Origin of the sequence: Microbacterium sp. USHLN272 (assembly GCF_037149655.1) — a bacterium.
Taxonomy (GTDB): domain Bacteria; phylum Actinomycetota; class Actinomycetes; order Actinomycetales; family Microbacteriaceae; genus Microbacterium; species Microbacterium galbinum.
In genome coordinates this window covers 225502-450722 of the sequence record NZ_JBBCRA010000001.1, presented here as the reverse complement: position 1 = coordinate 450722, position 225221 = coordinate 225502, and the positions used below count along the sequence as shown (strand labels likewise).

Sequence of the window (225221 nt, the reverse complement as noted above, 5' to 3'; positions counted from 1 at the left end):
CGTGCGGGATCCGCCTCGACGATGTCGAGGATCTCCGGTGCCCAGATGAAGCCGGCCTTCACGACCTCCGCGAACCCGGCCGTCGCCTCGTTTGCGCTGAGGCTGCGCAGCTCGTCGAGGTCGCCGATCACCGCACGCGGGGCCCAGAACGCCCCGACGAGGTTCTTTCCCTCCGCGGTGTTGATCCCGGTCTTGCCCCCGACGGAGGCGTCGACGAGACCGAGGACGGTGGTGGGCACCTGCACGAGCTGGATGCCGCGCAGCCAGGTCGCGGCCACGAAACCGGCGAGGTCGGTCACCGCTCCCCCGCCGTAGCCGATCACGGCATCCGTGCGCGTGAAGTCCGCCTGACCCATCACCTGCCAGCAGAAGGCCGCCACCTCGATGCGCTTGCCCTGCTCGGCATCCGGGATCTCGGCGAGCAGAACCTCGCGCGGACCGTTCTCGGTGTCGGCGAGGAGTCTGTCGCGCAGTTCGGCCGCCCGCGCGGCGAGCGTCGGAGGGTGCACCACGAGAATTTTGCGCACCGTGGGCGTCAGCGCCTCCGACACGCGGTCGAGGATGTCCCGACCGATCACGATGTCGTAGGCATCGTCTCCGGTGACGCTGATGGTCGTGGTGGTCATCGCTGCTCTCTCCTCCAAATGACGATCTCGTCTGCGATCTTCTGCATCGGCCGGCGCGACGTGTCGAACGTCGCCGTGGCCACTTCTTCGTACCAGTCCCGGCGCGCCTCGAAGATCGAGGTCCAGCGCTCCAGAGGATCCTCCGACTCGAGCAGCGGGCGCCCGGCTCCGCGGATCCGATCCGCGACCGCCTCGGGACTCACCGTGAGGAAGACCACGGGATGCGCGCCCAGCAGCGCGCGGGTCCCGGCATCCGTCACGGCGCCGCCGCCGAGGGAGATCACGCCGCCCTCCGCGAGCGCGTCGGCGACCGCGAGCCGTTCCAGTTCGCGGAAGTGATCCTCGCCGTGCTCGGCGAAGATCACGGGGATCTGGCCGTGGGCGGCGACGATGCGCTTGTCGGTGTCGATGAACGGCACGCCCAGGCGGCGTGCGACACGCCGCCCCACACTGGTCTTGCCCGCAGCCATGGGACCGACGAGCACCAGTGTGAGCGGATCAGTGCTGTTCGTCATGCGCGAGCAGCGCGGCCTCGGATGCCGGCGCGGTGCGCAGCTCCGCCGGGATCGCCGCGAGGTATCCCTCGAGGTTGCGACGGGTCTCGCCGACGCTGTCGCCGCCGAACTTCTCGAGCACGGCCCGGGCGAGCTCGATGGCGACCATCGCCTCGGCCACGACGCCCGCCGCGGGGACGGCGCACACGTCGGAGCGCTGATGGTGGGCCGTCGCGTCGTCGCCGGTCGCGATGTCGATCGTGCGCAGCGCATGCGGCACCGTGGCGATCGGCTTCATGCCGGCGCGCACGCGCAGCACGGTGCCGGTCGACATCCCGCCCTCGGTTCCGCCGGCACGGTCGGAGCCGCGGGTGATGCCGCCGTCGGTCGCGAAGAGCTCGTCGTGGGCGGCCGAGCCGCGCCGACGTGTGGTCTCGAATCCGTCGCCGACCTCGACCCCCTTGATGGCCTGGATGCTCATGAGCGCCTGCGCGAGGCGGGCATCGAGCCGGCGGTCCCAGTGCACGTGCGAGCCGAGCCCCGGCGGAAGGCCGTAGGCAAGCACCTCGACGATGCCGCCGAGGGTGTCACCGTCCTTCTTCGCGTCGTCGACCTCGGCGACCATCAGCGCGGAGGTGGCGGCGTCGAAGCACCGGAGCGGATCGGCGTCGAGGGCATCGACGTCGTCCGGAGTCGGCAGCGGTGAATTTGCCGGCACGGCGACCGGGCCGATCGAGAGGGTGTGGCTCACGAGACGGATGCCGAGCTCGCTGAGGAAGGAACGGGCGACGGCACCCAGCGCGACGCGAGCGGCGGTCTCCCGAGCACTCGCACGCTCGAGGATCGGGCGGGCCTCGTCGAAGTCGTACTTCTGCATGCCCACGAGGTCGGCGTGACCCGGGCGGGGGCGTGTGAGCGGGGCGCCGCGGCCGCGCGACTTGTCGGTGAGCTCGGCGGGCTCGGGGTTCATGACCTCGGTCCACTTCGGCCACTCGGTGTTGCCGATGCGCAACGCGATCGGACTCCCCAGGGTCCTGCCGTGGCGCACGCCGCCGGAGATGCTCAGCTCGTCCTGCTCGAACTTCATGCGCGAGCCGCGCCCGTAGCCGAGTTTCCGACGCTGGAGGTCGGCCTGGATCGCCTCGGAGGAGATCGGGACACCGGAGGGAAGGCCCTCCATGATGGCGATGAGTTCGGGGCCGTGCGATTCGCCGGCCGTCAGCACGCGGAGCATTCCTCTAGTCTCCCATGCGCGGCCGCGCCCGCCGTCCGCGTTTCAGCGTCGTGTCACAGAGCGGTGCGGAGTCAGAGAGCAGCGCGCATCGCGGCCAGGACGGATGCCTCGTCGTCGAGCACGTGCGCCGGGTCACCGTGCAGGAAGACGCGGATCTGACGGATCGCCTGATGGAGCAGCATCCCGAGGCCCGACACGACGGGTGCGTCACTCCACACCGCCGCCAGCGCCGATGGCCAGGGCGCGTAGGCGGCATCGAACAGCACTCCCCCGCCACCCGCCAAAGGCAGGGCGACGTCTGCGGGGAGCGATGTACCCGACGGAAGCGTCGCGACCGTCAGATCCACCGGGGTGGGAGGCGAATCGAACGAGGCGACGGAGACGGTCACGCCGAGACTGCCGCCGAGATCGACCAGTGCCGCAGCGCGATCCGGCCGGCGTGCGCGGATCTCCGCCCGCTCGGCACCGATCTCCGCCGCAGCGACCAGGGCGGATGCCGCCGTCGCCCCGGCACCGAGGATGCGCACGGTGCTCGCCGCCCGCATCCCGTCATCGGCCAGGGCGTCGACGATCCCCCCGACGTCGGTGTTGAACCCCGCCGGCCCGCCGTCGAGCAGGAGCGTGTTCACGGCTCCCGTGAGCGTCGCATGGCGATCGCGCACCGCCGCGGCCCGGAACGCCTGTTCCTTGAGGGGCATCGTGAGCGAGAGTCCACGCCACGATCCGTCGAGCCCGGACAGCGCCGACGGCAGGTCATCGGCGCTCACGCGGCGACGGTCGTAATCCCAGTCCAGCCCGAGCACACGATAGGCCGCGGCGTGGAGCGCCGGAGACTTCGAATGCGCGATCGGATCCCCCCACACCGCGAGCCGGTGGGGGGAACGAGCGTCAGCAGCCGGCATCCGGATTCGCCCGGCACCATTCGCGCCACTTCTCGATGCCGGCCTGGTGCTCCTCGTACGTCTCCGAGAACTGCGTCTCGCCCGTCGACAGATCGATCGTGACGAAGTACAGCCAGGGCCCGTCCTCGGGGTGCATCGCGGCATCGATCGCGGCGAAGCTCGGACTCGCGATCGGAGTCACCGGAAGACCCGTGCGCACGTAGGTGTTCCAGTCGTTGTCGTCTTCCAGAGCCTCGGCCGAGCTCGACACGACGCCCTCGTGGAGCGAGCCGTACCCGTACTGGGCCGTCGAGTCCATCTGCAGCTTCATGTCGATGTCGAGACGGTTCTCGATCACGCGGCTCACCTTCGCGAAGTCGGCCGTGCGGCCCTCGCGCTGGATGATCGACGCGATCGTCAGGATGCGCTCGGCGTCGGTATCGGGAACGCCGGCTTCGGTCAACGCCTCCCGTGTGCGATCGACCATGCGCTGGATGACCTGCGTCGCCGTCACCTCGGGATCGAAGGTGTACACGGCCGGGAACAACCACCCCTCGAGGCTCGGCGCGTCGACGCCGTAGGCGGCAGGATCGGCGACGGCGGCTTCGAAGTCCTCCACCGGCAGACCGAGCGACTCGGCCATCGCCGCCAGGGAGGACTCGATCGTGCCTCCCTCCGACACCGACACCGTGTTCTCGAGCTTGTTGTCTTCGTTGCGCAACGCCTCGAGCGCGGCGGCGGCAGTCATCTTCTCCTGCAGGCGGTACACGCCCGGGTAGAAGGTGACCGCGATGTTCTCCTCGATCAGGTAGTCGTAGAACACGTCCTCGGTCTTGGTGACACCGGCCTCGTAGAGTGCCGTCGACACCGGGCGTCCGGTATCGCCGTCCTTGATCGTGACGAAGGCTTCGCCGGAGGCTTGGCCGTCTTCGTAGTCCTTCGGCTCACCCCAGCCCATGACGTCGTTGATCTGCTCGCCGTAGGTGTTCATCGCCCAGGCGCCGGCGGCGGCGATACCGCCGACGATCACCAGGATGATGAGCAGCGCGATCAGACATCCGCGACGTCGCTTCTTCGGTGCCTTCGCCAGAGCGCGGTCGTCATCGGGAGCCACGAACAGAGCGTCGAGGCCTCCGCCGATCGGGGCCTCGCCCTGGACGGCTTCGGCGGTGGGAGCGGCGACGGGTGCCGGCTCCCTGCCTGCCGGCGCGATCCGCACCTCTTCGGCGGACGGACGCACGGGCTCGGCCGCCGACGTCACCGGGTCGACCGCGGGCTCGACTGCCGGGACGGGGGCGCCGACCGGGTCCACGGCGTCGGGCACGGCGGCGGGAGTCGTCTCGGGTGCGCCGTCGCCTCGGCGCGCGGCCTCACGGGCGGCGCGCCGGGAGCCGGGCGCCGGGCCGCTGTAATCGGCCGTCGGATGCTGCTGCGTCGGCTCGGGGAGGTTCGCGAAGAGATCGCCGAGCGGCTCGTTCGCATCGGGCGCGGGGGACGCGCCATCGCGTTCGGACATGTTCAGGGATGCTCCTCGTCGGACGGGACAGCGGCACCGGCCGGGTTTCCGGTGCTCTTCTCCGTGTCGATCGCCTGCTGCAGCAGCACCACCGCGGCGACCTGATCCACAATGCTACGAGAGTTCTTCTGATTTCGACCTGAAGAACGCAGGGCCGCGTGCGCGGACACCGTGCTGAGCCGTTCGTCGACGAGCCGTACCGGGACACCGGTGCGCGTGCGAAGGGCTGCGGCGAACTCCCGTGCGTCCACCGTCGACGCGGTGTCCGCGCCCTGCATGTTCACCGGGAGACCGACGACGAACTCCATCGGCTCGTACTCGGCCGCGAGCTCCACGAGCCGATCGATCGAGGTCTCCGAGCGCGGCACCGTCTCGACGGGGACGGCGAGCATTCCGTCGGGATCGCACCGCGCGACGCCGACGCGGGCGCGCCCGACATCGATGCCGAGGCGCACCCCGCGTCGGAAACCGCTCACGCTGCGTGCAGCTCCTGGACGATGGCGTCGAGTGCGGCGGGCAGTGCCGCGGCATCCGTTCCGCCGCCCTGCGCGACGTCGTCACGCCCGCCGCCGCCTCCGCCGAGCACTCCGGCGGCGCGCTTCGCGAGCGCTCCCGCCTTCGCACCTGCGGTGCGAGCGGCGTCGTTGGTGGCGACGACCACGACCGGACGACCGTTCACGACGGCGCCGAGTGCGACGACCGCAGCATCGGAGCCGAGGCGGTCGCGGACGCCGAGCACGAGTTCGCGCAGATCGTCGGCCGAGGCCAGCTCACCGAGCGACTCCGTGGCGACGTGGAACGCGGCGATCCGGCGCGCCGCGTCGGCGATCGCGGGAATCTGTCCCGCGCGCTCCTTGGACTCGAACTGAGCGATGCGCTTCTCCGCCGCCTTGAGGTTCGCAGCGAGGTCGGAGATGCGCTCGGCGAGCTGATCGCGCGGCGTCTTCAGCGAACTCGTGAGCTGCGAGACGATCGCACGCTCGGCAGCGAGCTCACGGAAGGCGTCGACGCCGACGAGGGCTTCGATGCGACGGTTGGATGCTCCCACCGACGATTCTCCGACGAGGCTGACGAGGCCGATCTCGGCGCTGGAGCCGACGTGGGTTCCCGCGCAGAGCTCACGCGACCACGGGCCACCGATGTCGACCATGCGCACCACGTCGCCGTACTTCTCGCCGAACAGCGCCATGGCGCCGGCTTCCTTCGCCTCGTCGAGCGAGACGATGCGCGTGGTGACCTCGAGGGCGTCGTGGACGGCGCGGTTCGTGATCTCCTCGATCTCGTTGCGCGTGTCGGCCGACAACGCCTGCGACCAGGAGAAATCGAAGCGCATGTAGCCGGCGCGGTTCAACGAGCCCGCCTGCGTGGCGGTCGGACCGAGCGTGTCGCGGAGCGCAGCGTGCACGAGGTGCGTCGCGGAGTGCGCCTGACGCGCCGCGCGACGGTTGGCCGCATCGACGACCGTGGTGGCGGCATCGTCGACGGCGACCGTTCCGGTGCTCACCTGCACCGTGTGGCTGATGAGTCCGGGAACGGGACGCTGCACGTCGAGCACTTCGAGTTCGAAGCCGGGGCCCACGATCGTTCCCTTGTCGGCGACTTGACCTCCGGACTCGGCGTACAGGGTCGTCTCGGCGAGGACGACTTCGGCGATCTGGCCCTCCGATGCGCTGCGCACCGGCTGCCCGTCGACGAGGATGCCCAGGATGCGGGACTGCACCTCGAGTTCGGTGTACCCGTCGAAGCCGGTCTCGCCGAGAGCGCGCAGCTCCCGGTAGACGGAGACGTCCGCGAGTTGACGCTTGCGGTTGCGCGCGTCTGCCTTGGCGCGGTCGCGCTGCTCACGCATGAGGGTGTCGAACGCGCCGCGGTCGACCTCGAGCCCGGCTTCCTCGGCGACCTCGAGCGTGAGGTCGATCGGGAATCCGTAGGTGTCGTGCAGCAGGAAGGCCTCCGGGCCGCTCAGCGCCGTCTTGCCCTCCTTCTTGGTCTCGTCGAGCGCCAGGTCGAGGATCGTCGATCCCTGGGCCAGCGTGCGACGGAAGGTCTCCTCCTCGGCGAACGCCGACGCGGAGAGGGTCGACCAGTCGCGCTCGAGTTCGGGGTACGACGACTTCATCGCGTCGCGCGAGGTGGCGAAGAGTTCGGGGAAGACCGGCTCGTCGACGCCGAGCAGCCGCATCGCACGCACCGTGCGGCGCATGAGGCGACGGAGGATGTAGCCGCGGCCCTCGTTCGACGGACGCACGCCGTCGGAGAGCAGCATGAGCGAGGAGCGCACGTGGTCGGCGATGACGCGGAAGCGCACGTCGTCCTCGTGGACCTTGCCGTAGGTGCGGCCGGAGAGCTCGACGGCACGATCGAGGACGGGGCGCACCTGGTCGATCTCGTACATGTTCTCGACGCCCTGCTTGAGGAAGGCGACGCGCTCGAGACCCATGCCGGTGTCGATGTTCTTCTGCGGGAGCTCGCCCACGATGTCGAACTCGGTCTTTCCGCGGATGTTCTCGATGAAGTCCTGCATGAACACGAGGTTCCAGATCTCCAGGAATCTCGAATCGTCGGCCGCGGGGCCGCCGTCCTTGCCGTACGCCGGTCCCCGGTCGAAGAAGATCTCGGAGTCGGGGCCACCCGGGCCGGGCTGACCCGTGTTCCAGTAGTTGTCGGCGCGTCCGAGGCGCTGGATGCGCTCGGGCTTCAGTCCGATGATGTCGCGCCAGATCGACTCGGCCTCGTCATCGGTCTCATAGACCGTGACCCAGAGGTCCTTCTCGTCGAACGCGAAGCCGCCATCGGCCTCGCTGCTGGTGAGGAGTTCCCAGGCGTAGCGGATCGCGCCCTCTTTGAAGTAGTCGCCGAACGACCAGTTGCCGAGCATCTGGAAGAACGTGCCATGACGGGCGGTCTTGCCGACCTCTTCGATGTCGTTCGTGCGGATGCACTTCTGCAGGTCGGCGATCCGCGGATGCGGCGACGGCACGACGCCCGTGAGGTACGGGACGAAGGGCACCATGCCCGCGACCGTGAACATCAGGGAGGGGTCGTCGCTGACGAGCGAGGCGGAGGGGACGATGACGTGGTCGTTCTTCTCGAAGAAGTCGAGATAGCGCTGCGCGATTTCCGCAGAATTCATAGGGGTGCCCGGGTGTCCTTGTTCGGAGGTGAGAAGTTCCGCGCGGTTGCGCGAGGGGTCAGTGGTCTTCCGGCTCGGTGAGCCGGGCCTCCTGCGCGCGGTACGCGTCGCCGATGAGCGCGGTGAAGCCGTTGATCCTGGCATCGACCTCGGCGAGGATGTCGTGCCCGCGGGGGTCCTTGTTCATGAAATGCGCAGCGACGAAGCCGCCGATCACGCCGATCAGGAACCACACCATGTTCTTCATGTCGTCATCCTTGCCTTGACCCGCGAAGGCGCGGTGTCTCCATCGTATGCAAAAACGACGAGAGGCGTCGGGTCACCCCGACGCCTCTCGTTTCGAACGCTGAGATCAGCGCCCTGTGGGCTCAGCGAGCCGCGTAGTACTCGACGACGAGCTGCACTTCGCAGGTCACGGGGACCTCGGCGCGCTTCGGACGACGGACCAGGCGGGCCTGGAGCTTGTCGAGCTCGACCTCGAGGTAGCCCGGAACGGGGGGCAGGACCTCGGCGTGACCGCCGGCTGCTGCCACCTGGAAGGGCTCGGTGCCCTCGCTCTTGGCCTTGACGTGGATGAGCTGTCCGGCCTTCACGCGGAAGGACGGGCGGTCGACGAGCTGGCCGTCGACGAGGATGTGGCGGTGCACGACGAGCTGGCGGGCCTGCGCCGTCGTACGGGCGAAACCGGCGCGCAGCACGAGAGCGTCGAGACGCATCTCGAGGAGCTCGACCAGGTTCTCACCGGTCAGACCCTCCTGGCGGCGGGCTTCGTTGAAGGTGTTGCGCATCTGCTTCTCGCGGATGCCGTACTGCTCGCGCAGACGCTGCTTCTCGCGCAGACGGACGGCGTAGTCGCTGTCAGCCTTGCGCTTGGTGCGGCCGTGCTCACCCGGAGCGTACGGACGCTTCTCGAGGTAGCGGGCGGCCTTCGGGGTGAGAGCGATGCCGAGGGCACGGCTCAGACGCACCTTGCGGCGGTCCTGGGACTTCGTGGTCACGAAGCTGTCCTTCCGATGACGTGGTCGCGTCTCTCGCGACTCACGGACGTATCACCCGCGCTCTTCCTCGGGGCGCACGCCGGGGCGCCGTCGAGGTGTGGTGTGAACGAGGAGATGCCCGAAAACTCGGTTTCGAGCCGGTCAAGTCTATCAGAGGCGCCGCGCGTCCCGCGATGCGCCGGATTCCGCCGCATCCTCCAGAGGCTCCGACTCTCGATCCGGACCGGGCCCGCCGACGGTGAGCCACGCGATCGCGAATGCGATCGCCGCCAGAGCCACGGCGGTTCCGAGCGTGAGATAGCCCTGGGTGAGCACCCACCCGACGCCCGCCACGAGAAGCGCTGTCGCCGCGATCGCCGCCGGCAGCGGCATGGTGTGCGCCCTCTCCACCGGCCAGATCCGTTCGATCCGGGGGACGGTCGCGCAGAGCACGGCGAGCACCGCCACGATCGCGAGCACCCACGGGATGCGTGTGATCCACCATGTGGGGGTGAGTACCGGCGGGAACGGCAGCCCCAGCGCCTGCTGTGCGCCGACGACGATCGCCATCGCGACCGTATGCCACAGGTAGATGACCATTCCGTACATTCCGAGGGTGCCGATGATCACGAGCGCGGGGCGCAGACGCATGAGCGCGCGGATCGCCGGCTGAAGGAGCGTGAACAGGTAGACCTGCGCCAGACCGAGCAGGAGCAGGAGCACGGTCGGCGGGTTGAGGTTGGCGATCATGTCGGGGTCGTAGCCCAGCCCGAAGACGGCGACGCACATGAGGCCGTAGGCGGCGACGGCCAGCAGCAGGAGCAACCATCGCGGGCGGCGCGAGTACCACTGATCCCGCACGCCGAAGCCGAGTTGCTGCACGAAGAGCCAGACGAAGAGCCAATTGAGGGCGCCGATCGGCAGACCCCCGAAACGAGAGACGAGATCGACGATCACGACCAGCGCGGCCAGGGTGAAGTACGTCGTCCAGGCCGCACGGCGGTGCAGCGCGGCCATCAGCGGTACGAACGAGGTGCAGATCGCGTACACCGCGATGAACCAGAGCGGCTCGGCGAGCCGGAACGCGAAGGTCCGGAGGAACTCGGCATCGGCTCCGCAGACCGCCATCACCGCGAGGGTGAGGAGCACGCCGAGCATCGCGAGGAACACCGGGCGCGCGAGTCGGAGGGCTCGGACGCGGATGTACTCCCCCGCCGTCTCCCCTCTCTTCTCGAGTCGGCGCCAGGTGGTGATGCCGGCGAAGCCTCCGGCGATGAAGAACGTGGGCATGATCATCCCGATCCAGGTGATCCAGGCCAGCGGCGTCCACTCCGCGAGTGCGTTGAAGGCACGGGGCGGATCGCCCTCGATGCCCATCTGGATCGCATGCAGCACGACCACCACAGGGAGGCAGATCGCGCGGACGAAGTCGATCGAGAGATCACGATCGGGCGGAATGCGAAGAGGAGAACGCGTCACCCGCACACTGTAGAGGGTCGGGCGTCCGCTGCGGGCAGGGGCTGCGGGTCAGCGCCCGTCGAGGATGCGGCGGATCTTCTCGAGCCGCGCCGAGACATCTCGCTCGGCCCCCAGAGCCTTCGGCGCGTAGTAGCGGCGCCCCTGCAACTCGTCGGGGAGGTACTGCTGGGCCACGATGCCGAACTCGTTGTCGTGCGGGTACGCGTAGCCGCGGCCATGACCGAGCCGCTTCGCCCCCGGATAGTGCGCATCGCGCAGGTGGAGCGGGACCCGGCCGAAGCCGCCCTTCCGGATGTCGGCGATCGCGGCGTCGATGCCCGCGTACGCCGCATTCGACTTGGCCGTCGTCGCGAGGTACACGGTCGCCTCGGCGAGCGGGATGCGCCCCTCCGGCATCCCGATGAAAGCCACGGCGTCGGCGGCGGCGACGGCGATCACCAACGCCTGCGGATCGGCGAGGCCCACGTCTTCGGAGGCGGAGATCACGAGCCGCCGAGCGATGAACCGGGGATCCTCTCCCGCCTCGATCATCCGGGCGAGGTAGTGCAACGCCGCATCGGCATCCGACCCGCGAATCGACTTGATGAACGCACTGATGACGTCGTAGTGCTCGTCTCCCTGACGGTCGTAGCGCAACAGCGCTCGGTCGACGGCCTGCGCGACGTCGTCGGCGGAGACTTCCGGGACGACGGATGCCGCACCGGCGGCTTCTTCCCCGGTATCGCCGCTCGCCACGCCGGCTTCGTCGTCGTCGGCGACCTCAGCGTCCTCATCGCCGTCGCCGGCGTCTTCCGCGTCGGGCGGGCTCCCGTGCGAGAGCGCAACGGCCGCACCGGCCTCGAGGCCGGTGAGGGCACGGCGCGCGTCGCCGGAGGCGAGACGGATGAGCGCGGCCCGCGCCTCATCGCTGAGCGTCACCGCGCCGTGCAGGCCGCGAGCATCGGTGACGGCGCGATCGACGAGCAGACCGATGTCGTCGTCGGTGAGAGGTTGCAGGGTGAGTAGGAGCGATCGCGAGAGCAGCGGCGAGATCACCGAGAACGACGGGTTCTCGGTTGTCGCGGCTATCAGGATCACCCAGCCGTTCTCGACACCGGGCAGGAGAGCGTCCTGCTGCGCCTTCGTGAAGCGGTGGATCTCGTCGAGGAACAGGATCGTCGTCTGACCGTAGAGGTCGCGCTGCGTGATGGCCTCCTGCATGACCTCGCGCACGTCCTTCACCCCCGCCGTGATCGCCGAGAGCTCGACGAAGCGGCGACCGGAAGAACGGGCGATGGCCTGCGCGAGCGTCGTCTTACCGGTACCGGGAGGCCCCCAGAGGATGATGGAGACCGCGCCGGGCGACGATGCCTCGGGGTCGGCGAGGGCGACGATCGGCGAGCCGGAACGGAGCAGGTGCCGCTGACCGGCTACCTCGTCGAGCGAGACGGGACGCATGCGCACGGCGAGCGGCGTCTGCCCCGAGAGCAGGGCGGCGGCAGGGGTCATCCCTCCAGGCTAATGCGGTCCACCGACACCGGCGACGATATGCTCTGAGACGACGTCGCCCGGCGGCGTCGATGAGAGGAGCACGCAATGGCGGCACGCGGTTCGAAGAGCGCGCAGGAGCGCACCCAGGCCGAGCGCGCGCGGGTCTACGCGGCGCGCACGGCTCAGCACCAGGAGAAGATCCGTCGCCGCGTGCGCGACAACGTGATCGCCGGCGTGGGTGGCGCGGTCCTCGTGCTCGCAGCGATCGCGAGCCAGGTGGCGCACGCACAGGTCACGGCACCGGAGCCCACGCCCACTCCCTCCTCGTCCGTCGAGCCAAGCGCTCCGGTGGAGACCCCCGCCCCCACCGAGGCACCCGCTCCCGAGGAGACCCCGGCGGAGTGATCCGCGCCCGCTCCGACGCGGAGCGGAACGTCACCGCATCGCATCGTCGCGGCGTACTAGGCTGAACATCGTCCTTTCCGCCTCCCGCGGCCAACCGCGCAAGGAGAACACTGTGTCTGCCAACGAGTCCTCGAAGCCGACTCCCCCCGTCCCCGCTCCCCCGGCGAAGCCGCTGCCGCGCAAGCTGCCCGCCCCCGCCGCCGCCGTTCCGGCCGCGTCCACCGCCCCCGTCTCCAGCGATGCTGCGAAGTGGGGTCGCGTCAGCGAGGACGGCACGGTCGAGGTGCGCGAGGGTGAGAGCTGGCGCGTCGTCGGCCAGTACCCCGACGGCACGCCCGACGAGGCGCTCGCCTACTTCGTGCGCAAGTACGAGGACATCGCCTTCAAGGTGCAGACCCTCGAACAGCGTCACCAGGCCGGCGGCGCGACCGCCAGCGATCTGGTCAAGCAGGCCGGGCACCTGGTCGACGAAGCCACGGATGCCGCCGCCGTCGGTGACCTCGCCGGTCTCCTCGAGCGGCTGCACACGCTGACCGCGTCCCTCTCCGAGGCCACGGCCGAGGAGCAGCAGCGCGCGAAGGAGCTGCTCGACCAGGCCATCGCCGAGCGCGCCGCACTGGTGGAACGCGCCGAGGCGATCGCCGCACGCGACCTCTCGAAGGTGCAGTGGAAGCAGGTCACCGCCGAGCTCGGTGAGCTCTTCGACGCCTGGCAGGCTCAGCAGCAGAACGGCCCGCGCCTGTCGAAGGGCCTGTCGCAGCAGCTGTGGAAGCGATTCCGCGACGCTCGTTCGGTCGTCGACAAGCACCGTCGTGCGTTCTACTCGGAGCTCGACGACACGCACAAGGCCGCCCGCGATGCGAAGACCCGCCTCATCGAGCGCGCCGAAGCCCTCGCCCCGCGCGGCACCGACGGGATTCCCGCCTACCGCACGCTGCTCGACGACTGGAAGGCCGCCGGCCGCGCAGGTCGCAAGGCGGACGACGCCCTCTGGGCCCGGTTCAAGGCCGCCGGAGACGCGCTCTACGCCGCGCGTGCCCAGCAGTCCGCCGCCGAAGAGGCCGAGTCCGCTCCCAAGATCGAGGCGCGTCAGGCTCTTCTGGAAGAGGCCAAGGCCGTTGCCGACGAGTCCAACATCAAGCGCGCCCGCGCCCTGCTCACGCGCATCCAGCGGCAGTGGGATGAGATCGGCCGCATCTTCCCCCGCGACAAGGAGCGCGCGCTCGACGACAAGCTCCGCGTCATCGAGCAGGCCCTCAAGGCCCGCGAAGAGGTCGACTGGAAGAAGAACAACCCCGAGACCAAGGCGCGCGCCAACGACATGAGCTCTCAGCTCCTCGAGGCGATCGAAAAGCTCGAGTCCGAGCTCGCCACGGCCGAGAAGTCGGGCGACAAGAAGGCGATCAAGGAAGCGTCCGACGCTCTCGAGGCGCGCCGCGCCTGGCTGAGCGCCCTCGGCGGCTGACGAGTTCTCCACAGCTCCCGTCCGAGCACACGACAGCGGGATGCCCTGGGCCACACTGGCCTGGTGCATCCCGCTTTCCTGTATCTGCCCGGCCAACGCCTGACACTGCCCGAGCTCACCGCCGCCCGCCTCGACGGCGACGTCGTCGACATCGGCGAGGCCTTCATCCCCGCCGATCTCGTCGAGGGTGCCGACGTGCGGGCAGCGTCGATCGCCACGATCGTGCACCCGGGCACCGCGGTCTGCGGGCCGAGCGCGGTATGGGTGCACGGTGCATGCGATGCGCCGCCGAACCCGCATCATCTTCGCCGAGCGGTGGCGAGGCGCATCCGCGCCGTGCAGAGTCCACGGGTGCGTTATCACGACACGCCACTCCAGGCCGAGGACCTCCTCCCCATCGGCGGCATCCCGATCACGACTCCCGAACGCACGCTGATCGACCTCGCGCTCGGGAGCCACCGGGAACCCGCTCTGGATCGCTGGGCGCACATGCTCATCGAGCACGACCCGGGTCTCATCGGGACCGCGCGGGAACGCATCCGCACCCTGCGGCGCGTGCCAGGCTCTCGACGTGCCCTGGAACTTCTCGAGGGACTCGGTATCAGGAGGACGTGACGCGGTACACGTCGTACACCGCATCGATCCTGCGCACGGCGTTGAGAACGCGGTCGAGATGCACGGCGTCGCCCATCTCGAACACGAACCGGCTGATCGCCAGTCGGTCGTCATTGGTGTTGACCGTGGCGGAGAGGATGTTGACGTGGTGCTCGCTCAGTACGCGCGTGACGTCGGACAGCAGACCGGAGCGGTCGAGGGCCTCGACCTGGATCTGCACGCGGAACACGCTCTTGGTGGTCGGCGCCCACGACACCTCGACGAATCGGTCCTGCTCGCTGCTCAGAGCCTTGACGTTGACGCAATCGCTGCGGTGCACCGAGACGCCGCTGCCGCGCGTCACGAAGCCGACGATCGGATCCCCGGGAACCGGCGTGCAGCACTTCGCGAGTTTCACGAGGATGTCGGCGGCGCCGCGGACGAGAACGCCGGAGTCGCCCGCACGCGGTTCGCGCGTCGGCACGCTGCCCGGCAGGTCGATGGCGCCGGTCGTGGTGTCGTTCGCGGCGACGTTGGCCGTGACCTTCTCGAGCACCGACTGGGTCGAGATGTGCCCCTCGCCCACGGCCGCGTACAGAGCCGAGACGTCTTCGTAGCGCAGCTGCTGGGCGACCTCGGCGAACGAGTCCTGGCTCATCAGACGCTGCAGGGGCAGGTTCTGCCGGCGCATCGCGCGCGCGATCGCCTCCTTGCCCTGTTCGATGGCCTCTTCGCGCCGCTCCTTCGTGAACCAGCCACGGATCTTGTTGCGCGCTCGGGTGCTCTTGACGAATCCGAGCCAGTCCTGACTCGGTCCGGCATCGGGGTTCTTCGAGGTGAAGACCTCGACGACGTCGCCGCTCTTCAGCTCGGACTCCAGCGGCACCAGGCGCCCGTTCACCTTCGCACCCATCGTGCGATGGCCGATCTCGGTGTGCACCGCATACGCGAAGTCGACGGGGGTCGCACCGGCCGGAAGACCGACGACGCGCCCCTTCGGCGTGAAGACGTAGACCTCCTTCGCGCCGATCTCGAACCGCAGCGAGTCGAGGAACTCCCCGGGGTCGGCCGTCTCGGCCTGCCAGTCGGAGATGTGCGCGAGCCAGGCCATGTCGGTGTCGGATGCCCGCACCTCGGCCTTGCCGCCGTTCATCCGCTCCTTGTACATCCAGTGCGCCGCAACGCCGTACTCGGCCTGCTGGTGCATCTCGTGCGTACGGATCTGGATCTCGACCGTGCGCCCCGCGGGGCCGATCACGGTCGTGTGCAGCGACTGATAGAGATTGAACTTCGGGGTGGCGATGTAGTCCTTGAACCGACCGGGCAGCGGCGTCCACCGCGCATGGATCGCACCCAGCACCGCGTAGCAGTCGCGCACCGAAGCGACGAGCACGCGGATGCCGATCAGGTCGTAGATGTCGTCGAACTCGCGACCCCGCACCACCATCTTCTGGTACACGGAGTAGAGCTGCTTCGGTCGGCCCGAGACCTTGCCGCGGATGCGCAGATCACGCAGATCCTCGTCGATCTCCTCGACGACCTGGCTCAGATACTTCTCGCGCTGCGGAGTGCGCTGAGCGATGAGGCTGTGGATCTCGTTGTAGATCTTGGGGTGCAGCACCGCGAACGAGAGGTCTTCGAGCTCGGACTTGATCGCCTGGATACCGAGACGATTGGCCAGGGGCGCGTAGATCTCGAGCGTCTCCTTGGCCTTCTTCGCCGCCTTCTCCGGCGGGACGAAGCCCCAGGTACGAGCATTGTGCAGACGGTCGGCGAGCTTGATCAGGAGCACGCGGATGTCCTTCGACATCGCCACGATCATCTTGCGGACGGTCTCGGCCTGGGCGCTCTCGCCGTACTTGACCTTGTCGAGCTTGGTGACACCGTCGACCAGCATCGCGACCTCGTCGCCGAACTCGGCGGTGAGGTCGGTCAGCGCGTAGCCGGTGTCTTCGACCGTGTCGTGCAGGAGCGCCGCCGCGATGGCGCGCGGTCCGAGACCGAGCTCGGCGAGGATCTGCGCGACGGCGAGCGGATGCGTGATGTACGGCTCGCCGCTCTGCCGCTGCTGGCCGGTGTGCTTGTCCTTGGCGACCGCGTACGCGCGCTCGATCACCGAGAAATCACCGCGGGGGTGGTTGGCCCGGACGGTGCGGATCAGGTTGTCGAGGTCGTTGACCCTGGACGCGCGCGAGAAGATGCGGGGAACCAGACGCCGCAGGCTCGATCCCTGCGCCGGCGACTGCGCTTCCGCCATCCGCTCACCTCCGAATCAGAACATCAGACAATCCTACGTCCGTCCGGCGGGAGCGGCTCCCACCGGACGGATACGTCAGGCTTCGACCGTCGCGCGCAGGCGCGCTTCGCGGATCCGGGCGTCGCGCTCGCGGATCTGCGGCTCGTTCTCGCGGAAGAGCGAGTAGAGCGGAGCGGCGACGAACAGCGTCGAATACGTCGCCACGAGGATGCCGACGAAGATCGACAGCGAGATGTCGGTGAGGGTCTCGGCACCGAGCCACAGCGATCCGATGAAGAGGATCGCTCCGACCGGGAGCGCCGCGACCACCGAGGTGTTGATCGATCGCACGAGGGTCTGGTTCACCGCCAGGTTGACGGACTCCCCGAACAGACGCGCCGATTTCTCGCCGTCTTCATGTGTGTTCTCTCGGATCTTGTCGAAGACGACCGTCGTGTCGTACAAGGAGTACGCCAAGATCGTGAGGAATCCGATCACCGCCGCCGGCGAGATCTCGAAGCCGGCCAGCGCGTAGACGCCGACGGTGATCACGAGCACGTCGAGCAGACCGATAATCGCCGCGGCCGACATCTTCCAGGTTCGGAAGTAGATCGCCAGGATCAGGAAGGTGAGGGCGAGGAAGATCGCCAGGCCCCACAGCGATTGACGAGTGACGCTCTCGCCCCAGGCCGGACCGATGAACGACGACGTCACCTCCGCAGTGTCGACGCCGTACGCCTCGGCGAGTGCCGCGGTGACCTGCTGCGTCTCATCCGCCGTCATCTGGTCGGTCTGGACGCGGATGTCGTCGCCGTTCACCACGACGACCTTGGTCGCCGACTCGGGCACGACCGACTTGACCGCGTCGGTGGCGATCTGCTGATCGGTGCTGTCGGGCGCCGCGACGGTGAACTGCGACCCGCCGGTGAACTCGATCGAGAACTGGATCGGACGGATCAGCGGCACCAGAGCCGAGCCCACGACCAGGATGATCGCGATGATGAACCACAGGCGGCGGCGACCGACGAACGGGAAAGAGGTCTTCCCCGTGTACAGGTTGTTGCCGAACTCATTCATGGAAGGCATCAGGCGTCTCCCTCACTTCCGGCGTTGGTGGGTCTGTCACCCGCGAGAGCCTCCGCGCGCTTGCGCTCGGCGATGGTCTGACGACGCTCCGCCTCGCCGCGCGAACGCGAGTTGCGCGCGCCACGGCCGGCGGATGCCGTCGCGACCTCGCGGAACTGCGACCGATTGCGGTAGACGGCGCCCAGTGCTTCGGGGTCGAGCCCCGAGAGCTTGTGGCCGCCTCCGAAGAAGCGCGTGCGAGCGAGCAGTTGCATCACCGGGTGCGTGAAGATCACGAAGATGAACACGTCGATGATGGTCGTGAGGCCGAGCGTGAACGCGAACCCCTTCACCGTCGAGTCGGCCAGGATGTACAGCACGAGCGCGGCGAGGATGTTGATCGACTTCGAGATGTAGATCGTGCGCTTGGCGCGACCCCATCCGTCTTCGACCGCGGAGGTGATCGACTTGCCGTCTCGCAGTTCGTCTCGGATTCTCTCGAAGTAGACGATGAAGGAGTCGGCGGTGAATCCGATCGACACGATCAGACCGGCCACACCGGCCAGCGAGAGGCGGAAGCCGAGGCGCCACGCCAGGATGCAGATGACGATGTAGGTCAGCACACCCATCACCGCGATGGACGCGATGATCACCGTCCCGAGGGCTCGGTAGACGATGAGGGAATAGATCGCGACGAGGATCAGGCCGATGAGACCGGCGATGAGACCGATCTGCAGCTGCTGCGTACCGAGCGTCGCCGACACGGTGTCGGAGCTCTGCACGGTGAAGCTCAGCGGCAGCGCTCCGTACTTGAGCTGATCGGCGAGAGTCGTGGCGGACTCCTGCGTGAAGCTGCCCGAGATGCTCGGCCGGCCGTCGAGGATCACACCGTTCATGCGGGGCGCCGAGATGACGACGCCGTCGAGCACGAAAGCGAACTGGTCGCGCGGCGACAGGCCGTCGATGCGGTTCTGGTTGAGGCGGGTGCTGACCTTGCCGAACTTGTCGGCCCCATCCGGGTTCATCGTGAGCTGCACGAGCCACGCGCCGTTCTGCGGGTCGCGACCGCTCGCGGCGTCGTCGATCGCCGTTCCGTCGAGCTCGGTCGGGCCGAGCAGGAACTTGGCCTGACCGGTCTCGTCGCAGGCGATCATCGGTTGCTCGCTCGGCACGTTGGTGGGGTTGTCGGGGTTCGCGCAGTCGTAGGCGAGGAACTCGGCCTGCAGCTTGGGCGTGGCCCAGTTGAGGTCGCTGCCGTCGGTCGGCTCGGCCGTCGGCGTCGCCTCGAGCGAGGGGTCGGGGCTGGGGTACGGCGTTTCGTTACCGTCGTCACCGACGAAGGACGTCGTCGCGGCGGTCGTGGCCAGCACCGCGCGGAACTCGAGCTGCGCGCTGCTGGTGATCCGCTCGCGCGTCTGGTCGTCGGCGACACCCGGGATCTGGACGACGATGTTCCGTCCGCCCTCGGTGGTGATGTCGGCCTCCGCCACGCCCGAAGCGTCGACGCGCTGGCGGATGATCGAGGCTGCCTGGTCGAGCTGTTCCGCGGACGGCGCTGCCCCTTCCTCCGTCTCGGCCTGCAGCACGATCTGGGTGCCGCCCTGGAGGTCGAGCGCGAGCTCCGGAGCCCACGAGCTCTTCCCGAAGACGTACACCCCGGCCGCGTTGATGCCGAAGAGGACACCCGTCACGAGGAGCAGGCCGAGAAGGACCCGCCAGGCGTGACGGACAGGAGAGGATGAAGCCACGTGAGTTCAGCTTTCTGAGAGGCCGGATTCCGGGGTGCGGTCGAACGCCGCGGACTTACTTGTCGTCGGCGTCGCGGTCGAGGCGCGCGCGCGTCTCTTCCGGGGTCTCGGCGATCGGAGCGTCGGCTTCGACGACCAGGTCGTCGTCAGCGAGCTCGGTGTCGTCGGCGACGATGTCCTTGGGCTCGACGATGCGGAGGATCGCCTGGCTGTGCACCTCGATCACGACACCGGGAGCGACCTCGACCGACGCGGGGTGGTCGAGGTCATCGGGGTCGTAGGAGACGATCGTGCCGTAGATGCCGCCCTGCAGGAGCACGCGCACGCCGGGAACCGTCTTCGTCGCCTTCTCCTCCTGCTCGGCCTTCATCTGCTTCTGACGCTTGCGCGTGTTGAAGATCATGAAGACGAGGAGGACGGCCAGGAGACCGAAGAGGATGATTTCCATGGGGCGGAGCGCCTTTCTGAGGTGCACGCACCATCAACGGGCGCACAGAAGTTTCGGGGGAAGTCTTCTGTGATTATAGGTCATCGAAGCGAAGCGCTCCGTCGGGATGCGCCACACCCAGATGCGCATACGCCTCAGGCATGGCGACGCGCCCCCGCGGAGTGCGACCGAGGAAACCGATCCGGACGAGGTAGGGCTCGACGACGCTCTCGACGGTCTCTGCCTCTTCGCCGACGGCGACGGCGAGGGTGCTCAGTCCCACCGGCCCCCCGCGGAACCGCCGCACGAGCGCTTCGAGAACGGCGCGGTCGAGGCGGTCCAGGCCGATGGGGTCGACGTCGTACAGTTCGAGAGCGGCGCGGACGTCGGCGATGGTCGCCGCTCCCCCACCGTGCACGAGCGCATAGTCGCGCACACGTCGGAGAAGGCGGTTGGCGATGCGGGGCGTCCCGCGCGATCGGCGGGCGATCTCGGACAGCGAATCGGACGGCAGGTCGACGCCGAGGACCGCCGCGGATCGCGCGATCACCCGCTCGAGCTCGCCCTCCTCGTAGAACTCCAGATGACCGGTGAACCCGAATCGATCGCGCAGCGGATTCGGTAGCAGGCCCGACCGCGTCGTCGCTCCCACCAGGGTGAACGGTGCGAGTTCGAGCGGGATGCTGGTGGCCCCCGCCCCCTTGCCCACCATGATGTCGATGCGGAAATCCTCCATCGCGAGATAGAGCATCTCCTCGGCGGAGCGCGCCATCCGGTGGATCTCGTCGATGAAGAGCACCTCGCCGGGAACGAGGCTCGACAGGAGCGCAGCGAGATCGCCGGCGTGCTGGATGGCCGGTCCGCTCGACAGGCGCAGGGGGCGCTCGCTCTCGTGCGCGACGATCATCGCCAGCGTCGTCTTGCCGAGTCCGGGCGGGCCCGCGAGAAGGATGTGATCGGCGGGTCGGCTCTGGATGCGTGCGGCCTCGAGGAGGAGCTGGAGCTGGCCGCGCACCTTCTGCTGTCCGACGAACTCGCCGAGACTCGTCGGACGCAGGGCGCCCTCGATCGCGAGCTCGGTCTCGTCGACGGGCTCGGAGGCGTCGAGTGCGTCAGCCACGTGCCGGCCCCAGCAGGGCAAGAGTGCGGCGGAGGAGCGGTGCGACGGCCGAACGCTCGGCATCGGATGCCTCGGCGGCCGTCTGCGCGGCGGCCTCGGCGGCGACCTTCTCCGACCATCCGAGTCCGACGAGGGCGACCGCGACCTGACCCACCACGTCCACGGCGCCCGAAGGACTCGGCGCTGCCGCGACCGTCGGCTGGACCTTACCGGCGAGCTGCACGACGATGAGCTTCGCGGTCTTGGGACCGATTCCGGACACGCGACGGAAAGGCGCGTCGTCCTCGGCATTCACCGCCTCTGCGATCTGGTCGACGGTCAGGTGCGACAGCACCCCCAGGGCGGATTTCGGCCCGACGCCCGTTACGCTGATGAGGAGCCCGAAGACCTCGAGCTCGTCGCGCTCGGCGAACCCGAAGAGCGAGAGCGCGTCCTCGCGCACGATCAGGCTCGTGTGCAGTCGCAATTGCTCCCCCACCGTCGCGGTGTGCGCGACGTCGGCCGGGACGGCGACGGAGAAGCCGACGCCGCCCACCTCGACGACGACCTGGTCGGAGGTCGAGTGCAGCACGGTGCCGTGCAGGGAGGAGATCATCCTCCCAGCCTAGGCCCCGCGTCGTACGTATGTTCGAGCGACACGCTCCGCGTCCGCCCAGGCGCGCTGGGCCGGCGTGAGCCCGCCCGCTGCGGATGCCGCCCCCGCGCCGCCTCGGCGCCAGGCGTGGCAGAGGGCGATGGCGAGGGCATCCGCGGCATCCGCCGGCTGCGGAGGCGCGTCGAGGCGCAGGATCCGGGCGATCATCGCCTGCACCTGGCGCTTGTCGGCAGATCCGTAACCGGTCACGGCGGCCTTGACCTCGCTCGGCGTGTGGGTCGCGGCGGGAAGACCCGCCTCTGCCGCGAGCAGCAGCGCGACTCCGCTGGCCTGAGCCGTGCCCATCACCGTGTGCGTGTTCTGCTGCGCGAACACGCGCTCGACCGCGACCGCCTGCGGAGAATGCGCGGCGATGACCTCACGGATGCCGGCGGCGACGATCGCGAGACGCTCGCCGATCGGCGCATCGGGAGACGAACGGATCACCCCGACGTGCACGAGCGTGCCGCGACGCGATCCGTCGACGTCGACGATGCCCACACCGCATCGCGTGAGGCCCGGGTCGATCCCGAGAACGCGCAGCGAGGAGGAGGTCACTCCCCCAGGCTAGGCGGCACCGTCGACGTCGGGCGCGTGGCGCGCCTAGCTGTCGTCGTTCTCGAGCTCGGCCTGCACCTCGGACGAGAGGTCGAAGTTGCTGAAGACGTTCTGCACGTCCTCGCTGTCCTCGAGCGCGTCGATGAGGCGGAAGACCTTGCGTGCGGTGTCGGCGTCGATCTCGACCTTGAGGTTCGGCACGAATTCGACGTCGGCGGATTCGTAGTCGATGCCCGCCTCCTGCAGCGCGCTGCGCACGGTGACCAGGTCGGTCGCCTCGGTGATGATCTCGAAGCCCTCGGAGTGCGGCTCGATCTCCTCGGCACCCGCCTCGAGCGCCGCCATCATGACGTCGTCCTCGGTGGTCCCCTCGGCACCGACGACGATGACGCCCTTGCGCGAGAAGTTGTAGGCGACGCTGCCCGGGTCGGCCAGCGTTCCCCCGTTGCGGCTGAGAGCCGTGCGCACCTCGGCGGCGGCACGGTTCTTGTTGTCGGTCAGACACTCGATCATGAGCGCCACGCCGTTCGGTCCGTATCCCTCGTACATGATCGAGGTGTACTCGACGGCCTCGCCGCCGATTCCGGCTCCACGCTTGACCGCGCGGTCGATGTTGTCCTTCGGGACGGAGGTCTTCTTCGCCTTCTGCACCGCGTCGAACAGCGTGGGGTTGCCCGCGAGGTCGGCGCCGCCGAGCTTGGCCGCGACCTCGATGTTCTTGATGAGCTTGGCCCAGGACTTGGCGCGCCTGGAGTCGATGATGGCCTTCTTGTGCTTCGTGGTGGCCCACTTGGAATGCCCGGACATAAGTCTCCACTCGTCGTATCCGCCCGTGGGCACGGCCCAGGGCATCGTCCAGTCTAACGAATCGAGACGTCGCCTACCGGGGTGCGCTCGCGTAGCGTCGTGCCTCGTCGAGGAAGAGCGCGTGGAATCCGGGCTCACCGTCCATCTCGGGATGGAAGCTCGTGCCGAGCAACGGCCCCTGGCGCACCGCGACCACCGCGCCGTCGGGCAGGGCGGCGAGCACCTCCACCGCGGCCCCCGAGCGTTCCACGATCGGCGCCCGGATGAACGTCGCAGACACCGGGGCATCGCCGAGCACCGGCACGTCGAGGTCGATCTCGAACGATTCGGACTGCCGTCCGAAGGCGTTGCGCCGAACGTCGACGTCGAGGCCGCCGAAGGACTGCTGTCCCTCGATCGCGTCGAGCACGGTATCGGCCAGGAGGATGAGCCCCGCGCACGTGCCGTACATCGGCATCCCCGCGCGGATCGCCGCGCGAATCGGCTGCTGGAGCCCGAACAGTCGCGCCAGCTTGTCGATGACGCTGGACTCTCCACCCGGTAGGACGAGCCCGTCGATCGCGTCGAGTTCTTCCGGGCGGCGCACGAGCACCACCTCCGCACCGAGCTCCGCGAGCAGGGCGGCATGCTCGCGCACGTCGCCCTGCAGCGCGAGGACGCCGACGGTCGGACTACCAGCCACGCTCGGAGAGCCGGTGCGGCGCGGGGAGGTCGGACACGTTGATCCCCACCATCGCCTCGCCCAGCCCGCGCGAGACCTGAGCGATCACACTCGGATCGTCGTGGAACGTGGTGGCCTTCACGATCGCCGCGGCACGCTGGGCGGGGTTGCCCGACTTGAAGATGCCGGAGCCGACGAACACACCGTCCGCTCCCATCTGCATCATCATCGCGGCGTCCGCGGGTGTTGCCACGCCTCCCGCAACGAACAGCACGACCGGCAGCTTGCCCGTCCCCGCGACCTCGACGACGAGGTCGTAGGGAGCCTGCAGCTCCTTGGCCGCCACGTAGAGCTCGTCCTTGGTCATCGAACGCAGCACGTTGATCTCGCTCGTGATCTTGCGGATGTGCTTGGTCGCCTCCGAGACGTCACCGGTGCCGGCCTCGCCCTTCGACCGGATCATCGCGGCACCCTCGTTGATGCGGCGCAGGGCCTCGCCGAGGTTCGTCGCCCCGCACACGAAGGGCACGGTGAAGCCGAACTTGTCGATGTGGTTGACGTAGTCCGCCGGCGACAGCACCTCGGACTCGTCGATGTAGTCGACTCCGAGCTCCTGCAGGATCTGCGCCTCGACGAAGTGGCCGATGCGCGCCTTCGCCATCACGGGGATCGAGACGGCGTCGATGATGCTGTCGATCATGTCGGGGTCGCTCATGCGCGAGACACCGCCCTGCGCACGGATGTCGGCGGGGACCCGCTCGAGCGCCATCACGGCGACGGCGCCGGCGTCCTCGGCGATCTTGGCCTGCTCGGCCGTGACGACGTCCATGATGACGCCGCCCTTGAGCATCTCGGCGAGACCGCGCTTGACCCGCGCGGATCCGGTGGTTGCCTGGTCGTTCATCGAATTCCTCTCGGCTGAGCCAATGACTCGTTTGATCTATGTCAAACCGTAGCATCGTCCCGGACGTTCTAGAATCGGTGTCGAGGACCCATGAGCGCCGAGATCACCGGAACGACCGCAGCAGACATCGCCGACAGCGTGCGCGCCCTGCGCGACCGTGGAACCCTCCGCCCCGGCGATGCGCTCCCCCCTGTGCGCGAACTCGCCGCCACTCTCGGCGTGAACCGCAACACCGCGGTGGCCGCCTACCGCCAGCTCGCGCAGGCGGGGCTCGTCGTCTCGCGCGGGCGCGCCGGCACCACGATCGCCGGCGTCGAGGCGGTCGCCCAGGAGGGCTACGCGGCGGACACGGTCCTCCGCGACGTCGGCACGGGCAACCCCGACCCCCGGCTCATCCCCGACCCGTCCCCCGCACTCGCCCGCGTCACGGGGCGACCGGTGCTGTACGGCGAGCCCGTGATCGACCGCGGCCTCGACTCCTGGGCGCACGAGTGGATCGCCACCGACCTCGACCAGTCCGACTTCCGCGTCACCGTCACCAGCGGCGCGGTCGACGCCGTCGAGCGACTCCTCGCCCAGGCGCTCACCCGCGATGACGCGGTCGCGCTCGAGGACCCCTGCTTCCTCGCGAGCATCCACACGGTGCGACTCGGAGGGTACCGCGCCGTGCCCGTCCCGGTCGACGGCGAGGGGATGACGGTCGTCGGCCTCCGCGCAGCGCTCGACGCCGGCATCCGCGCCATCATCTGCACTCCGCGCGCGCAGAACCCCACCGGCAGCAGCCTGACGGCTGCGCGCGCGGCCGAGCTCCGCGCCGTGCTCGCCGACCACCCCTACGTGCTGATCATCGAGGACGACCACTTCTCGATGCTCTCGCAGCGCCCCTACGAGACCTTGATCGGACCGGGGCACCGGCGGTTCGCCCTCGTGCGCTCCGTCTCGAAGTTTCTCGGCCCCGACATGTGCCTGGCGCTCGCGGCCACCGACCCCGAGACGGCCGAGCGCCTGTCGATGCGGCTCAGCCCGGGGACGACCTGGGTGAGCCATCTGCTCCAGCGACTCACGCACGCCCAGCTGACCGACCCTTCCGTGCTCGCGACGATCGGAACCGCGGCCGCGCACTACGCCGAGCGCAACGCCGCTTTCGCACAGCTCCTGCGCACTCACGGATTCGATGCCCCCGACTCCGACGGTCTCAGTCTCTGGGTCGAGCTCCCGCGGCCCGCGCGGGCCGTCGCCGAAAAGCTCATGCGCCGCGGATGGCTGGCCCGCACCGGCGACGAGTTCGCCCTCGACGAGAAGGCCGAGCCATCGCGGCAACTGCGGCTGACCGTCCATGATCTGTCCGACGCGGATGCCGCGGCCTTCGTCGCCGACCTCGTCGCGGCTTCCCGATGACCACCCGAAGCGGGAACGCACCCGCACTGAAAGAAAGGATCGGGAGATGAAGATCCTCTCCATCCAGTCCGCCGTCGCCTACGGTCACGTCGGCAACTCCGCCGCGGTGTTCCCGCTGCAGCGCATCGGCGTCGAGGTCCTCCCGGTCTACACCGTGAACTTCTCGAACCACACCGGGTACGGCGCCTGGCGCGGCCCGATGATCGATCCCGCCGAGGTGCGCGAGGTCATCACCGGTATCCAGGACCGTGGCGTCTTCGGCGGCATCGATGCGGTGCTCAGCGGATACCAGGGCGGGGAGGGCATCGGCGACGTGATCATCGACGCCGTCGCCCGGGTCAAGGCGGAGAACCCGAATGCGGTCTACACGTGCGACCCCGTGATGGGCAACGCCAAGTCCGGCTGCTTCGTGGCGCCCGCGATCCCCGTGCTGCTGCGGGAGCGGGTCGTGCCGGTGGCGGACATCATCACCCCGAACCAGTTCGAGCTCGGCTTCCTCACCGAGACCGAGCCCGACACGCTCGAGTCGACGCTGGCCTCGGTCGACCTGGCGCGCGCGATGGGACCGCGCACGGTGCTCGTCACGAGCGTCGAGCGGCCGGACCGGGAGGAGGAAACCATCGAGATGCTCGCGGCCGACGAGGAGGGTGCCTGGATCGTGCAGACGCCGCACCTTCCGATGAAGGCCAACGGGTCGGGCGACGTGACCGCTGCGCTCTTCACCGCGCATTACGTCGAGACCGGCAGTGCGCAGGTCGCCCTCGAGCGCACCGCATCGAGCGTCTACGACCTGCTGAAGGCGACGCTCGACTCCGGGGAGCGCGAGCTGCAGCTCGTCGAGGCGCAGGAGTTCTACGCGCACCCGCGCATGCAGTTCAGCGCCCGTCAGGTGCGCTGAACTCAGGCCGCAGGCCAGGCGTTCGCGACGGCCTCCCGCACCTCACCGAGCAGCTGCGGGAGTGCCTTCGTCTTCGCGATGATCGGGAAGAAGTTCGCATCGGAGCGCCACCGCGGCACGACGTGCTGGTGCAGGTGCCCGTCGACACCCGCGCCGGCGACGGCCCCCTGATTCATCCCGATGTTGAAGCCGTCGCAGCGCGACACCTCCGTCAGGACGCGCATCGCCGTCTGCGTCAGAGCGCCGATCTCGGCGACCTCCTCCGGGGTGGCCTGGTCGTACGTCGCGATGTGGCGGTACGGGCACACGAGCAGATGACCCGAGTTGTACGGGAACAGGTTCAGCAGCACGTATGCCGTCTCACCGCGCGCGACGATCAGCCGCTCGGCATCCGGATGCTTCGGCGCCTCGCAGAAGGGGCACTCCTCGCGCAGCGGCTCGGGCCCCGCCTGAATGTAGGCCATCCGGTGCGGAGTCCAGAGCCGCTGGAACTCGTCGGGGACTCCGGCGAAGTCCGACGCAGGCTCCAGCGGCTCATCCGGGGTCACGCCAGATCCCCCGCCGTCTGCACGAGCGCGTGCTCGGCGATCGCGGTGCGGATGCGGGCCACGGCATCCGCGACCGGGACGCCGTTCTCCTGGGTACCGTCGCGGTAGCGGAACGAGACCGTGCCGGCGGCGCGGTCCTGCTCGCCGGCGATGAGCAGCAGCGGAACCTTGCCGGTCGTGTGCGTGCGGATCTTCTTCTGCATACGGTCGTCGGACGTGTCGAGCTCGGCGCGCACACCCGAGTCGCGGAGCGTCGTGATGACCTCGCCGAGGTAGTCGGCGAAGTCCTCGGCCACGGGGATACCGACCACCTGCACCGGCGAGAGCCAGACCGGGAAGTCGCCGGCGTAGTGCTCGAGCAGGATCGCGAAGAAACGCTCGATCGAACCGAAGAGCGCGCGGTGGATCATGATCGGACGCTTCTTCTGCCCGTCCTTGTCCATGAACTCGAGATCGAAGCGCTCCGGCAGGTTCGGGTCGACCTGGACGGTCGACAACTGCCAGGTGCGACCGATCGCATCGCGGGTCTTGAGGTCGATCTTCGGGCCGTAGAACGCGGCCTCACCCGGGACCTCGGTGAGCTTGAGCCCCGAGGCGACGGCGACGCGACGCAGGGCGTCGGTCGACGACTCCCAGAACTCGTCGGAACCGATCCACTTCGACTTCTCGTCGTCCTTCATCGACAGCTCGAGCTCGAAATCGGTGAGGCCGAAGTCCCGCAGCATCGAGAGGATGAAGTCGAGGACCTTCGCGACCTCTCCCTCGAGCTGGTCGGGCGTGACGAAGAGGTGCGAGTCGTCCTGGGTGAACCCGCGCACACGGGTGAGACCGTGCAGCGCACCCGAGAGCTCGTTGCGGTAGACCGTGCCGTTCTCGGCGAAACGCAGCGGCAGATCGCGGTAGCTGCGGGCGCGCTCCTTGTAGATCAGGATGTGCATCGGGCAGTTCATCGGCTTCAGGTAGTAGTCCTGGCCCTGCTTGGTGATGTTGCCCTCGTCGTCGCGCTCCTCGTCCATGACGATCGGCGGGAACATGCCGTCCTTGTAGGTGACGAGGTGGTTCGAGGTCAGGAAGAGGTCTTCCTTCGAGATGTGCGGGGTGTACACGTAGGTGTAGCCGCCCTCGATGTGACGCTTGCGCGCGTGCTGCTCCATCTCGCCGCGGATCATGCCGCCGCGCGGGTGCCAGACCGAGAGCCCGGATCCGATCTCCTCCGGGAAGGAGAACAGGTCGAGCTCCTTGCCGAGGCGACGGTGGTCGCGCTTCGCGGCCTCTTCGAGGCGGTGCTGATATGCCCGCAGCTCGTCCTTCGACGGCCAGGCGGTTCCGTAGATGCGCTGCAGCTGCGGGTTCTTCTCGCTGCCGCGCCAGTAGGCGGCGGCGATGCGGGTGAGGTCCCAGCCGTTGCCGATCATGCGCGTGTTCGGCAGATGCGGGCCGCGGCAGAGGTCCTTCCAGACCACCTCGCCGTCGCGGGTGGTGTTGTCGTAGATCGTGAGTTCGCCCTCGCCGACCTCGACCGAGGCGCCCTCCGCCGCTTCCTTGCCGCCCTTGAGCCCGATGAGCTCGAGCTTGAACGGCTCGTCGGCGAGTTCGGCACGGGCCTCGTCATCGGTCACCACGCGGCGCACGAAGCGCTGGCCCTCGCGGACGATGCGCTGCATCTCCTTGGTGATCGCCTTGAGGTCCTCGGGCGTGAACGGCGAATCGACGCCGAAGTCGTAGTAGAAGCCGTCGGTGATGGGCGGGCCGATGCCGAGGTTCGCCTGCGGATTGATGCGCTGCACCGCCTGGGCGAGCACGTGCGCGGTCGAGTGGCGCAGGATGCCGAGGCCGTCGGGGCTGTCGATCGTGACCGCCTCGACCTCGTCGGCGTCGGTCACTGTGGTCGCGAGGTCCTTGAGGATGCCGTTGACGCGCATGGCGACGACGGATCGGTCAGAGAACAGGGCGAAGCCGTCTTTCGGCTGGGCGTTTTCAGGCACTGATCACTCCATCTGGGTCTGGATCTAGGCTACTCGCATGGCCGGGTCGTGCTGACCGTCACGCCCCCGGCTCGGTGGCCGTCTGCGTGACGACCGGAGCGAGGATGATGATCGCGGCTCCGACGAGGGCGATGGATGACCCCACCCAGTCCCAGACGGTCGGTTTGAAGCCGTCGACGATGATGCCCCACGCGAGCGATCCCGCGATGAAGACCCCACCGTACGCGGCCAGCACCCGGCCGAAGTTGACGTCGGGCTGGAGTGCCGCGATGAACCCGTAGGCGCCGAGGGCCATCACCCCGAGCACGGCGAGGATCCAGCCGCGCTCCTCCTTGACCGCCTGCCAGATCAGCCATGCTCCGCCGATCTCCGCGACAGCGGCCAGCACGAAGAGCACGATGATGCGGAACACGGTCATGCGGCCAGTCTGGCAGTCGCGCACCACCGGGCACGAGCGTCCGCTACCGCCGATGCGGTACGCCGGAGTCCGCGTCCGGTCGATGTGCGCGCACGCGCCGTCGCGCGACGCTGGATCTGCGGCGCAGAGCGCGCCCGGAGAGGCTGGCGATGAAGAAGTTCGTGAAGAGAGGGCTCGTCACCCTCGTGGCCGTCACCGCGACGATCACCCTGGGGCTGGCGACGACGACCGTCGTGAACGTCGTCGCATCGGAGATCGAGAAGGAGGCGATCGAGCCGTACGGGACCTTCGTCATCGTCGACGGTCATCGGATGAACGTCGTGATCACCGGCTCCGGTCCCACGGATATCGTGCTCCTCCCCGGATTCGGCACGGCCTCACCCGCGATCGACTTCTCCCCCCTCGTCGACGACCTCGCGACCGATCATCGCGTCGTCGTGATCGAGCCCCTCGGGTATGGATTGAGCGACGGCACCGATCGCGCGCGGACGACCGAGAACATCGTCGCGGAGGTGCACGACGCCCTCGAGCAGCTCGACATCGACTCGTACGTGCTCATGGGGCACTCCATCGCGGGCATCTACGCACTCGAGCTGGCCGCGACGCACCCCGAGGAGCTCCAGGGGTTCGTCGGGATCGACTCCAGCGTGCCGGGGCAGCCGCACATGGACACCGAGTTCCCGACAGGACTCATGGGCGCCGCCCGAACTCTGGGACTCGCACGGCTGTTGCTCGCGGTGGGCGGGGTCGGGCATGAGGGTGGGGCCTACTCCGATCATGACCGGGAGCAGATCGCGATGATCTCCAACCGCACGTCGATGGCGCCCACGTACCTCGACGAGATGGCGCACATCGCCCCGAACTTCGCGCAGGCCGAGGGACGTACCTTTCCCGATGATCTCCCCGTGCTGCTGTTCGCCGTAGCCGACAACGAGAAGACCCCGGACTGGGTCGCCCTGCACGAGGCCCAGGCGGCGAGCGTCGCCGACGGCACGGTGATACCCGTCGACGGCGATCACTATCTCCATCACACGCATGCGGCGGAGATCACGGACGCATTCCGGAGCTGGGCGGCCGAACGGATGCCGTTTCCGCAGTGAACCGGGGTAGCGTGAGCGGATGACCCGTACGATCGCCCGGTGGATCCTCGCCGCAGGACTCGGCGCGATCGGCGTCCTGCACTTCGTCCAGACGCGCGGCTTCCGCGTGGTCGTGCCGGACTGGGCGACGCGCATGTCCGGGCTCGACAAGGAGACGATCGTGGTCGCCTCCGGTGCGGTGGAGATCGGGCTCGCCGCGGGGTTGGTCGCCCTTCCTCGGGAGCGCGCGCGGATCGGATGGGCCACTGCGCTGTTCTTCGCCGCTGTGCTGCCCGGCAACGTGCACCAGTGGCGCACCGGCCGTTCCACGCCCGGGCTCGACACCGACCGCCGCCGATTCGGGCGGCTGTTCCTGCAGCCGCTCCTCATGGTGTGGGCGGTGTGGGCCACCAGCGCCGAGGGTCGAAGTCAAGGCCGACGCTGACATTTCTCCGATCGCAGGACGAGCGCCAGAATGGGGCGATGTCCTCCCCCTCGATCGTGTGGTTCCGTGATGACCTGCGTCTCGCCGACAACCCCGCGTTGCGCGCCGCGATCGATCGCGGGGAGCCGATCCTCGCCGTCTACGTGCTCGACGAGGAATCCCCCGGCATCCGACCGCTCGGCGGAGCGGCCCGCTGGTGGTTGCATCACTCACTCGCCTCGCTGAGCGAACGGCTGCGGGAGCGTGGGGGCGCACTGGTGCTGCGCCGCGGTCCCACCGCCCGCGTGATCCCCCAGGTCGTGGCGGATACCGACGCCGGCGCCGTCTTCTGGAATCGCCGGTACGGCCGACCCGAGCGCGACATCGACGCCGAGCTGAAGACCGCTCTGCGGAACGACGGCGTCGAGGTCGTCTCCTTCGCGGGATCCCTTCTCCACGAGCCCTGGACGGTGACGACGGGGGCCGGTACGCACTTCTCCGTGTTCACCCCCTTCTGGCGGGCGTGCCTCTCGCTGCCCGCACCGCGGCTCCCCCTCCCCGAGCCACGCGAGATCGACGGCATCCGCTCGGCTCCGGCATCGGACGACCTCGACGACTGGGCTCTGCTCCCCACCCGTCCGGACTGGGCGGAGGGCCTGCGCGAGACCTGGGAACCCGGGGAACCCGCCGCTCGACGTCGACTGCGCTCCTTCCTCGACGAGGACCTCGGATCGTACGACCGCGCACGCGACGAGCCTTCGGCCGGAGCCACCTCGCTCCTGTCCCCCCGCCTGCGCTGGGGAGAGATCAGCCCGTTCACGGTCTGGCACGAGGCGGTCTCCGCGGACGGCGCGGGCGGGTTCCTCTCGGAGCTCGGGTGGCGCGAGTTCGCGTGGCACACGCTCTTCCACTTCCCCGACCTCGCGACGAAGAACCTGCACCCCGAGTTCGACGCCTTCCCGTGGCCGCGGCTGAAGCCGTCGCACCTCGACGCGTGGCAGCGCGGCGAGACCGGCGTGCCCCTGGTCGACGCCGGAATGCGCGAACTCTGGCGCACCGGGTACATGCACAACCGGGTGCGGATGGTCACTGCGTCGTTCCTCGTGAAGAACCTCCTCATCGACTGGCACCGCGGCGAGGAGTGGTTCTGGGACACCCTCGTCGATGCCGATGGGGCGAACAACCCGTTCAACTGGCAGTGGGTCGCCGGCTCCGGTGCGGATGCCGCGCCCTACTTCCGCATCTTCAACCCCGAGCTCCAGGCCAAGAAGTTCGATCCGAACCGCCTGTACATCTCGCAGTGGGCATCGGATGCCCCCGCCGAGCCGATCGTCGACCTCGGGGAGACGCGGAAGGCGGCGCTCGCCGCGTACGACGTCGTCAAACGCGCACCTCGCGATCGGTGACCCGCCGCGGGGTCGGCCCTCCGGCCCCGGCAGGGCGCGCTCCCCGTACGATCGAGGGAGCCCCCTCTCCCCTGCCGTGAAGGATCCCCGTATGTCCGTCAACCGCATCGACACCCTCACCGAGAACGATCTGCGAGAGGCGGGGAGCGTCAAGTGGACGACCTTCCCCGACACGATCGGCGCCTTCGTCGCCGAGATGGATTTCGGGGTCGCACCCGCGGTGAAGGACGCGGTGGGCGATGCCCTCGAGCAGGGCCTCACGGGCTACCTTCCACAGCATCTCGCCGACCAGCTCGCCGCCGCGACGGCCGCCTGGTACGCCGCTCGCTACGGCTGGGAGATCTCGTCGGCGCAGGTGAAGCAGGTCCCCGACGTGATCACCGCTTTCGAGTACGCGATCGAGCAGTATACGGCTCCGGGGGCCGCCGTGATCGTCCCGACGCCGGCGTACATGCCGTTCCTCATGGTTCCCCCGATGCACGGGCGACGGGTCATCGAGGTGCCGAGCATCGTCGAGAACGGGCGCTGGGTGCTCGACCACGACGCGGTGGCGGCGGCCTTCGCCGAGGGCGGCGAGCTGCTGGTGCTGTGCAATCCGCACAACCCGCTCGGAACGGTCGCGACGCGCGAAGAGCTCGAACGGGTGGCGGAGACCGTGCACGACGCCGGCGGACGCGTGTTCTCGGACGAGATCCACGCGCCGATCGTCTACGCCCCCGCCCGGCACATCCCCTACGCCTCGATCTCCGATGTCGCCGCAGGTCACACCCTCACCGCCACCTCCGCGTCCAAGGCGTGGAACCTCGCCGGTCTCAAGTGCGCGCAGATCATCGTCTCGAACGAGCGGGATGCGGAGCTCTGGGAACGCGAAGGAGCGTGGTCGGGGCACGGCACCTCGACGATCGGAGCGGTCGCCAACGTCGCCGCGTACGCCGATGGGGGCGAGTGGCTGCACGAGACGGTCGCCTATCTCGACGGTAATCGCCGCGCACTGGCCGCCCTGGTCGCCGAGCACCTTCCCCAGGTGCGGATGACCGTTCCGGAGGGAACCTACATCGCTCTCCTCGACTTCCGGGAGACCGGGCTGACCGGCGATCTGAGCGAGTGGTTCCGCGAGCACGCCGGTGTCGCGATGACGGACGGCGCCGCCTGCGGGGTGGCTGCGATCGGTTTCACCCGGTTCGTCTTCGCCCTACCGCGGCCGCTCCTCGAGGAGGCGGTGCGTCGGATCGCAGCCGCGCTCAGCGCCCGCTGACCTGTGGAATGCTCCCGAGCTCTTCCGCTGGGCGGCTCGGCGTGGTTTGCTGTGGGCGGAGGGGTACCACTGGGGAAAGGGTACCGAAATGGGCGAAGCCGATTCGCACGCCGACGCGCAGTTCGCAGCGGTCTGGACCGCCATCACGAGCCCGGTCGGGGGTCTCGCCGCCGGGATCATCGTCGCGCCCGCCATTCAGGACTACTGCCGGACGGGCTGGCTCGCGGGTGCGTGGGAGAGCGATTCTCCCGCGGGATGCGCACTCTTCCCCACGTGGATGTACGGAAGCAGCGCCTTCCCGACGGCACTCGGATTCGTCGCAGCGGCGGTGGTCGGGGTGGTCGTCTGGCTCTTCGCGTACTTCGGCCACGAGAGTCACTGAAGTCCAGTTGCCTCTCGGGCGAGCACTTCGACGGCCGGAAACGCAAAAACCCCCGGCTGGACCGGGGGTTTCGTCTGTGCGCGATACTGGGATCGAACCAGTGACCTCTTCCGTGTCAGGGAAGCGCGCTACCGCTGCGCCAATCGCGCCTATGAAGGCTATTCAGTTCTCAGTGAGGTGGCGACGGGATTCGAACCCGTGTAAACGGCTTTGCAGGCCGGTGCCTAGCCGCTCGGCCACGCCACCGTGTGGATTGACCCCACGTGCGGAAGGCCTTCCGAAGAAGACCCTCTGCACTCGAGCGGATGACGAGACTCGAACTCGCGACCCCAACCTTGGCAAGGTTGTGCGCTACCAACTGCGCTACATCCGCATTTCGTTCCCGGTTGTCCCGGGCACTTATGAAACATTAGCCGATGATCCGCGACTGTCCAAACCGGAAGCGAATCTCGCGCGTGTCTCGCCGGATGGTCATCACGGCCCGCGCGCGTCCGGTAGTATCGTTTCTCGACCCCCTGGGTCATGGGCGATTGGCGCAGTTGGTAGCGCGCTTCCTTCACACGGAAGAGGTCATCGGTTCGAGTCCGGTATCGCCCACACATCACAGCCCCGCACGTCGCCTCGACGGAGCGGGGCTTCTTCGTTCCGCCCCATCCCCTCGGCGGGACGAGCGCGCGTGCTAACTTAGGGTGTCCTAATCTACCCACGGGAAGGCAAGCGGAGGCTCCATGTCGCTCACCGATACCGACTTCGAGGAGAGCGTCGTCTGGCGCATCGGAACGAACGAGTTCGACGTGGTCGACGGGGCTGCTTGGGACACCCACACCCACCCCGATCGTCACGAACTGCTCTGGGGTGCGCGAGGCGTTCTCACCGCCGAGACAGAGCACGGACACTTCGCCATCCCCGCGACTCAGGGTCTCTGGATTCCCGCTGAGACGTCCCATCGCGTGATCGCGGCGGCCGGCACCTCGTTCCGCTGCACCTTCATCGACGGCGACATCGCCTCCCCCTCGCCGCGCACGACCGCGGTCGCCCTGCCCGACGTGATGCGCGCCGTGCTCGACCGACTCGAGGCTCCGCCGTACCTCGCTGCGGGACCGCGCCTGCATGCGGAGGAACTCGTGGTCAGCCTGCTCGAACCCGTCGAAGCATCCGTCGTCGACCTTCCCCTCCCCCTCGACCTGCGTACCCGAGCGATCGCCGAGGCGCTGCTCTCCGACCCCGCCGACGATCGCTCGATCGAGGAGTGGGGACATCACGTGGGCGCCAGCGCGCGGAACCTCTCACGCCTGTTCGTCGCCGAGACCGGCCTGAGCTTCTCCACCTGGCGCACCCGAGCGCGCATGCGCCGCGCCATCGAATGGCTCTCCGCCGACTACACGGTCGCGCACGTGAGCCGGCGCTCCGGCTACGCGACGCCGAGTGCGTTCGTGCAAGCCTTCCGCCGGGAAGTCGGGCGCACGCCCGGCGAGTACGCCGCGCGACGCGACGAGGATTCCGCGAAGTCGGCGTGACCTCGACACGGTGTGGCATCTCCGCGACATCGGACGGATCCATACTGGGTAAGCCGAGCCTTACCTAAGCCCCGGCTCCCCGATCCTCTTCCGGAAGACCCTCCCATGCGCTCTACGCCCGTGTCCCTCGTCGCGCTCGCAGCGACCTGCCTCCTCCTGACCTCGTGCGCCGCCTCCTCCGCCGGCGGCTCCTCCACCGCGGACGACACGGTGGAGCTCACGACTCCGACCGGCGTCGACATCACGATCCCGGCCGAGCCGACGGCGGCGCTCGGCTTCTACACGACTGACCTCGACATCCTCATCACGCTCGGTTTCGACCTCGCCGGCACACAGCCGATCCGCGACGACTTCACGGCTTTCCCGGACTTCTTCCCTCAGGAGGAATTGGAGGGGCTGGAGACCTTCGGGAACTTCCCGGAGTTCAACCTGGAGGCCGTGCTCGAGGCCGAACCGGACTTCATCCTCAGCGGCCTCGGCTACGAGGAGGACCTCGACGGGCAGCTCCAGAAGATCGCACCGACCTACACGTACAACGCATTCGACGGGGGCGACTGGCGAGACGTCGTCGCGAAGGCCGCGACCGATCTCGGCCGCGAGGAGCAGTGGCAGGAGTGGGTCGACCAGTACGAGGCCCGCATCGCCGACATCCGCTCCCGCCTCGACGCCGCCGACATCCACCCCGTCGTCGCAGACGTCGGCTACTGGGACGGTCAGGTCACGACGTCCTGCTACGGCGTGCCCTGCCTCGTCTTCGCCGACCTCGGTCTGGAGATGGCGCCCCTGATGAACGCGACGGAGGACGGCCTGCCCGCGAGCGACGAGTACGCGGAACTGAGCCCCGAGCAGCTCGGACAGCTCGAGGGCATCGACGTCGTGTTCACCGGAGCCGAAGAGGATGGCACCGTCTGGGTCGAGGAGGACGAGGCCCTGCAGCAGAACGCGATCTGGCAGAACCTCTCGTTCGTCCAGAGCGGCGAGTACTACCCCTACAACTACGAGATGATCTACGGCTCCCCCAGCGGCATGGACGCGTTCCTCACCGTCGTCGAGAAGGCGCTCCTCGGATGACCGTCAACCTCGTGCACCGCATCGTGGTGCAGCGCGTCGAACGGCTGAGCCCGGGCATGATGCGGGTCGTCTTCGGGGGCCAAGGTCTCGATGGATTCGTGACCACGGGGGTGGGCGATGAGTACTTCCGCGTCTTCTTCCCGACCGAGGGGCAGATCGAGCCGAACCTGCCGTTCCCGACCGACGATGGCTACTGGGACTTCCCGGAGGGTGTGGATCCGGCCCCGATGCGCACGTACACGGTGCGGGACTGGGATGCCGCGGCGCGTGAGCTCACCATCGACTTCGTCGTGCACGACGGGGGGATCGCGGCGGCGTGGGCCCTGCGCGCCCAGCCGGGTGACGTGCTCGGGGTCAACACGCCGAAGGCGCTCTATGCGGCCCCCGCCGACATCGAGTGGCAGCTGCTGATCGCCGACGCCACCGGCCTGCCGGCGGCCGCTCGCCTCGCCGAGAACGCGCCGAGCGGCGTCCGTACCCGCGTGGTCGTCGAGGTCGCGACGGCCGAGGACGAGCTGTCCCTGACCACCCCGGACGGAGTGGAGTTGCACTGGGTGCACGGCGGCAACGGGCACGGTCCCACGCGCATCGAGGAGATCCTGCGCGCGGCCGAGCTTCCGACGGGGCGCGGGTACGTCTGGGTCGCCGGTGAGACGAAGGCCACGCGCGGCGTGCGCAAGCACCTCCGTCACGACCTGAAGCTCCCGACGACCGACTACAAGGTCCTCGGCTACTGGACCGAGAACGCCGAAGCCTGGCGCGAGCGCTACGAATCCCTCGACGAGGGCACCCACGCGCGACTCATGGCCATGTGGAATGACGACGGCCGCTCCGAGGAGGAGATCGAGGACGCCTACGACGCCGAGCTGGAGAAGCTCGGGCTGTGAGGTGCGCGGTATGACCTCGACGCTCGTCGAGGAGAGAGCACCGCAGGTTTCGGAGGCACGCCGCGGCCTGGTGGTGCTCCTCCTCGCCGGCGCGCTCGCGCTCGTCTGCGTGGCGAGCGTGCTGTTCGGCTCGCAGCGGATCTCTCCGGTCGACGTCTGGCACGGCCTCACGGTCGGTACGGGTGACGCCGGTGCCATCGTGCAGGGCATGCGCGTCCCGCGCACGATCGTGGGCCTCGCGGTCGGCGCAGCGCTGGGCATCGCCGGAGCACTGATCCAGGGCTTCACCCGCAACCCGTTGGCCGATCCCGGCATCCTGGGGGTGAATGCGGGAGCGAGCCTGGGCGTCGTGATCGGCGTCGCCTTCTTCGGCGTGAGCGCCGCGAGTGGATACATCTGGTTCTCGTTCGCCGGCGCGATCGCGGCGACGGTCCTCGTGTACCTGATCGGTTCGGCAGGCCGCACCGCCCCGGATCCGTTGCGGATGACGTTGTCCGGTGTCGCGCTCGGTGCTGTGATGGGCGGCGTCGTGGCGGCGATCGGTCTCCTCAACCCGAGCGTCTTCGACCGGATGCGCAGCTGGAACGCGGGCTCGCTCACCTCGCTCACCCCGGACGTCTACGCGGTGCTGCCCTTCGTGTTCATCGGCCTCGTCCTCGCCTTCTGCCTCGCGCCGTCGCTCAACGCTCTCGCGCTGGGCGACGATCTCGCGACCGCCCTCGGATCCCGGGTCGCCCTCACGCGTGTGCTCTCGATCGTCGCGGTGACCCTGCTCTGCGGTGCGGCCACCGCCGCTGCCGGTCCGATCGCCTTCGTCGGCCTGATGGTGCCGCACGCCGTGCGCTGGTTCGTCGGGCCCCATCAGGGCTGGATCCTCCTCGGCACCGTCTTCGCCGCACCGCTGCTGCTTCTCACCGCAGACGTGGCAGGTCGACTCGTGCTCCGCACGGGCGAACTGCCCGTCTCGGTCGTGACGGCCGTCATCGGCGCCCCCGTCCTCATCGCCCTCGTGCGTCGTCGGAAGGTGAGCGGGCTGTGAGCGCCGACCTCCTGACCACGCCGGTGGATGCCGGCCGCCGTGTCTTCACGCCGCAGACGTTTTTCTTCTCCCGACGCATCGGTGTGCGGGCGACGATCGTCGCCCTCGCCGCCACGGCTCTCGCGATCGCGGTGGGCGTGTTCGCGCTCACCCTGGGCGACGCGGTCTTCACCCCGGGCGAGGTCGTCACGACGCTGCTCGGCGTCGGGGAACCCCGCGCCGAGCTCGTGATCATCGAGTGGCGACTCCCGCGAGTGCTGGGCGCACTCGTCTTCGGCGCCGCGCTCGGCATCGGCGGCGCGATCTTTCAATCGCTCACGCGCAACCCTCTGGGCAGCCCCGACGTGATCGGCTTCGACGCCGGGGCCTACACCGGCGCGTTGATCGTGATCACGACGTTCGGCGTCAGCGTCGCATCGACCGCCGCCGCCGCGCTCGTCGGTGGCACCGCGACGGCACTGGTCGTATACCTGCTGGCGTTCCGCCGCGGGTTCACCGGGTTCCGGCTCATCATCGTCGGCATCGGAATCGCGTCGATGCTCGCCTCGGTGAACACCTGGATCGTCCTCAACGCGAACCTGAACGTCGCCTTGCTCGCCAGCGCCTGGGGCGCCGGCTCGCTCAACCTCATCACGGCAGAGCAGGTCGGCATCGCCGCGTGCGTGATCATCCCGATCGCGGTCACCGTCGCGATGCTCGCCGATCGTCTCCACATGCTCGAGCTCGGCGACGACGCGGCGACCGCCCTCGGGGTGCGCACCGGAGGGGTGCGTCTGACGCTCGTGATCCTCGGCGTGGGACTCACCGCGGTCGTCACGGCGATGGCGGGACCGATCGCCTTCATCTCGCTCGCCGCACCCCAGATCGCCCGCCGCCTCACCGGTTCGGCGAGCGTCACGCTCACGGCATCCGCCGCTCTCGGCGCACTGCTGCTGGTCGCGAGCGATGTGCTCGCGCAGCGGCTGTTCGCCCCGACCCAGATCCCGGTCGGCCTCGTCACCGTCTGCCTCGGCGGCGTCTACCTGGTCTGGCTGCTCATCCAGGAAGCGAGAAGACGATGACCGAGAAGACGATGACCGAGAAGACGATGACCGAGAAGACGATGACGACGACCGAGACCCACACCCGCGCCCGCCTGCAGGGCGCCGACCTCACGATCGGCTACGACGGCCGCGTGGTGTCGGCGCATCTCGACGTCGAGATCCCCGCGGGCTCGTTCACGGTCATCGTCGGCCCGAACGCCTGCGGCAAGTCGACGCTGCTGCGTGCGCTCGCGCGTCTGCTGCGCCCCACGACCGGGCAGGTGCTGCTCGACGGTCGAGCGATCTCGGACCTGCCGACGAAGGAGATCGCGCGGCGACTCGGGCTGCTCCCCCAGACGTCGCTCGCGCCGGACGGCATCCGCGTCTCGGACCTCGTCGCCCGCGGTCGACACCCCCACCAGACGATCCTCCGCCAGTGGTCGCACACCGACCAGGCCGCCGTGGCCGCCGCCCTCGCGGCGACGGGCACGACCGAGCTCGCGGGGCGTCTGGTCGACGAGCTGTCCGGCGGACAGCGCCAGCGCGTCTGGGTGGCGATGCTGCTCGCGCAGGAGTCGCCGACGATGCTGTTGGACGAGCCGACGACGTTCCTCGACATCGCGCACCAGTACGACCTGTTGCGCCTGTTCCACGGCCTCCACGCCGAGGGGCGCACGGTCGTCGCCGTGCTCCACGATCTCAACCAGGCCGCGCGCTTCGCCGATCACATGATCATGATGCGCGATGGCGAGATCGTGGCCTCCGGCGATCCGTCGACGATCGTCACGGCCGAGCGGGTCGAGGAGGTCTTCGGACTGCCCTGCTCCGTGATCCCCGACCCGCACGCCGGGACGCCCCTGGTCGTGCCGCTGTGAGCCGTCGGCTCAGCCCATGAAGGGGCGCAGGTCCGGGTAGCCGGTCGTCGCCCACGCACCGTCGACGACGATGTTCTCGCCGTTGACGTACGACGCGTCGGCCGACGCGAGGAACAGCGCGACGCCCGCGATCTCGTCGGGATCGGCGGCGCGCTTCGCAGGAATGCGATCCAGGTAGGTGTCCATGACTCCCGGGACGGCCAGCAGTCCGCCCGTGAGCGGCGTGGCGACCAGCCCGGGTGAGATCGCGTTCACCCGGATGCCCTGCTCGGCGAGCTCGAGCGCGGCGTTCTTCGTGAGCATCACGACACCGGCCTTCGCGGTCGAGTACCCGGCACCGGAATGCATCGGCACCTGGGAGTTCAACGATGCGATGTTCACGATCGAACCCGCGCCGCCCTGGGCGAGGAACTGCTTCGCGCCGAGCTTCGTGCCCAGGAACGCGCCGTAGAGGTTCAGCTTGATGTTGAAGTCCCAGGTCGCGAGATCCATGTCGATGACGCGGCCCGGCTTCGAGCCGCCGGCGACGTTGTACACCGCATCGATCCGGCCGAATCGTTCGACGGCGGCGGCGAAGAGCGCCTCCATCGACTGCTCGTCGGTGACATCGGTGCGCAGGCCCGCCACGTTCTCGCCGAACGTCTCCGTGGCGGCGGCCACGGCATCCGCGTTGATGTCGGCGACGAACACCTCCGCACCCCGATCGACCAGGCGGCGCGTGATCGCCGCTCCGATCCCCGACACTCCGCCGGTGACGACCGCGACGCTGTTCTCGAACCCTGACATGACTTCCTCTCTGCGGCACCGTCGTGGTGCCGTCCTTCCCGCCACGTTACGCCTTATCTGACACATGTCGGATAAACTGGGCGACATGGATGCACGGGCGCGACGTTCACGGGAGCACCTCCGCGACGCCGTCCTCGATCTGGCCGGACGGATGCCGATCGCCGACGTGACCGCCTCCGCGATCTGCACCGCGGCGGGTGTGACCCGCGACACCTTCTACCGCCATGCCGAGAGCCCCGTCGACCTCCTCGCCGACGCCCTCTCGTCCGAGATCGCCGAAGCGATGGAGATCCTCCCGCGCACCGACGCGATCGGAGACGGCGAGCGGGCACTGCTCGAGCACGTCCTCCGCCGCGCGGACGTCTACCGCGGCGCGATGCACCCCCTGCTCGCCGCTCCCGTGCGCAGCAACCTCGAGCGGTCCATCCGGTCGGGCCTCGAACTCTGGGTGCACCTTCACCCCGACATCGTTCCCCCGGACTTCCGCGACGATCCCGCGGCGATGGCGATCGCGTTCGCCTACGCCGCCGCCGGCACCGTGGGTTCCATCGAGGAGTGGCTGCGCAGCGGCGACGACGACATCGACCGCGCCGTGAGGCTCATCCTCGCGGCGTCCCCGGAGTGGTGGCTGCGCTGACGGCCGCCGGAAAAGGAGAGAAACATGAAGGCCGCAGTTTTCCACGCGCAGGAGGACCTCCGCATCGAGGAGGTCGCAGATCCCTCCCCCGGACCCGGGCAGGTCAAGCTGCGCAACGCCTTCGCGGGCATCTGCGGCTCCGACCTGCACGTCTACTACACGCCGGAGGCAGCGGGCCTCGACTTCGAACACCCGCATCCTCTGACCGGGTCGACCCTCCCCCAGATCCTCGGACACGAGTTCTCGGGCACGGTCGTCGAGCTCGGCGAGGGCGTCGACGGAATCTCGGTCGGCGACCGGGTGGCCGTCTGGCCGATCTACTACTGCGGTGACTGCACTGCATGCCGCCGCGGTATGTACAACGCGTGCCAGAAAATCGGATTCCACGGTCTGAGCTCGGACGGCGGCGGCATGGCCGAGTTCACGACCGTCGACGCGTCGAAGCTGCACGTGCTTCCCGAGAACGTCGACCTGCGTCTCGGTGCCCTGGTCGAGCCGATGGCGGTCGCGTGGCACGCCGTCTCGCGCAGCGGCGTGGAGTCGGGGGGAACCGCCCTCATCGCCGGGGCCGGCCCCATCGGCATCGGCGTGTGGTTCGCCCTCAAGGCCCGTGGCATCGAGAAGGTGCTCGTGTCCGAGCCCAGCGCCGATCGACGCGCGATCATCGCGGCGCTCGGCGCCACGGTCGTCGACCCGGTGACGGAGGACCTCGGCGCGGCCGTCACCGCTCTGACCGACGGCGACGGCGTGGACGTGGCGTTCGATGCCGCCGGCGCCGGCCCCGCCATCACCTCCTCGCTCGCGAGCCTCGTGCCGGGTGGCCGTGTCGTCGTCGTCGCGATCCACGAGCGCACGATGGACTTCCTGCCGACCCAGCTGGTGATGGCCGAGACCGAGATCGCCGGCGCGCTGGCGTATCTCCCCGAGGACTTCGACGCGGTCATCGCCGCGATGGCCGCAGGCGTGTACGACACGACCGGATGGGTGAAGGACGTGCCGCTGGATGGCGTCGTGGATGCGATCCACGCTCTCCGTGGCGGCGCCGGGGCGAAGATCCTCGTCCAGTCGGCCTGACGCGCACCTCGGGGCGATGGCCGGGACCCGACGCGATCGTTCCCGGCCATCGCCCTGAGCTCTTCCATCGGTGGGGTCCGACTGACTAACGTCGGGATCACCCCCTGCGATGCCCTCCGGCGAAGGAGCCCTCATGCACACCTCTGACGCGATCGTGATCGGTGCGGGAATCGCCGGCCTCTCTGCCGCGCGACTTCTTCGGGCGGAGGGCTTGAGCGTCGTCGTCCTCGAGGCGCGGGACCGCATCGGCGGCCGTGTGACGACCGATCGCTCCGCCGGCCGGGTCACGGATCTCGGCGCCTCCTGGATCCACGGCATCGACGGCAGCCCGGTGGCGGCCGCGGCGACCGCCTTCGGCATGCGCACGAAGGAGTTCACGGTCGGGGGCTACCAGCCCGACAGCCGTCCGATCGCTCACTACGGCCCCGACGGCATCCGTCTGTCCGACGCGGATGCCCGTGCCTACGTCGCCGACATCCGTGCGGTGGATGCGGCGCTCCGCGACGCCATCGCCGTGTCGGCGGCCGATGCGTCGTATCGCGATGTGACGGAGGCCGCCCTCGCGATGCAGGGATGGAACGCCGACCGCACGCAGCGGGTGCGCGAGTACCTCGAGCACCGCGCCGAGGAGCAGTACGGCGCGTGGATCGAGGACCTCGCCGCTCACGGGCTCGACGACGACACGATCGACGGCGACGAGGTCGTCTTCCCCGACGGGTACGACAGCCTCGCCACGCACCTGGCGGAGGGGCTCGACGTACGGCTCGACCACCCCGTCTCCCGTGTCGAGTGGTCGGAGGAGGGCGTCGTCGCCACCACACCGCACGAGGTCTTCCGCGCGACGGCGGCGGTACTCACGGTGCCGGTCGGGGTGCTGCAGTCCCCCGCACTGGTGATCGACCCTGCGCTGCCCGAGCCGAACGCCGGAGCGCTGTCGCGCCTGCGCATGAATGCGTTCGAGAAGATCTTCCTGCGCTTCCCCGCGCGGTTCTGGGACGACGGCGTCTATGCGATCCGCCAACAGGGGCCGGAGGGCCGATGGTGGCACTCCTGGTACGACCTCACCGCCCTCGACGACGAGCCGACGCTGCTCACCTTCGCCGCGGGGCCGGCGGCGAAGGTGACGCGGGACTGGGATGACGATCAGGTCGTCGAGTCGGTGCTCGCGCAGCTGCGCCGGCTGTTCGGCGCCGACGTGCCGGCCCCCGTTGCGGTGAATCGCACGCACTGGCAGGACGATCCGTTCGCCCACGGTGCCTACGCGTACATGACGCTCGGCTCGACGACCGCCGATCACGACGACCTGGCGACCCCGATCGGAGGCGTGCTGCACATCGCCGGAGAGGCGACCTGGACCGATGACCCGGCGACCGTACCCGCCGCACTCCTGTCGGGGCACCGCGCGGCGACCCGCGTCCTCGGGCGCGAGGTCGCGGTCGAGCGGCTGTGGTCCCGGCCGTGAGCCCCGGACCACAGCCACCGACCGCATCTCACTCGTAGCGCAGGGACTCGACGGGGTCGGCTCGCGCTGCCCGGGCGGCCGGCAGGGTCCCGGCGAGGAAGGCGATCACCATCACGAGGGCGATGATCGACAGGATCGAGACCGGATCGAAGGCGATGAGGGTCAATCCCGGCAGGTCCGCGAGGAGGCCGTCGGCCAGGACCGCGCTGATCCCCGCGCCGGCGAGCATCGCGATCCCGACGCCGATCGCGCTTCCGAGGAACCCGAGGAAGGCGGCCTCGAGGCTGAACAGACCGAACACGCGTCCCGAGCCCATGCCCATCGCCTTCATCAGCCCGATCTCGCGCGTGCGCTCCTGAACCGACATGTACAACGTGTTCACGATGCCGAACGCGGCGGCCAGCAGGGCGATGATCGCGAAGGCGTTGAGCACGAGCACGATTCCGTCGATGACGGTGGTGATGGTGCCGAGCTGGTCGGCCACGGTCGTCCCGGTGAATCCGGCATCGGCCAGACGGTCCTTCAGCGCCTGGATCTCGTCGTCCGTCGCGTCGGGTGCGAACCACACCGTCGCCGACGCGAAGCGGTCGATCTGATCCGCGGGCAGGCCGGTCGTCTGGGCTTCGAAGAGCGCGTCGCTCATCGATCGGTTCACGAGGATGCTCGAGCCCGTTGGGCTTGCGAGCGCCTCCTCGGTGATGCCGACGACGGTCGCGTCGATCGTGTGCGAGGTGCGCGCCGCATCGGTGATCCCCAGCGTGACCGTGGAGCCGAGCGCATCGTCGTCGTCCGCGAACCCGAGGGCCTCGACGTAGGCGGCGGGCAGCGCGACCTCCGTCTCCGACGCGTCGTCGTCGGGATCCGTTCCGGCGGCGAGCACGGTCGTCTGCCCCGGGATGAGGCTCCCGACCGAGGCGACGAACGGCGTACCGTCGCCGGCCCGGATGAAATCGGGGGTGATCGTCCGTGTGGGGTCCACCCGCACGACGCCATCGATCCCCTCGATCTCGGCGACGTCATCGGGATCGAGCGCGATCACGGTCTGCCCCGGGATGCCGCTCGAGACCGCGTCCGGGTCGTACTCGCGCGGTTCCCCGCCGGTGGCGCCCGGCACCGTCGCCGCATCGTCCGCCGCCCGCGTGACGCTCATCGCGTCGGCGGCTCCGACCCCCGAGACCGTATCGTCGATGTACCGATTGATCCCGGTGCCGAGGCCGCCGGTCAGCGCGAGCGTGAAGGCTCCGACGAAGATCGCCAGGATGGTGAGAATCGTGCGGGTCTTCGCTCGGAACGTGTTCGAGATCGCCGATCCGACGAGGTCCGCGGCCCTCATGCGGCGACCTGCTCTTCGCTCTCGTCGACGATGCGCCCGTCGCGGATGACGATCCGCCGATCGCAGCGCGCCGCGAGATCCTCGTCGTGGGTGACGACGATCAGCGTGATGCCGTGCTCGCGGTTGAGTCCGAACAGGATGTCCTCGACCACGGCGCCCGTCGCACTGTCGAGGTTGCCGGTCGGCTCGTCGGCGAAGATGATGCGCGGATTGTTCACCAGTGCGCGCGCGATCACCACGCGCTGCTTCTGACCTCCGGAGAGGTCCACCGCCCGGTTGCGCGCCTTGTCGGCGAGGTCGAGCTGCTCGAGGGCGGCCATGCCGCGCCGGCGGCGCTCGCCCGCCCGGACGCCCGCGATCTTGAGGGGCAGCACGACGTTCTCGAGCACGCTGTTGCCACCGGTGAGGAAGAACTGCTGGAAGACGAAACCGAACGTCTTGTTGCGCGTGCGGTTGAGCTGCCCGCCTCGCAGGCGAGCCGTCTGCACACCCTCCAGAGCGATCGTTCCGGTGTCCGGGGCATCGAGCAGAGCGAGAAGGTGCATGAGGGTCGACTTTCCCGATCCGCTCTTGCCGACGATCGCGATCGATTCCCCTTCGCCGACGTCGAAGCTCACCCCCTTGAGCGCATCGAAGCGGGTCGGGCCACGCCCGTAGGACTTGTGGACATCCCTGATCTGAAGAAGGGGTGCGGGCATCGGAGAACTCCGTTCGGATCGACGGATATCAGCGTCCCTCTCGCCCCGGGGTCCGCACATCCTTCGATCGCGTTCCGCATGTACCGCGTCCGCGGTACTCCCGATGACCCGGGCGACCGACGCGACGGCGGCCGTTCCACGGCAGACTGAGGGGATGGCAGAGCACACCGACGTTCCCGAGGCGCCCGCGGATCCGCGCCCGCGGATGCCGGTATGGCTCCCCGACGTGCTCGTCGCTGTCGTCGTGCTCGTCTTCGCCCTGGCACCGACTCCGATCCCCGACTTCCGCCCGACGAGCGTGCTCTCCCTCGTCCTCGTGCTCCTCCCCCTCGCCATCGTCCCCTGGCGACGGCGGTGGCCGCTCCTGACGCTCGCCGCGCTCCTGGTCAACTTCGGCGCCGCAGCCGCCACCGGCATCCTGTCGCCCGGTATCGGCATCGCGATCGGCCTCGCGATGTACCAGGTCACCCTGCGCACCATCCGTCGACGCGCGCTGCTGATCGCGGCGTGCGCCGTCGTCGCCGTGATGCTGTTGTCCCTGCTCTCGGCGATCGGCTCCGTATACGACCCGCGGGCGTTCCAGTTCGGGCTGATCGTGGCGCTCTCGACCGCCCTCGGCGACGCGGCGCGCTCGCGGCGCGACTACATCTCCGCCATCACCGAGCGGGCGGAACGCGCGGTGCGCAGCCGAGAATCCGAAGCCCAGCGGCGCGTGAGCGAGGAACGGCTGCGGATCGCCCGGGATCTGCACGACGCGGTCGCGCATCAGATCGCGGTCATCAGTCTGCAGGCGGGAGTCGCGACCTCGGTGATCGACGATCGCCCGGAGAAGGCCAAGCAGGCATTGGCGACGATCCGCGGCGCAGCGCGCAGCGTGCTCGGCGAGATCGGAGACCTCATGTCGATGCTGCGCACGGCCGACGTCGGCGACGGGAGCACCGGCCCCCAGGCCGGCGCCGACCGCATCGACGAGCTCGTCGCCCAGTTCGCGTCGTCCGGGTTGGAGGTGACCGTGCGCACCGAGGGCGACCTCGACCGCGTCACCGGCGCGACCGGGCTCGTCGCCTACCGCGTCGTCCAGGAGGCACTCACGAACGCGCACAAGCACGGCACCGAGCATCGCGCCCACCTCCTGCTCCGCGCCGACGACGACGGCCTCGCGATCACGGTCACCAACCCGATGACCGCGTCGCCCTCCCCCAACGGCAGCGATTCCCCCGGTCTCGGTCTCCTCGGCCTTCGCGAGCGCGTGACCTCCGTGCGTGGCACGGTCGACGCAGGACCCGACGGCGGCAGCTGGAAGATCCGCGCCTGGATGCCGCGGTCGAAGGAGCAGTCATGATCCGCGTTCTCATCGTCGACGACCAGGCTCTGATCCGACAGGCGGTCGCCGACATCCTCGGCGCGCAGGACGACATCGACGTCATCGGGCTCGCCGCGAACGGGCGGGAGGCGATCGACTTCGTGTCGGCGCATCGGCCGGACATCGTGATCATGGACATCCGGATGCCCGTGCTCGACGGCATCGAGGCGACCGCGCAGATCTGCCGGGCGCCGGGTCTCGAGGGCGTCCGCGTGCTCATCCTGACCACCTTCGAGGAGGACGAGTACCTCGTCCAGGCGCTTCGTGCGGGCGCCAGCGGCTTCGTCGGCAAGGGCGCCGAGCCCGACGAGATCCCGCGCGCCGTGCGCTCCGTGCACGCCGGCGACGCCCTGCTCTCCCCGTCGGCGACCCGCGCACTCATCGACCGCTTCGTCGCGATGCCGGTCCGAGGAGCGCCGGCACCGGGAGTCGCCGAGCTCGATTCGCTCACCGAACGCGAGCGAGAAGTGCTGCTGATGGTCGCTCGGGGTTGCTCCAACCAGGAGATCGCGGAAGAGCTGTTCATCTCGCCGCACACCGCCAAGACCCACGTGAACCGCATCATGACCAAGGTCGGAGCGCACGACCGTGCCCAACTCGTGATCCTCGCCTACGAGAGCGGTCTGCTCGTTCAGGGCGGCTGAGGGCCGTTCCTCCGCCGCGCACGAGAGCGCCCCTCCCGCTCAGAACAGGAGGGGCGCCGTCGTCCGCGCGTCAGGCTCGGGCGGCCCGCGGCGTGGTCTGGGGCTGCGGCTGCGAGAACAGCACGACGATGATGACCGTCACGCCCACGACGACGTGCGGCAGCCAGACGTTGAGCGCTTCTCCGGAGAAGCCGAAGATCCACGGCGAGAGGGCGAGGAACAGGCTCGCGACGATGTCGAAGACGAGGTGCACGGGCATGGGGATGAACCCGAAGGGTCCCCATTCGTACTTCGTGAACAGGCTGTAGACGATGAGGCCGACACCGAGCACGATCGGGATGATGACCGCTGCGCCACCGACGGCGGCGAATCCGAACAGCCACGGTGCCGCGATGAGTGCGATGCCGACGACGTAGTCGAGGACTCCGTGGACCTTCGTGGGGATGAAACGCATGATGCCTCCTTGTGCGGGAACCGCGGGAGCGGCTCATGCAAGGAGTTCGACACCCCGGCGCAAACGGATTGGAGGAATCTCCTACCGGTCGGTGCGCCAGCCGTAGCGCCGCTGGAGGGCGGCGGCGACCCGGTCGAAGCGCGCACGCGCGAGCACGGCGGCCTCGCGGCGCATGCCCGCCTCGTGGACGCTGTAGAGCTGCTCGACGTCGACCCAGGACTCCCGCCCCTGGGAGTCCCACTCCCCCGACCCGATCGACAGGTAGTCGCGATCGCCGTCGTGGGAGCGGCTGGTCATCCGCACGGCGAACACCCGATCCGACGATTCCCGGCCGATCACGAGCACCGGGCGGTCCTTGCCCCGCCCGTCGCCCTCCTCGTAGGGCACCCAGGTCCAGATGATCTCCCCGGCATCGGGAGCGCCGTCGCGATCGGGCGCGTAGCTGATGACGACGTCGTCGAGGTGCGCGGGATCGAGCCGCACGGTCTCTACGCCGCGGGTGCGCCCGGCATCCGTTCTCGACGCCTTCAGCACGGCCGAACGTCCCGGCTCCTTGCGGGGCCGGGACGTTCGGGGTGTCAGTGCGTCGAGCAGCGCTTGCGCGATCGTGACGAGGATGCTCCTGGATGAACTCACACGTTCACACTACGTCGCTCGCGCTCGGGCGATCAGGCGTTGGTGAGCGCGTAGCCCTCCTCGCCGTGGACGACGGAGTCGACACCGGCGATCTCGTCTTCGCTGGTGATGCGGAAGCCGATCGTCTTCTCGATCGCGAAGCCGATGATGAAGGCGACGACGAAGGAGTAGATCAGCACGCCACCTGCAGCGATGGCCTGGACGGCCAGCAGGCGCCAGTCACCACCGGTGAACATGCCCTGTCCGGTGGCGAAGAAGCCGAGGTAGAGGGTACCGATGAGGCCACCGACGAGGTGGATGCCGACGACGTCGAGCGAGTCGTCGAAGCCGAGACGGAACTTCAGCTCGACCGCCAGGGCGCAGACGACACCGGCGACGAGGCCGAGGACCAGTGCCCAGCCGGGCGTCAGGTTGGCGCAGGCGGGGGTGATGGCGACGAGACCGGCGACGGCACCCGAGGCGGCGCCGACCGAGGTGGGCTTGCCGTCCTTGATCTTCTCGATGACGATCCAACCGAGGATGGCCGCAGCCGTGGCGCCGAGGGTGTTGATGCCGATGAGTCCGACACCGCCCATGTCCTCCGACAGCCACTCCGCACCGGCGTTGAAACCGAACCAACCGAACCACAGCAGAGCCGCACCGAGCAGCGTCAGCGGCACGTTGTGCGGCTTGAGGATGCCCTTCTGGAAGCCGATGCGCTTGCCGAGGACGAGAGCGAGGGCGAGGGCCGCGGCACCCGCGTTGATGTGCACCGCGGTACCACCGGCGTAGTCGATGACGGCGATGCCGCTGTCCTCGCCGAAGAGCGTGGTGCCGAGGTTCATGATCCAGCCGCCGCCCCAGACCCACGCGGCGATCGGGAAGTACCCGACCGTGGCGAAGATGCCGGCGAAGATCAGCCAGGAGCCGAACTTGGCGCGGTCGGCGATGGCGCCGGAGATCAGGGCGACCGTGATGATCGCGAAGGTCGCGCCGTACGCGACACCGAGAAGGGCGACGTTCGCGTCGGGGCCCTCGGACAGCGCCGAGAGACCGAAGTCGGCGAACGGGTTGCCCGCGAACTGCGTGGGGCTGTCGACCGCGCTCATCGAGTAGCCGAACAGGATCCAGAGCACGGCCACCAGTCCGATGGAGCCGAAGCTCATCATCATCATGCTGACCACGCTCTTCGCCTTGACCAGGCCGCCGTAGAAGAAGGCGACACCGGGGGTCATGAGAAGAACGAGGGCGGTCGCGGTGATCGCCCAGGAGATGTTGCCGGGAGCATCCATGGAATACCTCACATCCGAGTAACTGAGAGCACCAGTGTGGCGATGCCCGGTTTCGGGAAGGCGCGAGGAGTGTTTCGCTCCGGTTACACCCGGCGTCGGTGTGTAACCATCGCGTTACGCGCGGCTGGAATGCGTCAGTGCATTCAGCCGGGAGATGGCGCGCAGGTACTTCTTGCGGTACCCGCCGCCGAGCATCTCCTCGGCGAAGACCTGGTCCAGCGATACTCCGGTCGCGGCGATCGGGATCTGCGCGTCGTAGACGCGATCGACGAAGGCGACGAACCGCAGCGCCTCGGACTGATCGGTGAGCACGCGCACATCGCGCAGCCCGACGAGTCGGAGGCCGTCGATCAGGCGGATGTACCGAGAGGGGTGCACGCGCGCCAGGTGCGCGACGACCTCGTCGAACGCATCGTCGGAGACCAGCCCGGACTCGGATGCCGTGGCGATCGCCGAGGCGTAGTCCTCATCGGAGAGCACGATCGAATGCCCGTCGATTGCCCGCTGACGGAAGTCGACTCCGTCGATCCGCATCGTCTGGAAGCTGTCCGACATCTGATGGATCTCGCGGAGGAAATCCTGCGCGGCGAAGCGGCCCTCGCCCAGAGCATTCGGAGGGGTGTTCGATGTGGCCGCGAGCTTCGTGCCCGAGGTGACGAGCTCGCCCAGCAGACGCGTCATGACCATCGTGTCGCCGGGGTCGTCGAGCTCGAACTCGTCGATGCAGAGGAGGTCGGCTCCGCGCAGCAGGTCCACCGTGTTCTTGTACCCGAGGGCCCCGACCAGGGCGGTGTACTCGATGAAGGATCCGAAGTACTTCCGTCGGGCGGGCATGGCGTGATAGATCGACGCGAGGAGGTGCGTCTTCCCGACGCCGAAACCGCCGTCGAGGTAGACGCCGGGCTTGACCGCCGGCTCCTTCTTCGGTCGGCTGAAGAACGACGCCTTCTTGACCGGCGCACCGCGCCCGGCGAAACGCAGGAGCGTCTCCTTCGCCTCCTCCTGGGAGGGGTACGACTCATCCGCGCGGTAGCTGTCGAACGTCGCGCCGTCGAACTGCGGCGGCGGGACGAGGCTCGCGAGCATCTCGGGACCGGTGACGGTCGGCTGGCGGTCGCTGAGGCGCACGACGCCCGTGGTGCTCTGCGTGTCGGTCATTCGTTTCCTGTGTCGAAGTCTTACGAATCCGGCGCCTGCGGCACCGCGGGGAACTATCGTCGAAGCGACGGAACAACACTACGCCGTCGCCGCCCGCCCCCTTCACTCGCACACCCCCGAGGAGCATCCCGTGACCATCGAGTTCGACACGTCGTCCGCAAAGTTCGCCGAGTACTCCGAGCCCGGCCGGCTCGTCACCACGGAGTGGCTCGCCGCTCACCTGGGAGAGCCGGGGCTGGTCGTGGTGGAGTCCGACGAGGACGTGCTCCTGTACGAGACCGGACACATCCCCGGCGCGGTGAAGGTCGATTGGCACACCGAACTCAACGACCCGGTCGTGCGCGACTACGTCGACGGCGAGGGTTTCGCCGAGCTGCTGAGCCGCAAGGGCATCGCCCGTGACGACACGGTGGTCATCTACGGCGACAAGAACAACTGGTGGGCGGCGTACGCACTGTGGGTGTTCTCGCTGTTCGGTCACGAGGACGTCCGTCTGCTCGACGGCGGCCGCGACCGCTGGATCTCCGAGGGCCGCGAGATCACGCGCGAGGCGACGAACCGCCCCGCGGTCGAGTACCCGATCGTCGAGCGCGACGACACGCTCCTTCGCGCCTACAAGGAGGACGTGCTCGCCCACATCGGCAAGCCGCTCATCGACGTGCGCTCGCCCGAGGAGTACAGCGGGGAGCGCACGACCGCCCCCGCCTACCCCGAGGAGGGCACTCTGCGCGCCGGCCACATCCCCACCGCGCAGAGCGTGCCGTGGGCGAAGGCGGTCGCGGAGGACGGCGGGTTCAAGTCCCGCGCCGAACTCGACGCCATCTACCGCGACGGCGCCGGTCTCGCCGATGGCGACGAGGTCGTCGCGTACTGCCGCATCGGTGAGCGGTCCAGCCACACGTGGTTCGTGCTCAAGCACCTCCTCGGCTTCGAGAACGTGCGCAACTACGACGGCTCGTGGACCGAGTGGGGCAGCGCGGTGCGCGTTCCGATCGTGACCGGCTCGGAGCCCGGAGCGCTCTGAGCGTGTGACAATGACAGGGATGAGCGAAACGCACGTTCCTGAGACCCTCGCCGAGATCCGAGACGCCTTCCTCGACACGCCCGAGAGCGATCGGCTGCTGCTCCTTCTGGAGTTCGCGGACGAGCTCCCCGCGGTGTCCGAGGAGGTCGCGAACCATCCGGAGATGTGCGAACGTGTCGCCGAGTGCCAGTCCCCCGTGTACATCTACGTCGAGATCGTCGATGGCCGCGTCGTCATGCACGCCACCGCACCGCCGGAGGCACCGACGACTCGGGGGTTCGCGAGCATCCTCGTGCAGGGCATCACGGGACTCACGCCCGACGAGGTTCTGGCGATCCCCGAGGACTACCCGCAGGCGATCGGTCTGACCAAGGCCGTCTCACCCCTGCGCATCGGCGGTATGACGGGCATGCTCATGCGAGCGAAGAAGCAGGTCAGGCAGAAGCGCTGAATCCCTGCGCGGCGAGCCAGTCGCGGATCGCTGCGGTCCACCCGGTCTCGTCGTAGTTCCAGATCTTGGTGTGGCGCGCCCCCGAGAAGACCGGCATCGTGACGAGGTCCGGGCGCGCGTCCCGCAGGGCATGCGAGGCGTCCGAGGGCACGAAGCCGTCGTCGTCGCTGTGCAGGATGAGCGTGGGGGCGGCGAGCTCCTCGGCGCGCGCGACCATGTCGAGGCGGTCGAACGCTATCGCGTCCTCCGCCCCGCTCAGTCGCGCGGTCACCGGAAGGGACAGCGCCCCCATCGCCAGTGCCGGAAGCGGTGCGCGGAGCCCCGCCTCTCGTGCCTGATAACGCAGTACGGTGCGCCAGTCGACCACCGGCGACTCGAGGATGAGCCCGGCGATGCGGTCGCGGTTGCCGGAGTTCACCGCCGTCTGCAGCGAGACGGCACCGCCCATCGACCAGCCCATCAGGATCACCCGCTCGGCTCCGTGCCGGAGGGCGTAGGCGATCGCGGCATCCACGTCACGCCATTCCGCGGCTCCGAGTGCATACGCTCCGCCGCGGCTTCGCGGGGCCTCGCCGTCGTTGCGATACGAGACCACGAGGTTCGGCAGCCCTGCGGCGTGGAGGACGGGCACCGCACGCAGGCACTCGGCCCTGGTCGTTCCACGTCCGTGCACCTGAATGACCCAGGTGCTCGACGCCGCGGGGAAGAACCACGCGGGGCAGGGTCCGGCGGGCGAACCGATGAGGACGTTGCTCCAGGGCAGATGCAGCTCCGACGGGGCCGAGTAGTACCAGCCGCTGAATCCGGCGTCGCGATCGACGCGCGCACCCGGCTCGATCTGGGTGAGGAGCTTGCGCCGCACGGTCGTGCTGTCGGCGCTGAGCACCGCACCCAGCTTGACGTATCCGTAGGTTCCCGTCGTGTAGAGCCCGTAACGCCCGGGAAGCTCGGTGTCGAGCGTGCGAGCGAGCTCGATGGTCTGCGCTCCCGTGTCGACCGCGAGGATCTTCGTGTTGGGTCCGCTCCGGGTCGGCATCACGACCCGGCGGGCGATGCTCAGCACGAGCAGCGCGGACGCCGCTCCGAGTGCGAGCAGGACAGGGAGAAGGAGTGCAACGGCGTGCCTGAGACTCTTCATCGCTTCCTGACTCTAGCCTGTTGCCGTGACCGCACCCCCCGATGCCGGGACCCTCTTCGAGAACGCCGCCGCAGAACTGCGCGAGACGGCGTTCCGTGACGACATCACCGTGCGCGAGATTCCGACCCCGACCGGCCTCGCGCCCTTCGCTCTGGCGCTCGCCGCCGATGTCCGCCCCGACGACGACGGCGACTCCGTGTACGGAACGGGTCGTTTCGTGCTGCTGCACGATCCGGACGAACCGGCGGGCTGGGGAGGATCGTGGCGGATCGTCATCTTCGCGCAGGCACCGCTCGAGACGGAGATCGGCACGGATCCGCTGCTCGCCGACGTCACCTGGTCGTGGCTCGTCGATGCCCTCGACTCCCGGGAGGCCCGGTACGGCGCAGCGTCGGGCACCTCCACCAAGACGCTGTCGAAGGGATTCGGGGGCCTCGCCCTCGAAGGCGACGGCGCACAGATAGAATTGCGGGCGTCCTGGACTCCGCAGGGCCCGTTCCGTCCGCACGTCGAGGCATGGGCCGAACTGGTCGGAATGCTGGCGGGTCTTCCGCCCGGTTCCGAGGGCATCGCCGTTCTCGGCGCGCGAAAGGCTGTACGTGACTGAATACTCCGTGATCTCGGATGCCGAGGAGTTCCGCGCCGCCTGCGCCGTGCTCGCGAACGGCACCGGACCGGTCGCCGTCGATGTCGAGCGCGCCTCCGGCTTCCGCTACTCCCAGCGCGCCTACCTCGTGCAGGTCTTCCGCCGGGACGCCGGCGTGTTCCTCTTCGACCCGCCCGCCATCGGCGACCTCACGCCGCTGAACGCGGCGATCGGCGACGTCGAATGGGTCTTCCACGCCGCGAGTCAGGATCTCCCCTCGCTGCGCGAACTCGATCTCGACCCGCACACGATCTTCGACACCGAGCTCGCCTCGCGCCTGCTCGGGCACGAGCGCGTGGGTCTCGCCGCCGTCGTCGAGCACACGCTCGGCATCACGCTGAAGAAGGAGCACTCGGCCGCGGACTGGTCGACGCGCCCGCTGCCGGATGCCTGGCTCGAATACGCGGCCCTCGACGTGCTGCACCTGATCGACGTGCGCGATGCGCTCGCCCTCGAACTCGAGGAGCAGGAGAAGACGGCATTCGCCGCCGAGGAGTTCGCGGCGACCCTGAGTCGCGCACCCAAGCCGCCCCGCGAAGATCCCTGGCGCCGTCTGAGCGGACTGCACCAGGTGCGAGGTGCCCGCAATCTCGCCGTGGCGCGCTCCCTCTGGCAGGCACGCGAAGCATATGCGCAGGCCCAGGACGTCTCCCCCGGACGCCTCATCCCCGACCGTTCGCTGGTGGCGGCGGTCATGGCGAACCCGCAGAGCAAGCAGGCGCTCGCCGGTATCAAGGAGTTCCAGGGGCGCGCGAGCCGCACGCAGCTCGACCGCTGGTGGCAGGCCATCGTCGACGGACGGGCGACCGAGGAGCTGCCGCGCGAACGGGTTCCGAGCGACGCTCTGCCGCCCCCGCGCGCCTGGGCGGATCGCAACCCCGAGGCTGATGCACGCCTGAAAGCCGCGCGCCCCGTGGTCGAGGCGATCGCCGAGGAACTGCACATGCCGACGGAGAACCTGTTGACGCCCGAGTACCTCCGACGCGTCGCGTGGGCGCCCGCGGGAGACACCCCGGAGGCCATCGGCGGCGCGCTGACGGCGCTGGGTGCGCGCACCTGGCAGGTTGAACAAACCGCACAGAAGATCGCCGCCGCTTTTGTAGAAGCAGCGCAACAGCCCGACGAGGCTCCCGCCACGGCTTCGTAGGTTCGATCCAACCGATTCCTCCCCGTTTCGGGGCCTCCCTAGACTGAGGCCACCGCACAAACTTGGAGGCAGAGTGGCCGAGATCTCGGACGTCTTCTTCGTCGATGGAGTGCGCACCCCCTTCGGGCGCGCCGGCGAAAAGGGCATGTACTGGAACACCCGCGCAGACGACCTCGCCGTGAAGGCGACCATCGGTCTCATGGAGCGGAATCAGGCCGTCCCGGCCGACCGCATCGACGACGTCGCGATCGCCGCGACCTCGCAGACCGGGGATCAGGGACTCACGCTCGGTCGATCCGTGGCGATCCTCGCCGGACTCCCCCAGACCGTTCCCGGCCTCGCGGTCGAGCGGATGTGCGCGGGAGCGATGACGAGCGTGACGACCATGGGCGCCTCGATCGGGGTGGGCATGTACGACCTGGCCCTCGCCGGTGGCGTGGAGCACATGGGTCATCACCCGATCGGCGGCAACGCCGACCCGAACCCGCGATTCGTCGCCGAGAAGATGGTCGACCCCGGAGCGCTCAACATGGGCGTCACCGCCGAGCGCATCTTCGATCGTTTCCCGCACCTCACCAAGGAGCGCTCCGACCGGTTCGGCATGCTCAGCCAGCACAAGGTGCAGGCCGCCTACGACGCGGGCAAGATCCAGCCCGACCTCGTCTCGGTGGCGATCAAGGATGCCGAGGGCGCCTGGGGACTCGCGACCGAGGACGAAGGGCGCCGCCCCCAGACCACGATGGAGGACCTGGCCGCTCTGAAGACGCCGTTCCGCTCGCACGGTCGCGTCACCGCCGGCACCTCCTCACCCCTCACCGACGGCGCGACGATGTCGCTGCTCGCCGGTGGCGGCGCGGTCAAGGAACTGGGTCTCGCCCCGAAGATGCGCATGGTCTCGTTCGCGTTCGCGGGCGTCCAGCCCGAGATCATGGGTATCGGTCCGATCCCGTCGACCGAGAAGGCGCTGAAGAAGGCCGGCCTGTCGATCTCCGACATCGGGCTCTTCGAGCTCAACGAGGCGTTCGCCATCCAGGTCATCTCGTTGCTCGATCACTTCGGCATCGCGGACGACGACCCCCGCGTCAACCAGTGGGGCGGGGCCATCGCGCTCGGCCACCCGCTCGCAGCCTCCGGTGTGCGCCTGATGATCCAGCTCGCGGCCCAGTTCGCCGAGCGCCCCGACGTCCGCTACGGCCTGACCGCGATGTGCGTCGGCCTCGGACAGGGCGGTTCGGTCATCTGGGAGAACCCGCACTACGACGGCAAGAAGCGGAAGTGATGGCAGGCATGGCGAACACGGTTTCCGAACAGTACGCGAACGTCGACTTCGCACCGATCCGGGCGCTCACCGACGGCGAGGTGATCACACAGTCGCCCGTCCGCGACATCCGTCTGGCGTCGGGCAAGGTGCTCGCGCTCATCACGCTCGACAACGGTCGCGACCACACCCGCCCGAACACCCTCGGGCCCGCGACGCTCACGCAGCTCGGCGAGACGCTCGACGCTCTCGCCGCGCGAGCGGCCGCCGGAGAGATCCAGGCGGTCGGTATCACGGGCAAGCAGTACATCCTCGCCGCGGGCGCGGATCTCTCCGACATCGGCAAGGTCGGATCGCACGACAACGCCCGGCTCATCGCGCAGCTCGGCCACAAGGTGCTGGGCAAGTTCGGCGAGCTCGGCGTGCCCTCGTTCGCCTTCGTGAACGGTCTCGCGCTGGGAGGCGGACTCGAGATCGCGTTGAACTCGACCTACCGCACGGTCGACTCCTCTGCCGCGGCGGTCGCGCTGCCCGAGGTCTTCCTCGGCATCATCCCCGGTTGGGGTGGCGCCTACCTGCTGCCGAACCTGATCGGCATCGAGAACGCGCTCGAGGTCGTCATCTCGAACCCGCTCAAGCAGAATCGGATGCTCAAGCCGCAGCAGGCGTTCGATCTCGGCATCTTCGACGCGATCTTCCCCGCGGCGAACTACCTCGAGAACTCACTGGCCTGGGCCGACGCGGTCCTCGGCGGCAAGAAGGTCGAGCGGAAGAACGAGCCCGGCAAGCTCGAGCGGCTCACCAAGTGGCCGATCGCGATCAAGATGGCGCGCGGCATGCTCGAGTCCAAGATCGGCACCGTGCCGAAGTCGCCCTATGCGGCGCTCGATCTGCTCGACAAGGCCAAGAGCGGCACCAAGGCCGAGGGGTTCGCCCGTGAGGACGAGGCCCTCGCCGATCTCGTCACGGGTGACCAGTTCGCGGCATCCATGTACGCGTTCGACCTCGTTCAGAAGCGTGCGAAGCGCCCCGTCGGCGCGCCGGACAAGGCCCTCGCCAAGAAGGTCACCAAGGTCGGCATCATCGGGGCCGGCCTCATGGCCAGCCAGTTCGCCCTGCTGTTCGTGCGCAAACTGCAGGTGCCGGTGCTCATCACCGACCTGGACCAGGCGCGCGTCGACAAGGGCGTGGCGTACATCCACGAGGAGATCGGCAAGCTCGAGGCCAAGGGCCGCCTCGACGCGGACTCCGCGAACAAGCTGCGCGCGCTGGTCACCGGCACCACCGACAAGAGCCTCTACGCGGACTGCGATTTCGTGATCGAGGCCGTGTTCGAAGAGGTCGGCGTCAAGCAGCAGGTGTTCGGCGAGATCGAGAAGATCATCGCCGAGGATGCGATCCTGGCGACGAACACCTCGTCGCTGTCGGTCGCGGAGATCGGCGCGAAGCTGGAGCACCCGGAGCGTCTCGTCGGCTTCCACTTCTTCAACCCGGTCGCGGTCATGCCGCTGATCGAGATCGTGAAGACGCCGAGCACGTCGGATGCCGCGCTGTCGACGGCCTTCGTGGTCGCTCGCAATCTCGGCAAGAACGCGGTGCTCACCGCCGACGCTCCCGGATTCGTCGTGAACCGCCTGCTGGCGAAGGTCATGGGGGAAGCGGCCCGCGCCGTGCACGAGGGCACCCCGATCGTCGACGTCGAGAAGGCGTTCGGTCCGCTCGGCCTGCCGATGGGTCCGTTCCAGTTGATCGACCTCGTCGGCTGGAAGGTCGCCGCGCACGTCCAGGACACGATGGCGACGGCATTCCCCGAGCGTTTCTACGCGAACGAGAACTTCCACGCCCTCGCAGAGCTGGACGCGATCGTCGAGAAGGACAAGGGCGGCCGGGTCACCGGCTGGACGAAGCAAGCCGAGAAGCTGCTGAAGCCCGCCGTCGGTTCCACGCCGGCATCGGCCGCGACGATCCTGCAGCGCGTGCAGGACGGCCTGGCCGACGAGATCAAGCGGATGCTCGACGAGGGCGTCGTCCCGGAGGTGGAGGACATCGATCTCTGCCTGATCCTCGGCGCGGGCTGGCCGTTCATCGACGGCGGCGCCTCGCCGTACCTCGACCGGGAGGGCGCGTCGGATCGTGCCTTCGGAGGATCGTTCCACACCCCGCAGATCCGGGGCGTCGAGAACCGCTGATCACGCGCAGCGGAGGGGGTCGTGCAGCGCGCACGGCCCCCTCCGTCGTTCTCCACGCGCTCGGCTGACGGTCGGTCGTTCCGACCCTGTCTCGTATCCGTCCAGCGGCGGTCGGGCGAACACGCACCGAACAGCGCATGAACAGCGCGCCCTCACGCCCGTTCACGGCACTCCGATCGCGGACGAGGGGGCACAGTGGTGTGCATGGACATGCTCCTCTCGATGCTGGGTGGCAAGGGACTCTCGGGTCTGCTCAAGACCGGGACCGCGATCCTCACGATCCTGCTGGTCGTTCCGGCGCTCCTGAAGATCTTCATCGTGACGGTGGACGAGGGCTGGGCAGCGATCCGCACCCGCAACGGCAAGCCGATCATCCGGAACCGCCCGCAGCGGCGTCCGAGCAGTCGCGGCGGTGCTGTCGGCGAAGTGGTCGTGCTCCATCCCGGGTCGCACGGCGCGTTCCCGCTGTTCTACTGGTACAGGCTCGTCGACGTGCGTTGCCGCGCGACCGACCTGCCCGCCCGCGAGATGACGGGAGCGAAGGGGCACCAACATCGCGTCCACGCGTCGTTCGAGTGGAGACCGATCCCCACCGGCCGCGATCTCCGGGTGTTCGAGCTCGACGTCGTGAACGTGAAAGAGCGCGCGTCGAACATCGTCGGCGCAGCCTTGCGTGACGTGATCCGCGGCTTCGACGGTGCGGAACTCCCGCACAACGACGAGATCAACACCCGAGTCATCGCCGCGAGTGCCGACGAGGTACGGCGAGCCTGCGGCGTCGAGCTCGTGCGCGTCATGGTCACCGGCGATGCGCTCACCGACGGCTACCTGCTGTCGACGGCGCTCCGCGACACCGATCGCGACGCGCAGGCGGTCGCCGCGCTCCACGCGCTCAACTGATCAGCGCGGGTGTCAGCGCTTCTCGTGCAGCGGGAGGTCGATCGTGCCGGTCTCCCCGGCGCTCCGTGCGACGGGGATACGTGTTCCCAACACCTGCGCGACGACGTCCTGCGCGATCTTCGACGCGGTGAGACCGGCGTCCGCCAGGATCTGCTCCCGTGAGGCGTGGTCGAGGAACTCGTCGGGCAGACCGAGCTCGTCGACCGCCGTATCGATTCCTGCCTCGCGCAGCACCTGACGCACGCGCGTGCCGATCCCGCCGACGCGGATGCCGTCCTCCATCGTGATGACGAGACGATGACGTGCCGCCAGAGCGACGATCGACGGCTGCACCGGGATCGCCCAGCGCGGATCGATCACCGTCGCTCCGATCCCCTGGGCGCGCAACCGCTCCGCCACGTCCATGGCCATCGCCGCGAACGGGCCGATCGCCACGATCAGCACGTCTTCGCTCTCGCCTCGCGCGAGCACGTCCACGCCGTCGTGGAGGCGGTCGAGCGCGGGCAGTTCGGCGGCGACCTCGCCCTTCGGGAAGCGGATGACCGTGGGCGCGTCGTCGACCAGGACGGCCTCTTCCAGCGCCTCCGTGAGCCGGACGCCGTCGCGCGGAGCCGCGATACGGATGTGGGGCACGATCTGCAGCATCGCCAGATCCCACATGCCGTGATGGCTGGGCCCGTCGGGACCGGTCACCCCGGCACGGTCGAGCACGAACGTCACGCCTGCGCGGTGCAGCGCGACGTCCATGAGCACCTGGTCGAACGCACGCCCCATGAAGGTCGCGTACACCGCGACCACGGGGTGGAGTCCCCCGTATGCGAGACCAGCCGCTGACGCGACGGCGTGCTGCTCGGCGATACCGACGTCGTACACGCGCTCGGGGAATCGCTCGGCGAACGGCGCCAGACCGGTGGGGCGGAGCATCGCGGCCGTGATCCCGATGACGTCTTCGCGGCGCGAGCCGATGTCGACGAGCGCATCGGAGAAGACATCCGTCCATCCGCGACCGCCCGACGAGAGTGTCTCGCCGGTCGCGGGGTCGATCTTGCCGACGGCGTGGAACTGGTCGGCGTCGTCGTCGCGCGCCGGCTGATAGCCGCGCCCCTTCTCGGTGATCGCATGAACGATCACCGGAGCGCCGTAGGACTTCGCGAGCTCGAGGGTCTCGAGGAGGGCGGGGAGGTCGTGCCCATCGACGGGCCCGAGGTACTTGATATCGAGGTTCGAGTACAGGGCCTCGTTGTTCGTGAAGCGCGAGAGGAAGCCGTGCGTTCCGCCGCGGACGCCGCGGAACACGGCGCGCCCCACGGGACCGAAGGCGCGGAAGAGCCGATCGGACTTGTGGTGCAGGTCCTTGTACGCGGCGGCGGTGCGCACGCGGTTGAGGAAGCGCGACATGCCGCCGATGGTCGGGGCGTAGGAGCGCCCGTTGTCGTTGACGACGATCACGAGGTTGCGGTCGTTGTCGTCGGAGATGTTGTTGAGCGCTTCCCAGGTCATGCCCCCCGTGAGCGACCCGTCGCCGACGACCGCCACCACATGGCGGTCGGCGCGTCCGGTGGCCGTGAGGGCGCGGGAGACGCCGTCTGCCCAGCTCAGCGAACTGGACGCGTGCGAGGACTCCACGACGTCGTGCGGGCTCTCTCCGCGTTGCGGATAGCCGGCGAGACCGCCGCGCACGCGGAGACCCGAGAAGTCCTGGCGCCCGGTGAGCAGCTTGTGCACGTACGACTGGTGTCCGGTGTCGAAGATGAACGGATCGTCCGGCGAGGAGAACGTGCGGTGCAGCGCGATCGTCAGCTCGACGACGCCGAGGTTCGGACCGAGATGCCCGCCCGTGCGGGAGACGTTCTCGACGAGGAAATCGCGGATCTCCTGCGCCAGATCGGCCAACTGCTCGGCGCTCAGACCGTCGAGGTCCCTGGGCCCTGAGATGCTCGGAAGAATGGGCATCGGCACCTCCTCACCTGCTGTGTCGTCGGTCGCGGACTCGGTATCCGGGGCCTCATCGATGGTACCGCCAACCCCGGAGAATCCCCCGGGAGGCGCACCCCCTGGCATGACGAAGGGGACCCGGCTACGATGCGCCGGGTCCCCTGTCGGAGTGCTCAGACGAGCGAACGCAGAACGTACTGCAGGATGCCGCCGTTGCGGTAGTAGTCCGCCTCACCGGGGGTGTCGATGCGCACGACCGCGTCGAACTCGATGGCCTGCTTGCCCTCGGGCGAGTGCTCGCTCGGCGTGGCCGTGACGCGCACCGTCTTGGGGGTCACACCGTTGTTGAGTTCTTCCAGGCCCTCGATCGAGACGATCTCGGTGCCGTCGAGGCCCAGCGACTCCCAGCTCTCACCGGCGGGGAACTGCAGCGGGACGACGCCCATGCCGATCAGGTTCGAGCGGTGGATGCGCTCGAAGCTCTCGGTGATGACCGCCTTGACGCCCAGCAGGCTGGTGCCCTTCGCCGCCCAGTCGCGCGACGAGCCGGAACCGTACTCCTTGCCACCGAAGATGACGAGGGGGGTGCCCTGCTCCTGGTAGTTCATGCTGGCGTCGTAGATGTACGACTGCGGGCCGCCCGGCTGCGTGAAGTCGCGGGTGAAACCACCCTCGACCACGGCACCGTCGTTGACCGCCGACACCATGAGGTTCTTCAGGCGGATGTTCGCGAACGTACCGCGGATCATCACCTCGTGGTTTCCGCGGCGCGAGCCGAAGGAGTTGAAGTCCTTGCGGTCGACGCCGTGCTCGGTCAGGTACTGCGCGGCCGGCGTGCCCGGCTTGATGTTTCCGGCGGGCGAGATGTGGTCGGTGGTGACCGAGTCGCCGAGGGTCGCCATGACACGAGCACCCTGGATGTCCTTCACCGGGGTGAGCTCCATCGTCATGCCCTCGAAGTACGGCGCCTTGCGCACGTAGGTCGAGTCCTCGTCCCACTGGAAGATCGCGTCTTCGGGAGTGGGCAGGCTGCGCCAGCGCTCGTCACCGTCGAACACGGTCGCGTACTGCTTGATGAACTGCTCGCGCGAGATCGACGAGTCGACGATCTCCTGCACCTCGTCGGGCGACGGCCAGATGTCCTTGAGGAAGACGTCGTTGCCGTCACTGCCCTTGCCCAGGGAGTCGTTCTCGAAGTCGAAGTGCATCGAGCCGGCCAGCGCGTAGGCGATCACGAGCGGCGGGCTCGCGAGGTAGTTCATCTTCACGTCGGGGCTGATGCGACCTTCGAAGTTGCGGTTGCCCGAGAGCACCGCGGTGACGGCCAGGTCGTGCGAGTTGATGGCCTCGGAGACCTCCTCGATCAGCGGACCGGAGTTTCCGATGCAGATCGTGCAGCCGTAGCCGACGGTGTAGAAGCCGAGACCCTCGAGGTCCTTGTCGAGACCGGACTTCTCGTAGTAGTCGGTGACGACCTTCGAACCGGGGCCGAGCGTGGTCTTGACCCACGGCTTCTGCTTGAGACCCTTCTCGAGCGCCTTGCGTGCGACGAGACCGGCGGCGATCATGACCGACGGGTTCGACGTGTTGGTGCACGAGGTGATGGCCGCGAGCGTGACGGCACCGTTGTCGAGGATGTACTTCTCGCCGTCGGGGGTCGTCACCGGAACCGGCTTGGAGGCGTTCGCCGGTGCTCCGCTGTTGATGTGGACCGGACGCGTGGTCGGCTCCTCGTCGCCGGGGGCCTGACCGGGGTCGGACGCCGGGAACGAGTGCTTGGACTCGAGGTCGACGATCGAGTCGGAGGTCGACGGGGTCGCGTATCCGAGGATGTCCTGCTCGAACTGCGACTTGGCCTCCGACAGGAGGATGCGGTCCTGCGGGCGCTTCGGGCCGGCGATCGACGGGACGACGGTCGCGAGGTCGAGCTCGAGGTACTCGCTGAACACGGGCTCCTGCGAGGGGTCGTGCCACAGCTTCTGCGTCTTGGCGTACGCCTCGACGAGCGCGACGGCCTCTTCGCTGCGGCCCGTGAGGCGCAGGTAGTCGAGCGTGACGTCGTCGATCGGGAAGATCGCGGCGGTCGACCCGAACTCGGGGCTCATGTTGCCGATCGTGGCGCGGTTGGCGAGCGGCACGGAGGCCACGCCCTCGCCGTAGAACTCGACGAACTTGCCGACGACGCCGTGCTTGCGCAGCTGGTCGGTGATCGTGAGGACGACGTCGGTCGCCGTGACGCCGGCGGGGATCTCACCGCTGAGCTTGAAGCCGACGACGCGCGGGATGAGCATCGACACGGGCTGACCGAGCATCGCGGCCTCGGCCTCGATACCGCCGACGCCCCAGCCGAGCACGCCGAGACCGTTGACCATCGTGGTGTGCGAGTCGGTGCCGACGCACGTGTCGGGGTACGCGCGCAGCACGCCGCCCACCTCGCGGTCGTAGATGACCTTCGCCAGGTGCTCGATGTTCACCTGGTGCACGATGCCCGTTCCGGGCGGCACGACCTTGAAATCGCTGAAGGCCGTCTGACCCCAGCGGAGGAACTGGTAGCGCTCGCCGTTGCGCTCGTACTCGATCTCGACGTTGCGCTCGAGGGCGTTCTCGGAGCCGAACAGGTCGGCGATCACCGAGTGGTCGATGACCATCTCGGCCGGCGAGAGCGGGTTGATCTTGTTCGCATCGCCGCCCAGGGCCGTGACGGCCTCGCGCATCGTGGCGAGGTCGACGATGCAGGGCACACCGGTGAAGTCCTGCATCACGACGCGCGCCGGCGTGAACTGGATCTCGGTGTTCGGCTCGGCCGCGGCATCCCACGATCCGAGCGCCTCGATCTGCGCCTTCGTGACGTTCGCGCCGTCCTCGGTGCGAAGGAGGTTCTCCAGCAGCACCTTGAGGCTGAAGGGGAGCTTGTCGAAACCGGGCACCGTGTCGATGCGGAAGATCTCGTAGTCGGTGCTGCCGACCGTCAGGGTGCTCTGGGCACCGAAGCTGTTCACCGTGGACACGATTCCGTCTCCTTCTGATCTGATGGAAGCGACAGGCGATTCCATCTTGCTCGCCTGGGAGGGGCCGGGGCTAGCAAGGCGGACCTAACCAGTCTGCGCCTTCGACCCTCCAGGCAGAAGCCCTGCAATTTATCTTGATGTCAAGATAAATCTATCACGCCTCGGACGTCGTCTCCGCCGCCTGCGCCTCGCGCTTCTCCGGCGGGTACAGCGCGCGCACGACGAGCCACGTCACGGCGACCATCGGGGCGAACAGCGGCAGCCCCATGATCAGCTTGAGCGTGCCCAGCGCCGTCACCTCGCCCGCGAGGTACAGCGGGAGCTGCACGGCGAGGCGCGCGAAGAAGAGGGCCGACCAGGCCACGCCGAGCCAGAGGAACGCGCGACGCTTGCGACGATCCTGACGCCACGCCATCCCCTCCCCCATGAGGAAGCCCGCGGCGATGCCGATGAGCGACCAGCCGACGAGTGCGGTGACGAGCAGGACCGTGCCGTACGCGGCGTTCGTGATCAGCCCGGGCACGAAGTTGTCCTGCCCGCGCCCGGTGATCAGCGCCAGCGCGGCGGCCGCACCCGCGGCCACCAGCCCGCCGATCGCCGCGGACGGCGGCGACTTCTGCACGAGACGGACGATCGTGAACACGGCAGCGAGCCCCACCGACACCCCGAGGGCGAGGATGAGCGGCTCGGGGCGGATCGTGAACAGAACGACGAACGCCAGACTGGGCAGGACGGACTCGAGGATCCCGCGCCATCCGCCGATCGCCGACCAGACGACCGTGTGCGTGTTCGCACCCTCGGCGGGGTCGACACCGGCGCGGCGCGCCGCTCCGCTGAGCGCCGCGCCGAGGATCTCCGAGGCCGACTGCTCGCGGTCGCCCTGCGGGGCCGCCCCGCTCACGCCGATCCCGGCGTGGCCGGCATCTTCAGCGGAATGAGGTCGCGAGGCGGCATGGGCGAGCCGCCGCGCACGACGACGATCGAACGGAAGAGATCCTCGACCTTCGCGGCGGCGTCGGGGTCGGATGCCGCGGCACCGCCGATCACGCCGCGCAGGAACCACCGCGGACCGTCGATTCCGATGAAGCGCGCGAGGCGGAGCCCGCTGCCCTCGTTCGCGGCGGCGGGCACCTCCGCCAGCAGCTCCTTGCCGAGAGAGCCTTCGCGCTCTTCAACGCGGCCGCCCTGGGCCTTGACCTGGTCGCGGAGCTGGACCCGGGTCTCGTCCCAGAGTCCGCCGGAGCGAGGCGCCGCGAAAGGCTGCACCTGCAGCGAGGAATCCGCGTAGTCGAGACCGACGGCGACGATGCGCTTGGACTGCTCCTCGACCTCGAGGCGGAGGTTGAGGCCCTCGCGCGGCAGGATCTTGATGCCGCCGAGGTCGATGTAGGGCCGGACCGGATTCGCCTCGGAGTCGTCGAACGGGCCGTCGACGGCACGGTTCAGCGGTGCGGACTCCTGGGGAGTGGGGGTGTTGTCAGTCATTGCTCTTCCCTGCCTGATATCCGGTGGATCCGAATCCGCCCTCGCCTCGAACGCTCTCGGGCAGTTCGTCAACCGGGTGGAACACGGCACGCGTCACCGGCATGATGATCAGCTGCGCGATACGATCGCCGACCGCCACATCGTACGCGCTCCGGGTGTCGGTGTTGATCAGACTCACCTTGATCTCACCCCGGTAGCCCGCGTCGACGGTTCCCGGCGAGTTCACGATCGAGATGCCGTGCTTCGCTGCGAGTCCGCTGCGCGGCACGACGAAGGCGGCGTAGCCGTCCGGCAGCGCGATGCGCACACCCGTGGCCACCAGCGCGCGCTCGCCCGGCTCGAGGTGCACGGCCTCCGCGGCCGTCAGGTCCGCGCCGGCATCGCCGGGATGCGCATAGACCGGCGGCTGAGCGGCGATAATGGGGACATCAACGGAATCGGTCACCCCATGAGGCTAATGCAGAACCCCACCACCGACGCACGATCGCGCTACCGCGAGCGGCTCTCGCCGAGCCTGTGGCTCCTGGTCACGGTCGCGCTCGCCGGCCCCATGGTGGCGCTCATCTTCGTCCCGGTCGGCGCGACGATCGCGCTCGTCGCCGGAGCAGTCGTCTCGGCGCTCCTCGTGGCGCTTTTCATCCTCATCACCCCGGTCGTCTCGGTCGAGGACGGGGTGCTCCGAGCCGGCCGTGCACACATCGACGTCGCCCACCTGGGTGCTCCACTCGCGCTCACGGGCAATGATGCGAAGGACGCCCGAGGAACGGGACTGCCCGCTCGCGGATGGCACCTGATCCGCGGCGGCATCGACGGCATCGTGGTCGTCCCGAACGACGATCCCGCCGACCCGGTGACCGCCTGGACGGTCTCGACCCGCACTCCCGACCGCCTCGCCGCGGCCATCCGCACCGCGCAGCGCTGAGCGCGCCGCCCGCGATGGAGTACCACGCACAGACGACAACGCGCCCCTGACCGCGAGGGTCGGGGCGCGTGATTCGTCGCGCTGAGCCGTCAGGCCGCGCATTCCTTGCAGATCGGGCCTGCGGCCTCTTCGTGGTCGAGCTGCGAGCGGTGCTTCACGAGGAAACAGCTCATGCACGTGAACTCGTCCTGCTGCGCGGGCAGCACGACGACGTCCAGTTCGAGGTCGGAGAGGTCGGCCCCGGGGAGGTCGAAGCTGGACGGGTTGTCGGCGTCCTCGTCTCCGGTCGATCCGGAGAGCTTGTCGGGAACGCGCTCCTTCAGGGCTTCGATCGACTCGGAGTCGTCTTCGCTCTTACGGGGGGCGTCGTAGTCGGTTGCCATGCGGTTAGATCTCCACATTCATGGTGCGAGTGGTGGTGCGCCGTCGGGTATTCGGCGGCCATAGTTTGCATGACCGAGAGGCATTTCGCAAATGCCGGTGCGATCGACAGAGCAAACTCGCGGCGCGCCCACGGTATTCCCGCCCGGACCGGGCCACGCGTGACACCATGAATGCACACCCATCAGAGGGGCATTCGCATGGAAAACGTCACCATCGTCGGCACCGAGGCAGGAGTCCTCGTGCTCGCGACCGAGTCTGGCGAGCGGTTCGCGCTGGCCATCGACGACGTGCTGCAGCGCGAGCTGCGCAGGGCGACCCGGCAGGCCGAACCGGCCGCCCAGAAGCTCGCCGCCAGCCCGCGCGACATCCAGGCGCAGATCCGCGCCGGTCTCACGGCATCCGAGGTGTCCGCGCTGCTCGGAATCAGCGTCGACGACGTCGTGCGCTTCGAGGCGCCTGTGCTCGCCGAGCGCGAGCACGTCATCGGACAGGCGCTCGCTGTCCCCGTGCTGATCGGCAGCGAAGTCGAACCCGACGCGCAGCCCACGTTCGGCACGGCCATCCGCGCCAAGCTCTCCGACGTCGCGGCGACCGCCGAGCGTTGGGCGAGCTGGAAGGAGGAGTCCGGCTGGATCATCAAGCTGGAGTTCACGGCGAACGAGGTCGATCACGACGCGCGGTGGAGCTTCGATCCCCGCCGCAGCGCTCTGTCGCCCCTGAACGCCGACGCCACCCAGCTCTCCCGCCAGGGGTCCCTCCCCGACGGGCTCATCCCGCGTCTGCGCGCCGTGGAGTCCGACCGCACCTCCTCGCCCTACAAGGACGACAGCCGGTTCGACTCCGGAGCGTTCGGCCCGCGTCTCGTGCCGGCCCCCGAGGTCTCCGTCGAGGAGCCGTCCGCTCCCGAACGATCGAACGCGGCGGCGCAGGCCGCGGCGATCAATCGCGCGCCCGAGACGCAGAGCACGAATCCTGAGACGGCCGATCTGCTGGAGGCGCTCCGTCGTCGCCGCGGACAGCGCGAGGCTTCGCCGGCCATCGACGACGCACCGACTGCCGAGCAGAGCCCGCCGGCCGCAACCACCGACGACGAGCCGGATCGCAACCTGATCGCGCTCTTCGAGGACGCCTTCGAGCCGGAGCAGTCCGACGAGCCCCGCACGGATGCTCCCCCGTCCCCGCGCGACTCCTCCGATTCGAACGAATCCTCCTCGCGGAAGCGGCGCCGGAACGCGATGCCCTCCTGGGACGAGATCGTCTTCGGAGCGCGCACCGACGAGTGACGCTCGTGGGTTCAGTGCGCGAACGCACCGAGCCCGATCAGCGGAACCTGACGCTCCTCGGGAGTGAGTCCGCCGTGCTGTCCCACCATGCCGCGACCGCGTTGATCGGCGGCAGTGCCGTCGTAGATCGCCCCGTTCCCCCGCGGGACGGCGAGCAGGTCGCCGATGCGCGCCGCCGCGGCATCCGCGACCCGCGGTCCGAACAGGCCCGCGGCGATCGCCTCATCCCGTGAGGCGACGTCGGCGAGGCCCGCGAGGTCGGAGCGCCACCGGGCGATGACCTCCTCGGGGTCGGCTGCGGGGTCGAGATAGGCGTGGACCATGCGCGGCTCTCCCCCGACGTGCCGGATACCCGTCAGATGAGCCTCGTCGAGAACGATCTGCCGCCGTTCGGGAACATCGATCATGCCGTGATCCGACGTGACCAGCACTCCCACGCCGGACGGCACGCGCGCGGAGAGTGCGGCATCGACGTCCTCGAGCGCGGCCAGCCACTCCGCGGAGGCCATCCCGTGCTTGTGCCCCGCCTTGTCGACCTCGGGCAGGTAGCAGTAGACCAGGGAACCGGGGTTCTGTTCGGCGAGGGCGTAGGCGAGACGCACGCGGTCGGCCGCACGCGCCTCCGCAGCGAAGGCGGCGCCGCGCATCGTCGCGCGGGTGAATCCGCTCTGCGCATAGGCGGCGAGTCCGACCGCGAACGCCCCGTGCCCGGTCGCTGCCGCACGCTCGAAGATCGTCGGAGCCATCTGCCAGGTCGCGGGGTCGAGCCCCTCGCTCTCCCATCCCGTGAGCTGATTGACGAGCAGGTCACGATCCGGGTCGACGACGCGGTAGCCCATCAGACCGTGCTCGCCCGGCCAGACACCGGTGAGGATGCTCGTCAATGCGGAGGCGGTCGTCGAGGGGAACACCGATGTCGCGACGTCGCGCTTGGTCATCTGCGCCGTCAGGTTGCGCGCATGACCGGCGTGCGCGCGCAGTCCGATGGCACCGAGTCCGTCGATCACGACGAGCACGACCGACGCCGCTCGGGGAAGACGCCCGGCATCGCCGCTCAGCGCGGAGAACACGTCGTCCGCCACCCCGACGATGCTCCGGGCTGACGCGGACTCGGACGGTAGCATGAGGGACACCCGAGCCAGTCTGACACAGGCTCCCGCACGCCCTCAGGAACCCCATGCCGAAAACGCCGCCGCCCGAGCCCGTCGAGGAGCGCATCCAGGACATCGATCTCTCCAGCGAGATGCAGGGGTCCTTCCTCGAGTACGCGTACTCCGTGATCTACTCGCGCGCCCTCCCCGACGCCCGCGACGGCCTCAAGCCGGTGCAGCGCCGAATCCTGTACCAGATGGCCGAGATGGGGCTGCGCCCCGACCGCGGACACGTCAAGAGCGCCCGTGTCGTCGGCGAGGTGATGGGAAAGCTGCACCCGCACGGTGACTCGGCGATCTACGACGCGCTGGTGCGTCTCGCCCAGGACTTCGCGCTCCGCGTGCCGCTCGTCGACGGGCACGGCAACTTCGGCTCCCTGGACGACGGGCCCGCGGCCGCCCGCTACACGGAGGCGCGCCTCGCCGCTTCCGCCCTCGCCCTCACCGAGAACCTCGATGAAGACGTCGTCGACTTCATCCCCAACTACGACGGCCAGTTCCAGCAGCCGGCCGTGCTGCCCGCCGCGTTCCCCAACCTCCTGGTCAACGGCGCGAGCGGTATCGCCGTGGGTATGGCGACCAACATGGCGCCGCACAACCTGATCGAGGTCGTGGCCGCCGCGACGCACCTGCTCGAGAACCCGGACGCCACGACCGAAGAGCTCATGGAGTACGTGCCGGGACCGGACTTCCCGTCCGGCGGAGTCCTCATGGGCCTCGACGGTGTGAAGGACGCCTACACGACTGGTCGCGGCGCGCTCAAGGTGCGCGGGAAGGTCTCGATCGAGCCCCTGGGCCCGCGTCGCACCGGCATCATCGTCTCGGAGCTGCCCTACATGGTCGGCCCCGAGCGGCTGATCGAGAAGATCCGCGATGCCGTCCAGGCCAAGAAGCTCCAGGGCATCAGCGACGTCACCGACCTCACCGACCGCAACCACGGCCTGCGCGTCGCGATCGGCATCAAGACCGGGTTCGATCCGAACGCCGTGCTCGAGCAGCTCTATCGCCTGACCCCGCTCGAGGACTCGTTCAACATCAACAACGTCGCCCTCGTCGACGGCCAGCCCCGCACGCTCGGCCTCAAGGAGATGCTCAGCGTCTACGTGGCCCACCGGCTCGAGGTCATCACCCGCCGGAGCCGCTACCGTCTGGCGCGGCGCGAAGAGCGCCTGCACCTCGTCGAGGGCCTCCTGATCGCGATCCTCGACATCGACGAGGTCATCCAGGTCATCCGATCGTCCGACGACTCCGAGCAGGCCCGCACCAAGCTGCGCGACGTGTTCGATCTCAGCGAGCTCCAGGCCGAGTACATCCTCGAGCTTCGACTGCGTCGACTCACCAAGTTCTCGCGGATCGAACTCGAAGCCGAGCGCGATGCGCTCCTCGCCGACATCGCGGCGCTCCGCGAGCTCCTCGGCAGCGACGCGCTGCTGCGTCGGGCGGTCGCCACCGAACTCGACGCCGCCGCGGACGCCTACGGCACCCCCCGCCGCACGCTGCTCATGAACGCCGCACCGCCGAAGCCCCGCGCGACGAAGGGCGCCGTCGACCTGCAGATCGCGGATGCGCCGACCGTCCTCGTGCTGTCGACGACCGGGCGCGCGGTGCGGGTCGACCTCGTCGACGGACAGGAGCTCACGGTTCCCGCGCGCCGCAGCAAGCACGATGCGATCCTCGCGACGGTCGAGACGACGGTGCGGGCGGAGATCGGCGCGCTGACGAGTGCCGGGCGCGTGGTGCGCTTCTCCCCCGTCGACCTGCCCTCGGTGCCGTCCAGCTCGGTGCAGCTCGCCGCAGGCACGCCGCTGCGCGACTACCTTGGGATCACCACCCGCGGGGAACGCATCCTCGGATTCGTCCGCTTCGACAGCGAGACCCCGATCGCGCTGGGGACGGCGCAGGGAACGGTGAAGCGCATCGTCCCGACCTCGATTCCGGTGCGTCCGGACGTCGAGGTCATCGGGATGAAGGCCGGGGACTCCGTCGTGGGTGCCGCGGACGCACCCGACGACTCCGAGGTGGTGTTCATCACCACCGACGCCCAACTGCTGCGGTTCTCGGCCTCGGCCGTGCGCCCGCAGGGCGCCCCCGCAGGCGGCATGGCCGGCGTGAAGCTCGGGGCGGGAGCATCCGTGCTCTTCTTCGGCGTCGTCGGCGCGGGATCGGATGCCGTCGTGGCGACGGTCTCGGGCTCCGACAGCATCCTTCCCGGCACCGATGCGGGGCGCGCGAAGGTGTCGTCGTTCGAGGAGTACCCGGCGAAGGGCCGCGCCACGGGCGGCGTGCGCGCGCACGCCTTCCTGAAGGGTGAGGACCGGCTGACGGTGGCCTGGGTCGGGGCCAGCCCCGCGCAGGCCGTCGACCCCACCGGCGCCGTGCGGAAGCTGCCCGAGTCCGGAGCTCGACGCGATGCCTCGGGGCAGCCGACGGACGGTGTCATCGGCAGTATCGGACGCACGCTGGTCTGACCTCCACCGCGCTCATCGCATCGCGGCGACGAAGCGGTCCTCGGCGAGGATACCCAGGAGTGCGGCGGACGTCTCGTCCGGCGCATCCCAGGTGACGACGTGTCCGGCGTCGGGAATGACGTACTCGGCGATCTCCTCGACATCCGCCCATCGCGGCATGGCTGCGGCGATGTTGCCCGTCCGATCCTCGGCCCCGCGAATCAGTCCGAGGGGCACCGGCGAGCGATAGGCCGGCTCGGGCGCGACCAGGGATACCGTCGCGCGCCAGACATCGAGGAAGACCGGCTTCGGCATCCGGGCGAACGTCTCCTCGGTGCGCGCGATCGCGGATGCCGACACGGCCGAGGCACGCGCCATCATCCCCGGCAATCGACGAGACGGCACCAGAGCGAGCATCGGAGCGGCGAGACGAAGAGCGAGGCGTTCGACACTCGACAGCGGTCCCGCGTTCCAACTCGCATCCATCACGATCACTCCGCTGACCCGGTCGGGCTGGGCGGCCGCGTACGCCTGGGCGAGGTTGCCGCCGAGCGAATGGCCGACGATGACGGCTCGGTCGATCCGGCGCTCCGCCAGCAGGGCCGCGATGTCGCCGAGGGCTGCGTCCGCCGAGAACCGCGCCCCCTCGTCGAGGGAGGACTCCCCATGCCCGCGGAGGTCCGCACGCAGCACGCGCAGGCCGGCAGCTGTGAGAGTCTCCGCCTGCGCGTCGAACATGGTGTGGTCCATCCCGGCACCGTGCAGGAGCAGCACCGGGTGCCCGTCTCCCCCGCCATCGGCGAAAGCGATCATGGCTCCGGGCCGGTCGAGACGTCGGTCGAGAGCGCTCATGCTCCGACCCTATGACGATCTCGGCGTCGATCGCCTCGCGCGACGGACGGTCGGAGGAGTCGATGATGAACTCGCGACGTGGAGCGACGCGACGCCTCGAGTCAGCCGACGGACGGTGCCGTCGGCAGTATCGGACGCACGCTGGCCCGATCTCCACCGCGCTCATCGCATCGCGGCGCGGCCTCTCGGGTAGCCTCGGAGGGTGGGAAAGAAGATCGGACTCATTCTTGCGGGCAGCGTTCTCATGGGAGTCTTTCTCGCCTGGATGCTCGCCAAGGGAACGGACGAGGCTCAGGCGTGGATCGATCCGAATCCGTGGCTCGGCTTCGTTGTCTGGGGCCTCGCGTTGCTCTGCCTCCTCGGTGGTGCCGCATTGATCGCTCGCGTCGTGTTCCGCGCGGACGCAGGTCGAACGGACGAGGTCGGCCCCTCTCGATGAGCCTTGTTCGCGGAAACGCGACCTAGGCGTCGATCGCCTCGCGCGACAGACGGTCGGAGGAGTCGATGATGAACTCGCGACGCGGAGCGACCTCGTTGCCCATCAACAGTTCGAAGACACGACCGGCGGCTTCGGCATCCTCCATGCGCACGCGTCGGAGCAGACGCCCCGAGCGGTCCATCGTGGTGTTCGCCAACTGCTCGGCATCCATCTCACCGAGACCCTTGTACCGCTGGATCGGCTCCTGCCAGCGCTTGCCGGCCTTGCGGAGCTTGGCCAGCAACGCGTGCATCTCCTGCTCGCTGTACGTGTAGATCGTCTCGTTCGGCTTGGAGCCCGGGTTCATGACCACGACACGGTGCAGCGGCGGCACTGCGGCGAACACACGACCGTGCTCGATGAGCGGCCGCATGTAGCGGAAGAAGAGGGTGAGCAGCAGGGTGCGGATGTGGGCGCCGTCGACGTCGGCATCGCTCATCAGGATCACCTTGCCGTACCTCGCGGCGTCGATGTCGAAGCTGCGCCCCGAGCCAGCACCGATCACCTGGATGATCGATGCGCACTCCGCGTTCGACAGCATGTCGCCGATCGACGCCTTCTGCACGTTGAGGATCTTGCCGCGGATGGGGAGCAGCGCCTGGTACTCGCTGTTGCGCGCGTTCTTCGCCGTCCCCAGGGCCGAGTCGCCCTCGACGATGAAGAGTTCGCTGCGCTCGACCTCGTTCGTACGGCAATCGACGAGCTTGGTCGGCAGCGTCGACGACTCGAGAGCGTTCTTCCGACGCTGCGTCTCCTTGTGGGCGCGCGCCGAGACGCGGGCCTTCATCTCGGCGACGATCTTGTCGAGCAGCTGCGTCGCCTGACTCTTGTCGTCGCGCTTCGTCGAGCTGAAACGAGCCGCGAGATCCTTGCGGATCACCTGGGCCACGATCTGGCGCACGGCGGGCGTGCCGAGCACCTCCTTGGTCTGCCCCTCGAACTGCGGTTCGGGCACGTTGACCGTGAGCACGGCCGTGAGCCCGGCGAGCACGTCGTCCTTCTCGAGCTTGTCGTTGCCGACCTTGAGGCGACGGGCGTTCTGCTCCACCTGTGCGCGCAGCACCTTCAGCAGCTCCTGATCGAAGCCCTGCTGGTGCGTACCGCCCTTGGGCGTCGCGATGATGTTGACGAACGACCGGGTCGTGGTCTCGTAACCCGTCCCCCACCGCATCGCGATGTCGACCTTGCACACGCGCTCGACCTCGGTCGCCACCATGTGTCCGTCGGCCTGCAGCACGGGAACCGTCTCCTTGAAGGTCCCTTCGCCCTGCACGCGCCAGGTGTCGGTGACGGGCGGGTCACTGGCGAGGTAGTCGACGAACTCCGAGATGCCGCCCTCGTAGTGGTAGCTCGTCTCGACGTTCTCCTCCGCGCGCTCGTCGCGCACGACGATCTCTAGCCCCGGCACGAGGAACGCGGTCTGCCGAGCGCGCGTCTCGAGGTCGCCGAGCTGGAAGGCGGCGTCCTTGGTGAAGATCTGACGGTCGGCCCAATAGCGGATACGCGTGCCCGTGACGCCTCGCGGAGCCTTGCCGACGACCCGCAGCTCGCTCTTCTGCTCGAACGGGGTGAAGGCCGCGTCCGGTCGCTTGCCGTCGCGGTCGTCGAAGAGGCCCGGTTCGCCGCGGTGGAACGACATCGCGTAGGTCTTGCCGCCGCGATCGACTTCGACGTCGAGACGCTCGGAGAGGGCGTTCACGACGGAGGCTCCGACACCGTGCAGACCGCCGGAAGCCGCGTACGACCCTCCGCCGAACTTGCCACCGGCGTGCAGCTTGGTGAAGACGACCTCGACACCGGTCAGACCGGTGCGCGGCTCGACATCGACCGGGATGCCGCGGCCGTTGTCGTGCACCTCGACGCTGCCGTCCGGGTGCAGGATGACATCGATCTTCGCGCCGTTGCCGGCGACGGCTTCGTCGACGGCGTTGTCGATGATCTCCCAGAGGCAGTGCATGAGCCCGGGCGATCCGTTCGAGCCGATGTACATACCGGGACGCTTGCGGACAGCCTCGAGGCCTTCGAGCACCTGGAGATGATGGGCGGAATACTCGGCGGTCACAATCTCCGATTCTATGTTCGAATACCCCGCACGGCCCGCCGACACTCCCCGGACCGGCCCACCGCGTGCCGCGCGCGTACGCGGTGAGCGAAACACGCCGTGATCCGGGCATGCTCCCACCCACTCCGTGGTTGTATTGAGCACGCTCCCCAGCGAACCCGAATCGAGGAGGCACCGAGATGAACGCAACGACCGAACGTGAGACCTCCGTGGTCGAGTTCCGCCTGACCGCAGCAGACCGCTGCGACTCGTGCGGCGCGCAGGCCTACATCGCAGCCGAGGTCAACGGCTCCGAGCTCCTGTTCTGCGCCCACCACGGACGCAAGTACGAAGAGAAGCTCCGCGCCATCGCAACGAGCTGGCACGATGAGACCGCGCGTCTCGTCGAGGCCGTCTGACCCCGACTCCACGAAGGCCCTCCCGCGGTGACGCGTCGAGGGCCTTCTGCATACCTTCCCGCGGTTCCGCGTCTCGGCGTCAGACGACGACGCGGCGCACGCGCGAGGTCAGCCGGGTGAGGATCTCCTCGCCCACGGTGTCGATCCGCTCGGCGAGAGTCGTCGCGGACGACTCCCCCCACTCGCCCGCTCCGAAGACGCGCACGACGTCGCCCACCGCAGCGCCCGGCCACCCGGCGACGACGCTCCGGGTGTGATCGATGCTGCGCAGCTCCCGCGCACCCTGCGGTGTGCCGACGGCGACCCCCGCGAGCGTCGAGGGTATGCCGTCGAAGCTCCCGATCGCGACGACCGCATCGCCGTCGACGACGTCGACCACCGAGGCGGTCAGCGTCGCGACCGGACGGATGCCGTCGAGCTCGGGGCCGTCGGCCGAGCGGACCCCGTAGCAGAACGCGCCGATGCGCGACAGCGTGCCGCGCAGTTCGGGCCGCCACCACGAGGCCGCAGACGCCGTCAGATGGAGGAAGGTCGGAGCGGCGCCGGTGCCGCCCACCTGCCGCACGGCCTCGAGGAAGACCGCCTGAGCCTCGTCGTCCTCGGCATCGCTCGCTTCGGCGATGTGGCTCCAGATGCCGACGAGTTCCAGCACGCCTGCCGCCTCGGCCGCCCGCGCGGTGGCGACGGCATCCGCCCAGTCCTCCGGCAGGATGCCGTTGCGGTGCAGCCCGCTGTCGATCTTGAGGTGCACGCGCGCACGCACCTCGATCGCCGTCGCCCGGGCGATCACCCGGTCGAGGTAGTCCGCCGTGCCGATGCCCAGATCGACATCGTGCAGCAGCGCCTCGTCGATCTCCGCGTCGGTGGACGTGACCCAGGCGAAGATGCGCGCGCCGCCGCCTGCGACCCGCCGCACATCGATGGCGCTGCGCACGTCGAAGCTCCCGATCCAGGTCACGCCGGACTCGATCGCCGTCTCGACCGCCCAGGGCAGCCCATGGCCGTACGCGTCGTCCTTCACGACGATCATGAGCTCGGACGGCGCGATGCGCCGCTGCACCGCCGCGATGTTGGCGCGCAGAACGTTTCCGTCGAGCCGCAGTTCAGGACGCGTCACGCCTCCCACCCCCGATCCGCGTGGATGCCGGCGACGGTGATCAGCTCGGGCATCGTGAGCCCCGTGACCTCCGACCATCGCGCCAGTCCGGGAGCAGCGGGACCCGTGCCGCCGAAGTAGGTCGCCTCGGTTCCGACCGCGGCATCCGCCCCGCCGAGGTCGACCACGCAGACATCCATCGCGACACGCCCGACGATCGGTCGTTCGTGTCCGTCGATCTCGACGGACGCGCGGTTGCCGAGCGCCCGCATGATCCCCTGGGCGTAGCCGCCCGTGATCAGCGCCACCGTGGTGTCGCTCTCGGCCCGGAACGTATAGCCGTACGACACCGCATCGCCTGCCCGCAGGCGCTTGATCGAGAGCACGAGACCGTGCAGGCGCATCACCGCGCGCACCGGCATCAGGCCATCGCGATCGGGAAGGCCGTAGAGCAGTGTCGAGTCGATATCGGCCTCGCCGTCGAGCGTCGCCGCGATTCCCTCGAGAGCGAGCGCCTCGAGCACGCCCGGCGAATCGACGAGCACGCGCTCGGCTCCGACCGCCGTCACCGCGTGCGCGACCGCGAGCACGCCGTGCCCCCAGGCATCGCGTCGCAGGTCGGCGACGTGCCCGCCCGCGTGGACCGCGGCGGCAGCGCCGGAGGCCAGAGCGGAGCGGGAGATCATCGCCCGCGGCCGGGCACTCGAAGTCGTCTCACGCACGGTTTCCAGCCTATCGGTGTCTCCCAGGAGACGATCGGTGCCCACCGTAGACTGGGGAGAACCCCCTCTCACCTTCGGAGTCACATGTCACGTCTTTCCCTCGCGCCCCGCATCCGCTACCTGATCGGACGCGCACGACGCATCGACGTCGGATCGGTCGTCGAACGCGCGAAAGAGGCGTCGGAGCAGCACCACAAGGCCGTGCCCGCGATCGTCGTCGACATGCTCTGGTCGGCGGCACGGCACAACGTCGGGTTCCAGGACTACATCGACTACGACTTCGCGATGCTGACCCGCGCGGAGCGCGAGACGTACATGACCCACCCCGTCTCCAACCAGCTCTCGCAGCGCTACGACCACCCGGACTTCCGGTGGATCTTCCAGGACAAGGTCGAGTTCGACAAGCACTTCTCCGCCCACCTGCACCGGGAGTGGCTGGTGGTCGAGGAGGGCAATGCCGACGCCGTGCGTGAGCTCACGCAGCGTCTCGGCACGATCGTCACCAAGGAGCCGGTCGGCCAGGCCGGCACCGGTGTGCACCGCTACCACGCGGCCGACATCGAGGACTGGGACGAGTTCCACCGTGGACTCCTCAACAGGGGCGAACTCCTCATCGAAGAGGTCATCCGCCAGCACGACGCCCTCGCCGCGGTCTGCCCCGGCACCGTCAACACCACGCGGATCACGGCGTTCTTCGACGGCGAGAAGGCGCACATCCTCGCGATGGCGCAGAAGTTCGGCCGCGGGGCGGTCAGCGACCAGATGACCTTCGGCGGCTTCTACACGATGCTCGACGAGAACGGCCACGCCGTGGGCGCCGGCTACGACTCGCACGGCCATGTGCACGAGACGCACCCCGACTCGGGCTTCCGGATCGCCGACTTCCAGCTCCCCTACATGGACGAGGTGCGCGCCTTCATCGATCAGGTCGCGCGCGTCGTCCCGCAGGTGCAGTACGTGGGCTGGGACATCGTCGTCTCCCCCGACGGCCCCGTGCTCGTCGAGGGCAACTGGGGTGCCGGCGTGTACGAGAACAAGCCGAGCGTCACCGGCATCCGCACCGGACACAAGCCGCGCTACCGCGAGGTCATCGGCTTCTGAGACACCGACGAAAGGGCCCCGGATGCCGAAGCATCCGGGGCCCTTTCCCGTGTCGTTCTCGCAACCGGTCAGATCTCGCGGACGATGCCCAACGGCGTGGACTCCAGGCCCTGGCCGAGGGGGTTGTCGCCGAGGATCTTGACGAGCCGACGTTCGCCGTCCTTGTCGAGGGTCGATCCGAGGATGTTCCCGCCGATGTCGTTGATGTCGACGACGGCGACCTCCGCCGTGCCGCCCAGCAGCGTCTTGAGGCGCGCAGCGACCTCTCGCGGGTTCTTCGGCCCGAGCACGACCGCCTGGTTGTAGGGCGGGATCGTGTGCTTGGTGGGGCCGTCGATCGCGCGCACCTTGTCGCCGGCGATGCGGTAGAAGTCGCCGCGTCGGCCGAACGCCTTCGTCACTGCGGACACCGCGGCGGCGAAGAGGATGCGCGGGGTTCCGCATTCGCGCAGTGCCATCTCCATCGTCTCCGGCATGCCGAGCCCGATCCCGTAGGGGGTGCGGGTGACGTATTTCGACAGGAAGAGTGCGAGCTTGCGCGGCTGGATCTCGTCGAGACGGTACGAGCGCCCCTGCGTGATCGCCACGATCTTCTCGGTGACGAAGAGCAGATCACCCGGCTGCACGGCGGACGCCGCATACTCCGTGATGACCTGGTCGATGTCGTCGTTCGGCATCACGACGCGCGTGCGCAGCGGAATGCGCGCGAACGTCTTCCCGTCGACGCTGGTCTCGAGCGCCTTGCCCTCGTTCGCCTGCATCACTCGAGGTAGTCCCGCAGCGACTGCGAGCGGCTCGGGTGGCGCAGCTTCGCCATCGTCTTGGACTCGATCTGACGGATGCGCTCACGCGTCACGCCGAAGGTGTCGCCGATCTGGTCGAGCGTCTTGGGCTGACCGTCGCCGAGGCCGAAGCGCATGCGGATGACACCCGCTTCACGCTCGGACAGCGAGTCGAGCAGCTGCTCCAGCTGGCGCTGCAGCATCGTGAAGCCCACCGCGTCGGCGGGGACCACGGCCTCGGTGTCCTCGATGAGGTCACCGAATTCGCTGTCGCCGTCTTCACCCAGCGGGGTGTGCAGCGAGATGGGCTCGCGCCCGTACTTCTGCACCTCGACGACCTTCTCGGGCGTCATGTCGAGTTCGCGGCTGAGCTCTTCGGGGGTGGGTTCGCGTCCGAGATCCTGCAGCATCTGGCGCTGGACGCGGGCGAGCTTGTTGATGACCTCGACCATGTGCACCGGGATGCGGATGGTGCGGGCCTGGTCGGCCATGGCACGGGTGATCGCCTGACGGATCCACCAGGTGGCGTACGTCGAGAACTTGAAGCCCTTGGTGTAGTCGAACTTCTCGACCGCGCGGATGAGACCCAGGTTGCCCTCCTGGATGAGATCCAGGAACTGCATGCCGCGGCCGGTGTAGCGCTTGGCGAGCGAGACGACGAGACGGAGGTTGGCGCCGAGCAGGTGGCTCTTCGCGCGCTGACCGTCACGGGCGACCCACTGCAGGTCGAGTCCGAGCTGGCTCGTCTTCTCGGCAGCGGTCATCGCCGACAGCTTCTCTTCGGCGAAGAGACCCGCCTCGATGCGCATCGCGAGCTCGACCTCTTCGGCCGCGTTCAGCAGCGCAACCTTTCCGATCTGCTTGAGGTAATCCTTGACAGGGTCGGCCGTCGCGCCGGTGATCTGCGTGGAGTAGACCGGGACGTCCTCGTCGTCGTTCGACGAGATGACGATCGCGCCGGTCGGCAGCGGCTCGGTGAACTTCGGCTTGCTGTCGTCGTCGTCCTCGTCGTCGCCCGAGGCATCGTCGTTCGCGGCGGCGGGGGCCTCGTCTTCTTCGACGACGTCATCCGCCTTCTTCTTCTTGACCGGAGCGCGCTTCGCGGCCGCGCGCTTGGCGGCGGTCTTCGGAGCAGCCTTCTCTTCGACCTCGGCCTTCACGTCGAGGTCGGCGTCGTCGGCAGTCTTCTTCGTCCGGGATTTGTTGGTCGTGGCAGGAGTCACGTTTCGCCTTTCACGGAGCGGCAGAGCCCCTCCGGGACATTTCGGACACTAGTAAGACCCTTGTCAAGTCCGCTCCCCGGAAGGAACGATTGACAACGGGTCAGACACCCAGTATCGCACACGCAGAAGGATGCGGGTGCATTCGCGCCGAGATCGTCGCGTCGAACGTCACCCGCGCCCCGACTTGTCGTCGTCTCCCGACGGCCGAGAGGCGAGGTAGCGCTCGAGTTCGGCGGCGAGCTCGTCGGCGCTGGGGAGGTCGCGCTCGTTGAAGCCGCCCTCGTCGTAGCTGCCGTCCTCGGGGTTGCGGCCGGCCATGTAGGCGTCGTAGCGACGCTCGAGGTTGTGCACCATCTGCTGCAGTTCCTCGTTGCCGATCACCTGCTCGTCGATCTTGGCGAGGTAGTCCTCGCGGCGTTCCTGGATCTCGTCGAGCATGAGCACGAGCCCGGTCGACGCCATGAGCTTCTCGGCCGCCGCGATCACGGCGTTCGGGTTCTCGGTCTCGGCGAGGTAGTGCGGCACGAGCAGCACGAACCCGACGGCGCGATCGCCGCGCTCCGCGAAACGGAACTCCAGGAGGTGGCCGGCCGTCGCCGGCACCTGGGTGCGCGGGCGCCACACCGAGTGCACGACGCTGAGGTCGCGACGGTTGCCGCTGACGGTGGTTCCGATCGGGCGCGTGTGCGGCACCGGCATCGCGATCGAGTGCACCCAGTTCAGTCCGGAGACCTCGAACTCGGTGGCGAGATCGAGCACCGTGCGGGCGAAGGCGTTCCACGCGAAGTCGGGCTCGTACCCGGCGAGCAGCAGGAACGGCTGCCCGAGGGCGTCGGTCGCGAGGGAGAGCTCGAGCGTGGCGGGGCGGAACTGCGTCAGGTGATCCTGATCGAACGAGATCACCGGACGGCGGGCGCGGTAGTCGAGCAGCACGTCGTTGTCGAACACCACGACGGGCTGCGGGTCGGCGGTCTCGCGGAGGTGCTCGATGAGTCCGGAGACCGCGTTGCCCGCATCGGTGAAGCCGGTCAGCAGCATGACCAGCGGAAGTCCGGGCGGCACCGCCGGAGCGTTCGCGACTCGTTCGTGGATCTCACCGGAGAAGGGCATTCCTCCATGCTACGAGCACGGCGGCGCGCAGGGGCTGGCGGGGTCTTGCTGAGAGCGAACACACGCCCGCCCGTCCGCGCCCGCGCCGCCTGCGGCTTGCCTAGGATGGAGGACATGACGCTTCCCGTGCTCTCGCACACCCCCGATCAGTTCCCCGGAAGCGCTGCCGATGCCGCAGTGCTCGTCGTGCCCGATCTCGCCGATGCGGCGACGTCGCTCGAGTCGTATCCCGGACTCGCCGAGGCCCTCGCGGCGGTGGGCTTCACCGGTTCGGCGTCCGCCTTCGTACGGGTGCACGCCCCCGAGGTGACGAGCCTGCCGTTCGCCGTGGTCGGCATCGGAGCCACCCCGTCGGCCGAAGCCGTGCGGAACGCCGCGGGCGCCGCCCTGCGTTCGCTGACCGGGTTCGAAACGGTCTCGCTGGCGCTGGCACCCGGCCTGGAGGAGTACGCCGAGGCGGCGGCGGAAGGCGCCGTTCTGGGCGGCCACCGCTTCGACGGCTACCGCTCCAAGAAGCCCGCCGTCCGGGCCTCCGCCGTCGTCCTGCACGGTGCGCTCGACGACGCGTCGGTCGCCCGGATCCAGGCCACGGGCGATGCCGTGGCGCTGGTCAAGGATCTCGTGAACGTCCCGGCCGAGTGGCAGAGCCCGGCCGATCTCGCCCAGAGCGCGGTCGACAGCGTCGCCGACCTCGACGTCACCGTCGAGGTCCTCGACGAGTCGGCTCTGACGGAGCAGGGCTACGGCGGCATCCTGGGCGTCGGACAGGGGTCCGACCGCCCGCCGCGCCTCGTGCGCCTCGACTACTCCCCCGCCGGCGCGACGCAGCACATCGCCCTGGTCGGCAAGGGCATCACCTTCGACACGGGCGGCCTCTCGCTGAAGCCCGCGGCATCGATGGTCGGGATGAAGTTCGACATGGCGGGTGCCGCCACCAGCCTCGCGGCGCTCCGCGCGATCGCGACGCTGGAGCTCTCCGTGCGGGTCACCGCGTGGCTCTGCATCGCCGACAACATGCCCTCCGGCCGGGCGACGCGCCCCGGTGACGTGCTGCGGATGCTCGACGGCACCACGGTCGAGGTGCTCAACACGGACGCCGAGGGACGCCTCGTCATGGCCGACGGGCTCGTTGCCGCGAGCCGGGAGAACCCCGACGTGATCATCGACGTCGCCACCCTCACCGGTGCGATCGTCATGGCTCTCGGGCACCGCCACACCGGCGTCATGGGCGACGACGACGCCGTGACCCGATTCCTCGCGGCGGCCGAGTCCGTCGACGAGCCGGCCTGGCGGATGCCGCTGCCGGACTACATGGAGGATTCCCTCGACTCGCCCATCGCCGATCTCATCAATGCGAACATGAGCGACCGCGCGGCGGGCGCCTCGTTCGCGGGGCTGTTCCTCCGTCGATTTGTCGGACGCGTCTCCGACGATGCGGACGCTCCGCGCATCCCCTGGGTGCACCTCGACATCGCCGGTTCCGGCGAGAACGGCAGCGCGCCGTTCGGATTCACCGAGAAGGGCCCGACCGGGGCGATGGTCCGGTCGATCGTCGCCTTCGCGGCCGCATCGGCACAGGAGGCCTGACATGACGACGCACACCTTCGACATCGTGGTCCTGGGCGGCGGCAGCGGCGGCTATGCGGCCGCGCTGCGCGCGAGCGAGCTCGGCAAGTCCGTCGCCCTGATCGAGAAGGACAAGGTCGGCGGCACCTGCCTGCACCGCGGATGCATCCCGACCAAGGCGCTGCTGCACGCCGCCGAGGTCGCGGAGCACGTGCGCGACGCGGCCGCAGTCGGTGTGACGGCGTCGTTCGACGGAATCGACACCGCGGGCGTCCGCGCCTACCGTGAAGGCATCGTCGCGAAGAAGTTCAAGGGCCTCGAAGGCCTCGTCAAGGCCCGGGGCATCACGACCGTGGCGGGCGCGGGGCGCCTGAACGCCGATCGCAGCGTGAGCGTCGGGGACGATGTCTACGTCGGCGCTGACGTCGTTCTCGCGACGGGCTCGTACAGCCGCACGCTCCCCGGGCTCGAGATCGGCGGGCGCATCCTCACGAGCGAGCACGCACTCGCCCTCGACGAGGTTCCGAAGAGCGTTCTCATTCTCGGCGGTGGCGTCATCGGCGTCGAGTTCGCGAGCGTGTGGCGCTCGTTCGGCGCCGACGTGACCATCATCGAAGCTCTGCCCCATCTCGTCCCGAACGAGGACATCGCGATGAGCAAGGGCCTCGAGCGCGCCTTCCGGCGCCGCGGGATCCAGTACTCGCTCGGCATCCGCTTCCAGACCGCGACCCAGGACGACGCCTCCGTGACCGTGACCCTCGAGGACGGCAAGGAGTTCACCGCGGACTACCTGCTCGTTGCGGTCGGCCGAGGCCCGGTGACCGCCGATCTCGGCTTCGAAGAAGCCGGTGTGGTGCTCGACCGCGGATTCGTCACCGTCGACAACGACCTGCGCACCGGCGTTCCGGGGGTGTGGGCCGTCGGCGACATCGTGCCGGGCCTGCAGCTCGCGCACCGCGGATTCCAGCAGGGAATCGCGGTCGCGGAGCGGATCGCGGGCCTGTCACCCGTGAACGTCCCCGACAGCCAGATCCCCAAGGTCACCTACTCCAGCCCCGAGGTCGCCTCGGTGGGCGTGACGGAGGAGGCCGCGATCGCCGAGCACGGTGCGGATGGGATCGTCTCGTACGAGTACAACCTCGCCGGCAACGGCAAGAGCGAGATCATCGGCACCGGTGGCCTGGTCAAGGTCGTGCGCCGAAAGGACGGGCCCGTCCTCGGCGTGCACCTGCTGGGAGATCGCGTCGGCGAGCTGATCACCGAGGGCCAGCTGGCCGTCGCGTGGGAGGCCCACCCCGAGGACATCGCACCCCTCATCCACGCGCATCCGACGCAGAGCGAAGCGCTCGGAGAAGCCTTCCTCGCCCTCGCGGGCAAACCCCTGCACGCCCTCTGAACACCAACCGGTGCCCAGGGTCACTAAGCTAGACAAGCGTTTGAACAACTTTCTGAAGGAGACTCCGTCATGAGCACATCCGTTATCCTCCCCCCGCTCGGAGAGAGCGTTACAGAGGGTACGGTCACCCGCTGGCTCAAGCAGGTGGGTGACACTGTGCAGGCGGACGAGGGCCTGCTCGAGATCTCGACCGACAAGGTCGACACCGAGATCCCCTCGCCGGTCACCGGCGTGATCGAGGAGATCCTGGTCGCCGAGGACGAGACCGTCGAGGTCGGCGCCCTGCTCGCCCGCATCGGTGACGGCAGCGCGTCCGCACCGGCGGCCGACGCCCCCGAAGCCGCAGCTCCCGCTGCCGAGGCCGCTCCGGCCGAGGCCGCCGCTCCCGCCGCGGAGGCCGCTCCGGCCGCGGAGGCCGCTCCGGCCGCAGAGGCCGCTCCCGCCGCCGCTGCTCCGGCCGGTGACGCCAAGGACATCGTCCTGCCCGAACTCGGCGAGAGCGTGACCGAGGGCACCGTCACCCGCTGGCTGAAGCAGGTCGGCGACGAGGTCGCCGTCGATGAGGCCCTGCTCGAGATCTCGACCGACAAGGTCGACACCGAGATCCCGTCGCCCGTCGCCGGTGTTCTGCAGGAGATCCTCGCCGCAGAGGACGAGACGATCTCCGTCGGTGCCGTGCTCGCCCGCATCGGATCGGGCGCCGCTCCCACCGCTGCGCCGGCCGCACCCGAGGCCGCTGCCCCCGCACCCGCACCCGCACCCGAGGCCGCCGCCCCGGCGCCCGCGGCTGCACCGGCACCGGCCGCTGCCCCCGCACCTGCTGCCGCTCCGGCACCTGCTGCCGCTCCGGCACCGGCTGCCGCTCCGGCACCGGCTGCCGCTCCGGCACCGGCTGCGGCCCCGGCTCCGGCCGCCGAGAACGACAACCTGTACGTCACCCCGCTGGTGCGCCGCCTGGCTTCGCAGCAGGGTGTCGACCTCGCCTCCGTGACCGGCACCGGCGTCGGCGGACGTATCCGCAAGGAAGACGTGCTGAAGGCCGCCGAGTCGGTCGGCTCCGCTCCGGCCGCCGCGGCTCCCGCCGCACCCGCTCCTCTGGAGGTGTCGCCGCTGCGCGGCACGACCCAGCCCATGTCGCGCCTGCGCAAGGTGCTGGCGGAGCGCGCTGTCGCCTCGATGCAGCAGACGGCGCAGCTGACCACCGTCGTGGAGGTCGACGTCACGGCTCTCGCGGATTACCGCGACAGCGTGAAGGCGTCGTTCCTGCAGAAGACCGGTGACAAGCTCTCGTTCCTGCCGTTCTTCGCTCTGGCCGCCGCTGAGGCGCTGCGCGCCTTCCCGATCGTGAACTCCACGGTCGACGGCGACCAGATCGTGTACCCGGCGACCGAGAACCTCTCGATCGCCGTCGACACCGAGCGTGGCCTGCTGACCCCGGTTCTGCGCGACGCCGCGTCGAAGAACATCGCGGAGATCGCGCACGAGATCGCCGATCTCGCCGCCCGCACGCGCGACAACAAGCTGAAGCCCGACGAGCTCGCCGGCGGCACGTTCACGCTGACGAACACCGGTTCGCGCGGCGCGCTCTTCGACACCCCCGTCGTCTTCCTGCCGCAGTCGGCGATCCTCGGAACGGGAACGGTCGTCAAGCGCCCCGGCCTGGTCAAGGTCGGCGGTTCGGACGCGATCGCGATCCGCTCGTACGTGTACCTCGCGCTCTCGTACGACCACCGCATCATCGATGGCGCGGACGCAGCCCGCTTCCTCGGTGCGGTGAAGGCCCGCCTCGAGTCGGCGCAGTTCGCCGCTCAGCTCGGAGCCTGACGACCGACGCCTCATGATGGCTGGTCCGCGACGTCGTACACGTCGCGGACCAGCCATTTCTCATTCATCCGCACGAGGACGAGAATGCGCGGTGCCGCCGGAGACTCCGCACGGATCACCGCGACGTCACCGTACTCGTCGACGGGAGAGATGGCGGGTTCGGTGCCGGCGATCTCGCCCAGCTCCACGACATCGACCGTCGATCCCTCGGCGATCACGTCCGGACACGATGAGGCCCCGGCTTCGGCGCAGGAGGCTGCTCCGATGAGCAGCGATGCAGCCGCCGTAACCGCCGTCTCGTCGGACGCGGGGGTAGTCGTTCCGAGATCCTCGGCCGCCGGCGTCGGGCTCGGAGACCCCGCCGTCTCGTCTGCGGTCGCCGGCTCCGTGGCCGTCGCGCTCTCGGACGCCGTCCGAGACGGAGCGCCGTGCCCTTCGGCAGCCTCCCCCGACTCGCCGCCGGGCCACAGCAGGCCGCCCGCCAGCACCGCGACCGCCGCCGCAGCGGCGATCAGAAGGCTCCGACGACGTGAGCGGGGCCCGACCCGCTCGTCGGTTCGATTCCGTGTGCCACTCGCTGACGGAGAGGCCGAGCGTCCGGCCAAGGACTGCGGGTCCCGATCCGGTAGCGCACGAGCGACGCGCCGCACCGCCTCCGCGACGCTCCCCCGGAGCGCTCCGAGCGCCTCACCGACGAGGCTGGGCCGCTCCGCCCTTCTCGCCCGACGCGACTCCACCGATCCGGTCCACGCGATTCCTCGGCGCCCCAGTGCCTGCCGCTCGCTCGGACGGGCGTTCGCCGCTCGGGCGACGTCTCGCGCGCGCTCGGGCGTGAGCACGTCGCACCGCAACGGGCGCGGTGACGCGATCTGCAGGAGAGCCTCCTCCCACTCCTCGATCCGACGTTGTGGTACGCGTGGCTGCGCCTCACCCAGATGCAGCCCCATCTGCACCTGGGCGAGGACGCGCCCCATTCCCCTGTCGCGGCACCCCTCCGCGACGAGCTCGACCACACGCGCCGCGCCCGCGCACGCGGCCTCCCCCTCCTCGACGACGAACACGGGGCGTCCCTCCCCGGTGACCCACCAGGTGCCGCTCTCGCGTGCCCCCGGCTCCCCGAGTTCGTCGATCCCCCGCAGCACGCTCGCCACGAGCGTGCTGCACTCCCCCAGCGACAGATGCTCGTCGACGACGTGTCGACGCGCGAGAAGGCTCGTCACCCTCTCGGTGCACCACGGCAGCAGCACGTCGTGCCCGTCGCGACGCCGCACGACGTCGAGCGGTGCGGCGACGTGCTCGGCGCCGGCGAAAGCCCAGCCGGCCCATCCCGCCAGCGCCCCGGCATCCACCTGCACCGCCACGCCCTCCCCGCGGGTGACGAGCAGACCGCCGAACGGAGTCTCCGCCGCGTCGAGCGAGCGGACGACCCGGTGCGCATCCGGCACGAGCGGTGGCGTCGGGGTGCCGGCTGCGTCATCTGTCATGTCCCCATGACAGCGCACTGCCAGGGGCACGACAGCGGGAAACGGGCTGATGGGGATGGATCCGCACGATCCGTGCTCTGTGCAGGAGCGGTCGACGCCCTGACGATCGCGCTCCGCTCGGCGCGAACGACGGCATCAGCGGCACCGGGGACTCGGTAGGCTTGTCCCTATGGCAAAGACTCCCGAACCCGAGAAGCGTCCTGGGTTCTTCTCCCAGATCAAGTCCCTCTTCAGGTTCACGAAGGAGGCGTACCCCTGGCTGCCCTGGGCGCAGCTCGCGATCCTCATCGGCGGCATCCTCATCGGACTCGTCGTCGGGTACCTGATCCCCCCGCTGCAGTGGTGGACTCTTCTGCTCTGGGGCATCACCGGACTCATGCTCGGCGTCCTCGCCGCGATGTTCCTCATGACGCGCCTGTCGACCTCGGCGATGTACACGAAGATCGACGGCATGCCCGGCGCCACCGGCCACGTCATCAGCACCAGCCTCGGACGCCGCTGGCAGGCATCCGACACCCCGGTCGGCATCAACCCCAAGACCCAGGAGGCCGTCTACCGCGCGGTCGGCCGCGGCGGCATCGTCGTCGTCGGCGAGGGTGCGCGCGGACGCCTCACCCGTCTGATCAACGAGGAGCGCAGCAAGGCCCAGCGCGTCGCCAACGGCGTGCCCGTCACGGTGCTCTACGTCGGACACGGCGATGACGAGGTCGCGATCTCCGACCTCGCCAAGACGATCAAGAAGATCCCGAAGGCGATCGACAAGGCCACGATGGCCGCCGTCATCCGCCGCATCGAGTCGGTGTCGCAGTCGCTGTCGTCGCTGCCGATCCCGAAGGGGATCGACCCGACCAAGGTACGCGCCCAGCGTCCGCGCTGAGCGCCGACGGCCGAAGAAAGACGAAGCGCGGCCGTTCCCCTCGGGGGACGGCCGCGCTTCTCTCATTCCGAGAGGGGCTGGCGAGGCAGGCGCCGCACCTTGGCGCGCCGGCGGCGACGCTCGGGCACCATCGAGCGCATCTCGTCGAGCTTCCCGAAGCAGAACAGCCGGTCATCGGCCTCGAGCACGACGTGCTTGCGCGGGTTGGGGATCACCGTCACCCCGCGGTGCAGCGTCAGCACGGTGATGTCGCGTTCCCACAGGCCCGCCTCGCCGAGCGTCTTGCCCACGAGGTCGACGGCACCGTGCACCATGAGCTCGGCGACGCCGTACCCGGTCGAGACCGTGAGGCGCTGACGCACATCGATCTCGGGGAACGCGACCTGTCCGGCGATGTAGTCGATGATCGCTCCCGCGACGTCGAGCTTGGTCGCCGTCTCGATGCCCTGGAGACCCGGCGAGGAGTTCACCTCCATCACGAGAGGGCCGTCATCACCCTCGAGCATGTCGACGCCGGCGACGCGCAGGCCCATGATCTGAGCGGACCGGACGGCGGCGCGCTCGTACACCGGATCGAGCTCGACCGCCTCGACCGATCCGCCACGGTGCACGTTCGATCGGAACTCGTCGCCGGCCGCCGAACGGCGCATCGCCGCGACGACGCGATCGCCGACGACGAGCGCGCGGATGTCGCGGCCCCGGCTCTCGGCGATGAACTTCTGGATCAGCACGTTCTGCTTCGTGGAGTGCAGCGTTTCGATGATCGCCTCCGCCACCTTGACCTGCGGGGCGAGGATCACGCCGATCCCCTGCGTGCCCTCCAGGAGCTTGATGACGACGGGAGCCCCGCCGACGCGCTCGATGGCCGGGCGCACGTCGGCGCGGTTGCGCACGAAGGCAGTGGGCGGCATGGCGATGTTGTGCCGCGACAGGATCTGGTTCGCGCGCAGCTTGTCTCGGGCGCTCGAGATTCCGTTGGCCGTGTTCGGGGTGTAGACGTCCATCTGCTCGAACTGTCGCACGACGGCGGTGCCGAAGTACGTGATCGAGTTGCCGATGCGGGGCAGGATCGCGTCGTAATCGCTGAGCTGACGCCCCCGATAGTGCAGGTCGGGTTCGTCCGCGGTGAGATCGATCGCGAAGCGCAACGTGTTCAGCACCTTGACGTTGTGCCCGCGCTGGAGCGCGGCGGCACGGAGGCGCTGGGTGGAGTACGCCTGGGGCGCACGGGAGAGCACTGCGAGCTTCACGAAGATTTCCTGCCAGGATGGTCGGGTGACGAAGACATCCCATTCAAACACTCTTACGGGGTGGCGAGAATGGGTGAGCCTGCCCGATCTCGGCGTGGACTGGATCAAGGCCAAGATCGACACCGGCGCGCGTACTTCATCGCTCCACGCGTTCGACATCCACGAGTTCGATCAGGACGGCGCGCCGTGGGTCAGATTCAAGGTGAAGCCCTGGCAGGACAGTCAGGCGGATGCCGTCGTCGTCGAGTCCCCCGTGCACGACCGTCGCGCGGTGCGCAGCTCCTCCGGCCACGCGCAGGAGCGCCTCGTGGTGGAGCTCCTCATCCGCCTCGTCGACCGCGAGGTGCTGGCGGAGGTCACGCTGAGCAACCGCGACGAGATGGGCTTCCGCATGCTCATCGGCCGGGAGGCGCTCCGACAGGGGTTCTCGGTCGACCCCGCGCGATCGTTCCTCGGGGGCCGGGCGCCACGTGACGCCCGTCGCCGGAACCGCGGCAGGATCTGACCGTTCAGGTGCGGATCAGCACCGTGCCCACGACCTTGTCGTGGAGTCCGCGCTGGTCGGCATCGAAGATCACCGCGGGGATCACGACGATGAGCAGCGCCGTGCGCACGATCGGTCGCCACAGGCCCACCCAGCCGCCGTCGAGGCGCACCACGCGCATCCCCAGGATGCGGTGCCCGGGGCTTCCTCCCGCCGTGGGGATGAAGAGGATCTGCAGCAGGGCGAACACGGCCATCGGGCCGAACTGGCTGAGTCCCGCCTCGGCGGGCAGGGCGAACTGGTCGAAACCGAGGAACGCGGTGGCGATGATCGTCGCCGCGACGTAATCGATCAGGAGCGCTCCGATGCGTCGTCCGAGGCGGCCGACGCTCCCCGTGCCCGACGCGGGCAGTCCGAGGCGTTCACCGGGGTAAGCGTTCACAGCATCCGTCACCATCCCAGCCTACCGAGGGCCGATATGCGCTCCGACCGGCGAGGCGCTGTAACACGCCCGAAACAAAGTCGATACCGTGGAGAAATCCCCCGACCGTACTCTGCGAGTGGCCCCGAAGCCATCGATCCGTCTTACAGGAGTCGTACATGTTCAAAGATTCGTCCGAGGTTCTGAGCTACATCAAGGAGAACGACGTCAAGTTCCTTGACATCCGTTTCACCGATCTCCCCGGTGTGCAGCAGCACTTCAACATTCCTGCATCGACGGTCGACGAAGCGTTCTTCACCGAGGGCCAGCTGTTCGACGGCTCCTCGATCCGCGGCTTCGCCAGCATCCACGAGTCCGACATGCAGCTCATCCCCGATGTCACCACCGCGTACATCGACCCCTTCCGCGAGGCGAGCACCCTCGTGATGATCTTCGACATCTACAACCCGCGCACGGGTGAGATCTACTCGAAGGACCCGCGCCAGGTCGCCAAGAAGGCCGAGAAGTACCTCGCCTCCACCGGCATCGCCGACACCGCGTTCTTCGCCCCCGAGGCCGAGTTCTACATCTTCGACGACGTGCGCTACTCCGTCACCGCCGGTGAGAGCTTCTACAAGGTCGACTCCGAAGAGGCCGCGTGGAACACCGGTCGCGAGGAAGAGGGCGGAAACCTCGCCAACAAGACCCCGTACAAGGGCGGCTACTTCCCCGTCAGCCCGGTCGACAAGACGGCCGACCTGCGCGACGACATCACGCTCAAGCTGATCGACGCCGGCTTCATCCTCGAGCGCTCGCACCACGAGGTGGGCACCGCAGGTCAGCAGGAGATCAACTACCGCTTCGACACGATGGTGCACGCGGCCGACGACATCCTGAAGTTCAAGTACATCGTCAAGAACACCGCCAACGAGTGGGGCAAGGTCGCGACCTTCATGCCCAAGCCGCTCTACGGCGACAACGGTTCCGGCATGCACACGCACCAGTCGCTGTGGAACGACGGCAAGCCGCTGTTCTACGACGAGGCGGGCTACGGCCAGCTCAGCGACATCGCGCGCTGGTACATCGGTGGCATCCTGGCGCACGCGCCGGCCCTGCTCGCCTTCACCAACCCGACGCTGAACAGCTACCACCGTCTGGTCAAGGGCTTCGAGGCGCCGGTCAACCTGGTCTACTCGGCGGGCAACCGCTCCGCCGCGATCCGCATCCCGATCACCGGCTCCAACCCCAAGGCCAAGCGCATCGAGTTCCGCGCGCCGGATGCCTCGGGTAACCCGTACCTGGCCTTCGCCGCGCAGCTCATGGCCGGCCTCGACGGCATCAAGAACCGCACCGAGCCGCACGAGCCCGTCGACAAGGACCTCTACGAGCTTCCGCCCGAGGAGGCCAAGGGCATCCCGCAGGTGCCGAACTCGCTGCTCGACTCGCTCGACGCTCTCGCGGCCGACCACCAGTTCCTCCTCGAGGGCGGCGTGTTCACCAAGGAGCTCATCGAGACCTGGATCTCGTACAAGTACGAGAACGAGATCCTCCCGATGGCGCAGCGCCCGCACCCGTTCGAATACGAGCTGTACTTCGGGGTCTGATCCCGGATCGAGAAGAGCGCCCCACCGGCTTCGGCCGGCGGGGCGCTCTTTCGTTCTGCAGCGGCGTCACCCGCGCGGCATCGCGAACGCGTGGAGGCCGAGCTCCCGGCTCAGGACCTCGCTCACGTGATGTCCGCGCACGCTGGTCCCCTGCTCGTCGAGTGGCGGACTCACCACGGCCGCTCCCAGAGCCGCCGGCGCCGCGAGGACGATCGCGCCGGACACGCTCGACTTCGCCGGCACACCGACCTGGCGCATCCACCTCCCCGATCCGTCGTACACGCCGCAGGTCGCCATGACCGAGATGACGTCGCGTGCCACGTCCGCCCCCACGACCTCGACGCCGGTGAGGGGGTTCCGCCCTCCGGCGGCGAGCGTGGCGCCCATGGCCGCCAGGTCGCGCGCGTCGACGAGAACGGCGCACGCGCGGGCGTAGACGGCGACCGCCTCGTCGGCGCCGACCTGCAGCGTGCCCTCCGAGCGCATCAGGTGAGCGAGCGCGTGATTGCGATCACCGAGCAGGTGCTCGCTCTCGGCGACGCTCTCGGAGACGCTCAGGTCACGACCCGCGAAAGCCGACAGTCCCGCGAGGATCCGTCGACTCCTGGCGGCGGCATCCGCGCCGTCCACCAGCGCCGAGGTGAGCAGCGCGCCGGCGTTGACCATCGGGTTGGGCGGGCGACCGGTGCCGCTCTCCAGCTTGATCGCGTCGAAGGCCTCCCCCGTCGGCTCGATGCCCAGACGATCGAGAGCCGCGGCTCCATGGTCCTGGAGCGCCAGGGCGAAGAGGAACGGCTTGACGGCGGATTGGATGCTGATCTGCACGTCGGCCTGAGCGGTCACCCTCGTCTCGCCGTCGAGCGTGACGAGCGCGATGCCCAGCAGATCGGGGTCGGCATCGGCGAGTTCCGGGATGCTGTCGTCGACGACGCCCCCTCGCTCGCGCAACGCCCGGTCGCGCACGCCGTCGAGATCGTAGGAGAGGGGATCGACCGCGGAGTTCATGGTCCCAGCCTGTCACGCCCGGGCCGAGGCTCGTCAGCTCGCCGGGTCGTACCCGAACTCCCGGAGCTCCTGAGGGCACCGGCATGCGTGCGCGACGCGCGCAGCCCAGTCGACGGCATCCGCTCGCGTGGGCAGCTCGAGGACGAGGAATCCTCCGGTGATCCGCGACCCGGGGTACGTCTCGTCGCTCACGGCACCGCGACCGGTCACGAGCACCGGAGCCACGTCCTCGTCGATCCCGCCGCCGAAGACGTAGACGCCCGCGGCCTTCGCCTCGTCGATCACGGCGTGCGAGGTCTCGACGACTTCCGGGAACTCCTCCTCCGTCAGATCCATCGCTTCGGCGGGGAAGGAGATCAGGTACTTGGTCATGCTCCGATGGTGCGTCGCGGGACGGGAGTGCGCAAGAGCCAGTCAGCGCGTGACCGCGGCCGGGTGATCGATACGTCCGTCGACGAGCTGGACCACGGAGTGCATCCGTGGCAGATGGACGAGATCGTGGGTGACGAGCAGCGTCGACGTGCGCCGCTCGTCGGTCAGACGCAGCAGCAGGTCGATGATGCTCGCGCCGCGCTCCTGGTCGAGTGCGCTGGTCGGTTCGTCGACGAGGAGCACGCTCGGTTCGTTCATCAGCGCACGCGCGATGTTCACGCGCTGACGCTGTCCTCCCGAGAGCTGGTGCGGGCGCTTGTCGAGGTGCTCTGCGAGGCCGACATCCCTGAGGAGCGATTCGGCACGTCGGGTCGCGGCCGCACGGCGTCGCCGCGGACGACCGCCACCGAGCTCGTTCATGACCACGAGTTGCTCGCGAGCGGTCAGGGACGGGAGGAGATTCGATTGCTGGAAGACGATCCCGATGGACGTGCGGCGCAGTTCAGACGCCCGATCTGCCGTCAGGGTCGTGGCATCGACGCCGTCGATCACGACACGACCGGAGTCCGGCCGGATCAGCGTGGCCGCGACCGCCAGCAGGCTCGACTTGCCCGAGCCGCTCGGCCCGGTGATCGCCGTCACCTCGCCCGGGGATGACGAGAGCGTGACCTGGTCGACGGCGGTGATGCGATCGCTTCCGTCGGGGAAGGTGAGGGTGATGTCTTCGAGGCGGATCATCGGTTGCTCCCGAGTGCGGTGAGGGGGTCGGCGGAGGTGACGGAACGGAGGGCGAACGCGGCGCCGGCGAGACCGAGAACGATCATGAGCACGGCCGGAAGCACGGTGGTGAGCGGACTCAGGAGGAACGGCAGCGCGGCACCCGCAAGACTCCCGAGGATCGACACGACGCCGATCCCGACGCCGATGCCCACCACGAGCACCAGCGCCGCCTGTCCGAGCGCATCGCGCACGAGCACCGAAGTGCGGGCGCCGAGGGCCTTCAGGATCGCGATGTCGGGTGTGCGCTGCATCGTCCACACGGTGAAGAACGCGCCGATGACCAGCGCCGAGATGCCGAAGAGCATCGCGACCATGAGGAGCAGGGACCCGATCTCCGAACGGAAGGCGCTCAGCGCCGTCAGAGAGCCGACGATGGTCGTGGATCGAGTGCCGATCCGGCTGTCCGCCGCGTCCCACTCGGGTGAACCGGTGACCGCGAGCACCGTGGCGAAGGCATCCGGATCACCGGTCGCTTCCGCGTACGCCTGCCAATCCGCGAGGGTCATCCGCACGACGGGCGTGTGACTGTACCAGTCGTCTCCCCCGATACCCACGACCGTGTACGCGGTGCCCGCGATCGTGACCGGGTCGCCGAGGTGCGCGCCGAGCTCGTCCGCTGCGGGACTCGAGAGCACGAGCTCTCCGGAGGCGACCGGCGACTGTGGTGCGAAGTCGGGCTGCACGCCGAAGACGGCGATCGATGCGACGGTGTCTTCCGACTCCGCTCTGGTCTGACTGATGCCGAGGGGGTGCACGGATTCGACACCGGCGGTGGATTCCCACTCGGATGCCTGCTCCGCGGTCACTCGTGACTCGGCGAAGCTCGGGCCGTCGTCGGCACCGGGATCGGCGAAGACCACGCGGTCCCCGGGGATGCCGACCACGGCGGAGATGTTCTGGACGGCGAGGCCGCCGGTCAGGCCACTGAGAAATCCGACCAGGACGGTGATGAGCGCGACGACGGTGCCGATCAGGACGAATCGTCCGCGGGCGAAGCGCAGGTCGCGGAGGGCGATGTACATGCGGGGTTCCTCTCCTGCCGTCGGAATGACGACGCTTCCACTCTCCTGTCTCGGTGGTCCGCGCTCATCGGCCGTGTGCATGGTCCTGACCGGCCGTTCGGTGGGGGACGGAATCGTCCTTTCGGACGATGCGGTGCGCACCCCGAAGCGTAGGATTCGAGGCATGGCCCACACCCCGCTCACGCCCGTCTTCACGGGGTTGCGGACGGGATTGCACCTCCTGTTCGTCGCGCTGTGCGGACTCGTCATCGTGCGGGCCTTCCTCGCTCCGACCTCGACGAGCATCCCCGCGATCGCCCTCACCGTCGCGCTTCTGGCGACATACGGGTGCGGGGCTGCGCTGGCTCGCTCGACCTCTCGCTCGAGCTGGCTCACGGGTGTGTGGCTCGCGGCGGTCAGCGTCGAATGGGTGCTCCTGGTCTTCCTCACCGCCGAGGCCGCGTATCTGGTCTTCCCGCTGTTCTTCCTCTACCTGCACGTGCTCGGGCGCCGATGGGGCACGCTCGCCCTGCTCCTGGCGACCGGGGTGGCGATCTGCACGCTCGGTCTTCACAGCGGCTGGACCGTCGGCGGGGTCGTGGGTCCCCTCGTCGGCGCCGGCGTCGCCCTGCTGATCGGCCTCGGCTACGAAGCCCTCGCTCAGGAGGCACGGCAGCGGGAAGATCTCATGCGCGAACTGCTCGCGACCCGCGACCGATTGGCGACCACCGAGCACGAGTCGGGAGTGCTGGCGGAGCGCGCACGTCTCGCACGGGAGATCCACGACACGCTCGCGCAGGGGCTGTCGAGCATCCAGATGCTGCTCCATGCCGCCGAGCGGACGGATCCGGAGCGCCCGGGGATCGAGCACATCCGCCTCGCCCGTGAGACCGCCGCGGACAACCTCGGCGAGGCGCGCCGCTTCATTCGCGAACTCGCTCCCCCGGACCTCGATGACCACGGTCTCGCGGGGGCCCTCCGCCGTCTGGCCGACGACCACTGGTCGACGCAGGGACTCGACGTCGACGTGCGCGTCTCGGAGGCGGTCGATCTCCCCATGCACGTGCAGACCGCGCTGCTGCGGATCGCCCAGGGAGCGATGTCGAACGTCGTGCAGCACGCCGATGCGCGCAGCGCGACGATCGCCCTCACCCTGAGTCCCGGCGACCTGGAGTTCGTGATCTCCGACGACGGCCGCGGGTTCGACGCCGGCCTGGACGCCGACCGCCCCGCCCGTTCGGACTCGTTCGGACTGCGCGCGACGCGCGAGCGCGTCGATCAGCTCGGCGGCACCCTCGACGTCCGTTCCCTTCCGGGTACGGGGACCACGCTGCGCGTCTCCTTGGCTCTCGAGGGCCGCGCATGATCCGCCTCCTGGTCGTCGACGACCATCCCATCGTCCGCGCCGGACTGGTCGCTCTGTTCGCCCTCGACGACGACATCGAGGTCATAGCGGAAGCCTCGACCCCCGACGAGGCCGTCGCCGTCGCGGAACGCGCGAACCCCGATGTCGTGCTCATGGATCTGCAGTTCGGCGCGGGAACGGCCGGATCCGGTGCCGGGGCCACGCGGAGGATCCGGGCACTCGACGCACCGCCCTACGTGCTCGTCCTCACGAACTACGACTCCGACGCCGACATCCTCGGAGCGGTGGAGGCGGGCGCGAGCGGCTACCTGCTGAAGGACGCGCCGCCGCATGAGCTCTCCGCGGCGGTCCGTGCGGCCGCGGCCGGGGAGAGCGCACTCGCGCCCGTGATCGCCACCCGGCTGCTGCAGCGGATGCGCGCCCCGAAGGCGAGCCTGAGCGCGCGCGAGATCCAGGTGCTCGAACTCGTCGAAGCCGGCCGCACCAACACCGAGATCGCGAGCGAGCTCTTCGTGAGTGAGACGACGGTCAAGTCGCATCTCGCGCACATCTACACGAAGCTCGACGCGACGTCGCGCACGGCCGCGGTATCGGAAGCCCGGCACCGCGGCATCCTGCGCTGACCCGCCATCTACAGGCACAGAACAGTGGCCTGCGCAAGCCCGCGTGTCCTTGCTTGACCCGGGTCGGACGCGGTGGTCAACTGAGAGGTCTGCACTACGAGGGGATCCATCATGCGCCGCAGGAAATCAGTCACGAGGACCGAGACCATCGAATCGGGCCCCGCGACGGGCCGCACCTCGCGACAGGTCAGCTCGGTCACGGCCGCGGCCCGCACGAATCCCTTCATGTTCGGACTGCTCGGCGCACTCGGCGTGCTGGTGGCCCTCGCGATCGGCGGGATGGTCGGCCAGCTGGCGACGGTGTTCGTCTACATCGGCGTCGCGATCTTCCTCGCTCTCGGACTCGACCCCATCGTCTCGTTCATCGAGCGCAAGCTCCCGCGGCCCGCCGCCGTCGCGATCGTCGTCGCCGTCGTGGTGCTCGCCTTCGCGGGCATCATCCTCGCGATCGTCCCGATCCTCGTGGAGCAGATCACCAACCTCGTCAACGACGGCCCGCAGATGGTCGAGGATTTCATGGCCAGCGCCTGGTTCAAGGACGTGACGGCGCAGTTCGGATCGACCTTCGAAGACGCGGCCCAGGGGGTTCTGAGCTTCGTGCAGGATCCCGGCAACATCCTCAACATCAGCGGCGGGGTGTTCGCGGTCGGCGCGGGTATCGCCGGCGGCTTCACGGGCGTGACGATCGTGCTCATCCTCACCCTCTACTTCATGGCCTCGCTGCGCAGCATGAAGAAGGTCGCGACGCGCTTCGTGCCCGCCTACCAGCGCGACACGTTCAGCGGCCTGCTAGAGGACGTCTCCGGCGCCGTCGGGCGCTACGTCATGGGTCAGGCGAGCCTCGCCCTCGTCAACGGCATCCTGAGCCTGATCTTCCTCAGCATCATCGGTGCGCCAGTGCCGGCACTGCTCGCCCTCATCGCCTTCATCGGATCGATGATCCCGCTGGTGGGCACCCTGGCCGCGTCGATCATCAACTCGCTGATCTGCCTGTTCATCAGCCCCGTGACCGCGCTCATCGCCATCATCTACTACCTGGTGTACATGCAGGTCGAGGCCTACGTGCTCTCCCCGCGCATCATGAACAAGGCCGTTGCCGTGCCCGGCGCGCTCGTCGTGATCGCCGCCGTCGCCGGCGGTGCGCTCGGCGGTATCCTCGGAGCCCTGGTCGCGATCCCCGTGGCGGCGAGCATCATCATCATCGTGCAGAAGGTCGTGTTCCCCGCTCAGGACCGCAAGCAGGTGCCGCCGGCGCTCACCGCACCGTGAGAGCGCCCGGCTGCACCCGCACCGCGAACTGAGTGATCTCGCCCATCTCCTCACCGTCGATCTCGAAGACGAGCGGCTGGGCGAGCGAGACCGCGATCCTCTCCACGGCGAGATGCTGCGCCGAATCGGTGCTGACCGCCTCGTCGCCACCGGTGAGCAGCCGCCGGATGCCGTTGTCCCACACCACCGAACGCAGGGTGTTCATCCACTGGAGCGCGCCCTCCGAGCTGATGAGGAGGATGTCGAGCAACCCGTCGTCGAGCTGCGCATCGGGGAGCAGGCGGAGTCCGCCCTGGAGCATGCCGCAGTTGCCGATGAGCATCGTGTGCCCGCGCACCTCCTCGGGTTCGCGATCATCCACGGTCACGGTGATGTCGGTCATCTCCGTGCCCGCCAGCGCGCGCCCCATGGCTTCGACATACGCGAGCCATCCCGCCCGGTCCTTGAGGTCGTCGTTCGTCTCGACCAGCATCTGCGCATCAATCCCGAACCCCACCATGACGGCGAACGCGCGAGTCTCGCCGTTGAACTCCACCCAGCCCAGGTCGATGTGCTGCGGAGTGGCATCGCGCACGCGCTCGAGGGCCGCGACCATACCGGTCAGCGGCACTCCGAGGTTGCGAGCGAGCAGGTTGCCGGTCCCCTGCGGAACGATCCCCAGAGCGACCTCCGTGCCGGCCAGGGCTTCAGCGACGGCACGGACCGTCCCGTCACCGCCCACCGCTACGACCACCTCGCACCCGTCCGCGACGGCCTCCGCGGCCATCCCGCGCCCCGGATCGTCGATGCTCGTCTCCCACCACCGGATCGGGGCATCCGTTCCAAAGACCTCGTCGACCGCGGCGCGCACCTCGTCTCCGTCGATCTTGGACGGATTCCACACGATGCCGATGCTCGAGACGCTCATGAGGCCAAGCCTGGGGCCGAACGCGTCTCGCCGCAAGTCGACACGGGTCTAGCCGTAGAACTCCTGTTCGAACGCCTTGCGGGCGCGTCGAGTGACGCCCAGGTACTCCTCCTCGAGCTCGGTGGCCGAGCGGTCGGGATAGCCGAGGATCCGCGCGATCCCGTCGAGCTCGCGGCGATCCGCGGGGAGCACGTCGCTGGTCGTTCCGGTGAGGATCGTGATCGCCGAACGCAGACGGCTCGACAGCAACCAGGCCTCACGGAGGCGATCGGCGACCTCGGCCGGGAGGAGTCCGGCATCGACCGCCGCGCCGAGCGCTCCCAACGTCGACGTCGTACGCAGGCCCGGCACGGCGTGCGCGTGCTGCAACTGGAGCAGCTGTACGAGCCACTCCACATCGCTGAGCGTCCCGGGGCCGAGCTTGAGGTGGCGACGCGGGTCGGCCCCCTGGGGAAGCCTCTCCCCCTCGACGCGCGCTTTGATGCGCTTGATCTCGCGGGTGCCCTGCAGATCGATCGACGCGGGGTAGCGGATCGTGTCGGCCAGCTCGGTGAAGCGCGCAATCAGCTTGGCGCTGCCGGCGACGCCACGCGCCCGCAGGAGCGCCTGCGCCTCCCACGACAGCGACCAGCGGCGGTAGTACTCGGCATACGCCTCGATCGATCGCACCACCGGACCGTTGCGACCCTCCGGGCGCAGTCCCGCGTCGAGATCGAGCGGAAGCCGATGGTCGGTGACCTGTTCACGGAGACCGGCGACGATCTTCGTCGCGAGCGTCTGCGCGCGGTCGGGATCGACGCCGTTCGCCGCGTACACGTAGAGGATGTCGGCATCCGATCCGAAGCCCAGCTCCGCTCCCCCGAACCGGCCCATGGCGATCACCGCGAAGTCGAGCGCATCGTCTTCGGGCGGCACGACCTCGCGCAGCACCGCACGCAGCGCGGCCTGGATGGTCGCCTCGGTGATGTCGGTGAGAGCGGTCGCGACGTCCTCGATCGTCAGGACGTCGAGCACCCCGCCCATCGCGGTGCGCAGCAGCTCGCGACGCCGCAGCGCGCGCACGGCACGCAGCGCGTCGCCGATCGTCTCGTGCCGCGTCTGGATCGCCCTGGCCTCCTCCGACAGCGCGGCGCCGCCGCGCGGACGCAGAGCCTCGGTGCTGTCGAGCCAGGCCACGGACTCCGGGATCCATTCCATGAGTTCGCCGATGTACCGCGACGTCGACAGGATCCGGGTGAGGCTCTCGGCCGCCCCCGAGGAGTCCCGCAGCATCCGGAGGAACCAGTGCGTGTTGCCCAGGCGCTCGCTGATGCGGCGGAACGCGATCAGGCCGTAATCGGGGTCGGTGCCGTCGGCGAACCATCGCACCATCACCGGCATGAGGTGGCGCTGGATCGTGGCCTTGCGGCTGAGTCCGCTCGTGAGCGCGCCGATGTGTCGCAACGCGCCCGCCGGATCGCGGAAGCCGATCGCCGCCAGACGATCGTGCGCCTGCGCGGTCGACAGGGAGCGCTCGCCCTCGGGCAACGCGGCGACCGCACTGAGGAGGGGACGGTAGAAGAGTCGCGTGTGGATCTCGCGCACTTCACGTCGCACGCTCTCCCAGCGCGCCCAGATGCCGTCACCGCTGTCGGCCAGCGCCGTGCTGCGCGCGAGGACCCGGAGTCCCGCGGGCGTCCGCGGCAGGAGGTGGGTGCGGCTGAGCTCCTTGAGCTGGAGCCGGTGCTCCATCAGTCGCAGGACCCGGTAGTCGTCGGCGAAGGTCGTCGCCTCGACCCGCCCGATGTACCCGCCCTCGACGAGGGCCTCCAGGCTCTCGAGGGTGCCACGGGTGCGCAGGGTGGCGTCCGTGAGTCCATGCACCAGTTGCAGCAGCTGGACGGTGAACTCGATGTCTCGCAGTCCGCCCTCGCCGAGCTTGAGCTGGTACGGGGCATCCTCCGGATCGATGTGCTCCTTGACGCGCTCGCGCATGCGCTGCACGCTGTCGACGAAGTCCTCGCGGGCCGCGCTCGACCAGATCTTCGGCTGCACGGCGCCGATGTACTCCGCCCCCAGCTCCGGATCGCCGGCGAGGGGCCGCGCCTTCAGCAGGGCCTGGAACTCCCAGCTCTTCGCCCAGCGGTCGTAATAGGCCAGATGGGATCCGAGCGAGCGGACCAGAGCACCCTGCTTGCCCTCCGGCCGCAGGTTCGCGTCGACCTCCCAGAGAGGCGGCTCCTTCTCGATACCGCTCAGGCCGCGCATGGTCTCGCGGGCGAGCTTCGTCGCCAGATCGATCGCACGCGACTCGGAGACGATCTCCTCATCGGCCGTGCCGCCGACGAAGATCACGTCGACGTCGCTGACGTAGTTGAGCTCCCGCGCACCGGCCTTGCCCATGCCGATGATCGAGAGGCGGACGGCCGCCACCTCGCGCTGATCGACGGTCTCGCGCAATCGGCTGCGCGCCACGGCCAGCGAGGCCTCGAGCGCCGCACCGGCCGCGTCCGCCAGCGCCGCCGCCACATCGGCGAGAGCCTCGACCGGTGCGGTCCGGGTCAGATCGTAGGCGGCGATCGCCGCGAGGCTGCGGCGGTAGGCGACCCGGAGCGCCACGACCTCGTCGTCACCGCCGGACCGTGCGAAGCCGTCGACGGCGCCGACACCGGCGAGCATCGCCCGGGTGAGGTCGTCGGCCGTCGGCAACGCATCGACCTCGTCGGCGAGCACCGCGAGCTCCGCGGGGTTGCGGAGAAAGAACTCCGCCAACCCCTCGGATGCCCCGAACACCCGCCAGGTGCGGCGCTGGGTGTCTCCGCCGTCGAGCAGGGCCGCCAACGGCGCGGGATCGCGTCGCGCCACCCGCAGCATCCCGCGCACGGCCGCGTCGGGGTCGGCGGCATCCGCCCCCGTCAGCAGCTCGGCACGCGAGCGACCGAGCAGTTCGGCGAGCTCGGCGAGGGCCTCCGCGGCCTCGCCGAGCTCATCGAATCCGAGTCGAGCCAGCGCGGACAGCGAGAAGGAATCGTCCGGACGGGCCATGCGCACGGCTCAGAGCAGCTCGAGGTTGTTCTTCAGCTCGAGCGGCGTGACCTGGCCGCGGTACGCCTCCCACTCCTTGCGCTTGTTGAGCAGCACGTAGTTGAACACCTGCTCGCCCAGCGTCTCGGCGACGAGCTCGGAGTCCTCCATGTACTCGAGGGCGTGGTCGAGGCTCGCGGGCAGCGACGAGTAGCCCAGCGCGCGGCGCTCGGCGTCGCTGAGCGACCACACGTTGTCCTCGGCCTCGGGCGGGAGCTCGTACTCGTCCTCGATGCCCTTGAGGCCGGCGGCCAGCATGAGCGCGTACGCCAGGTACGGGTTCGCGGCGGAGTCCAGCGCGCGGTACTCGACGCGCGACGACTGCCCCTTGTTGGGCTTGTACATCGGCACGCGCACGAGCGCGGAGCGGTTGGCGTGCCCCCACGTGACGAAGCTCGGGGCCTCGTCGCCGCCCCACAGGCGCTTGTACGAGTTGACGAACTGGTTCGTGACAGCCGAGATCTCGTTCGCATGGCGCAGGAGGCCGGCGATGAAGTGACGCCCGGTCTTCGAGAGCTGGTACTTCGCGCCCTCTTCGTAGAACGCGTTCTGGTCGCCCTCGAACAGCGACATGTGCGTGTGCATGCCACTGCCCGGGTGGCCGCTGAGGGGCTTCGGCATGAAGGTCGCGTACACGCCCTGCTCGATCGCCACCTCCTTGATCACCGTGCGGAACGTCATCACGTTGTCGGCGGTGGTGAGGGCGTCCGCGTAGCGCAGGTCGATCTCGTTCTGACCGGGTCCGCCCTCATGGTGGCTGAACTCGACCGAGATGCCGAGGTCTTCGAGCATCCGCACCGAACGACGACGGAAGTCGTGCGCCGTGCCACCGGGCACGTTGTCGAAGTACCCGGCGGAGTCGACCGGAACCGGTCCCTCCGGACCGTACTGCGACGACTTGAGCAGGTAGAACTCGATCTCGGGGTGCGTGTAGAACGTGAACCCGGCATCGGCTGCCTTCGCGAGCGTGCGCTTGAGCACGTGGCGCGGGTCGGCGACCGCGGGCTGGCCGTCGGGCGTCGTCAGGTCGCAGAACATGCGGGCGGTCGGATCGATCTCGCCCCGCCACGGCAGAGTCTGGAACGTCGTCGGATCGGGCTGCGCGAGCAGATCGGACTCATGGCTGCGCGTGAGCCCCTCGATGGCCGAGCCGTCGAAGCCGATGCCCTCGGCGAACGCGCCCTCGACCTCGGCCGGCGCGATGGCGACCGACTTGAGCGTGCCGATGACGTCGGTGAACCACAGGCGGACGAACTTGACGCCGCGCTCCTCGATCGTCCGGAGGACGAAGTCTCTCTGCTTGTCCATATCGTGCGGAGCCTCAGCCCTTTCCTTCGTCCCAGCCGGATTCGGCCGCTTCTTCATCGGCCCAGGCGCGGGAGCGCGCCTTCAGCGTCTCGGGTGCGTTCGCGGCCTCGGCCTCGGTGTCGAACGGGCCCACGCGGTCGATCGACTGCGAGATCATCCCGAATTCGACCTGCTTGGTCTCGAGGTTGTACCAGTACTTGTGTTCGCCGTCCGACATGGCCCGTCCCTTCGTCGTCTGATGTCATCGATCCTACTGGCGCGAACGCCTGTCGCTATGCTGTGGGTCATGGCAAAAGCGATCGGCGTCGACATCGGCGGTACCGGAATCAAGGCAGGAATCGTCGACCTCGAGCACGGCACGATGGCGTCCGATCGGGTACGGGTGCCCACACCCGAGGGCGCGGCTCCCGGCGACGTGCTGCAGGCCGTGCAGACGGTGCTGAAGACCCTCGACGTGCACGAGTCGACCCTCCCCCTCGGCGTGGCCTTCCCGGCCATCGTGAAGCGCGGCAAGACGCTGTCGGCCGCCAACGTCTCGAAGGAGTGGGTCGACTTCGACGCCGAGCGCTTCTTCCGCGACGGCCTCGGCCGCAACATCGTGTTCGTGAACGATGCGGATGCCGCCGGCGTCGCCGAGGCGCGGCACGGTGCGGCCCGCGACGTGCGCGGATTCACCCTGCTCACGACCCTCGGCACCGGCATCGGCTCGGCCTTCATCAACGACGGCGTACTGCTGCCCAACACCGAGCTCGGGCACCTCAACTTCCGCGAGTACGAGTCCGTCGAGCAGTGGGCCGCGACCTCGGCGCGCGAGCGCGAGGGGCTCACCTGGGCCGAATGGGCCGAGCGCCTGCAGGCGTTCTACTCGCACATCGAGTTCCTCTTCAGCCCCGACCTGTTCGTGGTCGGCGGCGGCGTGTCGAAGAACGCGGGCGACTTCCTCCCGCTCCTCGACCTGAAGACCCCGATCGTCCCGGCGATCCACCGCAACAACTCCGGCATCATCGGTGCAGCCTCGCTCGCGGGCGACTGACACCCTCGAGACCGCGAAAAGGCCCGGTGACCTGATGGTCACCGGGCCTTTCACGTCGAGGCGAATGGGCCGACCTGTACGCCGGGTTCTGAACAGGGATAGTTGCCCATGATTGTCACTTCATGTTACTGCGCTCTGACCAGGCTTTCTTATGATGCTCGTTGTTGCCGTTTGATGGCGCCGTGTGCGAGTTCTGCGGACTCTGCGCGGACGCTGATGAGGTCTACGCACACCCATGGACGCAGAAAAGACCCGCCCCAGCCGAAGCCAGGACGGGCCTTTAGACGGGCCTTACGCCGCGTCGTTTGATTTACGGGCCAGTCGAGCGATCCAATCCGGAGTCGACGTCTTCTGGCGGGCGTCTACGTAGACGCGAATTTCGGCCGCTACTCGCCGCTCCTCCGCGGACGGCTGACGGCGATTCGTCCGAATCTGCCTGTGCGTGTGAACCGTGGTCATGTTGCGCCTCCTCTTGGATCAAGTATGTACTCTCGGACTGGGAATCGTCTACATCTTCCCCGGCCCCGTCCCCTGCGAGTTCATCTGGAAAGTCGTCGGTCTCGTCTCCATCGGCCTTCGGGTCAAGGAACACGCCAGTAACAGCTCGAACGACGTTGTACTGGTCGTCTTTGACGTGCTTGCTCTTCGCCAAGGCCTGCACCACCCGCAGTCCAACGACACCCTGCCTAGAATCAGGATCTTGATCCTCGAGCGCGAGGTCTACTGACCACCGAATCGTTTCCCACCAGGACTCACGTCGCTTCTGCGACCTCGCGCTAAAGAACGCGATCACAGCCGCGGCGACCGCAGCGGTTCCCGCGAATCCTGCGCTCTGCATCCAATCCGAAATCCAGGGCCACCCTGCATCATTCCACCAAGGATGCAGGCTCTCCCACCAACCGACGAAGTCCATGTCGCGAGCATAGCCAGAACGAGGTGGCTCATTTGAGCCACCTCGAACATCTCGCTTCACCTGACCCGTCGTGTAACTCGTCGACGCTTTCTAGCATCACCTCGCTTGGAGTGCCCGAGCCGGCCGTACTCCCTCGAGCGTGCTGGCGATCGCCGAAGCCATCTGGTCGTGTGCGTCTGCGATTAGATGGCCGTACGTGTCGATCGTGGTTGTGATCGACTCATGCCCAAGACGAGCTTGGATGTACGGCAGGGGGATGCCCTGAGCGATCAACCAGGACGCGTGAGTGTGCCTGAGCCCGTGGATCGTCGGTGTGCGCAGCAGCGGGTCTCGACCCGCCTTTCGGCACTCATCTGCATCCATCGCTTTCTGCAGGGCCGGGAGCCACGTTCGCGTACTGAACACACCGTGCCACATGTGCCCGCCCTGAGGTGCAGGGAAAACCCATTCGTCCGCTGCCCCCGGTTCCCCCATGATCGCCACCAGGTCCGGGAACAGTGACACGGACCTGCGAGACTTCGATGTCTTCGGGTAGCTGAGCAGTGGCCCACCCTTGGCCTTCTTCCAGGCGCGGGTGACGCGTACGGTTGGCGGGTTTCCGTATAGGTTCACGTCGGCCCAGGTGAGGGCCGTCGCCTCACCCCACCGCAGGCCGGTGCCTGCAAGGAAGAGCACGAAGCGCTGATAGTGCTCGGGTACGAAGTGAAGTAGCGTCGCAAATTCTGTCGGGGAGAGGAACACGGTCTCCTTTTTCACGCCCCGCGTGATGCGGATCTTGTAGGCCGGATTGTTGCTCAGGAGTCCCTCACCGACCGCGGAGCGCAGCACGGCGGAGAGCAACGCGTGGTAGTTCCGAACCGTCTTCGAGGAAATGGGGCGCTGCTGATCGGGTGGCTTCTGCCTGTCGCGCCAAGTCGGTTGCTGTTCCTGCCAGGCGAGCCACGAGCCGACATCGGGTTTCGTGATCGCGTCGATCGGGAGTTCACCCAGACGCTGCAGGAAAGACCTCTCAGCCTCGGCCTCGTAACCCTCACGCGTACCGCGCTCCACGCCCGTAAGAAGGCCGCTCTCGGGCGACAGGTAGCGGGCGGTGTACTCGCGGAGGGTCGGGACTTCTACCGACCTCTGAGCGCGCGCCTGGCGGACCTGATCTGCAGCATCCCACCCGACACGATCCACGAGTGCCGCGAACTGATCGGCGCCCTTCTTCTCAAGGAACGTCGCCTGCTTCATTGAGCCATCGAGGCGCGCCTGCACACGCCAACGCACCTCACCAGATGTTGTGGTGCGCGGGGTAACACTCGCCATGGCGGGCGTCCTTTCATTGGTTGAGTCTCAGCACGATACTCAGAAATCGTGCCCGTATGTACTGACATAGAGGCCCGAAGGCGAGCGACGGGCCACCCTCGATTCAGAATGGCCTATCTTGAGCAGGCGCTCATTTCCAGATCAGCTCGATCCTGTTCGCGCTAGCCTCTCGACTTCCCTTGCGCCCTGCCGCCAGACGATGCACGACAGGAGTGACTACGCGGCGAATCACCCTGCGTTGCGCTGCGATGTCGAGGGACTGCCAGGTCGTGGCACGGTCACTCGATCGCAGAAGTAGTTCGATGCTCGGGTCGATGGGAAGCGAGTTTTGCAAGGCGCGTCGTGCGCGCTGGATGATTGGCCGCACTCGAGCCTCTTGATCAAGTAGAAGGTCGACGCGTCGCACAGCAGCCGCCTCCGCCCGAACCTCCTCAAGGTAGTTCTCGCTCTCAGAGATCGTCGCCAGCAAGGTCGCTCTACGGGCGAGGCTCTCCGTATCCACTGGATCGGGTGTGAGGAAGAGATCGGGTTGCGTCATCCGAGCGAAAAGCTGCTCAAGCACCGTGCGTTCCAGAAACGATGCTCGGATGCTGGCGTGCCATCCTTTGGCGTCGGAGCCTCGTGGAATCCCCGGTATTCCGTAGCAGAAGTAGTACAGAACCGTTCCCTCGCCAGCGGAACCGCTGACCTGTCGCCCACGGGGCTGGGAATTCCATGACCTTAACGGCTGTCGACACACCCCACATTGCGCGATGTTCGACAAAAGGTGTTTCGCTGTGTGGTCCCGCGGCCCCTTTCGACTTGGCCCCGCCATGATGAGTTGCAGGTGCTGCCAGTCCACAAACGCTATGAGGGCATCCCACATGCCGTCGCCGACGATCTCTCCCTTGTAGTCACGTTTGCCGGCGTATGCCGGAATACGCAGCATCTGCTTCACGATGGACGGTGTCCAAGCGGCTGCCTCGTGCGAAGGCAGGCGCCGTGAACCCCGAGTGGGAACCGGGCGGGCGTTGATGTCGCGAGCGATCTGGTAGAAGGAGTCCCCCTCGAGCACGCGGCGCGCCGCCTCGATCACGACTGGCGCCTCTTCCGGGTGCGGCTCCACTCGGAGCAGTTCTCGCGTGAACTCGTCGTACACGCGGAGATAGCCGTAGATGTTCCTTCCGTGCGGGCGCCCAGCGTCGGCTGAAGCCCGAGCGCTTCGTCGGCGCCGCTCAGACGTCTTATCAGACTCATACTCCGCGTCCACAGCGTCTTCAAGAAGGCTGCGACGATCGCGAGCGTTTGCAGAGTCATAGATGCGGTTATGCGTGGTGACCCAGATCCGCACGTTGCGCTCCCGGCAGAGGTCGACGAGATCTACCCACTCACCGACTCGACGCGATCCGCGGCTCGACTCCCAGATCGCAAGAACGTCTGCGTCAAATTCGTCAGACTCGAGGTCGGCGACCAGCCGTTTGAAGTCCTCACGTTCCTTCTTGGCGTACCGGCTCGCACTTCTGTCAGCATCCCTATACGGCGGGAGATCGTGAAGCCGCCACCCCTGTTCCTCGATCGACTTCTTGTTCTCGCTGTGCTGTTGATCGGGGCTTCTTCCCGTGCCGTGGACGTCTCTCGAGACTCTCAGGTACTCGCGAACTGTTAGCTGTTTCATCCGCCAAGCAGACACCCGTCTCCGAGGGTGCGCAATGCATGACGTCGGAGCCGAGACGTACAATCAAATCTCTCTCGGCCGGAGGAAGGAAACTGCCGGCTATGGGGAACCCTGGGGCGACGCTCTCCGCATACCGTGACATGCAATCGCAGGCGCGATCGATTCTTGAGGCCGCGAAACACGGTCCACTGCAGAGCCTCACCGATCGTGAACTCGACATCCGCGAGCAGCCCGTCACGATATATCCGCGACCAGCATCAGTGCGCGCATGGGTGCGTTTCGGCCCCGAAGCCGTGCGCGTCGAAGCGAAGGTCATGCGCTCCACACCCCTCGCCGCCGGCATCGAGTTCCGCGCCGGCGACCAGACGTTCCGGTGTTGGGTGTGGGGCAACGCCGTTTCCCTAGTGCAGCAGACTTAACTTGGCCTGGTGGTCGATAGGCTCCGAGTCGTGATGAACGAACGAGGCCGCAATCTTTCAGGCAGCATCCCCGCAGGCACGCGGCGAGCAAGCCTCGAGATGTTCTGGACGACTCTCCAGCAGACCGGGTCCACCGCGACGCTACTGATGTGGAAGTTCGTTCCCTTCCGGTGCCTGGTGCTCCTAGCCGGCGGGTTACTCGCCCTGGAGATCCTCGCCTTCCTATTCCTGGGGATGCCGATGGGAGCCCTGGCGATCGTCCTTCTGGTGCTCGCGATGCTCGTCGCAGGCTTCGTCGTATACGCACTCCACACTGCGTGGAGGCTACGCGACCCGCATCGTCTAGTCCTCTTCGCCCCAGATCTAGGTTCGAGCGTCGACGTGATCTTCAAGAGCCGAAACCGAGTATCCCTCGCCAACCACGGCAGAGCATTCGGAGCCACCAGCGCCCCGGCGCTACGCGACTCTGTCGCCGCGTGGCTGAACGGACTCGACGGCTGCCATCTCGATATCCGAGCGCAGAACAGGCGCGTGGCCAACCACTACATCGCCCAATTCCCACAACTCAGAATCTCTGGTCGCGACTGGATGGGCCACTACCGCCTCTCCGCAACCACACCGCCGCCCGTGTCCAACTGAACGGTGCTGCACTTCCGCCAGATCTTCCGCTGCTGGGTATGGGGCAACGCGGTGAGCATTGCGGTCGACTAGCTGTGTCGGATGCTTGAGCGTGGCAAACTCTCGTCATGTCAAACGATGATGGTTCGATCCGGTTGCTCATCTCTCCCGGGTTCCATGGGCATGAAGAGCTTGAGCTGAGCTTCCCGCCCGAGTTCAGCGATGAGCTATTGGAACTCCTGGACGAGCACGGTATCGAGCACAGCTCGATCCTCAAGCTGTCTGCCGGTGAGGATCTATGGTTCGAGAGCGTGCGGGTGCTGGGAGCGTCAGGCGGGTTGGGCGCCCTCGCGTCAATACTTCATACCTTCATGCACCGGCATAGAGGCAAGAAATTCACGATGAAGGACGGAGAGTTCGGTGCCGAAGGGTATTCGGTGAGAGACATCGAAAAGCTGCTTGAGCTTCGGAAGTCGGAACAGGCGGATCTGGACGCTAAATGGAAGGCTGTCGAAGAGGAAGAGTAGGAAAGCAGACGAACCCTTTTCGCTCGAACGGACGAAACGGTCAGGCGTACACTGCCCAGGCTCCAGCAACCGCGCCAACAAAAATAAGACTCCAGCCGATCGCGCGGAGAGTGTCTCTGGTGTCGTCCTCCCCAACAACGATCTTGATCGACGAGGTGTCTGCCGCGTCAGTTGCTGGCTGTCCTTCAACTGTGATCAGCTTCGATGGAATCTGAATCGTCTTGTGCTTGCCCACCAGCGGAGTGTCGTTCTTTCTCGAGACATCGAGCAGGATTTGAGCTACCGTTCCGCCAGCGACCATGACCGCGGCGTAGGCGCCCGCAAAGCTCTTGCCACTAGCCGCAGCGTGCCAGCCGAGGCCTAAGGCCGCGAGCGGCGCACCGACGATGCAGGCGAAGTAGAGAACCTTCGCTCCATTGCTCCGGCTCATGTGGAGCGCCGCAACTGTGACACTGACCGCAAGCACTACTGCAGTAACGATGCCCCATCCGATAAACGGGCGCCATATTTCGTCGATCATACGGTGAGAATACAGTTCGCCCGACGCATCCGTTCAGGCGATGACCCTCACTGCGTTTCCGAAGCCTGGCAGTCCATCGGGTCGCTCCCGCACAAGACTCATGGCATTCGTGGCCACTGGCTCTCGCTCTTTTGACAGTTCCCACCAGCTCTCGATCTTTGTGCAAATCTCGTTGCAAAAGAGAAGTAGATCGACTTGCTGGACACCATCAACAGAGTTCTGATGGACGACCCAACCTGCTTTCAACGGGACTGTGAACACGACACTGGGTGTCTCCTTCAGGCGGCCCTCGTGCAATATTCCGCACCGAAGCTGCCACAGATAGTCGGGGTGGATGGGGCTTGAGCCTATCCAGTCCGCCGCCCACTGCTTAAACCTGGCGCCGGTGGTCCTGCCGTCCTCTGAGTTCAGGGCGGCGCAGATGTCGATTGCTGCGAGCGATGCTTGAAGCGCCACGTGCCACAGACCCACCCGGGTAGCTTCACGAATCTCATTCGTCAGGTAGTCCACGAGGTCCAGCGTATGCCCTGGCTCCGGTCACCACTGAGGTGCTGAAAACCCTAAACTGCGCAAACGTTCATCGACCGCTACCCAACCAGGATGGTCGAGGTACCAACCCTCTTGACGCGCCTTTGCCACCAACTCCACGACTTCCTGTGCGACGTCCGGAAGAGCATTGTTCAAAGATTCTTTCCTTTCCTTGCAGAGGAGACGACAAGGGGCAACGGAAGTAGGCGGGGCACGACCAGCGTCAAGCCGGATCGATCCCCGCCCGCCCCCTACTCCTCCTCTGGGTCAGACTCGGACCCGCTTACTCCGACCCCGTCCTGCTCGAGCAGATCGACGAGGTTGCCGATCCCGAACGCGAGGTTGTGCACCTCTGCTGTCAGCTTGGCGATCATGGCGTGCTGCTGATCCGACGAAAGACCAGGCCCACCGTTCTCTGTGTGCGACTGGTTCAGCTCCAGGCTGAGCTGCAGCGCGTTCGTCTGCGCGTTGGAGATGATCGTGCGGATGTCGTCGTACTTCTCACTGAACATGAGCGTCCCTTCAATCGTGGTGCAATGAAAACGCAGGGTGTCCGACATCGGTCAGGCTGCGCGGTAGAGCTTCCCGTTCGACGGATCAATCAGAACCGCCTTCGCCCCAGACGGTGCACCAGTCGGCAGCGAGTCCAGGATGATCGTCGGCGCCGCGATACGCGCCTGAGCCGTCGTCACCGAGATCGCCGCGCCCGTAGCCCGCAACCATGCCGTGAGCGTATTCACAGAGATATCCGCAGACCCACCCGGCAGTAGGCCAATGCTCGACGCACCCCCAGTGAGACCCACAGCGACCTTCGCGCCATTCGACAACACCAGCTCACCGTTCTCCAACCACGCAGACCCCACAGTCACCCGGTTCGGCTCAACCGTCACGTTGCCAGCAGTAACCTTCCCGCCACCCGTCAGAGTCACGTTGCCCTGCTGCGTCGTGTTCCCGGTCTGATTCACATTCCCAGTGATCGTCCCCGGACCCTCAAGACGCCACGGCCCCACCCACCGGAACTGACCCTCCCCAAACAGTTGCCCGATCACCTGCAGCGTGCCACCCGAGTCGATGAGCAACAGCCCACCGATGAAACGCAGCCGGCCATTCGTCACCGAAGAGTTCTCGAGAGGACGCGCGTTCTGCAACCGACGCACATCCCTCTGCAGCGACCGGATACCCACGAACGCATCCGAAATATCATCAGCCATCTCATACCTCCAAAGTCATAAGTTCCTTCAACGTCATACGGGTGACAGCCCTGGCCACCCACCCCCTCCCCCTGCCCCTCAAGTCGCTCCCAAGGCATTGCGAGATTTACGCACGCAGGGGTCGAAACGATCGGCCCTCTAAAGCCCGCCGTGAGCGATTTCCCATGCCGGGTCGAAGGGGGCGTTGGGGATCGGGTGGGCCTCGTCTTCCTCTCGCATTCGGGCGAGATCTCCACCAGGCCACCCGTGCTCAGCGGAGTGCTGTTCTCGACGCTCCACCCACGATCGGCGGCGCTCGAGCCAGAGTTCGAACTGCTTTTTTCGCAGCACGTAAGGCAACCCCGGGTCATCGACAGGTGCGGGCGGCAGCGCATCGACTCCGAGCAATTCGGCGTCCACCCCGAGGTCAGTTGTCTTCTTCCGCCGCACGATTCACCGCCCTCGATCCCGAATGGCCGTCGTTTCGGATCGGTGGCCACGGCAGGCCACCCGCCCGCCGCCTCGCGGCGACCGCACGCATCAGAACGTCGACCGGCGTTTCACCGCGTTCATCGCCCCGCCGTTTTGGACTCATCGGTCCTGCCCTTCATCGAGATCCGGGTACGGCGCCCGACGCCCCATACGGCGTGCACGCACATTCGCCCCCGGCCCCAAGACCGCGATGATGTCCGGCCACGCGTTCGGGTTCCTCTCCCACCACCGCTTCCGCGCAGCGAGCCAGTCCTGCAGCGGACCAGCATCGTCGAACACGCGTAGCTCTGCCGGCACGGGCGTGGAGCTGTCCACACGCTTCCGACGCATCAGGCGACCTTCCGCATCCGGTAGACGCCACGGGCGCCTGACGACGACGGTAACGCGTCCTCCTCGAGCCCCGGAACCTGCAGAGTCGCCAACAACCGGGCTAGAGCCAGTTGGTGCTGTCGGATCTCAGCAATCGCTGGATGCAACCGCATGCCCTGCGATGATGCGAGCATGGTCCCGTCGTCGGCGAGCTGTCGACGTAGCGTGACGATCATGTCGCGCACCCGGCACGCTTCCTCGAGCTGCGCGAGCTCATGGCCGGCGAGGTCGAAGTCCGCCGTGATCGCGTCCCACAGTTTTCGTCCAGCGGCGTTCAGCCCGGACGGTCGTTTGACTGTCATGACCGATCTCCTTTCTGCCCTTCAAGGGCCAGTCGTTTCGTGAGCCGGGGAGGGATGCTCGCAATGCCTTGGGTGCGAGATGGGCACCCCGGGGAGGGTGGGGTGCCCATCTCTTTCACCAAGAGCTGATGCCGCGGTTCGAGACAGATACCGCACGCCTCGGACGGTTGCCGGCTTCGATGATGGAGGCGGGTTTGGCGGCTTCGAGCCCCGCGAAGTCCCCTGTGATCTGCAGGCTGATCTCCGTCGCTGGCGTCACCGCGATGAGCAGATCATCCGTCGGCGAGATCCAACCGCCTTTGCGTGACTGGATCATCGCCGCCTCTCCCAGCACGCTCGCTTCCTCGTCGGGGAGCTCGAAGACGTGAGAGCCGATCGTCACGACCCCCATCAGTCGATGACCGATCCGTACGCCATCGATCGGCTGAGGACGTGACGAATGTCGTTGAGCGAGGTGTTCAGTGCGCTGATGTCATTGACGACGCCAGCGGAGGCGGGGTAGCTCTTGCTGACCTCATCGATCACATTCGGCCAGTAAGCGTCGAGCGACCGCCGCAGAATCGCGTTGGTCATCGACCGGTCACCGCTGCGCACGCTGCGTTCGATGAGACGCAGCGCTTCAGCTTCGTCCTTGATGTTGTCGGCTCGATCCTGAGCGTCTCGTTCCGCGATGATGTCACTCGACGAGATAGTCGACCCGAACAGCACTCGCTGCGATGACTCGAGCTTCTCGTTGATCAGGCGCAGTTCCTCCGCCTGAAGTGCCGAAATGCGAGCGTCGGCGCGAGCCTTCGAATCCTTGATCTGCTCCTGCTTGCCCTGGAGGCTCAAGCTCTTGTCGTTGTGGACGGAGTCGCGAAGACTGCTGTGCGCTGCCCGAACTGCTGATGCTTCCGAACGCAGCCCGTCGAGCTTGCTTTCGAGGTAGTCAAGTGCCATTGGTTTTCTCCTTAGTTGTTCATGTGGTCTGGGCACTGGTTGGTCCATGTGCCGTTGGTGTTGGTGGATGTCCACCCGTCTTGGTGTGCCTGTTGGATGAGCTGGTAGTTCGCGATCCGCTCCGTTGAGGCGAACACCGCATCGCACGCATCGCACAAAACTGACTTTCTGATCACGTCATCTCCGTTAGTTGGATGCGTGGAAGTCGAAGTAGGGGTCGAAGCCTGATCGCACGAACTCTTGCCCTTGGGGTGAGAGGTGTTCGACGTTGGGGTCGGATTCGTCGAGCCCGCCGTCGTAGTTCCCTGCCCGCCCGAACCTGCTGTAGTAGTCGCGGATGAGGTCGCGGGCCTGCTGCACTGTGAGCGCCCGCCAGGCTTGTTCCACTTCTTGGTATGGAAGATCGCCGCTGATGATGATCCAGAGGTCTCGGAGCAGGGTTCGTTGCTTGGCCGTGGCTCGGCTCTGTCGGAGGTTTGTGAATGTTCGGCTGGTGCTACTGCTCGCAGTCGCACCTACTGTCTTGTAAGAGGTTCTTGTCATAGGTTCTTGTTCCTGGTTCCCTTTTGCCGGGGTCGAGGTTCCCTTTTGCCGGGGTCGAGGTTCCCTTTTGCCGGGGTTCACGTGCTGGGCACGTGTTCGGTGGGTAGCTGCACCTTGTATCTGTTGATGCCTTGGCGTTTGCCTTGACGCGGTTGATGCAGCCTGTGGATAAGTCCCACAGTCTCGAGGGTGTCGAGCGCTGGGGCGAGTGTGCGGCGGGTAACGCGTGCCTCGGCGAGTAGCGTCAGCCATGAGACGGTCGCTTCCCCCGTGCGCCGATTACGCCGGGATAGCAGTACGAGATAGACGATCTTCTCTGCCGCAGTCAGCGGGGCTTCCCAGAGCCATCGCCGCGGCAACCGATAGAACCCGCCCTCGCGCGGCATCTCGTTGACCCGGTAGTAGCTCGCGATGCCGTCGTACAACTGCCTCTGGACGACGATTCCCGCGGAGGTGAGGCGCGGGATGACTTCGCGCGTCGTCCGCACCGAAACACTCGCGCCCTCGGAGATCACCGATTGACTTGCGACTACTGTGCCGTCGTCTCGGTATGGCAGACACAGCAAGGCGACGTAGACGAGAAGCTCTGTCTTCCTCCACCCGAGCCGAAACAGCTCGTTGGGGATCGGCGCCCACGCCTCATTGGGCTCCATCGCTGGCGGGGTGCCTTCTCTTCGACTTGTCACGGGCGGCGGCGATACGCTCTTGAGCCTCCCGGAACTTACGCATCCGCAGTTGTGCGGCGTTCTCCTTAGGTTTGTCGATCATCTGGTCCCCTCTCTGGGGTCGGTCTTCAGTTGAAATGGATCGCCGCCCCCCATCAGGCCGGTGATGAGGGACGGCGGGGCAGGTGAAACATTTGACTCACCTGCGGGTCTAGTGGTCGATTAAGCCGCAGCGTCTGCGTTCTCGATTCGGTTGGCCCACTCCAACAACTCTTCGGCGCGAGCCCGGATCTTGTCTGGGTCCGCGTCATCGATGCGCACGCGAAGGCTGTCGCGTGCGGTGCCCCTGCTCAGATCGATTCGCCGTTCGTACTCGATGCCGGTTTCGCTGCGGGTTTCGTAGTCGACGTATCGCGGCGAGAATCTGGTGTTGAGCTTGTGCTCCCACCTCGGCGCGAGGTCACACTGCAGCGGTGACGAGGGGAACTCCTTAAGCCACACGTCCTTGCGCACGTAGTGCACGACGTCGCCGTAGATCGCCTCGACGATGTAGTCGCCCCGGTTCACGGCCAGGTTGCCGTTGCGCATGATCCCGATTGCGTGCGGCGTGCGGAGGATGTCGTAGCCGCGGATCTGGTTCGCAATATCACCGCGTGGAACAACTTGACGCCCATCCGGGGTGTAGATGTTCCACCACCTCGTCTCTCCAAGAACCTCTTTGCTGTGCCCCGGCTGGACCTTCGTCATCCGCTTGGGTAACGGCGCATACAAAGGCTCGCCCTCCTCGAGCACCCAAAAGCTGTTGCGCGGTATGCCCTTGATTGCCTCGAAAGCCCACCGCACGGCATCCGCGAACTCCGGTGCGGCGCTCATGCGTCCAACTCCCGGAGCTGCTCGTCAACGCCTGCGGGCCTGCGCAACAACTTCGGTTCGGCCCGCAACAAGCCGGCGGCGGTGATGAGGTTCTGGGCGACGTCGAGCATCCAACGAACGGCATCGTCAGCCGTGTTGAAATCGTTCTCTGCAGGGAGATACACATTCGGTGCGCCAGCGTCATCGATCCGCACCTCGCCTGTCTGCAACAACTTGCCGCAGCCATACAGTTCGACGACACCGACCTCTGCGGAGAACGAGAAGATCGTGTCTTCAACGTCGCACTCGATCGTGGAGAAGTCGATCTCCTCCGTCCAGAACGGCACCGCTGCAGAGATCTCCGGGTGGGCCTGCAGGAATTCAGCGGCGTACTCCTCGAAACCATCTTCCAGGCGGTTTCGGGGCGGAGCTGCCTGATTACTCCCCGCCCCGTCTTCCAACAAGGTGCGGCGAGCGAGCGCGTCCGATACCATCTGTGTACTAGTCATTTTCGGGTCCCTTCGGATTGACTTCACCCTCGCTCTGGTCAGCGGGGGCGCCTCCACCCTGGTCGGTGGAGGCTTTTTTCTTGTGTGCGCGAATCGAGTTACCTCGCCGCGATGGTGCGAATGTGACGCGTCGGCCGATCAGGTCAAGCAACAAGGCGGAGTTCATGATGAACACCTCTTGACCGTTGAGGCAGACAGTTACGTCTTGGCCCGTCAACAACTCGACGACGCGATTACCCGTGGGGTCGGAGTACGGCAGGGCGCCGGAATCTTCCGCGGGTACCCGGCTCGAGGCATCGGGCGAATGGTCTGAGGGACTCATCTTGTGATCAACCGGCCTCCGCGAACGCCTCTGAGATCAGGCGGTCTATCTCAGCCGCAGCGACCACGATGCGTCCACCGATCTTGCCGGTCTTGATCTGACCGGTATGGATCATCCATCGGATGGAAGCCTCTGACCGTCGAAGCTCGGTGGCGACCTCGTTCACGAAGTAGAACCGCTTCTGCGGTTCATCTACGGCAAGCGACATGTGTCCTCCTCGATGCGTTTTCGGAAGAGCCGATCGCTCAACCTGTTCGAAATCACCATACATGCACCTTGCTGGACATGCAAGTCTTTTCCGAACACCAGTCGGGAGATAGTGTGTGAATTGTGAATAATGCCCCCAAGTACTCCCTGGAACCTCTCGACGGCGATGAGTGGGAGGTTCGCCGCACGAAGCAGATCTTGCGCGCAGTCCAGCGAGACAAGGAGGCGCGCCGTCTGACGACTGAAGCACTGGCTGAACGGTGCTCGCGTTTTCTCGGCGAGCCCGACTCAGTAAAGAAGGCGACCCTCAACGGTCTCTTCGCGGGCAAGAGGAAGACGATCTCAATCACCGAGCTGACGATGCTCTCTCGCGCGCTAGGTACGCCACTGTGGGACCTGATCTATCCGGTGGGTGAAGACATAGAAGTTCGTCCGGGTGTGGTCATGAGTTCGGCGGACGCGCTAGTAGCCGATTCGTTCCTGACGTTCCCGTTGAGCGGGGCCGGCGAAAACAACAGGCTGCATCTTCCGGGCCGGCTGGTCGACACTTCTCAGCTGATCACTCAGAGTGAGGTGCTCGCTGATCATGTCGTCCGTGCCATTGCTCATCTCCGCGCGGGCGTTGGACTTGGTCACCACCTCTCCTCGGCCGCTTACCAGGCGTTTGAGCTTCGCCTGAAAATCGCAAGCTACGAAGAGCGTTACGGCGAGATCCCGACACTGAACTCGGGCGTTCGAGAGGTCGCCGAGCTGAGATTTAATCGGAACGAGGTAGCTCAGGGCGGCGACGCTGCGGATCAGTTTGCTGCTCAACTTCTCGCAATAGAGCACCTTTTCGCGGGAGTTTCGATTGGGAACTACCAACTAGGTGCTTCCGGCGTGGATAAGGGGGAGGAGTGACCATCGCATGGTGAGGCAGTACGTCGAGGATCGATGGCATCGTCGCGAAAACGGCAAGCGAGAACGGTCCAGTCGCTACGGGGTGGGGATGCAGTACCGCGCTCGATACTTCGATGCCGCGGGTAAAGAGCACGCGAAGAGCTTTCCCCAGAAAAAGCTGGCGAACCGTTGGCTGAACGAGGTGACGGCCTCTGTCGTTACAGGTCAATACATAGACCCGAACTCTGCAAAGGTCACCTTCCGGGCTTACGCAGAAGCCTGGCTTTCCGCGCAGGTTCACAAGGATGCGACGTCGCTCCTCTACCGTGGGCATCTCGAGCGCCACGCGTATCCAGTTCTCGGGGATCTCCCGATGGGGAGCATCCTTACGACGACGGTTCAGGGCTGGGTCAAGCGATTAGCGACGGGTGATCCGGAGAGCGGTCGCAAGCCACTGGCGCCGGCAACGGTGGGCGTCGTGTACACGGTCGTCGCTTCGATCTTCCGAGCGGCTGTGCACGATCGTAAGCTTGCGAACTCGCCCTGTACACGGATCAAGCTGCCCACGGTCGAGAAGACGCGCATACGCCCTCTGACGACCGCTCAGGTCGATCAGCTCGCTGACTCTCTCCCCACCGAGCTTCGGGCGCTGGTGATCCTCTCAGCGGGCACAGGGATGCGGCAGGGGGAAGTGCTCGGGCTCACGCGCGACAGGTTGCGACTACTGGGCAAGAATCCGTCTGTGACAGTCGATCGTCAGTTGGTGACAAAGCCTGGCGGGCTGACGGATTTCGCGCCGACAAAGACTGAGGCGTCACGCCGGGTGATCCCGCTGCCCCGTGTCGTCGTCAAAGCTCTGAACGATCACCTGGCGAGTTACGACATCGGGGACGCGGGTCTGTTGTTTACGTGGCTTGGTCAGCCGCTCACCCGGCAGCGGTTTGGGCACATATGGCGACCGGTCGCAAAGACGGTCGGCCTGACCACTGAGACCGGCACAGGTATGCATGCGCTCCGGCACTACTACGCGAGTCTGCTGATCCGATACGGCGAATCGGTGAAGACGGTTCAGGCGCGGCTCGGCCACAAGTCAGCAACCGAGACCCTGGATACCTACGGGCATATGTGGGCGGACTCTGACGATCGGACTCGAGAGGCCGTGGACAGCGTTCTTGGGAATTCTGCGGACTCCTCGCGGACGCTGCACGGGGTCGGCTAGTAAAACACCTGATCAAGTCGGTTTATGCGAATGGGCCGACCTGTACGCCGGGTTCTGTTCCGGGGTTCTTCGCCCCTTCGACGGCCATCTCTCTCGGCGACACGTTGCCGCGCCGCTCCAGCGGTCTACCCGAGGACTCGGCGAGCCGCGTCAACATCCTCTGTCTGACCTTGCTCCGGGCGAGGTTTACCTGGCGGGACATGTCACCATGTCCCCCGGTGGTCTCTTACACCACCCTTTCACCCTTACCCCCGGCGAACCGGGGGCGGTCTGCTCTCTGTGGCACTGTCTCGCGGATCACTCCGGGTGGGTGTTACCCACCGCCCTGCCCTGTGGAGCCCGGACGTTCCTCGGTGCGGTTGCCCGCCACGCGACCGTCCAGTCGACCCATTCGCATCTGCCAGTCTACGACGCCCGGCCGCGCCTCATTTCTCGGCGGACTCGGTGATGCGCAGATCCAGTGGCACGTCGATCGGGAACGTACCGAACAGGCGTGTGGTCGCGACGGCCGCCGCCTCGCGCACGGCGTCGGCGGCGGCATCCGCGAGCTCGGCGGGGACGTGCAGGATCACCTCGTCGTGCAGGAAGAACGCGAGGTGCGCGGCCTCCGCGAAGGGGCCGGATGCTGAGGCCGGCGTCGCAGCGGGCGGCAGGCCGCGCAACCGATGACGGATCTCGGCCAGCCAGATCAGCGACCACTCCGCCGCGGTGCCCTGCACCACGAAGTTGCGGGTGAAACGCCCCCAGTCGCGAGCGCTGCGCCGCGCCTGCGCGACCAGCGCCGCGTCGACGTCCTCTCCGGTGGCCGCGGACTGGAGCGCTGCCCACTCGGGTGACGGCTTCGGCGACGAGCGTCCGAGCCAGGTCGAGACCACCCCGCCGTCCTCCCCCGCGCGTGCGGCGGCATCGACGAGCGCCATCGCTCGCGGGTAGACCTTGCGCAGTCGCGGCACGAGCCGGCCGCTGTCGCCCGTCGTCGCACCGTACATGGCACCGAGCACGGCGTACTTGGCCTCTTCGCGTGTCGCCACCGCGCCCGAGTCGACGACTCCGGCGTACAGATCGGTGCCCTGCGCCGCACGCGCCATCGCGGCATCCGAGGCCATCGCCGCGAGCATGCGCGGCTCGAGCTGGGCGACATCGGCGACCACGAGAGTCCACCCGGGGTCCGCCCGTACGGCGGGGCGCAGACTGCGCGGCAGTTGCAGCGCTCCCCCGCCGGCCGATGCCCAGCGCCCGGTCACGACGCCACCGGGGATGTACACCGGGCGGAACCGCCCGCGGTGCACCCAGTCGGCGAGCCAGACCCACCCGTTGGCGCTGAGCAGACGCGACATCTTCTTGTAGGCCAGGAGCGGTTCGACGACCGGGTGCTCGTACTGCGCGAGCTCCCATTTGCTCGTCGACTCGACGGGGACCCCGGAGCGGTGCAGCGCCCGCAGGAGCTTCGGCTGGCTGTCGAGATGGAGGGTGGCGTCGCCGAGGATCGCGCGCACCTGTTCGCCGAGCGCGACCATCTTCGCCGGGAGCCCGCCGGCGAGCGATCGAGCGCCGAGCGTCTCGGTGAGGATCTCGTCGTGCACGCCCTCGTTCCAGGGCACCCCCGCCGCGCGCATCTCCTCGGCCACCAGGCCGCCGGCGGATTCCGCGGCGCAGAGCAGGGCGAGCCGGCCGTCGGATGCCGCGGCGATCACCCCGCGCTGCGCGCGGTACTGCTCCAGGGCGTCGGCGACCGGATCCCCGCGCGTCGAGTCCGTGTCGAAGAGATCGAACAGCCCGGGTGCCGCATCGGGCGCCTCGCGGCGCATCCAGTCCTCGGACGGCTCCAGAGGGTGCGGGACGGATGCCGTGTCGCGGAGGATCGCGTGGCACAGGACCAGATCATGGGTGCGTCCGACCCGCACGCCGTCGGCGAGCAGCGGTGCATAGGTCTCGCGCGCGCTGCGGATCACCCAGCGCGGCGCGTCGCGCTGCTCGGACTCGGCCACCCAGCCCGGCAGATCGCGCTCACTCAGGCTCTCTCGGCGGATCTCGACGTCCGCGGCATCGAGATCGACGGCGACGTATGCGCCGCTGCCGTCGGCGACCAGCAGAATGCGTCGCTCGGACGATGTGGGCGACGCGCTCACGACGAGAGCGCCGCGTGCATCACAGTCCCGATTCCTCCGTGCGCACCAGGATGCAGCCGCACTCGGGGCAATACACGACCGCGTCCTCGGCGGCGCGACGGATCTCGGCGATGTCGGTGCTGGGGAGCATCATGCGGCACCCCTCGCACGTGCCACGGGTCAGCAGGGCCGCACCCGCACTGTTCGCGGCGCGACGCGTGTACTCGGCCAGCAGCGGCGCGGGGATGCTCTCGGCCACGGCTGCACGATCGCGGGCGAGCTGGACGCCGAGCTCGGCAGCGGCGGCGACGTCGGCCTTGCCCTGCGCGCTGAGCGTCGAGCCCTCGGCGGTCGTGATGTCGATGAGCGCCTGCTGAGCGGCGACCGCGGACTCGGCTTCTTCGACCCGCCCCATGACGTCGAGCTCGGCGTCTTCGAGGTCGCTCTGGCGGCGGGTGAGACTCGCGATCTCGTGCTCGAGGGCCTGCGCCTGCTTGGGGTCGGTCGCGACCGCGAGACGCTCGGCGTCGCGTGCCCGGCGCTGCTCGACGAGCTTCACGTCGGACTCGAGACGGGTCAGTTCGGTGCGTGCGTCGTCGCGGGTGCCGGTGAGCGCGGTGAGCTCGCGCAGCTGCTCCTGACGGATCGCCACCAGCTCGTTGATGCGCGCGGCCTGCGAGGGATGGGTGCGGGCACGATCGGCCTGCGCGATGCGCCGGTCGAGGTCGGCGATGTCGAGCAGGATGCGCTGATGTTCGGAGCTGGCGTTCACGCTGTCCAATCTATCGTCTGGCGGGGGCCGCCATCACAGCAGGTCGCCGTCGACGTACAGCCACCGGCGCTCCTCGCGAACGAACCTGCTGCGTTCGTGCAGCACGCCGCGGGCTCCGTTCTGGAGCCAGTGCGCCGCGAACTCCACGACCCCGTCACGATCGAAGGGGCCGCCCGCCTCCCGGTCGAGCACCACGAGTCGCCGCCAGCGCAGGTCCGGTTCGATCTCGATCGATGCCGGTCGCGTGGCGGCGTGCCAGGTCGCGCGCAGGTGGGCGACGTCGCCGATCACGAACGCCGTGTAGCGCGACCGCATCAGCCGCTCGGCCGTCGGGGCGGTGGTCTCGGCCCGAAGGATCGGACCGCAGCATCCGCCGAAGAGGTCGCCCGATCCGCAGGGGCACCGGGCGGAATCCGTGATCGCTGCGTCATGCGGCGCCATCTCCGCCTCGGGTGTCATCCCTCCAGCGTACGCTCGAGACACCGACCGAGAAGGAGCACCGTGAGCACTCAGCCCGCCATCCCCACGTTCACCGCCCACAACGGATTCGCCCTGCCGGCGATCGGCCTGGGGACGTACGCGCTCAACGGCGATGCCGGGGCGGATGCCGTGACCGGCGCCATCGGTGCCGGGTACCGCCTCATCGACTCCGCCTTCAACTACGAGAACGAGGGTTCCGTCGGACGCGGGGTCGCGGCGTCCGACATCGATCGCGACGAGATCATCGTGACCACGAAACTTCCCGGTCGCCATCACCCCGCCGAGAAGGCCCGGACGAGCATCGAGGAGAGCCGGTCGCGTCTCGGCCTCGACATCACCGACCTGCACCTCATCCACTGGCCCAACCCGAGCCAGGACGAGTACGTGCAGGCGTGGGCGGCGCTCGTCGACGCCCAGCAGCGCGGGGTCGTGCGCCAGATCGGCGTCTCGAACTTCCTGCCCGAGCACCTCGAGCGCATCGAGCGCGAGACCGGGGTGCGTCCCGTCGTGAACCAGATCGAGGTGCACCCCTACTTCCCGCAGAGCGAGCAGCTCGCGTACCACCGGGAGCACGGCATCCTCACCGAGGCGTGGAGCCCGCTCGGCCGGGCGAAGGAACTGCTCGACGAAGACGTGATCCGCGAGGTCGCGGCCTCGCACGGCATCACCCCGGCACAGACGGTTCTCGCCTGGCACGTCGCCCGCGGCACGGTCTCGATCCCGAAGGCCTCGTCGCTCGAGCACCAGGTCGCGAACCTCGCCGCCGCAGAGGTCGCGCTCGACGAGGCGGAGGTGCTGGCGATCACGGGCCTCGGGCGTGCGGACGGGCGACTCTTCGACGCCGATCCCGCGCACCACGAGGAGTCCTGACCGAGGATCAGACCTTCTGCGTCCCCAGCACGCGCAGGAACTCGAGCTTGCTCGCCGCCTCGCTGCCCGGCGCCGCGGTGAGCACGATGAGCGCCTGGGACTCGTCCTCGGTGAACAGCGCCTGACAGTCGACCTCGATCTCACCGAGCTCGGGATGGATCATCGTCTTGTGCTGCTCGAAGCGCCTGCTCACCTCGTGGTTCTCCCAGAGCCCGATGAACTCGTCGCTGCGCGCCGCGAGTTCTCCCGCGATCTCGCCGGCCCGCGAGCGCGCCCCCATCACGCCGTGCGCGGCGCGCAACGAGGCCACCAGGGCGCGGCTCTGGCGAGCGTGGTCGGCCTCGGGATAGCGCCGCCGCTCGGTCTCGGGCATCGCGAACCACCGGTAGATGCCGCTGCGTGCGAGTCCCGTCAGCGCGCTGGCGTCGCCGAGGAGGGCCCGAGCGGCGTCGTTCTGCACGAGCACCTCGTCGAGGACCGAGACCACGAACGCCGGGGTGTCGTGCAGGCGGTCGAGCACGCGCAGGATGCCCGGCCGCACGTACTCCGTGACGTGCGCGCGATCGGGGGCGCTGTAGCCGCACAAGCGGTAGAGGTAGTCGCGCTCGTCTTCGCTGAGCCGGAGCGCACGAGCGAGCGATGAGAGGATCTGCGCGCTGGGCTGCGGTCCACGGCGCTGCTCGAGGCGCGTGTAGTAGTCCGTCGACATCGTCGCGAGCTGAGCGACCTCCTCGCGGCGCAGCCCGGCCGTACGCCGACGCGGCCCCGGCGACAACCCCACGTCGTCGGGGGTCAACGCCTCCCGGCGACGGAGGAGGAAGTCGGCCAGCGCATCACGATCCACCCCCCGAGTATCCCGCGAGTCGCCGACCCGATCCAGGGATCGCCGCTCCCTGGATCAGCCGTCTCTGGAGCGGTCCATGCGATCGACGGAGGCTGGACGCATGAACATCAGCGGAAACACCATCTTCATCCCCGGAGCGACGAGCGGCATCGGCCTCGCCCTCGCCCTTGCCCTGCGCGATCGCGGCAACACCGTGATCGTCGGCGGCCGGCGCACCGACCGTCTGGAGGCGATCGCCGCCGAGCACCCGGATCTCGGCACCGTGCGGATCGACACCGCGGATGCCGGGAGCATCGAGGACGCCGCCCGCACGGTGCTCGCCGAGCATCCCTCCCTCAACGTGCTCGTGACGATGGCGGGCATCATGCGCACGGAGGACTGGCGCACGCCGGACGGCTTCCTCGCCACGGCCGAGGAGATCGTCACCACGAACGTCCTGGGGCCGATCCGCCTCATCGCGGCGTTCGTCGAGCACCTGCGCCGTCTGCCCGACGCCACGATCATGACGGTGTCCTCCGGGCTCGCCTTCGCTCCACTACGGGTCACGCCGACGTACAACGGGAGCAAGGCGGCGATCCACATGCTCAGCGAATCGCTGCGTCTCCAGTTCGAGGGATCGAGCGTCTCGGTCATCGAGCTCGAGCCCCCGGCCGTGCGCACCGACCTCATGCCCGGACACGCCGAGAACGACGCGGCGATGCCGCTCGACGAGTTCATCGCGGAGGTCATGACACTGCTCGAAACCCGGCCCGACGCCTCGGAGGTGCAGGTCGAGCGAGTGAAGTTCCTCCGCTACGGCGAGGCACGCGGGGACTACGCACAGGTGGTCGCCGCACTCAACAGCACCGACCCGCACGGGAAATGAGAGCGGCCGGGGCACCGGCCCCGGTGCCCCGGCCCACATTTCCGGGGGCGGATACGGTCAGGAGCGCAGGGTCGCCGCGGCCGAGCGGAGCGCGTCGGCGGATCCGCGCAGCAATGCCAGCTCGGAGTCGGAGAACGACGTGTTCCGGATCGGCACGGCACCCGAGGCGCTGACGATCGACGGCACCGAGAGTGCGACGCCGTCGATCCCGTGGAAGTCGTCGAGCACCGTGCTCACCGGCATCACCGCGTGCTCGTCGTGCAGGATCGCCTCGACGATGCGTGCGCTCGAGAGACCGATCGCGTAGTTCGTCGCTCCTTTGCCGCGGATGACCTTGTAGGCCGCGTCGCGGACGTCGACGGCGATCTCGTCGAGCTCGGCGAGCGTGAAACGGGGATGCTCGGGGGTCTCCCATTCGAGGATCGGCACGGTTCCGATCGTTGCCCGCGACCACAGGGGGAACTCGGTGTCGCCGTGCTCGCCCACGATGTGCGCATGCACGCTCGCCGTCGAGACGCCCGCTCGCTGCGCCAGCTTCCAGCGCAGCCGCGAGGTGTCCAGCACGGTACCGGACGCGAAGACGCGCTCGGGCGGCAGACCCGTCTCCTGCTGGGCGATGACGGTGAGCACGTCACAGGGATTGGTGACGATCACGTACACGGCGTTCGGGGCCACCTCGAGGAGTTCCGGCATCATGCGTCGGATGATCCCCGCGTTCACGTCCGCGAGCTCGATCCGCGTCTGACCGGGCTTCTGCTTCGCCCCGGCGGTGATCACGACCACGTGGGAGCCTGCGGCGACGGAGACGTCGCTGCCGCCGATGATGTCGCTCGTTCCCGTGAACTGCGTACCGTGCGCGAGGTCGAGCACCTCGGCCTCGACCTTCTCGGTCGCGATGTCGTAGAGGGCGATGTGCCGCGCGGACCCCCGGATGAGCGCCGCATAGGCCACGCTCGATCCGACGCTGCCTGCGCCGACGACCGTGAGCTTCGAGTTCTCGATGATCTCCATTCGCCCAGTGTGGCAGGTGGCCGGGTGGATAGCATGGGGCGGTGTTCGCCGGCATCCGCATCGCTCCCCCGGCGGCACGCGCGTACTTCGCACTGCAGGCCGTGGCCGGCGGATGCTGGTGGCTCGGAGTGCTCCTGCTCCCCGCGATCCGCACGGCGACGCTCGACGGACTCCCCGTTCTCCCGATCGCGATCGCCGACATCCCTCTCTTCGTCGGAGGGTCGGCGCTCGCCGCGTGCGGCGTGCGAGCGGCGGTCTGGGTCGTCACCTCCTGGACCGTGCTCGTGGCCGCCGGGATGGTCGTGCACGCGACCGTCACCGGTCTGGCCGGGTGGGGTGCGCTCCTCATGGTGGCCGCCGCGGCGGGGAGTCTCGCGGCCGGCATCGTGATCATCGTCGGCCGGGCACCGTTCGAGTGGATCGCCCGTGGACCGTTCGCCTTCCGTACCTCCCGCGCCGAGGGGCGCGCCCGGGTGATGGCGCGCACGGGACTTCAGACCCTGTTCTTCTGGGGCGTGTTCCTCGGGCTCCTCCCTCTGCTCATCGCCATGGTCGAGGCTCGGTGGGGACTTCATCTCGAGATGCCTCCCGCGCTCCGTCTGACCGGTGTCGCGCTGTTCCTCGCCGCGACCGTCCTGGGCCTCTGGTCGGCGATCACGATGTCGCTTCTCGGCGAGGGAACGCCGCTCCCCTCCGAGATGGCGCGCCGTCTCGTCATCGCCGGTCCCTACCGTTTCGTGCGCAACCCGATGGCTGTCGCCGGCATCGCCCAGGGCGTCGCGGTCGGGCTGATGCTCGGCTCCTGGCTGGTCGTCGTCTACGCGCTGTGCGGCTCGCTGGTGTGGAACACGGTCGTGCGTCCGATCGAGGAAGCCGACCTCGCGGAGCGGTTCGGCGACGACTATGCCGACTACCGCCGCCGAGTCACCTGCTGGGTGCCGCGGTTCGCCGGCTGACGGTTCGCGCGCACCCTGTCGAGCGACCCGAGTGCACGTAAACGAAGAGATTTCGGCCCCGACACGCCGTTTCTCGCTTGTCGTCCGGCCCAGAGACGTGAAATGGTATCCCGGGCGGATCCCCCACCGCTCGTCCTCCGGTTCCTGCGTGACTCCCCTACTCGTCGGAACCTCGTGCTCCATCCGTGCCGCTCCGCCCATCGCGGGCAGAGCGAGTCACCGAGCGAGCCACGAAACCCCACCGATCGACCATCGGGGAGCGAAGGAGGAGGGTGTGGCCAGCACTTACATCGAGACCGGCGGTCACGTGCGGGTGTACGACGACGCCGTGCGCACCCACCAGGCGTTCCCCCTGGGGACCTATCGGGTCAGCTTCACCTCGAAAGAGGGCTTCAGCCTCGTGCGCATCGATGATCTGACCGTCGGAGCGGAGCGCGTCTACGGAGGCCGCGATCGCAAAGTCGCCAAGATCTTCCGCTCCTACGCTCTCTCCGACCGCAGCCTCGGGGTCATGCTCTCGGGCGACAAGGGCATCGGCAAGTCGCTGTTCCTGCGCATGGTCGCCGAGGCCGCGCGCGAGCAGGGCCTTCCCGTGGTGGTCGTCTCCGAGGACCACGACGGCATCGTGGAGTTCCTCGACAGCCTCGACGAGTGCCTCATCGTCTTCGACGAGTTCGAGAAGATCTTCCCGGCGGGCCGCCGAGGAATCACCGACGGGTTGAATCGGCAGAACCAGTTCCTGTCGCTGTTCGACGGCCTCTCCTCGGTGAAGCGCGTCTACTGCCTCTCGGTGAACGCGATCGCCGACGTGAGCACTTATCTGGTCAACCGCCCCGGCCGGTTCCACTACCACCTGCGCTTCGACTACCCGGGCCCCGACGAGGTTCGGCAGTACCTTCTCGATCAGGCACCGAACGCGCACCCCGACGAGATCGAGAACGTGGCGTTGTTCTCGCGGCGGGCGCGGCTGAACTACGACCATCTGCGGGCGATCGCCTTCGAGCTGCAGCAGCCCGACACGCTGTTCGCCGAGATCGTCGACGATCTCAACATCAAATCGGTCGAGCCCGGCACGTATCGCATCGAGGCGCGCTTCCCCGACGGCAAGGTCTGGTTCGACGAGGTCGAGATGAACCTGTTCGAACGCGGAGACGTCGGGCGCACGTTCGAGCTGCGCAACGGCACCCGTTCGCTCTTCGCGTCGTTCGTGCCGCGCGACCTGATCTTCGAACCCGACGGCAGCATCTTCGTGCCGATTGATCGACTCGATCTGCTCGGTGACGACGACGAGGAACCGGAGGTCTATCCGACGACCGTCAGCCTCGCGCTCGTCGCCCCGGCGACCTACGGATTCGGACTCTGACGTCCGGGCCCGTGTCGTTCAGTCGGTGACGTCGGTCAGTCGGTGACCTTGACGCGACGATTGACCTCGCGGGTCGCGGAGAACTTCAGCACCGTGTAATCGGTGACCTCGCCGGTGCCCTCATCCTTGCCGAACTGCACGCGGTGTCCCTTGTGGGTCTGCGGATAGAACTTGCCGAAGTTGGTGAGGGTGACGGTGTTGCCCTGGCTGACGAGATCGAGGAGTTCGTCGATCATCGCGTTGTACGCCGTCTGAGCGGCGAAGACCGAGATCCCTCCGCGTCGCGCGAATCGCTGTACGAATTCGCGCTTGCTCACGCGATTGGCCTCGAGCGTCTTGGATGTGCTCATGCTCTGTACCGTCCCCTGGTGTGTTCGCTCGTCGCCGAGCATCTTGCGCTGCGCCCCTGACAGCTGCACCGGTGATTCGTCGAAGGCCCCCCCTGCGACGAACCGGGATCAGCGAGGCCCCAGCCCTTACCCCTCAGAGGATAGTGCCTCTTCCTTGGTATATGCGGTGAACTCCGGTTTCACCTGGTTCTTCCGTGTTTTCGCGATTCCTCGGGCCGAGCGTGCGGCGGCGGTCGACATGTCGATCTGCGTACGGATGTCCAGGCCGCGTTCGTCGGCGCTCACCGAGAGCTCGGTCGGCTCGAGCGTCTTGGTGTTCACCACCACGTCGCCGTCGTTGATCAGCAGATCAGCCTTCACACCGTAGGCGCGGCCGACGACCGTCCCGCGCGCATCGAGCAGCGACGCGGTGTTCTCGCCGGCGGCCTCGGCGATCGCGGCGAGTTGGGCCGCGGTGTACCGGGCCGAGTTCTCGAACTCCGCATCGGACGGCTCCTCCTTCGAGGGGACGAGTGCGAGTTCGGTCTCCCCGGGTGCCCGACGGTCGCCGGGGTGCACCCGCGCGTCGAGATGGTGAACGGCGCCGTCTGCATCGTCGCCGACGATGAGGCGGTCATCGTAGGCGAGGACCACGAGGTTGACCCCCTTCGTCGCACCGGGACCGTGCGTACGAGAGCGAAGATCGACCATCCGTCACCGTCCGCCGAGAAGCGAACGGATCGGGTAGGTCTGATCCTCGAGGATCACCTGCACCGCGCGCCCGTTTCCGGGGTGGACGATGATCGGCGCGCGCAGATTCACGTGCACACCCTCGTCCCCGGGGTTGGCCACGACCAGCATCCGAAGCGCATCGTCTGAGGATGCTCCGATCTCGGCGCGGACGGATGCCGGAACCTTCGGCGCGTACGCACGATCGACGAACGGCGCCTCCACCACGAACAGGCGCACCTCGGCATCCGTCGCCCGGAGCGCGTACAGACCGTCGGCCCCCTCGATGCTCTCGAGGGTGAACGTCGTGTACGGGGCCAGGCCGAGCATCGGCGAGGTGAACTCGATCACGCGGGCTGCCGACTCGATGTTCGCTCGGGCGGTCGTCGCGGTCATCGCAGGAACTCCAGGAGGTTGGTCTGCAGCGACTTGGCGGTCACCTGCAGGGCGGATTGGAAGACGAGCTCGGCGGACTGCAACCGCACGAGGACCTCGAGGCTGTCGACGTTCTCGACCTCGGCACGACGCGCCTCGAGGTCGGTGGAGGTGGCGAGGTTCTGCGAAGCCGCGCGCTCGATCTGCACCTGCCGGGCACCGGTCGTGCCGCGCGCGGCGATGACGTCCTTCAGGCGCGCGTCGATGTCGTCGAGGCGCGGGCCGACGTTCGCGCCGCTGCGCAGTTCGGCCGCGATGTCCCTCAGAAGCGCGAAGGCGCTGTTCGCTCCCTCGCCGAAGGCCTGCGAGCCGTCGAAGTCGACGCGAACCGTCTCGTTGTCGCTGATACGTCGCTGCACGCCGTCTCCCGGGCTGCCGTGGAACGCGAAGGTGTCGGGGTCGAACGCGGCACCGGCATCGCCGGTCCCGGCGAAGACGCTGCGTCCCAGCACCGTCGTGTTCGCCTGAGCGAGCAGCTCCGCGCTGATCGTCTCGAGCTCCTGCGCGATGGATTCCCTCGCCGTCGGGCTCAGCGCCCCGGAGTTCGCTCCCTGCGCCGTCAGATCGCGGGCCCGGTTGAGCAGGTCGGTGCTCGCTCCGAGCGCCGTGTCGACCGTGGTGACCCAGGCCATACCGTCGCTCAGATTCCGTGCGAACTGTGCGACCCGCGCCTGTTCGCCGTGCACGCCGAGCGTCGTCGCGGCGGCGGCGGGATCCTCGCTCGGCGAGCGGAAGGCGCGCTGCGAGGCGGCCTGGTTCTGCAGGCGCTCGCGGTCCGCGAGGTTGGTCTGCAGCGTGCGCAGCGACTGCTGCGTCATGGTGCTGCTCGTGATGCGTCCGATCATGGTCGACTCCCGGGTCAGCGGCCGACCAGGCCGGTGCGGTTGATGAGCAGGTCCAGCGCCTCGTCCATCGCCGTCAGCACGCGGGCGGCGGCCTGGTAGGCGGTCTGGTAGGTCAGCAGGTTGATGGTCTCCTCGTCGCCGTCGACCGAGGCGTTCGACTGCTGCGCGGTGACCGCGGCCACGGCGCCCATGTCGGCGATGTCGGCCCGCTGCAGATCACCGGCGACCGCGACCGCGAACCCGGTGACGAACGTCGCCCAAGTCTTGCTCGGCCCCGTGGCGGAGGCACCGAGAGCACTGATGCGGTCGGCGATCGTGGTGTCCTTCGCTCCGGCTCCCGGCGCCGCCAGCGCGAGCTGATCGAGCCCGGTGGGCACGACGCTCAGTCCGAGCGCCGCGGGCCCCGTCGTGTCGAGGGCGAAGAAGTCGCCCCCGGCCGCACCGCCGGCCGTCACCCCAGTGCGGTGCACGTCGTTGACCGCCGCGGCGAGAGCGGCTGCGGTGTCGTTGTACGCGGCGGCGACGCCGGCGAGCGTGCCACCGTCCGCCGCCGGGGCGAGTGCGCTGATGGTGCCGCCGATCACGCCGCCGCCGACGGCGACGGGAACGTCCGGCCGATCGGCCCACGACACGACGATACGACCGGCATCCGAGATCTCGCGCGGACCGCTCACCTGGAGCGATCGGCTGCTGTCGCCCGAGACCAGCGCATTCCCGTCGACACGGAGGGTGAGAGTGCCGTCCGATTCGACGACGCCCGTCGCCCCGATCGCCGAGGACAGCTGCTGGGCGAGCACGTTCCGCTGATCGATCAGTTCGTTGGCGTTGCGTCCGGCGTGCAGCGCGTCGCGGATCTGACCGTTCAGCGTCGCGACCTGACCCGCCACCGCGTTCACGTCGGCGATGTCGCGATCGACCTGTCCGCGCAGATCGCCCCACTGGCCCGCGACGGCCTGATAGCCCGCCGCGATCTGACCGACGAGCACCTGAGCGTTGGTGAGCACGACCTGCGCCGCCGCCGGTTCCGGGGTGTTCGCGAGATCCGACCATCCGGCCCAGAAGCGGTCGAGGTTCGCGGCGAGGCCGTCCGCGGTCGGCTCCGCCATCGTGCTCTCGGCGCGGGCGGCCGCGGTCGCCCGCGCGCTCCAGAATCCGGAGGTCGAGAGGGCATCGCGCACCCGCGCGTCGAGCACGGCATCCCCGAGGCGTGCGACACCGGTGACGGAGACGCCTCCGCCGATGCCGAGGCCGCTCTTCCACAGTCCGGTCTGACCCACGCCGGAGAGCGGAGCCTGATCGACCCTCTGCCGGGTGTACCCGGTGGTCGTCTGATTGGCGATGTTCTGACCCGTCACGGTCATCCCCGCGCGGGCGGCGGAGAGGGCGGATTCCGCCAGACGAAGACCTGAGAACGAAGACATGGTCACCTCACATCCGGGTGTCGAGAAGTCGGGCGTCGCCGCCGCGGACGACGTCGCCGCTGGGCGTGTACTCGCCGGTCGGCTCGCCGAGCCCGGCGATGGTCTCCTGGGTCACGCGGATCGCCGTGCGCAGACGCTGCTCGTTGACCTGCTTCATCTGCTCGATCTCCTCGGCCAGCGCGGTCATCGCGGAGAGGTGACCCTCGAGCACCTCCCGCCATCCGTCGGAGGGCGCCGCGGCGATCAGCTGCCGCAGAGTCGTCGCCTCGGGTGCACCCCACTCGTCGGCCACGGCCACGACGAGTGCATCACGCGAGAGCGCGACGGTCGGCATGGCGGCGAGCACGCGCTCGATCTCGGTCGACGCGTGCCGGATCCACCGGTTGCGGCCGGTCGCGAGCAGCATCTGCTGCTCGTCCAGTTTGAACAGCAGCGTCTCGAGCAGCTCGCGCTCGCGCAGCAGGTGCATGCTCAGGTCGTGAGCGGCCACAGGGCGTCACCTCGTCGGGTCGGGTCGTCGATGACGGGAATCCCCGTCACATCTACGACTATCGCGACATCGCGGAGGCGAGTAACTCGACACGGATGGGGAGAACTCCCCATTGACACCCGTCAGGAAGCTCCACTCAAGCGTCGCAGGGCACCGAGGAGCGCGCTCTCCGCCGACTCGTCACCCGCGGTCTGCGCCGCCTGCTGGTTGGCATCTCCGACCGCGAGCACGATCTCCGCACGGTTGATGCGGGTGTCGCGAGGGGCGTCGATCCCGACCCGGACGCCGCTCGGGGTGACCGCCAGGATCGTCACCGTGATGTCGTCGCCGATCACGATGCTCTCGTTCGCGCGCCTCGTCAGAACCAGCATGTCCGTCCGCCTTCCCTGGCTGCGGCGCACTCGCGCCATCCTCTTCCCCAAGGTAGTGCATGCCCTCGTAAACGAGCGGAATCTGCAGATCAGCCCGCCGCGCTGGGGAGAGCGGACGGAGCGATGCGCACGACCCCGACGACGTCGGTCGCGTGACCCGCCGCCCCGGCCTCGTCGTAGGAGAGCACGGGGAGCGACTCGACCTGCGGTGCGAGCATTCGTCGTACCGCCTGACGCAGCGACGGCGCGCAGACGAGCACCGGTTCGGGCCCCGCCTGCGTGAGCTCCGACACCGTGCGGCGCACGCTCTCGAGCACCTGCAGCGTCGCCTCCGGCGTGAGAACGATCTGGGGATTGCCGTCGACGACGCGCATCCCCTCGAGCATCTGCTGCTCCAGCATGGGATCGAACATGACGACCCGGATGCGCCCGTCCTCGGCGAAACGTGCGGCGATCGCGGGTCCGAGCGCCGCACGCGCGGCATCGATGAGTCCGGGGATCTCGGTCGAGGTCTTGCCCCGGAGCACGAGCGCCTCGTAGATGCGCGCGAGGTCGTTGATCGGCACGCGCTCCGCCAGCAGTCCGGCGAGCACCCGCTGGATCGCCGCCAGCGAGAGTACGGCGGGAGTGAGCTCCTCGACCGTCGTGGGGCTCGTCTGTTTCAGGTGCTCGGTCAGCTGGCGCACGTCTTCGAGTGAGAGCAGGCGGTGCGCCTGGCTCTGCACGATGTCGGACAGGTGGGTGATGATGACGCTCGCGCGATCGATCACCGTGGCCCCCGCCATGTCGGCCGCGTGCGACATCTCGGCCGGCACCCACTTGCCCTCGAGCCCGAACACCGGGTCGACCACGGCCTCGCCGGGGAGCTGCTCGAGCCCCGCGCCGATCGCCAGCACGTGACCGCGGGGCACGGCTCCGCGACCGACCTCGACGCCGGCGATGAGGATCGCGTAGGTCTGCGCCGGCAGGTCGATGTTGTCGCGGGTGCGCACGGGAGGCATGAGGATGCCGATGTCGAGGGCGAGCTTGCGACGGAGGGACTTGACCCGGGTGAGCAGATCCCCCGAGCCACCGGCGGCGAGGTCGACGATGTCGGTGGAGAGCGAGATCTCGAGCGCGTGGACCCGCATCCGGTCCATGAGGTCGTCCGGTCCCTCCGCGCCGGCCTCGGCGGCTTCCTGCTCCAGCGCATCGGCCGCGCGCGCGGCATCGCGATCCTCGCTCGCCTTCACGCGCGACGCGGCGAAGAGCAGCACGGCGCCGATGCTCGCGAACACGAGCAGCGGCATCCCGGGGATGAATCCCATCGCGACCGCCGCCAGCCCGGTGATGACGAGCGCGTTGCGCGACTGCAGCAGCTGTCGCGCCGCGGCCTGCCCCATCTCTGCCTCGACGTTCTCACGCGTGACGATCATGCCCGTCGACACCGCCATCAGCAGCGCGGGGATCTGCGTCACGAGCCCGTCGCCGATGGTCAGGATGCTGTACGTCTCGAGCGCCTCCCCCATCTCCATGCCGTGCTGCGCCATCCCGATGATGATGCCGCCGACGAAGTTGATGACGACGATCACGATGCCGGCGATGGCATCGCCCTTGACGAACTTCGACGCGCCGTCCATCGCCCCGTAGAAGTCGGCCTCCGCGGCGACCTCGGCCCGGCGCCTGCGCGCCTCGGCGTCGGTGATGAGCCCGGCGTTGAGGTCGGCGTCGATCGCCATCTGCTTGCCGGGCATCGCGTCGAGGGTGAAGCGCGCGCCGACCTCCGCGACGCGCTCCGCGCCCTTGGTGACCACCACGAATTGGATGACGGTGAGGATCAGGAAGATCACCGCACCGATCACGAGCGACCCGCTGATCGTGATCTGCCCGAACGCCTGGATCACCTGGCCCGCGTGCGCCTCACTGAGCACCAGGCGCGTGGACGCCACGTTGAGTCCGAGGCGGAACAGCGTGGCGACGAGCAGCAGGCTCGGGAACACCGAGAAGTCCAGCGGCTTCTTCACGAACATGGCCGTGAGCAGGATCAGGAGCGCGAACGAGATGTTCACGACGATGAGCACGTCGAGCAGCGGCGTCGGGATCGGCACGATGAGCAGGAGGATGATCCCGACCACCCCGACGGGGACGGCTCCCTTCGACAGCAGCTGACCGATCATGCGTCCTACCTTCTCGTTTTCCGTGTCTGGGGTTCGGGTCAGAGCCCGCGGTCGCGGGTGCTCGCGAACGGCATGGTGTGGGTACCGCGCGCCGAGCCGCGCCGCTTGAGGTGCTCGATGAACGCCAGCACCTGGGCCACCGCGGTGTAGAGCTCCTCGGGGATCTCGCGGCCGATCTCGCAGGCCGCATGCAGGGCGCGGGCGAGCGGGATGTCACGCACCAGCGGCACCCCCGACTCCTCGGCCCGCTCGCGGATCTTCTGCGCCACGATGCCGGCGCCCTTCGCGACGACGCGCGGGGCGGACTTCCCGGGCTCGTACCGCAGCGCGACGGCGACGTGGGTGGGGTTGACGAGCACGACGTCGCTGTCGCCGACCGCCGCGATCATGCGGTTGCGACTGAGGGCGATCTGGCGCGATCGCCGCTGCGAACGCACGAGCGGGTCGCCCTCGCTCTTCTTGTGCTCGTCCTTCGCCTCCTTCTTCGTCATGTGCGTGTGCTTGCGGTTGCGGCGCAGCACGACGGCGACGTCGATGGCGGCGAGCAGGATGCCGACGACGACGGCGACCTGCAGGAGGGCCATCACTCCCCCGGCCGCCTGCTCGAGGAGCCAGGTGATGTTGTGGCTGCCGCTGGCCATGAGCACGGGGACCAGGCCGGACACCACGATCCAGAGCGCGAGACCGATGGCCGTCGTCTTGAGCAGCGCCTTCGCACCCTCCCAGAGCGCCTGCCGTCCGACGACGCGCTTCAGCCCGGTGACGAGGTTGAACTGCTCGGTGCGCATCGTCACGCCGCGCAGGTGGATGCCGCCCTGTGCGACGGCGGTCGCGGTCGTCGCGAGCAGCACGACGACCAGCATCGGCAGCAGGATGCCGCCCATCGACGTCAACGCCGCCCCCAGCACCTCGACCGCGGCGTCGGCGGTCGGATGACCCGCCACCGGCGCCACCCGCAGGAAGAGCTCGGTGAGCACCTGGGTCGCCGAGGCGATCGCCGGGAGCGACATGATCGCCGCCGCTGCGATGCAGACCCAGGCCGTGAAGTCCTGGCTGCGACCGATCTGGCCCTTCTTCCGCGCCTCCTTCAGGCGACGATCGGTCGCCTTCTCGGTGCGTTCTCCGGTATCGGTCTCGCTCATCGGGTCACCTCCAGGAGCAGCCGGGCGGCGTCGTCGGCGATCGCCGCGACCACGCCGGGGAGCGCCGCGTACACGAAGCCCACGAGCAGGAGGGTGAGCCCGATCTTGATCGGGAAGCCCATCGCGAAGGCGTTGAGGGCCGGGGCGACGCGGGTCACGAGGCCGAGTCCGACGTCGGCGAGGAAGAGCACGATCAGCAGGGGGCCGGCGATCTGCACGGCGCTGAGCATCATCTGCCCCGCCGCTCCCACGAGCGCTTCGGCGGGATGGGCGAGATCGATCATCCCCGTGACCGGCACCGCGTCGAACGAGCGGAAGAGTCCGCCGAGAACGAGCTGGTAGCCGTCGGAGGCGAACAGCAGCACGATCGCGGTCATCTGGAACAGGCGGGTGAACTGGGCGCCGTTCACCGCCATGCCGGGGTCGAACGCCTGCGCGAGCTGGAAGCCGCCGAAGGTGTCGACGAGGTAGCCGGAGCTCTGGATCGCACTGAAGAGCACCATCACGAGGAAGCCGAGAAGCGCGCCCGTGAGGGCCTGCCCGACCAGTGCGAGCAGGAATCCTCCGGTGTCCAGACGCTCGTAACCCGCTGTGACGACCGGTGACACCGCGAGCGCGAGACCTGCGCCGAGCATGGCGCGAATGCGCATCGGCACCGTGCCGTGACTGAACGGCGGCGCGATCACGAGGAACGCCGTGATCCGCACACAGGCCAGAGCCGTCGCCTCGAGCCAGGTGAAATCGATCGGGATGTGCATCAGCCGCCGTTCAGCAGCGACGGTATGCGTGCGAACAGTTCGTTCGAGAACGCGATCATCTCGGAGATCATCCAGTGCCCGCTCACCAGCAGCGCGATTCCGACGGCCACGAGCTTGGGCACGAAGGAGATCGTCATCTCCTGCACCTGGGTGATGGACTGCAGCAGCGAGATCGCGAAGCCGACCACGAGTGCCGTGATCAGGAGCGGGGCGCACAGCTTCGCCGCGAGGATGAGCGCCGCCTGGCCGATGTCGATGACCGCTTCGGGATTCATCCCCCACCTCCGGCGTAGGACTGCACGAGGGCGGTGATGACCATCCCCCACCCGTCGATGAGCAGGAACAGCAGGATCTTGAACGGTAGCGAGATCATGACGGGCGGGAGCATCATCATGCCCATCGACATCAGGGCGCTCGCGACGACGAGGTCGATGACGAGGAACGGCACGAAGATGATGAAGCCGATGAGGAAGGCTGCCCGCAGCTCGCTGAGCATGAACGCGGGCACGAGCGTCTGCAGGGGGATGCTGGACGGGTCGCTGGGGTTGTCCATCTGCGCGGCGCGGTGCATCAGCGCGATGTCCTCTTCGCGCGTGTAGGCGAGCATCCACTGCCGCAGCGGTTCCTGGGCGAGTTCGAACGCCCGGCCGAAGTCGATCTGCCCCTCGGTGAACGGGGCGACGGCGACCGTGTTGATGTCGGTGAGCACCGGCCACATGATGAACAGGGTCAGGAAGAGGCTGAGGCCGGCGAGCACCTGGTTCGGCGGGATCGACGGCAGCGACAGGGCGTTGCGGGTGAGGGCGAGCACCACGAAGATCTTCGTGAAGCTCGACATCATCAGCAGCAGCGCGGGTGCCACGCTGAGCACCGTGATGCCGAGCAGCGTCACGATGCTGTCGGACGGCGTGCCGTTGATGCCGTTGATCGTCACGCCCTCGCCGTCTCCCGACTGCGCGGGGACGACGGATGCCGCGGCGTGGGCGCCCGTGGCGCCCCAGAGCACGAAGACCGCCACGAGCAGGAGCACGACGGCGGCGAGGACCCCGATCCGGCCGCGGGCTCGCCGCGCGTGCGCCATCGGCGCGGCGGCGAGGGCTGATGCGGGCACGGCGGCACTCCGAAGATGGGTGTCGTGGCCGATCCGTAGCCAGGGGGACGAGCGATCCGTGCTCACACGCGACTATCGCGACAGGGGTTCTCCCGCGTAACCGCGCGAAGGGGCGAGGACGCCGATCAGGCGACGGAGGTGAGCGGCGGGCGCTCCGTTTCGTCGCCGCGCTCGTCGTCGATCGTCTCGTCGTCGATCCTCTCGTCGATCTCGGCCGGAGCCTCCTGCGTGTCGACCACGCTCACACCGCCCTCGGTGACGCCGAGCACGTAGCGGATGCCCCCGAACTCGGCCACCACCAGCTGGGCCTTGGCACCGATCCCGGTGCGGGCGACGACGGTGATCTTCTCGGGACGCGGCCGCGCGGACTTCGACGCCGAGGATCGCGGCGGACGGAGCACGGACAGCCGCCCGAGCTTCTTCGGCAGGAGTCCGTCCAGCGGGCTTCCGCCCTTCGCACCGGCCTTCTGCAGACGTCGGCTGAGGAACAGCAGCAACCCGAGCACCGCGGCCAGGGCCACGATCATCCGCAGCGCGACGAGGACGTCGTCCATGTTCAGACGCTCTCGGCGCCGTCGAGGATGCGTTCGACGCGGATCGCGAAGTCGCCGTCGGCCACGACCACGGTGCCATGACCGATCAGACGCCCGTTGAGCTTGATGTCGGCGGGAGAACCCGCAGCACGGTCGAGCTCGACCACGTTGCCCGGCTCGAGCGCGAGGACGTCGCGCACCGGCATCCGCGTGCGGCCGATCTCGACCACGAGCTCCATCTCGACGCCGGCGATGCGATTGATGCGCTGCGGCCCCGCGGAGCCCGAGCCCGTACGGTCGCCGTCGATGCGCACCGAGGCGCGCGCGGCGATCGCACCGGTCGAATCGACCAGGTCGAACACCTGCGTACCCGGAGCGGCGAACACCTCGGTCGCCGCGACGGTCTCCCCGGAGCCGAGAGCCCCGGGCCCGAGCACGATCGACGCCGCCTCGAAGATCGGATGCAGCCGGTCGGCGAGATCGGCCTTCTTCGATCCGTCCTCCAGCTGCGCGGGATCGATGACCTGGATGGCGAGCCGTGCCCCCGGTGTGCCGGTGAAGGTCACGGCGATCGCCTCTCCCACCGCGCCGGGGTCGGTCGACGGCGTCGGGATGACGGGGAAGCCGAACGGCAGCTTGCCGGCGATCGCCGCGGCGATGGCGGTCTCGTGGAAGGTGCTCATCAGTGGTTCTCCTCGTGGGTGGTCGTGATCGTGCAGGCGAGGCGCGATCCGCGGCTGCCGGGCGTCGCGCGCGCGATTGCCGTGTCGCCCGCCATCAGTTCGTAGGGCATCGTCTCGGGGTGGGGCAGGCGCAGCAGATCGCCCGGGGCGAGGTCGAGCACCTCCCCCGCTCCGATCGTGATCGGAGCGAGACGCAGCGTGATCTCGAGCGGAGTGCTGTGCACCTGGTCGCGCGTATGACCCGCGCCGCGCGTCGCCGCGGCATCCGCCCCCGCCTCGGCGAGATGGTCGACGACCGCGGAGGCCGGCAGCATGATCGAGGCGACCGTGCGTGTGTCGCCCAGGCGCATCGTGTATCGGGCGACGATCACGGCGGCCGACGCCGAGATGACCTGGAGGTACTGCGGGTTGTAGTGCACACCGCCGAAGACGGGCTCGCCGGGGAGCAGCGGACCGAGGCTCGCGGACAGGTGCTCGAACGTGCCCTCCATGAGGTTGCGCACCAGGGCGAGCTCGATCGGCGTGAACGTGCGGGCATCCGGGAGGGAGGTGCTGCGCCCTCCCATCATCTGCACGACCCAGAGCAGTGCGCTGTCGAGCCCGAACTGCACGACGCACGGCTCGTCGCGATCGGCGAAGGCGCCGGCGACCATGGCCGTGGTGCTCGGCAACGTCTGCGCGTACTCCTCGTACGACACGAGTTCGACGTCGTCGAGGGTGAGGTGCGTGCGCACGCGGATCTTCGCGGTCAGCTGCGACGACCACAGGCGGGCGAAGGACTCGAACGACGCCTCCAGCCGGCGGATGCTGTCGCGCCCGAGCTGCGCGGGGCGACCGAAGTCGTACGCCGGATAGCGCCCGGCGGGGTCGTCCGGCACGGCGTGCGCGGTCATGGCGGTCTCCTCGGAGATGGTGGACACGTCTCAGCCCTTCCCGGCCGCGTCGGCGAGTGCGGGGAGCAGCGCCCGCACCTGGTCTTCCTCGGTGGACTCGACGACGATGTCGACCCGTCGGTTGCTCGCGAGCGCCTCCGGGCTGTCGCCCTCGACGAGCGGACGCGTGTCGGAGAACGCGGTCGCCTTCACCCGCGCACCGCCGACGAGTTCGTGCTCGACCAGGAAGCGCGCCACCTGCGTGGCGCGACCTCCCGACAGCTCCCAGTTCGTCGGGAAGGGCGCGGCCGAGAGACGCCGATCGGCATGCCCCTCGACGCTCACCTGATTGTCGACGGTCGTCAGCACGTCGCCGATCGCGTCGAGCACGGCGTCGGCCTTGGCCGAGAGATCCGTGCTGTTGTCGCCGAAGAACGTCTCCGCGCCGACCAGACCGACCTTGAGCCCCCGGTCGTCGATCACGAACTCGACCGTGTCCTGCAGCCCCTGGGCGGCGAGCGATGCCCGCATGCGCTCCCGCAGCTCCTCGAGCGACTCGTACTCCGCCGCAGCGCGCTGGGTGAGGTCGGGCTCGCCCTCCTCGTCGAGCATCTCCGGCGGGATCACCAGCCCCTCGGAGATGTCGGCACCGCCGGTGGTCGTCTCCTCCTGCCCGAAGCCGGTCGCGAGGCTGTTCGCCAGCAGCTCGAACTTGGTCTTGTCGACGTTCGAGACGGCGAACAGCACGATGAACAGGCACATCAGCACCGTGACCATGTCGGCGTAGGACACGGCCCAGCGCTCGTCCGGCTCGTCGTGCGATTCGTCCTCGTGGCCGCGCCCGCCCGCGCGGCGGGCCGTGCTCACAGGCCCTCCTCCGAGCCCTGCGCCTCCGCGCCCTTCGTCGCCTTCGGAGCCCGTCGCTTCGGCTTGACGGTCGACAGCGCCTCGAGGCGCTCCTGCAGCAGATGCGGCGCGCTGCCCGCCTGGATGGCGAGCATCCCCTCGCTGACGATCATCATGCGCTCGAGCTCGACGGCCCCGATGCGGTTCAGGCGCCCGGCGATCGGGTTCCAGATGAAGTTGGCCGAGAGGAGCCCCCACAGCGTCGCGACGAACGCCGCCGCGATCATCGGACCCAGGTGATCGGGCTCGTCGAGCTTCTCGAGCACGTGGGTCAGCGACACCACCGTGCCGACGATGCCGATCGTGGGCGCGTAGCCGCCGAGCGACGAGAAGAACTTCGCGGCGATCCGCGTCCGCGACGAGGCGGCCGTGATCTCGTCGTCCATCATGAGGCGCAGGTCGTCGGCATCCGTCCCGTCGGCGAGTGCCTGGAGCGCCTGCCGGGTGAACTGGTCGGGAGCCGAATCGAGCTCCTGCTCGAGGGCCAGCAGGCCGTCGCCGCGGGCCTTCTCGGCGTAGCCGACGAGGAACGGGATCACGGCTTCGGGCGTCGAGCGGGGCCCGCGCACCATCCGGCCCAGGCTCTGCACGGCCAGGCGCGTGTCGCGCAGCGTGTGGCTGGCGATGCCCACGCCGATCGTCGAGCCCAGCACGAGGATCATCGGTGCCGGGATGAGCAGCGCCTCGAAGCTCGCGCCCTCCATGGTGATCATCGCGACGAGAGCGCCGAACGCGAGGACGACGCCGATGAGGAATGCGGGATCCACCGTCAGTCCCCCGACTTCCGGCCGAGCGCCTGGGCGGCGTCGAGCACGCGGGCACGATAGGCGACGATCAGCTCGACGACCGTGTCGAGGCTCTCCTCGACCACGTACACCCCGCCGTCGATCATGTGCAGGGTCGTGTCGGGCGACGAGTACACGCGCTCGATGAGATCGGGGTTCACCGCGAACCGTGTGCGGTCGAGGCGGGTGACGATGATCATCGAGGAGTCTCCGGGCGAGGGGCGTCGGGTGAGAGGCGGTTCAGCCCCGACTATCGCGACGTGGCCCGCCCCGGGTAACCAGGGCGGGCCACGTGCGATGCGGGATCAGCGCTTGAGCTGGGTGAGCTCCTGCAGCACCTCGTCGCTCGTGGTGATGATGCGGGCGTTCGCCTGGAAGCCGCGCTGCGCGACGATCAGGTTCGTGAACTCCTGCGAGAGATCCACATTGCTCATCTCGAGCGCACCGGAGACGAGGCTGCCGAATCCGGCCTGGCCCGCCTCGCCGATCTGCGCGAGGCCCGAGTTGACCGAGAGGCGGTACGACGAACCGCCGGCCTTCTCGAGCCCTTCGGGATTGGCGAACGTCGCCATCGCGATCTTGCCGAGGGTCTGGGTCGCGCCGTTGCTGAACGTGCCGACGATCGATCCGTCGCCCGTGATGCTGTACGACTTGAGCGTGCCGGCCGCTGCACCGTTCTGATCGGTGACGGCGACCGTCGACAGGCTCGCGTACCCGGTGACCGCGGTGAGGTCGACGGTCACGGCGCCCGCGGTGAGGGTGAGCCCCGGGCCCGTCTGCTTGCCGTCCGTGAACGCGAGGGCACCCGTCGCGCCACTCACGGGCTCGGAGACGTCCCAGCCCGCGGCCGTGCGCGTGAACGTGAGGCTCAGCGTGGTCGGCGTGCCCTGGGCGTCGAAGACCGTGACGTCGCGCACGACCTCGTCACCGGCGGCGGCGGTCGAGGGCAGGTTCCCGGTGACCGTCGCTCCGGTCGTGGCCCGAGCGGGCGAGACGGCATCGAGGGGCAGCACGATGTTGCCGACGGCCTGGCCGGTGTTGACGACGCCGTTCTGCGCCGACCAGCCCTGCACGATCGCCCCGTCGGCGGTGACCATCTTGCCGGTCGGGTCGAACGAGAATCCTCCCGCACGGGTGTACAGCGTCTCGCCGCCCGCGCGCACGGCGAAGAAGCCGTCGCCCGAGATCATGAGGTCGCCGCCGCGTCCGGTGGCCTGTGCGGAACCCTGGGCGAAGTTGGTGCGCACGCCCGCGACCTGCACGCCGAGACCGACCTGGGCGGGGTTGCGCCCGCCCACCTGGTCGTCGGGGATGCCGGCGTTGCCGATGAGCTGCGAGAGGGAGTCCTGGAAGACCACGGACGAGCCCTTGAAGCCCGCGGTGTTGACGTTGGCGATGTTGTTTCCGGTCACGTCGAGCATGGTCTGGTGCGAGCGGAGTCCGGAGATGCCGGAGTAGAGCGAGCGGAGCATGGTGTTCTCTCTTCCTGTGTGTCAGGTGGTCGGTGCGGTCGGGGTGGCGACGCCCGTGATGGCGTCGAGTGCGATGGTCTTGTCGCCGATCGTCACCTGCGGCACGGGGCCGTCGAACGAGACCTTCGTGACGATGCCGGTGACGGCCTTGCCGTCGGCGTCCTCGTAGCTCGCCTCCTGCCCGATGAGGGCGGCGGCGGCCTGGCGCATGTCGAGTGCGAAGGCCTCGGCGCCGTTGTCGGCGAGGGCCGTGAGCTGCTCCATCATGGCGAGCTGCGTGGTCTGCGAGATCATCTCGTTGGTGTCCATCGGACTCGAGGGGTCCTGGTGGGTGAGCTGGGTGACGAGCAGCTTGAGGAAGACCTCGCCGTCGAGCACCTGCTTTCGGGCGGCGGGATCGGTGGTGCTTCCGGTGTGGATCGCGGTGGGTGCGCTCACGGCGTCGACGGTCACGGGGTGTCCTCTCAGGCGAAGGTGTCGAGACCCGCGCCGGCGACGGCGAGGGCGGAAGTCGGGACGGAACGTCGATCGGGCGCATCGACACGAAGACCCGGGGCGACCACGGGGCCACTGCCGCGCCTGTCGCCCGCCTGTCCCCCGGCGCCGGGATCGGTTCCGGGCTGTGCGAACCGATCGGAACCTCCGGCATCCGTCGACGATGCGGATGAGGAGGTCAGCGAGAGGCTCGCGTGGGGCAGGACGGCGGCGAGGTCGCGACGCAGATCGGAGACGATCGCACGCAGCGCTTCGCGCCCGGCGTCGGTCGCTCCGACGAGCTCGACGCGCACGTCCCCGTTCTGGCCGATGTGCGCCCGCACGGTCACGGGGCCGAGGGTGTCGGGACTCACCGTCATCGTGAGTTGGTGGCTGCCGGCCGGGCGCTGGGCGATGTTGACGACGACCGGGGACACCTGGGTGGCGACGGATCGGGCGGATGCCGGGGGCTCCGGCGGCGAGGCGACCGCGACGGCGGGTGCCGACGCGGTCGCCGCGGGTGCGACGACCGGGGCGGACGGCGTCGCGGCCGCGGGGCCGGCGGGCCGATCCGAGGGGTCTGCAACGGTGCTGGGCGCAGGTGCGGCAGCAGTCGTGACCCCGGATGCCCCGGTCGACGATGGTGCGGACGGCGCAGCGGCGGGAAGAGCGGATGCCTCCACCCGCGTCGCGGCAGGCGCGGGGGCGAGGGTCGTCGGTGCAGCCATGACCGGCGGGACACCGTTCACCGGCCCAGCGGCGGACGACGGGCCCGTCGACGGCACGGAACCGGTGGGGTCCGGCGCCGCGGACGCGCGAGCGGGAGCTGCGGCGCGGTCGAGCGGGGCATCGGCATCCTCTCCCCCGGTCGCCGACGTCGGCGGCGCGAAGAGCGTGGAATCGATCCCGTCGTCGGCCGTCGCGTCGGAGCGGGAGGCGGAAGCGGTCTCCGTCGTTCCGGGCGTCGATCCATCGTCGGCGGCGAACGTCGTGGCCGTCGGCGCATCGGCGGGAACCGCGGTCGGGGCCGGCGTCGGAGCGGGAGCCGTGGCCATCGCGCTGATCATCGAGACGGCGTCGACGGGGACCGCACTCACCGATGTCTCGCCCGGCGCCGACTCCGTCGCATCCGTGGCGTGCTCTCCGGCACTCGGAGCGGCCGCGAGCTCCGTCGTCACGGTCGGCGCGAGGCGCTCCGATCCGTCCGTGCCGGTCGGGGCGTCGAGCATCCGTTCCGCGAGTTCCAGCGCGGCCCCGAACGACCTCGTCTCCGCGGGCGTCCCGCGTCCGGTCGGGGCCGCGCCCCCGGCGACGAGCGCGGCGAACGGGTCGGACGACGCCGTCCCTGCGGCGATCCCCGCCCTCATGCGGTGCGCTCCTCGCGCCGGCTGCGCACGACGGCGATCTCGTCGAGAGCCGTCTGCTCCGCGTGCTGCGCGATCCGGGCGCTCTCGACCCGGTGGGCGTCCTCGAGGCGTTCGAGGCCACGGAGCTCGCGGCGGGCCTCGACGTGGGCCGCCTTCGCCTCCGCCTCCTCGGCACGGCGCATCTCGGTGAGCGCCTGCACGTCGCTCAGGGCACTGCGTCCGGCGGCGCGAGCCGCGGCCATCGCGAGCAGGGTCGGCGCGTCGTCGACCTGTGCGCTGATCTCGGCGAGACTCACGACCGCTCCCTGTTCGGCGGTCTCGGCCTGCAGCCGCGCGGATGATGTGCGGGACAACTGCTCCGCGGCGACGCGCTCCTGCGCATCGCGCACGCGCAGGAGGCCGGCGAGGGGGAACGTCATGGCGTCAGTCCTCCGAACTCGGTGGTGAGGGCGGCGAGGAGCCGCCAGGAATCCTCGGTTGTGGTCAGATCGTCCATGCGCTGCGTCAGGAACGCGGCGATGGCCTGCTCGTTCGCGAGGGCGGCATCGACCAGTGGATTCGCCCCTGGCCGGTACGCACCGATGTCGATGAGGTCGTTCGCGCTGCGACGCGCGGCGAGCACGCTGCGCAGCGCCACCGCATGCGCTCGCTGCTCGGAGGTCGTGATCTTCGAGACGACGCGCGAGATCGACCCCAGCGCATCGACGGCCGGGAAGTGGCCGCGCACTGCGAGGGCGCGGTCGAGCACGACGTGCCCATCGAGGATGCCGCGGGCCGCGTCGGCGATCGGCTCGTTGTGGTCGTCCCCGTCGACGAGCACGGTGTACAGGCCGGTGACGGATCCGACCGGCCCCGTGCCGGCACGTTCGAGCAGGCGGGCGAGAACGGAGAAGGTCGACGGTGGATACCCGCGGGTCGCCGGTGGCTCGCCTGCGCTCAGCCCGATCTCACGCTGAGCCATCGCGACACGCGTGAGGGAGTCCATCATGAGCACGACGTCGTTCCCCTCCGCCCGGAAGCCTTCGGCGATGCGCGTGGCGACGAACGCCGAGCGCATGCGCACCATCGCCGGCTGGTCGGAGGTCGCGACGACCACCACCGAGCGCGCCAGGCCCTCGGGCCCGAGGTCGTCCTCGAGGAACTCACGCACCTCTCGACCGCGCTCACCCACCAGAGCGATCACGGTGACGTCGGCCGTCGAGCCGCGGGCGATCATCGACATCAGCGATGACTTGCCCACCCCCGATCCTGCGAACAGACCGAGGCGCTGTCCCGTGCCGACCGGGGTCAGCGTGTCGAGCACGCGGACGCCCAGTCCGAGTTGGCGGTCGATCCGCTGACGGTTCAGGATGCTCGGAGCCTCGTGATCCAGCGGGACGAACGCGGTGTCGCGGCCGAGCGGCCCCTTCCCGTCGATCGGGCGGCCGAGACCGTCGAGCACCCGCCCGAGCAGTGAGCGACCGGTCGGCACGCGCAGGCGCTCGCCGGTGTGCAGCACGCGGGCCCGCGCGGTGATCCCGTCCAGCGGTCCGAGCGGCATGCACCGCGCCGATCCGCCATCGACCGCGACGACCTCGGCATCCACGCGGCGTCCGTCCGCCACGTCGATCCGCACGCGGTCGCCGACCGCGGCATCGATGCCCACGACCTCCGCTCCGAGACCGAGCACGGACTTCACCGTGCCCGATCGCTCGGGGCGCGCGGCGTGGAGCACGCGCTCCCACGACACCGTGCGCGCAGTCATGCGAGAGCCTCGCGATCGCCATCGTCATCGCGGTCTTCGCCGCTCAGTGCAGCGCTCGCCCGACGCAGTGCCTCCGCGACGCGCACGTCGACCGCGCCATCGGCGATCTGCACGATGGCGCCGCCGGGCGAGACGGATGCATCGTCGATCATCTCGACGCCGTGCAACGCGGCCACGGCATCCGCATCCGCGCGCAGGATCTCGCCGTCCCGTGGATGCACGGCGACGCGCGTCCACCGGTCCACGGGCATCTCGGCGAGGGCCCTGCGGAGCGCGTGCGCGGCCGAGCGCGCCGGGTCCGACAGCTCCGCGCCGAGGATCGCGGCCGCGAGCTCCACCGCGAGCTCCTCGATTCGGTCCGCCGAGAGAGCGCTGGTCGTCCGGACGCGATCCGCCACCGCCGATCGCGCATCGTCGAGTGCGGTCAGGGCGCTCTCGTACCGCACCGCCTGCGCATCGCGCTCCTGTTGGAGCCGCTCGGCCTCGGCGGCCCGCTGCGCCCGCGCCTCGTCGAGCGCGATCCGGCGCCCCTCCGCGAACCCTTCCGCATAGCCGCGCGTGCGCGCCCGAGCGGCCTCGTCGCGCACGTCGGTCGGGGTCTCCCCCACGCGCGGCACGACGAGCGGGGTGAAGGCGGTGTCGGAGAGCGTCATTCGATCAGCTCGTCCTCGTCCTCGCGGGAGATCGTGATCTCCTCCGCCGCCTCGAGCTCGCGGATGATGCGCACGACCTCGGCCCGCGCCTCGTCGACCTGACGCACGCGCACCGATCCGAGCACCCGTGCTTCCTCGGCGAGGTTCTCCTTGTTCCGCTCGGTCATGTTGCTCGTGACCTTGAGAGCGATCTGCTCGTCCGCCCCCTTGAGAGCGAGAGCCAGGACCCGCAGATCGATCCCGCGCAGCACGCGCTGCGCATCCCGGTCCTCGAGACGCGTGAAGTCGGCGAACGTCACCATGCGGCTGCGGATGTCCTCGGCCAGGGCGAGGTCGCGTCCCTCGAGGCTCGCCAGCAGCGACTTCTCGAGCGCGGTGTCGGAGCGGCTGATGATCTCGACCAGGGGCTGCACGCCGCCGATGGACTCGTGATTGTCGCGCATCGCGAAGACCCCGGTGCGCGTGCGCAGGGAGTCGGCGACGATCGAGATGGCCTCCTGCGTGGCGGTGCCCATCGTGGCGATCGCCTGCGCGACGTCGGTGCGCAGCGGATCCTGCAGGGCGGCGAGCACGGCGGCGGCACGATCCGCCCGCAGGTTCGCGAGCACGACCGCGACCGTGGTCGGCAGCTCTCCCTCGAGGATCGTGGCGAGCTGGGCGGGATCGGCCGCGTTCAGGAAGTCGAACGACACCGCGCCCTGCGACATCACCCTGCCGACCATCCCGACCGCCTTCTCCCGGCCGAAGGCGGTCTCCAGCAGTCCGGTCGCGAGCTCCTGCCCGCCGCGCGAGGGCACCGATCCGCCCGTCGCGATGCGGGTGAAGGCGGCGAGAGCGCGGGCCGTGGCGGCGAGGTCGACGCCGCCGAGCTGCGTGAGCTCCGCGGCGAGCAGCTCCGACCGGTCCTCGCCGAGAAGACGGAGCACCTCGGCGCTCGCCTCGCGGTCCATGTTCAGGAGCACGATGGCCGCCTGCCGCAGTCCGCTCATCGGAGCGATCGCCTGACCGGACGCGGCGACGACGGCCTCCGTGATCTGCTCGGTCGGGGCATCCGGGGATTCGATCTGCATGCTCATACGGTCGACTCGTCCATCAGGCTCGCCAGCGCGGTAGCGGTGGCTTGGGGTTCGCGGCGGGCGATGTCGTCGATCTCACGGCGACGACGCTCGACGAGGATCTGCTCCCGCTCGGGCTCCTCCTCGACGTCGAGGAGGGTCGGTGAGACCTGCGGCAGCAGCGGTGCCGTCAGGGCTTCGCGGTCCTGCAGACCCTTGAGCGACTTGAGCTTCTGCTCCTCGCTCTCGGTCAGGGTCGCGAGGTACTCGATCGGGCCCTCGTCGGTGTAGGCGATGCGGCGCTTCATGCGCAGGCGGATCGACAGGAAGACGACGAGGATGATCACGGCGAGCAGGATCGAGCCGCCGATGATCGCCGACCGCACGAGCTCCTGCTGGAACTGCGCGGCCTGCTCGGCCTCGGCCGCCGCCAGTGCGGTCTGCGCGGCGTTCGCGCCGGCGCCGGCGAACTCCACGAACTCGACGGCGATCGTGTCGCCGCGCTCGACATCGATGCCGGCGGCCGAGGCGACGAGGGTCTCGATCTGCGCCGCGGTCACGCCCGTCACGGTGCCGCGGTTGAGCGCGATGCTCACGGTCTGCCGGGTCACCTCGCCGGCGGGGGTGATCGTCTTCTCGGTCGACTTGTTGACGGCGTTGTTGCGCGAGGTCTCCTCGAACTCGTACGCGCCGTCGCCGTCCGCACCGTTGGGCACCGCGATGTTGTCGGGGCCGAGCACACCGGTGCCCCCGCCCTGCCCGCCGGTGTAGGTCTCGGTCTTCGTCTGCTCCGAGGCGCTCAGGTCGCCCTCGGGGGCCGAGTAGGTCTCGTCCATCCGCTCGGAGGTCGAGTTCGCGACGTCCGCCGACACCGTCACGGTCGCGTTCCCCGGTCCGACGATCGTCTCCAGCATCCGGTTCACCGACGCGGCCACCCGGGCTTCGTGCTCGGTCGCCTGCTTCGACGAGTTTCCGGCCACGCCCGAGCCGACGGCCGAGAGCACCGTGCCGTTCTGGTCGGTGACCGCGACGTCCTCCGGCGTCATGCCCGGAACCGACGCGCTCGTGAGGTGGATGATCGCCTCGATCTTCTCGTCGCTGAGCGTCGCCCCGTTGCGGGTCTTCACGAACACCGATGCGGTGGGGGTCTGCTGCTCCGAGACGAACACGCTCTCCTCGGGGATGGCCAGCTGCACCGACGCCGTGCTGATGCCGTCCATCGCGCCGATCGTGCTCGCGAGCTCGCCCTCGATCGCGCGCTTGTAGGTGACCGACTGCTGGAACTCGCTCGCGGTGACGCCCATCTTGTCGAGCAGGGTGTATCCCTCGCTCGTGTCACCGGGGAGCCCGGCGGATGCTGCCGCCAGCCGCTGCGCGTAGACCTGGTCGTCGGGCACGAGGATCGTGGCGCCGCCCTCGGCGAGCTCGTAGCCGACCCCCGCCGACTTGAGCTGGTCGACGACCGCCGAGGCGTCGCCGGCGCTGAGTCCGGTGAAGAGCGGGCTCATCTGCGGCTTGGTGAGCCAGGCCCCGAGTGCGACGGCCCCCATCACCAGCAGCGCGACGCCGATGATCGCGATCGTGCGCTGAGCGATGCTGAAGCCCGAGACGATCAGCTTCACGCGTTCGAAGGAGTTCGTGATCACCTTCGGCATGATCAGGCCTGCATCCGCATGATCTCGTTGAACGCCGAGACGCTGCGGTCACGGATCGCGACCACGAGGTCGAGCGTCACGCCGGCGCGGGCGGAGGCGATCATGGCCTGGTGGATGTCCTGCAGGTCACCGGTGACGGCCTGCACGGCGAGCTCGTTCGAGGTCGACTGCAACTGCTGCAGGTTCTCGATCGCGCCGGACATCGAGGTCGCGAAGGCGCCCGCCGAGGCGGACGATCCGGTGCCGTCGGCACCGGATTCGAAGCTGAGGGCCGACATCGGACTGACGCCGGCGGCGGAGATCGCGTCGATGGGGGTCGACATCAGTTGCGTCCGATCTGCAGGGCGGCCTCGTAGGTGGTCTTGGCGCGGTCGACGACGGCGGCGTTCGCCTCGTAGCCGCGCTGGGCGAGGATCAGCATGCTCATCTGGTCGCCGAGTTCGACGTTCGGGTACTGGACGTACCCGTCCTCGTTCGCATACGGATGCTCGGGGTCGTAGACGAGCTTCGCCTCGGCCTCCGATTCGACGACCCCGGCGACGAAGACGCCCGGGCTCTCGGTACCCGCCTGCACCGTGACGAACTTCTCCCGGAACGCCTCTTCACCGGCCGGTGTGGCGGTGTTGACGTTCGCGATGTTGTCGCTGAGCGCGTCGAGCCACTTGCGGTGCACGTTCAGTCCGGTGCCGGCGATGCCGATCGCGTCGAAGGTCATGCGGATGCCTGGCCGATCGCCTTGGTGATCGAGGCCGCCTGGCCGCCGATCGCCTGGCTGGCGAACTGGAACCGGAGCACGGTGTCGATGTTCGACAGCGTCTCGGTGTCGAGGTTCACATTGTTGCCGTTCAGGCGGGTGGGCTCGAGCGAGCGCTCGACGGTCGCGGCGACCGACCCCGATCCGCCGTCGACCGCGCGACGCAGCTCGTCCTCGAACTGCACCCGCTTCGCCTGGTAGCCGGGCGTGTTGACGTTCGCGATGTTCTCGGCGATGGAACGCTGGCGCAGGGCCAGACCGTCGAGCGCGCTGATCAGCGCGGAGGATGTTACGGATTCGAGCACGGCGGCACCCCGGATGTGTGGTGGAGAAGCCGATCCGTGGCCTGCGTCGAGCGATCCGTGCTCGTGGCCGACTATCGCGACAGTGCGGTGCCGGCGTAACCGCCGCCGCTCATCCTTCGACGTCGAGGTACGCGGGAGCGTCGGGCGACCCCGTCGGCACCCGACGCAGCGCGGCGAGTTCACGCGCCACGTTCGCCCGCGAGGCGGTGAGTCCGCGGATCATCATCTGCTGACGCGCCAGCACCGCCTCCGCGCGTTCGCGCAGCTCTTCGGGCACGGGTCCGGGAGGCCGCTCGAAGGTCGGGTCGAGCTGGTCGTCGGCGGCATCGAGCGCCCGCTCGAACGTATCGAGCACGGCCAGCCACGACGCGAGGTTGTCGGTCATGCGGCTCAGCCCAGCGCGGATGCCGGGGCGGGAGCCGCGGCCGAGGTCACCGCTGCGGCCTGGTGCCACGCTTCGCGGAGCGGCGCGACGAGTTCGCGGCACTCCGCAGTGGCCAGCCGATCGCGGCCGATGTTCGCGGTGATCAGGCGCCCGCTGACGTAGGTGTACACCGCGCGCAGGTCGGCCGCGCCGTCCCAGGCGTCGGTGAGCGACCCGCTCAGCTCGGCGACGATCTGCTGGGCGTGGGTGAGGTGGGTGCCCGCGGCCGCCCAGTCCTCGGCATCCTGCGCGGCCCCGGCTCGATCGATGTCGACGAGCAGGCGGTCGTACAGCAGGGTGAGCAGACGCTCGGGCGAGGCCGAGGCGACCTGCTGCTCGAGGTACTGCTGCTTGGCGCGTTCCAGGGATGTCAGGGGCATCGCTTGTCTCTCCTCGGCGATCAGGACTTGGTGGCGGTGAGGGCGGCGAGCTGCCCGGTGAGCCACGACGACTGGGATTCGAGCTTCGACAGCTGCACCTCGAGCTGCGAGTACGTGCGCTCCAGGGTCGCCCGACGCTGCTCGAGACGGACGTCCCACCGCTCGACCTGCGTCTTGAGGGTCTTGACCTCGGACTCCTGCCCGGTGATGCGCTGCGTGAGCAGACCGTCGTACTTGTCGGAGTAGGTGTCGGCCACGCCCTCGAGGCGACCGGCGACGCCCGAGAACAGCTCCTGGGTCTTCTCGGGATCGTCGGCGAGTGCCTGGGCGAACTTCTCGGCGTCGAACGACAGCACGCCCTTTTCGTTGATCGAGATGCCGATGCTCGAGGGCGAGACCCCGTCGATCGGATGCTGCACGGCGTTGGCCAGGGCTGTGCGGAGGTTGCGCACGGTGCTGTCGCCGGTGAACACGCCGAGGGTGGTCTTCTCCCCCACCGCGCCGACCGTGGCCTTCGAACCGTTGTCGATGCGGGTGAGGAGACCGGCGATCTCCTTGATGAACGCCTCGGCCGTGGCCGTCTGCGCCTTCGCATCGAGGGCGACGGTGACCGTGACCGGGTCGGCGCTGGGCTTCGTGACCGTGACGGTGACGTCGTCGCCGACGGTGATCGTGTTGCTCGCGCTCGTCAGCACCTGCTCGGCCGAGGTCCCCGCGAAGAGGCGGATGCGGGCGTCGGCACCGGCCGTCAGCACGGCGGCTCCCGGCTCCGTGCCGAGGTCGATCGCGGTGCCCGCGTCGAGATCGTCGCCGTTGCCGCGGTGCAGCGTGAAGGTGTTCTCGGCACCGGTCTCTGCGGCGTTCAGTTGGATGCGCGAGAGCGGGGCGCCGTCGGCATCCGTCCCGGCGGGCACGACGGTCGCCGTTACCCCCGCCTTCGCGGCGTTGATGGCTTTGGCGAGATCGTGGGGCGATGCACCGGCGGGCGCGATCTCGGTGCGGGTCCCGTCGGCGGCCACCAGCGTGAACGCTCCTCCCCAGGAGCTCGCGCCCCCGGCCGCGGTGACGACCGAGTGCGCGGTGGCGACGGCGTCGACGACGATGCTCGTCGAGAAGGCGCTCGCCTTCGGCCCCGCGTTCACGGTGACGCTCTCGGACGACGACGTGGCGGTGAAGGCGGCCAGCGAGGTGGCGGACGCCGCGGTCTTGGCCTTCTCGACCAGCGCCTGCAGCGAGGTGTTCAATGACTGCAGGTTCGTGATGATCGAGGTGCGGTCGGTGATCTTGGTGGTGATCAGCTTCTTCGGGATCGCCGACACGTCCATGAGCGCGTCGATGAGCTCGCCGGTCTTCAGTCCGGAGACCAATCCGTCCAGTTTCATCCTCGGATGCCTTCCCTCGGGGCGTGTCGCAGGTCTTAGGGGAAGGCGCCCGGGCGGAGTGTCCCCCGCCCGGGCGCCCGGTGCGCCTCAGGCGCGGCGGCTCAACGGAGCAGCTGGAGAACGCCCTGGCCGGACTGGTTCGCCTGCGCGAGCATCGCGGTGCCCGCCTGCTGCAGGATGTTCGCAGCCGTGTACTTGACCATCTCGGCCGCCATGTCGGTGTCGGCGATGCGGCTCTTGGCCGCCGAGAGGTTCTCGGCCGAGACCTGCAGCGAGTTGATCGTCGACTCGAAGCGGTTCTGCACCGCACCGAGGTCGGCGCGGGCCGACGAGACGCTCTTGATCGCGGCGTCGACCGTGTCGATCGTCGTGGCGGCGACGGTCGGGTTGGCGAAGCCATCCGCAGTGGTGAGGATGTCGTCGCGCAGGTCTGCCGCCAGCGTGGCGATGTTCGCCGTGCCGAGGTTCACGGTGATCTGGCTCGAGGCGGAACCGTCGGCGCCGACCTGGAAGCTCAGCACACCGTTGCCCGCCGCGCCGGCGGTGCCGTCGAGCAGCTGGATGCCGTTGAAGTTGGCGCTCTCGGCGATGCGGTCGAGTTCGTCCACGAGCTGCGTCACCTCGGTGGTGATCGCCTTGCGCGAGTCCGCGTTGTTCGAGTCGTTACCGGCCTGCACCGCGAGGTCGCGCACGCGCTGCAGGATGGAGTGGACCTCGGTGAGCTGGCCTTCTGCGGTCTGGATGACCGAGATGCCGTCCTGAGCGTTGCGGGCTGCGACGTTCAGGCCGTTGACCTGCGAGCGCAGGCCCTCGGAGATGGCGAGGCCGGCGGCGTCGTCTGCCGCGCGGTTGATGCGCAGGCCGCTCGAGAGCTTCTCGAGCGACTTCGAGACGTCGTTCTGGTTGCTCGACAGGTTGCGGTACGAGTTGAGCGCGCTGACGTTGGTTGCGATCTGAAGACCCATGAGTATCCTCCGTGGTTATGGGACTGGAAGCGGGTCCATCCGTGGACCTGCACATCCCACATTCGCGACACCTCGCGCGGTCCGTAACCGGTGACCGACGGGAAAGTCAGATCGCGGGGAGGAGGTCTTCGCTGCGGTGCGCGCTCGCGGGCTTCTCCGGTCCGAAGAGCGCTCCGAAGAACTCGGCCTTCGCGGGGCTGGTGCGGTCGCCGGCGGTCCCCTGCTCCCAGGCCTCCATCGCCTCACGCATGAGAGCGAGACCGCGCGAGCGCAGCTTCGACACGTAGGCGTGGCTCACCTCCATCTCGTCGGCGAGGTCCTTGACCATGCGATCGTCGAGGTAGATCCCGCGGATCACCCGGCGCATCGCGTCCGGCAGCGCATCGAGCACGCGCACGACCATGTCACGCGTCTCGTTCTGCTCCGCGGCGAACTCGGGGAGCACGATGCTGTCGGTGAGATCGACCGCCTGTCGACCCGATTCGGGATCGAAGTGCTCCTCGAAGCTCGTGGCCGTGCGCACCATCGCATCCAGGTGCAGCATCTCGGCGACCGCCGCGATGTCGAGACCCGCTTCCTTCGCGACCTCGGTGGGTGTGCCGGCACGACCCGTGCGAGCGAGCACGGCGTCGCCGGCGGCGCGGATCAGCTCGATCTTGTCTCGCCCGCGCTCCCCGGCGGGGTCGGCGCGACGCATCTCCGAGAGCATCGCCCAGGTGATCTGCGTGCGGGCGAAGGCACCGAAGGGGATGCCGCGCTCGGGTTCGTAGGTCATCGCCGCGCGCGCGAGTCCGAGCCGAGCGGCCGACATGAGGTCGTCGAGGTCGACGTGCTCCGCCGTGCGAGCCTTCTCCAGCGCGAGGAACGTCGCCAACGCCATGTTGTCCCGCGCGAGCCGCTCGGCGGTGGCCGGGGCCGTCGCGCGCGATCCGGAGACAGCAGAGGAAGCAGAATCCTGCAGCAACGTGGCTCCTTGAGTTATCAACTGATTTACGTGTGAAGCTAGCAGGTTTTACACGTAGACAAGTAAATAATTGATTTCGCAGGAGTGTCGGATCGACTTCGCCACTCGTCGCGATGCGCGGACGTTCGACAGATGTCGTAGCGCGGCCGTCGCCCATCCGCTTGAATGACCCCACACGAGCGAAGGCAGGCGAGCATGAGTGTGATCTCCCGCGGATTCGGAGCGCGCAGACGAGAGTCCGATGAGCGGCTCCCTCCCGGTCAGTATCTGACCGGGGACTTCCCCGTGCTGTCGGCCGGACCGACGCCCCGGATCCCGACCGAGTCCTGGGAGTTCGTCGTCGTCGGTCGCGACGGGATTCGGCACACCTGGACGTGGGAGGAGTTGCACGCGCTCCCGATCGAGACGATCACCACCGACATCCACTGCGTGACCCGCTGGTCCAAACTCGGCACGCAGTGGCGCGGCGTCGCGGTCGAACGCCTCCTCGACGCAGTCGGCGACGATGCGGCATTCGCCGAGGTCTTCTCCTACGGCGGGTACACGACCAACCTCTCCCGCGACGACCTCGTCGGAGGGCGCGCATGGATCGCGCTGGAGTTCGACGGCGAGCCCCTCGCCCCCGAACACGGCGGGCCCGCACGCCTGCTCGTTCCGCACCTCTACTTCTGGAAGTCGGCGAAGTGGGTGCACGGGCTGAACCTGCGCGAGCACGATGCACCGGGATTCTGGGAGCAGAACGGCTACAACATGCACGGCGACCCCTGGAAGGAGGAACGGTACTGGTGACGACCGCACCGCTGTGGCGCCCGGCGACCGTCGTCACGACACGCAGCGCCGGCAGCCACGGGCGCATCCTCGGACTGCAGGTCGACGGCTGGCCGGGCAATCTCGCCGGGCAGCACGTGGACGTGCGCCTCACGGCCGAGGACGGCTACCAGGCCGTGCGGTCGTACTCGCTCGCCTCCTCCGGCCCCGGCGAGGTTCTCGAACTCGCGGTCGACGAGGTTCCCGACGGCGAGGTCTCCCCCTACCTGGTCGAAGACGTGCGGCCCGGCGATCAATTGGAGATCCGCGGACCGATCGGCGGCTACTTCGTCTGGACCCCCGATCGCCCCGAACCCGTTCAGCTGATCGCCGGCGGATCGGGCATCGTTCCCCTCATCGCCATCGCCCGTGCACACGAGCGTTCCGGCAGCAGCGCGCCCATGCGGCTGCTGTACGCCGTGCGCTCGGCGTCGGACGCCTTCTACCTCGACGACATCGACCGCCTCGTCGGCAACGGCCTCGTCGTCGACTGGGCCTATTCGCGCGTCGCCCCGCCCGGCTTCGCACGACCCGCCGGACGGGTGGATGCCGCGACCATCGTCGCTTCGACGTTCGCCTCGTCGCTCGAACCGTCGGTCTACGTGTGCGGCCCGACCGGTTTCGTCGAGGCCGTCGCCGATCTCCTCGTCCTGGCGGGGCACGCCCCCGACCGCATCCGCACCGAGCGCTTCGGAGGAGCCTGATGGAACACACTCCCGAACCCCGGACCGTCCGGCGCGTCGACGGCAACGCCGCCGGCGGGTATCTGCTCGAGATCTTCGGCAGGGACATGACCGGCGCGCGAGCGCGATGCGCGCACTGCCTGCGCGCCGCGGTGGTGGCGGATGCTGTCGCTGAACTCGATGACACCGGCATGATCCTGCTCTGCCGCGGGTGCGGTCGCACTCTGCTGACGTATCTGCGCGCGGGCGGGAGCGCGACGCTCACGATCGGCACCCTCACCCACCTCGAGTGGGACGAGGATCGTGCGATGGATTCTGAGGTGGGCCCTGCCGGGATCGAACCGACGACATCCACGGTGTAAACGTGGCGCTCTACCAGCTGAGCTAAAGGCCCTGGTGCGTCCAGTGTATCCGTATGCGGATGCGCACCCGCATGGTGGAAGAGGACTAGGCTGAGGACGGCGCGCGTTGTGCACAGCCGACAAGGCTGCCCGCGTCGCTTCCCGTTTCCTTGGCATGACCTGCCAGCTTGACGAAAGGCTCCCCGTGACCGTCCACGACCAGGATCCGTACTCTCAGGACTCTCTCGACAGCGACCCGGAAGAGACGGGTGAGTGGCAGCAGTCGCTCGATGAGCTCGTCGATGCCAAGGGCCACGGCCGTGGGCGCGAGATCATGCTCAGCCTTCTGAAGCGCTCGAAGGAGCTGCACCTGGGCGTGCCGATGGTTCCGACCACCGACTACATCAACACGATCGCACCCGAGAACGAGCCCGAGTTCCCCGGTGACGAAGAGGTGGAGCGCCGCTACCGCGCGTGGATCCGCTGGAACGCCGCCATCACGGTGCACCGCGCACAGCGCCCCGGCATCAGCGTCGGCGGGCACATCTCGACCTACGCGTCGTCGGCCGCGCTCTACGAGGTGGGCTTCAACCACTTCTTCAAGGGTGCCGACAACCCCGGCGGCGCCGACCAGATCTTCATCCAGGGCCACGCCTCGCCCGGCACCTACGCCCGCTCCTTCCTCGAGGGCCGACTGAGCGAGGACCAGCTCGACGGCTTCCGCCAGGAGAAGTCGCACGCCCCGCACGGCCTGCCCTCCTACCCGCACCCGCGCCTGATGCCGGAGTACTGGCAGTTCCCGACCGTGTCGATGGGCCTCGGCCCGATCAACGCGATCTACCAGGCGATGTCGAACAAATACCTCGAGAACCGCGGCATCAAGGACACCTCGCAGTCTCACGTCTGGGCCTTCCTCGGCGACGGCGAGATGGACGAGGTCGAGAGCCGCGGACAGCTCCAGGTCGCGGCGAACGAGGGACTCGACAACCTGACCTTCGTCGTCAACTGCAACCTCCAGCGTCTCGACGGCCCGGTGCGCGGCAACGGCAAGATCGTGCAGGAGCTCGAGTCGTTCTTCCGCGGTGCCGGCTGGAACGTCATCAAGGTCGTCTGGGGCCGTGAGTGGGACGACCTCCTCGCCCGCGACACCGAGGGTGCGCTGCTCAACCTCATGAACGTCACGCCCGACGGCGACTTCCAGACGTTCAAGGCCGAGTCCGGCGGATACATCCGCGAGCACTTCTTCGGACGCGACGAGCGCGCCGCCGCCCTCGTCGAGAACTACTCCGACGACGACATCTGGAACCTCAAGCGCGGTGGCCACGACTACCGCAAGGTCTACGCCGCGTTCAAGGCCGCGACCGAGCACAAGGGCAAGCCCACCGTCATCCTCGCGAAGACCGTCAAGGGCTACGGCCTCGGTCCGCACTTCGAGGGCCGCAACGCGACCCACCAGATGAAGAAGATGACGCTGGACAACCTCAAGACGTTCCGCGACGCCATGCACATCCCGATCACGGACGCGCAGCTCGAGGAGAACCCGTACCTGCCCCCGTACTACAACCCGGGCCCCCAGGACGAGACCATCCAGTACATGTTGGAGCGCCGCAACAACCTCGGCGGCTTCCTGCCCGAGCGTCGTTCGACGCACGTCGGTCTCTCGCTGCCCGACGACACCGCCTACGCACTCCCGAAGAAGGGCTCCGGCACGCAGGAGATCGCCACGACCATGGCGTTCGTCCGACTGCTGAAGGACCTGCTGCGCTCGAAGGACTTCGGCCACCGCATCGTGCCGATCATCCCCGACGAGGCACGCACCTTCGGTATGGACGCGTACTTCCCGACGGCGAAGATCTACAACCCGAACGGCCAGCACTACACCTCGGTCGACCGCGAGCTCCTCCTCGCCTACAAGGAGAGCCCGCAGGGCCAGATCGTGCACGTCGGCATCAACGAGGCGGGCGCCCTCGCGGCGTTCACCGCTGCCGGCACGTCGTACGCCACGCACGGCGAGCCGCTGATCCCGATCTACCTCTTCTACTCGATGTTCGGCTTCCAGCGCACGGGCGACGCCCAGTGGGCGGCGGGCGACCAGATGGCGCGCGGTTTCATCATGGGCGCCACCGCCGGTCGCACCACCCTGACGGGTGAGGGCCTGCAGCACGCCGACGGGCATTCGCACCTGTTGGCCGCGACCAACCCTGCGACGATCTCGTACGACCCCGCGTACGGTTACGAGATCGCGCACATCGTGCGGTCGGGTATCGAGCGCATGTACGGCGGCGAGCACGAGGACCCGAACGTGATGTACTACATCACGCTCTACAACGAGCCCATCGTGATGCCCGCCGAGCCCGAGAACGTGGACGTCGACGGCATCGTGCGCGGCATCCACCGCATCTCGGTCGGCGAGGGCGAGGGCCACCGCGCCCAGCTCTTCGCCTCGGGTGTCGGACTCCCCTGGGCCCTCGAAGCGCAGGAACTGCTGAAGAACGACTGGGGCGTGATCGCCGATGTCTGGTCGGTCACCTCGTGGACCGAGCTGCGCCGCGACGGCCTCGCCGCCGACGAGCACAACTTCCTGCACCCGGAGGAGGAGCCCCGCACGGCCTACCTCACCCAGAAGCTGCAGGGCGCCGAGGGTCCGGTCATCGCGGTGAGCGACTTCATGCACGCCGTCCAGGACCAGATCCGCCCGTGGGTCCCGCAGCGTTTCGCGACGCTCGGCGCCGATGGCTTCGGGTTCTCCGACACCCGCGCCGCGGCACGTCGCTTCTTCAAGATCGACGGCCCGTCGATCGTGGTGCGCACGCTGCAGTCGCTCGCCGAGGACGGCGTCGTCGACCGCTCGCTGGCCGCGCAGGCCATCGCGAAGTACAGCCTTCACGATGTCAACGCCGGAACCAGCGGCAACGCGGGTGGCGAAAGCTGAGTCATCGGTGACAGGTTCGTCTCCCGCCGGCATGGACAAGGCCGCGACCCTCGCCTGGCTGCGCCGGATCTCCGGTGACATCGCCTCGGTGACGATCAAGCGCCTGGAAGACACGCTGCCCTGGTACGCCGACATGCCACCAGCCCGCCGCTCTGCGGTCGGGCTGGTGGCCCAGGCGGGCATCACATCGTTCATCCAGTGGTACGACGACCCCACCTCGACGCCGTGGATCGCGGCCGACATCTTCGCCGCCGCTCCGCGGGAGCTGCTGCGCAGCGTGAGTCTGCAGCAGACCCTGCAGCTGATCCGCGTGACCGTCGAGGTCACCGAGGAGCGCGTCGCCGGCAAGGGTGAGAACATCCGCGAGGCGATCCTGCTCTACTCCCGCGACGTCGCCTTCGCGGCCGCCGACGTCTACGCTCGCGCGGCGGAGGCCCGGGGACTCTGGGATGCCCGACTCGAGGCGCTCGTGGTCGACTCGATCCTCACGGGCGAGGCCGACGAGGAGCTCCCCAGCCGGATCGCCGCCCTCGGGTGGCACGGTCACGGTGAGGTCGCCGTGCTCGTGGGCACGACTCCCCCGCAGTTCGACGTCGACCAGGTGCGGCGCACCGCCCGCAAGCTGGCGGTCGACGTACTGATCGGCGTGCAGGGGTCACGACTCGTCCTCGTACTCGGCCGCGCCCGTGACGAGGAGCAGGAGACCGACGACGACGAGCTCACGTTCCTCGAGATCGCGTCTCGACTGGAGCCCTCGTTCGGCCCGGGCTACGTCGTGCTCGGTCCCGCCGTCGTCGCGCTCGTAGACGCCAGCCAGAGCGCCCGCGCAGCACTCGCCGGTTTCGCGGTCGCCCGCGCCTGGCGCAGCGCCCCGCGTCCGGTCGAGGCCGACGATCTGCTTCCGGAGCGGGCACTCGCCGGTGATCCGCTGGCCAAGCAGACGCTCATCGAGCGGATCTACCGCCCATTGCAGGCGCATTCGACCGACCTGGTCACGACGCTCTGGAGCTATCTCGACAACGGCCGCTCGCTCGAGGCGACGGCCCGCGAGCTCTTCGTGCATCCGAACACCGTGCGCTACCGGCTCAAGCGCGTCAGCGAGGTCATCGGCTGGGATGCCACCGGCCCGCGCGAGGCGTTGATCCTGCAGACGGCCCTGATCCTCGGTTCGATCGGCGCCGCCGACCAGTCCCGACGCCGCCCGTCGCAGCGTCGGGTGCCGCGCTGACCCGCGTTTCCCGCGGCGCTGTGCGCCACACACAAGCGTTCTTCGGAATCTTGTGATGAATCATCCACCGCTTGCCTCCGATCATTGGCAGACTGGGGATGTGATTGTCGTCGTATGCCCTGGTCAGGGCTCGCAGACCCCCGGTTTCCTCGCCCCTTGGCTCGAGCTCGACGGGGTGGCCGAGCGCCTCGCGTCGTACTCCGACGCAGCAGAGGTCGATCTCCGCCTCCACGGCACAGAATCGGATGCCGACACCATCCGCGACACGCGCATCGCGCAGCCGCTGATCGTGGCCGCATCGCTCATCGCGGCCGACGCCCTGAACGCCCGCGCCGGGCGCCGGGCCGACGGCATCGCCGGCCACTCGGTCGGCGAGATCGCCGCCCTGGTGGGCAGCGACGTGATCGATGCCGAGACGGGCATGCGCCTGGTCGGCATCCGCGGACGGGCGATGGCGGATGCCGCGGCGCAGACCCCCACGGGCATGAGTGCGGTCCTCGGTGGCGATGAGACGGCTGTCCTCGCTCGACTCGACGACCTCGGTCTGTCGCCTGCGAACTACAACGGCGGCGGCCAGATCGTCGTCGCGGGCGAGCTCCCCGCGCTCGAGGCCCTCGCCGCAGAACCCGTCAAGGGCACCCGGGTGATCCCGCTGCAGGTGGCCGGTGCCTTCCACACGACCTACATGGCTCCCGCCGTGGCCGTGCTGCGGGACGCCGTCGCCGAGGTCACCCCCGCCGACCCGACGCTGACCCTCTGGACGAACCGCGACGGATCGGTCGTCACCCGCGGCGCGCAGGCCCTCGACTACCTGGTCGACCAGGTCTCGTCGCCCGTGCGCTGGGACCTCTGCATGGCGTCGTTCGCCGATCAGGGCATCACCGGCCTGATCGAGCTCGCTCCCGCCGGTGCGCTCACCGGACTCGCCAAGCGCGGTCTGCGCGGCGTTCCGAGCGTCGCCGTCAAGACCCCCGAAGACCTCGATGCGGCCGTCGCGCTGCTGAACGGAGAAGCCGCATGAGCGCCACCCTGACGCAGGCCACGGGCCCCGCTTTCACCCGCATCTACTCGTACGGCGCCGCGCGCGGCGAGAACGCCGTGCCCAACGACGACCTGATCGGTCCGATCGACTCGAGCGACGAGTGGATCCGCCAGCGCACGGGAATCATCACGCGTGTGCGCGCCGACAAGGGCACGGACGCGATCGACCTCGCGTCCGAAGCCGCCGCCGAGGCGATCGAGAAGGCCGGGATCCCGGCCGACCAGATCGACCTCGTCATCGTCGCGACCATCAGCAACCCGAAGCAGTCCCCCTCGGTCTCCGCGATCGTCGCCGACCGCGTGGGTGCGAACCCCGCAGCGGCCTACGACATCAACGCCGCCTGCGCGGGATACGCCTACGCCGTGGCCCAGGCCGATGCCCTCATCAAAGCGGGGGCCGCGCGCTACGCGCTGGTGATCGGCGCCGAGAAGCTGTCCGACATCGTCGATCCCGCCGATCGGAGCATCTCCTTCCTGCTCGGTGACGGCGCCGGCGCCGCCGTGATCGGCCCGAGCGACACCCCCGGCATCGCGCCCGCAGTGTGGGGTTCCGACGGCTCGAAGGCGGATGCCGTGGGCATGAACGGCACCCTGACGCAGTTCCGCGACGGCGAGGTGCCGTGGCCGACCCTCCGCCAGGAAGGTCAGACGGTTTTCCGCTGGGCGGTCTGGGAGATGGCGAAGGTCGCCCGCGAGGCGCTGGACCGCGCCGGCGTCGAGGCATCCGACATCGCCGCCTTCATCCCCCACCAGGCGAACATGCGCATCATCGACGAATTCGCCAAGCAGTTGAAGCTCCCGGAGACCACGGTGATCGCCCGTGACATCGAGACGACGGGCAACACCTCGGCCGCATCGATCCCGCTGGCCAGCCACCGTCTGATGGCCGAGCACCCCGAGCTCTCGGGCGGACTCGCCCTGCAGATCGGCTTCGGCGCGGGCCTCGTGTTCGCGGCTCAGGTCGTCGTGCTCCCCTGACCGGGGCCCGACTTTCCCTAGACTGTTCCACGGTTCCGAAAACAACCCGTAAGAAAGAGGAAGACCACATGGCTTTCACCAACGATGAGGTCCTCGCCGGCCTCGCAGAGCTCATCACCGACGAGACCGGCATCAACGCCTCCGAGGTCGCTCTCGAGAAGTCGTTCACCGACGACCTCGACATCGACTCGATCTCGATGATGACGATCGTCGTCAACGCCGAGGAGAAGTTCGGCGTCACCATCCCCGACGACGAGGTCAAGAACCTGAAGACCGTCGGCGACGCCGTCAGCTTCATCGTCGCGGGCCAGGAGTAATCCACGAGGGATGCCACCCCCGCACCGTCGGGGCGTGGCATCCTCCGTCCTGCCCCCCACCCTGCTCTGAATCCCGTCCGACAAGGAACCACACCATGACCAAGCGCATCGTCGTCACCGGCATCGGCGCCACGTCCGCCATCGGCGGGACAGCTCCGGAGAACTGGACCAACCTCCTCGCAGGCGCCTCCGGCACCCGCGCCCTCGAGCACGACTGGGTCGCCCAGTACGAGCTCCCCGTCACCTTCGCCGCCGAGGCGATCGTGCGGCCCGAGGAGGTCCTCCCGCGCCACGAGGCCAAGCGCCTCGACCCGTCGTCCCAGTTCGCCCTGATCGCCGCCCGTGAGGCCTGGGCCGACGCGGGCTCCCCCGAGGTCGCCCCCGAGCGCCTCGGCATCGACTTCGCCACCGGCATCGGCGGCCTCTGGACCCTCCTCGACGCATGGGACACCCTGCGTGAGAAGGGACCCCGCCGCGTCATGCCGCTCACCGTCCCGATGCTCATGCCCAACGCCGCGGCCGGCAACCTCTCGCTCCAGTTCGGCGCCCGCGCCTACGCGCAGACCGTCGTGAGCGCCTGCGCCTCGAGCACCGAGTCGATCATCCACGCGTTCCACCACCTGCAGGAGGGGCTGGCCGACGTCGTCATCGCCGGTGGCACCGAATCGGCGATCCACCCGATCACGATGGCCTCCTTCGCCTCGGCACAGGCCCTGTCGCGTCGCAACGACGACCCCGCGACCGCTTCCCGTCCCGGCGCGATCGACCGTGACGGCTTCGTCATGGGCGAGGGTGCGGCAGCGCTCATCCTCGAGACCGAGGAGCACGCGAAGGCCCGCGGTGCGAAGATCTACGGCTACGTGCTCGGCGGCGGCGTGACGGCCGACGCCTACCACATCACCGGCAACGACCCCGAAGGCACGGGTGCGGCGCGCGCCGTCACCCAGGCGCTCGAGGAGGCGGGCATCACCGCCGATCAGGTCACGCACATCAACGCGCACGCGACGTCGACCCCGGTCGGAGACCCGAACGAGTACGTCGCGCTCAAGAAGGTCTTCGGCAACCGCATCGACGAGATCCCCGTGTCGGCGACCAAGGCATCGACCGGTCACCTGCTCGGCGGCACCGGCGCACTCGAGGCGATCTTCGCGCTGCTCGCGCTGCGCGACCGCGTCGCCCCGCCCACCATCAACATGACCGAGCCCGACCCCGCCGTGCCGTTCCGCCTCTCCGGCGAGCCGACGCCACTGGGTGACGGCCCGCAGTACGCCATCAGCAACTCCTTCGGTTTCGGCGGTCACAACGCCGTTGCAGTGTTCGCAGCGGCCGACAACGACTGAGTCCCGCACACGACGACGGCCCCCGGAGATACTCCGGGGGCCGTCGTCGTGTGTCGGGGGCGCGTTCAGCTCGGCACGGACGCCGCGGGCGGGGCGAGCCGCTGGGACCGTGCCACGCGCATCCGGGTGATCCGCGGCAGGAACCAGCCGATCAGCGGACCGACGCCGAAGGCGAAGAGCACCGTGCCCACGCCGACCGGCCCACCGAGCACGAAGCCGACCAGCAGGACGCTCCCCTCGATCAACGTCCGCACGATCCACACCTTCCAGCCGGTGCGGCGCACGAGTCCGGTCATGAGTCCGTCGCGCGGTCCCGGGCCGAAGTCGGCGGCGATGTAGAGTCCGGTCGCGAAGGCGAGCAGCAGCAGACCGAGGATGAACATCGGCGCTCCGATCCAGACGGTCGGCGGAGCGGGCAGCACGAGCAGCGTGAGGTCGGCGGCGGGGCCGACCATCAGTGCGTTCAGCAGCGTGCCGAGGCCGACTCGCTGCCGCAGAGGGATCCACAGCAGCAGCACGACGATCGAGACGAGCACGGTCACGGTGCCGTAGCCGATGCCCGAACTCCCCGAGACGCCGAGTGCGAGCACATCCCAGGGAGCGACGCCGATCCCGCCCCGCACCATGAACCCGAGCGCCACGCCGTAGAGGAAGAGACCGAGCACGAGCTGCCCGAGGCGCTCGACGAGGTCGCGCCGACTCGTGGCGGTGACGGGCAGGAAGACGGCGCGCAGGTGCATCTCTCCATGGTGGATGCCGGTCACGCTCCGAATCCGAGTCCACTCCCCCAGAAGTGGCCTGCAGAAATCAGTCCACTTCTGCGCCATGCTGGAGGCATGGGATCACGACTCGTCGAACAGCTCGGAGCGCAGAACGCCGCCGGCGCCACGGCGTCCGCCCTCGCCGACCAGATCCGCGCGCTCGTGCTCGACGGTCGCCTGACCGTCGGCGAGCGGCTTCCGAGCGAACGTGCGCTCGCCCTGGAACTGCGCCGCTCCCGGTCGACGATCACCCGCGCGTACGGGCTCCTCGAGGCAGAGGGCTATGTCGCCCGGCTGCACGGCGGGAGCACCCGCATCACCCTTCCGCACGCCGATATCGTGACCATCCCGACCGACGACGACTCGGCCATCGACCTGTCGATCGCCTCGATGGACTCCACCCCCGGCCTGTACGACGCCACCGTGCGCTCCCTCCCGCGCCTCGCCGCGATGCGGGGCACGAGCGGCTACTCGTTGCGCGGCCTCCCCGAGCTCCGCGAGGCCGTCGCCGCTCGCTTCTCCGAGCGCGGCGTCGAGACCTCGGCCGACGAGATCATGATCACCTCGGGCGCTCTGAACGCCCTCAACCTGGTCCTCGCGACGATCGGACGACGCGGAGAGCGCGCCCTCGTCGAGCAACCGACATTTCCGCATGCACTGGAGGCGCTTCATCGTCACGGCTACCGGCTGGTGCCGACCCCCGTCGACGTCGAGGGCTGGGATGCCCGACACCTCGCCGAGACGCTCCTGAGCGTGCGCCCGCATCTCGCCTATCTGATCCCCGACTTCCACAACCCGACGGGCGCGACGCTCCCCGATGACGAGCGATCGCGCCTCGTCGCCACCGCGCGCAGCGCCGGGACCACCCTGATCGTCGACGAGACGACCACGGAACTCGACATCGACCGCGGGTGGGCGCCCACACCGATGGCGGCGTACGACCCCCGCGTCGTGACCGTCGGCTCGATGTCGAAGATCGCCTGGGGCGGCATGCGCATCGGCTGGATCCGCGCCGAACGGTCCCTCATCACTCGACTCCTCGCGGTGCGCCCCTCGTTCGAGCTCGGCACGGCCCTGCTCGAGCAGTGCATCGCCGTCGAGCTTCTCGCCGACATGCCGGCCCTCACCGCACACGTGCGCACGCGCTTGCGGGCAGGACGCGCGGCGGTCGAGGCGGGACTCGCCGCGCTTCCCGGCATCCGGATGCCGTCGACGCCCGGCGGCCTCTCGGCGTGGGTCGATCTCGAAGCTCCGGTCTCGACGGCGCTGTCGCTCGCGGCGCGCGAGCGGCAGCTCATCCTGCCGCCCGGGCCGCGGTTCACCACCGGAGGCGTGCTGGAGCGCCGGCTGCGCATCCCCATCACGCTGCCCCCGGAGCGGACGGCCGAGGCGATGTCGCGCGTCGCCGAGTCCTGGGCGCATGTGCAGGGCGGGGCGGCTTCTCGCGGCGACGACCTCCGCCACGCCGCGGTGATCTGACCGGGCCGCCGGCTCTCCGACGACGGCACCTCCGACGACGAAGACCCCGCCGCTGCGAACAGGGGCGGGGTCTTCGTCTATGGAGCGGGGGACGTCTTCTCAGCGTCCGGGACGAATCACCGGCATCCGATACTCACGCCTCCCGCGCTCCAGGTCTGTGTGTCGGCGGCATGTCAGCCGACCTTGTGCAGCCACACGACGCGGGCGTCGTCGCTCGCGTGCCGGAACGGCTCGAGCTCGTCGTCCCACGCGGAGCCGAGGGCGACGTCGAGCTCGCGCTGCAGCTCGATCGCACTGCCGGCGGCGATCTCCATCGCGTACCGGATGCGATCCTCGCCGATGACGATGTTGCCGGCGGCATCCGTCTGGGCGTAGTGGATGCCGAGGTCCGGGGTGTGCAGCCAGCGTCCACCGTCGCTGCGGGGAGTCGGATCCTCGGTCACCTCGAAACGCAGGTGCTCCCACCCGCGGATCGCGGTCGCGAGAGCGGCGCCGGTGCCCACCGGGCCATCCCAGTAGAACTCGGCGCGGCGCGCGCCGTCGAGCACGGGCTGGTCGGCCCAGTCGAAGTTCACCGCACGCCCGATAGCGCGACCCACCGCCCACTCGAGGTGCGGGCAGAGCGCGCGAGGCGCCGAGTGGATGTACACCACTCCGCGTGCGTAAGCCGTCGCCATGATCTCTCCGTTTCATCAGGTGCGTCTTCCCCAACGACCTGAACTGAAATCAGCGACGATATGCGGTTATGCGCCCATTCTCGCCCACGATCCTGGAAATCACAAGCATGTGATTCCACGGGAAAGGCCCCGGTCGCGACGACCGGGGCCTTTCGTGGAGACGGGTCTCCGAGGTGCAGAGGATCAGGCCTCGCTCATCGCCTGCTTGACCTGCTGGCCCTTGGCGGCGTAGTACGCGGCGCGCGCGGCATCCTTGCGGGCCTGCTCGGCGTAGCCGTGCTCGAGCACCTCCTGCGGAACCTCGACGTTGGGAACGTCGTCGGTGCCGTGGTACTTCTCGATGTACGCGTCGAGCTCGGGACCCGACGTCCACGAGGTGATGAGGCAGTAACGCGGCTCGGTCCCGTTGTGCGTCGCGGCGTGCCACAGGCGCTGCGTGTCGACGATGAGCTGCGCGCCGGCCGGAAGCGCGATGCGGTACTCGATGCTCGGGTCGGTGCGGTTCTCGCGCAGGACGAAGTAGCTGTCCTTGTCGTCGGTGAGGTTGAAGAAGCCGCGCACGACCCAGCCCGTGCCGTCCGGGTTCAGACGGTTGTTGTCATCCTGGTGCAGGTTGTAGAGGCAGTCGCCGTACGGGGTCGGCTGCAGTTCGATGACCCGGCAGCGCCCGACGTTGGCACCGGGCTCCTGCGCGCGGCGCGTGAGGTTCGGGGCCTTGGCGGTCTGCGAATCGATCCAGACGCCGTCCTTGTCGGTGCGCGGCGGCTTGTGGTTCCAGAAGCCGTTGCACTCGATGTCTCCGAAGGCGCTGGCGAGCGGCGCGAATCGCGTGTCGCCCGAGGACTTCCAGTCGTTGTACTCGATGTCCAGCCACTCTTTGGGGTCGAGTTCCTGGTTGTAGCTGTCGAGGACGACGAAGCCCTTCTCCTCCAGCGCTTTGGACTTGATGTATCCCATGATCGAGTCATGTTCCTTTCATCGGGGGCCAGCACGTTTTAACAGGCCCTGATAAGGCAAGCCTAACAGCGAGCCGTGCGTACGCTTCGGAGGCGACCGTGAATAACCGAATAGACTGAAAACGGTGCCGGGTTCACCCTCGACATCGCGCGCTACGGGAGGACGAGACACCAGTATGAGCACCGCCACCAACGTCGAGGCGACAGCAGTCAACACGATCGAGTGGCTCGCGGCGGGGTCGACCACCATCGTCGTCCCCGTGTACCAGCGGCAGTACCGGTGGGACATCGGCGGGTGCGAGAGACTGCTCTCCGACATCCGCTCCGTGGCGGACGCCGACGAATCCCACCGTCACTTCATCGGCTCGATCCTCTCCGCGCAGGACGGCGCGACCGACGACGACCTGATCCTCATCGACGGGCAGCAGCGCATCACGACGCTCACCCTTCTCATCGCCGCTCTGCACCACAGCGTGCGGGGCACCGACCCGCAGCTCGCCGCCGAGCTCGAGAGGGTTCTCGTGCGCGCCGACGATCCGTCCCGCACCAAGCTGCGCCCGCACGACGCCTGGGCCGGGCTGTACGAATCGGTCGTGCTCGATCGGCGCGACGACGCCGACCGGGAATCCCGCTTCGATGACAACTACGCGTTCTTCCGGAGTCAGGTGCACGCCGACGAGGTGGCACGCATCTGGCGCGGGCTGCAGCGACTCGAGCACGTGTCGATCACGCTCGGCGCGCAGGCGAACGCGCAGCAGATCTTCGAGAGCCTGAACTCGACGGGTGAACCCCTGCGCGACCACGAGCTCATCCACAACTACATCCTGATGGGGCTCACCCACGCCGAGCAGCTCGACGTGGAGGCCCGGTTCTGGCTGCCGATCGAACGCCACACGGGTGAGACGATCGGCGCATTCTGGCGGCACTACCTCGTGATGACGACCGGGCGCGAACTCGCGGCGAACGGCGAGCACGGCGTCTACAGCGCCTTCCGCCACTCGTTCCCCCGGGTCGATGCGGAGCGGCTGCAGGCGGATGCCGAGGTCTGGCGCCACTACGCCGAGATCTACGGCATCCTCCTCGACCCCTCGCTCGAGAGCGATCCGGAGATCGCCCGACAGCTGCGCTTCGTGAACACCTTCGGCAGGGCGGCCTACCCGCTCCTGCTCAGCGCCTACAGCGACCACTCCCGCGGGGTCATCGAGCGCGACGAACTGATCGAAACTCTCGAATGGATCCAGGCGCTCTACCTGCGCCGCACCCTCGTGAACCTGCCCAACGAGCGCCTGGTCGCCCGGCTCTGCCGCGCCCGCTCGCAGGGGCGGGAGGCGCTGGCTCGCGCATTCGCACGCATCACCCCTTCCGACGAGCGGGTCAGCGCGGTGCTGAAGTACAGCGAGCTCCCCTACGCCGCCTACGTGCTCGGCCGACTCGAAGGCGTCGAGGATCCCCTCGAGTTCGACGTCGAGCACATCGTGCCCACCGTCCCCGGCGACGCCTGGTCGGGGGACGGGGCGCGCACGTGGAGCGAGTACAGCGAGGACGAGCAGAACAGCCACCGCGCGCTCGCCCCGACGCTGGGCAACCTGACGCTGCTGGAACAGCACCTCACCGAGAGCGTCTTCGGCGCCTCGTTCCCGGTCAAGCGCGCGGATGCCTACGCGCGGAGCAGCGTCGCCGCGACTCGGGAGCTGGATGCCATCGACCAGTGGAACACCGCGGCGATCACGGCCCGCACCGTGCGCCTGACCGCCGAGCTGCTGCAGATCTGGGCGCGGCCGGCCCTGCCCGAGATCGACGACGACGGACTGACCCCGATCCTCGACGCCGTCCGCCGTCGCGGCTGGCCCGCCGGTTGGGAGCGCGAGTTCGACTACGTCGAGTACCGCGGCGAGCGGTGGGAGGTGTACGACGTCAAGCATCTCTTCAACCGGGTCCTGCGTCGCGCCTGGACCGACACCCGTGCCGCCGCCCTGTCGTACTCGGCAGCGCACGGCGGCCCCATCTACGACGGCATGGCCTGGAAGGGGCAGTGGGACGAACTCACCGACGGCCACCACCTCTACATGGGCTGGGACTCGAACTACATGATGAGCGCCGTGCAGGGGGTGCTCGAGGAGGCCGGCATCGCCGCCGAGGTGTTCGTCAAGTACTCCTACATCGGCAACGTGATGTAGCACCGGCTGCGCCTTCGTCCTAGGCCGCTGCTCGATAGGATCGAAGACGTGACTACCGTCGTGCGCCGCCTGCTGGATCTGACCGTCGAAGAGCACACGCTCACCGTCCCCCTCGTCTGGGGTGATCCCGCCGACAGCCGCACCATAGACGTGTTCGCCGCCGTCGTCTCACGTCCCGGCGGCGAGACGCTCCCCTACCTGGTGTTCCTCCAGGGCGGCCCGGGCAGCGAGGCGCCCCGCCCGTTCCACGCCGCCACCTCGCCGGCCTGGCTCGACGAGGCACTCGCGCACTATCAGGTCGTGCTGCTCGATCAGCGCGGCACGGGGCGCTCGACTGCCGTCTCCGATGGCGACCTGGCACTCGGTTCCTCGGTCGTCGCCGAGCACCTCACCCATCTGCGGGCCGACGCGATCGTGCGCGACTGCGAGGCGATGCGCCAACACCTCGGCGCCGAGCAGTGGAGCGTGCTCGGCCAGTCCTTCGGCGGCTTCACGACCCTCGCCTACCTCTCCACCGACGCCGACTCCCTGACCGACGTGTTCATCACGGGAGGGTTGAGCGCGATCGGACGCCACCCCGACGACGTCTACGCCCTCTGCTACGACAAGATGCGCGATGCCTCGGAGCGCTACTACCGGCGCTTTCCTGAGCACCGCGACGCGATGCGGCGCCTGGTCGATCGTGCGGCCGCCGGTGATATCGTGCTCCCCGACGGCGAGGTCGTCTCGGTCTCCCGCCTCCGCTCCTTCGGGTCGGCCCTCGGAACGGATGCCGGATGGCAGACGGTGTGGTCGCTTCTCGAATCGGATCCGAGGAAGAACGCGTTCCGCTACGACCTCATGAATGCGATGCCCTACGGCGGACGCAACCCGCTCTACTTCGCCTTCCACGAGTCCAGCTACGCCGATGGCCACGCCACGCGGTGGTCGGCCGAGCGCACCGAGCCCGCGGACTTCCGCGACGACCCGACGCTGTTCACCGGCGAGCACATCCGCCGCGAATGGACCGAGACGGTGCCGGCCTTCCAGCCCTGGCGGGACGTCGCCCTCGAGCTCGCCGAGTTCGAGTGGCCCTCGGTGTACGACGCCTCGGCGATCGCCGCGTCCGAGGCGACCGGCGCCGCCGCCGTCTATGTGAACGACGTGTACGTGCCCTACGAGTTCTCGCTCGAGACCGCGAAGCTGCTGCCGGGCGTCCACCTGTGGCAGACGAGCGAGCACGAGCACAACGGGCTGCGATCGGGCCCCGTGCTCAGCCGTCTCATCGACCTCGCGCACGGTCGACGCATCCGCTGAGCATGTCCGTCGCTCGGCGGATGCCGACGACGTGAACGCACGTCGTCGCGAGAACGACGAAGGCCCCGCTCTCCGAGGAGAACGGGGCCTTCGAGGCGGGGGTCCTTACTTGGACGATCCGCCGAAGCCCTTGAAGCGCTGGTTGAACTTCTCGACGCGGCCGGCCGAGTCCATGATGCGCTGCTTGCCCGTGTAGAACGGGTGCGAGGCCGAGGAGATCTCGACGTCGATGACGGGGTACTCCACGCCGTCCAGCTCGATGGTCTTGTCGCTCGAGACGGTGGAGCGGGTGAGGAAGGTCTCGCCCGAACCGAGGTCGCGGAACACGACTGCCTTGTACTCGGGGTGGATGTCAGTCTTCATGGGATTCCTTAGTTGCTGCCCTGGATTGTGCCAGGGACGAGGGAAGTCTGCGGTGCAGAGTGCACCAAGGGTCGATCTTATCAGATGACGGATCAGGATGCCGCGCGAGCCGCGTAGCGTCCGTCCTCGCTGCTGAGCGTGATCGGCATGCCGAACGCTTCGGTGAGCGCTTCGGCCGTGAGCGTCTCGTGGATCGGACCGGCCGAGACCACGCGCCCTTCACGCAGCAGCATGACGTGCGTGAATCCCACCGGGATCTCCTCGACGTGGTGGGTGACCATGAGCATGGCCGGAGTCGTCGGCGACGAGGCGTAGCCGCTGAGCAGGGCGAGGAGCTCCTCGCGCGAGCCGAGGTCGAGCGAGGCGGTCGGCTCGTCGAGCAGGAGGAGTTCGGGGTCGGTCATCACGGCGCGGGCGATCTGGACGCGCTTCTGCTCGCCGTCGCTGAGAGTGCCGAAGGTGCGATCGGCGAGGTGGTCGAGCTTCCACTCCCCCAGCACGCGCAGCGCGCGGCGCTCGTCGATGTCCTCGTAATCCTCGTTCCAGCGCCCGAGCACGGAGTACGCGGCGGTGAGCACGGTGTTGAGCACGGTCTCGTCGCGCGGAACGCGCTTGGCCATCGCCGACGAGGCGAAGCCGATGCGCGGGCGCACCTCGAACACATCGGTGCGACCGAGGGTCTCGCCCAGCACCGTCACGGTTCCCGAGGTCGGGTGCATCAGCGTGTCGGCGAGCTGCAGCAGCGTGGTCTTGCCCGCGCCGTTGGGTCCGAGGACCACCCAGCGCTGGTCGTCCGCGACCTGCCAGGTCACGTGGTCGATGATGTTTCGCCCGTCGCGGCGCACGACGACATCGGTGAAATCCAGAGCGATCGGCATGCGACCAGCCTATCGGCTCAGGCGGTGAGCTCCGCGTAGAGCGCGCGGGTCGCGTCGGCGATCGACGACCAGCTGAACTCGCGCGTGGCCCGGTCCCGTCCGGCATCGCCGTAGACCCGCGCCTGCGCCGGATCCATGGCCACCTCGGTGAGCACGGCCGCGAGGTCGGCGACGTACCGATCGGGGTCGACCGGGGTACCGGTGCCGTCCTGCACCTGCTCGATCGGCACGAGGCGACCCGTCACGCGGTCGGCGACCACTTCGGGGATGCCTCCGGTCGCGGTGCCGACCACGGCCGCACCGCAGGCCATGGCCTCGAGGTTGACGATGCCCAGCGGTTCGTACACCGAGGGGCACACGAAGGTCGTGGCGGCGGTGAGGATCGCCGAGAGCTCGTCGCGCGGCAGCATCCGCTCGATCCAGATCACGCCGTCGCGGGTCTGCTGGAGCAACCGCACGCCCTCCTGCACCTCGGCCATGATCTCGGGGGTGTCGGGAGCTCCGGCGCAGAGGATCAACTGCACCTCGGGCGGCAGCAGCCGCGCGGCCTGCAGCAGATACGGGAGTCCCTTCTGGCGGGTGATGCGCCCGACGAAGACCACCGACGGACGGTTCGGGTCCATACCGACGGATGCGAGGAACTCCGGGTTCTGCACGGGGCGCCAGCGTTCGACGTCGATCCCGTTGTGGATCACCCGGACCTTCGCGGGGTCGACCTGCGGGTAGCTGCGCAGGATGTCCGCCCGCATGCCCGCGCTCACGGCGATCACGGCCGCGGCGTTCTCGTAGGCGAGCTTCTCGATGCCGCTCGACACGGCGTAGCCGCCGCCGAGCTGTTCGGCCTTCCACGGGCGCAGCGGCTCGAGGCTGTGCGCGGTGAGCACGTGCGGGATGCCGTGCAGCTGCGCGGCGAGGTGTCCCGCGAAGTTCGCGTACCAGGTGTGACTGTGCACGACGTCGGCGCGCCCGATCGCGGCGACGATCTCGAGATCCGTTCCGAGCGTCTGCAGCGCGGCGTTCGCGGAGGCGAGTTCGGAGGGCGTGGAGTACGCGGCAGTACCCCGCTCGTCGCGCGGCGCACCGAAGGCGCGGACGCTCACGTCGATGCTTTCGCGGAGCGCCGCCACGAGCTCGGCCACGTGCACCCCGGCACCGCCGTAGATCTCCGGCGGATACTCCTTCGTGATCATTTCGACTCGCATGTCTGAACGCTAGTACAGCGGGCCGGATCGCACCTAAGGTGGAGCCATGTCCGCTCCAAAGAAGATCTTCGGCATCATCCTCGCCGGCGGCGAGGGCAAGCGACTCATGCCGCTCACGGCCGATCGCGCGAAACCCGCGGTGCCCTTCGGCGGACAGTACCGATTGATCGACTTCGCGATCTCCAACCTCATCAACTCGGGCCTGCGGCAGGTCGTCGTGCTCACGCAGTACAAGTCGCACAGCCTCGACCGCCACATCTCGCAGACGTGGCGCATGTCGGCGCTCCTCGACTCCTACGTCACCTCCGTTCCGGCGCAGCAGCGCCTCGGCAAGCGGTGGTTCTCGGGCTCGGCCGACGCGATCCTGCAGAGCATGAACCTGCTCAACGACGAGAAGCCCGACATCGTCGTCGTGATCGGCGCGGACCACGTCTACCGCATGGACTTCCGGCAGATGATCGACGCGCACATCGCCTCGGGCGCGAAGGCCACCGTCGCCGGCATCCGCCAGCCCCTCGCTCTCGCATCGCAGTTCGGCGTCATCGACACCGATCCCGAGGATCAGGGCCGGATCCGTGCGTTCCTCGAGAAGCCGACCGATGCCACCGGTCTGCCGGACGCACCGCACGAGGTGCTCGCCTCGATGGGCAACTACGTCTTCGACGCCGACGCTCTGATCGCGGCTGTCGAGACCGACGGCGAGTCCCCGACCTCCGGCCACGACATGGGCGGCGACATCATCCCCTACTTCGTCGGGCGCGGCGAGGCCGGTGTCTACGACATGAAGCGCAACGAGGTGCCCGGTTCCTCGCCGCGAGATCGCTCCTACTGGCGCGACGTCGGAACGATCGAGTCGTTCTTCGACGCCCACATGGACCTGATCTCGACCCTGCCCGTGTTTAACCTGTACAACACCGACTGGCCGATCCACTCGCAGACCGTGAACTCGCCCCCCGCGAAGTTCGTGCGCGACTCGGTCGGCCGCATCGGCAACGCGATCGATTCGATCGTCTCGCTGGGGTCCGTGCTGTCGGGAACGCACCTCGAACGCAGCGTGGTGGGTCCGTGGACTCTCGCCGGGGGCGGATCCACGATCACCGATTCCGTCGTGTTCGACCACGTGCACGTCGGAGCCGGATCCCGCGTGCATCGGGCGATCCTCGACAAGAACGTGGTGCTCGCCGACGGTGCGACCGTCGGCGTCGATCGGGAACGCGATCTCGCCCGCGGGTTCACGGTCACCGAGACGGGCATCACGGTTGTCGGCAAGGGACTGTACATCGAGCGCTGAGCGTCATCCGTCCGGCGGCGACGTCCGCGCTCGGTAGGCTCGACGTCGTGACCCCTGCGCGCTTCCTCGTCGTCCTCGATGCCGATTCGACCCTCATCCGCAACGAGGTGATCGAGCTGCTCGCCGACGAGGCCGGGCGCCGCGACGAGGTGCAGGCCGCGACCGAGGCCGCGATGCGCGGCGAGGTCGACTTCGCCGAGAGCCTGCGCACCCGTGTCGCGGCGCTCCGCGGCGTCTCGGTCGATGCCTTCCCCCGCGTTCTCGCGCGCATCGAGCCCACGCCGGGCGTGCGCGAGCTGACCGCCGCGGTGCACGCACGCGGCGGAGTCGTGGGCGTCGTGTCCGGAGGGTTCCATGAGATCCTCGACGACGTGGCCCCGACCCTCGGCGTCGATCGCTGGCGGGCCAATCGGCTCCGCGTGGCCGACGGGGCGCTGACCGGCGAGGTCGACGGCGCGATCGTCGACGCCGCAGCCAAAGCCGAGTCGCTCCTCGAGTGGGCCGCCGAGCTGGGTGTCGCCCGGCACGCGACGATCGCGATCGGAGACGGGGCGAACGACCTGAAGATGATGGCGGCGGCCGGCCTCGGACTCGCTTTCAACGCCAAGCCCGCCGTGCGCAACGCGGCGAGCCTCGTGGTCGGACCGCAGGACCTCGCCGAGGTCATCGCTCTTCTCCCCTGATCGGCCCCGCGGGGTTCGGTGGTGTTCTGCGACCCCCTCGCGGATGTCGGAGGCCGGCGCTAACGTCGGCCCATGGACATCATCCTCATCCCGGGCCTGTGGCTCGATGCCGAGAGCTGGAACGACGTGACACCCGTGCTGACGCGCGCGGGCCATCGCGTGCACCCTCTGACCCTGCCGGGCGTCGGAGCACCCGCGACCCGATCCGCCGACATCGGCATCGCCGACTGGGTCGACGCCGTCACGCAGAAGATCGACGAGCTCCCCGGAGAGCGGGTGGTCGTCGTCGGACACAGCGGCGGGGGAAACGTAGCCTGGGGCGCGGCGAACGCTCGCGCCGACCGCGTCTCCCGCGTGGTCTTCGTCGACACCGTTCCGCCGCCGCCCGGTCACGGCATCAGCGAGTTCGAGGTCGTCGACGGTGTCGTGCCGTTCCCGGGATGGGACTTCTTTCCCGATGAAGACGTGTTCGATCTCGATGCCGACACGCGTGCGCGCACCGCGCCGACCGCGAAGAGCGTCCCCGCGCGCGTGCCGACCGACGCGATCGCCTTCGAGGGCGATGCGCGCTTCGGAGTGCCGGTGACGATGCTGATGGGCGGACTCGACCAGGAGACGCTCGAGTCGGAGATCTCCGACTGGGGTCCCTACGGCGACGAGTACAGCGCGATCGACGACATCGAGGTCGTGCGAGTCGGCTCCGGTCACTGGCCGCAGTTCACGGTGCCCCAGCGCCTCGGCGAACTGATCCTCGCCGCCGTCGCCCGCTGACCGACCGTCGGGTCGCGGTCAGCGGCGAGACCGCTCGGAGAATCGAGGGGAGATCAGCGCGAAGTGCGTCAGTGGCCCATCCCGAGGCCGCCGTCGACGGGGATGACGGCGCCCGAGATGTACGCCGCGTCGTCACCCGCGAGCCAGGTCACGACGCCCGCGACCTCGTCGGGGCTCGCGAATCGTCCCGCGGGGATGTTGGCCTTGTACTGCTTCTGGGTGTCTTCGGGCAGCTCGGCGGTCATGTCGGTCTCGATGAAGCCGGGAGCGACGACGTTGGCCGTGATGCCCCGGCTGCCGAGTTCGCGCGTCAGCGAACGCGCGAAACCGACGAGGGCGCTCTTCGACGCCGAGTAGTTGATCTGGCCGGCCGAGCCGTACAGCCCGACGACGCTCGAGATCAGGATGACGCGACCGAAGCGTGCACGCAGCATCCCCTTCGACGCGCGCTTGACCACGCGGAAGGTGCCGCCCAGGTTGGTGGCGATGACGCTGTCGAAGTCGTCCTCGCTCATGCGCAGGAGCAGCGTGTCCTTCGTGATGCCGGCGTTCGCCACGACGATCTCGATCGGGCCGAGCTTCTCCTCGACCTCGGTGAACGCGGCGTCGATCGCGGCGGCATCCGTCACATCCGCGCGCACCGTGAGCGTGCCCTCGGGGCCCTCGCCGCTGCGTGCGGTGACGGCGACGCGATAGCCCTCGCGCACGAATCGCTCGGCGATCGATCGGCCGATGCCCCGGTTGCCTCCGGTGACGAGGACGACGCGCTGCTCACTCATGTTCATTCACTCCCGCTGTTCACGACGATCCGGCATCCGAACCGACACCGATCCTACCGAGGATGCTCCCCCGAGTCGGGCGCGCGGCGTTTGACACCCGCGCAGCGGGCTGGGAGCCTGATCTCGACGAAAGGGTCTCCGCGTGAGCGACAACACCACTCCCCCTCCAGCCGGCGGAACGCCGTACACTCCGCCGCCCGCCCCTCCCGTGCAGCCCACCCAGGCGTACCCGGGAGCCGCTCCCGTCTACGGCGCACCTGCCGCCCCCGGCTATGGGCAGCCTCAGTCGCCGGTCCAGCCCGGCTACGGCGCGCCCCACCAGCCGTACGGCTACGCGCAGAATCCCTATCCCGTCTACCCGGCACCGCGTCCGACCAGCGGACTCGCGATCACCTCGCTCGTCTGCGGCATCGTGAGCTTTCTGTTCAGCTGGCTCTTCCTCCCGGCGCTCGCGTCCATCGCCGCGGTGATCACCGGGCACATGGCGCTGAAGAAGACGAAGAACGACCCGACCGTCGGCGGACGCGGAATGGCGTTCGCCGGTCTCATCCTGGGGTACGTCGTGCTCGGTATCGGCGTGCTGACGATCGCGATCTCGCTCATCAGCCTCCTCGCGTTCGGAGCGTTCACCCTCCCCTTCCTCTATAACAGCTGATCGCTGCACGAAGGCACTCCCGCCCCCGCCCACCGGCGTAGGCTGGAGGCATCGTGAATCGCAAGCACACCGTCCCCGCCGTGACCTCTCTGCCGCAGTCGCCGGCAGCTGAGTCCGATCACCGCGTGCGCCGCTATGCGATCACGATGACGATCCGCATCGTGTGCTTCGGCCTCATGGTCTTCGTGCAGCCTTACGGCTGGTACACATGGGTCTTCGCCGCCGCGGCCGCGGTGCTCCCGTACATCGCCGTGGTCTTCGCGAACGCCGGCAGCGACAGCACCGAATCGGGGGCGGAGTCCCCTCGGCAGGAGATCGAGGCGACACCGGCGGTCGTCCCGGAGCCGATCGAGGAAGCTCCCGGCATCATCACGATCCACGAGAAGCCGCAGGATCGCACGTGACCGATCTCATCTGCTCGCGCGCCGGCTGCCGGAGCGCGGCGACGAAGCAGGTCGTCTGGCGCAATCCCCGCATCCACGCTGCGGACCGCGAGAAGATCTGGCTGGCGTGCGACGAGCACGTGGACTACCTGCACGACTACCTGGCGGCCCGCGACTTCCCGGTGACCGTCCGAAACGGAGTACCCGCGTGAGCAAGCGCCTGACCCGTTGGATGGTCTACGTCCTCATCGCGATCGGCTTCGCGGTCGCCTGCGCGTTCCTCTCCAACTGGCAGTTCGAGAGGAACGAGTCCCGCGCCGAGCAGATCGAACTGGTCGAGCAGAACTACGATGCCGACCCGGTCCCGCTCGGAGACCTGATCGGCGACGACGACCTCCTCCAGCCCGGCGATGAGTGGCATCCGGTGCTGCTCCGCGGCGAGTACCTCTCCGACCAGCAACTGCTCGTGCGCAACCGGCCGCACGGCGGCACCAGCGCCTTCGAGGTCCTCGTGCCGTTCCGTGACGTCGACGGTCGCGTGTTCATCGTCGACCGCGGCTGGGCTCCCCCGGGCGACGGCGACACCCCGGATGCGGTTCCCGAGGCTCCGAGCGGCACCGTCGAGGTCGTCGCGCGACTCCGCCCGAGCGAGCAGGTCCCGGCCTCCGGGCGCGGTGCCCCCGAAGGGCAGGTGCCGACCATCAACCTGCCGACGATCGCCGGCCTCGTGGAGGGCGATGTCATCACCGCCGCCTACGGACAGCTGATCAGCGAGGATCCCGCGGGTACGCCGCTCGGAGGCTTCACGTCGCCCACCGACGATCCTGGGCCCCACCTGTCGTACGCGATCCAGTGGATCCTCTTCGCGATCATGGGTTTCATCTTCATCGGCTACATCATCCGCACCGAGATCGTGAAGCACCGCGAGGAGGTCGAGGGCCGACCGGCCCCCGTCAAGGAGAAGCGTCGCCGTGACGAGGACGCCGACGTCGAGGACGAACTTCTCGACGCCCGCTGAGGTCAGATCCCCGCCGCCCCGGCATCAGTTCGTCCCCATGCGAGGCCGTCGCGCTCGTAGACGACGCGGGTGTGCCGACGATCCTGCGAGCCCTGCCAGAACTCGATGCGTTCGGGCACGAGGCGCCACAGCACCCAGCCACCCGGCTCGATTCCCGCGCGGGCGGCGGGCGAGCGCGCGGAGAGGTCGGCGGCGCTCTCCTCCCTCGCGGCTTCGACGACCCGCCCGCGCACGCGGACCGCACGCACCAGGGGCTGCCACCAGAAATTGAGCGCGGCAGCAGGATGCGCCGACAGCTGATCGCCCTTGCGCGACGCTCGAGGACCGGCGAACGCCCAACCCCGTTCGTCGACGTCCTTGAGGATCAGCGCCCGCGCGTCCGGGATGCCGTCGGCGCCGACCGTCGCCAGCGTCGCCACGTGGGGCTCGGGCACTCCGGCATCCACGGCCGCGCCGATCCAGTCGCGGAACAGCTCGAGCGGAGAATCCGGCAGCAGCGTCGCGTCCCAGATCGGTGCGTCGCCGATCAGAGTGGGTTGCGCCCGCAACCAGGAGGAGATCGTGCTCGGCGGGGTCGGCATGCTCTCGACTATGCCACCGATCCCTCTCGCTCGTGTCAGGCGAGCTCGATCAGGTCCTGGTACTCCTGGTTCCAGATGTCCTCCACGCCGTCAGGGAGGATGAGCACGCGCTCGGGATTCAGCGACTGCACGGCGCCCGGGTCGTGCGAGACCAGCACGACGGCCCCCTCGTAGTGCGCGAGGGCGTCGAGGATCTCCTCGCGCGACGCGGGGTCGAGGTTGTTCGTGGGCTCGTCGAGAAGCAGCAGGTTCGCCGACGACACGACGAGGGTCGCGAGCGAGAGACGGGTCTTCTCCCCGCCGGAGAGCACACCCGCCGGCTTCAGCACGTCGTCCCCCGTGAACAGGAAGGAGCCGAGCACGCGGCGCGCTTCCGTCTCGGTGATGTGCGGGGCGGCCGAGACCATGTTCTCGAGCACCGAACGATTCACGTCGAGGTTCTCGTGCTCCTGCGCGTAGTACCCGACCTTGAGGCCGTGGCCGGGCTCGAGCTGTCCCGTGTCGGGCTGATCGACGCCCGCGAGCATTCGCAGGAGCGTCGTCTTGCCGGCACCGTTCAGACCCAGCACGACGACCTTCGAACCGCGATCGATCGCCAGGTCGACATCGGTGAAGATCTCGAGCGAACCGTACGACTTCGACAGCCCCGACGCCATGAGAGGCGTCTTGCCGCAGGGCGCGGGCTTCGGGAAGCGCAGCTTCGCGACCCGATCCTGCTGCCGCACGTCGTCGAGCCCGGCGAGGAGCTTCTCGGCGCGCGCGACCATCTGGTGCGCGGCCGCGGCCTTCGACGCCTTCGCCCCGAACCGCGCGGCCTGCAGCTGCAGCGTCGTCGCCTTCTTCTCGGCGTTGGCGCGCTCCTTCTTGCGGCGCTCCTCGTCGGCCACGCGCTGACGCAGGTAGTTCTTCCAGTTCATGTTGTACGTGTCGATGACCTGGCGGTTGGCATCGAGGTAGAACACGCGGTTGACGGTCTCGCCGACCAGTTCGACGTCGTGGCTGATCACGATCAGCCCGCCCTTGTACGTCTTGAGGAACTCGCGCAGCCACACCACGCTGTCGGCGTCGAGGTGGTTGGTCGGCTCGTCGAGGATCATCGTCTCGGCATCCGAGAAGAGGATGCGGGCGAGCTCGATGCGACGACGCTGACCACCCGACAGCGTCGACAGCGGCTGGTCGAGGATGCGGTCGGGAAGCGAGAGGTTGTGGGCGATGGATGCCGCCTGCGCCTCGGCGGCGTAGCCGCCCTGCGCCTCGAACTGCTCGGTCAGCGCCGCGTAGCGCTTCATGGCCTTCGCAGCGACGGCGGGGTCGTCCGATCCCATCGCGAGCGACGCCTCGGTCATGCCGAGATTGAGCTGGCCGAGACCACGGGCGTCGAGGATGCGCGTGCGCGCCAGGTCCTCCGGGTTGCCCGAGCGCGGGTCCTGCGGCAGATAGCCGAGCTCCCCCGAACGCGTCACGCTGCCGCCGGAGGGCAGGACGTCGCCGGCGAGCACCTTGGTGAGGGTGGTCTTGCCCGCTCCGTTGCGGCCGACGAGACCGATCTTGTCACCGTCGCCCACGCGGAACGACACGTTCTCCATCAGGAGGCGAGCGCCCACGCGGATCTCGAGTTCGTGCACGGCAAGCACAGCGGGATGTCCGTTCGTTCGGGAGGAAGGTGGCCGAGCGGCCAGCCTCCCAGTATAAGCGTCCCGACGGGACGGCCATCCCAGGAAGATCACTCCCCGGTGTGACGCGGTCGATACCGCAGAGGGATGACCGTCCTGCCACCCGGTTCGTAACGTTCGAGGGTGGACGTGATCAATGACCTCATTCTCCAGGCCGTGGCCTCGCCGTGGCTCGTGCTCGTGCTCTTCGCCGTCACGGTGATCGACGGCTTCTTCCCTCCCGTGCCGAGCGAGACGGTGCTCGTCGCCGCCGCGGCCGCGTCGGTCTCGGGCGGAGGCACGAATCTGCTCCTCCTCGGCGTCGTGGCTGCGCTCGGCGCCGCACTGGGCGACAACATCGCGTTCCTCATCGGTCGGCGTCTCGGTACGTCCCGCGCGGGCTGGATGCGACGGCCGCGCGTCCGCGCCGCGTTCGCCCATGCCGAGCGCGCGCTGGAGACCCGCAGCGCCGCGCTGATCCTCGGCGCCCGCTACATCCCGGTCGGTCGTGTGGCGGTGAACATGACGGCCGGGGCCCTGCGCTTCCCCTGGCGCCGGTTCCTGCCGCTCAGCCTCGTCGCGGGCGCGAGCTGGAGTGCGCTCAGTCTCGCGATCGGTCTGCTCGCCGGCAGCTGGATCAAGGATCAGCCGCTCCTGAGCGCCGGCGTCGGCATCGTCATCGCCCTGCTGATCGGCATCGTGATCGACCGCGTGTCTGCCGTCCGACGCCGCCGGAGCGCGCCCGCCCACCTGGCAGGATGAAGATCATGACCCGTGTCCGGCGTGCTCCCCGTCACTCCCGGCGGACGATCGCGTTCGTCGGGCTCTGGACGGTGACCGTCGGCCTCTACTCGGTGTTCGTCCCGGTCCACGCCGCCCTCTACGGAACCCCGGTCGCACTGGCGTTCCTGCTCGGCGCTGCGGTCTGCGGCGCCCTCCCCCTCTCGATCGCCCGCCCGCGCACGGCGATCGTGGTGTTCTGCACGGCGGTCCTCATCGTCCCGCTCGTCACCGACACTGCCCTCGCTGCGACCGCGCCTTGGCCCTGGTCGGTCCCCGCCACGCTCGCGTTCGTCGGCCTCGTCGGGCTCGTCACCGGTATCCACGGGGTGCGGCCGGGACTGCTCCTCCTCGTGCTCGCGCTCGTCGCATCGCTCACCGCCCCGCTGCTGCGCCCCGACATCATCGAGACGGCGAACGTCGCGGCGACCGCGACGGCCGATCTCATCGTCACCGCGTCCGTCGCCGCGGCCGCTTTCCTCCTCGCGCTGCTGATCGCCAGCCGCCTGCGCATCGGCGTCGAGCTCACGCGCGAGCGCGAGCATTCCGCCCTCGAGGAGTCGCGGCGCGCCCTGATCGAGGAACGCACCCGGATCGCCCGCGAACTCCACGACGTCATCGCGCACAGCATGTCGGTCATCCAGGTGCAGGCGTCGACGGCGCGATACCGCCTGCCATCGATCGACGACACCGCCGCGGCCGAGTTCGACGACATCGCCGCGACCGCGCGCACGTCGCTGAGCGAGATGCGACGGATGCTCGGGGTGCTGCGCACCGAGGATCAGGCCGTGGAACTCGCTCCGCAGAACGGCATCGACGACATCCCCGCGCTGGTCGACACCATCCGCCGCGCCGGCGTCGACGCCGGTCTCTCGCTCGTGGGAATGGATGCCGCGACATCCGCTCCCCCGGCCGTCCAGATCGCGGCCTACCGGATCGTGCAGGAGAGCCTCAGCAACGCGGTACGGCATGCGTCCGGCAACGCGGTGACCGTTCAGCTGCAGGCGGATGCCGGCACTCTCCGCATCCGCGTGCGCAACGCCGCCCCTGCGGAGGCGCAGGATCGCGGCGCCGGGCACGGCCTGCGTGGAATGCGCGAGCGCGCCGAGGTGCTCGGCGGCAGTCTCTCGGCGGGCCCCGCTCCCGACGGCGCCTGGCTCGTCGAGGCCGCCCTTCCCCTGGCCGGAGGGCGCGACGATTCGCCGTCCCCGGCATCCGCCCCTCCGAAGGAGAACCCGTGACCATCAGCGTCCTCATCGCCGACGATCAGGCCATGGTGCGCGCAGGCTTCGCCGCGCTCCTCGACGCGCACGACGGCATCCGTGTCACCGGACAGGCTTCCACGGGAACCGAAGCCGTGTCGCTCGCCGCACGGCTCGACCCCGACGTGATCCTCATGGACGTGCGGATGCCCGACCTCGACGGGATCGAGGCGACCCGCCGCATCCTCGGCTCCTCGTACCCCGCGGCGCATGTGCCCCGCATCCTCATGCTCACCACCTTCGACATCGACGACTACGTCTACGACGCTCTCGAGGCGGGGGCGAGCGGGTTCCTGCTCAAGGATGCGCTCCCGGAGGAACTGGTTCACGCCGTGCGCGTCGTCGCCGGGGGCGACGCGCTGCTCGCCCCGAGCGTGACCCGCCGGGTGATCGCGCAGTTCGCCGGACGTCGCCCCCGTACGCCCCGCGCGGCTTCCGCCCTCGCCGAGCTCACCGACCGTGAGCGCGAGGTGCTCGTGCTGATCGGCCGCGGGCGGTCCAACGGCGAGATCGCCGCCGAACTCTTCATCGCCGAGCAGACGGTCAAGACGCACGTCGGCAAGGTGCTCGCGAAGCTCGGGCTCCGCGACCGTGTGCACGCGGTGATCCTGGCCTACGACACCGGTCTCGTCGAACCGTCCTGACCGCACCCTCCTGGCCGTGCCCCTCAGCGACGGCGGCGCCCTCACCCCTCGGTACGGGGTCGAACGGCACCGCGGGGTGATGCCCTCCGCCGCACCGCGTCCATAGCCTCCGGGAAGACCGTTCCCCAGGAGGATTCATGGCCATCGTGCAGGCACCCCCCGTCCGAGACATCCCGCGCGCCGAGGCTCGCGGCACCCGCGACACCGGCATCGATCTCGTCCGCTCGCTCTGCGTGATCGGCGTGGTGCTGCTGCACGCGATCATGGTCGGCGTCTCCGTGATCGACGGACGCCCCGTCTTCGACAACGCCAGCACCGGCACGTGGTGGATCGTGCCCGTCAGCTGGGCGCTGCAGGTCATGCCCCTGTTCTTCGTCATCGGCGGGTTCTCCGGACTGCTCGCCTATCGTTCGGTGCTCGCCCGCGGGGGCGACGCGCGGAGCTTCATTGCGGGGCGGGTGCATCGACTGCTGCGGCCCGCCGTGGTCACGATCGCCGTGATCGGCGTCGCGCTGTGGGCATTGACGCTTTTCGGGGTTCCCACGGACCTCATCGCCGTCGCGGGTTACCGGTACGGGCAGCCGCTGTGGTTCCTCGCGGTCTTCCTGCTGTGCCAGGCGCTCCTGCCCGCGCTCGTGCACCTGCACCGGACTCGGCCGCTCCTGATCCTCGCCGGGCTGGTCGCAGCCGCAGCCACCGTCGACGTGGCAAGGGGGATCAGCGGTGTCGATGCCCTCGGGTTCCTCAACCTGGCGTTCGTCTGGCTCGCGCTCCAGCAGATCGGGTTCTTCCTCGCCGACGGCAGCATCGACTCCCTGCCCCGTCGCACCCGAGTGCGCATCGGCGTGGGCGCAGCGCTCACCCTCCTTCTCGGTTTCGCCACCGGCCTCTGCTCTCCCGACCTGATCGCGCACATCAACCCGCCGACCTCCGCGCTGATCCTCGTCGGTATCGTGCACACCTGCGCCCTGTCGCTGAACCGCCCCCGTCTGTCCGCCCTCAGCGCTCACCCTCTTGCCGCGGCCGTGAGCGGATTCATCGGCCGACGGACGATGACGATCTACCTCTGGCACATGCCGGTACTGCTCGCCATGGCGGGCGTGACGGCGATCGTCGCGATCAGCGACGGCAGCACGCTCCCGGTGGCGGGAAGCGCCGCGTGGTGGGCGGATCGTCCGCTCTGGCTCGCGACGGCACTGACGCTCACCGCCCTCGTGGCCGTCCCGTTCACACGCATCGAGACGCGTCGTCCGCCGATGCCGACCGACGCGACCCGGCGCATCGCGCTCTCGGTGCTGAGCGGTCTGATCGGCGTGGTGCTGCTGCTCGTGACCGGCACGACACCCGTCACGGCGATGATCGCGGTCGGCCTGCTCGTCGTCGCTCTCCGCCTCGCGGCTGCGCCGGTACATGGCCGATGGATCCCCCGGTCGGCTCTCAGGAGCGTTCGGCCGCGTGCCCGAGCCTGAGACCCGGGATCGCCGCTGCCCCGACGAGCGCGAGGCAGAACACGAACACGACCCAGAACGTGCTCGCTCCGCCTCCGAGCGTCGCGACGGCGAGACCGGCGAAGGCGATCGTGACCGCCGAGCCCGTCGAGTCCGAGATCGAGAGTGCCGAGGAGTTGAATCCCTGGTTGCTCTCATCGGAGTACGCGAGCGTGAGCACGATCAGCCGTGGGTACAGCAGGCCCATTCCGCCGCCGGCGAGGCCCCATCCGATCACGACCACGAGCGGCGAGATCCCGAACAGGGCGGCGAGGAGCACGCACAGCAGGGCCACCAGCAGCAGCGAGAGGCTGATCACGGTGATGCGGTGGTTTCCGAGCCGTTCGCCGTACTTCCCCTGCAGTGCGGATGCCCCGGCCCACGCGAGCGCGGCGAACATGAGGGCGATGCCGGCCCAGGTCGCCGTGAATTCGAAGCGCTCCATGAGCAGGTACGGGATGTACGCCTCCGCGGCGAAGAAGGCACCGGCGACGATGCCGCGCATGAGCACGACGCTCGGCAGCCCGCGTCCGGCCCGGAGCGCACCTCGGGGCAGCAGCGGGAGAATGGCGATCCCGATGACCGCCAGCGCGCCGATCGCGACCGGCCAGCGCACCTGCGGCACCATGTCGGCGGTGAAGCCGATCACGACGGCGAGAACGGCGACGACGACCGCGAGCAGCAGTCGGGTCGCGATCGTCCGCCGGTCCTGCGGCTCACCGTGGCCGAGATCGACTCCGCTCAGGCGCACCGCGATCACCGTGAACGCGATACCGGTGAGCACGGCGACCCCGAGGAACGTCCAACGCCAATCGATGTGCTCGGCCACCGCTCCGGCGAGGAAGGGGCCGATCATCGACGGCACGACCCAGGCCGCGGCGAACGCCGCGAAGATCCGCCCGTGCAGGTGCGGCGGATACAGCCGCGCGACGACGACGTAGAGCGCGACGGTCTGGCCACCGGCGCCCAGCCCCTGCACGAGTCGCCCGACGAGGAACTGGTGCATCGTGACGGCGAAGCCCGAGATCAGGAGTCCCACCAGGAACAGCGTGACCGCGACGTAGAGCGCACCCCGCGGCCCGCGGGCGTCCGACCAGGCGCCCGCGGCGACCATGCCGATGACACCGGTCGCGAGGGTACCCGAGAAGGCGACCGCATACAGCGCTCCGCCGTCGAGGGCCTCGCTGACGATCGGCATCACCGTCGTCACCGCGAGGGCCTCGATCGCGGCGAGGAAGATCAGCGCGATCGCGCCGGTCGTGACCCAGATGCGGCTCCGGTCCCAGATCGACGCGACGGGCGACGGGGCCGTCATCGCCCGACGAGCGCCGCGATGCGCTCGATGGCCTCGGTGAGGATCTCAGGACTCGTGCCGAAGTTCAGGCGCGCGAACCCCGTGCCCTCGTCGCCGAACGCCGAACCGTTGTGGAGGGCGACCTTGGCCTCGCGCAGAATGCGTCGCGAGGGGTTGTCGCCCCACCCCAGGGGTCGCAGGTCGATCCAGGCGAGGTATCCGGCATCCGGCAGGCGGTAACGCGCCCCCGGGAGATGCCGCACGAGGAGATCCTCGAGAAGGATGCGGTTCTGGTCGAGCGTGCGGAGCAGACCGTCGAGCCAGGGGTCGCTCTCTTCCGAGAATGCGGCGACGGCAGCGATCAGACCGAACTGTCCCGTGCGCCAGACGACCTCGATGGGCAGGTCGCGCAGGACGGCGTACGTCGTCTCATCGGCTGCCACCATGAGCGCGCACTTGAGGCCGGCGAGATTGAACGCCTTGCTCGCACTGACCACGGCATAGCCGACCTGGCGGGCGACATCGTTCACGGCGAGGAACGGAGTGAATCCCGTGCCGGGCTGCGCGAGCGGTGCGTGGATCTCGTCGGAGACCACTGCCGCACCGAACTCGGCGGCGAGATCCGCGAGGGCTGCCAGGGCGTCGCGATCGTGCACCGTCCCGGTCGGGTTGTGCGGGTTGCAGAGCAGGATGGCGGTGGCGCCGTCGTCGAAAGCCGAGCGGATGCCGTCGAGATCGAGTTCCCAGCGCGTACCGGTGTCGCGCAGGGGCACGCGCTGGACCTCCGCGCCGGCCTCCGCCACGAGGTCGTAGAAGGGCGGGTACACCGGAGGGGTGACGACGACGCGCTCCCCCGGTTGGGTGACCCGGCGGAGGATCTCGACGATCCCCATGCTCACATCCGCCGTGCTGCGCATGAGCGACGGGTCGGGCGCCCACCCGAACCTACGCTCGGCGAACGCCGCGTAGGCCTCCTTCAGGGGAGTCCGCGACGCGATGTACCCCGTGTCACCGAGATCGAGCGCACGCTGGAGCGACGCCGTGATCTCCGGTGCGAGCGGGAAATCCGTCTCCGCCACGAACAGCGGCAGGACGTCCTCGGGGTACTCGCGCCACTTCTCGCTCGTGCGTCGGCGCAGCTCGGAGAGAGGCAGCGCCTTCACCTCGAGCATCAGATGGCGAAGCCGAGTGCTCGCATCATGTCGCGGCCGTCGTCGGTGATCCGCTCGGGACCCCACGGCGGCATCCATACCCAGTTGATGCGGAAGCGGTCGACGACCTTGTCCAGGGCCTGCGCGGTCTGCTCCTCGAGCACGTCCGTCAGCGGGCATCCGGCGCTCGTCAGCGTCATGTGGATGACGAGAGCGTCGTTCTCGTCATCCCACGCCAGGTCGTAGATGAGTCCGAGGTCGACGACGTTGATCCCGAGCTCGGGATCCATGACGTCCTTCAGAGCCTCGGTGACCTCGTCGTACTTCTCGTCGGTCAGCGTCGCGGTCGCGGTCATGCGGTCAGCCTACGCCTCGATGGGAGCGGCGGGGTCGAGGAAACGGTCGTATCCCTCGTCTTCCAGCCGGTCGGCGAGCTCGGGACCGCCCTCTTCCACGATCTTGCCGGCGACGACCACGTGCACGAAGTCGGGGCGGATGTAGCGGAGGATGCGCGTGTAGTGCGTGATGAGGAGCACGCCGAGGCCGGTGGCCTCCTTGGCGCGGTTGACGCCCTCGGAGACGATCTTCAGCGCGTCGACGTCGAGGCCGGAATCGGTCTCGTCGAGGATCGCGAACTTCGGCTGCAGGACCTCGAGCTGGAGGATCTCGTGACGCTTCTTCTCGCCGCCGGAGAACCCCTCGTTGACGTTGCGCTGAGCGAACTTCGGGTCCATGCGCAGGTTCGCCATGGCCGCCTTGACGTCCTTGGTCCACGCGCGGATCGCGGGGGCCTCGCCGTCGAGCGCGGTCTTGGCGGTGCGCAGGAAGTTGGTGACCGTCACGCCGGGGATCTCGACGGGGTACTGCATCGCGAGGAACAGACCGGCGCGTGCGCGCTCGTCGACGCTCATCTCGAGCACGTCCTCACCGTCGAAGGTGATCGACCCACCGGTGACGGTGTACTTGGGGTGGCCGGCGATCGTGTAGGCCAGCGTGGACTTGCCCGAGCCGTTGGGGCCCATGATGGCGTGGGTCTCACCCGTGTTCATGGTCAGGGTGATTCCGTTGAGGATCGGGGTGGCCCCCGCCTCGGTCTCGACCGTCACGTGGAGGTCGCGGATCTCGAGAACAGACATTCAGATTTCCTTCGTCACAGTCGGGTCGATGAGCACGTCGTCGCCGTCGATCTCGACGACGTAGACGGGGACGGGCTCGTAAGCAGGGAGGTTCTGGGGCTTGCCGGTGAGCAGGGAGAACGCCGAGCCGTGGGCCCAGCACTCGACCGTGTCACCTTCGACGAAGCCCTCGGAAAGGGAGATGTCGCCGTGGGTGCAGGTGTCGCCGATCGCGTGGATCACGCCCTCGCCGTCCTTGATCACGGTGATCGGGACGCCATCGGGCTCGACGCGGATCGGCATGTCCTGCTCGAGCTCCGCGACACCGCACACGCGCTGAGCGCTCATGCCGAGACCGCCGCGAGCTCCGCCTCGATCGCAGCGAGGAGTTCGGACTCGAGCGCCGGGATGCCGAGGCGCTGGACGATGTCGGTGAGGAAGCCGAGCACGACGAGACGGCGTGCCTCTTCCTCGGTGATGCCACGAGCCTGCAGGTAGAAGAGCTGCTCGTCGTCGAAACGACCCGTCGCGCTCGCGTGTCCGGCGCCGAGGATGTCGCCCGTCTCGATCTCGAGGTTCGGGATCGAGTCGGCGCGGGCGCCCTCGGTGAGCACGAGGTTGCGGTTCGCCTCGTAGGAGTCGGTGCCGGTGGCATCCGGGCCGATCAGCACATCGCCGATCCAGACGCTGTGGGCGCTCTCGCCCTGCAGCGCGCCCTTGTACAGGACGTCGCCCTTGGTGTGCGGGCCCTTGTGGTGCAGGTAGACCTGGCTCTCGAGGTGCTGGCCGGCGTCGGCGTACGACAGACCGTAGAGGTAGCCCTCCGAGCCTGAACCCGCGAGCTCCACGTTGGGGTTCACGCGCACCACACCGCCACCGAAGCTGATGACGAAGTGCTTGAGCACGGCATCCGCATCGACACGGGCCTGGTGCGCCGACGTGTGCACCGCGGCATCCTGCCACTGCTGGAGGGTCACCACGGTGAGACGCGACCCGGCGCGGGCGATGATCTCGACGTTCTGCGCGTACTGCGCGGCACCGATGTGGTTCAGCACGACGGTCGCCGAGCTGTGCTCGAGAGCCTCGATCACGATGTGGGCGTCGGCGCGCTTCTCGGCACCGCGACCCTCGATGGTGAGGAGGATCGGCTCCGCGACCTCTTCCTCACGCGGGATGCGGATGTGCATCGCCTCCGTGGCACCCTGCCAGGCAACCGCGCCGGTGATGTCCTCGCCGCGGAAGAACTCGCCGCGAGGAGCCGCGCCGATCGCGAGCGGTGCCGCGAGGTACTGCTCGCCGGCGGAGAACTCGTAGGCGACGCCGTCGTTCTGCGCGGCGGTCTCGAAGAGCGCCGTCAGCTTCGCGACGGGGGTGTGCTTCCAGTTCACCTCGCGACCCGTCGGCACGCCGAAGTCGGCGGGCTCGAAGGAGTGCGGACGTTCGGAGCGGGTCTGCACCGGCACGAAGCCGGCGTCCGCCACCTGCGCCGCCGGGTCGACGTGCGCGCTCGAATAATGCGACGCCGTAGGCGTCGTCGTCTGGGAGGTCATCTCAGCCGACCGATCCTTCCATGCCCATCTCGATGAGCTTGTTCAACTCCATCGCGTACTCCATCGGCAGCTCGCGCGCGATCGGCTCGATGAAGCCGCGCACGATCATCGCCATGGCCTCGTCCTCCGGCATGCCGCGCGACTGCAGGTAGAAGAGCTGCTCCTCGCTGACCTTGGAGACGGTGGCCTCGTGACCGAGCTGCACGTCGTCGACGCGGATGTCGATCGCCGGGTAGGTGTCGGAGCGCGACTTGGTGTCGACGAGCAGCGCGTCGCATCGCACGGTGTTCGCCGAGTGGTGGGCGTTCGCATCGACGCGGACCTCGCCGCGATATCCCGCACGACCGCCCCCACGGGCGATCGACTTCGAAACGATCGACGACTGCGTGTACGGAGCCATGTGGATCATCTTCGCGCCGGCATCCTGGTGCTGGCCGGGGCCGGCGAAGGCGACCGAGAGCGTCTCGCCCTTGGCGTGCTCGCCCATGAGGTAGATCGACGGGTACTTCATCGTCACCTTCGAGCCGATGTTGCCGTCGACCCACTCCATCGTCGCTCCCTCGTGCGCGACCGCGCGCTTGGTGACGAGATTGTAGACGTTGTTCGACCAGTTCTGGATCGTCGTGTACCGGACGCGGGCGTTCTTCTTCACGATGATCTCGACGACGGCCGAGTGCAGCGAGTCGGACTTGTAGATCGGAGCGGTGCAGCCCTCGATGTAGTGCACGTAGCTGTCCTCATCCGCGATGATCAGGGTGCGCTCGAACTGCCCCATGTTCTCGGTGTTGATGCGGAAGTACGCCTGGAGCGGGATCTCGACGTGCACGCCCTTGGGGACGTAGACGAAGGAGCCGCCCGACCAGACGGCCGTGTTGAGGGCGGCGAACTTGTTGTCGCCGGCGGGGATGACCGAGCCGAAGTACTCCTCGAAGAACTCGGGGTGCTCGCGGAGAGCGGTGTCGGTGTCCATGAAGATGACGCCCTGCTGCTCCAGGTCCTCGCGGATCTGGTGGTAGACGACCTCGGACTCGTACTGCGCGGCGACGCCGGCGACGAGACGCTGGCGCTCGGCCTCCGGGATGCCGAGGCGCTCGTACGTCTCGCGGATCTCGGCGGGGAGGTCCTCCCACGACTGCGCCTGCTTCTCGGTCGAGCGCACGAAGTACTTGATGTTGTCGAAGTCGATGTCGCTGAGGTCGGCGCCCCAGGTCGGCATCGGCTTGCGGCCGAACAGCTGATAGCCCTTGAGTCGGGTCTTCAGCATCCATTCGGGTTCGCTCTTGAGCGCCGAGATACCGCGGACGACCTCTTCGGAGATCCCGCGTTTCGCGACGGCGCCGGCGGCGTCAGCGTCGTGCCAGCCGAACTCGTACACCCCCAGGCCATCGAGCTCCGGGCGGTCGATCAGCACATCCGACATCACACTCTCCTCATTGGGCCTCAACGGTGTCATCCGCCCCGACACACCTGATCCCCGTCGAGTCTGCGGGGAGCGGGTGCCGCTGGTGGGCCCTCATCACCGGCGCATCCTTCGCGCCTAAACTGTTATCGATGCTTCCGCGCCCTCGAGCGCGCATCGCAACAATCCGATTCTACAGGCTCCGCTTCGCGGACGGGCCGCCCGTCCTGCGCGAAGCGCGCCGGAGGCCCCATGCCCGACACCGCCACGCCCGCCCGCACCACCGCCGCGGAGCTCGATCTGCGACCCGCAGCATTCACTTCGCCGTGGGGACGCGTCCTCCGCGTGTTCGCGTGGCTGTCGTTCCTCACCGAGACGATCATCATCGGGACGGGTGGGGCCGTGCGCCTGACGGGCTCCGGACTCGGATGCTCGGAGTGGCCGCTCTGCACACCGGAGTCCCTCGTGCCGATCCTGGCGGACCAGGGCATCCACGGCGCGATCGAGTTCGGCAACCGGCTGATGACCGGCGTCGTGGGCGTCATCGCGCTGGTGGTCGTGCTGCTCGTGCTGCACCTGACCGACGGATCGCGCTCGGTCTTCCGCGCGCTCCGCTATGCGGCGGGCGGCATCGTGGCGGCCGCGGCCGCGTTCGCTCTCGTCACCTTCACCGGCCTTCCGGTGCCCGCGTTCCCCGTGGCATCCGCGGTCCTGCTCCTCGCGGTGATCGCCGCCGCGATCCACACGGCGCGTCGCACCTCGACGCGCCGCGATCTCCTCGTCCTGGCCTGGGTCGTGTTCGCCGGCGTCATGGCGCAGGCGCTCGTCGGCGGCATCACGGTGCTCACCGGCCTGAACCCGTTCATCGTCGGATTCCACTACACGTCATCCCTGCTCCTGGTGTGCGTCACGGCCGCATTCCTGGTGCGCCTCTACGCGGCTCCGGGACCGCGCGAGCGCGCGGTCCCGACCTGGTTCATGATCCTCAGCCACGTCACCGGGCTGGCGATCGCGGTCACCATCCTGTTCGGCGTGCTGACGACCGGATCCGGCCCGCACTCCGGCGACCAGGACGTGCTGCGGCACGGATTCGACGCGACCGTGCTCGCGCACGTGCACTCCTGGCCCGGGTACATCCTCGCCGCTCTCGTGCTCGCCCTGACGATCGCCGCGTGGGCGCTGCGCCTCCCGCCGCGGAAGTGGCTCGTCGTCCTGGTCGTGGCCATCGCGGTCCAGGTCGGCGTCGGGGTCTGGCAGGCGCGCGCGGGACTCCCGCCTCTGCTGGTCGGCATCCACATGGTGCTCGCCTCGCTCTCGGCAGCGAGCTACACCGTCGTCGTGCTGAAGCTGAAGCGCCCGGTCGCCGACGAGGAGCGGACCTCCTCCGCCGGCTGATCGCACGTCTCAGAGTCCGCGGACAGCCGATCCATAGGCTGCGCATACCGGAGTCATCAGCGCGTCCGTGATCGTGGTCGGCATGAACAAGTCACTGACACGCAGCATCGGATTCTGGCTGCTCCTCGTGCTCGCACTCGCCTCGACCGCGGTGGGTGGGTGGCTCATCTCCGGGCAGATCGGGACGATGACCACGACGCTCCTCGACAACACCGCGACGGGCGTCGACGTCTACGTCGGTCAGTCGCTGGTCGTCGTCGGCTCCGCGCTGCTCGGCGCGGGCGTGCTCGGCATCCTCCTCGCCGTCGCCCTCGTCGCCGTGCAGTCGCTGATCCCCGCGGCGACGCCCGTCGTCGTCGAGCCGATCGACTGGACGGCCGAGGTCGACGACACGACCGCTCCGGTGGGCGACGCGACGGTCACGGCCGTCGACGAAGAGACCTCAGCGGATGGGACCCTCGGCACTCCGGTGAACGACGACGTCGAGGCGGATGCCGAGACCGACGATCAGAAGGGCAGCAGCGGGTCGACCGCGACCGCGACGAAGATCAACGTCAAGTAGGTGATCGAGGCGTGGAAGACTCGCATCGGCCGCGCCTCGGTCCCCCGCACCGCACGGTTGTACAGGCGGTGCGACTCGTAGACGAACCATCCTCCGAAGACCAGGGCCGACACCGTGTAGACGAGGCCCATGTTCGCGATCGGCACCAGCAGCAGAGAACAGGCCAGCGTCGCCCAGGCGTAGAGGATGACCTGGAGTCCGACCTGCGAGGCGTTGCGCGTCACGCCGAGCATGGGCACGTCGACGTCGTCGTAGTCATCGCGGTACTTCATCGACAGCGGCCAGTAGTGCGGCGGAGTCCACAGGAAGATCAGCAGGAACAGGATGAACGCGGGCCAGTCGAGCGATCCGGTCACGGCCGCCCAGCCGATCAGCACCGGGAAGCACCCGGCGATCCCGCCCCAGACGATGTTCTGCTCGGTGCGGCGCTTGAGGAGCATCGTGTAGATCACGACGTAGAAGAAGATCGCGAAGGCCGAGAGAGCGGCCGCGAGCCAGTTCGTGGTGACCAGCAGCCAGACCGTCGAGAACACCGCGAGGGTCCAGGAGAACACCAGCGCGCCGCGCGGCGTGACCTCGCCCGTCACGAGCGGGCGGTTCTCGGTACGGTGCATGTGCGCGTCGATGTCGCGGTCGAGGTACATGTTGAACGCCGCGGCGGAGCCGGCGCTCATCGCGCCGCCGATCACGGTCGCCAGCACCAGCCACAGATCGGGCATGCCGCCGTACGCCAGGAACATCACCGGCACGGTCGACACGAGGAGCAGCTCGAGGACGCGCGGCTTGGTGAGGGCGACGTACGCCTTCACCGTGCGACCGATGGACCGCTTCCCCACGGTCTGATCAGACATCGTCGAGATCTCGATCGCCTCCTCCACACGCGTCATGACAACCCTTCCAGTCTAGGGCACGCGGCGGGGCGGACTCGGAGCGTAAGACGGGGTCTGGGGTCGGACCCACCCCGCTATGCTGAAAACACTCGCGCCCGGCGCTGTGCACACTCTCCGTGACGATGCGGAGGCGCAGGGAATACGGGCGCCCTCGAAACTGTCGGAAAGGGCATGAACGTGTCGGAATTGCAGTGGGATGAGATCGATCGGCGCGCGGTGGACACCGCTCGCCTCCTGGCGGCGGACGCCGTGGAGAAGGTCGGAAACGGGCATCCCGGCACGGCCATGAGCCTCGCTCCTGCCGCCTACCTCCTCTACCAGCGCGTGCTGCGGCACGACCCGACCGACACCGATTGGCTCGGTCGCGACCGCTTCATCCTCTCGGTCGGACACTCCTCGCTCACGCAGTACGTGCAGCTCTACCTCGGCGGCTTCGGCCTCGAGCTCGACGACCTGAAGGCGCTCCGCACCTGGGGCTCGCTCACGCCGGGACACCCCGAGTACGGTCACACCAAGGGCGTCGAGATCACCACCGGTCCCCTGGGCCAGGGCCTCGCGTCAGCCGTGGGCTTCGCCTACGCCGCCCGCTACGAGCGCGGCCTGTTCGACCCCGAGGCGGCAGCGGGCACCAGCCCGTTCGACCACTTCGTCTACGTCATCGCCGGTGACGGCGACCTGCAGGAAGGCGTGACGAGCGAGGCGTCCTCGCTCGCAGGCCACCAGCAGCTCGGCAACCTCATCGCCATCTACGACTCGAACCAGATCTCCATCGAGGACGACACCAACGTCGCCTTCACGGAAGACGTCGCGAAGCGCTACGAGGCTTACGGCTGGCAGGTGCAGACGGTCGACTGGAAGAAGACCGGCGAGTACGTCGAGGACGTCGCCGAGCTGAACGCGGCCATCGACGCCGCGAAGGGCGAGACCTCCAAGCCCTCTCTCATCATCCTCAAGACGATCATCGGCTGGCCGTCGCCCGGCAAGCAGAACTCCGGCAAGATCCACGGTTCGGCGCTCGGCGCCGACGAGCTCGCCGCCACCAAGAAGGTCCTCGCCTTCGACGCCGAGGAGACGTTCGTCGTCGCCGACGACGTCATCGCCCACACCCGCGGTCTCGCCGACCGCGCCGCCGGCATCCGTGCCGAGTGGCAGGAGTCCTTCGACGCCTGGGCCGCGGCGAACCCCGAGCGCAAGCAGCTCCTCGACCGCCTCGAGGCGGGCGAACTGCCCGCCGACATCCAGAACGCCCTGCCGGTCTTCGAGGCCGGCAAGGACGTCTCGACCCGTGCGGCCTCCGGCCAGGTCATCAACGCCCTCGCCGCCGAGCTCCCCGAGCTCTGGGGCGGATCGGCCGACCTCGCCGAGTCGAACCTCACGACGATCAAGGGCGCCCCGTCGTTCATCCCGGCCGAGTGGTCCACCCACGAGTGGTCGGGCAGCCCGTACGGCCGCGTGCTGCACTTCGGCATCCGCGAGCACGCCATGGGCGCGATCGTCAACGGCATCGTGCTGCACGGGAAGACGCGCGCCTTCGGCGGTACGTTCCTCATCTTCAGCGACTACATGCGCCCCGCCGTGCGTCTGGCCGCGCTCATGAACGTGCCCAGCGTCTTCGTCTGGACCCACGACTCCGTCGCGCTCGGCGAGGACGGACCCACGCACCAGCCGATCGAGCAGCTCGCGACCCTGCGCGCCATCCCGAACCTCGCGGTGGTGCGCCCCGCCGACGCGAACGAGACCTCGGCCGCCTGGCTCGAGATCCTGCGTCGCCAGGCGGGTCCGGCCGGCATCGCCCTCACCCGTCAGAACATCCCGGTGTTCGAGCGCGGCGAGGGTGACGCGGAAGGCGAGATCTTCGCCTCGGCCGACCGCACCGCCCGCGGTGCCTACGTGCTGGCGGAAGCCGCGAACGGCACGCCCGACGTCATCATCGTCGCCACCGGATCCGAGGTGCAGCTCGCCGTCGAGGCCCGCGCCGCACTCGCCTCCGAGGGAATCGGCGTGCGCGTCGTGTCGGCCCCCTCGCTCGAGTGGTTCGACGAGCAGGACGAGGCCTACCGCGAGAGCGTGCTCCCCGCCGCCGTCACCGCGCGCGTGTCGGTCGAGGCCGGCTCCGTGCTCACGTGGCGCGGCATCGTCGGCGACCGCGGACGCTCGGTCGGCATCGACCACTTCGGCGCATCCGCCGACTACAAGACCCTGTTCCAGAAGTTCGGTATCACCACGGAGGCCGTGATCGCGGCCGCTCGCGAGACCATCGCCGCACACAGCACCAAGGAGAACGCATGAGCACCCCCACCGCACAGCTCGCCGCCGCCGGCGTCAGCATCTGGCTCGACGACCTCTCGCGCACCCGCATCTCCTCCGGCAACCTCGCCGAGCTGATCGAGACGCGCAACGTCGTCGGTGTCACCACGAACCCGACGATCTTCGCCAACGCGCTCACCGACAAGAGCAACACGTCGTACGACGCCCAGGTCACCGAGCTCGCCGCCTCCGGCGCCTCCGCCGAGGAGGCCGTGTTCGCGGCCACCACGCAGGACGTCGCCGCCGCACTCGACGTGTTCCGTCCGGTGTGGGAGGCCTCGAACCACGTCGACGGCCGCGTGTCGATCGAGGTCTCCCCCGACCTCGCTCACGACACCGACGGCACCGTCGCGTCGGCCAAGGAGCTGTGGAGCAAGATCGACCGCCCCAACCTCCTCGTCAAGATCCCCGCGACGAAGGCGGGCCTGCCGGCGATCACCGAGGCGATCGCCGCGGGCATCAGCGTCAACGTCACCCTGATCTTCAGCCTCGAGCGCTACGAAGAGGTCATCGACGCCTACCTCGCGGGCCTCGAGCGCGCGCAGGCGGCGGACATCGACCTCGCCGGCATTCACTCGGTCGCCTCGTTCTTCGTGTCGCGCGTCGACACCGAGACCGACAAGCGCCTCGACGCGATCGGCACCGATCAGGCGAAGGCCCTCAAGAGCAAGGCCGGCCTCGCCAACGCGCGTCTGGCCTACGAGCTGTTCGAGAAGAAGTTCGCCGAGAAGCGCGCGCAGGATCTCCTCGCCGCCGGCGCGAACCTGCAGCGCCCCCTCTGGGCCTCCACCGGCGTCAAGGACCCCTCGCTGCCCGACACGCTCTACGTGACCGAGCTCGTCGCGGCCGGCGTCGTGAACACGATGCCGGAGAAGACGCTCGAGGCGACCTTCGACCACGCCGTCGTCACCGGAGACACCATCACGGGCGGTTACGCCGAGGCGCACGCCGTCTTCGACGCGCTGGCGGAGGTCGGAATCGACCTCGTCGACGTCACCCAGGTGCTGGAGGACGAGGGCGTCGCGAAGTTCATCGACTCCTGGCACGACCTGCTCGCACAGGTCGCCGAGACGCTGGAGGCACAGCGATGACCTTCGGCATCCACGCCTCCGGCGACGCTCGCGTCGCGATCGACGAGGTCGTCCCCGCACTCGTGCGCGACCTGGTCGCCTCGCGGATCACCGGCGGAGACCCGACCCTCTGGGGTCCGGCGGCCGAGGCCGAGGCCTCCATCCGTCTGGGCTGGGTCGAGGCCGTCTCGGTCTCGCGTCCGCTCGTCGACGAGATCGTCGCACTCCGCGAACAGCTCGCCTCGAAGGGCGTCGACCGCGTCGTCCTCGCGGGCATGGGCGGATCGTCGCTCGCCCCCGAGGTGATCGCTCAGACCGCGGGCAAGCCGCTCACGATCCTCGACTCGACGGCACCGGGCCAGGTGCTCGCGGCCCTCGACGAAGGACTCGCCGACACCGTGCTCGTCGTCTCCTCGAAGTCGGGCTCGACCGTCGAGACCGACTCCCAGCGCCGCACGTTCGAGGCCGCCTTCCGCGACCTCGGCATCGACCCGCTGGAGCGCATCGTCGTCGTCACCGACCCGGGCTCCCCGCTCGACGTCTCGGCGCGCGAGACCGGCTACCGCGTGTTCAACGCCGACCCGAACGTCGGCGGACGCTACTCCGCGCTGACGGCGTTCGGCCTCGTGCCGTCCGGCCTCGCGGGCGTCGACATCGACGAGCTCCTGAACGAGGCCGAGGCCTCGCTGCTCGAGGTCGCGGTCGACTCCGCCGAGAACCCCGCACTGCGCCTCGGCGCGGCCATCGCCGCGACCAATCCCCGCCGCGACAAGCTCGGCCTCATCACCGACGGCACCCATATCAAGGGCCTGCCGGACTGGATCGAGCAGTTGATCGCCGAGTCCACGGGCAAGGACGGCACGGGAATCCTCCCCGTTGTGCTGCTGCCGGTCTCCCCCGAGCTCGATTCGAAGCCCGCCGACCTCCAGATCGTCCGTCTCGTCGACGACGCCAACGAGTTCCACCTGCACGAGCGTCACGAGGGCGAGATCCTCGTCAGCGGCTCGCTCGGCGCGCAGCTCATCGTCTGGGAGTACGCCACCGCGATCGCGGGCCACCTGCTGCGGATCAACCCGTTCGACCAGCCCGACGTCGAGTCGGCGAAGGTCGCGGCCCGCGGTCTTCTCGACGCGCGCCCGGAGCCGACGGCTCCGGCGTTCACCGAGAACGGCGTCGAGGTGCGCGTGTCCGACCCGGCTCTCGCCGTCTCGGGCACCGTCGAAGGTGTGTTGGACGCCCTGTGGGCGCAGCTCGCCGAAGACGGCTACGTCTCGATCCAGGCCTACGTCAACCGCCTCGAGGTCCCGCAGCTGCAGGGTCTCCGCGAGCTCGTCGCCGCCGACTCCGGTCGCCCGACGACGTTCGGCTGGGGACCGCGTTTCCTGCACTCCACCGGTCAGTACCACAAGGGAGGCCCCGCCCAGGGCGTCTTCCTGCAGATCCTCGAGCGCACCGACGTCGATCTCGAGATTCCGGAGCGACCGTTCACGTTCGGCCAGCTCATCGAGGCTCAGGCTGCCGGCGACGCCGCAGTCCTGGCCGAGCACGGTCGCCCCGTCGTCTCCCTGACGATCACCGACTCGTCGGCCGACGTGCTCACCCTCTTCGAAGCCGCACAGAAGTAGTCAGCAGGAGAATCCCCCACCGATGTCTGTTCCCCTCTCCCGCGGGCACAACCCGCTGCGCGATCCCGATGACCGCCGTCTCAACAGGATCGCCGGGCCCAGCGCCCTGGTGATCTTCGGCGTCACCGGAGATCTGTCTCGCAAGAAGCTCATGCCGGCGGTCTACGACCTCGCCAACCGCGGTCTGCTCCCGCCCGGCTTCGCACTCGTCGGGTTCGCCCGACGCGATTGGGAGGACCAGGACTTCGCCCAGGTCGTCTATGAGGCCGTCAAGCAGCACGCGCGCACGCCGTTCCGTGAGGAGACGTGGGCGCAGCTGCTGCAGGGCATCCGGTTCGTCTCGGGCGAGTTCGACAACCCCGAGTCGTTCCAGAAGCTGAAGGACACCGTCGACCAGCTCGACGTCGAACGCGGCACCATGGGCAACCACGCCTACTACCTGTCGATCCCGCCGAAGGACTTCCCGCTCGTCGCGAAGCAGCTGAAGGACTCGGGACTGGTCGGGGAGGATGCCGACGAGGATTCGCGCTGGCGGCGCGTGGTGATCGAGAAGCCGTTCGGGCACGACCTGGACTCCGCGCGTGCGCTCAACGCCGCGCTCGAGGTCGCGTTCCCGGCCGACTCGATCTTCCGCATCGACCACTACCTGGGCAAGGAGACGGTGCAGAACATCCTCGCTCTGCGCTTCGCCAACGAGCTCTACGAGCCGATCTGGAACCGCAACTACGTCGACCACGTGCAGATCACGATGGCCGAGGACATCGGCGTCGGCGGGCGCGCGGGGTACTACGACGGGATCGGCGCCGCGCGCGACGTCATCCAGAACCACCTGCTCCAGCTGCTCGCGCTCACTGCGATGGAGGAGCCCATCAGCCTCTCCGCCGAGCACCTGCGCGCCGAGAAGGAGAAGGTCCTCGCGGCGGTGCACGTGCCCGACGACCTCTCGCAGGCGACCGCGCGCGGCCAGTACGCGGGTGGATGGCAGGGCGGCGAGAAGGTCACCGGCTTCCTCGACGAGGAGGGCATGAACCCCGAGTCGACCACCGAGACGTACGCCGCGATCAAGCTCGAGATCGACACGCGCCGCTGGTCGGGTGTGCCGTTCTACCTGCGCACCGGCAAGCGTCTGGGCCGCCGCGTCACCGAGATCGCCGTGGTCTTCAACCGCGCTCCGCAGCACCTGTTCGGACGCGGCAACGCCTCGGAGCTCGGTCAGAACGCACTGGTCATCCGCGTGCAGCCCGACGAGGGCGTCACGATCCGCTTCGGCTCGAAGGTGCCGGGCAGCGGGTCGAACGTGCGCGACGTGACGATGGACTTCGGATACGGCCACGCCTTCACCGAGGCCAGCCCCGAGGCCTACGAGCGCCTCATCCTCGACGTCCTGCTGGGCGATCCGCCGCTGTTCCCGCGGCACGAGGAGGTCGAACTCTCGTGGAAGATCCTCGACCCCGTCGAGAAGTTCTGGGCGTCCGAGGGCGGCCCGGTTGAGCAGTACGCACCCGGTTCGTGGGGTCCGGCATCCGCCGACGCCCTGCTGGCCCGCGACGGACGAGTCTGGAGACGACCGTGATCATCGACCTTCCCGACACGACCGTCAGCCAGGTCGCCAAGCAACTCGTGAAGGTGCGCGAAGAGGGCGGCGCCGTCGCCCTCGGCCGCGTGCTGACCCTCGTGATCTCGGCCCGCAACGGCGTCGCCGAGGCGGCCATCGACGCGGCCAACGACGCATCGCGCGAGCACCCGATGCGCGTCATCGTGCTCACCACGGGCGAGGGCGAGTCCCGTCTCGACGCCCAGATCCGCGTCGGCGGGGATGCCGGAGCGAGCGAGGTCGTCGTCCTGCACGCTTACGGCGACGCCGCGAGCAACGAGGAGAGCCTCATCACGGGCCTGCTGCTGCCGGATGCTCCGGTCGTGGCCTGGTGGCCGGAAGAGGCACCGACCTCTCCGTCGTCGTCGCCTCTGGGCCGGATCGCCCAGCGCCGGATCACGGATGCCGCGACCGCGCACGACGTGCGCGACCGCCTCGCGCTGCTCGGCAAGACCCACGCCCCGGGTGACACCGACCTCGCGTGGACCCGTCTGACGCACTGGCGCGAGCAGCTCGCGGCCGTGCTCGATCAGCCGCCGTTCGAGCCGATCACCGCGATCGAGGTCCGCGGTGCCGCCGCCTCCCCGTCGACCGCGCTGCTGGCCGCCTGGCTGCAGCTCGCTCTCGAGGTTCCGGTCCGTTGGTTCTCCGAACAGCCGGAGATCTGGCACGACGGCATCCGTTCAGTGCGGCTGACCCGCGAGTCGGGCGACATCCTGCTCGAGCGCCCGTCGCCCGGCGTCGCCCAGCTCACGCAGCCCGATCAGCCGAACCACGACCTGCACCTCCCCCGGCGCACCCTTCGCGAATGCCTCGCCGAGGAGCTGCGCCGCCTGGATCCCGACCTCCTGTACGGTCGAGTGATCACCGAGGGCTGGGAGAAGCTGGGCCCGCCCGAGACAGGAGAGTGACGACGTGAGCGACGCAACGTCCGCAGAGAAGCGGGTCGTGGTCGAGGCCACCCCCACCGACGTGGCCGCACGGGTCGCCGATCGTTTCCTGACGCGCCTGCGCGCCCGTACCGTCAACGGTCGCGTCGCCCACGTCGCCCTCACGGGCGGTTCGATGGGCGGCGCGGTCCTGACGGCAACGCGCGAGGACCCGCGGGCCGCGTCGATCGACTGGTCGCTCGTGCACTTCTGGTGGGGCGACGAGCGCTTCGTGCCGCGCGACGACGCCGATCGCAACGCACTCCAGTCGCGCAACGCGCTGCTCGACCACATCCCGGTACCGCCCGAGAACATCCACGAGGTCGCCGGCTCCGATGACGGCCTCACCCTCGACGAGGCGGCGGCCGCGTACGCCGCCGAGCTCGCGCGCTTCGGCACCGACGAGAACCCGTGGCCCGCGTTCGCGGTGTGCTTCCTGGGGGTCGGGCCCGACGGGCACATCGCCTCGCTCTTCCCCGATCGCGAAGAGGTCACGGTGACGGATGCGGCCGCTCTCCCCGTGCGCAACTCGCCGAAGCCTCCGCCCGAGCGCGTCACGCTGACGCGTCCGGTCATCAACACCTCGAAGCGCGTCTGGCTGGTGCTCACGGGCGCCGACAAGGCGTCGGCGCTGGGCTTGGCCCTCGCCGGTGCGAGCTACACGAGTGTTCCGGTCGCCGGTGCCCGCGGGCGCAAGCGCACGGTGTTCTTCGTCGACGAGGCCGCGGCCTCCGAGGTCTCGCCGGATCTCATCGATCAGGCGTACTGATCGGGCGGACCGAGAACCGCTCTACGGACGATCCGTCTCCTCGGACCCCGGTGCCTGCTCGGCGCCGGGGTTCGTCGTTGCGGTGCCGCCGTCGCTGCCGCGCGTGATGCCGATCTCCTGGCTCTCGCTGAGCACCTGCGGGTGGTAGCGGGCGAGATTGACCACGCCGTAGACCGCGATGGCCCCGGCGACGCCGTAGATCACGAGCGCCCATGGCGGTGCAGCGGCCGCCTCGCCGAGGATCACCATTCCGATGAGCACGGCGATGAGCGGGTCGACGACCGTGAGGCCGGCGATGACGAGGTCGGGCGGGCCGGAGCTGTAGGCGGTCTGCACGAAGTACGCCCCGACCGCCGCGGCCGCGACGAGGGCGATGACGCAGATCGCGGTGATCCACTCGAACTGCCCCGCCTCGATGCGCTTGATGACGACCTTCGCCAGGGTGGCGACGAAGCCGTAGAGCACACCGGCGCCGATCACGTAGAACAGGGCGCGCATGCGGTGCCGCAATACGAGCCAGCAGGCGCCGAGCACGATGATCACGACGAGGAGGATGGCGAGGATCACGAACAGTTCGCGATCCTGCACCTCGCGCTCGGTGGCGAACAGCGCGGCGAAGAAGACGAACAGGAAGATGCCGCCGACACAGCAGATGATCGCGGTGATGGATTTCTTCGTCGGCGAGTGCCCGGAGATGCGGGCGTTCAACAGTGTCGTGATCACCAGCGCGATGGCGCCGAGCGGCTGCACGACCATGAGCGGAGCGCGCACGAGAGCGGCGAGCTGGCACACGATCGCCAGGCCCAGCATCAGGGTGCCGATGATCCAGGAGGGGCGTGTGAGCAGCCGGCGGAGCTGGTCGAAGCTGAGGCCCGACGTCCCCTGCGAACCGCTCAGGCGCTCGACCTTCTCGACGCCGCGGTGCTGGTACTGCGCGCCGAGCGACATGAACACCGCACCGGCCAGCGCGAGCGGGATGCCGAGGAGCAGCCCGGGGTTCTGGAAGACACCGACGAGCTGCTCGCCGACGTCTTCTACCGAGTTCACTTCCACACCCCTGCGCTCACCCTACGACCCTACCCGTCGCAGTGCGCCCAGTAGGGTTGTGACGTGGCTGTACTTCCGATTCGCATCATGGGCGACCCCGTCCTGCACTCCCCCGCTTCTCCCGTCGACGAGATCACCGATGAGATCCGCACCCTCGTCGCCGACATGTTCGACACGATGGACATCGCTCCGGGTGTCGGTCTGGCCGCACCGCAGGTCGGCGTCGCCCTGCGCATCTACACCTACTCGTACGTCGATGACGACGATCAGCCCTGGCGCGGCGTGATCATCAATCCCGAGCTCTGGATCACTCCGATCGAGCCCGGCTCCCCCGATCCCGACCTGGAGTCCGAGGGATGCCTGTCGTTCCCGGGCGAGCGCTTCCCGCTGCGCCGCTCCGAGCACGTCCGGGTCACCGGCATCGACCTCGAGGGCGCACCGGTGTCGATCGCGGTCGACGGATGGCGCGCACGCATCATGCAGCACGAGTTCGACCACCTCGACGGCATCCTCTACGTGGACCGCCTGTCGGACGGCGACTGGAAGACCGCGCAGAAGATCGCCCGTAAGCGCGGCTGGGGCCGGCCCGGCGCCAGCTGGCTGCCCGGCGTCGACGACCTGGAAGGCTGAGGCCGCACATGACCCGGCATACACACCGCGGCCTCGCCGCGCTCGCACTCACGGCGACTCTCTCACTCACCCTGCTCGGATGCAGCAGTTCGGACGAACCCGAACGCGATTCCGGGACCGGTCAGGTGACGGAGGAGGCCACCATCGACATCGTCGCCCTCGAGCTCGGCGACTGCATGATGGACGCCCCCAGCGGGCTGCGCGAAGACATCGACGTGGTGCCCTGCACGGAGCCCCACGACCAGGAGGTCTTCCACGAGATCACCATGCCCGACGGCGACTTCTCGGAGACCGACATCGACGCGGCGAGCATGGAGTGCATCGGAGAGCCCTACACGGCGTTCATCGGTCTCGAGAAGGCCGAGTCGGTGTTCGAGGTGTTCCCCCTCATCCCGAGCGAGACCTCGTGGGACGAGCACGACGACCGGACCATCCAGTGCGTGATCTTCGACCCCTCAGGCCCCGTGACCGGCACGCTCGCGGGAGCTTCCCGCTAGAACGTCGCGGTCGTCGGGTCGGAGGTCGAGCCGGCGCAGGAGCTGGGCGTTGAGCGCGACGACGACCGTCGACAGCGACATCAGCACCGCACCGACCGACATCGGCAGCACGAACCCGATCGGCGCCAGCACACCCGCGGCCAGAGGCACGGAGAGCAGGTTGTATCCGGCCGCCCACCAGAGGTTCTGCGACATCTTGCGGTAGGTCGCACGCGACAGCTCGATCACGGACACGACGGAGCGCGGGTCGGAGCTGGCCAGGATCACCCCGGCCGAAGCGATCGCCACGTCGGTGCCCGCCCCGATCGCGATCCCGACGTCCGCCTGTGCCAGCGCGGGAGCATCGTTCACGCCGTCGCCCACCATCGCGACGATCCTGCCCTCCCGCTGCAGCTCCGCGACCTTCGCCGACTTGTCCTCCGGACGCACCCCCGCGAACACACGTCGGATGCCGAGCTCCGCGGCGACGGCATCCGCGACCGCCTGCGCATCTCCGGTGATCATGACGACCTCCACGCCGCGACGACGCAGGTCGTCGACCGCGGTACGGGACTCGGCGCGCACCTCATCGGCCAGCGCGAATGCGCCGATCACCGTACCGTCGACCACCGCGTGCAGGATGATCGCGCCCGTCGCCCGCCATGTCTCGGCGACGGGCAGCTCGTGCGCTCCGATCTCATCGAGCAGCTTCGGACCGCCCACGCGCACATCGGCACCGTCGACGGTCGCCCGGACCCCGACCGCCGGCGACGACGAGAAGCCGACGGCCGACGGGGTGTCGAGTCCACGCTCCTCCGCCGCGCGGACGATCGCCCGGGCGAGGGGATGCTCGCTGTCACCCTCCGCCGACGCCGCCACGGCGAGCACACGGGCCGGATCGACTCCGGCGGCCGCCGCGATGTCGGTGACGACCGGCTCGCCGCGCGTCAGCGTTCCGGTCTTGTCGAACAGCACCGTGTCGACGGTGCGCATGCGCTCGAGCGCCAACCGGTCCTTCACCAGGATGCCCGCGCGAGCGGCGCGTTCGGTCGCGATCGAGACCACGAGCGGGATCGCCAGACCCAGGGCGTGCGGGCAGGCGATCACGAGGACCGTGATCGAGCGCACGACGGCGGCATCGACGTCGCCGACGGCCGACCACACCACGGCGGTCACCGCCGCCGAGATCAGGGCGAACCAGAAGAGCAGCGCCGCCGCACGGTCGGCGAGCCGCTGAGCGTGCGAGGTGGAGTTCTGCGCATCCTCGACGAGTCGACGGATACCGGCCAGCGCCGTGTCCTCACCGACCGCCGTGATCTCGACGCGGAGGCCCGAATCGGTCGCCACCGTGCCCGCCGTGACGATGTCGCCGGGCGTACGGGTCACGGGACGCGACTCCCCGGTGATCATCGACTCGTCCATCGCCGCGCTGCCGTCGACGATCCGGCCATCGGCGGGTACCCGTGCGCCGGGACGCACGACGACGAGATCGCCCACGCGGAGTTCGTCCGGCGGCACGCGCACGGTGCGCTCGCCCTCGATGCGTTCGGCCTCGTCGGGCAGGAGCGCGGCCAGCGAGTCGAGCGCCGACGTCGTCTGCGCGAGTGAGCGCATCTCGATCCAGTGACCGAGCAGCATGATCACGATGAGGAGGGCGAGCTCCCACCAGAACTCCAGCTCGTGATGCAGCACCCCGAGCGTCGCTCCCCACGAGGCGAAGAAGGCGACCGTGATCGCGAGGGCGATCAACAGCATCATGCCGGGGCGTCGCGCGCGCAGTTCGCCGACGGCGCCCTGGAGGAACGGCCTGCCGCCCCACACGTACATCACCGAACCGATCACCGGGGCGACGAAACGCACCGGGCCGTCGGGGATCTCGTAGCCGATGATCATCGCGAACATCGGGGAGAGCAGCACGACGGGGAACGCGAGCACCAGGTTGATCCAGAAGAGTCGCCGGAACTGGCCCACGTGGTCGCCGTGGCCGGAATGACCGGCGTGCCCGGAGTGTCCGGCGTGCTCGGGGTGTCCGGAATGGTCGTCGACTTTCGCCTGGCCTCCGTGGGATGGCATCTCGTGTTCGTGCTCCCGGTGCGCTCGGGGGTGCGTCTCGCTCATCGATCTCTCCGCTCGTCTCGTGCGCCACTGCGGAATCCGCGCAGGCGCAGACTGTTGCCGACCACGAACACGCTCGACAACGCCATCGCGGCGCCGGCCAGCATCGGGTTCAGCAGCCCGAGGGCGGCGACCGGGATCGCCGCCACGTTGTACGCGAAGGCCCAGAACAGGTTCGTCCGGATCGTGCGCAGGGTGCGGCGCGACAGGCGGATCGCGTCGACCGCGCTGCGCAGATCCCCGCGGACCAGCGTGATGTCGGATGCCTCGATCGCGGCATCCGTTCCCGTTCCCATCGCGATGCCGAGGTCGGCACGCGCGAGCGCAGGCGCATCGTTGACGCCGTCGCCGACCATCGCGACCGTTCGTCCCTCGCTCTGCAGCCGCGCGACGACCTCGGCCTTCTGCGCGGGGAGCACCTCGGCGATGACCTCGTCGATGCCGACCTCGCGAGCGATATGACGCGCGACGGCCGCGTTGTCGCCCGTCAGCAGCACCGGGGTGAGGCCGAGCGCCTTCAGCTGCTCGACCGCTGCGGCGCTCGTCGGCCGCACGGCATCCGCCACGACGAGCACGCCTCGGACCGATCCGTCCCAGCCGACCGTCACGACCGTGCGCCCCGCCTCCTCATGGGAACCGTGGATGGAGTGGTCGCGAGTGCTCGTCGCTCCGGCGAACATCGTCGCGCGGCCGACGCGCACGCGATGCCCGTCCACGACGCCTTCCACTCCGATGCCCGGGTGGTTGACGAAGCCGTCGACCGCCGGAAGCGTGCCGGCTTCGACCTCCGCCGCCTGCGCGATCGCCCGTCCGATCGGATGCTCGGAGGCGGCCTCGAGGGCACCGGCGAGGCGGAGCAGTCGTGTGCGATCCGCTCCCGGCTCGACGATCACGTCCACGAGGCTCATCGCACCCAGGGTGACCGTTCCCGTCTTGTCGAGCACGACCGTGTCGACCGCGCGCGTGGATTCGAGCACTTCGGGGCCCTTGATGAGGATCCCCAGCTGGGCTCCGCGACCGGTACCCACGAGCAGCGCGGTCGGCGTCGCCAGGCCGAGGGCGCACGGGCAGGCGATGACCAGCACCGCGACGGCCGCCGTGAACGCCATCGTGGCCGACGCACCGACGGCGAACCAGGTGACGAGCGTGCCGAGCGCGATCACCAGAACGATCGGCACGAAGACACCCGAGATGCGATCGGCCAGGCGCTGCACCTCGGCCTTTCCGGTCTGCGCCTCCTCCACCAGTCGCGCCATCTGCGCGAGCTGGGTGTCGGCCCCGATCCGTGTCGCCCGGACGACGAGGCGGCCGCCGGCGTTCACGGTCGCGCCGGTGACGGAGTCTCCCGCGGCGACCTCGACGGGAACGGACTCGCCCGTCATCATCGAGGCGTCTACGGCCGAGGTACCCGACACGACGATGCCGTCGGTCGCGATCTTCTCACCGGGGCGCACCACGAACTCGTCGCCGATCCGTAGATCGTCCGCCGGGACGCGTTGCTCGACACCTCCCCGGAGCACCGCGACGTCCTTCGCTCCGAGCTCCAGCAGAGCGCGCAGCGCCGCACCCGCACGACGCTTCGACCGCTTCTCGAAGTAGCGACCGGCGAGGATGAACATCGTCACACCCGCCGCGACCTCGAGGTAGATCGCATCGGCGCCGTCGGTCGGCGTCAGGACGAATTCGAACGGATGGGTCATACCCGGCATGCCCGCCATGCCGAAGAACAGCGCGTAGAGCGACCAGAGGAACGCCGCGATCGTTCCCATCGACACGAGCGTGTCCATGGTCGCCGCACCGTGTCGGAGGTTCACCCAGGCCGCCCGGTGGAACGGCCACCCGCCCCACACCACGACGGGAGCCGCGAGCGTCAACGAGGCCCACTGCCAGTAGGTGAACTGAAGCGCCGGGATCATCGCCATCGCGATGACGGGGACGGCCAGCGCGACGGAGACCCACAGCCGGGTGCGCAGGCCGTCGAGCTCGGGGTCGCCCGCGGCATCCGGTTCGGCATCCTGTGCGCGGACGGGCAGCGCCGCCGTGTACCCGGCCTTCTCGATCTCGGCAATCAGGACGGCCGGGTCGTAGCCCTCCGGCGCCGCGACCGACGCCTTCTCGGTCGCGTAGTTGACCGTGGCGGTCACCCCGTCGAGCCGATTCAGCTTCTTCTCGATCCGCGTCGCGCACGACGCGCACGTCATCCCGCCGATCTCGAGGTCGACGCCGATCGCCCCGGCGGCCATCAGACGCGGACGGCCGAGTACCCGGCCTCGGATACGGCCGAGAGGATCTGCGCATCGTCGACGTCCGCAGCGGTGATGCGCAGCATGCCGGTCTGCGCGCTGACGTCGACGATCTCGACGCCCACGATCTGCTCGACCTCCTCGCGGACCGACATTTCGCAATGGCCGCAGGTCATCCCGGTCACCCGGTAGTCGGCGGTGGTGTCGCTCATGAGAACTCCTTCGGAGTGTTCGTGGATACCCCCTGGGGGTATTAGATGCAACGCCACTCTACCCCTCGTATTCCCCGAGCGCACGCGAGACCGGCCGGACACCCTCGCCGAACGCCTGAGCGGCGAGGCGAGGAGGGCCGACCGAGAAAAGGGAAAAGCCCCTCCGAAGAGGGGCTTTTCATTGGCTCCCCGGCTTGGACTCGAACCAAGAACCTGCCGGTTAACAGCCGGCTGCTCTGCCAATTGAGCTACCGAGGAATGTGCTCCGCTGCGCGGGCAACTCGACAAGCTTAGCAAACTCCGAGCGGTGCACGTGACACCGGAGGCGGTTATCGCGCTCTCGGGCGTGTCGCGCTCAGCGCCGGGAATCCGCCTCCGCGTTCGGCACCCAGAGCAGGTCCTTCCCGACCCCCCGCGCGACCACGTGCCCGGCGCGCAGCATGAGCGTCTCGGCGTTGAGCTCACGGATGAAGTCGGCGTCGTTCGTGACGAGCAGAGCCGCCATCGACTGCTCCTTCCGGCGGCGGGTGATCGCATCGAAGACCACCGGACGCACCTCGAGATCGAGGTTCGCGAGGATCTCGTCGGCGATGAGCACCTGCGGTTCGAGCACGAACGAGCGGGCGATCGCCACGCGCTGGCGCATTCCCGCGCTCAGCTCGTAGGGGAACTTCGCCGCGGTGCCGAGCGGGAGATGCAGCTCGTCGAGCAGCGTGGCGACGCGAATCGAGAGCGCCTTGCTGTTCACGCGCTTTTCGCGCATCAGGATGGGTTCGGCGATCACCTCGTTGACGGTGAGCCGGGGCGGAAGATCGGCTCCGGCGCCCTGCGGCACGAAACCCGTGCGGTAGGTGAGCACGCGGTGCTTGCGACCGGGACGCCGCGCGTCGACGCCGCAGACCTCCGCGCGGCCGCCGACGACCTTCACCGAGGGATCGGTGGATCCGGCCAGCGCCGCCACGAGGCTCGACTTACCCGACCCCGTAGGACCGGCGATGCAGAGGAGCGCGCCCGGGGCGAGCGAGAACGAGACGCCGTCGACCGCACGCGTCGGAGAGCCATGCCCGATCCGGTCGATGACCAGATCGGAGCAGTCGATGGCATGGGTGGAGGCGTGCCTGCGGGACATGCATCCCATCCTGCCCTCCCCCGACGGCCGTGGGGGGTTACGACTCGACGAACCGCTGACGCTCGATGTCGATGTCGCGCAATCGCATGCGGAGCGCACGACCGCCGTCGGAGTCGGCGGGCACCCGCTGGACCGCGCCCAGGAGCTCCTGCTTCTCACTCTCGAGCTGCCGCATGATGAGGCGTCGCGCGAGATCGGTGGTGCTGGCCACGGCGCCCTCCTCGTTGCGCGCGGGGAAAGGCATCATGAGCAGTTCACCCGCGAGCGTGCGGTACGGCTCGCGCACGCTGTTGACGGCATCCGTCGCCCACCCCGCCCGCGTGCGGTCGGCAGCGGCGGCCACGGCCTCGCGCACGGCATCGAGGGCCGGGGTGCGCAGGGGGGCGCCGAGCGCCCGCGAGAGCAGCGGCTGGTCGATCTGGTGACCGTACTGCAGCGCTCCCATCAGCGCATCGCGCTCCACGGCGACATCGGCCGAGCGCGGCAGGCTCGCGAGCGTGACCGGCGCGATTCCGGATGCCGCTCCCTCACCCCCGCCGGACGGTACCGTCTCGCGCCGCGACGGGGCACTCTGCGAGCCGCCCCGCGCCGAGCGCTCCACTTCGGTGTGCACCTCGGTCGGATCCATGCCCAGACGGCGGGCGAGCACGCGCTCGTATCCGGGACGCAACAGGCGATCGCGAATCTCGGCCACGATCGGGGCTGCCGCGCGCAGAGCACCGACGCGCCCCTCCACCGTCGCCAGGTCGAAGCCGGCGAGCTTGCGGTCGATCGCGAACTCGAACATCGGCACCTTGGCGTCCATGAGGCCGCGCACCGCGGCATCACCGCGCTGCAGCCGCAGGTCGCAGGGGTCGAGGCTGTCGGGGGCCACGGCCACGAACGTCTGCGCGTTGAAGCGGTCGTCCTCGGTGAACGCGCGCAGCGCCGCCTTCTGTCCCGCCTCATCGCCGTCGAACGTGAACACGACTTCGCCCGAGGCGTTGTCGTCGCCCATCACCCGGCGCAGCACCTTGATGTGCTCGGCGCCGAAGGCCGTTCCACAGGTCGCCACCGCCGTCGTGAGGCCGGCGAGATGGCACGCCATGACATCGGTGTAGCCCTCGACGACCACGACGCGCCGCGGATCTCCGCGGGAGATGTCGCGCTTGGCGAGATCGAGACCGTAGAGCACCTGCGCCTTCTTGTAGATCGGCGTCTCGGGGGTGTTGAGGTACTTCGGCCCCTGGTCGTCGTCGAAGAGCTTGCGCGCGCCGAACCCGATCGTCTGGCCCGACACATCGCGGATCGGCCAGACCAAGCGCCCGCGGAACCGGTCGTACACGCCGCGCTGCCCGGTGGAGACCAGGCCCGCGGTGCTGAGTTCCTCGCGCGTGAAGCCCTGGGCCGTCAGCGCCTTGAGCATGCCGTCCCATCCGCGCGGCGCGAAGCCCACGCCGAAGTGCGCGGCGGCACCCGCGTCGAAGCCGCGCTCGCCGAGGAACCGTCGCCCCGCCTCGGCATCCGCCGACAGCAACTGCGCCCGGAAGAACTCGGCCGCCGCGGTGTTCGCGGCATAGAGCCGGCTCCGACCGCTCGTCTCGGGAGCCGCACCGCCGTCCTCGTAGTGGAGGGTGTAACCGATGCGGCCGGCGAGGCGCTCCACCGCCTCGGTGAAGCTCACGTGGTCCATCTCGCGCAGGAACGAGTAGACGTCTCCCGACTCGCCGCACCCGAAGCAGTGGTAGTACCCCACCTGCGGGCGCACGTGGAAGCTCGGGCTCTTCTCGTCGTGGAACGGGCAGAGTCCCTTGAGCGATCCGACACCGGCGGATTTCAGCGCGACGCGCTCCCCCACGATGTCGGCGATGTTCGTGCGCGACTTGACCTCGTCGACGTCGGCCTGCCGGATGCGGGGCATCAGCGGGCCCCTTCGACGACGGTCGACCTCTCGGCGTGCGCGCGCGCCCCGGGGCGTGCGTGACGGGGGGTCCAGATGCCGACCTCGGCCGGGTCGATCTCGCCCACGAGTCGGTTGTGCCAGTCGATCGCGCTCTGGTCGGTGAGGCTGGCGATCTGGTCGACGATGACGCGGGCGCGCTGGTCATCGGTCTCGGCGTCGTGGAAGTCCGCGGCGAACGCCGGTTCGAGCACATCGGCGCCGGCCGACCACAGTGTGTCGGTCTGCCAGAGTGCGTCTGCGAGACGGGTGAGCACTCGGCGCTGCTCCTTGTAGACGCCCTTGCGCGCCTCGATCGTCACGATGGCCTGGCCCATGATGCCCTTGAGCACGGCGATCTCGGCCTCGACCACGCGCGGCACGACGACGTGTGCGTTGTAGCGCACCAGGGCCTTGCTGCCATAGGCCTCGCGGGTCGCCGAGACGGCCGCGCGGGCGAAGCGCCCGATCAGGTCGCTCGTCAGGTTCTTCAGACGCGCGAGCGACTGGCGGCTGCGGTCGAACGACGAGAGCCACATCGACTGCGACGAGAGACGGTAGAGCGCGTCGGCCAGCTCCTCGCGCGTGAAGTCGTACCCCACCCACTGCTGGATGCGTCCGAGCAGGGCCTCGTGCTCTGACGGATCCGAGAGCTGGGCGACGTCGAGGTAGCCGTTGACGATCGCATCCTCGAAGTCGTGCACCGAATAGCCGATGTCGTCGGAGAGGTCCATGATCTCGGCCTCGATGCAGCGCAGACGCCCGGGCGCACCCTCGCGCATCCAGCGGAAGACGGCCTCGTCCTCGGGGTACACGCCGAACTTGAGCCGGCCACCGGGGTCGGGCACCGGGCTGTCGACCGTCCACGGGTACTTGCACGTGGCGTCGAGACTCGCGCGTGTGAGGTTGAGTCCGACGGAGCGCTCGTCGTCGTCGAGCACCTTCGCCTCGAGACGGGTGAGGATGCGCAGTGACTGCGCGTTGCCCTCGAATCCGCCGATGTCGGCCGCCCATTCGTTGAGCGCACGCTCACCGTTGTGGCCGAAGGGCGGATGCCCGAGATCGTGACTGAGGCAGGCGGTGTCGACGACGTCGGCCGAGACCCCCAGAGCGGTGGCGAGTTCGCGCCCCACCTGCGCCACCTCGAGCGAGTGGGTGAGGCGGTTGCGGGCGAAGTCGGCCGTGCTCGCGGGGCTCAGCACCTGCGTCTTGGCGGCGAGGCGGCGCAGGGCCGCCGAGTGCAGGACGCGGGCCCGGTCGCGGGCGAAATCGTCGCGCTCCGAACGATGGGTCTCGGCGAAGAAGCGCTCGGCGTCGCGCGCGTCGTATCCGTCGCCGCGAGGTGCGCGCGCCGGTGTGACCGCGTCACCCACCGCTGTTCTCGATCTCTGCTCCGCGCATCATCTCCGAGGCCGATGCGGCGATCTCGCGCGAGTCGAGCCACTTGTCCGGAAGCGCCGGGCGCTTGGGACGGCCGGCGCGTCCGCGCTGGCCCTCGGCATCCGCTCCGGGATAGGGCGCGGTGTGATCGAGGCGTCCGAGCAGGTCGTCGATCTCGGCGAGGCTCGACGCCGTCGCGAGTCCGGTGCGGATGTCGCCTCCCACCGGGTAGCCCTTGAAGTACCAGGCCACGTGCTTGCGAACGTCGCGGCACCCGCGGTCCTCGTCCTCGAAGAACTCGACGAGCAGCTCGGCATGCCGGCGGAAGGCATCGGCCACGAATCCGAGGGTCGCGTCGACCGAGTGGCTCTCGGCGCCGAAGGCGGCGGCCAGTTCGCCGAACAGCCAGGGGCGGCCGAGGCATCCGCGTCCGACGACCACGCCGTCGCAGTCGGTCTCGGCCATCATGCGCACGGCGTCGTCGGCCGACCAGATGTCGCCGTTGCCGAGCACCGGGATGCTGGTGACGGCCTGCTTGAGTTCGCCGATCGCGTTCCAGTCGGCGTTGCCCGAGTAGAACTCGCTGGCGGTGCGGGCGTGCAGGGCGACCGCGGCGACACCCGCGTCTTCGGCTGCGCGCCCGGCGTCGAGGAACGTGAGGTGGTCGGGATCGATGCCCTTGCGCATCTTCACCGTGAGCGGAACGTCGCCCGCAGCCTTGACGGCCTGCGTGACGATGTCGCTGAAGAGCGAGCTCTTCCAGGGGAGCGCCGCTCCCCCACCCTTGCGCGTCACTTTGGGGACGGGGCATCCGAAGTTCAGGTCGATGTGATCGGCGTGGTCCTCGGCGACGATGATGCGCACGGCCTCGGCGATGGTCTTCGGGTCGACGCCGTAGAGCTGGATCGACCGCGGCGTCTCGCTCTCGTGATGGCGGATCAGACGCATCGTCGTCTCGTTGCGCTCGACGAGCGCGCGCGAGGTGATCATCTCGCTGACGTAGAGGCCGGCGCCGTACTCACGGCACAGACGACGGAAGGCGGTGTTCGTGATCCCGGCCATGGGCGCGAGGACCACCGGCACGTCGAGGTCGATGGGACCGATGCGAAGCGTGCGCGCGGATGCGGTGGCGAGAGTCATGTCCTGACCATTCTCCCAGACGCGGAGCCTGTGGTGCCCCATCGACCTAAGCTGTGGAGTATGACCGATTCCGCGCTCCGTTCGATCCCCTTCACCGATGCGCAGGGCAACGAGAAGACTCTCGATGACCTCGGCGCCGATGTGCTGCTGGTGGTGAATGTCGCGTCGAAGTGCGGACTCACCCCGCAGTACGAGCAGCTCGAGGAGCTGCAGCGTCTGTACGGTGATCGCGGCTTCAGCGTGGTGGGCTTCCCGAGCAACCAGTTCCTGCAGGAGCCCGGTTCCGTGGAGCAGATCACGGAGTTCTGCTCGACCACCTACGGCGTCACCTTCCCGGTGAACGACAAGGTGAAGGTCAACGGCCGGAATGCCGCCGAACTCTTCAAGGCTCTCAAGGAGACGCCCGATTCGAACGGCAAGGCCGGACGCGTGGAGTGGAACTTCGAGAAGTTCCTGGTGCTGCCCGACGGCGAGGTCCTCCGGTTCCGGCCGAAGCAGAAGCCGGACGACCCCGCGATCGTGAGCGCCATCGAAGGCGCGCTCACGCGTTAGACGGCGGCGGCTTCGGCCTCCGCGTCGCCCTCGAGCTCGGCGTCTCCGCGCTTGGACCACAGGTCACGCAGCACGTTCTCGAATGCGGCCGGCGGCTGCGCGCCGCTGATCCCGTACTGCCCGTCGATCACGAAGAACGGCACACCCTGGATGCCGTAGGCGCGCGCCTGCGCCTGGTCCTGACGGACGGCGGGAAGGTACTGCGCGGTCTCGAGCGCCTCCCGCGCGGCGTCGGCGTCGAGGCCGACCTCCACCGCGAGGGCGACGAGGTCGTCGATGCGGCCGACGTGCTTGCCCTCGGTGAAGTAGGCCGACATCAGTCGCTCCTCCAGCTCGTGCTGGAGGCCGTGCGCCTTGGCGAAGTGCAGCAGCTCGTGCGCCTTGACGGTGTTCGTGTGCTGCAGCAGATCGAAGCGGTACTGGAGGCCCGCCTTCTCGGCGACGCCGGTGACGTTGGCGAGCATCTGCTCGACCTGGTCGCGCGGCATTCCCTTGTGGCCTGCGAGGAAGTCGATCTCGTCGCCGTCGAAGTCGACGGGGGTGTCGGGCGAGAGTTCGAACGAGTGGAAGGTGACGTTCACCTGCGGGGCGTCGTCATCACCGGCGACGGCTTCGAGCCCCTTCTCGAGATTGCGCTTGCCGATGTAGCACCACGGGCAGGCGATGTCGGACCAGATGTCGATGGAGATGGGTTCGCTCACACCCTCATCCAACCCCATCACTCCACCCCGTATTCCGGCGTCGCTAGGATCGACGGATGCTGTCCGCCGACGATCCGCTCCCCTGGGCGCCGCAGCGCGTGCTGGTGGCGGGGGTCACGGGTTCGGGCAAGACGACCCTGGCCGGCCGCGTCGCTCGGCTCTGGGGGCTGCGCCACGTCGAGATCGACGGGCTCTTCCACGGCCCGGACTGGACTCCGCGGCTGGAGTTCCTCGACGATGTGCGGGCCTTCGCGTCCGAGGACCGGTGGGTCACCGAGTGGCAGTACACGAGCAAGGGCACCGATCGGATCCTCGCCCCGCGCGCGCAACTCGTGATCTGGCTCGACTACCCCTACAGAGTCGTGCGCTCGCGACTGCTGCGTCGCACGATCGGTCGCAGCATCCTGCGCACCAAGATGTGGAACGGCAACGTCGAGAAGCCGATCTGGCGCATGTTCCGCGGTTCGCCCGAGGAGAGCATCCTCGCCTGGCAGATCGCGACGCTCGACAAATGGACGGAGCGGATGCCCGTGGCCGCCGCCGCGTTCCCGCATCTCACGATCGTGCGTCTGCGGCATCCGCGCGCGGCGGAGCGGTGGCTCCGCGCTCAGGCCGAGGCGTCGGGCGCGTCGATCGCGCCGCCGAAGCGTCGGTCGCGGGACAGGTAGATCCCGATCGCCCGCCAGAGCTCCTCGCGGGAGAAGTCCGGCCACAGCGTGTCGAGGAAGACCATCTCGGCGTAGGCCGACTCCCAGAGCAGGAAGTTCGAGGTGCGCTGCTCACCCGAGCTGCGCAGGAACAGATCGACGTCCGGCATGTCCGGCACGTAGAGGTTGCGACGGATCATCTTCTCGGTGATCGCGTTCGGCTTCACCCGGCCGGCGGCGACATCCGCCGCGATCGAGCGCATCGCATCGACGAGTTCCACGCGTCCGCCGTAGTTGACGCACATCGTGAGCGTCAGGACGTCGTTGCCGCGCGTCAGCTGCTCGGCGTACTGCAGCTCCTTGATGACGCTGCCCCACAGCCGCGGCTTGCGGCCCGCCCAGCGCACGCGCACACCCCACTCGTTGAGCTGATCGCGACGCCGGTGCAGCACGTCGCGGTTGTATCCCATGAGGAAGCGCACCTCCTCGGGCGAGCGTGCCCAGTTCTCGGTCGAGAAAGCATAGACCGAGAGGTGCTTGACCCCCGCCTGGATGGCACCGGCGACGACATCGAGGAGCACCTCCTCGCCGGCCTTGTGGCCCTCGACGCGGCTCAGTCCCCGACGGTTCGCCCAGCGCCCGTTGCCGTCCATGACGATCGCCACGTGCTCGGGCACCGCGCGGAACGCCGGCGGCTGCACCCCCGTCCAGTCGAGGGGACGGTACGCGACGGCGTCCTTGTGCGTGTAGGGCTTCGGGGTCACCGTGCTCCTCCGGGGATGTCGGATACGTGCGCGAGCGAGCGGATGCCGCGCTCGAGGTGCCATTGGGCGTAGGCGCTGATGAGGCCCGATGCGGCGGCGGTGTCGGCGGCGGACGCCGCGTCGACGGCATCCCACTCGCCGGCCATGAGCGCGCGCAGCAGACCCAGCGCCTTCTCGCCGATGCGCGGGCTGCCCGCCGGCGCGCACGACGTGCACACCAGGCCACCCAATTGAACGACGAAGGTCGAGTGCGGGCCGGGAGTACCGCATCGGGCGCACTCGCCGAACGAGGGTGCCCACCCCGACAGGGCCATGACGCGCAGGAGGTAGGAATCGAGGATGCTGCGGGGGGCGTGTTCACCTCGTGACAGCGCGCGCAGACCGCCGACGAGCAGCAGGTACTGATCGGGAGTCGCCTCGGCATCGCTCAACCGATCTGCCGTCTCGACCATCGCGTTGGCGGCGGTGAAACGCTCGTAGTGCGCGACGATGTCGGCGCCGTAGGAGCCGAGCGACTCCGCCTGCTGCACGATGTCGAGCGAGCGCCCCCGATAGAGCTGCACGTCCGCGACCATGAACGGCTCGAGCCGCGAGCCGAACTTCGACGATGTGCGCCGCACACCCTTCGCGACCGCGCGGATCTTGCCGTGCTGCCGCGACAGCATCGTGACGATGCGATCCGCCTCCCCCAGCTTGTGGGTGCGCAGGATCACCGCTTCGTCTCGATAGGTGGGCATCCCTCGATTATCCTCCGTGCGAGACAATGGACGGGTGACCGAACCGCTCTTCATCATCCCGTTCTGGGCGGATCTGCTGGGCGTGGGGCTCGGCGGCGTCCAGGGAGCCCTGTTCGCCTCCGGTTTCCAGGGTCAGCGACGCCTCGACTGGCTCGGCGTCGCGATCATCGGGATCATGATCGGGATGGGCGGCGGTCTCATCCGCGACATCCTGCTCGGGCAGACCCCGGCGACACTGCAGAACCAGTGGTACCTCGTGACGGCGACCGGAGCCGCACTCTTCGGAATGCTGCTCGCCGGGCTCTTCACACGTCTGAACAAGGTGATCGTCGGGCTCGACGCGATCGTCATCGGCATGTTCGGCGCTTTCGGCACGAGCAAAGCCCTCGCCCTCGGCATCCCCGAGGTTCCCGCCGTCTTCATCGGCGTCTGCGCAGCGGTCGGCGGCAGCGTGCTGCGCGACATGCTCATGGGCCTGCCGACCGCGATCATGCACGTCGGCTCGCTGTACGCCGTGGCCGCCGGTGGCGGATGCGCGTTCATCGTCATCGCGCACGCCCTGGGCATGTCGATCCCCCTCGCGGCGGTCATCGGCATCGCCGTCACCGCGGTGATCCGCGTGCTCGCGGTGAGCTTCGACGTCTCGTTGCCCGAGCAACGGCGCCTCTACCGCCGCAAGGTCGCCGCCGAGACCGGGGCGATCCCGATCGTCAAGCCCTGAGGCCTCGCTGACGCATTCGCGCGCTCGTGGTCCGTCAACGCCCACCGGCATCACGGCCATACGCCATCTCGGATCTTCGGGTGGCGCGCCGGACATCCTTCAGAGCAGTCTCCGCTTCCCGTCCGACGGGTCCTCGCCGAGCTCGATCAGACGAGCCTCGAGGTCCCGCCCCTCCTCTTCCAGGCGAAGTTGCGTGTCACGTAGTGCGAGTCCTCCTCCGAGACTCATGCCGCCCAGCCACGCCTCGTGATGGAGACGGCGGACCTCGTCGAGGCGACGACGCAACTCGTGAATCTCGTCGGGCTTCTGCCGGGTCATGGCCACAGCGTACTCACCCGCGAAGTCCTGCGGGCAGCGCAGTGATCCCCAATGCGCGGAAGGGGGCCGGGAAGCGCCCTTCGTCTCGCTCCGCTCGCTCAGGAACCGGGCCCGACTGCGAACTCCGCTCGCTCAGGAACCGGCCTGAAACCGGTCCCTGAGCGAGGAACGGAGCGACGAGACGAAGGGTCGCGTCACGAAACCGCTCAGACGGCGGCGAGCTCGCCCTGCCGAGCGCGGATCGAGCGGTTCACACCCGACACGATGGCCTTGAGCGACGCGGTCGAGATGTCGCCGTCGATGCCGACGCCCCACAGGCGCTGATCGCCGATCTGCAGCTCGACATAGGCTGCGGCCTGCGCGTCGCCGCCGGCGCTGAGAGCGTGCTCGACGTAGTCGTAGAGCGTGATGTCGAAGCCCTGCGCGCGCAGCACCTCGATGAAGGCGGCGATCGGTCCGTTGCCGTTCCCCGCGACAGCCACCTGCTGGTCGTCGTCACGGAGAGTGACGTCGAGCACCACGTCACCCGACATGTCGCTGCGGGTCTGCGTGGCGAGCAGTTCGAAGCGCCCCCACTTGTCCTCGCTCGATGCGGCCGGCAGGTACTCGTCGTTGAAGATCGACCAGATCTGGTCGCTCGTGACCTCACCGCCCTCGGCATCCGTCTTCGTCTGCACGACGCCGGAGAACTCGATCTGCAGCTTGCGCGGCAGGTCGATCGCGTGGTCGGCCTTCAGCAGGTAGGCGACGCCACCCTTTCCGGACTGCGAGTTGACGCGGATGACGGCCTCATAGGAACGACCCAGATCCTTCGGATCGACCGGCAGGTAGGGCACCGCCCATTCGATGTCGTCGACCGTGACGCCCTCGGCGTCGGCCCGCACGGCCATTGCCTCGAAGCCCTTCTTGATCGCGTCCTGGTGCGACCCGCTGAACGCGGTGAAGACCAGGTCTCCCGCCCAGGGGCTGCGCTCGGGCACCGGCAGCTGGTTGCAGTACTCGACCGTGCGCTTGAC

Annotated in this window: 229 protein-coding genes, 6 tRNA genes and 1 other RNA gene (2 of these 236 only partly in view); 90 read left to right on the top strand and 146 right to left on the bottom strand. The window is 68.7% G+C overall.

Going from position 1 to position 225221, the window contains the following annotated elements; all coding sequences use genetic code 11:
- The 11 genes from aroB to WFJ97_RS02230 form a co-directional block, all read right to left on the bottom strand.
- Positions 1-626, bottom strand: partial view of a 3-dehydroquinate synthase gene (gene aroB / locus WFJ97_RS02280; RefSeq protein WP_247622440.1) — the 5' portion only. The gene continues 463 nt to the left of window position 1, outside the view; only the first 626 of its 1089 coding nucleotides appear in the window; it begins with the start codon at positions 624-626; its stop codon lies off the left edge, out of view.
- Entirely contained in the window at positions 623-1141 is a 519-nt protein-coding gene (locus WFJ97_RS02275; RefSeq protein ID WP_247622439.1) for a shikimate kinase, read from the bottom strand. Before WFJ97_RS02275 ends, aroB begins: the two co-directional genes overlap by 4 nt.
- A complete protein-coding gene (gene aroC, locus WFJ97_RS02270) occupies positions 1125-2354 on the bottom strand; it encodes a chorismate synthase (protein ID WP_336640340.1) in 1230 nt (409 codons plus the stop codon). Before aroC ends, WFJ97_RS02275 begins: the two co-directional genes overlap by 17 nt.
- A 71-nt stretch (positions 2355-2425) precedes the next feature.
- Complete coding sequence (locus tag WFJ97_RS02265; RefSeq protein ID WP_336640339.1) at positions 2426-3256, bottom strand: shikimate dehydrogenase family protein; 831 nt, start codon at positions 3254-3256, stop codon at positions 2426-2428.
- On the bottom strand, positions 3243-4751 hold the full coding sequence (mltG, locus tag WFJ97_RS02260) for an endolytic transglycosylase MltG (RefSeq protein WP_336640338.1): 1509 nt from the start codon (positions 4749-4751) through the stop codon (positions 3243-3245). Before mltG ends, WFJ97_RS02265 begins: the two co-directional genes overlap by 14 nt.
- A gap of 2 nt (positions 4752-4753) precedes the next feature.
- Positions 4754-5227 carry a Holliday junction resolvase RuvX gene (gene ruvX / locus WFJ97_RS02255; RefSeq protein WP_336640337.1) on the bottom strand — a complete coding sequence of 158 codons (474 nt, stop codon included), beginning with the start codon at positions 5225-5227 and terminating at the stop codon, positions 4754-4756.
- Positions 5224-7884, bottom strand: coding sequence for an alanine--tRNA ligase (gene alaS / locus WFJ97_RS02250; protein ID WP_336640336.1), 2661 nt, complete (start codon positions 7882-7884; stop codon positions 5224-5226). Before alaS ends, ruvX begins: the two co-directional genes overlap by 4 nt.
- 58 nt (positions 7885-7942) lie before the next feature.
- A complete protein-coding gene (locus tag WFJ97_RS02245) occupies positions 7943-8131 on the bottom strand; it encodes a hypothetical protein (protein WP_247622433.1) in 189 nt (62 codons plus the stop codon).
- A 121-nt stretch (positions 8132-8252) separates the two neighbouring features.
- The gene (gene rpsD / locus WFJ97_RS02240) at positions 8253-8882 is read right to left on the bottom strand and encodes a 30S ribosomal protein S4 (protein ID WP_247622432.1); all 630 of its coding nucleotides are present in this window, start codon (positions 8880-8882) and stop codon (positions 8253-8255) included.
- 150 nt (positions 8883-9032) lie between these two features.
- Positions 9033-10340: an acyltransferase family protein gene (locus tag WFJ97_RS02235; RefSeq protein ID WP_336640335.1), complete on the bottom strand. Its 1308-nt coding sequence runs from the start codon at positions 10338-10340 to the stop codon at positions 9033-9035.
- A 48-nt stretch (positions 10341-10388) separates the two neighbouring features.
- Entirely contained in the window at positions 10389-11828 is a 1440-nt protein-coding gene (locus tag WFJ97_RS02230) for a replication-associated recombination protein A (protein WP_336640334.1), read from the bottom strand.
- Between the two features lie 87 nt (positions 11829-11915).
- Here WFJ97_RS02230 and WFJ97_RS02225 point away from each other — a divergent pair, with 87 nt between their 5' ends.
- The 3 genes from WFJ97_RS02225 to WFJ97_RS02215 all read left to right on the top strand — a co-directional run bounded on the left by WFJ97_RS02225 (position 11916) and on the right by WFJ97_RS02215 (position 14295).
- Positions 11916-12215 carry a hypothetical protein gene (locus WFJ97_RS02225; RefSeq protein WP_247632177.1) on the top strand — a complete coding sequence of 100 codons (300 nt, stop codon included), beginning with the start codon at positions 11916-11918 and terminating at the stop codon, positions 12213-12215.
- Positions 12216-12327: 112 nt separating this feature from the next.
- On the top strand, positions 12328-13680 hold the full coding sequence (locus WFJ97_RS02220; protein ID WP_336640333.1) for a DUF349 domain-containing protein: 1353 nt from the start codon (positions 12328-12330) through the stop codon (positions 13678-13680).
- Positions 13681-13743: 63 nt separating this feature from the next.
- Entirely contained in the window at positions 13744-14295 is a 552-nt protein-coding gene (locus WFJ97_RS02215) for a type IV toxin-antitoxin system AbiEi family antitoxin (protein WP_336640332.1), read from the top strand.
- Here WFJ97_RS02215 and WFJ97_RS02210 read toward each other — a convergent pair.
- The 10 genes from WFJ97_RS02210 to pdxS all read right to left on the bottom strand — a co-directional run bounded on the left by WFJ97_RS02210 (position 14282) and on the right by pdxS (position 24434).
- Positions 14282-16531, bottom strand: a complete 2250-nt coding sequence (locus WFJ97_RS02210; protein ID WP_247632174.1) for a RelA/SpoT family protein — start codon at positions 16529-16531, stop codon at positions 14282-14284. The genes WFJ97_RS02215 and WFJ97_RS02210 overlap by 14 nt on opposite strands.
- Before the next feature lie 75 nt (positions 16532-16606).
- Complete coding sequence (gene secF, locus WFJ97_RS02205) at positions 16607-17596, bottom strand: protein translocase subunit SecF (protein ID WP_247632173.1); 990 nt, start codon at positions 17594-17596, stop codon at positions 16607-16609.
- Positions 17596-19323 (bottom strand): protein translocase subunit SecD, encoded by a 1728-nt coding sequence (gene secD / locus WFJ97_RS02200; RefSeq protein ID WP_336640331.1) that lies wholly within the window; start codon positions 19321-19323, stop codon positions 17596-17598. The genes secF and secD overlap by 1 nt, the downstream gene beginning before the upstream one ends.
- A 55-nt stretch (positions 19324-19378) precedes the next feature.
- Positions 19379-19771 (bottom strand): preprotein translocase subunit YajC, encoded by a 393-nt coding sequence (locus WFJ97_RS02195; RefSeq protein ID WP_247632171.1) that lies wholly within the window; start codon positions 19769-19771, stop codon positions 19379-19381.
- 73 nt (positions 19772-19844) lie between these two features.
- The gene (gene ruvB / locus WFJ97_RS02190; RefSeq protein WP_247622422.1) at positions 19845-20870 is read right to left on the bottom strand and encodes a Holliday junction branch migration DNA helicase RuvB; all 1026 of its coding nucleotides are present in this window, start codon (positions 20868-20870) and stop codon (positions 19845-19847) included.
- The gene (gene ruvA / locus WFJ97_RS02185; RefSeq protein WP_336640330.1) at positions 20863-21465 is read right to left on the bottom strand and encodes a Holliday junction branch migration protein RuvA; all 603 of its coding nucleotides are present in this window, start codon (positions 21463-21465) and stop codon (positions 20863-20865) included. Before ruvA ends, ruvB begins: the two co-directional genes overlap by 8 nt.
- 9 nt (positions 21466-21474) lie before the next feature.
- Positions 21475-22062, bottom strand: coding sequence for a crossover junction endodeoxyribonuclease RuvC (ruvC, locus tag WFJ97_RS02180; RefSeq protein ID WP_247632169.1), 588 nt, complete (start codon positions 22060-22062; stop codon positions 21475-21477).
- Positions 22063-22107: 45 nt separating this feature from the next.
- Positions 22108-22869, bottom strand: coding sequence for a YebC/PmpR family DNA-binding transcriptional regulator (locus WFJ97_RS02175; protein WP_247624689.1), 762 nt, complete (start codon positions 22867-22869; stop codon positions 22108-22110).
- Positions 22870-22942: 73 nt separating this feature from the next.
- Positions 22943-23551: a pyridoxal 5'-phosphate synthase glutaminase subunit PdxT gene (gene pdxT / locus WFJ97_RS02170; protein WP_247622419.1), complete on the bottom strand. Its 609-nt coding sequence runs from the start codon at positions 23549-23551 to the stop codon at positions 22943-22945.
- Positions 23541-24434 carry a pyridoxal 5'-phosphate synthase lyase subunit PdxS gene (gene pdxS / locus WFJ97_RS02165; RefSeq protein WP_336640329.1) on the bottom strand — a complete coding sequence of 298 codons (894 nt, stop codon included), beginning with the start codon at positions 24432-24434 and terminating at the stop codon, positions 23541-23543. Before pdxS ends, pdxT begins: the two co-directional genes overlap by 11 nt.
- Before the next feature lie 90 nt (positions 24435-24524).
- On the opposite strand from pdxS, the gene WFJ97_RS02160 reads away from it, so the two are divergent.
- Complete coding sequence (locus tag WFJ97_RS02160; protein WP_336640328.1) at positions 24525-25832, top strand: aminotransferase class I/II-fold pyridoxal phosphate-dependent enzyme; 1308 nt, start codon at positions 24525-24527, stop codon at positions 25830-25832.
- A 46-nt stretch (positions 25833-25878) separates the two neighbouring features.
- Positions 25879-26730: a pyridoxal kinase PdxY gene (pdxY, locus tag WFJ97_RS02155; RefSeq protein ID WP_336640327.1), complete on the top strand. Its 852-nt coding sequence runs from the start codon at positions 25879-25881 to the stop codon at positions 26728-26730.
- Between the two features lie 2 nt (positions 26731-26732).
- Here the strand turns inward: pdxY and WFJ97_RS02150 are convergent, their stop codons facing one another.
- The 3 genes from WFJ97_RS02150 to WFJ97_RS02140 all read right to left on the bottom strand — a co-directional run bounded on the left by WFJ97_RS02150 (position 26733) and on the right by WFJ97_RS02140 (position 29681).
- Entirely contained in the window at positions 26733-27278 is a 546-nt protein-coding gene (locus tag WFJ97_RS02150; RefSeq protein WP_336640326.1) for an HIT family protein, read from the bottom strand.
- Entirely contained in the window at positions 27275-29200 is a 1926-nt protein-coding gene (gene thrS, locus WFJ97_RS02145; protein ID WP_336641845.1) for a threonine--tRNA ligase, read from the bottom strand. The genes WFJ97_RS02150 and thrS overlap by 4 nt, the downstream gene beginning before the upstream one ends.
- Positions 29201-29321: 121 nt before the next feature.
- Positions 29322-29681, bottom strand: a complete 360-nt coding sequence (locus WFJ97_RS02140; RefSeq protein WP_247622414.1) for a YnfA family protein — start codon at positions 29679-29681, stop codon at positions 29322-29324.
- Between the two features lie 149 nt (positions 29682-29830).
- Between WFJ97_RS02140 and WFJ97_RS02135 the strand changes: the two genes are divergently transcribed.
- The 5 genes from WFJ97_RS02135 (at position 29831) to WFJ97_RS02115 (ending at position 34227) form a co-directional block, all read left to right on the top strand.
- Positions 29831-30781, top strand: a complete 951-nt coding sequence (locus WFJ97_RS02135) for an alpha/beta fold hydrolase (protein ID WP_336640325.1) — start codon at positions 29831-29833, stop codon at positions 30779-30781.
- 19 nt (positions 30782-30800) lie between these two features.
- Positions 30801-31205, top strand: coding sequence for a DoxX family protein (locus WFJ97_RS02130; RefSeq protein ID WP_336640324.1), 405 nt, complete (start codon positions 30801-30803; stop codon positions 31203-31205).
- Between the two features lie 38 nt (positions 31206-31243).
- On the top strand, positions 31244-32590 hold the full coding sequence (locus WFJ97_RS02125) for a cryptochrome/photolyase family protein (protein WP_336640323.1): 1347 nt from the start codon (positions 31244-31246) through the stop codon (positions 32588-32590).
- 91 nt (positions 32591-32681) lie between these two features.
- Positions 32682-33845 carry a MalY/PatB family protein gene (locus tag WFJ97_RS02120; protein WP_336640322.1) on the top strand — a complete coding sequence of 388 codons (1164 nt, stop codon included), beginning with the start codon at positions 32682-32684 and terminating at the stop codon, positions 33843-33845.
- An 88-nt stretch (positions 33846-33933) separates the two neighbouring features.
- The gene (locus WFJ97_RS02115) at positions 33934-34227 is read left to right on the top strand and encodes a hypothetical protein (RefSeq protein WP_247632161.1); all 294 of its coding nucleotides are present in this window, start codon (positions 33934-33936) and stop codon (positions 34225-34227) included.
- A 77-nt stretch (positions 34228-34304) separates the two neighbouring features.
- On the opposite strand, the gene WFJ97_RS02110 is transcribed toward WFJ97_RS02115, so the two are convergent.
- The 3 genes from WFJ97_RS02110 to WFJ97_RS02100 form a co-directional block, all read right to left on the bottom strand.
- Positions 34305-34376, bottom strand: a tRNA-Val gene (locus WFJ97_RS02110).
- A 26-nt stretch (positions 34377-34402) separates the two neighbouring features.
- Positions 34403-34473: transfer RNA gene (locus WFJ97_RS02105), tRNA-Cys, on the bottom strand.
- Between the two features lie 54 nt (positions 34474-34527).
- Positions 34528-34600 (bottom strand) — tRNA-Gly (locus WFJ97_RS02100).
- A 151-nt stretch (positions 34601-34751) separates the two neighbouring features.
- On the opposite strand from WFJ97_RS02100, the gene WFJ97_RS02095 reads away from it, so the two are divergent.
- From WFJ97_RS02095 to WFJ97_RS02065, 7 genes are all read left to right on the top strand, one after another.
- Positions 34752-34824 (top strand) — tRNA-Val (locus tag WFJ97_RS02095).
- 131 nt (positions 34825-34955) lie between these two features.
- A complete protein-coding gene (locus tag WFJ97_RS02090) occupies positions 34956-35744 on the top strand; it encodes a helix-turn-helix domain-containing protein (RefSeq protein WP_336640321.1) in 789 nt (262 codons plus the stop codon).
- A 105-nt stretch (positions 35745-35849) separates the two neighbouring features.
- Positions 35850-36815, top strand: coding sequence for an ABC transporter substrate-binding protein (locus WFJ97_RS02085; RefSeq protein WP_247622400.1), 966 nt, complete (start codon positions 35850-35852; stop codon positions 36813-36815).
- Entirely contained in the window at positions 36812-37702 is an 891-nt protein-coding gene (locus tag WFJ97_RS02080; RefSeq protein ID WP_336640320.1) for a siderophore-interacting protein, read from the top strand. The genes WFJ97_RS02085 and WFJ97_RS02080 overlap by 4 nt, the downstream gene beginning before the upstream one ends.
- A gap of 10 nt (positions 37703-37712) precedes the next feature.
- A complete protein-coding gene (locus WFJ97_RS02075; protein WP_336640319.1) occupies positions 37713-38741 on the top strand; it encodes an iron chelate uptake ABC transporter family permease subunit in 1029 nt (342 codons plus the stop codon).
- Entirely contained in the window at positions 38738-39802 is a 1065-nt protein-coding gene (locus WFJ97_RS02070; protein WP_336640318.1) for a FecCD family ABC transporter permease, read from the top strand. Before WFJ97_RS02075 ends, WFJ97_RS02070 begins: the two co-directional genes overlap by 4 nt.
- Before the next feature lie 41 nt (positions 39803-39843).
- Positions 39844-40638, top strand: coding sequence for an ABC transporter ATP-binding protein (locus WFJ97_RS02065; protein ID WP_336641844.1), 795 nt, complete (start codon positions 39844-39846; stop codon positions 40636-40638).
- Between the two features lie 9 nt (positions 40639-40647).
- On the opposite strand, the gene WFJ97_RS02060 is transcribed toward WFJ97_RS02065, so the two are convergent.
- Positions 40648-41424, bottom strand: coding sequence for an SDR family NAD(P)-dependent oxidoreductase (locus tag WFJ97_RS02060; protein WP_336640317.1), 777 nt, complete (start codon positions 41422-41424; stop codon positions 40648-40650).
- Positions 41425-41509: 85 nt separating this feature from the next.
- On the opposite strand from WFJ97_RS02060, the gene WFJ97_RS02055 reads away from it, so the two are divergent.
- From WFJ97_RS02055 to WFJ97_RS02045, 3 genes are all read left to right on the top strand, one after another.
- Positions 41510-42061, top strand: coding sequence for a TetR/AcrR family transcriptional regulator (locus WFJ97_RS02055; RefSeq protein WP_336640316.1), 552 nt, complete (start codon positions 41510-41512; stop codon positions 42059-42061).
- 24 nt (positions 42062-42085) lie between these two features.
- Positions 42086-43135, top strand: a complete 1050-nt coding sequence (locus WFJ97_RS02050; RefSeq protein ID WP_336640315.1) for a 2,3-butanediol dehydrogenase — start codon at positions 42086-42088, stop codon at positions 43133-43135.
- A 133-nt stretch (positions 43136-43268) separates the two neighbouring features.
- Positions 43269-44597 (top strand): flavin monoamine oxidase family protein, encoded by a 1329-nt coding sequence (locus WFJ97_RS02045; RefSeq protein WP_336640314.1) that lies wholly within the window; start codon positions 43269-43271, stop codon positions 44595-44597.
- A 28-nt stretch (positions 44598-44625) separates the two neighbouring features.
- Here WFJ97_RS02045 and WFJ97_RS02040 read toward each other — a convergent pair whose 3' ends face one another.
- Both WFJ97_RS02040 and WFJ97_RS02035 read right to left on the bottom strand, forming a co-directional pair.
- Positions 44626-45930, bottom strand: coding sequence for an ABC transporter permease (locus WFJ97_RS02040; RefSeq protein WP_336640313.1), 1305 nt, complete (start codon positions 45928-45930; stop codon positions 44626-44628).
- A complete protein-coding gene (locus tag WFJ97_RS02035; RefSeq protein WP_336640312.1) occupies positions 45927-46628 on the bottom strand; it encodes an ABC transporter ATP-binding protein in 702 nt (233 codons plus the stop codon). Before WFJ97_RS02035 ends, WFJ97_RS02040 begins: the two co-directional genes overlap by 4 nt.
- A gap of 154 nt (positions 46629-46782) precedes the next feature.
- Between WFJ97_RS02035 and WFJ97_RS02030 the strand changes: the two genes are divergently transcribed.
- Both WFJ97_RS02030 and WFJ97_RS02025 read left to right on the top strand, forming a co-directional pair.
- Positions 46783-47970 (top strand): histidine kinase, encoded by a 1188-nt coding sequence (locus tag WFJ97_RS02030; RefSeq protein WP_336640311.1) that lies wholly within the window; start codon positions 46783-46785, stop codon positions 47968-47970.
- Positions 47967-48635 carry a response regulator transcription factor gene (locus WFJ97_RS02025; RefSeq protein ID WP_336640310.1) on the top strand — a complete coding sequence of 223 codons (669 nt, stop codon included), beginning with the start codon at positions 47967-47969 and terminating at the stop codon, positions 48633-48635. Before WFJ97_RS02030 ends, WFJ97_RS02025 begins: the two co-directional genes overlap by 4 nt.
- A 70-nt stretch (positions 48636-48705) precedes the next feature.
- Here the strand turns inward: WFJ97_RS02025 and WFJ97_RS02020 are convergent, their stop codons facing one another.
- The 4 genes from WFJ97_RS02020 to zapE all read right to left on the bottom strand — a co-directional run bounded on the left by WFJ97_RS02020 (position 48706) and on the right by zapE (position 52154).
- Positions 48706-49089: an SPW repeat domain-containing protein gene (locus WFJ97_RS02020; protein WP_247622388.1), complete on the bottom strand. Its 384-nt coding sequence runs from the start codon at positions 49087-49089 to the stop codon at positions 48706-48708.
- Positions 49090-49170: 81 nt separating this feature from the next.
- Complete coding sequence (locus WFJ97_RS02015) at positions 49171-49725, bottom strand: type II toxin-antitoxin system PemK/MazF family toxin (protein ID WP_336640309.1); 555 nt, start codon at positions 49723-49725, stop codon at positions 49171-49173.
- 32 nt (positions 49726-49757) lie between these two features.
- Positions 49758-50996, bottom strand: a complete 1239-nt coding sequence (locus WFJ97_RS02010) for an ammonium transporter (protein WP_336640308.1) — start codon at positions 50994-50996, stop codon at positions 49758-49760.
- Positions 50997-51110: 114 nt separating this feature from the next.
- A complete protein-coding gene (zapE, locus tag WFJ97_RS02005; RefSeq protein WP_336640307.1) occupies positions 51111-52154 on the bottom strand; it encodes a cell division protein ZapE in 1044 nt (347 codons plus the stop codon).
- Positions 52155-52284: 130 nt separating this feature from the next.
- Here zapE and WFJ97_RS02000 point away from each other — a divergent pair, with 130 nt between their 5' ends.
- Both WFJ97_RS02000 and WFJ97_RS01995 read left to right on the top strand, forming a co-directional pair.
- Positions 52285-53178: a sulfurtransferase gene (locus WFJ97_RS02000; RefSeq protein WP_247622384.1), complete on the top strand. Its 894-nt coding sequence runs from the start codon at positions 52285-52287 to the stop codon at positions 53176-53178.
- Positions 53179-53197: 19 nt separating this feature from the next.
- Positions 53198-53629, top strand: coding sequence for a SufE family protein (locus tag WFJ97_RS01995; protein WP_247622383.1), 432 nt, complete (start codon positions 53198-53200; stop codon positions 53627-53629).
- Here the strand turns inward: WFJ97_RS01995 and WFJ97_RS01990 are convergent.
- Positions 53613-54767, bottom strand: a complete 1155-nt coding sequence (locus tag WFJ97_RS01990) for an alpha/beta hydrolase family protein (protein WP_336640306.1) — start codon at positions 54765-54767, stop codon at positions 53613-53615. The genes WFJ97_RS01995 and WFJ97_RS01990 overlap by 17 nt on opposite strands.
- Before the next feature lie 25 nt (positions 54768-54792).
- On the opposite strand from WFJ97_RS01990, the gene WFJ97_RS01985 reads away from it, so the two are divergent.
- The 5 genes from WFJ97_RS01985 (at position 54793) to WFJ97_RS01965 (ending at position 60907) form a co-directional block, all read left to right on the top strand.
- Positions 54793-55374, top strand: coding sequence for a DUF3000 family protein (locus tag WFJ97_RS01985; RefSeq protein ID WP_247622381.1), 582 nt, complete (start codon positions 54793-54795; stop codon positions 55372-55374).
- Positions 55367-56560, top strand: a complete 1194-nt coding sequence (locus WFJ97_RS01980; protein WP_336640305.1) for a ribonuclease D — start codon at positions 55367-55369, stop codon at positions 56558-56560. The genes WFJ97_RS01985 and WFJ97_RS01980 overlap by 8 nt, the downstream gene beginning before the upstream one ends.
- A 73-nt stretch (positions 56561-56633) precedes the next feature.
- A complete protein-coding gene (locus WFJ97_RS01975; protein ID WP_336640304.1) occupies positions 56634-57839 on the top strand; it encodes a thiolase family protein in 1206 nt (401 codons plus the stop codon).
- Entirely contained in the window at positions 57839-60007 is a 2169-nt protein-coding gene (locus WFJ97_RS01970; RefSeq protein ID WP_442928371.1) for a 3-hydroxyacyl-CoA dehydrogenase NAD-binding domain-containing protein, read from the top strand. Before WFJ97_RS01975 ends, WFJ97_RS01970 begins: the two co-directional genes overlap by 1 nt.
- Before the next feature lie 204 nt (positions 60008-60211).
- Positions 60212-60907, top strand: a complete 696-nt coding sequence (locus tag WFJ97_RS01965; RefSeq protein WP_247622378.1) for an SPFH domain-containing protein — start codon at positions 60212-60214, stop codon at positions 60905-60907.
- Between the two features lie 12 nt (positions 60908-60919).
- Here the strand turns inward: WFJ97_RS01965 and dxs are convergent, their stop codons facing one another.
- The 5 genes from dxs to dut form a co-directional block, all read right to left on the bottom strand.
- Positions 60920-62860 (bottom strand): 1-deoxy-D-xylulose-5-phosphate synthase, encoded by a 1941-nt coding sequence (gene dxs, locus WFJ97_RS01960; RefSeq protein ID WP_247622377.1) that lies wholly within the window; start codon positions 62858-62860, stop codon positions 60920-60922.
- A 155-nt stretch (positions 62861-63015) separates the two neighbouring features.
- Positions 63016-65850 carry an aconitate hydratase gene (locus WFJ97_RS01955; protein WP_336640303.1) on the bottom strand — a complete coding sequence of 945 codons (2835 nt, stop codon included), beginning with the start codon at positions 65848-65850 and terminating at the stop codon, positions 63016-63018.
- Positions 65851-66004: 154 nt separating this feature from the next.
- Positions 66005-66751: a DUF3159 domain-containing protein gene (locus WFJ97_RS01950; RefSeq protein WP_336640302.1), complete on the bottom strand. Its 747-nt coding sequence runs from the start codon at positions 66749-66751 to the stop codon at positions 66005-66007.
- Positions 66748-67335 carry a DUF3710 domain-containing protein gene (locus WFJ97_RS01945; protein WP_247622374.1) on the bottom strand — a complete coding sequence of 196 codons (588 nt, stop codon included), beginning with the start codon at positions 67333-67335 and terminating at the stop codon, positions 66748-66750. The genes WFJ97_RS01950 and WFJ97_RS01945 overlap by 4 nt, the downstream gene beginning before the upstream one ends.
- Complete coding sequence (gene dut / locus WFJ97_RS01940; protein ID WP_247956242.1) at positions 67328-67780, bottom strand: dUTP diphosphatase; 453 nt, start codon at positions 67778-67780, stop codon at positions 67328-67330. Before dut ends, WFJ97_RS01945 begins: the two co-directional genes overlap by 8 nt.
- A 12-nt stretch (positions 67781-67792) precedes the next feature.
- On the opposite strand from dut, the gene WFJ97_RS01935 reads away from it, so the two are divergent.
- Positions 67793-68257: a DUF3093 domain-containing protein gene (locus WFJ97_RS01935; protein ID WP_336640301.1), complete on the top strand. Its 465-nt coding sequence runs from the start codon at positions 67793-67795 to the stop codon at positions 68255-68257.
- An 89-nt stretch (positions 68258-68346) separates the two neighbouring features.
- Here WFJ97_RS01935 and WFJ97_RS01930 read toward each other — a convergent pair whose 3' ends face one another.
- Positions 68347-68640, bottom strand: a complete 294-nt coding sequence (locus WFJ97_RS01930) for a DUF4193 domain-containing protein (protein WP_247622371.1) — start codon at positions 68638-68640, stop codon at positions 68347-68349.
- 198 nt (positions 68641-68838) lie between these two features.
- Here WFJ97_RS01930 and sepH point away from each other — a divergent pair, with 198 nt between their 5' ends.
- Positions 68839-69924 (top strand): septation protein SepH, encoded by a 1086-nt coding sequence (gene sepH / locus WFJ97_RS01925; protein ID WP_336640300.1) that lies wholly within the window; start codon positions 68839-68841, stop codon positions 69922-69924.
- An 11-nt stretch (positions 69925-69935) separates the two neighbouring features.
- On the opposite strand, the gene WFJ97_RS01920 is transcribed toward sepH, so the two are convergent.
- A complete protein-coding gene (locus tag WFJ97_RS01920; protein ID WP_336640299.1) occupies positions 69936-71006 on the bottom strand; it encodes an alkaline phosphatase family protein in 1071 nt (356 codons plus the stop codon).
- Positions 71007-71101: 95 nt separating this feature from the next.
- On the opposite strand from WFJ97_RS01920, the gene WFJ97_RS01915 reads away from it, so the two are divergent.
- Positions 71102-73543 carry a DNA gyrase/topoisomerase IV subunit A gene (locus WFJ97_RS01915; RefSeq protein ID WP_336640298.1) on the top strand — a complete coding sequence of 814 codons (2442 nt, stop codon included), beginning with the start codon at positions 71102-71104 and terminating at the stop codon, positions 73541-73543.
- A gap of 12 nt (positions 73544-73555) precedes the next feature.
- Here the strand turns inward: WFJ97_RS01915 and WFJ97_RS01910 are convergent, their stop codons facing one another.
- Positions 73556-74374, bottom strand: coding sequence for an alpha/beta fold hydrolase (locus tag WFJ97_RS01910; RefSeq protein ID WP_336640297.1), 819 nt, complete (start codon positions 74372-74374; stop codon positions 73556-73558).
- A 202-nt stretch (positions 74375-74576) separates the two neighbouring features.
- Here WFJ97_RS01910 and WFJ97_RS01905 point away from each other — a divergent pair, with 202 nt between their 5' ends.
- Complete coding sequence (locus WFJ97_RS01905) at positions 74577-74813, top strand: hypothetical protein (protein WP_336640296.1); 237 nt, start codon at positions 74577-74579, stop codon at positions 74811-74813.
- Positions 74814-74835: 22 nt separating this feature from the next.
- Here WFJ97_RS01905 and WFJ97_RS01900 read toward each other — a convergent pair whose 3' ends face one another.
- Complete coding sequence (locus tag WFJ97_RS01900) at positions 74836-76914, bottom strand: DNA gyrase/topoisomerase IV subunit B (RefSeq protein ID WP_442928369.1); 2079 nt, start codon at positions 76912-76914, stop codon at positions 74836-74838.
- A 179-nt stretch (positions 76915-77093) separates the two neighbouring features.
- On the opposite strand from WFJ97_RS01900, the gene WFJ97_RS01895 reads away from it, so the two are divergent.
- Entirely contained in the window at positions 77094-77312 is a 219-nt protein-coding gene (locus tag WFJ97_RS01895; protein WP_247622365.1) for a DUF7455 domain-containing protein, read from the top strand.
- 79 nt (positions 77313-77391) lie between these two features.
- Here the strand turns inward: WFJ97_RS01895 and WFJ97_RS01890 are convergent, their stop codons facing one another.
- Both WFJ97_RS01890 and WFJ97_RS01885 read right to left on the bottom strand, forming a co-directional pair.
- Positions 77392-78429: an alanine racemase gene (locus WFJ97_RS01890; protein ID WP_336640295.1), complete on the bottom strand. Its 1038-nt coding sequence runs from the start codon at positions 78427-78429 to the stop codon at positions 77392-77394.
- Positions 78426-79130 carry an alanine racemase C-terminal domain-containing protein gene (locus WFJ97_RS01885; RefSeq protein WP_336640294.1) on the bottom strand — a complete coding sequence of 235 codons (705 nt, stop codon included), beginning with the start codon at positions 79128-79130 and terminating at the stop codon, positions 78426-78428. The genes WFJ97_RS01890 and WFJ97_RS01885 overlap by 4 nt, the downstream gene beginning before the upstream one ends.
- An 84-nt stretch (positions 79131-79214) precedes the next feature.
- Here WFJ97_RS01885 and WFJ97_RS01880 point away from each other — a divergent pair, with 84 nt between their 5' ends.
- On the top strand, positions 79215-80231 hold the full coding sequence (locus WFJ97_RS01880; protein ID WP_247622362.1) for a sugar-transfer associated ATP-grasp domain-containing protein: 1017 nt from the start codon (positions 79215-79217) through the stop codon (positions 80229-80231).
- Positions 80232-80299: 68 nt separating this feature from the next.
- On the opposite strand, the gene WFJ97_RS01875 is transcribed toward WFJ97_RS01880, so the two are convergent.
- The 3 genes from WFJ97_RS01875 to WFJ97_RS01865 all read right to left on the bottom strand — a co-directional run bounded on the left by WFJ97_RS01875 (position 80300) and on the right by WFJ97_RS01865 (position 83346).
- On the bottom strand, positions 80300-80992 hold the full coding sequence (locus WFJ97_RS01875) for a coenzyme F420-0:L-glutamate ligase (RefSeq protein WP_336640293.1): 693 nt from the start codon (positions 80990-80992) through the stop codon (positions 80300-80302).
- Positions 80992-82236 (bottom strand): RNA polymerase sigma factor, encoded by a 1245-nt coding sequence (locus WFJ97_RS01870; protein ID WP_247622360.1) that lies wholly within the window; start codon positions 82234-82236, stop codon positions 80992-80994. The genes WFJ97_RS01875 and WFJ97_RS01870 overlap by 1 nt, the downstream gene beginning before the upstream one ends.
- A 168-nt stretch (positions 82237-82404) precedes the next feature.
- A complete protein-coding gene (locus WFJ97_RS01865) occupies positions 82405-83346 on the bottom strand; it encodes a proteasome assembly chaperone family protein (RefSeq protein ID WP_336640292.1) in 942 nt (313 codons plus the stop codon).
- A 114-nt stretch (positions 83347-83460) separates the two neighbouring features.
- Between WFJ97_RS01865 and WFJ97_RS01860 the strand changes: the two genes are divergently transcribed.
- The 3 genes from WFJ97_RS01860 to sucB all read left to right on the top strand — a co-directional run bounded on the left by WFJ97_RS01860 (position 83461) and on the right by sucB (position 88132).
- A complete protein-coding gene (locus WFJ97_RS01860) occupies positions 83461-84933 on the top strand; it encodes a leucyl aminopeptidase (RefSeq protein ID WP_336640291.1) in 1473 nt (490 codons plus the stop codon).
- 1 nt (position 84934) lies between these two features.
- Positions 84935-86308 (top strand): dihydrolipoyl dehydrogenase, encoded by a 1374-nt coding sequence (gene lpdA / locus WFJ97_RS01855; RefSeq protein WP_336640290.1) that lies wholly within the window; start codon positions 84935-84937, stop codon positions 86306-86308.
- Positions 86309-86377: 69 nt separating this feature from the next.
- Positions 86378-88132, top strand: coding sequence for a 2-oxoglutarate dehydrogenase, E2 component, dihydrolipoamide succinyltransferase (gene sucB / locus WFJ97_RS01850; protein WP_336640289.1), 1755 nt, complete (start codon positions 86378-86380; stop codon positions 88130-88132).
- Positions 88133-88143: 11 nt separating this feature from the next.
- Here sucB and WFJ97_RS01845 read toward each other — a convergent pair whose 3' ends face one another.
- Positions 88144-89616 (bottom strand): hypothetical protein, encoded by a 1473-nt coding sequence (locus WFJ97_RS01845; protein WP_336640288.1) that lies wholly within the window; start codon positions 89614-89616, stop codon positions 88144-88146.
- Positions 89617-89785: 169 nt separating this feature from the next.
- On the opposite strand from WFJ97_RS01845, the gene WFJ97_RS01840 reads away from it, so the two are divergent.
- Positions 89786-90493 carry a DUF4191 family protein gene (locus WFJ97_RS01840; RefSeq protein ID WP_247622354.1) on the top strand — a complete coding sequence of 236 codons (708 nt, stop codon included), beginning with the start codon at positions 89786-89788 and terminating at the stop codon, positions 90491-90493.
- A 62-nt stretch (positions 90494-90555) separates the two neighbouring features.
- On the opposite strand, the gene WFJ97_RS01835 is transcribed toward WFJ97_RS01840, so the two are convergent.
- Positions 90556-91743, bottom strand: a complete 1188-nt coding sequence (locus tag WFJ97_RS01835) for a RimK family alpha-L-glutamate ligase (protein ID WP_247622353.1) — start codon at positions 91741-91743, stop codon at positions 90556-90558.
- Between the two features lie 25 nt (positions 91744-91768).
- Between WFJ97_RS01835 and WFJ97_RS01830 the strand changes: the two genes are divergently transcribed.
- The gene (locus tag WFJ97_RS01830) at positions 91769-92248 is read left to right on the top strand and encodes an ATP-dependent zinc protease family protein (RefSeq protein WP_336640287.1); all 480 of its coding nucleotides are present in this window, start codon (positions 91769-91771) and stop codon (positions 92246-92248) included.
- Between the two features lie 4 nt (positions 92249-92252).
- Here WFJ97_RS01830 and WFJ97_RS01825 read toward each other — a convergent pair whose 3' ends face one another.
- The gene (locus WFJ97_RS01825) at positions 92253-92684 is read right to left on the bottom strand and encodes an RDD family protein (protein WP_247622351.1); all 432 of its coding nucleotides are present in this window, start codon (positions 92682-92684) and stop codon (positions 92253-92255) included.
- A gap of 143 nt (positions 92685-92827) precedes the next feature.
- Here WFJ97_RS01825 and glnA (WFJ97_RS01820) point away from each other — a divergent pair, with 143 nt between their 5' ends.
- Complete coding sequence (glnA, locus tag WFJ97_RS01820; RefSeq protein WP_247622350.1) at positions 92828-94252, top strand: type I glutamate--ammonia ligase; 1425 nt, start codon at positions 92828-92830, stop codon at positions 94250-94252.
- 66 nt (positions 94253-94318) lie between these two features.
- Here the strand turns inward: glnA (WFJ97_RS01820) and glsA are convergent, their stop codons facing one another.
- The 4 genes from glsA to WFJ97_RS01800 are packed head-to-tail and all read right to left on the bottom strand — an operon-like array spanning position 94319 to position 97431.
- Positions 94319-95257, bottom strand: a complete 939-nt coding sequence (glsA, locus tag WFJ97_RS01815; RefSeq protein ID WP_336640286.1) for a glutaminase A — start codon at positions 95255-95257, stop codon at positions 94319-94321.
- Between the two features lie 33 nt (positions 95258-95290).
- Positions 95291-95629: a YciI family protein gene (locus WFJ97_RS01810; protein WP_336640285.1), complete on the bottom strand. Its 339-nt coding sequence runs from the start codon at positions 95627-95629 to the stop codon at positions 95291-95293.
- A gap of 42 nt (positions 95630-95671) precedes the next feature.
- Positions 95672-96367 (bottom strand): ABC transporter ATP-binding protein, encoded by a 696-nt coding sequence (locus WFJ97_RS01805; protein WP_336640284.1) that lies wholly within the window; start codon positions 96365-96367, stop codon positions 95672-95674.
- Positions 96364-97431, bottom strand: coding sequence for an ABC transporter permease (locus WFJ97_RS01800; RefSeq protein WP_336640283.1), 1068 nt, complete (start codon positions 97429-97431; stop codon positions 96364-96366). The genes WFJ97_RS01805 and WFJ97_RS01800 overlap by 4 nt, the downstream gene beginning before the upstream one ends.
- 163 nt (positions 97432-97594) lie before the next feature.
- On the opposite strand from WFJ97_RS01800, the gene WFJ97_RS01795 reads away from it, so the two are divergent.
- From WFJ97_RS01795 to WFJ97_RS01785, 3 genes are all read left to right on the top strand, one after another.
- Positions 97595-98776, top strand: coding sequence for a sensor histidine kinase (locus WFJ97_RS01795; RefSeq protein WP_336640282.1), 1182 nt, complete (start codon positions 97595-97597; stop codon positions 98774-98776).
- Complete coding sequence (locus tag WFJ97_RS01790) at positions 98773-99399, top strand: response regulator transcription factor (RefSeq protein ID WP_336640281.1); 627 nt, start codon at positions 98773-98775, stop codon at positions 99397-99399. Before WFJ97_RS01795 ends, WFJ97_RS01790 begins: the two co-directional genes overlap by 4 nt.
- 225 nt (positions 99400-99624) lie before the next feature.
- Positions 99625-100668 carry an AI-2E family transporter gene (locus WFJ97_RS01785; protein WP_247622342.1) on the top strand — a complete coding sequence of 348 codons (1044 nt, stop codon included), beginning with the start codon at positions 99625-99627 and terminating at the stop codon, positions 100666-100668.
- On the opposite strand, the gene WFJ97_RS01780 is transcribed toward WFJ97_RS01785, so the two are convergent.
- From WFJ97_RS01780 to WFJ97_RS01765, 4 genes are read right to left on the bottom strand one after another with little or no spacing between them, the layout of a single operon-like run.
- Positions 100655-101575, bottom strand: coding sequence for a diacylglycerol/lipid kinase family protein (locus tag WFJ97_RS01780; RefSeq protein WP_247622341.1), 921 nt, complete (start codon positions 101573-101575; stop codon positions 100655-100657). The two genes, WFJ97_RS01785 and WFJ97_RS01780, sit on opposite strands and share 14 nt — an antisense overlap.
- Before the next feature lie 48 nt (positions 101576-101623).
- Positions 101624-104599, bottom strand: a complete 2976-nt coding sequence (locus WFJ97_RS01775) for a bifunctional [glutamine synthetase] adenylyltransferase/[glutamine synthetase]-adenylyl-L-tyrosine phosphorylase (protein WP_336640280.1) — start codon at positions 104597-104599, stop codon at positions 101624-101626.
- Positions 104600-104608: 9 nt separating this feature from the next.
- Positions 104609-105946 (bottom strand): type I glutamate--ammonia ligase, encoded by a 1338-nt coding sequence (gene glnA / locus WFJ97_RS01770; protein ID WP_247622339.1) that lies wholly within the window; start codon positions 105944-105946, stop codon positions 104609-104611.
- Between the two features lie 13 nt (positions 105947-105959).
- Positions 105960-106163, bottom strand: a complete 204-nt coding sequence (locus WFJ97_RS01765) for an SPOR domain-containing protein (RefSeq protein ID WP_247622338.1) — start codon at positions 106161-106163, stop codon at positions 105960-105962.
- 69 nt (positions 106164-106232) lie between these two features.
- On the opposite strand from WFJ97_RS01765, the gene ppgK reads away from it, so the two are divergent.
- Positions 106233-106979, top strand: coding sequence for a polyphosphate--glucose phosphotransferase (gene ppgK / locus WFJ97_RS01760; RefSeq protein WP_247622337.1), 747 nt, complete (start codon positions 106233-106235; stop codon positions 106977-106979).
- Positions 106980-107988: 1009 nt separating this feature from the next.
- On the opposite strand, the gene WFJ97_RS01755 is transcribed toward ppgK, so the two are convergent.
- Positions 107989-109200 carry a tyrosine-type recombinase/integrase gene (locus tag WFJ97_RS01755; RefSeq protein ID WP_336640279.1) on the bottom strand — a complete coding sequence of 404 codons (1212 nt, stop codon included), beginning with the start codon at positions 109198-109200 and terminating at the stop codon, positions 107989-107991.
- Between the two features lie 130 nt (positions 109201-109330).
- Positions 109331-110854 (bottom strand): recombinase family protein, encoded by a 1524-nt coding sequence (locus WFJ97_RS01750; protein WP_336640278.1) that lies wholly within the window; start codon positions 110852-110854, stop codon positions 109331-109333.
- Positions 110855-110994: 140 nt separating this feature from the next.
- On the opposite strand from WFJ97_RS01750, the gene WFJ97_RS01745 reads away from it, so the two are divergent.
- From WFJ97_RS01745 to WFJ97_RS01735, 3 genes are all read left to right on the top strand, one after another.
- Positions 110995-111273: a hypothetical protein gene (locus tag WFJ97_RS01745; RefSeq protein WP_336640277.1), complete on the top strand. Its 279-nt coding sequence runs from the start codon at positions 110995-110997 to the stop codon at positions 111271-111273.
- Positions 111274-111303: 30 nt separating this feature from the next.
- Positions 111304-111912: a hypothetical protein gene (locus tag WFJ97_RS01740; protein WP_336640276.1), complete on the top strand. Its 609-nt coding sequence runs from the start codon at positions 111304-111306 to the stop codon at positions 111910-111912.
- Between the two features lie 107 nt (positions 111913-112019).
- Complete coding sequence (locus WFJ97_RS01735) at positions 112020-112418, top strand: hypothetical protein (protein WP_336640275.1); 399 nt, start codon at positions 112020-112022, stop codon at positions 112416-112418.
- A gap of 40 nt (positions 112419-112458) precedes the next feature.
- Here the strand turns inward: WFJ97_RS01735 and WFJ97_RS01730 are convergent, their stop codons facing one another.
- From WFJ97_RS01730 to WFJ97_RS01675, 12 genes are all read right to left on the bottom strand, one after another.
- Complete coding sequence (locus tag WFJ97_RS01730; protein ID WP_336640274.1) at positions 112459-112938, bottom strand: hypothetical protein; 480 nt, start codon at positions 112936-112938, stop codon at positions 112459-112461.
- Between the two features lie 33 nt (positions 112939-112971).
- Positions 112972-113448 (bottom strand): hypothetical protein, encoded by a 477-nt coding sequence (locus WFJ97_RS01725; RefSeq protein WP_336640273.1) that lies wholly within the window; start codon positions 113446-113448, stop codon positions 112972-112974.
- Between the two features lie 269 nt (positions 113449-113717).
- Positions 113718-114026: a hypothetical protein gene (locus WFJ97_RS01720; protein WP_336640272.1), complete on the bottom strand. Its 309-nt coding sequence runs from the start codon at positions 114024-114026 to the stop codon at positions 113718-113720.
- A gap of 3 nt (positions 114027-114029) precedes the next feature.
- The gene (locus WFJ97_RS01715) at positions 114030-114677 is read right to left on the bottom strand and encodes a hypothetical protein (RefSeq protein ID WP_336640271.1); all 648 of its coding nucleotides are present in this window, start codon (positions 114675-114677) and stop codon (positions 114030-114032) included.
- 800 nt (positions 114678-115477) lie between these two features.
- Positions 115478-115819, bottom strand: a complete 342-nt coding sequence (locus WFJ97_RS01710) for a terminase (protein ID WP_247623424.1) — start codon at positions 115817-115819, stop codon at positions 115478-115480.
- A gap of 115 nt (positions 115820-115934) precedes the next feature.
- Positions 115935-116153: a hypothetical protein gene (locus WFJ97_RS01705; protein WP_336640270.1), complete on the bottom strand. Its 219-nt coding sequence runs from the start codon at positions 116151-116153 to the stop codon at positions 115935-115937.
- 56 nt (positions 116154-116209) lie between these two features.
- Positions 116210-116758: a hypothetical protein gene (locus tag WFJ97_RS01700; protein ID WP_336640269.1), complete on the bottom strand. Its 549-nt coding sequence runs from the start codon at positions 116756-116758 to the stop codon at positions 116210-116212.
- Between the two features lie 186 nt (positions 116759-116944).
- On the bottom strand, positions 116945-117145 hold the full coding sequence (locus WFJ97_RS01695; RefSeq protein ID WP_336640268.1) for a hypothetical protein: 201 nt from the start codon (positions 117143-117145) through the stop codon (positions 116945-116947).
- A 233-nt stretch (positions 117146-117378) separates the two neighbouring features.
- Entirely contained in the window at positions 117379-117954 is a 576-nt protein-coding gene (locus tag WFJ97_RS01690; protein ID WP_336640267.1) for a hypothetical protein, read from the bottom strand.
- Between the two features lie 234 nt (positions 117955-118188).
- Complete coding sequence (locus WFJ97_RS01685; RefSeq protein WP_336640266.1) at positions 118189-118839, bottom strand: hypothetical protein; 651 nt, start codon at positions 118837-118839, stop codon at positions 118189-118191.
- The gene (locus WFJ97_RS01680) at positions 118836-119327 is read right to left on the bottom strand and encodes a hypothetical protein (protein ID WP_336640265.1); all 492 of its coding nucleotides are present in this window, start codon (positions 119325-119327) and stop codon (positions 118836-118838) included. Before WFJ97_RS01680 ends, WFJ97_RS01685 begins: the two co-directional genes overlap by 4 nt.
- A gap of 329 nt (positions 119328-119656) precedes the next feature.
- Positions 119657-119857: a helix-turn-helix domain-containing protein gene (locus tag WFJ97_RS01675; protein WP_336640264.1), complete on the bottom strand. Its 201-nt coding sequence runs from the start codon at positions 119855-119857 to the stop codon at positions 119657-119659.
- A 122-nt stretch (positions 119858-119979) separates the two neighbouring features.
- On the opposite strand from WFJ97_RS01675, the gene WFJ97_RS01670 reads away from it, so the two are divergent.
- Together WFJ97_RS01670 and WFJ97_RS01665 are read left to right on the top strand one after the other, a co-directional pair.
- Entirely contained in the window at positions 119980-120756 is a 777-nt protein-coding gene (locus WFJ97_RS01670; RefSeq protein ID WP_336640263.1) for a hypothetical protein, read from the top strand.
- A 7-nt stretch (positions 120757-120763) separates the two neighbouring features.
- Positions 120764-121954, top strand: coding sequence for a tyrosine-type recombinase/integrase (locus WFJ97_RS01665; protein WP_336640262.1), 1191 nt, complete (start codon positions 120764-120766; stop codon positions 121952-121954).
- Between the two features lie 27 nt (positions 121955-121981).
- Here the strand turns inward: WFJ97_RS01665 and rnpB are convergent.
- From rnpB to WFJ97_RS01645, 4 genes are all read right to left on the bottom strand, one after another.
- Positions 121982-122344: RNase P RNA component class A (gene rnpB, locus WFJ97_RS01660), an RNA gene on the bottom strand.
- Positions 122345-122379: 35 nt separating this feature from the next.
- Positions 122380-124083 (bottom strand): bifunctional 3'-5' exonuclease/DNA polymerase, encoded by a 1704-nt coding sequence (locus WFJ97_RS01655; protein WP_336640261.1) that lies wholly within the window; start codon positions 124081-124083, stop codon positions 122380-122382.
- A 19-nt stretch (positions 124084-124102) separates the two neighbouring features.
- A complete protein-coding gene (locus WFJ97_RS01650) occupies positions 124103-124834 on the bottom strand; it encodes a zinc ribbon domain-containing protein (protein WP_247622335.1) in 732 nt (243 codons plus the stop codon).
- A gap of 33 nt (positions 124835-124867) precedes the next feature.
- The gene (locus WFJ97_RS01645; protein WP_336640260.1) at positions 124868-125293 is read right to left on the bottom strand and encodes a YchJ family protein; all 426 of its coding nucleotides are present in this window, start codon (positions 125291-125293) and stop codon (positions 124868-124870) included.
- A gap of 42 nt (positions 125294-125335) precedes the next feature.
- Here WFJ97_RS01645 and WFJ97_RS01640 point away from each other — a divergent pair, with 42 nt between their 5' ends.
- Positions 125336-126184: an aldo/keto reductase gene (locus WFJ97_RS01640; protein ID WP_336640259.1), complete on the top strand. Its 849-nt coding sequence runs from the start codon at positions 125336-125338 to the stop codon at positions 126182-126184.
- Between the two features lie 7 nt (positions 126185-126191).
- Here the strand turns inward: WFJ97_RS01640 and WFJ97_RS01635 are convergent, their stop codons facing one another.
- Entirely contained in the window at positions 126192-127028 is an 837-nt protein-coding gene (locus tag WFJ97_RS01635; protein WP_336640258.1) for a helix-turn-helix transcriptional regulator, read from the bottom strand.
- A 100-nt stretch (positions 127029-127128) separates the two neighbouring features.
- On the opposite strand from WFJ97_RS01635, the gene WFJ97_RS01630 reads away from it, so the two are divergent.
- Positions 127129-127893, top strand: coding sequence for an SDR family oxidoreductase (locus WFJ97_RS01630; RefSeq protein WP_336640257.1), 765 nt, complete (start codon positions 127129-127131; stop codon positions 127891-127893).
- A 57-nt stretch (positions 127894-127950) separates the two neighbouring features.
- Here the strand turns inward: WFJ97_RS01630 and WFJ97_RS01625 are convergent, their stop codons facing one another.
- A complete protein-coding gene (locus WFJ97_RS01625; RefSeq protein WP_336640256.1) occupies positions 127951-128904 on the bottom strand; it encodes an L-lactate dehydrogenase in 954 nt (317 codons plus the stop codon).
- Positions 128905-128945: 41 nt separating this feature from the next.
- Here WFJ97_RS01625 and WFJ97_RS01620 point away from each other — a divergent pair, with 41 nt between their 5' ends.
- Both WFJ97_RS01620 and WFJ97_RS01615 read left to right on the top strand, forming a co-directional pair.
- A complete protein-coding gene (locus tag WFJ97_RS01620; protein ID WP_336640255.1) occupies positions 128946-129860 on the top strand; it encodes a methyltransferase family protein in 915 nt (304 codons plus the stop codon).
- 274 nt (positions 129861-130134) lie between these two features.
- Positions 130135-131223 carry an AAA family ATPase gene (locus WFJ97_RS01615; protein WP_247622328.1) on the top strand — a complete coding sequence of 363 codons (1089 nt, stop codon included), beginning with the start codon at positions 130135-130137 and terminating at the stop codon, positions 131221-131223.
- 35 nt (positions 131224-131258) lie between these two features.
- On the opposite strand, the gene WFJ97_RS01610 is transcribed toward WFJ97_RS01615, so the two are convergent.
- From WFJ97_RS01610 to WFJ97_RS01445, 34 genes are all read right to left on the bottom strand, one after another.
- Positions 131259-131573, bottom strand: coding sequence for an HU family DNA-binding protein (locus WFJ97_RS01610; protein WP_247622327.1), 315 nt, complete (start codon positions 131571-131573; stop codon positions 131259-131261).
- A gap of 126 nt (positions 131574-131699) precedes the next feature.
- The gene (locus WFJ97_RS01605) at positions 131700-132263 is read right to left on the bottom strand and encodes a hypothetical protein (protein WP_336640254.1); all 564 of its coding nucleotides are present in this window, start codon (positions 132261-132263) and stop codon (positions 131700-131702) included.
- 3 nt (positions 132264-132266) lie between these two features.
- Positions 132267-132677, bottom strand: coding sequence for a flagellar assembly protein FliW (locus WFJ97_RS01600; RefSeq protein WP_336640253.1), 411 nt, complete (start codon positions 132675-132677; stop codon positions 132267-132269).
- Positions 132674-133561, bottom strand: a complete 888-nt coding sequence (gene flgL / locus WFJ97_RS01595) for a flagellar hook-associated protein FlgL (RefSeq protein WP_247632106.1) — start codon at positions 133559-133561, stop codon at positions 132674-132676. Before flgL ends, WFJ97_RS01600 begins: the two co-directional genes overlap by 4 nt.
- Positions 133562-133575: 14 nt before the next feature.
- Complete coding sequence (gene flgK, locus WFJ97_RS01590; RefSeq protein ID WP_247622323.1) at positions 133576-134982, bottom strand: flagellar hook-associated protein FlgK; 1407 nt, start codon at positions 134980-134982, stop codon at positions 133576-133578.
- A 7-nt stretch (positions 134983-134989) separates the two neighbouring features.
- On the bottom strand, positions 134990-135472 hold the full coding sequence (locus tag WFJ97_RS01585) for a flagellar protein FlgN (protein ID WP_247622322.1): 483 nt from the start codon (positions 135470-135472) through the stop codon (positions 134990-134992).
- Between the two features lie 122 nt (positions 135473-135594).
- On the bottom strand, positions 135595-135843 hold the full coding sequence (gene csrA, locus WFJ97_RS01580) for a carbon storage regulator CsrA (protein ID WP_336640252.1): 249 nt from the start codon (positions 135841-135843) through the stop codon (positions 135595-135597).
- 89 nt (positions 135844-135932) lie between these two features.
- Positions 135933-137999: a flagellar biosynthesis protein FlhA gene (locus tag WFJ97_RS01575; protein ID WP_336640251.1), complete on the bottom strand. Its 2067-nt coding sequence runs from the start codon at positions 137997-137999 to the stop codon at positions 135933-135935.
- A 38-nt stretch (positions 138000-138037) separates the two neighbouring features.
- On the bottom strand, positions 138038-139141 hold the full coding sequence (locus tag WFJ97_RS01570; RefSeq protein ID WP_336640250.1) for an EscU/YscU/HrcU family type III secretion system export apparatus switch protein: 1104 nt from the start codon (positions 139139-139141) through the stop codon (positions 138038-138040).
- Complete coding sequence (locus WFJ97_RS01565; RefSeq protein WP_247622318.1) at positions 139138-139899, bottom strand: flagellar biosynthetic protein FliR; 762 nt, start codon at positions 139897-139899, stop codon at positions 139138-139140. The genes WFJ97_RS01570 and WFJ97_RS01565 overlap by 4 nt, the downstream gene beginning before the upstream one ends.
- Positions 139899-140174 carry a flagellar biosynthesis protein FliQ gene (gene fliQ, locus WFJ97_RS01560; protein ID WP_247622317.1) on the bottom strand — a complete coding sequence of 92 codons (276 nt, stop codon included), beginning with the start codon at positions 140172-140174 and terminating at the stop codon, positions 139899-139901. The genes WFJ97_RS01565 and fliQ overlap by 1 nt, the downstream gene beginning before the upstream one ends.
- Positions 140171-140980, bottom strand: coding sequence for a flagellar type III secretion system pore protein FliP (gene fliP / locus WFJ97_RS01555; RefSeq protein ID WP_336641841.1), 810 nt, complete (start codon positions 140978-140980; stop codon positions 140171-140173). The genes fliQ and fliP overlap by 4 nt, the downstream gene beginning before the upstream one ends.
- Before the next feature lie 155 nt (positions 140981-141135).
- Positions 141136-141564 (bottom strand): flagellar biosynthetic protein FliO, encoded by a 429-nt coding sequence (locus tag WFJ97_RS01550; RefSeq protein ID WP_336640249.1) that lies wholly within the window; start codon positions 141562-141564, stop codon positions 141136-141138.
- A gap of 2 nt (positions 141565-141566) precedes the next feature.
- Positions 141567-142226 (bottom strand): FliM/FliN family flagellar motor switch protein, encoded by a 660-nt coding sequence (locus WFJ97_RS01545; protein ID WP_336640248.1) that lies wholly within the window; start codon positions 142224-142226, stop codon positions 141567-141569.
- A complete protein-coding gene (locus tag WFJ97_RS01540) occupies positions 142226-143146 on the bottom strand; it encodes a flagellar motor switch protein FliM (protein WP_336640247.1) in 921 nt (306 codons plus the stop codon). Before WFJ97_RS01540 ends, WFJ97_RS01545 begins: the two co-directional genes overlap by 1 nt.
- A gap of 3 nt (positions 143147-143149) precedes the next feature.
- Positions 143150-143965, bottom strand: a complete 816-nt coding sequence (locus WFJ97_RS01535; RefSeq protein WP_247622313.1) for an OmpA/MotB family protein — start codon at positions 143963-143965, stop codon at positions 143150-143152.
- The gene (locus WFJ97_RS01530; RefSeq protein WP_247632097.1) at positions 143962-144771 is read right to left on the bottom strand and encodes a motility protein A; all 810 of its coding nucleotides are present in this window, start codon (positions 144769-144771) and stop codon (positions 143962-143964) included. Before WFJ97_RS01530 ends, WFJ97_RS01535 begins: the two co-directional genes overlap by 4 nt.
- Before the next feature lie 2 nt (positions 144772-144773).
- Positions 144774-144989 (bottom strand): flagellar FlbD family protein, encoded by a 216-nt coding sequence (locus tag WFJ97_RS01525; RefSeq protein WP_247622311.1) that lies wholly within the window; start codon positions 144987-144989, stop codon positions 144774-144776.
- 105 nt (positions 144990-145094) lie between these two features.
- The gene (locus tag WFJ97_RS01520) at positions 145095-146261 is read right to left on the bottom strand and encodes a flagellar hook protein FlgE (protein ID WP_336640246.1); all 1167 of its coding nucleotides are present in this window, start codon (positions 146259-146261) and stop codon (positions 145095-145097) included.
- A gap of 21 nt (positions 146262-146282) precedes the next feature.
- A complete protein-coding gene (locus WFJ97_RS01515; protein WP_336640245.1) occupies positions 146283-146699 on the bottom strand; it encodes a flagellar hook capping FlgD N-terminal domain-containing protein in 417 nt (138 codons plus the stop codon).
- Between the two features lie 26 nt (positions 146700-146725).
- Positions 146726-148102 carry a flagellar hook-length control protein FliK gene (locus WFJ97_RS01510; protein WP_336640244.1) on the bottom strand — a complete coding sequence of 459 codons (1377 nt, stop codon included), beginning with the start codon at positions 148100-148102 and terminating at the stop codon, positions 146726-146728.
- On the bottom strand, positions 148099-148521 hold the full coding sequence (locus WFJ97_RS01505; RefSeq protein WP_247622307.1) for a hypothetical protein: 423 nt from the start codon (positions 148519-148521) through the stop codon (positions 148099-148101). The genes WFJ97_RS01510 and WFJ97_RS01505 overlap by 4 nt, the downstream gene beginning before the upstream one ends.
- A complete protein-coding gene (locus WFJ97_RS01500) occupies positions 148518-149846 on the bottom strand; it encodes a FliI/YscN family ATPase (RefSeq protein ID WP_336640243.1) in 1329 nt (442 codons plus the stop codon). The genes WFJ97_RS01505 and WFJ97_RS01500 overlap by 4 nt, the downstream gene beginning before the upstream one ends.
- On the bottom strand, positions 149843-150499 hold the full coding sequence (locus tag WFJ97_RS01495) for a FliH/SctL family protein (RefSeq protein ID WP_336640242.1): 657 nt from the start codon (positions 150497-150499) through the stop codon (positions 149843-149845). Before WFJ97_RS01495 ends, WFJ97_RS01500 begins: the two co-directional genes overlap by 4 nt.
- The gene (locus WFJ97_RS01490) at positions 150496-151575 is read right to left on the bottom strand and encodes a flagellar motor switch protein FliG (protein ID WP_336640241.1); all 1080 of its coding nucleotides are present in this window, start codon (positions 151573-151575) and stop codon (positions 150496-150498) included. Before WFJ97_RS01490 ends, WFJ97_RS01495 begins: the two co-directional genes overlap by 4 nt.
- Complete coding sequence (gene fliF, locus WFJ97_RS01485; protein WP_336640240.1) at positions 151572-153209, bottom strand: flagellar basal-body MS-ring/collar protein FliF; 1638 nt, start codon at positions 153207-153209, stop codon at positions 151572-151574. The genes WFJ97_RS01490 and fliF overlap by 4 nt, the downstream gene beginning before the upstream one ends.
- Positions 153210-153211: 2 nt before the next feature.
- On the bottom strand, positions 153212-153532 hold the full coding sequence (gene fliE / locus WFJ97_RS01480) for a flagellar hook-basal body complex protein FliE (RefSeq protein ID WP_404596296.1): 321 nt from the start codon (positions 153530-153532) through the stop codon (positions 153212-153214).
- Positions 153532-153924 (bottom strand): flagellar basal body rod protein FlgC, encoded by a 393-nt coding sequence (locus WFJ97_RS01475; RefSeq protein ID WP_247622302.1) that lies wholly within the window; start codon positions 153922-153924, stop codon positions 153532-153534. Before WFJ97_RS01475 ends, fliE begins: the two co-directional genes overlap by 1 nt.
- Positions 153921-154268 carry a flagellar basal body rod protein FlgB gene (locus tag WFJ97_RS01470; protein WP_247622301.1) on the bottom strand — a complete coding sequence of 116 codons (348 nt, stop codon included), beginning with the start codon at positions 154266-154268 and terminating at the stop codon, positions 153921-153923. Before WFJ97_RS01470 ends, WFJ97_RS01475 begins: the two co-directional genes overlap by 4 nt.
- A 109-nt stretch (positions 154269-154377) precedes the next feature.
- Positions 154378-154653 carry a hypothetical protein gene (locus WFJ97_RS01465; RefSeq protein WP_336640239.1) on the bottom strand — a complete coding sequence of 92 codons (276 nt, stop codon included), beginning with the start codon at positions 154651-154653 and terminating at the stop codon, positions 154378-154380.
- 5 nt (positions 154654-154658) lie between these two features.
- Positions 154659-155072 carry a flagellar export chaperone FliS gene (gene fliS, locus WFJ97_RS01460; protein ID WP_336640238.1) on the bottom strand — a complete coding sequence of 138 codons (414 nt, stop codon included), beginning with the start codon at positions 155070-155072 and terminating at the stop codon, positions 154659-154661.
- 20 nt (positions 155073-155092) lie between these two features.
- A complete protein-coding gene (gene fliD, locus WFJ97_RS01455) occupies positions 155093-156454 on the bottom strand; it encodes a flagellar filament capping protein FliD (protein ID WP_336640237.1) in 1362 nt (453 codons plus the stop codon).
- Between the two features lie 101 nt (positions 156455-156555).
- Entirely contained in the window at positions 156556-157419 is an 864-nt protein-coding gene (locus WFJ97_RS01450; RefSeq protein WP_336640236.1) for a flagellin N-terminal helical domain-containing protein, read from the bottom strand.
- 106 nt (positions 157420-157525) lie between these two features.
- The gene (locus WFJ97_RS01445) at positions 157526-158383 is read right to left on the bottom strand and encodes a sigma-70 family RNA polymerase sigma factor (protein WP_336640235.1); all 858 of its coding nucleotides are present in this window, start codon (positions 158381-158383) and stop codon (positions 157526-157528) included.
- Between the two features lie 195 nt (positions 158384-158578).
- On the opposite strand from WFJ97_RS01445, the gene WFJ97_RS01440 reads away from it, so the two are divergent.
- The 3 genes from WFJ97_RS01440 to WFJ97_RS16440 are packed head-to-tail and all read left to right on the top strand — an operon-like array spanning position 158579 to position 160235.
- Positions 158579-159172 carry a molybdopterin-dependent oxidoreductase gene (locus WFJ97_RS01440; protein ID WP_247632088.1) on the top strand — a complete coding sequence of 198 codons (594 nt, stop codon included), beginning with the start codon at positions 158579-158581 and terminating at the stop codon, positions 159170-159172.
- Positions 159169-159894 (top strand): FAD-binding oxidoreductase, encoded by a 726-nt coding sequence (locus WFJ97_RS01435; RefSeq protein WP_336640234.1) that lies wholly within the window; start codon positions 159169-159171, stop codon positions 159892-159894. The genes WFJ97_RS01440 and WFJ97_RS01435 overlap by 4 nt, the downstream gene beginning before the upstream one ends.
- Complete coding sequence (locus WFJ97_RS16440) at positions 159894-160235, top strand: DUF6510 family protein (RefSeq protein ID WP_442928423.1); 342 nt, start codon at positions 159894-159896, stop codon at positions 160233-160235. The genes WFJ97_RS01435 and WFJ97_RS16440 overlap by 1 nt, the downstream gene beginning before the upstream one ends.
- On the opposite strand, the gene WFJ97_RS01430 is transcribed toward WFJ97_RS16440, so the two are convergent.
- Positions 160195-160267, bottom strand: a tRNA-Val gene (locus WFJ97_RS01430). The genes WFJ97_RS16440 and WFJ97_RS01430 overlap by 41 nt on opposite strands.
- 152 nt (positions 160268-160419) lie before the next feature.
- Between WFJ97_RS01430 and aceE the strand changes: the two genes are divergently transcribed.
- From aceE to WFJ97_RS01400, 6 genes are all read left to right on the top strand, one after another.
- Positions 160420-163146 (top strand): pyruvate dehydrogenase (acetyl-transferring), homodimeric type, encoded by a 2727-nt coding sequence (gene aceE, locus WFJ97_RS01425; RefSeq protein ID WP_247632086.1) that lies wholly within the window; start codon positions 160420-160422, stop codon positions 163144-163146.
- A gap of 31 nt (positions 163147-163177) precedes the next feature.
- The gene (locus WFJ97_RS01420; RefSeq protein ID WP_247633966.1) at positions 163178-164374 is read left to right on the top strand and encodes a PucR family transcriptional regulator; all 1197 of its coding nucleotides are present in this window, start codon (positions 163178-163180) and stop codon (positions 164372-164374) included.
- Between the two features lie 100 nt (positions 164375-164474).
- On the top strand, positions 164475-165395 hold the full coding sequence (locus WFJ97_RS01415; protein ID WP_336640233.1) for an ACP S-malonyltransferase: 921 nt from the start codon (positions 164475-164477) through the stop codon (positions 165393-165395).
- Positions 165392-166393 carry a beta-ketoacyl-ACP synthase III gene (locus WFJ97_RS01410; RefSeq protein WP_336640232.1) on the top strand — a complete coding sequence of 334 codons (1002 nt, stop codon included), beginning with the start codon at positions 165392-165394 and terminating at the stop codon, positions 166391-166393. The genes WFJ97_RS01415 and WFJ97_RS01410 overlap by 4 nt, the downstream gene beginning before the upstream one ends.
- A gap of 68 nt (positions 166394-166461) precedes the next feature.
- Positions 166462-166710, top strand: a complete 249-nt coding sequence (locus WFJ97_RS01405; protein ID WP_017830435.1) for an acyl carrier protein — start codon at positions 166462-166464, stop codon at positions 166708-166710.
- 95 nt (positions 166711-166805) lie between these two features.
- Positions 166806-168050 (top strand): beta-ketoacyl-[acyl-carrier-protein] synthase family protein, encoded by a 1245-nt coding sequence (locus WFJ97_RS01400; RefSeq protein ID WP_336640231.1) that lies wholly within the window; start codon positions 166806-166808, stop codon positions 168048-168050.
- 65 nt (positions 168051-168115) lie between these two features.
- Here the strand turns inward: WFJ97_RS01400 and yczE are convergent, their stop codons facing one another.
- Positions 168116-168814 carry a membrane protein YczE gene (gene yczE / locus WFJ97_RS01395; RefSeq protein ID WP_336640230.1) on the bottom strand — a complete coding sequence of 233 codons (699 nt, stop codon included), beginning with the start codon at positions 168812-168814 and terminating at the stop codon, positions 168116-168118.
- Between the two features lie 72 nt (positions 168815-168886).
- Between yczE and yczR the strand changes: the two genes are divergently transcribed.
- A complete protein-coding gene (yczR, locus tag WFJ97_RS01390; protein WP_336640229.1) occupies positions 168887-170290 on the top strand; it encodes a MocR-like transcription factor YczR in 1404 nt (467 codons plus the stop codon).
- 173 nt (positions 170291-170463) lie between these two features.
- Here the strand turns inward: yczR and WFJ97_RS01385 are convergent, their stop codons facing one another.
- Positions 170464-170967, bottom strand: a complete 504-nt coding sequence (locus WFJ97_RS01385) for a DUF3145 domain-containing protein (RefSeq protein ID WP_247956294.1) — start codon at positions 170965-170967, stop codon at positions 170464-170466.
- Between the two features lie 183 nt (positions 170968-171150).
- A complete protein-coding gene (locus WFJ97_RS01380; RefSeq protein WP_247622282.1) occupies positions 171151-171924 on the bottom strand; it encodes a hypothetical protein in 774 nt (257 codons plus the stop codon).
- A 175-nt stretch (positions 171925-172099) separates the two neighbouring features.
- On the opposite strand from WFJ97_RS01380, the gene WFJ97_RS01375 reads away from it, so the two are divergent.
- Positions 172100-174100, top strand: a complete 2001-nt coding sequence (locus tag WFJ97_RS01375) for a DUF262 domain-containing protein (RefSeq protein WP_336640228.1) — start codon at positions 172100-172102, stop codon at positions 174098-174100.
- A 48-nt stretch (positions 174101-174148) separates the two neighbouring features.
- Entirely contained in the window at positions 174149-175396 is a 1248-nt protein-coding gene (locus tag WFJ97_RS01370) for an alpha/beta fold hydrolase (RefSeq protein WP_336640227.1), read from the top strand.
- A 105-nt stretch (positions 175397-175501) separates the two neighbouring features.
- On the opposite strand, the gene WFJ97_RS01365 is transcribed toward WFJ97_RS01370, so the two are convergent.
- The 3 genes from WFJ97_RS01365 to glgA all read right to left on the bottom strand — a co-directional run bounded on the left by WFJ97_RS01365 (position 175502) and on the right by glgA (position 177839).
- On the bottom strand, positions 175502-175759 hold the full coding sequence (locus tag WFJ97_RS01365) for a type B 50S ribosomal protein L31 (RefSeq protein WP_021200734.1): 258 nt from the start codon (positions 175757-175759) through the stop codon (positions 175502-175504).
- Between the two features lie 92 nt (positions 175760-175851).
- Entirely contained in the window at positions 175852-176637 is a 786-nt protein-coding gene (locus WFJ97_RS01360) for an ABC transporter ATP-binding protein (RefSeq protein WP_336640226.1), read from the bottom strand.
- Positions 176638-176654: 17 nt separating this feature from the next.
- Positions 176655-177839: a glycogen synthase gene (gene glgA, locus WFJ97_RS01355; protein WP_336640225.1), complete on the bottom strand. Its 1185-nt coding sequence runs from the start codon at positions 177837-177839 to the stop codon at positions 176655-176657.
- A 46-nt stretch (positions 177840-177885) separates the two neighbouring features.
- Here glgA and glgC point away from each other — a divergent pair, with 46 nt between their 5' ends.
- From glgC to WFJ97_RS01340, 3 genes are all read left to right on the top strand, one after another.
- Complete coding sequence (glgC, locus tag WFJ97_RS01350; RefSeq protein WP_247622277.1) at positions 177886-179130, top strand: glucose-1-phosphate adenylyltransferase; 1245 nt, start codon at positions 177886-177888, stop codon at positions 179128-179130.
- Positions 179131-179177: 47 nt separating this feature from the next.
- Positions 179178-179813, top strand: coding sequence for a phosphoserine phosphatase SerB (gene serB / locus WFJ97_RS01345; protein WP_336640224.1), 636 nt, complete (start codon positions 179178-179180; stop codon positions 179811-179813).
- Between the two features lie 72 nt (positions 179814-179885).
- Positions 179886-180584 carry an alpha/beta fold hydrolase gene (locus tag WFJ97_RS01340; protein ID WP_336640223.1) on the top strand — a complete coding sequence of 233 codons (699 nt, stop codon included), beginning with the start codon at positions 179886-179888 and terminating at the stop codon, positions 180582-180584.
- A gap of 68 nt (positions 180585-180652) precedes the next feature.
- Here WFJ97_RS01340 and WFJ97_RS01335 read toward each other — a convergent pair whose 3' ends face one another.
- Positions 180653-181363 carry a beta-ketoacyl-ACP reductase gene (locus WFJ97_RS01335; protein ID WP_336640222.1) on the bottom strand — a complete coding sequence of 237 codons (711 nt, stop codon included), beginning with the start codon at positions 181361-181363 and terminating at the stop codon, positions 180653-180655.
- Between the two features lie 142 nt (positions 181364-181505).
- Here WFJ97_RS01335 and WFJ97_RS01330 point away from each other — a divergent pair, with 142 nt between their 5' ends.
- Genes WFJ97_RS01330 through WFJ97_RS01315 form a run of 4 tightly spaced genes read left to right on the top strand, consistent with a single transcriptional unit; the run spans position 181506 to position 183419 of the window.
- Positions 181506-182018, top strand: coding sequence for a DUF4190 domain-containing protein (locus tag WFJ97_RS01330; RefSeq protein WP_336640221.1), 513 nt, complete (start codon positions 181506-181508; stop codon positions 182016-182018).
- A 53-nt stretch (positions 182019-182071) separates the two neighbouring features.
- Entirely contained in the window at positions 182072-182422 is a 351-nt protein-coding gene (locus tag WFJ97_RS01325) for a DUF3099 domain-containing protein (RefSeq protein WP_336640220.1), read from the top strand.
- On the top strand, positions 182419-182613 hold the full coding sequence (locus WFJ97_RS01320; RefSeq protein ID WP_247632074.1) for a hypothetical protein: 195 nt from the start codon (positions 182419-182421) through the stop codon (positions 182611-182613). Before WFJ97_RS01325 ends, WFJ97_RS01320 begins: the two co-directional genes overlap by 4 nt.
- A complete protein-coding gene (locus WFJ97_RS01315) occupies positions 182610-183419 on the top strand; it encodes an SURF1 family cytochrome oxidase biogenesis protein (RefSeq protein ID WP_336640219.1) in 810 nt (269 codons plus the stop codon). Before WFJ97_RS01320 ends, WFJ97_RS01315 begins: the two co-directional genes overlap by 4 nt.
- A 2-nt stretch (positions 183420-183421) precedes the next feature.
- Here WFJ97_RS01315 and WFJ97_RS01310 read toward each other — a convergent pair whose 3' ends face one another.
- A complete protein-coding gene (locus WFJ97_RS01310) occupies positions 183422-184000 on the bottom strand; it encodes a pyridoxine/pyridoxamine 5'-phosphate oxidase (protein ID WP_336640218.1) in 579 nt (192 codons plus the stop codon).
- A 35-nt stretch (positions 184001-184035) separates the two neighbouring features.
- Positions 184036-185634, bottom strand: a complete 1599-nt coding sequence (locus WFJ97_RS01305; RefSeq protein ID WP_247622268.1) for an ABC-F family ATP-binding cassette domain-containing protein — start codon at positions 185632-185634, stop codon at positions 184036-184038.
- Between the two features lie 162 nt (positions 185635-185796).
- Between WFJ97_RS01305 and WFJ97_RS01300 the strand changes: the two genes are divergently transcribed.
- From WFJ97_RS01300 to WFJ97_RS01285, 4 genes are all read left to right on the top strand, one after another.
- Positions 185797-186414, top strand: coding sequence for a DedA family protein (locus WFJ97_RS01300; protein ID WP_336640217.1), 618 nt, complete (start codon positions 185797-185799; stop codon positions 186412-186414).
- Positions 186415-186419: 5 nt separating this feature from the next.
- A complete protein-coding gene (locus WFJ97_RS01295; RefSeq protein ID WP_336640216.1) occupies positions 186420-187673 on the top strand; it encodes a sensor histidine kinase in 1254 nt (417 codons plus the stop codon).
- On the top strand, positions 187670-188338 hold the full coding sequence (locus tag WFJ97_RS01290; protein ID WP_247956305.1) for a response regulator: 669 nt from the start codon (positions 187670-187672) through the stop codon (positions 188336-188338). The genes WFJ97_RS01295 and WFJ97_RS01290 overlap by 4 nt, the downstream gene beginning before the upstream one ends.
- Positions 188339-188475: 137 nt before the next feature.
- Complete coding sequence (locus WFJ97_RS01285; RefSeq protein ID WP_336640215.1) at positions 188476-189807, top strand: acyltransferase family protein; 1332 nt, start codon at positions 188476-188478, stop codon at positions 189805-189807.
- On the opposite strand, the gene WFJ97_RS01280 is transcribed toward WFJ97_RS01285, so the two are convergent.
- From WFJ97_RS01280 to sufB, 7 genes are read right to left on the bottom strand one after another with little or no spacing between them, the layout of a single operon-like run.
- Entirely contained in the window at positions 189776-191140 is a 1365-nt protein-coding gene (locus WFJ97_RS01280; RefSeq protein WP_336640214.1) for an MFS transporter, read from the bottom strand. The two genes, WFJ97_RS01285 and WFJ97_RS01280, sit on opposite strands and share 32 nt — an antisense overlap.
- Positions 191137-192291 carry a MalY/PatB family protein gene (locus tag WFJ97_RS01275; protein ID WP_336640213.1) on the bottom strand — a complete coding sequence of 385 codons (1155 nt, stop codon included), beginning with the start codon at positions 192289-192291 and terminating at the stop codon, positions 191137-191139. Before WFJ97_RS01275 ends, WFJ97_RS01280 begins: the two co-directional genes overlap by 4 nt.
- Positions 192291-192626, bottom strand: coding sequence for a metal-sulfur cluster assembly factor (locus tag WFJ97_RS01270; protein WP_247622261.1), 336 nt, complete (start codon positions 192624-192626; stop codon positions 192291-192293). Before WFJ97_RS01270 ends, WFJ97_RS01275 begins: the two co-directional genes overlap by 1 nt.
- Before the next feature lie 9 nt (positions 192627-192635).
- Complete coding sequence (sufC, locus tag WFJ97_RS01265) at positions 192636-193406, bottom strand: Fe-S cluster assembly ATPase SufC (protein ID WP_247622260.1); 771 nt, start codon at positions 193404-193406, stop codon at positions 192636-192638.
- Positions 193407-193733 (bottom strand): non-heme iron oxygenase ferredoxin subunit, encoded by a 327-nt coding sequence (locus WFJ97_RS01260; RefSeq protein ID WP_247622259.1) that lies wholly within the window; start codon positions 193731-193733, stop codon positions 193407-193409. It lies immediately after the preceding gene.
- Positions 193730-194935, bottom strand: a complete 1206-nt coding sequence (sufD, locus tag WFJ97_RS01255; protein WP_336640212.1) for a Fe-S cluster assembly protein SufD — start codon at positions 194933-194935, stop codon at positions 193730-193732. The genes WFJ97_RS01260 and sufD overlap by 4 nt, the downstream gene beginning before the upstream one ends.
- 1 nt (position 194936) lies before the next feature.
- Complete coding sequence (sufB, locus tag WFJ97_RS01250) at positions 194937-196355, bottom strand: Fe-S cluster assembly protein SufB (RefSeq protein ID WP_247622257.1); 1419 nt, start codon at positions 196353-196355, stop codon at positions 194937-194939.
- Positions 196356-196586: 231 nt separating this feature from the next.
- Here sufB and WFJ97_RS01245 point away from each other — a divergent pair, with 231 nt between their 5' ends.
- Both WFJ97_RS01245 and WFJ97_RS01240 read left to right on the top strand, forming a co-directional pair.
- Entirely contained in the window at positions 196587-197729 is a 1143-nt protein-coding gene (locus tag WFJ97_RS01245) for a COX15/CtaA family protein (RefSeq protein WP_336640211.1), read from the top strand.
- 82 nt (positions 197730-197811) lie between these two features.
- Positions 197812-198291: a hypothetical protein gene (locus tag WFJ97_RS01240; protein WP_336640210.1), complete on the top strand. Its 480-nt coding sequence runs from the start codon at positions 197812-197814 to the stop codon at positions 198289-198291.
- On the opposite strand, the gene WFJ97_RS01235 is transcribed toward WFJ97_RS01240, so the two are convergent.
- Entirely contained in the window at positions 198237-199142 is a 906-nt protein-coding gene (locus tag WFJ97_RS01235; protein ID WP_442928422.1) for a heme o synthase, read from the bottom strand. The two genes, WFJ97_RS01240 and WFJ97_RS01235, sit on opposite strands and share 55 nt — an antisense overlap.
- A 216-nt stretch (positions 199143-199358) precedes the next feature.
- Here WFJ97_RS01235 and tkt point away from each other — a divergent pair, with 216 nt between their 5' ends.
- From tkt to pgl, 6 genes are read left to right on the top strand one after another with little or no spacing between them, the layout of a single operon-like run.
- Complete coding sequence (tkt, locus tag WFJ97_RS01230; RefSeq protein WP_336641839.1) at positions 199359-201470, top strand: transketolase; 2112 nt, start codon at positions 199359-199361, stop codon at positions 201468-201470.
- Entirely contained in the window at positions 201467-202579 is a 1113-nt protein-coding gene (gene tal, locus WFJ97_RS01225; RefSeq protein ID WP_247622254.1) for a transaldolase, read from the top strand. Before tkt ends, tal begins: the two co-directional genes overlap by 4 nt.
- Positions 202576-204183 carry a glucose-6-phosphate isomerase gene (locus WFJ97_RS01220; RefSeq protein ID WP_336640209.1) on the top strand — a complete coding sequence of 536 codons (1608 nt, stop codon included), beginning with the start codon at positions 202576-202578 and terminating at the stop codon, positions 204181-204183. Before tal ends, WFJ97_RS01220 begins: the two co-directional genes overlap by 4 nt.
- Positions 204184-204205: 22 nt before the next feature.
- Entirely contained in the window at positions 204206-205756 is a 1551-nt protein-coding gene (gene zwf, locus WFJ97_RS01215; RefSeq protein ID WP_247622252.1) for a glucose-6-phosphate dehydrogenase, read from the top strand.
- Positions 205753-206688: a glucose-6-phosphate dehydrogenase assembly protein OpcA gene (locus tag WFJ97_RS01210; RefSeq protein WP_247622251.1), complete on the top strand. Its 936-nt coding sequence runs from the start codon at positions 205753-205755 to the stop codon at positions 206686-206688. Before zwf ends, WFJ97_RS01210 begins: the two co-directional genes overlap by 4 nt.
- A gap of 4 nt (positions 206689-206692) precedes the next feature.
- Complete coding sequence (gene pgl / locus WFJ97_RS01205) at positions 206693-207475, top strand: 6-phosphogluconolactonase (protein ID WP_247622250.1); 783 nt, start codon at positions 206693-206695, stop codon at positions 207473-207475.
- Positions 207476-207496: 21 nt separating this feature from the next.
- Here pgl and WFJ97_RS01200 read toward each other — a convergent pair whose 3' ends face one another.
- Positions 207497-208528, bottom strand: a complete 1032-nt coding sequence (locus WFJ97_RS01200; protein ID WP_404596276.1) for a DMT family transporter — start codon at positions 208526-208528, stop codon at positions 207497-207499.
- 57 nt (positions 208529-208585) lie between these two features.
- On the opposite strand from WFJ97_RS01200, the gene def reads away from it, so the two are divergent.
- Both def and WFJ97_RS01190 read left to right on the top strand, forming a co-directional pair.
- Positions 208586-209152: a peptide deformylase gene (gene def / locus WFJ97_RS01195; protein ID WP_336640208.1), complete on the top strand. Its 567-nt coding sequence runs from the start codon at positions 208586-208588 to the stop codon at positions 209150-209152.
- An 8-nt stretch (positions 209153-209160) separates the two neighbouring features.
- The gene (locus WFJ97_RS01190; protein ID WP_336640207.1) at positions 209161-209649 is read left to right on the top strand and encodes a hypothetical protein; all 489 of its coding nucleotides are present in this window, start codon (positions 209161-209163) and stop codon (positions 209647-209649) included.
- Here WFJ97_RS01190 and WFJ97_RS01185 read toward each other — a convergent pair.
- From WFJ97_RS01185 to dusB, 8 genes are all read right to left on the bottom strand, one after another.
- Positions 209608-211701: a heavy metal translocating P-type ATPase gene (locus WFJ97_RS01185; RefSeq protein WP_336640206.1), complete on the bottom strand. Its 2094-nt coding sequence runs from the start codon at positions 211699-211701 to the stop codon at positions 209608-209610. The genes WFJ97_RS01190 and WFJ97_RS01185 overlap by 42 nt on opposite strands.
- 41 nt (positions 211702-211742) lie before the next feature.
- A complete protein-coding gene (locus WFJ97_RS01180; RefSeq protein ID WP_336640205.1) occupies positions 211743-213986 on the bottom strand; it encodes a heavy metal translocating P-type ATPase in 2244 nt (747 codons plus the stop codon).
- Complete coding sequence (locus WFJ97_RS01175; protein ID WP_336640204.1) at positions 213986-214198, bottom strand: heavy-metal-associated domain-containing protein; 213 nt, start codon at positions 214196-214198, stop codon at positions 213986-213988. Before WFJ97_RS01175 ends, WFJ97_RS01180 begins: the two co-directional genes overlap by 1 nt.
- Before the next feature lie 182 nt (positions 214199-214380).
- Positions 214381-214456, bottom strand: a tRNA-Asn gene (locus WFJ97_RS01170).
- Positions 214457-214553: 97 nt separating this feature from the next.
- On the bottom strand, positions 214554-215327 hold the full coding sequence (locus WFJ97_RS01165; protein ID WP_247622243.1) for an ATP-binding cassette domain-containing protein: 774 nt from the start codon (positions 215325-215327) through the stop codon (positions 214554-214556).
- Between the two features lie 37 nt (positions 215328-215364).
- The gene (gene dnaG / locus WFJ97_RS01160) at positions 215365-217227 is read right to left on the bottom strand and encodes a DNA primase (RefSeq protein ID WP_247622242.1); all 1863 of its coding nucleotides are present in this window, start codon (positions 217225-217227) and stop codon (positions 215365-215367) included.
- The gene (locus WFJ97_RS01155; protein ID WP_336640203.1) at positions 217227-218618 is read right to left on the bottom strand and encodes a deoxyguanosinetriphosphate triphosphohydrolase; all 1392 of its coding nucleotides are present in this window, start codon (positions 218616-218618) and stop codon (positions 217227-217229) included. The genes dnaG and WFJ97_RS01155 overlap by 1 nt, the downstream gene beginning before the upstream one ends.
- Positions 218611-219765: a tRNA dihydrouridine synthase DusB gene (gene dusB, locus WFJ97_RS01150; RefSeq protein ID WP_336640202.1), complete on the bottom strand. Its 1155-nt coding sequence runs from the start codon at positions 219763-219765 to the stop codon at positions 218611-218613. The genes WFJ97_RS01155 and dusB overlap by 8 nt, the downstream gene beginning before the upstream one ends.
- 60 nt (positions 219766-219825) lie before the next feature.
- Between dusB and WFJ97_RS01145 the strand changes: the two genes are divergently transcribed.
- Positions 219826-220317, top strand: coding sequence for a glutathione peroxidase (locus tag WFJ97_RS01145; protein WP_336640201.1), 492 nt, complete (start codon positions 219826-219828; stop codon positions 220315-220317).
- Here the strand turns inward: WFJ97_RS01145 and WFJ97_RS01140 are convergent.
- Positions 220314-221018, bottom strand: coding sequence for a DsbA family oxidoreductase (locus WFJ97_RS01140; protein WP_336640200.1), 705 nt, complete (start codon positions 221016-221018; stop codon positions 220314-220316). The genes WFJ97_RS01145 and WFJ97_RS01140 overlap by 4 nt on opposite strands.
- A 56-nt stretch (positions 221019-221074) precedes the next feature.
- On the opposite strand from WFJ97_RS01140, the gene WFJ97_RS01135 reads away from it, so the two are divergent.
- Positions 221075-221686: an AAA family ATPase gene (locus tag WFJ97_RS01135; RefSeq protein WP_336640199.1), complete on the top strand. Its 612-nt coding sequence runs from the start codon at positions 221075-221077 to the stop codon at positions 221684-221686.
- Here WFJ97_RS01135 and WFJ97_RS01130 read toward each other — a convergent pair.
- Positions 221626-222429 carry an isoprenyl transferase gene (locus WFJ97_RS01130; protein ID WP_336640198.1) on the bottom strand — a complete coding sequence of 268 codons (804 nt, stop codon included), beginning with the start codon at positions 222427-222429 and terminating at the stop codon, positions 221626-221628. The two genes, WFJ97_RS01135 and WFJ97_RS01130, sit on opposite strands and share 61 nt — an antisense overlap.
- On the bottom strand, positions 222426-223166 hold the full coding sequence (gene recO, locus WFJ97_RS01125; RefSeq protein WP_336640197.1) for a DNA repair protein RecO: 741 nt from the start codon (positions 223164-223166) through the stop codon (positions 222426-222428). The genes WFJ97_RS01130 and recO overlap by 4 nt, the downstream gene beginning before the upstream one ends.
- Before the next feature lie 34 nt (positions 223167-223200).
- Here recO and WFJ97_RS01120 point away from each other — a divergent pair, with 34 nt between their 5' ends.
- Complete coding sequence (locus WFJ97_RS01120) at positions 223201-223887, top strand: trimeric intracellular cation channel family protein (RefSeq protein ID WP_247622234.1); 687 nt, start codon at positions 223201-223203, stop codon at positions 223885-223887.
- 99 nt (positions 223888-223986) lie between these two features.
- On the opposite strand, the gene WFJ97_RS01115 is transcribed toward WFJ97_RS01120, so the two are convergent.
- Together WFJ97_RS01115 and leuA are read right to left on the bottom strand one after the other, a co-directional pair.
- Positions 223987-224205: a hypothetical protein gene (locus WFJ97_RS01115; protein ID WP_336640196.1), complete on the bottom strand. Its 219-nt coding sequence runs from the start codon at positions 224203-224205 to the stop codon at positions 223987-223989.
- Between the two features lie 206 nt (positions 224206-224411).
- Positions 224412-225221, bottom strand: partial view of a 2-isopropylmalate synthase gene (leuA, locus tag WFJ97_RS01110; protein WP_247622233.1) — the end only. 945 nt of this gene lie beyond the right edge of the window; the window shows 810 of its 1755 coding nt (coding positions 946-1755); its start codon lies off the right edge, out of view — the gene reads right to left on this strand; it ends in the stop codon at positions 224412-224414.

Bases quoted from the DNA above. Each gene is read 5' to 3' on its own strand.
- recO (WP_336640197.1), bottom strand. From the start codon at position 223,166: ATGCCCACCTATCGAGACGAAGCGGTGATCCTGCGCACCCACAAGCTG.
- WFJ97_RS01675 (WP_336640264.1), bottom strand. From the start codon at position 119,857: ATGTCGCTTGCCGTAGATGAACCGCAGAAGCGGTTCTACTTCGTGAAC.
- aroC (WP_336640340.1), bottom strand. From the start codon at position 2,354: ATGCTCCGCGTGCTGACGGCCGGCGAATCGCACGGCCCCGAACTCATC.
- WFJ97_RS01545 (WP_336640248.1), bottom strand. From the start codon at position 142,226: ATGAGCACCTTCCACGAGACCGCCATCGCCGCGGCGATCGCCGGCAAG.
- WFJ97_RS01185 (WP_336640206.1), bottom strand. From the start codon at position 211,701: ATGCCATCCCACGGAGGCCAGGCGAAAGTCGACGACCATTCCGGACAC.
- WFJ97_RS01685 (WP_336640266.1), bottom strand. From the start codon at position 118,839: ATGAGCGCCGCACCGGAGTTCGCGGATGCCGTGCGGTGGGCTTTCGAG.
- WFJ97_RS01450 (WP_336640236.1), bottom strand. From the start codon at position 157,419: ATGGGTCTTCAGATCGCAACCAACGTCAGCGCGCTCAACTCGTACCGC.
- WFJ97_RS01995 (WP_247622383.1), top strand. From the start codon at position 53,198: ATGAGCGAAACGCACGTTCCTGAGACCCTCGCCGAGATCCGAGACGCC.
- fliP (WP_336641841.1), bottom strand. From the start codon at position 140,980: ATGGCGCACGCGCGGCGAGCCCGCGGCCGGATCGGGGTCCTCGCCGCC.
- WFJ97_RS01190 (WP_336640207.1), top strand. From the start codon at position 209,161: ATGACCCGGCATACACACCGCGGCCTCGCCGCGCTCGCACTCACGGCG.
- WFJ97_RS01880 (WP_247622362.1), top strand. From the start codon at position 79,215: ATGTCACGTCTTTCCCTCGCGCCCCGCATCCGCTACCTGATCGGACGC.
- WFJ97_RS01875 (WP_336640293.1), bottom strand. From the start codon at position 80,992: ATGCAGGCGAACGAGGGCAAGGCGCTCGAGACCAGCGTCGACGGGAAG.
- WFJ97_RS01310 (WP_336640218.1), bottom strand. From the start codon at position 184,000: ATGCCGACCCCGCCGAGCACGATCTCCTCCTGGTTGCGGGCGCAACCC.
- WFJ97_RS01645 (WP_336640260.1), bottom strand. From the start codon at position 125,293: ATGACACCCGAGGCGGAGATGGCGCCGCATGACGCAGCGATCACGGAT.
- WFJ97_RS01220 (WP_336640209.1), top strand. From the start codon at position 202,576: ATGACCTTCGGCATCCACGCCTCCGGCGACGCTCGCGTCGCGATCGAC.
- fliQ (WP_247622317.1), bottom strand. From the start codon at position 140,174: ATGAATCCCGAAGCGGTCATCGACATCGGCCAGGCGGCGCTCATCCTC.
- WFJ97_RS01380 (WP_247622282.1), bottom strand. From the start codon at position 171,924: ATGGGATACATCAAGTCCAAAGCGCTGGAGGAGAAGGGCTTCGTCGTC.
- WFJ97_RS02140 (WP_247622414.1), bottom strand. From the start codon at position 29,681: ATGACCGTGTTCCGCATCATCGTGCTCTTCGTGCTGGCCGCTGTCGCG.
- WFJ97_RS01490 (WP_336640241.1), bottom strand. From the start codon at position 151,575: ATGAGCATGCAGATCGAATCCCCGGATGCCCCGACCGAGCAGATCACG.
- WFJ97_RS01630 (WP_336640257.1), top strand. From the start codon at position 127,129: ATGAACATCAGCGGAAACACCATCTTCATCCCCGGAGCGACGAGCGGC.
- sufD (WP_336640212.1), bottom strand. From the start codon at position 194,935: ATGACCTCCCAGACGACGACGCCTACGGCGTCGCATTATTCGAGCGCG.
- WFJ97_RS01865 (WP_336640292.1), bottom strand. From the start codon at position 83,346: ATGCCCTTCTCCGGTGAGATCCACGAACGAGTCGCGAACGCTCCGGCG.
- WFJ97_RS01510 (WP_336640244.1), bottom strand. From the start codon at position 148,102: ATGAGGGCGGGGATCGCCGCAGGGACGGCGTCGTCCGACCCGTTCGCC.
- WFJ97_RS02135 (WP_336640325.1), top strand. From the start codon at position 29,831: ATGAAGAAGTTCGTGAAGAGAGGGCTCGTCACCCTCGTGGCCGTCACC.
- WFJ97_RS01745 (WP_336640277.1), top strand. From the start codon at position 110,995: ATGCAATCGCAGGCGCGATCGATTCTTGAGGCCGCGAAACACGGTCCA.
- WFJ97_RS01895 (WP_247622365.1), top strand. From the start codon at position 77,094: ATGAACGCAACGACCGAACGTGAGACCTCCGTGGTCGAGTTCCGCCTG.
- WFJ97_RS01785 (WP_247622342.1), top strand. From the start codon at position 99,625: ATGTTCGGACTGCTCGGCGCACTCGGCGTGCTGGTGGCCCTCGCGATC.
- mltG (WP_336640338.1), bottom strand. From the start codon at position 4,751: ATGTCCGAACGCGATGGCGCGTCCCCCGCGCCCGATGCGAACGAGCCG.
- WFJ97_RS01860 (WP_336640291.1), top strand. From the start codon at position 83,461: ATGACGCTTCCCGTGCTCTCGCACACCCCCGATCAGTTCCCCGGAAGC.
- zapE (WP_336640307.1), bottom strand. From the start codon at position 52,154: ATGACCGACACGCAGAGCACCACGGGCGTCGTGCGCCTCAGCGACCGC.
- WFJ97_RS02055 (WP_336640316.1), top strand. From the start codon at position 41,510: ATGGATGCACGGGCGCGACGTTCACGGGAGCACCTCCGCGACGCCGTC.
- WFJ97_RS01970 (WP_442928371.1), top strand. From the start codon at position 57,839: ATGGCAGGCATGGCGAACACGGTTTCCGAACAGTACGCGAACGTCGAC.
- fliE (WP_404596296.1), bottom strand. From the start codon at position 153,532: ATGTCGACCCCCATCGACGCGATCTCCGCCGCCGGCGTCAGTCCGATG.
- WFJ97_RS01495 (WP_336640242.1), bottom strand. From the start codon at position 150,499: ATGACGCTCTCCGACACCGCCTTCACCCCGCTCGTCGTGCCGCGCGTG.
- WFJ97_RS01440 (WP_247632088.1), top strand. From the start codon at position 158,579: ATGAGTGTGATCTCCCGCGGATTCGGAGCGCGCAGACGAGAGTCCGAT.
- sucB (WP_336640289.1), top strand. From the start codon at position 86,378: ATGAGCACATCCGTTATCCTCCCCCCGCTCGGAGAGAGCGTTACAGAG.
- WFJ97_RS01790 (WP_336640281.1), top strand. From the start codon at position 98,773: ATGATCCGCCTCCTGGTCGTCGACGACCATCCCATCGTCCGCGCCGGA.
- WFJ97_RS01570 (WP_336640250.1), bottom strand. From the start codon at position 139,141: ATGAGCGAGACCGATACCGGAGAACGCACCGAGAAGGCGACCGATCGT.
- WFJ97_RS01520 (WP_336640246.1), bottom strand. From the start codon at position 146,261: ATGCTCCGCTCGCTCTACTCCGGCATCTCCGGACTCCGCTCGCACCAG.
- WFJ97_RS02195 (WP_247632171.1), bottom strand. From the start codon at position 19,771: ATGGAAATCATCCTCTTCGGTCTCCTGGCCGTCCTCCTCGTCTTCATG.
- ppgK (WP_247622337.1), top strand. From the start codon at position 106,233: ATGGCAAAAGCGATCGGCGTCGACATCGGCGGTACCGGAATCAAGGCA.
- WFJ97_RS01385 (WP_247956294.1), bottom strand. From the start codon at position 170,967: ATGGCGACGGCTTACGCACGCGGAGTGGTGTACATCCACTCGGCGCCT.
- WFJ97_RS01335 (WP_336640222.1), bottom strand. From the start codon at position 181,363: ATGAGTGAGCAGCGCGTCGTCCTCGTCACCGGAGGCAACCGGGGCATC.
- pdxY (WP_336640327.1), top strand. From the start codon at position 25,879: ATGAAGATCCTCTCCATCCAGTCCGCCGTCGCCTACGGTCACGTCGGC.
- WFJ97_RS01575 (WP_336640251.1), bottom strand. From the start codon at position 137,999: ATGATCGGTCAGCTGCTGTCGAAGGGAGCCGTCCCCGTCGGGGTGGTC.
- WFJ97_RS02230 (WP_336640334.1), bottom strand. From the start codon at position 11,828: ATGACCCCTGCCGCCGCCCTGCTCTCGGGGCAGACGCCGCTCGCCGTG.
- WFJ97_RS01180 (WP_336640205.1), bottom strand. From the start codon at position 213,986: ATGGCCGCCGGGGCGATCGGCGTCGACCTCGAGATCGGCGGGATGACG.
- zwf (WP_247622252.1), top strand. From the start codon at position 204,206: ATGTCTGTTCCCCTCTCCCGCGGGCACAACCCGCTGCGCGATCCCGAT.
- WFJ97_RS02040 (WP_336640313.1), bottom strand. From the start codon at position 45,930: ATGAGGGCCGCGGACCTCGTCGGATCGGCGATCTCGAACACGTTCCGA.
- glnA (WP_247622339.1), bottom strand. From the start codon at position 105,946: ATGGACAAGCAGAGAGACTTCGTCCTCCGGACGATCGAGGAGCGCGGC.
- tal (WP_247622254.1), top strand. From the start codon at position 201,467: ATGAGCACCCCCACCGCACAGCTCGCCGCCGCCGGCGTCAGCATCTGG.
- WFJ97_RS01500 (WP_336640243.1), bottom strand. From the start codon at position 149,846: ATGACTGCGCGCACGGTGTCGTGGGAGCGCGTGCTCCACGCCGCGCGC.
- WFJ97_RS02085 (WP_247622400.1), top strand. From the start codon at position 35,850: ATGCGCTCTACGCCCGTGTCCCTCGTCGCGCTCGCAGCGACCTGCCTC.
- glsA (WP_336640286.1), bottom strand. From the start codon at position 95,257: ATGAACTCCGCGGTCGATCCCCTCTCCTACGATCTCGACGGCGTGCGC.
- WFJ97_RS01755 (WP_336640279.1), bottom strand. From the start codon at position 109,200: ATGGCGAGTGTTACCCCGCGCACCACAACATCTGGTGAGGTGCGTTGG.
- glgC (WP_247622277.1), top strand. From the start codon at position 177,886: ATGTCCGCTCCAAAGAAGATCTTCGGCATCATCCTCGCCGGCGGCGAG.
- WFJ97_RS01735 (WP_336640275.1), top strand. From the start codon at position 112,020: ATGTCAAACGATGATGGTTCGATCCGGTTGCTCATCTCTCCCGGGTTC.
- WFJ97_RS01765 (WP_247622338.1), bottom strand. From the start codon at position 106,163: ATGTCGGACGGCGAACACAAGTACTGGTACAACCTCGAGACCAAGCAG.
- alaS (WP_336640336.1), bottom strand. From the start codon at position 7,884: ATGAATTCTGCGGAAATCGCGCAGCGCTATCTCGACTTCTTCGAGAAG.
- WFJ97_RS01775 (WP_336640280.1), bottom strand. From the start codon at position 104,599: ATGGCCCGTCCGGACGATTCCTTCTCGCTGTCCGCGCTGGCTCGACTC.
- WFJ97_RS02075 (WP_336640319.1), top strand. From the start codon at position 37,713: ATGACCTCGACGCTCGTCGAGGAGAGAGCACCGCAGGTTTCGGAGGCA.
- WFJ97_RS01270 (WP_247622261.1), bottom strand. From the start codon at position 192,626: ATGACCGCGACCGCGACGCTGACCGACGAGAAGTACGACGAGGTCACC.
- WFJ97_RS01400 (WP_336640231.1), top strand. From the start codon at position 166,806: ATGACCAAGCGCATCGTCGTCACCGGCATCGGCGCCACGTCCGCCATC.
- WFJ97_RS01565 (WP_247622318.1), bottom strand. From the start codon at position 139,899: ATGCACATCCCGATCGATTTCACCTGGCTCGAGGCGACGGCTCTGGCC.
- WFJ97_RS01135 (WP_336640199.1), top strand. From the start codon at position 221,075: ATGCTGTCCGCCGACGATCCGCTCCCCTGGGCGCCGCAGCGCGTGCTG.
- csrA (WP_336640252.1), bottom strand. From the start codon at position 135,843: ATGCTGGTTCTGACGAGGCGCGCGAACGAGAGCATCGTGATCGGCGAC.
- WFJ97_RS01965 (WP_247622378.1), top strand. From the start codon at position 60,212: ATGGACATGCTCCTCTCGATGCTGGGTGGCAAGGGACTCTCGGGTCTG.
- WFJ97_RS01600 (WP_336640253.1), bottom strand. From the start codon at position 132,677: ATGACCGCGACGACCGCCCGAGCGAACATCGAGTCGGCAGCCCGCGTG.
- WFJ97_RS01625 (WP_336640256.1), bottom strand. From the start codon at position 128,904: ATGGAGATCATCGAGAACTCGAAGCTCACGGTCGTCGGCGCAGGCAGC.
- WFJ97_RS01405 (WP_017830435.1), top strand. From the start codon at position 166,462: ATGGCTTTCACCAACGATGAGGTCCTCGCCGGCCTCGCAGAGCTCATC.
- WFJ97_RS01115 (WP_336640196.1), bottom strand. From the start codon at position 224,205: ATGACCCGGCAGAAGCCCGACGAGATTCACGAGTTGCGTCGTCGCCTC.
- fliS (WP_336640238.1), bottom strand. From the start codon at position 155,072: ATGCCCCTGACATCCCTGGAACGCGCCAAGCAGCAGTACCTCGAGCAG.
- sufC (WP_247622260.1), bottom strand. From the start codon at position 193,406: ATGTCTGTTCTCGAGATCCGCGACCTCCACGTGACGGTCGAGACCGAG.
- WFJ97_RS01245 (WP_336640211.1), top strand. From the start codon at position 196,587: ATGCCCGACACCGCCACGCCCGCCCGCACCACCGCCGCGGAGCTCGAT.
- WFJ97_RS01805 (WP_336640284.1), bottom strand. From the start codon at position 96,367: ATGATCCGCCTCGAAGACATCACCCTCACCTTCCCCGACGGAAGCGAT.
- WFJ97_RS01730 (WP_336640274.1), bottom strand. From the start codon at position 112,938: ATGATCGACGAAATATGGCGCCCGTTTATCGGATGGGGCATCGTTACT.
- WFJ97_RS01175 (WP_336640204.1), bottom strand. From the start codon at position 214,198: ATGAGCGACACCACCGCCGACTACCGGGTGACCGGGATGACCTGCGGC.
- WFJ97_RS01365 (WP_021200734.1), bottom strand. From the start codon at position 175,759: ATGAAGACTGACATCCACCCCGAGTACAAGGCAGTCGTGTTCCGCGAC.
- WFJ97_RS01720 (WP_336640272.1), bottom strand. From the start codon at position 114,026: ATGTCGGACACCCTGCGTTTTCATTGCACCACGATTGAAGGGACGCTC.
- WFJ97_RS02065 (WP_336641844.1), top strand. From the start codon at position 39,844: ATGACGACGACCGAGACCCACACCCGCGCCCGCCTGCAGGGCGCCGAC.
- WFJ97_RS02125 (WP_336640323.1), top strand. From the start codon at position 31,244: ATGTCCTCCCCCTCGATCGTGTGGTTCCGTGATGACCTGCGTCTCGCC.
- WFJ97_RS02245 (WP_247622433.1), bottom strand. From the start codon at position 8,131: ATGAAGAACATGGTGTGGTTCCTGATCGGCGTGATCGGCGGCTTCGTC.
- WFJ97_RS01935 (WP_336640301.1), top strand. From the start codon at position 67,793: ATGCAGAACCCCACCACCGACGCACGATCGCGCTACCGCGAGCGGCTC.
- WFJ97_RS02210 (WP_247632174.1), bottom strand. From the start codon at position 16,531: ATGGCGGAAGCGCAGTCGCCGGCGCAGGGATCGAGCCTGCGGCGTCTG.
- WFJ97_RS01910 (WP_336640297.1), bottom strand. From the start codon at position 74,374: ATGAGCGCTCTCGACCGACGTCTCGACCGGCCCGGAGCCATGATCGCT.
- flgK (WP_247622323.1), bottom strand. From the start codon at position 134,982: ATGTCTTCGTTCTCAGGTCTTCGTCTGGCGGAATCCGCCCTCTCCGCC.
- WFJ97_RS01285 (WP_336640215.1), top strand. From the start codon at position 188,476: ATGGCCATCGTGCAGGCACCCCCCGTCCGAGACATCCCGCGCGCCGAG.
- WFJ97_RS02090 (WP_336640321.1), top strand. From the start codon at position 34,956: ATGTCGCTCACCGATACCGACTTCGAGGAGAGCGTCGTCTGGCGCATC.
- WFJ97_RS01915 (WP_336640298.1), top strand. From the start codon at position 71,102: ATGCCGAAAACGCCGCCGCCCGAGCCCGTCGAGGAGCGCATCCAGGAC.
- WFJ97_RS01605 (WP_336640254.1), bottom strand. From the start codon at position 132,263: ATGGTCGATCTTCGCTCTCGTACGCACGGTCCCGGTGCGACGAAGGGG.
- fliD (WP_336640237.1), bottom strand. From the start codon at position 156,454: ATGAAACTGGACGGATTGGTCTCCGGACTGAAGACCGGCGAGCTCATC.
- WFJ97_RS01750 (WP_336640278.1), bottom strand. From the start codon at position 110,854: ATGAAACAGCTAACAGTTCGCGAGTACCTGAGAGTCTCGAGAGACGTC.
- sepH (WP_336640300.1), top strand. From the start codon at position 68,839: ATGGAAAACGTCACCATCGTCGGCACCGAGGCAGGAGTCCTCGTGCTC.
- WFJ97_RS01845 (WP_336640288.1), bottom strand. From the start codon at position 89,616: ATGACAGATGACGCAGCCGGCACCCCGACGCCACCGCTCGTGCCGGAT.
- WFJ97_RS01235 (WP_442928422.1), bottom strand. From the start codon at position 199,142: ATGTCTGATCAGACCGTGGGGAAGCGGTCCATCGGTCGCACGGTGAAG.
- secF (WP_247632173.1), bottom strand. From the start codon at position 17,596: ATGCCTTCCATGAATGAGTTCGGCAACAACCTGTACACGGGGAAGACC.
- dnaG (WP_247622242.1), bottom strand. From the start codon at position 217,227: ATGCCCCGCATCCGGCAGGCCGACGTCGACGAGGTCAAGTCGCGCACG.
- WFJ97_RS02160 (WP_336640328.1), top strand. From the start codon at position 24,525: ATGAGCGCCGAGATCACCGGAACGACCGCAGCAGACATCGCCGACAGC.
- WFJ97_RS01610 (WP_247622327.1), bottom strand. From the start codon at position 131,573: ATGAGCACATCCAAGACGCTCGAGGCCAATCGCGTGAGCAAGCGCGAA.
- WFJ97_RS01525 (WP_247622311.1), bottom strand. From the start codon at position 144,989: ATGATCATCGTCACCCGCCTCGACCGCACACGGTTCGCGGTGAACCCC.
- WFJ97_RS02080 (WP_336640320.1), top strand. From the start codon at position 36,812: ATGACCGTCAACCTCGTGCACCGCATCGTGGTGCAGCGCGTCGAACGG.
- WFJ97_RS01840 (WP_247622354.1), top strand. From the start codon at position 89,786: ATGGCAAAGACTCCCGAACCCGAGAAGCGTCCTGGGTTCTTCTCCCAG.
- ruvA (WP_336640330.1), bottom strand. From the start codon at position 21,465: ATGATCTCCTCCCTGCACGGCACCGTGCTGCACTCGACCTCCGACCAG.
- WFJ97_RS01990 (WP_336640306.1), bottom strand. From the start codon at position 54,767: ATGAAGAGTCTCAGGCACGCCGTTGCACTCCTTCTCCCTGTCCTGCTC.
- WFJ97_RS01260 (WP_247622259.1), bottom strand. From the start codon at position 193,733: ATGAGCGCTCAGCGCGTGTGCGGTGTCGCGGAGCTCGAGCAGGACATG.
- WFJ97_RS01825 (WP_247622351.1), bottom strand. From the start codon at position 92,684: ATGGTGACGGATGCTGTGAACGCTTACCCCGGTGAACGCCTCGGACTG.
- WFJ97_RS02030 (WP_336640311.1), top strand. From the start codon at position 46,783: ATGGCAGAGCACACCGACGTTCCCGAGGCGCCCGCGGATCCGCGCCCG.
- WFJ97_RS02035 (WP_336640312.1), bottom strand. From the start codon at position 46,628: ATGCCCGCACCCCTTCTTCAGATCAGGGATGTCCACAAGTCCTACGGG.
- WFJ97_RS02025 (WP_336640310.1), top strand. From the start codon at position 47,967: ATGATCCGCGTTCTCATCGTCGACGACCAGGCTCTGATCCGACAGGCG.
- WFJ97_RS02115 (WP_247632161.1), top strand. From the start codon at position 33,934: ATGGGCGAAGCCGATTCGCACGCCGACGCGCAGTTCGCAGCGGTCTGG.
- pdxS (WP_336640329.1), bottom strand. From the start codon at position 24,434: ATGAACGACCAGGCAACCACCGGATCCGCGCGGGTCAAGCGCGGTCTC.
- dusB (WP_336640202.1), bottom strand. From the start codon at position 219,765: ATGACTCTCGCCACCGCATCCGCGCGCACGCTTCGCATCGGTCCCATC.
- WFJ97_RS01280 (WP_336640214.1), bottom strand. From the start codon at position 191,140: ATGACGGCCCCGTCGCCCGTCGCGTCGATCTGGGACCGGAGCCGCATC.
- WFJ97_RS02265 (WP_336640339.1), bottom strand. From the start codon at position 3,256: ATGCCGGCTGCTGACGCTCGTTCCCCCCACCGGCTCGCGGTGTGGGGG.
- WFJ97_RS02175 (WP_247624689.1), bottom strand. From the start codon at position 22,869: ATGTCCGGGCATTCCAAGTGGGCCACCACGAAGCACAAGAAGGCCATC.
- WFJ97_RS02020 (WP_247622388.1), bottom strand. From the start codon at position 49,089: ATGCGTTTCATCCCCACGAAGGTCCACGGAGTCCTCGACTACGTCGTC.
- WFJ97_RS01800 (WP_336640283.1), bottom strand. From the start codon at position 97,431: ATGTACATCGCCCTCCGCGACCTGCGCTTCGCCCGCGGACGATTCGTC.
- yczR (WP_336640229.1), top strand. From the start codon at position 168,887: ATGGGATCACGACTCGTCGAACAGCTCGGAGCGCAGAACGCCGCCGGC.
- WFJ97_RS02045 (WP_336640314.1), top strand. From the start codon at position 43,269: ATGCACACCTCTGACGCGATCGTGATCGGTGCGGGAATCGCCGGCCTC.
- WFJ97_RS01810 (WP_336640285.1), bottom strand. From the start codon at position 95,629: ATGACCAAGTACCTGATCTCCTTCCCCGCCGAAGCGATGGATCTGACG.
- WFJ97_RS01690 (WP_336640267.1), bottom strand. From the start codon at position 117,954: ATGGAGCCCAATGAGGCGTGGGCGCCGATCCCCAACGAGCTGTTTCGG.
- glnA (WP_247622350.1), top strand. From the start codon at position 92,828: ATGTTCAAAGATTCGTCCGAGGTTCTGAGCTACATCAAGGAGAACGAC.
- WFJ97_RS01930 (WP_247622371.1), bottom strand. From the start codon at position 68,640: ATGGCAACCGACTACGACGCCCCCCGTAAGAGCGAAGACGACTCCGAG.
- WFJ97_RS01295 (WP_336640216.1), top strand. From the start codon at position 186,420: ATGACCCGTGTCCGGCGTGCTCCCCGTCACTCCCGGCGGACGATCGCG.
- fliF (WP_336640240.1), bottom strand. From the start codon at position 153,209: ATGCCGAAGGTGATCACGAACTCCTTCGAACGCGTGAAGCTGATCGTC.
- WFJ97_RS01465 (WP_336640239.1), bottom strand. From the start codon at position 154,653: ATGACCGACAACCTCGCGTCGTGGCTGGCCGTGCTCGATACGTTCGAG.
- WFJ97_RS02275 (WP_247622439.1), bottom strand. From the start codon at position 1,141: ATGACGAACAGCACTGATCCGCTCACACTGGTGCTCGTCGGTCCCATG.
- WFJ97_RS01420 (WP_247633966.1), top strand. From the start codon at position 163,178: ATGGACAAGGCCGCGACCCTCGCCTGGCTGCGCCGGATCTCCGGTGAC.
- WFJ97_RS01505 (WP_247622307.1), bottom strand. From the start codon at position 148,521: ATGACGTTCCCCCTCGCCGGCCTCCTGCGCGTGCGCGATGCGCAGGAG.
- WFJ97_RS01145 (WP_336640201.1), top strand. From the start codon at position 219,826: ATGACCGATTCCGCGCTCCGTTCGATCCCCTTCACCGATGCGCAGGGC.
- WFJ97_RS01165 (WP_247622243.1), bottom strand. From the start codon at position 215,327: ATGTCCCGCAGGCACGCCTCCACCCATGCCATCGACTGCTCCGATCTG.
- thrS (WP_336641845.1), bottom strand. From the start codon at position 29,200: ATGCGCGTCAACGGCATCCTCAAGGACCTCGCGACCACAGTGACCGAC.
- sufB (WP_247622257.1), bottom strand. From the start codon at position 196,355: ATGTCGGATGTGCTGATCGACCGCCCGGAGCTCGATGGCCTGGGGGTG.
- WFJ97_RS01710 (WP_247623424.1), bottom strand. From the start codon at position 115,819: ATGACAGTCAAACGACCGTCCGGGCTGAACGCCGCTGGACGAAAACTG.
- dxs (WP_247622377.1), bottom strand. From the start codon at position 62,860: ATGCCCATTCTTCCGAGCATCTCAGGGCCCAGGGACCTCGACGGTCTG.
- WFJ97_RS01795 (WP_336640282.1), top strand. From the start codon at position 97,595: ATGGCCCACACCCCGCTCACGCCCGTCTTCACGGGGTTGCGGACGGGA.
- WFJ97_RS01700 (WP_336640269.1), bottom strand. From the start codon at position 116,758: ATGGCACTTGACTACCTCGAAAGCAAGCTCGACGGGCTGCGTTCGGAA.
- WFJ97_RS01340 (WP_336640223.1), top strand. From the start codon at position 179,886: ATGGACATCATCCTCATCCCGGGCCTGTGGCTCGATGCCGAGAGCTGG.
- WFJ97_RS01275 (WP_336640213.1), bottom strand. From the start codon at position 192,291: ATGCTCGAGGTGAAGGCGCTGCCTCTCTCCGAGCTGCGCCGACGCACG.
- WFJ97_RS01475 (WP_247622302.1), bottom strand. From the start codon at position 153,924: ATGACCTTCGACGCGATCGGCATCGCCGGCACCGGACTGAACGTGCAC.
- WFJ97_RS01360 (WP_336640226.1), bottom strand. From the start codon at position 176,637: ATGCCGATCGCTCTGGATTTCACCGATGTCGTCGTGCGCCGCGACGGG.
- WFJ97_RS02060 (WP_336640317.1), bottom strand. From the start codon at position 41,424: ATGTCAGGGTTCGAGAACAGCGTCGCGGTCGTCACCGGCGGAGTGTCG.
- WFJ97_RS02120 (WP_336640322.1), top strand. From the start codon at position 32,682: ATGTCCGTCAACCGCATCGACACCCTCACCGAGAACGATCTGCGAGAG.
- glgA (WP_336640225.1), bottom strand. From the start codon at position 177,839: ATGCGAGTCGAAATGATCACGAAGGAGTATCCGCCGGAGATCTACGGC.
- WFJ97_RS01945 (WP_247622374.1), bottom strand. From the start codon at position 67,335: ATGACTGACAACACCCCCACTCCCCAGGAGTCCGCACCGCTGAACCGT.
- WFJ97_RS02130 (WP_336640324.1), top strand. From the start codon at position 30,801: ATGACCCGTACGATCGCCCGGTGGATCCTCGCCGCAGGACTCGGCGCG.
- WFJ97_RS01665 (WP_336640262.1), top strand. From the start codon at position 120,764: ATGGTGAGGCAGTACGTCGAGGATCGATGGCATCGTCGCGAAAACGGC.
- WFJ97_RS01375 (WP_336640228.1), top strand. From the start codon at position 172,100: ATGAGCACCGCCACCAACGTCGAGGCGACAGCAGTCAACACGATCGAG.
- WFJ97_RS01780 (WP_247622341.1), bottom strand. From the start codon at position 101,575: ATGAGCGTCTCGAGCATCGGCATCGTGTGGAATCCGTCCAAGATCGAC.
- WFJ97_RS01410 (WP_336640232.1), top strand. From the start codon at position 165,392: ATGAGCGCCACCCTGACGCAGGCCACGGGCCCCGCTTTCACCCGCATC.
- WFJ97_RS16440 (WP_442928423.1), top strand. From the start codon at position 159,894: ATGGAACACACTCCCGAACCCCGGACCGTCCGGCGCGTCGACGGCAAC.
- WFJ97_RS02225 (WP_247632177.1), top strand. From the start codon at position 11,916: ATGGCGGCACGCGGTTCGAAGAGCGCGCAGGAGCGCACCCAGGCCGAG.
- WFJ97_RS01240 (WP_336640210.1), top strand. From the start codon at position 197,812: ATGAACAAGTCACTGACACGCAGCATCGGATTCTGGCTGCTCCTCGTG.
- flgL (WP_247632106.1), bottom strand. From the start codon at position 133,561: ATGATCGGACGCATCACGAGCAGCACCATGACGCAGCAGTCGCTGCGC.
- WFJ97_RS01680 (WP_336640265.1), bottom strand. From the start codon at position 119,327: ATGACTAGTACACAGATGGTATCGGACGCGCTCGCTCGCCGCACCTTG.
- WFJ97_RS01715 (WP_336640271.1), bottom strand. From the start codon at position 114,677: ATGGCTGATGATATTTCGGATGCGTTCGTGGGTATCCGGTCGCTGCAG.
- WFJ97_RS02010 (WP_336640308.1), bottom strand. From the start codon at position 50,996: ATGGATGCTCCCGGCAACATCTCCTGGGCGATCACCGCGACCGCCCTC.
- lpdA (WP_336640290.1), top strand. From the start codon at position 84,935: ATGACGACGCACACCTTCGACATCGTGGTCCTGGGCGGCGGCAGCGGC.
- WFJ97_RS02050 (WP_336640315.1), top strand. From the start codon at position 42,086: ATGAAGGCCGCAGTTTTCCACGCGCAGGAGGACCTCCGCATCGAGGAG.
- WFJ97_RS01550 (WP_336640249.1), bottom strand. From the start codon at position 141,564: ATGGACGACGTCCTCGTCGCGCTGCGGATGATCGTGGCCCTGGCCGCG.